Raw genomic sequence first — 227,833 nt, 5'->3', positions numbered from 1 at the left:
ACTGCTTTGTGGTGTCGATCGCCTGGTTGTTCAGGTGGGTGATCACGTCGCCTGGCTGCAGGCCGATCAAGGCGGCGGGGCCGTCCTGGACTTCCTTGATCACGACACCGCTTTTGAGATCGAAGGTCTTCTTCTGCTCTTCAGTCAGCTCGACCACAGCAATACCCAGACGGTTGCTGCTACGCTCGGCGCCTGGCTTAGCATTGCCCAGGGCATCCAGCGTTGCGCCTTCCTCGGGAATCGCACCGACGGTTAGCTCAACGTTCTGGCGCTTGCCGTCACGAATCACTTCCAGTTTGGCTTTGCTGCCGGCTTTGAGTGCGCCCACCAGATGCGGCAAGTCTGCCGACATGACGATAGGTTGGCCATTCATGCTCAGGATCACGTCGCCGACTTGCAGGCCGCCTTTAGCCGCAGGGCCGCCGTCCTGGATCTGTGCGACCAGCGCACCAGCCGGCTTGTCGAGGCCGAAGGACTCAGCGAGGTCTTTGTTCACCTCCTGGATCACTACGCCCAACCAGCCACGGCTGACCTTGCCACCGCTTTTCAGCTGATTGGAAACATCCATGGCAACGTCGATCGGGATTGCGAACGACACCCCCATGAAGCCACCGGAACGCGTGTAGATCTGCGAGTTGATCCCGACCACTTCGCCCGCCAGGTTGAACAACGGACCACCGGAGTTACCCGGGTTGATCGGCACGTCGGTCTGAATGAAAGGCACGTAGTTTTCGTTCGGCAGGCTGCGGCCGATGGCACTGACGATGCCCTGGGTCACGGTGTGGTCAAAGCCGAACGGCGAACCAATGGCGACGACCCATTGCCCGGCCTTCAGGTCCTGGGACTTGCCCAGCTTCAATACCGGCAAGTCCTTGCCTTCAATCTTCAACAGCGCGACGTCGGAACGCGGGTCGGTGCCCACCAATTTGGCTTTGAGCTCACTGCGGTCAGCCAGGCGCACCAGGATTTCGTCGGCGTCGGCAATTACGTGGTTGTTGGTGAGGATGTAGCCATCCGGCGAAATGATAAAGCCAGAGCCCAGGGACTGCGCTTCACGCTGACCACCGCCCCGCGGGGAGCGCGGTTGCGGCATGCCGCGCTCGAAGAACTCGCGCAACATCGGCGGCAGACCCTCCAGGTCGGGCATCTGCTGGTTCGACACTTTGCGATCCGGCAGTTTCTGCGTGGTACTGATGTTCACCACGGCCGGCGAGGCCTGCTCAACCAACTGGGTAAAGTCAGGCAGCTCGGCCGCTTGCGCAGGTAAAGCCTGACCCAGCACCAGTACCGTGGCGACAATGGACAAGTAGGATTTCAAACGTGGTATCGACATACAGCTCCCGTTACGACGAGCAGGGTTGAGCGACAGGGTTCAATAAGCGCCGGAGACTACGACCGACGTCTTCGTTCCGCGAACGAAACAAGGCCAGGGCCAACAGACCCTGACCTATAAAAAACATGGAAGAATTTTGCAAGTGAAAATGCTGATCCGGACATTTCATGTTTCCGCACAGCCAACCCGGCGTAGACACACATTGAAAGACCTGGATGAACATAGGATTAACGACTCACGGCTTGGTGGTCGCGTTTTTCTCAGCACGCACCGAGAGCGCAATGCGCTCGGCGGTACCGATCGGAATTTCACCGACGACCGTGACCATCATCGCCCCGTCCACCGTATTCAACCGACGAGATACAGCAACCGTTGGGCCCAGCTGCGTGCGGGTCTCGGTCACACTCACATCACTGATCGGCTCTAGAAATACCGAGAAACGCGCCAGCCCGTCTTCATACATCAAGCTGTCGACTGTGGCTTTGGTATGGATGTCTTTATGGGTCGTGCTGTTGGTCAAGTCAAACCCCGGGGGCAACCACTCCAAGTGCCACGCCACGCTAGACTCGCTCTGCGGCGACTGAGCATCAGCGACGGAGATCGGGTTGCAGTCGCTAGTGGGCTGCAAGTCGCGCTCTTCGGGTGCGGTCGAGGTATTCAACCGAGTGAATTGAAAGCGCTCCAACAACTGCCCTTGCTCATTGAGCAACAGCGACTTGAGCGGCAGTGCGGTGTCACGATCCAGGTGCAGTTCAAAACCGTAGCGGTATTGGTCACGCGGCGTGATCGACACAATCACTGCATTACGACCGGCCACGCGGGATTTACCGACAACAGCCAGTTCGTAGAATTGATTGAGTTTTTTTGGATCAAGTGCACGTGAAGGCGCATCACGCGAATTACCGAGGCCGGCGACAAGGGTGCCGCTGACACACTGGGTACGACCATCTACACGCACAACTTCCTGGGCAGAACCATCAAGCTGCAAAAGCCGCTCGCGGACCTGACCGTTCTGGACGCGATGCCAGATGTCGTGGGTAGAAAAACTGCCGTTCCGTTCGTAAACGAACGTCCCTGCGAAACTTTGCTGCTGCTCTGCACGCCCAAGCCGTGTCAGCCAGTCTTGGGCTTCATCGGCATGGGCGGGGAGTGCAAACCAGCCACTGAGCAAAAGCGTAAGGAGCGGTATGGCGCGCATAAAGCTCCTTAATGGTTCAGCGGTTTTCCAGACTTGCTGCACGTGCGTATGGCAGAGCACTTTCAGTGCCTTTCAAAGCCGATTCCTGTGCATGTTGGCGCAGGTAGCCTGGAAGGCGCTGGTCTTGCCAGCCGGATTGCCCTTGAAGCACACCATTGGCCATAGGACCGGTGGTGTCAGAGCTTTCCTTGTAGCCGGCCAATACCGCTGGGCCTTTGACTTGCGGACCGGCCATGACCGGTTGCTGAGTTTGCTGAGCCAGTTCGGCACCGGCGATTTCGTCCTGGTTGTACAGGCGAACACCAGCCAGAACTGCAACAGTCACCGAGGCAGCGACTGCCAGGCGACCCAGGCTACGCCAAGGACCACGAGCAGCTTTTGCCGGAACGGCTTCATCGGCCAGCGCAGCAGAAACAGCCGCAGCAATATCCAGACGAGGGATTAGAAGATCCTTGTGCATCACCGCCCGAGCGACTTGGTAACGAGACCAGGTATCACGGGTTTCGGCATCATCAAATGCGTTGAGCACTCGACGAAGTTCCAGTTCATCCGCTTCGTTATCCATCACTGCGGACAGCGATTCCTGCAGGGCATCACGACTCATGGCGGTTCCTCTCTTGGCTGTCGCCGCTGTCTTTAGTTTTCCTGCAACAACGGTTGCAAGGCTTTGTCGATGGCTTCCCGGGCCCGGAAAATCCGTGACCTTACAGTCCCCACCGGACATTGCATGACGCTCGCAATGTCTTCGTAACTCAGACCATCGAATTCACGTAAAGTTAACGCCGTACGCAAATCTTCTGGCAGTTGCTGAATTGTGCGATGAACGGTGCCCTCGATCTCGTCGCGCAGCAATGCACGCTCCGGCGACTCGAGATCTTTGAGGCCGTGATCACCATCGTAAAATTCTGCATCTTCTGAACTTACATCACTATCCGGTGGGCGGCGTCCGCGAGACACCAGATAGTTCTTCGCCGTGTTGATGGCGATGCGGTATAGCCACGTATAAAACGCACTATCGCCGCGAAAGTTGCCTAGCGCACGGTACGCCTTGATAAAGGCTTCCTGTGCGACGTCCTGCGCTTCATGGGTGTCGTGCACAAACCGCACGATCAACCCGAGAATTTTGTGCTGGTATTTCAGCACTAGCAGATCAAATGCACGCTTGTCGCCGCGTTGGACGCGCTCAACCAGCTGCTGATCCTCTTCCTGGGTTAGCATGAACACTCCTCGTTGAACTTGAAGGAGGCTTGCATAACTAAACGATCAGGCTTGCAAACATAGACTCGGACTTTTCGCAAAAGTTCTCCCCCTCCAAGCAAGTTTCCGGCATGCACTGATTTGGCACACACGAAAAACGCAGCGCGGGCAGCGCCGGCTGCGCGAATAATCTTGTCGCCGGTTTTCTGACGCGTCCAATGCTCCCGACGGGCCAATAAACTCAACCTTTTCCCAGCTTTCGGGCAACCTGCTATTGAGTCAGGGCTTATGCAAAAAGTTCCCGTTTCAATAACCGGCCGATTTTACCCATGCCGTTCACCGTAATCTCAGATTGCCACGAACGCCCGGCTATTGTGCCGCTCCCCCCCTCTATATACTAGTGGGCCGTGTGACCCTTTGATTCGCCGATCCAGGCGTCCTGTTTGCGCCACCCCCCTATGGATCGCTTTTTGCGGAATCCTTCAAATGAGCCAACAGTTTCAACACGATGTTCTGGTGATCGGCAGCGGTGCAGCCGGGTTGAGCCTTGCGCTCACGCTTCCCAGCCACTTGCGCATCGCAGTACTGAGCAAAGGCGACCTGGCCAATGGCTCGACATTCTGGGCCCAGGGCGGTGTTGCCGCCGTGCTGGATGACACTGACACAGTGCAATCCCACGTCGAAGACACCCTGAATGCCGGCGGCGGCTTGTGCAACGAAGATGCGGTGCGTTTCACTGTCGAGCACAGCCGCGAGGCCATCCAATGGCTGATCGACCAAGGCGTGCCCTTCACCCGTGACGAGCATGCGGGCCGCGATGACAACGGCTTCGAGTTCCACCTGACACGCGAGGGCGGCCACAGTCACCGCCGCATCATCCACGCAGCCGACGCCACTGGCGCCGCCATCTTCAAGACCCTGCTGGACCAAGCGCGCCAACGTCCCAACATCGAATTGCTGGAGCAACGCGTTGCTGTGGACCTGATCACCGAAAAGCGCCTGGGCCTGGAAGGTGAGCGCTGCCTGGGCGCCTACGTGCTCAACCGCGCCAGCGGCGAAGTCGACACTTACGGCGCGCGCTTCACGATTCTTGCCTCGGGCGGCGCGGCCAAGGTCTACCTCTATACCAGCAACCCCGACGGGGCCTGCGGGGATGGCATCGCCATGGCCTGGCGTTCGGGCTGCCGGGTGGCCAACCTGGAGTTCAACCAGTTCCACCCGACCTGCCTGTATCACCCGCAGGCCAAGAGCTTTTTGATCACCGAAGCCCTGCGCGGCGAAGGTGCACACCTGAAACTGCCGAATGGCGAACGCTTCATGCAGCGCTTCGACCCGCGCGCCGAACTGGCCCCGCGCGACATCGTAGCGCGCGCCATCGACCACGAGATGAAACGCCTGGGCATCGACTGCGTGTACCTGGACATCAGCCACAAGCCCGAAGCCTTCATCAAGACTCACTTTCCAACGGTGTACGAGCGCTGCCTGGCGTTCAACATTGACATCACCAAAGGCCCGATCCCCGTGGTGCCCGCCGCGCACTATACCTGCGGCGGGGTGATGGTCGATCAACACGGTCGCACCGATGTACCCGGCCTGTACGCGATTGGCGAAACCAGCTTCACCGGCCTGCACGGCGCCAACCGCATGGCCAGCAATTCGCTGCTCGAGTGTTTTGTCTACGCCCGCTCAGCTGCGGCCGACATCCTCGAACAACTGCCGCGCATACCGGTGCCAGCCACCCTGCCGCGCTGGGACGCCAGCCAGGTAACGGACTCGGACGAAGACGTGATCATTGCGCACAACTGGGACGAGCTGCGACGTTTCATGTGGGACTACGTGGGTATCGTGCGCACCAACAAGCGCCTGCAACGCGCTCAGCACCGAGTGCGATTGCTGCTCGACGAGATCGATGAGTTCTACAGTAACTACAAAGTCAGCCGTGACCTGATCGAGTTGCGCAACCTGGCCCAGGTGGCCGAGTTGATGATCCGCTCGGCCATGGAACGCAAGGAAAGCCGTGGCCTGCATTACACCCTCGACTACCCGCAGATGCTCCCCGAGGCCCGTGACACTATTCTGGTGCCAACCACCTACGGCGGCTGAACTTCAGGCGCACCCGCAGGCGCCGATGCACATCGGCGGCCTGCGAATCTTTCGGTACACAGATACAGCGCACCCGCCATTCACCTTGCGCCCGGTAACGCAGCACTACGATCAACGGCAAAGCCAGGCTGTCAGGCCGCAATTGCACGCTGTACCACCCCCGCTCAGCGCTGAATAACTGCCAGCCGTCCTCATCACGGCGCAGGCCCCGGATCGACGAACGGTGGGTTAACAGGATATGACGCGGCAACACCCAGGCAGCATGCGCCAGGCACAACACGAGGCCCAGGCTTGAAAAAGGCAGATTGCCAAACAGCAAGGCACCCAGCGCGAACAGCTGGGCCAGCAGGTACGCCGCCAGCAACAGCCGTGAGGCCTGCCAGCGGCATTCAAAGCGATTACTTGGGCTGGACACGATCCAGAATCATCCGAACCATGCGTTGCAGCTCAGGATCTTCCGATTCAGCGCGCTCCATGAACCAGCCGAACATGTCCTGGTCTTCGCACGTCAGCAGCCTGACGTAGAGATCGCGATCCACCTTATCAAGGGTCGCGTACACCTCTTTAGTGAAAGGTACCAACAACACGTCCAACTCGAGCATGCCACGACGGCTGTGCCAGTAGAGGCGATTGATTTCTACGTCTTCGACCATGGAGCGCTCCTCAAATAGCACGCAAGTATACAGGCCCGACAGCGGGGGACCAGTCGGCTTTGGTCGCGCCATATCGAAACTATCCATTTGCCGGGCGCCCCTCTATGATGCACCCATGACTTTTTGACCTGCGATGACCCATGGCTGACTCTGCTTTTTTCTGCCCCCTGCCCCACGAAGGCGTTCTCGCCGTCCGCGGCGCCGATGCTGCCAAATTCCTGCAGGGACAGCTCACCTGCAACCTCAATTACCTGAGCGACACCCAGGCCAGCCTCGGCGCGCGCTGCACGCAAAAAGGCCGCATGCAGTCGAGCTTCCGCATCCTGCTGCAAGGTGATGGCGTGCTACTGGCGATGGCCAGCGCGCTGCTCGAGCCGCAACTGGCCGACCTGAAAAAATACGCCGTGTTTTCCAAGTCCAAACTCACCGACGAAAGCGCCGCCTGGGCGCGCTTCGGTGTCACCGATGGTGAACTGGCCCTGACCAGCCTGGGCCTGGAACTGCCGGCCGAGACCGACAGTGTGGTGCGCACCGACGCGCTGATCGCCATTCGCGTGTCGCCTGGTCGCGCCGAACTCTGGGTGCCAGCGGAGAAAGCCGAAACCGTGCGCAGCCAATTGGCCGCACAGTTAACAGAAGCAGATCTGAATGAATGGCTGCTGGGCCAGGTTCGCGCGGGTATCGGTCAAGTGATGCCCCAGACCCGCGAACTGTTCATCCCGCAGATGCTCAATCTGCAGGCCGTAGGCGGCGTCAGTTTCAAGAAAGGCTGCTACACCGGCCAGGAAATCGTCGCGCGCATGCAGTACCTGGGCAAACTCAAGCGCCGCCTGTACCGCCTGAGCCTAAATGCGGCGCACATGCCCGAGCCTGGCACCCCACTGTTTTCCCCCAGCCACAACAGCTCGATCGGCGAAGTGGTGCTTGCTGCAAAAGCTGACCAGGTGATTGAACTTCTGGCGGTATTGCAAGCCGAAGCAGCCGATAGTGGCGATGTGCACATAGGTTCATTGGAAGGCTCGGTTTTGCAACTGCTTGATCTGCCTTACACACTCGATCGCGATCGAGAGATCCAACGTTAGTTGCCGTACTTTTCGCAACACCCTAGAGAGCATGAATGAACAAGCTGGCGGAAAGCGTCCAACAGGCTTTGGTGGCGGCCATCGACAATGATGACCTGGTTCTGCCGACATTGCCGGAAGTGGCCTTGCAAATCCGTAAGGCCGCCGAAGACCCGGAAATCAGCATCAGCCATCTGAGCAAGGTCATCGGTCGCGACACTGCCCTGTCGGCGCGCCTGATCAAAGTGGTCAACAGCCCGTTGATGCGCGCGACCCAGGAAGTCACCGACCTGCATACCGCCATCACTCGACTGGGCACCAACTACAGCAGCAACCTGGCCATCGGCCTGGTGATGGAGCAGATCTTTCACGCCCGCTCCGAGGCGGTCGAACAGAAAATGCGCGATGTGTGGCGCCGCAGCCTCGAAGTGGCGGGCGTCAGCTATGCACTGTGCCGCAGCCACAGCCAGCTCAAGCCGGACCAGGCGGCGCTGGGCGGCCTGGTGCATCAGATCGGCGTGCTGCCAATCCTGACCTACGCCGAGGACCACTACGAGCTGCTCTCCGACCCGGTCAGCCTCAACGACGTGATCGACAGCATCCACCCACTGCTCGGGGACAAGCTGCTGAGCGGCTGGGATTTCCCCGAAATGCTCGCAAAACTGCCAGGCCAGTACCTGAACCTGGAGCGTGACTCCGCGAGCCTCGATTACATCGACCTGGTCCAGATCGCCGTCATGTACTGCCACCGCGGAACTGACCATCCATTGGCCGAAATCGCGATGTCCGCCCTGCCTGCGCTCAAAAAGCTGCGCGTCGACCCCTACAGCGACAAGCTGCGTGCCGAATTGGATGAAGCACGGTCGATGTTCTACTGATCAACCCGCGATAAAACTCACCCGCACCTTCAGCCCCGCCTGCTCGCCGTCGTGCAGGCTGATCTGGGCCAAATGCGCGCGGCAGATCTCGCCAACGATCGCCAGGCCCAAGCCCGACCCCATGCCCTGCTGACTGCGCCGGTAAAAGCGCTCGAACACTCGGTCGCGCTCATCCGCCGGGATCCCCGGGCCGTCATCTTCCACTTCCAGCACTGCCGGCGCCGTGACCCGCAAAATCACGTTGCCGCCGGGTGGCGTATGGGCCAGGGCATTGTCCACCAGGTTACTGAGCAGCTCATTGAGCAACGTCGGTTCGCCGCGCAACCACACCGGCTCGTCAGCCTCCAGTGCCAGCGCTACGCCGCGTGCATGGGCCAACGGCGCCATGGCCATGCCCAGCTCACGGGCCAGTTGGCTCAGGTCCAGCAACTGCGCGCCGCCTTCAGCGATTGCCCGGGCACCGTTTTCGATGCGCGCCAAAGACAGCAATTGATTGGCCAGATGAGTCAGTCGATCCGTGTTCTGCGCCGCCGTTTCCAACGTACTGCGCCAGGTAGCAGGGTCTTCGGCGCGCAGGCCGAGTTCCAGCCGTGCCTTGAGCGCCGCCAGCGGGGTGCGCAATTCATGGGACGCGTCGGCAATAAACTGCGCCTGGCGCTCGAACTGACCGCGCAGGCGTTCGGTGAAGTGATTGAGGGAGCGCACCAAGGGTCCGAACTCATGCTGCACCTCAACCAGCGGCAACGGCCGCAGGTCGTCAGGCTGACGCTCTTCTACTGCCGTGCGCAGGCGCTCCAGCGGGCGCAACGCCGCGCTGACGGCAAACCACACCAGCAACAATGCGCCGACGGCGAGCATCCCCAAACGCAGCAAGGTGTCGGCCATCAGGCTGCGCGCCATGCTTACGCGGGCCTCATCGGTTTCGGCCACGCGGATTTCCGCCATCCCGTTCATGTTCGGTTCGGAGACCGCCTTGAGCAGGCTGACCACACGTACCTCCTGGCCCTGATACATGGCGTTGTAAAACCGCGCCAGCGCCGGGTAATCATCAGTTCGCGGGGTGCCGGGCGGCGGGCCGGGCAGGTTCTCGTAGCCGGAGATCAGCTTCTGGTCGATGTCATTGACCTGGTAATAGATCCGCCCGGCGCTGTCGTAGGCGAAGGTGTCCAAGGCCACATAGGGCACGTTGGCGCTGAGCGTACCGTCCACTTGGGTCAGGCCGGCGGCGATGGTCCGCGCCGAGGCCAGCAGCGTGCGGTCGTAAGCGGTGTCGGCCGCCTCACGGCCGTTCCAGTAGGCACTCATGCCACTGGCCAGCATCAACAGCACTAACAGCAGCGCCAGGTTCCACAGCAGGCGCCAGCGCAGACTGCTCGGCTTATGCATCACGGGCTTCCAGCAGGTAGCCAAGGCCGCGGAAAGTGACGATAGCGATAGGCTGCCCGTCGAGTTTCTTGCGCAGGCGGTGCACGTAGATCTCGATGGCGTCGGGGCTCGCCTCTTCGTCCAGGCCAAACACCTGGGACGCAAGCTGCTCCTTGCTCATCACCCGCCCCGGACGCGCGATCAAGGCTTCAAGCACGGCCTGCTCGCGGGAAGTCAGGGTTAACAGTTCGCCGCCGACGGTGAACCGCCGGGTGTCGAGGTCATACACCAGTACGCCGCAGGTTTGCTGGCGCTCGCCACCCAGCACGCTACGGCGCAGCAGCGCCTTGACCCGCGCTTCCAACTCCGTAAGTTCGAACGGTTTGGCGAGGTAGTCGTCGGCGCCCAGGTTCAGGCCATGCACCCGGTCCTTTACGTCACTGCGCGCGGTCAGCATTAACACCGGCAGATTTTTTCCACGTGCCCGCAACCGCGCAAGCACTTCGAAACCATCCATGCGCGGCAGCCCCACATCGAGGATAGCCGCCGCGTATTCCTCGCTGCTCAAGGCCAGGTCCGCGGCCACCCCATCGTGCAACACGTCGACGGTCAAACCCGTGCTCTTGAGCGCTTGGGCGACACTTTCGGCGAGCTGCAAATGGTCTTCAACCAGGAGGACACGCATGGATTTTTACCTCATTCAGGGGTGGTCGACACCACGCTTGCCGGGCAGTTTACAGGCGCCGCCTGCCCTGTGAAGCCCGAAAACATTGAAAGGCAGCTGAAAGGTTAGTGAAAGCTTCGCCCTTTAGCATCCAGACACGGTGGGTCCTGCCTGCCGAGCGACCTCACCGGCCGCGCCCGAAAAACGCCTCGATGCGTTTTCGTCAAAATAAGAACAATAACGGAGTGCACCACGATGCTGTCGACACAGCCCCAGGCTTGCCCGCCTGTTCGATTCTCCCGCCGTACCCAGACCGCCCTCGCCAGTGCCGCTGCCCTTGCCGGCTTTACGCCGCTTAGCCAGGCTGCCTTCTTCGAAGACAGCAGCGCGACCTTGGAAACCCGCAATATGTACTTCAACCGCGACTTTCGCGACGGCACCAGTGCGCAGCAATCCAAGCGTGATGAATGGGCCCAGGGCTTCATGCTCAACCTGCAATCGGGCTACACCGACGGCACCGTCGGTTTTGGCGTGGATGCGCTGGGCATGCTCGGGGTCAAGCTCGACTCAAGTCCCGACCGCACCGGAACCGGCCTGCTGCCGACCCACGACGATGGGCGCGCTGCCGACGAGTACTCCAAGCTGGGCCTGACCGGCAAAGTGAAAATCTCCGCCACCGAGCTGAAGATCGGCTCGCTGATGCCGGAGCTGCCGATCCTCAAGCCCAACGATGGGCGTATCCTGCCGCAGACCTTTAACGGTGGCCTGCTGACCTCCAAGGAATTCAAGAACCTGGTGTTCACCGGTGGCCGCCTGGACAAGGCCAAGGACCGCGACGACAGCAACTATGAGGACATCGCCCTCAACAACAAGAACAGTCGCTTCCTCAGCGGTGCCACCGGCAAGCACTTCAACTTCGGCGGCGTGGACTACAAGTTCGCCGACAAGATCACCGGCAGCTACCACTTCGCCCAGCTCGACGACGTGTATCGCCAGCACTTCCTCGGCCTGGTTGCCGCGCGCCCCATGGGCCCCGGCACCTTCGCCGCCGACCTGCGCCTGGCCATCAGTGATGACACCGGTGCCGCGCGCGGCGGCAAGATCGACAACACCTCCCTCAACGGTCTGTTCAGCTATGCCCTCAACGGCCATAAGCTCAGCGCCGGCTACCAGCACATGTCTGGCGACAGCGCCTTCCCCTATGTGGATGGCAGCGACCCGTACCTGGTCAACTTCGTTCAGATCAACGACTTCGCAGGCGCCGACGAACGCTCCTGGCAAGCGCGCTACGACTACGATTTCGCCAAGCTGGGCATTCCAGGCTTGAGTTTCATGAGCCGTTACCTGTCGGGTGACAACATCAAGCTCAAGAACGGCGAGACCGGGCGGGAGTGGGAACGCAACAGCGAGATCAAGTACGTGGTGCAGAGCGGAACGTTCAAGGACGTGGCCGTGCGCCTGCGTAATGCCACGTACCGCTCCAACTATTCAGCCCGTGATGCGGACGAAATGCGCGTACTGGTCAGCTACAGCGTCGCGCTTTGGTAGTAACAACTCATAACAACAAGACGGAGATCACCATGACCTATTCATTGCGTAAATTGGCCCTCGCTGCGGGCTGCATGCTGTTCGCCGGCCAACTGCTGGCCGCCGACGAACCCAAACGTCCGGAGTGCATCGCCCCGGCCTCCCCTGGCGGCGGTTTCGACCTGACCTGCAAACTGGTGCAAAGCGCGCTGGTCAACGAAAAATTGCTGAGCAAACCGATGCGGGTCACCTACATGCCCGGCGGCGTAGGCGCAGTGGCCTACAACGCAGTGGTCGCGCAGCGCCCTGCCGACGCCGGCACATTGGTGGCCTGGTCCAGCGGTTCGCTGCTGAACCTGGCCCAGGGCAAATTTGGTCGTTTCGACGAAAGCGCCGTGCGCTGGTTGGCGGCGGTCGGTACCAGCTATGGTGCGATCGCAGTCAAAAGCGACTCGCCCTACAAGAACCTCGACGATCTGGTCAAAGCCTTGAAGAAAGATCCAGGCAGCGTGGTGATTGGTTCCGGCGGCACCGTCGGCAGCCAGGACTGGATGCAAACCGCACTGATCGCCAAGGCTGCCGGGATCAACCCGCGTGAGCTGCGTTACGTCGCCCTCGAAGGCGGCGGCGAAATCGCCACGGCTCTGCTCGGCGGTCACATCCAGGTGGGCAGTACCGACATCTCCGACTCCATGCCGCACATCCTCAGCGGTGACATGCGCCTGCTGGCCGTGTTCTCCGAGAAGCGCCTGGACGAGCCGGAAATGAAAGACATCCCGACAGCCAAAGAGCAGGGCTACGACATTGTCTGGCCGGTGGTGCGCGGCTTCTACCTTGGGCCAAAAGTCAGCGATGCCGACTACGCCTGGTGGAAAGACGCCTTCGACAAACTGCTGGCCTCCGAGGAGTTCGCCAAGCTGCGTGACCAGCGCGAGCTGTTCCCGTTCGCCATGACCGGCCCGGAACTGGACACCTACGTGAAGAAACAAGTGGCTGACTACAAAGTGCTGGCCAAAGAGTTCGGCCTGATCCAGTAAACGCCCCTCCTTCCTTACGCGGCCACGCCCTCCTCCACAGGCGGCGTGGCCCAGGAGTTCGACATGCTTTTACAACGCATTTTTGCCGCAGTGCTGCTGCTGGCCTGTGCCGGCCTGGCGCTGATGGCCTGGCCGTATCAGGCGGCGTTTTCCTACGAGCCGGTGGGGCCTCGCGCCTACCCGCTGCTGATGCTCGGGCTGATGAGCCTGGCGCTGATCTACATGCTGTTTCGCCCGCAACCGACCCGGCACACCGAAGAAGAACCGGCGTTGGACCGCGATACCCTGGTCAAGATCGGCATCTGCGTCGCGCTGCTGCTGGTCTTCGCGGCAACGTTCGAACCGCTGGGCTTCATTCTCAGCAGCATGTTGATCGGTATTCCGATGGCACGCTTGTACGGGGGCCGCTGGTTACCGGGTGCAGTGATCATCACCTTGATCAGTGTCGGCCTTTATCTGCTGTTCGATAAAGCCATGGATGTCCCGCTGCCCCTGGGCCTGCTCAACGTTCTGGAGAACTGATATGGATACTTTCGGCTATTTGGGCCAGGGCTTCGGCGTCGCGTTGACCCCCTACAACCTGGTGACCGCCCTCTGCGGCACCTTGATCGGCACCGTGGTCGGCCTGTTGCCGGGCCTGGGCCCGATCAACGGCGTGGCGCTGCTGATCCCCATCGCATTCGCCTTGGGCCTGCCGCCGGAATCGGCGCTGATCCTGCTCGCGGCCGTGTACCTGGGCTGTGAATACGGTGGTCGCATCAGCTCGATCCTGCTGAACATCCCGGGCGAAGCCTCCACCGTGATGACCACCCTGGACGGTTACCCGATGGCCCGCAAAGGCCTGGCCGGCGTAGCGCTGTCGTTGTCGGCGTGGAGCTCGTTCATCGGCGCGCTTATTGCCACCTGCGGCATGGTGCTGTTTGCGCCGCTGCTGGCCAAATGGGCAATTGCCTTCGGTCCCGCGGAATATTTCGTACTGATGGTGTTCGCGATTGTCTGCCTGGGTGGTATGGCCGGCGACAAACCACTGAAAACCTTTGTGGCGGCACTGATCGGCCTGTTCCTCTCGGCGGTGGGCATCGACGCCAACAGTGGCGTGTACCGTTTTACCGGCGACAACATCCACCTCACCGACGGCATTCAGTTCGTGGTGCTGGTGCTGGGCCTGTTCTCCATCAGCGAAATCCTGTTGCTGCTGGAAAAAACCCACCGGGGCCAGGAAGCCGTCACCGCCACCGGCCGCATGATGTTCAACGTCAAGGAGGCTGCTTCGGTATTCCTGGTGAACATCCGCTGCGGCGTGCTGGGTTTCATTATGGGCGTACTGCCAGGTGCTGGCGCGACACTGGCCAGCGCGGTGGCCTACATGACCGAAAAACGTATCGCCGGCGCTTCGGGTGAATTCGGTAAAGGCGACAAACGCGGCCTCGCAGCGCCGGAAACAGCAATCGGCGCGGCGGCCTGTGGTGCGTTGGTACCGATGCTGACCCTCGGCGTACCGGGTTCAGGCACCACCGCGGTGATGATCGGCGCGCTGTCGCTGTACAACATCACCCCCGGTCCCCTGCTGTTCCAACAGCAACCGGACATCGTCTGGGGTCTGATCGCCTCGTTGTTTATCGCCAACGTCATGCTGGTGATCCTCAACATCCCGATGATCCGCATCTTCACGCGTATCCTCGCCGTACCGAACTGGGCGCTGGTGCCGGTAATCGCCATCATCACCGCGATTGGTGTGTATGCGGTGCATGCCACCACCTTCGACCTGTTCCTGATGATTGGCATCGGCATCTTCGGCTACATTCTGCGCAAACTGGACTTCCCGCTGTCGCCCGTGCTGCTGGGCTTTATCCTCGGTGGCCTGATGGAGCAAAACCTGCGCCGCGCGCTGTCGATCTCCAACGGTGGGCTGGAAATCCTCTGGTCGAGCCCGATCACCTTTGGTGTCTGGGTGCTGACGGCAATCATGCTGCTGGTGCCGCTGCTGCGTATTTGGCGCAAACGTGCCCAACAGCGTCGTGCCGTGGCCGATGTCTGAGGTCACCTTTAAGCAATGGTGGGGAACACCGCTGGTCGGCCTGGCTGGCGGTTACCTGGCCAGCCTCGTCGGCTGGCCATTGCCGTATATGGTCGGCTCGTTGCTGGCGATCATTCTGGTGCGTTGCCTCACTCCCTGGCAGTTGGCCGAGATACCCGGCGGGCGCAAATGCGGCCAATGGGTGGTGGGGATCGGCATCGGTCTGCACTTCACCCCGCTGGTGATCGAGCAGGTGATGAGCCACTTCGGCCTGATCTTCTTCGGTGCACTGGTGACCAGCCTGTCGAGCGTGGTGGGCGTGTGGCTGATGCGTCGCAGCGGTGAAGACCGTGCCACTGCATTTTTCTCCAGCATGCCCGGTGGTTCCGGTGAGATGGTCAACCTTGGTTCACGCAATGGCGCGGTGCTCAGCCGTGTCGCGGCGGGGCAAAGCCTGCGGGTGCTGGTGGTGGTGCTGTGTGTACCGGCGATCTTCAAGTATTTGCTGGAAGGCGGCGCCCCCCAGTTCCATCCTGCGCCGGTGAGCTGGGCCTGGCTGGCGCTGCTGTTTCCCCTCGGCGCGCTGGTGGCGTGGGGCTGGCAGCGCTTGCGTCAGCCCAACCCTTGGCTGTTCGGGCCATTGCTGGTGAGTGCCACCGCCAGCGTGGTGTGGGACCTGCATATCGGTTTGCCCGACGGCGGCAGCCAGATCGGCCAATGGCTGATCGGCAGCGGTTTGGGCTGCCACTTCAATCGCGAGTTCTTTCGCCGGGCCCCCTCGTTCATGGGCCGCACCTTGATCGGCACGGCCTTGACCATGGCGCTCGCAACATTGGCGGCGATGGGCTTGAGTGCCCTCACCCACCTGGACCTGCGCTCGTTGACCCTGGGCATGATGCCCGGCGGTATTGCCGAGATGAGCCTTACGGCCGAGACCCTGCAGCTTTCGGTGCCGCTGGTAACGGCGATGCAGGTGATGCGGTTGTTGTTTGTGTTGTTTCTGGCCGAACCCTTGTTCCGCCATTGGAACCGCCAGCCCGAGAAAACCTGAGCCTCAGAGTGGCGGCAATCGCCACTCAATCGGCGTCTCGCCATTCTGCTCAAGAAATTTATTGGTGCGGCTGAAATGCCCGCAGCCCAAAAAGCCCCGATACGCCGACAACGGTGACGGATGCACCGATGTCAGCACCAGATGCTTGGTGGCGTCGATCAGCTTCTGCTTGCCCTGGGCATGGGCGCCCCACAGCAAAAACACCAAATGCGGTTGATGCTCGCTGACCACTTCGATAATCCGATCGGTAAAAAACTGCCAGCCCTTGCCCGCGTGCGCATTGGCGTTGGCGCGCTCTACGGTCATGGTGGTGTTGAGCATCAATACACCTTGGTCGGCCCAGCTTTGCAGGTAGCCGTGGTTGGGGATGTCGATATTCAGGTCGCGCTTGAGCTCTTTATAGATATTGACCAGGGACGGCGGCGCCGGCACGCCCGGCTGTACCGAGAAACACAGGCCGTGGGCCTGGCCGGGGCCGTGGTACGGGTCTTGGCCGAGCACGACCACCTTGACCTTATCCAAAGGCGTTGAGTTGAGCGCGTTGAAAATCAGTGGGCCCGGCGGGTAGATCTCTTTGCCGGCGGCGTGCTCCTGGCGCAAAAACTCACGCAGTTGGGCCATGTAGGGCTTGTCGAACTCATCACGCAGGGCGTGTTTCCAGCTGGGTTCGAGTTTGATACGGTCGCCTTCGGTCATGGTGGGGTCATCGTGTAAAAAAGAATGCGCGAACCCTAGGAAAGCCGACCCCGCTTGTCAATTGATCTGACACACCACCGGCACTTTCCTTTGGCGCGACCATACTGATCTCTCACCTTCTCGATTGAGGCCACGATGAATCTGCATTTCGAAGAGCTGACCGGCAGCGCCGGTGCCCGTATTGGCATCGCCAGCCTGGACGCTGAAAAGTCCCTCAATGCCCTCTCCTTACCAATGATCCTGGCCCTGGGCGAACGCCTGGATGCGTGGGCCAAAGACCCGAACATCGTCTGCGTGCTGTTGCGTGGCAACGGCCCCAAGGCATTTTGCGCCGGTGGCGAGGTGCGTAGCCTGGCCCAGGCGTGCCGCGAGCAGCCGGGTGAAGTCCCGGCGCTGGCCGCGCAGTTTTTTGCCGCTGAATACCGCCTCGACTACCGCTTGCACACCTATCCCAAGCCGGTGATCTGCTGGGGCCACGGTTATGTGCTGGGCGGCGGTATGGGCCTGCTGCAAAGTGCGGCGGTGCGCATTGTCACACCCAGCAGCCGGCTGGCCATGCCCGAAATCAGCATCGGCCTGTATCCGGATGTAGGCGCCAGTTGGTTTCTGTCGCGCCTGCCAGGCAAGCTTGGTTTATTCCTCGGCCTCACCGGCGCGCACGTCAACGGCCGTGATGCCCTTGACCTGGGCCTGGCCGACCGCTTCTTGCGCGACGACCAACACGACGAACTGCTCGACGGCCTGTTGCAACTGAACTGGCAGGAACAGTCCGCGCTGCAACTCAACAGCCTGCTCAAATCCCTGGCCCAGGAAGCCCTCAACCAGCAACCCGAAGCCCAATGGTTGCCGCGCCGGGCGCAGATCGACGAGTGGCTGGATGTAGGCGACGTACGCGGTGCCTGGCGTGCCTTGAGCCTACTGCGCGATCACTCCGACCCGTTGCTCAGCCGGGCCGGTAACACATTAAGCGAAGGCTGCCCGCTGACCGCGCATCTGGTGTGGGAACAAATTCAACGCGCGCGCCATTTGTCCCTGGCCCAGGTGTTCCAGATGGAATACACCCTGAGCCTCAATTGCTGCCGCCATCCGGAATTCAGCGAAGGGGTACGCGCCCGTTTGATCGATAAGGACCAGACGCCCCACTGGCATTGGCCGGACATCAATACGGTGCCGGAGGCCGTGGTACAGGCGCATTTCAACAAGGCGTGGGAAGGCCGGCACCCGCTGGCCGACTTGTCCGACTACTGAGCATTGCCCGCCCACAAAAAAGCGGCGCTTGCTGCGCCGCTTGCCTGTCAACGGTGGCCGCCGCGGCCACCTCCATGGTCGCCACCGCGGCCGTGCCGACCATTGCCCCCATGATCGCCCCAGCCCTGGTTCGGGTACGGCCGGTAACCGGCCCTTGGCCCTGATGGGTAGTAGCGCGGTGCCGGCTGGTAATAACGCGGCGCAGAGTAGTAACGCGGTGCGGGCGCGTAATAGCGTGGCGAGGGGTAATAATCACGACGGTATTGATAGGCCGGACCACCCCCGTAGTAATACGCCGGCGCCGGTGAGGTGTAGACCTCGGATCGATAGTAGGTCGCGCCTCCATCGTAGTAGGGCACACAGGCGGTAAGGGTCAGACCGAGTAAAGCGCTGAGCAGCAGTCGTCGATACATGGCGGCCTCCTGGACCGCGGAAGAGCACCTCCAGCGACGCGGGAGGGCGGCATTCAGCTTTCACTGAATGACGAAATATCTGACATCAAAAACCGAATCTGGTGCCTTTTGGTAACAACTTGATACATGAACGCAGCAGGTGTTAGCGCTGACGCTGAGCACAGCTATCAATAGCTGTTAACCATCAAGTTACTTTATCGATTCACTAAATTCAGTTGGGCCGAAACTTTCTCGATTGCGACGATGTCACTATGCCATCGCACCAAGCCAGGGAGGCTCTAGCGTGTGTCCCTCGCCACTATCGCCGGATCCGAGCCATGAAAATTTCAACCAAGCTGCTGCTTTCTTTTCTACTGTGCGCCCTCGTCACCCTCGGGGTTGGGCTGTTGGGCATCAAAGGTGTTGTGCGGCTGGCCAACTCACTGGAAATGGCGTTCTCCAACAATCTCGTATCCGTCAGCAGCACGTCTGCCACCCTCAATGGCCTGGTCGCCCACAACCGTGGTTTGTACCGTTTGATGGATGCCAGCCAGGGTGACGTGTCCCAACAAGACCGCGACCGCGTGCGCCAGGACATCGCCAACGAACTGAAGAACAGCCAGGCCGCCTATAACACCTACCGCGCCACGGCGCTCGAAGATGACGAACGAGCGGCAGGCGACAAACTCGACCAGATCTGGCCCGCCTACATCAGCAGTTCGGACAGCATCATGTCGATGCTCGACAGCGGCCAGGTTGACCAAGCCCGAGCGCAGCTCAACAGCACCAACAATGAACTGTTCCGTCAGGCCCGCGCGCTGATCCGCGTGATGATCGAGTCCAATAACCGTCAGATCAAGGAAGGCGCCGTCGCCGCCGATGAGCTGCGTGACAGCGCGTTGACCTGGATGATCAGTGGCATTGTCCTGGCCTTTATCATCGCCCTCATCATCGGTGTGCTGATCACCCGCCTGATCACCCGGCCTATCGCCCAGGCGGTCGAGAACGCGCAGCGCATCGCCAAGGGCGACCTGACCCAGGCCATCGTCACCAACCGCACCGATGAAGCCGGGCAATTGCTGATGGCGCTCTCGGATATGCAGGGCGGCTTGAAAAGCACCCTCCTGGAAATCGCCAACGCCTCCGACCAGCTCGCGTCTGCCGCCGAGGAGCTGAGCGCGGTCACCGAAGAAAGCAGCCGTGGCCTGATCCGCCAGAATGACGAAATCCAACAAGCCGCCACCGCCGTCAACCAGATGACTGCTGCCGTGGACGAAGTCGCAAGCAATGCCGTGTCCACCTCCGAAGCCTCACGCCAGGCCACCGCAGAAGCCGAGGACGGTCGCCAACAAGTGCAAGAGGCCGTGTCCGGCATGAGCTCGATGGTGGTGGAGATTAACGAATCGACACAATCGGTCGAGGACCTGGCCAATCAGGTGCGCGAGATCGGCAAGGTGATCGATGTGATCCGCAGCATCGCCGACCAGACCAACCTGCTGGCGCTGAATGCGGCGATCGAAGCGGCCCGCGCCGGCGAACAAGGCCGCGGTTTTGCGGTGGTTGCCGACGAGGTGCGGGCCTTGGCCCATCGCACCCAGACCTCCACGGTCGATATCGAGAAAATGATCGGCGCGGTGCAGGTCGGCGCCGATGGTGCGGTAGCGGCCATGAACAAAAGCATGACCTGGGCCAACAATACCCAGACCCTCGCGCAAAACGCCGGTCAAGCGCTGCAACGCATCACTGCCAGCGTGGCGAAGATCAACGAGCGTAACCTGGTGATCGCCTCCGCCTCCGAAGAGCAGGCCCAAGTGACCCGCGAAGTGGACCGTAACCTGCTCAACATTCAGGACCTCTCGACCCAGACTGCCGCCGGCGCCAATCAGACCAACGCGTCCAGTCAGGACCTTTCCCGCCTGGCCACGTCGTTCAATGTGCTGGTCAGCAAGTTCCAGCTGTAAGTAGCCTGCCGAGGGTTGGCGCTGTATCGTGCAGGTCCAAGTGAACCTTGCCCGATGCAGCCCCAGCCAATGACCACACCAACCCTCTGCCCCGCCTGCGGTGCTCGCAACGACTGCACCCTGGCCGACCCGCGCACGGTCGACCAACCCTGCTGGTGTTACAGCGTCACCGTCGATCCTGCGGTGCTCCAAGCCTTGCCTGAGGCATTACGCAACAAGGCCTGCCTGTGTCCGCGTTGCGCGCGGGTCGATGAACAATTGCGCAATCGCGATGCGGGTTGATCGGTTCCTCAGCAACTTGCCGCGTTTCAACCGTCAGCAGGTTCGCCTGCTGCTGGCTGAGCGGCGGGTGAGCGTCGATGGAATGGCGGTCAGCGACCCACACCATGAGGTGCGCGAGTTCAGCCGCGTGTGCGTTGATGACGAAGAGATGCAGGCAGGTAAACCGGCGCGTTATTTCATGCTGCACAAGCCCAAGGGCTGCGTGAGCGCCACAGCGGACCCACAACACCCGACAGTGCTCGACCTGTTGGATGAAATGGATAAGGACGAACTGCATATCGCCGGGCGTCTGGACTTCAACACCACCGGGCTGATGCTGATCACCAACGACGGCCAGTGGTCGAGGCGTCTGACGCAACCGACGACCAAACTGCCCAAGATCTATCTGGTTGAAACGCAAGAGCCTATCGGTCCTGAATACGCGACTACTTTTGCCGCGGGCCTGTACTTTGCGTTTGAAGACCTAACCACCCGACCCGCCGTGTTGGACGTGTTGGGCCCCACTACAGCGCGCCTGAGCATCGTCGAAGGCCGTTACCATCAGGTCAAGCGCATGTTCGGGCACTTCAACAATAAGGTGATTGCCTTGCATCGCGAGCGCATGGGGCCGCTTGTGCTGGATGCTGAACTCGCGCCCGGCCAATATCGAGCGTTGACCGATGAGGAAATCCGCCAGGTGTAATGACCGTTCGGCCGGTGATGGCAAAAACCTATTTGCGCGACTTGCGACATCCTCAACCTGTGCTTGACTGCACATCACCAGCCAACTTATGACTGGTGAGTCGCCTATAACCTCCAAGAGACACCTTGCCCTCGCCCGCGCTTGATCTGCGGGCCCTCCAGGCAACCAGCCCGCCATAACAACACCCGCCGGCCAGCCGTTATCGGACCGACATGGGCCTCATTCTCCAGGCGTATGCCTACCTGTCACAAAGCTCGTGCAGAGTTATCTGCGCGCCCTACCCGCTTGCCAGGAGTCTTACGACATGAGGCCAGAAATCGCTGTGTTGGATATACAGGGTCAGTATCGGGTTTACACGGAGTTCTATCGCGCGGACGCTGCTGAAAAGACCATTATCCTGGTCAACGGCTCCATGGCCACCACGGCATCCTTCGCCCAAACCGTGAAAAGCCTGTACCCACAGTTCAATGTGGTTTTGTACGACCAGCCCTACGCCGGCCGCTCCAAAATCCATAACCGTCATGAGCAAATGCTGACGAAGGAAGTCGAGGGCCAGATTCTTCTGGAACTGATCGACCACTTCGCCGCCGAACACGTACTGTCATTCTCCTGGGGCGGCGCCGCCACTCTGGTCGCCCTCGCCCAGCGCCCACGCCGCGTGGAAAAGGCCGTGATCAGCTCGTTCTCACCGGTGATCAACGCGCCCATGCGCGAATACCTTGAGCGCGGCGTCGACTACCTCGGCAACCTCGACCGCGACCGCGTCGGCCACCTGGTCAACAGCACCATCGGCAAACACCTGCCATCGCTGTTCAAACGCTTTAACTACAAACACGTGAGCAGCCTGGCCGAACACGAATACGGGCAGATGCACTTCCACATCAGCCAGGTGCTCAACAGCGACCGCCTGTGCTACCTCAAGGCGGCCAAGGCCATCGATATACCCGTGCTGTTCTTGAACGGAGAATGGGACGAATACACCAGTGCAGAGGATGCCAGACAGTTCGGCAACTACGTGACCAACAGCAGCTTCAGCACCATCCAGGCGACGGGGCATTTTCTGGATATGGAACACAAGGCGGCGTGCCGGGACAGTCAGCAAGCGGTCGTCGGCTTTTTGAAAGCGCAGCGGCAGGTCAGCCGATTGCGTTGTCACAGCAGTCAGACACAGCACGCATTTGCGATTTGAAATGATGATTCACTGCGATGCTCATTGTGGCGGGCAAGCTTGCTTGCTCACCACAACCTGCACATTTTCAAAGAAAAACTTCAAATCCCGATGAAGTTCTGGTACAAAGTCAGCCGCTCTGAGCGGGTATAGTTTAGTGGTAGAACGAAAGCTTCCCAAGCTTTAGATGAGGGTTCGATTCCCTCTACCCGCTCCACTCTCATTTTGTTCTCGCGTCAGGATGCTGCTGACATGGGAATGTAAAAAAACCGGCTAAATGGCCGGTTTTTTTATGGCTGCGATTTGAGTTCGAAGCATCTGCCACAGAATTTGCGCCTCGAAACCTGTACAAATCCATAATTCTGTACAAGTATCAGACCTTGAACACCGGCATCACGCCGCGTGTGATCAAGGGGCCAGGCAATGCCACGTCTTCTGGTTTCATTGTTCCTGATACTCAGCCTATGCAGCTGCACAGGCGTTGGGGTAGACCACTATGCCGACCAAAAACCAACGTTGGACCTGGCGCGCTTCTTCAGTAAACCCGTCAAGGCCTGGGGCATCTTCGAGAAGCGCTCGGGTGAAGTGGCCAAGCGCTTCGAGGTGGACATCGCCAGCCGTCGCGAGGGCGATAACCTGATTCTCGACGAACACTTTCTTTACAGCGATGGCACCCGCCAGCGCCGCGTATGGACGCTCACACCCGACGGCCCTGGGCGCTGGCGCGGACGCGCCGGTGACGTGGTCGGCGAGGCCATTGGCGAGATCGCCGGGAATGCATTGCGTTGGCGCTATCGCCTCAACCTGCCGGTGGATGGCTCGGTGTACGAAGTAAGTTTTGACGACTGGATGTACCTGATGGACGAAGACACGATGATCAACCGGTCGAGCATGTCCAAGTTCGGCGTGGAGTGGGGCCAGGTCACGTTGTTCTTTCGTCGCCAATAAACCCGAAAGCGAGGGTGAATCATGAATGTGCAGAGGCTGACCGAACTGGCCGGAAAAGGTGAAGTGCGCGGGCTGGAGCTGCTGTCACTGGAGGGTGGTTTCTACATCGCCCGTGTGAAACTCGACAACATCGAGATGACGTTGCTGGACGACAACGGCAAGCCGATGCGTATCCGCTCCACCACGCATTTACGCGACCTGTTGCAGCACGTTCCGCCGTTCCCGTGTGAACTGGTGCAGCAATGTGCGCATGATGAAATGTGCGGGGTTCGTGATGGCCCCATTGGTGCGCTGCGCATCCCTTTTTCCCTGGGGACTGTTTTTTAACAGGCATGGCGCCATGAGATAGCCCCCACGGCACCGGCCGAATGGCGACAGAGATCACAACCAGCGTCAGCCAAAACAGGGTGTACAGCGTACACAAAGCCGCCTGCCCAAGGTTGAACGGCAGCAGGCCGAGGTACAAACCCACGTAGGTAAACGCCGTATGTGCCGTTGCTGGTATTGACCCCGACTGAAACAAAAAATGTGCTGACGTCACCAAGTACCTGGGCAAGGCGCAGAAACTCAACATCACCCTGCCAGGTTATCTGCTCAATCGCATTGACGAATGCGTTCTGCACCACCCGGAAGAGAAAAGCCGCTCGGGGTTTCTCGCGTCCGCAGCGCTTAAGGTGCTGCAACAGGATCGGTAGGATCAGACCTCACCGAACTGAACGAGGGCTCGTTGACCGTGGGACACCCGCTCGCTACTCAGGACCAGGCTTGCGTTAGCGTTCCCCCTATTCCAGGCCCTGAGACATTTGATCGCAAGAAACGTAGTTTGCATCCTGAAGGGGGGCGCTACAGTCACCACGTCATCTTTAACAGCCGCCCCTTGAGGAGCCCGCTCATGCCCTGCGAATACACGCTCATGCCCTCCCCTGTCGGCCAGCTCACGCTGGTGGCGCGCGATGACAAACTCAGTGCGATTCTGTGGGAGTGCGAACGCGCCAACCGTGTGCGCCTGGGCGAGTTGCGCGAGGCCAACGACTGCCCGGTGCTGCTGGAAACCGAGCGTCAGTTGCAGGAGTACTTCGCCGGTACGCGCAGTACGTTCGAGCTGGAACTGGACTTCACCGGCACTGACTTTCAGAAACAAGTGTGGCAGGCCCTGTTGACCATCCCCTTCGGCGAAACCCGCAGCTACAGCCAGATCGCCCGGCAGATCGGCAACCCCAACGCCGTGCGTGCGGTCGGTGCCGCCAACGGGCGCAATCCCATCTCGATCATCGCCCCTTGCCATCGCGTGATCGGTGCGTCCGGCGGGCTGACCGGTTTCGCGGGAGGCCTTGCGGCCAAGCGGTATCTGCTCGCCCTGGAAGGCACGGGGCAGGCCGAGCTGATGTACTGAGCCCCATAAAAAACGGCGGTTGGATCTGATCCAACCGCCGTTTTGCCTTTATGCAAACAGCCTCAACCGTCGCCTTGATGCCCTTTGCCATAAGTCGAAGCCAGGGCTCGGGCTTTCTGCAGACGCTCCTCCAATTTGGGCAGCGTCTCATCTACCAAGGCTTTGATTTCAGGGACGTCCGAGGCCGCGCCTTCCTTCTTGAACAGGGCGATGGCGTCCTCGTTTTCCTTGACCTGTTGCGCAGTGTAGGCCGCGTCGAAAGAGTCGCCGTCCTTTAATTCCGGCATCAGGGTCTCGGCTTTGTCGACGATCTTTTCCCGTGGTGCCACCGGCAGGTCGAGCTTCTTGGCAATGGCCGCCAGGTGCTGGTTGGCCAGGGTGCGCTCATTGATCACCTCGATGGTGTAGTCCTTGATTTCCTGGGACGAGGTTTTGGCGTGGGCCATGCGACTGGTTTCGATATCGGCCATGCCTTTGGCCGAAGCCTGCTCAATGAATTCAGCAGGCGACTGGGCGAAAGCATTGCTGGCGCCGAGGCCCAGCAGCATCGCAAAACTGGCGGTGCGTAACCGGATAGCCATGCGGCTCATGATGGGTTCCTCCAGGGCAAAAATGAGTGCGGGGAATACACACCCGCCCTGAATTCGAATTTTCAACGCGGCAAAGGTTTAGAAAAAACTTGCCCGCGCGACGAACGGTCGATGTTCTCTCAAGCCGGTCTACTGCCAAACAGACCAGGCAACGCGTGCGCCAGCGCATTGATGGCGAAGCCGATAAACATGAGACCGCAGAGCTTTGTGATGAGGATTTCATGACGCTGGTACACCGTGCGCACGCGCTGTGCGCCGACCACACCGATCAGGATCGCGTAGGCCAGCATGCCACCGATAAAGCTCAGGAAGATCAACCATGGCAGCATCGACCAGGTCAGCAGCTCGGCCCGGCTGGACAGCAACGCAGTAAAGGTGGCCACCGCCACCGGGTAAGCCTTCGGGTTGGTCAGGCCAAACAGAATGCCGTGCCAGAACGGATGCCGCGCTGCCCCCTGAGGCGCATCGCTGCTGCGGCGCTGGGTGCGTATCGCGCGCCAGCCAAGCCAGAACAAGTACAGCCCGCTCAGCACGCCGAGCACATCGAATGCAGTGCTGCCGACTTCCCGCGCGCCGACAATCGCAATCAGCGCCGTACTGCACCACACCACGTCACCCAGCAAATGCCCACACAAAAACCCCGCGCCGGCGCGACGCCCACGGGCGGCGCCGATACCGAACACGGCCAGGACGCCGGGGCCAGGGGTAATGCCGTAAATAAAGCCCGAAGCAAGGACAGCGAGCAGCAGAGATGGGGTCATGGGCGCGACTCTGAAGAGTAATCAAGTGGATGAATTCTGCATGTTCTCGCCGTTAAAAACGACCACGCTGATTGCCCGTACCAAGGTCTACGCCAACACACCCTGCACGCGCCCGATCAACCACTGCAGCCCCGAATCGCCTCCCCGCCGCGCATGCCAGGCCAGCTCGAACGCAAACGAGGGAATATGAAACGGCGGCGGCACGGCCAACAATGGCGGATCGATATGCAACAGCCCTCGCGACGATACGGTCAGGATCAGGTCCGTGCCCTCAATCAACTGCGGCGCCACGCCCCAGTGCGGCAGGCTGATCGCCACATGCCGCCGCTCACGAATGAGGGTCAACGCCCGTTCGATTTCCGGGGTTCCGCTGCCACGCATCTCCAACAGCACATGGGGTCGCGACAGGTAGGTGGGCAGATCAAGGGTGGCGTTTTCTGGCAGGCTGTTGCGGTCCACCAGGCAGGTGTAGTGCTCTTCGAATAACGGCGTCGTGCGCAGTTCCGCGGGCATGTCAGGGAACACACCCGCCGCCAGGTCGAGGTCGCCATTGAGCACGCCGTCCACCATGCCTTCGCGGCTGGCCTGGATAATCTGCAAATCGATGCCCGGCGCTTCAAGGCGTAGCATGCGGACCAATTTGGGCAAGAAAATCGCCGCACTGTAGTCCGACATCGCCACACGAAAGCGACGTTTGGCCGAGGCCGGCTCAAAACGGTTAGGCGCCAGCAGCGCCTGCACCTGGGCCAGGGCTTCAGTCAGCGGTGCGGTCAACTCGAGAGCGCGAGCGGTGGGGACCAATGTGCCGCCCTGGCGCACCAGCAACGGATCACCCAGCAAGTCGCGCAAGCGCGCCAAGGCGTGGCTGACTGCGGGCTGGCTCAGATGCAAGCGCTCGGCGGCGCGGGTGACGTGTTGCTCGCAGAGCAAAGCGTCGAGGATCACCAACAGGTTAAGGTCGACACGGCGAAGATCATTCATAAGCTGCATGGCCGGCATAACTATTTGGAATTTAAATTTGCGCGACGAATAACCTAGAGTCCAGCAAAACCTCTGGGAGATTCGACATGACAACGTGGCATTGGGCAGGAGTGTTGACGCTGGCGGTGATTGCCGGGGCCGTGGTGCCGTTTCAAAGTGCGATCAACGCCAACCTCGGGCGCGGGCTCGGCCACCCTTTGTGGGCCACCCTGGCGTCGCTGCTGGTGAGCATTATCCTGTTGCTACCGGTGATAATCGCCCTGCGCCTGCCCTTTCCGAGCCTGACGTTCATCAGCCAGGCACCGTTGTGGATGTGGGCCGGCGGTGCATTTGGCGTGTGCTTCATTTCACTGGCGCTGATGCTGCTGCCAGCGCTGGGCGCGTCGGGGTTTATCGCCCTGGCCCTGGCCGGGCAGATGCTGGCCTCGCTGCTGCTCGATCACTTCGGCCTGTTTGGCCTGCTTGAGCGTCAACTGACAACGCCCCGTGTGCTCGGGGCGTTGCTGTTGATCAGCGGTGTGGCGTTGATTCAGTTCAGCAGCGCGCCGGCCAAAGCCCTGGCCGCTGCGTGAAACTCCCTCAGCGCTTGTCGGAGGTACGCATCTTCTGCGGCAGCCCCCACATCAGCAGCGCCGCGGCAATCAATGCGAACACGCCGATGGCATAGAGTGCAGGGGTGGTGCTGCCGGTCATGTCCTTGATACGCCCCACCATCACCGGGCTGACGATACCGCCCAATTGCCCCAGGGTGTTGATCAACGCAATCCCGCCCGCCGCACCGGCTCCGGCACCTGCCAGCAGTTTGGGCGGCAAGGTCCAGAACGTCGGGATCGACGCGATGATACCGGCGCCCAGGAAGCCCAGCGCAATGATCAGGAAGGTGGTGTGGTTATCAAAAATCCCGGCGCAGAAGAAGCCTATCGCGCCCAGCACCACCAACCCACTGACGAATTTGCGTCGCTCGCCCGTCGCATCAGACCATCGCCCCACCACGATCATGGTGATGGCGCCGCAGATGTAAGGGATGGCCGTCAACAAACCAATCACCACCGGGCTTTCGATGCCCGTGCTGCGGATCAATTGCGGCGCCCAGAAATTGAGGCCGTAGGACGCCACCTGGATCAGGAAGTAGATCAGGCCCAGCATCAGGAAGCCCGGTATGCGCACGGCCTGGAGCAACGAGCCTTTTTTGTGCTCCTCATGCACCGCAATGCGGCTGGCCAACAAGGTTTTTTCTTCGGGGCTCAGCCAGGGCGCATCTTCGATGCGATCCTTGAACTGCGTCAGCACCATCCACGCCAGCGCAATGCACGGCAAACCGCCGAGCAGGAACAACCAATGCCAACCGCGCATTTGCAGGGCGCCGTCCAAGTGCTCCAGCACCAACCCGGAAAACGGCGCGCCCACCAGCCCCGCGAATGCTGACGCGAGGAACAGCATCGAGGTAATCCGCCCGCGGAAATCCTGGGGAAACCATAGCGTCAGGTAATACAGCACGCCCGGAGCAAAACCGGCCTCCATGGCACCGATCAAAAAGCGCAGCGCGTAGAATTGCCATTCCGTCGTGACGAACACCATGGCGGCGGTCGCAAGCCCCCATGACACCATGATCCGTGCAATCCAGCGCCGCGCGCCGACCTTGTACAGCATCATGTTGCTCGGCACTTCAAAAAGCACGTACCCCACCACGAACAGGCCCGCCCCCAGGCCGTAAGCGGTATTGCTCAAGCCAAGGTCGGCTTGCAGCTGAAACTTGGCGAAGCTGATGTTGATTCGGTCGAAGAAGGCGAACAGATAGCACACCATGATCAGCGGCATCAGGTGCCAGGCGACCTTTTTAACCACGGCTTTGATGGCATCGTCTGTACCTGCCGGGCGCGCGCCGGCCTCTAACGTATTAGTGCTCATTGTTGTTCTCCAGCGGACTGCTCTCAGGCGTCCGGTTGTTTTTGTTGTGTGGTGCGGCGTTACAGCGTGGCGATGTACGCCGGTGGTGGATGCAGGTCACTGTTACGCCCGGCCTTGACCACCTGGCCGGGCAACTCATGCCCCAACAAGGCGGGTAAACGACGGGACAGTGTCAGCAGGTGTGGCAGGTCGATGCCGGTGTGAATCCCCACTTCCTCACACAGGTTGACCAAGTCTTCGGTACAGATATTGCCCGACGCCCCCGGCGCAAACGGGCAGCCACCCAGGCCACCAAGCGCCGCGTCAAACCGTCGGGCACCGGCCTCATAAGCGGCCAGCACATTGCACAATCCCAAACCGCGGGTGTTGTGGAAATGCAGGGTCAGGTCGCCCGCGGGGACCTCTTGCAACACGCGTCCGACCAGGCGCGACACCTGGCGCGGGTTGGCCATGCCAGTGGTGTCCGCCAGGGTGATGCCCTGGATGCCCAGCTCACGATAAGCCCGCACGATCTGCAGCACGCGGTCTTCGTCGATCCTGCCTTCGAACGGGCAGCCAAAGGTGGTGGCGATGCTGCCGTTGAGGAGCACCGGATAGTCGGCGGCAAAGCTGACGACATCGGCAAACGCCGCCAGCGAGGCTTCGCAGCGCATGCGCATATTGGCCAGGTTATGGGTCTGGCTGGCCGACATCACCAGGTTCAGCTCATCGGCGCGGGCCTCGATGGCGCGCTGGGCGCCCTTGAGGTTGGGAATCAGCGCCACGTAAATCACCGAGGCGCTGCGCTCGATACCCTGGAACACCTGCTCGCCGTCGCGCAACGCCGGGATGGCCTTGGGCGAGACGAAAGAGCCGGCCTCGATCCGCGAAAACCCTGCAAGGGACAGTTGGTCGATCAGCGCGATCTTGTCGGCCGTTTCGACCCAGGTCGGTTCGATTTGCAGGCCATCGCGCGGCGAGACTTCCTGCACGATCAGCGGGTCGCCATAGTCCTGAATCATTGCACCACTCCGCGGGTTTTAAGACGTTGAATATCGGCAGCGCTGAGGCCCAGGCTGCCAAGGATGCCGTCGGTGTGCTGCCCCAACGCCGGGCCTGACCAGTTCACCGCGCCGGGGGTCTCGGAGAGCTTGGGCACAATGCCCGGCATCTTCACCGACACACCGCCGGGCAACTCGGCATTGAGCAACATGTCACGTGCCTGGTAGTGCGGGTCGCTGACGATGTCCGCCACCGAGTAGATACGCCCGGCCGGCACTTCGGCGGCTTCCAGTGCGCTGAGCACCTGCTCGATAGGCCGGCTGCTGGTCCAGTGGGTGATCGCCGCATCGAGTACGCCACTCTGCGCCGCACGACCATCGTTGTGGGCAAACTCGGGCGCCTCGGCCAGGTCGACGCGGCCGATGGTGGTCATCAGGCGCTTGTAGATGGGGTCGCTGTTGCCGGCAATCACCACATAGGCGCCATCGGCGGTCAGGTAGGTATTGGACGGCGCAATGCCGGGCAGCGTACCACCGCTGCGCTCACGCACATGGCCGAGCATGTCGTATTCCGGCACCAGACTTTCCATCAGATTGAACACGCTTTCGGCCAGGGACACGTCGACAATCTGCCCATCGCCCTGGCCGGTCTTGACCCGCAGCAGCGACATCAGTGCGCCGATGACGCCATGCAAGGAGGCCAACGAATCACCGAGGCTCACCCCCACCCGCGCCGGTGGCGAATCCGGGTTACCCGTGGTGTAACGGATACCGCCCATGGCCTCGCCGATCGCCCCGAAGCCTGGACGGTCGCGGTAAGGGCCGGTCTGGCCGTAACCGGAGATGCGCACGAGGGTCAGCTTGGGGTTAAGGGCATGCAGCACCTCCCAGCCCAGGCCGAGTTTCTCCAGACCGCCGGGGCGCAGGTTTTCGATGAGGACGTCGGCGTCGCCGAGCAGTTGTTTGATCAGGTCCAGGCCTTCGCTGGACTTAAGGTCCAGCGCCAGGGACTGCTTGTTGCGCGATTGCAGGTACCACCACAGCGATGTGCCTTCGTGCAGCTTTCGCCATTTGCGAAGCGGGTCGCCCTGGCCAAGGGACTCGATCTTGATCACCTCGGCACCAAACTCGGCCATCAGCCGCGCGGCGAACGGTGCGGCAATCAGGGTGCCGATCTCGATCACCTTGATCCCGCTCAACGGAGCCGTCATGGGGTGTACCTCTTATTCTTGGAATGTGGACCAAGGCTAGAGGAGTGCGGCAGAAGAAATCCAACCGTCAGTGGGCAAGGTTCGTTCGCCAAACGCGAACGCTCAGCGAATCTTCCGTAGGAAAGGGCTGTCAGCCTGTTTCAGGGAAGGCGTTGAGAGGCTCAGGTAGTCAAACAGCAATCGACTCACCGGCGACAACTGCGCCTCATCACGCGCCACCAGGATCAAGCGCCGTTCCGACCAGGCGTCGGTCAACGGCACCGCGTGCAAACCGAGCGCACGGCCGAATAACTCATAGGCTTTTTGCGGCAGGATACCGATGCCCATATTGGCCTGGACCATGCGGCACATCGCATCGAAACCCGGCACATGGATGCGCAGGCGCAGCATCTCGCCGGCCTCGCGTGCAGCGGCATGGGTGCGCATATTGATCGAGCTGGCGGCGTGCAGGCCCACGTAATCGCTGCCCAGGGTTTCACTGAATGCCAGGCTGTCACGCGCGGCCAGCGGATGATCGGCGGGCATCAGCACCACCAGTTTGTCGAGACGGTAGGTCACGCTGGGCAAGCCTTTGGTGTCGGTGTCGCACGAGCAGATGCCCAGGTCCGCCACCCCGTCCAGCACGCCTTGCACCACGCCGGTACTGGGACGCTCTTCAAGGTCGGTTTTGATTTCGGGGTGCCGTTCGCTGAAGTCGCGCAGGTCTTCGGGCAGGAACTGAATGATTGCCGACAGATTGGCCAGCATCCGCACATAGCCGCGCACGCCGTGGCTGTGTTCGCCCAACTCCAGGCCCATTTTTTCGACGTTGAACAGCATCTGCCGGGCGTGGTGCAACAGGGTTTCGCCGGCTGCCGTCAGGTCCATGCCCTTGGCGCGACGCACGAACAGGCTCACGCCCAGCACGTGTTCCAGCTCCATCAGACGCTTGCTGGCGGCCGACACCGCAATGGCTTCGCGGGCGGCGGCGCGAGTCAGCGTGCCCTCTTCGAACACGGCGACAAACAGCTGCAGAGTGATCAGGTCAAGGCGGCGCACCAGGCTCTTGTGCAACATCAGTGCCCCCCGCCGGCCAGGCGGTTGATCTCGGCCTGCTCCACCACCGCCTGCGGCGCGCCTTGACGCACCGCCTGCAACATCGCGCGGCCAACGCTCTCGGTGCTCACCACCCAGCCCGGTTTGACCCGGCGCAGCAATGACAACAGCGGGCCGAATACGGCATAAAAACCCCGGTACAACGGCGTCTTTGACCGCACACCGTGCAATGGCTGAATGACCCCGGGCCGGAACAGGTACACCGCCTTGAACGGCAAGCGCAGCAACGCATTCTCGGTCTTGCCCTTGACCCGCGCCCACATCGACTTGCCCGCTTCGGAACTGTCGGTGCCGGCGCCGGACACATAGATAAACGTCATCTGCGGGTTGAGCCGCGCCAAGGTGCTGGCAGCGACTAACGTCAGGTCGTAGGTGAGGTGGGTGTAGCGGGCCTCGTTCATGCCCGCCGACGACACGCCGAGGCAGAAGAAGCAGGCATCAAAGCCTTGCAACAGGTTTTCCAGAGGATGGAAATCCAGCATGTCGCTGTGCAGCACTTGGTGCAACTTGCCGTGTTCCTGGGTCAAGGGCGTACGGCCAACGGCGACGACTTCCTGGACATCGGCGGCCAATAGGCATTCACGCAGAACACCCTGGCCGACCATGCCGGTGGCGCCGAATAACAGAACTCTCATAAGGGGACCTCAGCGGCAAGCCGCACGCTTGATGCTCAAGTTGAACGCATTCGACCTGTAGCTTAACGCGTGCGGCTGGAGGCTGCCCCTATCAAAACGCGCTGCGAAAGATCTCCTCAATCTGACGCTGGTCGGCCCGCCGTGGGTTGGTCAGCCCACACGCGTCCTTCAACGCATTGGTGGCCAACAACGGAATGTCCTGCAACTTGGCGCCCAGTTCACGCAGACCGGCCGGGATTTCGACGTCTTTGGCCAGGCTGCGAATGGCGGCGATGGCGGCTTGGGCGCCCTCTTCATCGGTGATGCCCTGGGTGTCGGCGCCCAATGCGCGGCCTACGTCGCTCAGGCGTTTGGCGCTGACGCTGGCGTTGAAGCTTTGCACATGGGGCAGCAGCACCGCGTTGCACACGCCGTGGGGCAGGTCGTAGAAACCGCCCAGTTGGTGGGCCATGGCGTGTACGAAGCCCAGGGACGCGTTGTTGAAGGCCATGCCCGCGAGGAACTGCGCATAGGCCATGTTTTCGCGCGCGGCTTTGTCGCTGCCGTCACGCACGGCCAGGCGCAGGTTGGCGCTGATCAGTTCGATGGCTTTGATGGCACATGCGTCGGTGATCGGCGTGGCAGCGGTGGATACGTAGGCTTCGATGGCGTGGGTCAGGGCGTCCATGCCGGTGGCGGCGGTGAGGCCCTTGGGCATGCCGACCATCAGTGACGGGTCGTTGACCGACAGCAGCGGGGTAACGTTGCGGTCGACGATGGCCATTTTTACGTGGCGGGTTTCGTCGGTGATGATGCAGAAGCGGGTCATCTCACTGGCGGTGCCGGCGGTGGTGTTGATGGCCACCAGTGGCAGTTGCGGCCTGGTCGATTGGTCGACGCCTTCGTAGTCGCCGATATGCCCGCCATTGGTGGCGCACAAGGCAATGCCCTTGGCGCAGTCATGGGGCGAACCGCCACCCAGGGACACCACGAAATCACAGGCACTTTGCTGCAACAGCGCCAAGCCTTTTTCGACGTTGTCCACATTGGGGTTGGGCTTGGCGCCGTCGTAGATCACGGAGTCAATGTCCTGCATCGCCAGTTTCTCGGCGATCATCCTGGCCACGCCCGCCTTCGCCAGGCCGGCATCGGTAACGATCAACGCCTTGCGAAACCCGTAGTTGCGAATGGCGTTCATGGCTTCGTCGAGGCAGTCGGTGCCCATGATGTTGACGGCGGGAATGAAGAAAGTGCTGCTCATGGCGAATCCTCGGATAACGTTTATGCCTACAGCATCGACCTCACTGGCCAGCGGCATCTTGACCAGGATCAACGCCGGCTCGTGATAAAGTCCGCGTTCAGCCGATTTCGAGTAGACCCGCCACAATGAAGGATTTCCAGGATATTGACGCCCACCTTGAAGACTGGAGCGCACTGCGCAGCGCCATCAACTTCAGCGGGATTCTGATCGGCAACGGCGCAAGCCGCACGATTTGGGAAGACTTTGCCTACGACTCGCTGTTCGAAAACGCACGCACCGTGGAAGAAAAGCCCCTGAGCCAATCCGAACTCAGCGTGTTCGATGCCCTGCAGACCCGCAGCTTCGAGCAGGCACTCGGCGCGCTGAAAACCACCAGCCGGGTCAACAAGGCCCTGGCGGTCAGCTCGGCAGCACCGCGCAATCGCTACTACGCGATCAAAGAAGCGTTGATCAATACCATCCACAGCGTGCACATCCCATGGCGCCTGGTGCAGCCGTCGACGCTGGCGACGATCAACGCCGAGTTGAAGCACTACTCGACCGTGTTCACCAGCAATTACGACCTGCTCAATTACTGGGCGATCCTGCATACCCCTGGCATCGACGACCTGTTCAACAGTGCCGACGCCAGCTTCGACCTGTGCCAGACCCACACCGACGCCACCCGCATCCTGTACTTGCACGGCGGCCTGCATCTGGTGCGCAACCTCGATGGCACCGCGCGCAAATTGCCATCCACCGACAGCACCTTGCTCAGCAGTTTTGCCATCAACCAGACGATCAAGACCCTGGACGATGTGCCGCTGTTCGTCAGCGAAGGCCACGTGCAAGAGAAGCTCAAGACCATCCGCAGTTCGGATTATCTGGCGTTCTGTTATGAGCAACTGCTGACCCATAAGGGCGCGCTGTGCATCTTCGGCCATGACTTGGGGCCGCAGGATAAACACCTGGTGGATGCGATTCGCCAGGCCCGGCCGAGCACCCTGGCGATATCGGTGTCGGGGCGCAGCGACGGGTTTATTCGTCAGCAGAAGCGGCGCTATTCGCAGTTGTTTGACGGCACGGGCGTGGCGTTGCGGTTCTATGCGGCGCGCACCCATACGTTGGGTAATCCAGCGTTGTCGGTGCCTGTCGAACGCTGATTGCCTGAACAAAGAAGGGCAAATGTGGGGGCTGCTCGCACGCATTTTTATCTGCGTACAAGCTTTACATGGAGACAAATGACAATAGTTCTCGATATCATTCACGACTTTTCTACGTCGTGCTTCGTCAAGAAGGATATCCATGTCTCGTCCCAAGCCCGACCCCGTGTCGGCCGATGCCTTTCGCGGGTTTTATACGGATATTCTGTATTTCCTGCGCAGACGCACGGACAACGCCAGCGATGCGGCGGACATGACCCAGGATGTCTTCACCCAATGGCTGGACTACCGCGACCGGGCAGCGGTCGAGCAGCCACGGGCGTTCCTGTTCCAGATGGCGCGCAATCTGCTGCGTGACCACTGGCGCAAACAGAAGGTACGGCAAAGCGTCCACCCGCATCAGGCCGACACGGACGCCGAGCCGGTCACCGACGAGCAAAACGAACCCCTGGCCGCCGCTCAGCGCCTGCAACGCCTGGAACAGTTGAAAGAAGTCCTCTGCGAACTCTCGCCGCGCAGGCGAGAAGCCCTTATGCTGCACCGCTTCGAAGGCCTGAGCCAGGCGCAGATCGCGCACCGCATGGGCATTTCAACCAGCATGGTGGAAAAGCACATCGCTTTTGCCCTGCTGCATTGCAAGCGACGCCTTCAAAATGACCCCGGCACGGAGCAGCCAGAATGAACCGCCTGAGCGATACCGACGCCCTGGATATCGACGACAGCGACGCCATCGATGCCCAAGCCGCCAGTTGGTTTGCCCGCAACCGTAACGACGCCAACCGCGCCGACCGCAAAGCCTTTGCCGCCTGGCAGGCGGTGCCTGCGCATGCCCGGGCGTATGCCGACTTTGAACAACTGTGGGCCGACCTGGGCCAGCTCCAACAACTGAATAAACCCGTGGCGCTGCCTGCACGCAAGGTCTCGCTGTGGCGCCCCACCCTGGCCGTGGCCGCGGCCTTGTTGTGCGCCGTACTCTCCACCCAGATCGGCGCGCCACGCGCGAGTTATCACACCCAGGTCGCGGCGCTTGCCAAGGGCATGCGCACGTTGGCTCTGCCGGACGGCAGCACCTTGTACGTGAACGCCAACACCCGCCTGCGCGTGGATTTCACCGCGCACCAACGCGTCGTGCATCTGGACACAGGCCAGTTGTACATCGAAGTGGCCGCCGACAAGGAACGGCCGCTGTTCGTGCAAGCCGGCGAGGCCAGTGTGCGCGTGGTCGGCACCGGGTTTGACGTGCGGCGCAGCCCGCAACAGCTGGTGGTCAGCGTTGCCCATGGCCAGGTCGCCTTCGAACCGGACGCAAAAACCCCCGCCACCCTGCTGAGCGCCAGGCAACTCGCCAGCTACGACTACGCAAAGGGCACCGTGCAGCAACAAACCCTCACGAATGAAGAGGTCGCCGACTGGCGCAGCGGGCACTTGTCGTTTCGCGACCGCGAACTGGTCAGCCTGATCGACGAACTGAGCCTGTACCGCCCTCAAGCGCCGTTGCAAGTCAGCAATGCGGTGGCGCACCTGAAGGTCTCGGGCAACCTTGATGTCAACGACCCCGACGCCCTGCTCAATGCCCTGCCCGCCCTGCTGCCGGTAAAAACCGTGGCCTCGGCAGATGGCAGCGTGCGGATTGAACCGAACAAATAAACGGCCCCGGAACACACTTGAGAATATTTTGCATTCGCATGTGTGGTTTTTTTGAGCTGCCCCGTCTTCCTCCGGTCTGCGTTTGATACGCACGCCTTTTTGGCTATTTAGCCGCACTGGGGGATTTCATGTTTCGCGCGCCTTGCCCTGCTTCGCACCTGTTTCTTCGCCCAACCCTCATCGCCACCTGCCTGGCCTTCAGCCTCAGTGCACAGGCTGAATCGCTCACGCTGCAACTGCCGGTGCAACCATTGGCAACGTCCCTGAGCCAAGTGGCGCAGCAGGCAAAAATCCAGCTGTTGTTCGATGAAGAGTTGCTCAAGGGCGTAAAGGCGCCGGCGCTGAGCGGTGACTTCACCCCGGAAGTGGCGATCCGCACACTGCTGAAAAATGGCGCGTTCACGCTGATCAAGGTAGGCAGCACCTACGTGGTAAAGCCCGAAGAGGCCAAAACCACCCAGAGCGGCGCAATCCAGCTTGAAGCCCTGAGCGTGATCGGCACCGGTAACGAAGTCGACTCCAGCACGGTCAACCGCTCCACCCTGACCCAGGCCGATATCGACCGCTATCAGGCCAATAACATCCCCAGCCTGCTGCAAACCTTGCCCGGCGTAAGCCAGGGCGGCTCGCTCAAACCGGGTGGCCAGACCATCAATATCCGCGGTTTCGGCGATGCCGAAGACGTGCCGCTGACCGTCGACGGCGCGACCAAAAGCGGCTTTGAGCGCTATCAGCAAGGCACCGTATTCATCGAACCCGAGCTGATCAAAAGCATCGAGGTGGAGAAAGGCCCCAACTCACCGTTCACCGGCAATGGTGGGTTTGGCGGGACCGTCAACATGACCACCAAGGACGCCCCGGACCTGCTCACCGAAGGCCGCAACAGCGGTGCAATGGTCAAATACGGCTACTCCAGCAACGATCACGAACAGGTCTACAGCGGCGCGGTGTATGGCCGTACTGACGATGGCCGTTTCGATGCATTGGCTTACCTGACCAAACGCGACGGCGACGACATGAAAGTGGCCGCCAAGCTGCCCAACGAGAACAACCAGTACCCGATCAACCCCCAGCGCCTGCCCAATACCGCCCAGGATGTGGACGGCAAACTGTTCAAGATCAACGCGCATATCACCGATGAACACGCCGTTGGCCTCTCCTACTCCCAGTCCCACAGCAATCGCTGGACGCCGTTCTCGGCCGCGAGTTACCCCACGCCACCGACCCAGGCCAACATCAACCGCTACGGGTACGAAGGGGCGCTCAAGCGTTTTTTGGCCCATCGCGACACCGTCGACACCACGTGGTCGGGCAAGTATGAATACCAGCCTCTGGATAACCCGCTGGTCGACCTGACCGTCAAGTATTCCCAGTCCAACACCGACCAGACCGACGAGCGTGACGCCACGGCGTTTTTCCAGCTGGCCACCGGCGGACGCAAGATGGACACGGCCTACACCGACAAAAACCTCGACGTGCGCAACGTCAGCCTGTTCGACACAGGGCCCTTGCAGCACGCGGTGACGATCGGCGGGCAGATCCGCAAGCACGTGCGCGAAACCGAGATGTGGATGCCCGGCAGCACTTACGACACAGCGCGCTACAACTATGGGCACTTCCAGCCGGGCTTCATGCCTCACGGCAAGGTCGATACCAACAGCTTCTTCATTCAGGATGCCGTCACCTTTGGCGACGTGACGGTTACGCCATCGCTGCGCTACGACCATGTGCGCAACCGTGGGCAAGCCAACGATGCACCGTACTACAGCAACCCCGATCCGGCGGTCGGCCACGATTACAGCGACCGCACCTACACCGGCTGGTCGCCACGGGTGGCCGTGTTCTGGACCGTGACCCCGCAAGTCGGGTTGTTCGCCAACTGGAGCCAGACCTGGCGCGCGCCGGTGATCGACGAGCAATACGAAGTGCAAGGCACCGGTAGCCGCACCGCCACCAGCGTGGACCTGGATCCCGAGCGCATCACCTCGATCACCGTGGGCAACATCACCAGCTTCGATAACCTGATCGCGCGGGACGACAACCTGCAACTGCGCACCACGCTGTTCCATAACAAGGTCGAAGACGAAATCTTCAAGGCCACCGGCGTAGGCTGCCGGAACCAGGCGGTCAACGGCGGTACGATCTCCACGGCCTGCCCGCCGGGCGCGATGTCCAACTACCGCAACATCGGCAGCCTGACCATCAAGGGCTTTGAAATCGAGTCGCTTTATAACTCCACTTACCTGTTCGGCTCGGTGTCCTACGCCTACGCCAAAGGCCAGCACGAAGGCGCGTACACCAACCCCTGGGGGCCGGATGTGGCCGCGCGCGATATCCCGCCGACCAAATGGGTACTGGTGGTGGGCACCCACATTCCGGCGTGGGACGCCCAGGTGGGCTGGATGGGGCAGTTCATCGGCGCGACAGACCGCCTGCCCAGCGATAAATACTCCGGCGGCCCGGGTTCCAGCGTCGGCGACTTGTTCTACGACCAGTACGGCAACAAGCGCTACAACACCCAGGGCCTGTTCGCCAAATGGAAACCGCAGCAGGCTTACCTCAAGGGCACCGAGGTCAACTTCACCCTGGACAACCTGTTCAACAACAACTTCCGCCCAGCGTTGAGCGGCGACCGTGCCTACACCAAAGGCCGCGACGCGAAGATCAGCGTCACACGGTTCTTCTGAACTGTACGGATAAATCCGCAACCAGCTGTAGGCCTGCGATTGCGAGGGGCTGTGGCTAGATGGGCTTCCCTTGAAGCCCTCTGAATTTCGGTTGCCCCATGAGCTCGCGCGAAAATACCGGCATGGCCCTCGGCCTGCTGGGCGTCATCATCTTCAGCCTGACCCTGCCCTTCACCCGCATCGTGGTGCAGGAAATCCACCCATTGCTCAATGGCCTGGGCCGCGCATTATTTGCGGCAGTCCCGGCTGCGGCGCTCTTGCTCTGGCGCCGCGAGCGCTGGCCCACCTGGCGCCAGGTACGCGGGTTGTGCCTGGTGATCGCGGGGGTGATTCTGGGCTTTCCGGTGCTGTCGGCCTGGGCCATGCAAACCTTGCCGGCGTCCCATGGCGCGCTGGTCAACGGCCTGCAACCGCTGTGCGTGGCGTTGTACGCGGCGTGGCTGTCCCATGAGCGGCCATCCAAAGCCTTCTGGGCCTGCGCGGCTTTGGGCAGTGCGTTGGTGTTGGGTTATGCCTTGATCACCGGCGCCGGCAGTATCCAGGCCGGCGATTTGCTGATGCTCGGCGCAATTGCAGTCGGTGGCCTGGGCTACGCCGAGGGTGGCCGGTTGGCCAGGGAGATGGGCGGCTGGCAGGTGATCTGTTGGGCGTTGGTGCTGTCGACTCCGGTGTTGATCGGCCCAGTGTGGTACCTGGCGGCGCAGCATCAAGGCGCGATTTCGATGCGCACCTGGTGGGCGTTCGGTTATGTGTCGCTGTTTTCACAATTCCTGGGGTTCTTTGCCTGGTACGCCGGGCTGGCCATGGGCGGCATTGCACGGGTCAGCCAGATTCAGCTGTTGCAGATCTTTTTCACCATCGCGTTTTCAGCGATGTTCTTTGGTGAACATATCGAGCCGATTACGTGGGTGTTTGCGTGCGGGGTGATCGTGACGGTGATGCTGGGCCGTAAGACAGCGGTGCAGGGGTCGCCGGTTGCCAAAGCGCGCACGGTTTAAATCGATACTGGGGGCCTGTTGTGGTGAGCGGGCATGCCCCGCGCCGGGGCTGCGAAGCGGCCCCATTCAGTCACCGCACTTATCCAGATGAACCGCAGTGCCTGGTTTCAGGGCCGCTTCGCGCCCCAGCGCGGGGCATGCCCGCTCACCACACTAAGCCCAGCTCACCACACTTAAGCCAAGCCCACCACAGGCAAGCGTGCTCGTCGCAGCATGCGTTCAGCGCAGGTAGCCGTCCGTGCGCAGCAGGGTTTCCAGGCAGTGTTCGCTTATGTGGTAGAACGCCTTCAGCGCCTGGATTTTTTCCAGCAACTGCGTATTGTCCACCGGCTCGGCGCGCTTGACCGCCAGGATCATCTTGTTCTTGTTGGTGTGTTCCAACGAGATGAACTCGAACACCTTGGTCTCGTAGCCACAGGCTTCGAGGAACAACGCGCGCAGGCTGTCGGTGACCATTTCGGCCTGCTGGCCCAGGTGCAGGCCATATTGCAGCATCGGTTTGAGTAACACCGGGCTCTGGATCTGCAGGCGAATCTGTTTGTGGCAGCACGGCGAGCACATGATGATCGACGCACCGGAGCGGATGCCGGTATGGATCGCATAGTCCGTGGCGACATCGCAGGCGTGCAGCGCGATCATCACGTCCAATTCGCTGGGGGCCACACTGCGCACGTCACCGCACTTGAACACCAGCCCCGGGTGTTCGAGGCGGGCGGCCGCGCTGTTGCACAGGGTCACCATGTCTTCGCGCAGTTCAACACCGGTGACTTCACCTTCGGCCTTGAGGGTGTTGCGCAGGTAGTCGTGGATCGCGAACGTGAGGTAGCCCTTGCCCGAGCCAAAGTCAGCGACGCGCACCGGTTGGTCCAGTTGCAACGGTGAGGAGGTCAGCGCATGACTGAACACTTCGATGAATTTGTTGATCTGCTTCCATTTGCGCGACATCGACGGGATCAGCGCCTGCCTGGCGTCGGTCACGCCCAGGTCGGCGAGGAACGGTCGGCTCAAGTCGAGGAAGCGATTTTTCTCGCGGTTATGTTCGGCCGAGGGCGCCTCACGCAGCTGCTGCGGCTTGCTTTTGAACAGCGAGCTTTTGTTCTTCTTGCTGTACTCCAACTGGGCTTCGTCGGTCAGCGACAGCAGGTGCGCATTCTTGAACGAGGCCGGCAACAGCTCGGCAATCACCGACACACCGTCGGCCAGGGGCAGGTTCTTGGTGATGTCGCGGGTTTTGTAGCGGTAGACGAAGGACAGACACGGCTGCTCCTTGACGGTCACCGGTTTGATGATCAGCCGTTGCAGCTCGGCCTCGGCCCCTACGTATTTGGCCAGCACCAGCTTGATAAAGGCGTTCTGCGCCAGGCTGGCGTTCAGCAGTTCGACGAACTGGGCGTGGTGATCCGGCGCAGGGCTGGCAGGTTGAGCGGTGACGGACATGAACAAAAACGCCTCGGGCAAAGAATGCCGGGCATTTTAGGGGGGATGGGGGTCGAGGGCACGCTGTTATTTGATCAACGGTCAGCGCTGACTTAAATGTGCGAAAGGGCTTGCCCCGGCACACACCGGGGACATGGTTTACAGGCTATTCCAGGACGATCAGGCGGTTCGGCAGTTCATTGCGCGCTTGCGTCACTGGCACATGCACCTTGAGCAACTCGCCGCACGCCTCGACGCAGTCAATGAACCCGGCCAATGTCTGTCCCTGTTTCACCTGCTGGGTAAACGCCTTGACGATGGCATCCCAACTGCTGTCATCCAGGTGCCTGGAAATACCCTCATCCACCAGAATCTCCACATACCGCTCGGCCTCACAGACGAAAATCAGCACGCCGGTGCTGCCCACGGTGTGATGCAGGTTCTGCTCCAGAAACTGACGACGCGCCAGGTTCGAGGCGCGCCAGTGGCGTACCGAACGCGGGATCAGGCGCGTGGTGACCGCCGGCAGGCGAAACACCAGGCACAGCACAATGAACGTTGCCCATTGCGCCAACAGCAGGGTGTACATGCTCAGGTAGCCCGACAGGTAATGCACCACGCCCGGCACCACCAACGCGATCAGGCTGGCCCACAACAACGGGATGTAGGCGTAATCGTCGGCGCGCGCGGCCAGCACCGTCACCAGTTCGGCATCGGTCTGTTGCTCGACGCGGGCGATGGCTTCGGCAACCTGGCGTTGCTCGTGTTCAGTCAGTAGTGCCATGGTTGTACACGCTCTTTTCTAGTTATTGTCATCACCAGCCACCCGACGCGCCGCCGCCGCCGAAACCGCCACCGCCGCCTCTAAAGCCACCGCCGCCACCGCCTCCCCCGCCGCCGCGGCCACTGCTGCTGAGGATCGCCAGCAGGATCGCACCCACCGGCAGCCCCATGCGGTTGCACAGCCACAACACGCCGATCAGCAGGATAAACAGGCCGATGGAAAAGCCGGGATTATCCTTAGCGAAGTTGCTATCCGCCACATGGGCCGGCACCGCCAGCGGTTCACCGCCCACCACCTGGATCATCGCGGCCACACCGTCGCTGATGCCCTGGCTGAAGTTGCCGGTCTTGAATTTTGGCGCGATCACCTGGTTGATGATCACCCAGGATTGCGCATCCGTGAGCACACCTTCCAGGCCATAGCCGACCTCGATGCGCAACGTGCGCTCATCGCGGGCAACAATCAACAGCGCGCCGTTGTCCTTGCCCTTCTGGCCGATGCCCCAATGGCGGCCCAGTTGATAACCGAAGTCCTCAATTGGCACGCCTTGCAGGTCGGGCACGGTGACCACCACGATCTGGTCACCCGAGGTTTGCTCCAGCGCCTGCAACTGCTGGGTCAGTTGCTGGCGCGTGGCGGGGTCGAGCATTTGGGCGTTATCCACCACCCGCCCGGTCAGCGCCGGGAAGGTCAACGCCGCCTGGGCCGCGCCGACGCAAGCCAGCAGCCACAGCGCCAGGCCTATCCGTAATAAACGCATCGACACCTCAGGAAAGCCTTATTTGAACTTCACTTGCGGCGCTTTATCGGCATCGGCACTGGTGGCTTCAAACGTGGCGCGGATCGGCAAGTCGCTGTACATCACGCTGTGCCACAGACGGCCGGGGAAAGTGCGGATCTCGGTGTTGTAGGCCTGCACCGCCTGGATGAAATCGCGACGGGCCACCGCGATGCGGTTTTCGGTGCCTTCCAGTTGCGACTGCAGGGCCAGGAAGTTCTGGTTGGCCTTGAGGTCCGGGTAGCGCTCGGACACCACCATCAAGCGGCTCAGCGCACCACTCAAACCGTCCTGGGCCTGCTGGAACTGTTTGAGTTTCTCGGGGTTGTCGAGGGTGCTGGCATCCACTTGGATCGACGTGGCCTTGGCCCGCGCTTCGATCACGGCGGTGAGGGTGTCTTGTTCATGGGCGGCATACCCTTTGACCACTTCCACCAGATTAGGGATCAGGTCGGCACGGCGTTGGTATTGATTCTGCACCTGGCCCCAGGCAGCTTTGGCCTGTTCATCCAGGGTCGGAATGGTGTTGATGCCGCAACCGCTCAGCACGCTGCTGATCAGTAGCAACGCCGCGGCTTTCAAGCCCCAGCGGTAACCTTGTGCTGCTTGCATGGTGTTTCTCCTGCCCAATCTTGATGGAATGTGATGACTGACCCTATAAACCGCGCGCTTGGGGCATAATCGGCGCCCATGACTGGATTGCATCGAATCATTCAGCTAAAAAGATGCCCAGCGCAAATAAGAGTTCAGAAGTGTGGTGCATTTTCTGCAATAACACTCGAACAACAACATATCTTCCCCACATTTTGGCAGAACAGCGCCTGTTCGCTGTGCAGTAGGCCGAAAAAGGATATTCATGAAAAAGCTGTGTTTGCTCGGCCTTGTTGCCACTCTGGCCAGTCACCCCGTGTGGGCAGAAACAAAGCCTGCTGCGCTTAAAGACAAGGACGCCTTCGTCAGCGACCTGCTCAAGCAGATGACCCTCGATGAGAAGATCGGCCAATTGCGCCTGATCAGCATCGGCCCCGAAATGCCCCGCGAGCTGATCCGCAAGGAAATCGCCGCCGGGCGCATCGGTGGCACGTTCAACTCCATCACCCGCCCGGAAAACCGTCCGATGCAGGACGCGGCCATGCGCAGCCGTTTGAAGATCCCGATGTTCTTCGCCTACGACGTGATCCACGGCCACCGCACCATTTTCCCGATCAGCCTGGCCCTGGCCTCCAGCTGGGACATGGAAGCCATCGGCCGCTCCGGGCGCATCGCCGCCAAGGAAGCCGCCGCCGACAGCCTCGACATCACCTTTGCCCCCATGGTCGACATCTCCCGTGACCCACGCTGGGGCCGCACCTCCGAAGGTTTCGGCGAAGACACCTACCTGGTCTCGCGCATTGCCGAGGTGATGGTCAAGGCTTTCCAGGGCGCCAGCCCCGCCAACGCCGACAGCATCATGGCCAGCGTCAAGCACTTCGCCCTGTACGGCGCGGTGGAAGGCGGTCGCGACTACAACGTGGTCGACATGAGCCCGGTCAAGATGTACCAGGACTACCTGCCGCCGTACCACGCGGCGATCAAGGCCGGCTCCGGTGGCGTGATGGTGGCGCTCAACTCGATCAACGGCGTGCCCGCCACCGCCAACACCTGGCTGATGAACGACCTGCTGCGCAAGGACTGGGGCTTCAAGGGCCTGACCGTCAGCGACCACGGCGCGATCTTCGAGCTGATCAAGCACGGCGTGGCCAAGGACGGGCGTGAAGCCGCCAAGCTGGCGATCAAGGCCGGCATCGACATGAGCATGAACGACTCGCTGTACGGCAAGGAACTGCCGGGGCTGCTCAAGTCCGGTGAGATCGAGCAGAGCGACATCGACAACGCCGTGCGCGAAGTGCTCGGCGCCAAGTACGACATGGGCCTGTTCAAAGACCCGTACCTGCGTATCGGCAAGGCCGAGGATGACCCGGCCGACACTTACGCCGACAGCCGCCTTCACCGCGCCGATGCCCGCGATATCGCGCGCCGCAGCCTGGTACTGCTGAAAAACCAAAACGACACCCTGCCACTGAAGAAATCCGCGACCATCGCCCTGGTCGGCCCGCTGGCCAAGGCGCCGATCGACATGATGGGCAGTTGGGCCGCAGCCGGTAAACCCGAGCAATCGGTGACCCTGCTGGACGGCTTGAATGCGGTGATCGGCGAGAAAGGCAAGATCATCTACGCCCGTGGCGCCAACATCACCAATGACAAGGCAGTGGTCGACTACCTCAACTTCCTCAACTTCGATGCCCCGGAAGTGGTGGATGACAAACGCGCGCCGCAGGAAATGATCGACGAAGCGGTCAAGGCCGCCAAGGATGCCGATGTGGTGGTTGCCGCAGTGGGCGAGTCCCGTGGCATGTCTCACGAGTCGTCGAGCCGTACCGACCTGAATATCCCGCAAAGCCAGCGCGACCTGATCAAGGCCCTGAAAGCCACCGGCAAACCGTTGGTGCTGGTGCTGATGAACGGCCGGCCGCTGTCGATCCTGGAAGAGAGCCAACAGGCCGACGCCATCCTGGAAACCTGGTTCGCCGGCACCGAAGGCGGCAACGCCATTGCCGACGTGCTGTTCGGTGACTACAACCCATCGGGCAAACTGCCGATCACCTTCCCACGTTCGGTGGGGCAGATTCCGACCTACTACAACCACCTGACCATCGGCCGACCGTTCACCCCTGGCAAGCCGGGCAACTACACCTCGCAGTACTTCGATGACACCACCGGGCCGCTGTTCCCGTTCGGCTATGGCCTGAGCTACACCACGTTCAGCCTGTCCGACATGGCGCTGTCGTCCACCACCCTGAACAAGACCGGCAAGCTCGACGCCAGCGTCACCGTGCAGAACACCGGCAAGGTGGACGGCGAAACCGTGGTGCAGCTGTACATTCAGGACGTAGCCGGCTCGATGATCCGCCCGATCAAGGAGCTGAAGAACTTCCAGAAGGTCATGCTCAAGGCCGGCGAAGAGCGCACCCTGCACTTCACCATCACCGAGGACGACTTGAAGTTTTACAACACCCAGCTCAAGTTCGCGGCGGAACCGGGTGAGTTCAATGTGCAGATCGGACTCGACTCCCAGGATGTGCAGCAGCAGACGTTCGAGTTGTTGTAAACCGTGCCGCCCCCTCTTTGATTGGAGAGGGGGCGCCGTACTCGACCGCTCATGTCAGCGGTAAGTTAATTTTCACTCACGCCTACAAGCCAAGTCCTACATCAAGCCCCCGGCCCCGTCACACACCCTGTCCGCCCAATTTCATGTGCAGGTGTGTGGACTATGTCGCCCACGAAAAACGCCCGAGCGGCAACCCGAAAACGGCTCGATCACTCAACGTTCAAACGAAATGCTATCGCCCTGTGTGTCCTTGGCGGCCTCTCGGGTACGCCCGTTGATGCCGCAAATTACCTGGAACAAGGCCGGCTGCACGATGCAGCCAGTTGGCGCAGCGAAGAATTCAAAAGTAACTGGGGGCTCGGAGCCGTAGGTGCCGACTACGCCTATGCCAGAGGGTTAAGCGGCTCGGGTGTACGCCTGGGGGTGTATGACTCCGGAACCGACCTGCGTCATAGCGAGTTTGCGGGAAAGCCCAATAATGGCGTGCGCCTGGCCGATCCCGGCTGCCTGGGCAGCACGGTGCTGGCTGGCGGCTGCTTCTACTCCGAAGGTGATCGGGCGGCGGTGAATCTGGTCGACTCTCTGCCGCCAGAAGCCCTGCTCGCCCTGGAGGAACTCATTGCCGAGGGCGACCTCACCCGCGAACAACTTGACGCCTACCTCGGCACTGTAGGGGCTAGCTACGCGCTGCACGGCACGCATGTCAGCGGTATCGCACTCGCCAACCGCGACGGTAACGGGGTCCATGGTGTGGCCTACGGGGCCAATTTAAGCGCCGTGAATAAATTCAGTAATACCTACCTGGGAGGACCGGCTGAACTGACGGACACCCTGCGAGCGCCATCGCCGACGCCAGAGGCGGTCGACATGACCTACGCCGAACTGCACAGGCAGAATGTACGCGTCGTCAACCATAGTTGGGGGATTGCGCTTTCACCCAGGAATGAAACAGAACTGGACAAACTGCTGGACGAAATCGACTCTTTTCGAGAGTTGAAAGCCATCGCCGACGCGACCATCAAGTACGGCATTCTCCAAGTGTGGTCGGCAGGTAACGCGGCAAACGAGTCCCCCGAAACGGCGAATATTCCCGGCATTCATCCCAGCCTGCCACGTGCCGTCGCCGAGCTTGAACCTTACTGGCTGAGCGTCGTCAACGTGAACCAGGCGCTGAATTTGAGTGACGTTTCCTACCGTTGCGGCTTCAGCAAAAACTGGTGCCTTGCGGCTCCCGGGACTGAGATCAACTCTTCGGTCGTCACGGGCTCGGTAAACACCGAAAACCACTACGACAAAGACAACAATGTCGACGGGTTCGCCGTGACGGGCGACAACCCCGAGCTCGGGTACGGGATCGCTACGGGCACCTCCATGGCCGCCCCCCACGTCACCGGTGGGCTGGCGTTGCTGATGGAACGCTTCCCCTACCTCACCAACCCGCAAATTCGCGACGTGCTGCTGACCACCGCCACCGACCTCGGCGCGCCGGGCGTGGATGACGTCTACGGCTGGGGTCTGATGAACCTGAAAAAGGCCATCGACGGTCCCGGCCAACTGCGGGTCGACACGGCGGTCAACATGGACCGTCCCGCCGGCGGCGCCATCGTCTGGCAAGGTGGCGCCTGGGATGACTGGCGCAACGACATCAGCGGCCCCGGACGCCTGGAGAAAACCGGTATCGGCTGGCTGCGCCTGAGCGGGAATAACAGTTTTGCCGGGGCCACGCTCAAAGAAGGCATTCTGGAACTGGACGGCACCAACCACCTCACGGGCGACGTCACACTTGACGGCGGCGTCCTGCGCCTCAATGGCGCCCTGGCTGTCGCGGGTGATTACCAGCAGGCATCCGGCGCCACCTTGATGACCGGTTTGGAAAACCAGGCAGCTCCGGCCAGGCTGCAGGTCAGCCAGAAGGCTTTGATCAACGGCGGCACGCTGTACCTCAGCGCGCAACCCGACCGCTATTACCTGGGTCAGCGCTACAGCATCCTGCAGGCCAATGCCGCCATCAGCGGCGAGTTTGCCGCGATTGACCGCCGCGAGTTTTCGCCGTTCCTCAGCGTGTCACAAGTCAAAGAAGCCAACGCCTTGCTGGTGGAATTCGGCCGTGGCCGCTCGCTGGTGTCGGCGGCGGAAACGGCCAACCAGCGTGCCGTCGCCCATGCCGCCGACGCGCAAAACCTGCCCAGCCCGTTGCTGCAACGCCTGACCGCCTTGTTCCCCGAGCAGGCGCCGTCGGCCCTGGACCAGTTGAGCGGCGAACTGCATGCCAGCACCCAGGCAGTATTGATCGAAAACAGTCGTGTGCTGCGCCAGGCGGTACTTGAGCGTCAACGCCTCGCGCAAGACAGCCGCGCCGCCGAACCGGAGGCCGCTAACCGTGGCGCCTGGGTGCAGCTGCCTCGTCAATCGGGCCAGTTGGGGGGCGATAACGGCAACGCACGCACGTCCCACAGCGGCACGGGTCTGCTGGCCGGTTTCGATCATCAACTGGAACAAGGCACACGCCTGGGCGTGGTGGCCGGCAGCGGCAGCAGCCAAGTGAAAGCCGGGCCTCGCGGCAAGGCCGATGTCGACACCTACCAGTTGGGCCTGCACGCCGGCCACACCTGGGACGGGTTCGGCCTCTATGGTGGCATCGCCTACGCGTACCACGACGTCCAGACCAAGCGCCGCGTCAGCTTTCCCGGGCTGGAGGAGCGCCTGTCCGGCAAGTACACAAGCCGCACCGTACAGACGTTTGCCGAAGCCAACTACAGGTTCAGCCATGACTTCTGGGATTGGCAGCCCTATGTGCAACTGGCCAACGTGCAGCAGCGCAGCAACGGTTACAAAGAACGCGGCGGTATGGCGGCGCTGCGCGGCAAAGGCTCGAAAGAAAGCGTCAACCTGGCCACCGGCGGTGTGCGGCTCAACCTCGACTTGGGCAAGGCCCAGGTCGGACCGTCGTGGCTGAGCGTGCGTGGCGGCCTGGCCTACACCCATGCCAGCGGCGATCTGCATCCCTCGACCCAAGCGGCGTGGGATGGCGCAGGGGTGATGAATGTCAGCGGCGCACCGCTGGATCGCCTCAGCACCCGCATGGAACTGGGCGCCACCGCGCGCCTGAACCGCGACAGTGCAATCGACCTGAGCTTCACTCAGCAGCGGGGCGAGCGCACGCGCGACCAAAGCCTCACCGCACAGTACACGTTGCAGTTTTAAAGCATCGGCGGGGGTGCCCTACCCCCGCCTGTCCAACAGGTTGACCACCAACCGATCAATCCAGCCCCACACCCGCTGTTTGACCCGGCGCCACAACGGTCGCGCTTTCCATGCCTCCAGGCTTACCCCCTGGCTTTGCGCAAAGTCCCGCTCGAAACTGCCCGCCACGGCCTGAGTCAACGCCGGGTCCAACGCTTCCAGGTTGGCTTCCAGGTTGAAACGCAGGTTCCAGTGATCGAAATTGCACGAGCCGATGCTCACCCAATCATCCACCAGCACCATTTTCAGGTGCAGGAAACACGGCTGGTACTCGAAGATCTGCACACCCGCGCGCAGCAACCGTGGGTAATAACGGTGCCCGGCATAACGCACCGACGGGTGATCGGTGCGCGGGCCGGTGAGCAGCAAACGCACATCCACCCCACGCCCGGCCGCCCGGCGCAACGCCCGGCGCACGCCCCAGGTGGGCAGGAAATACGGGGTGGCCAGCCAGATACGTTGCTTGCTGTTGTTAAGTGCGCGGATCAGCGATTGCAGAATGTCGCGGTGTTGACGGGCGTCGGCATACGCCACCCGCCCCATCCCTGGCCCGGTGGCCGGCAACTTGGGCAGGCGCGGCAGACCGAAGTGGGTGGCCGGCTTCCACTCCCGGCGCGCCGCGTTGGCGTGCCACTGGCGGTCGAACAGCGCTTGCCAGTCCAGCACCAGCGGGCCGCTCATCTGCACCATCACTTCATGCCAGTCGGCGGTGTCTTGCCCTGGTGTCCAGAATTCATCGGTGACGCCGGTGCCACCGACCACGGCGAGGTTCTGGTCAATCAGCAGCAGCTTGCGATGGTCGCGATACAGGTTACGCATCCAGCGTCGCCAACTCAGGCGATTGTAGAAACGCAGTTGCACGCCGGCGTCGGTCAAGCGCTTGCGCAACCCGAGGGTAAAGGCCAGGCTGCCGTAGTCATCGAACAGGCAGCGCACCTGCACGCCACGCTCGGCAGCCAGCACCAGGGCCTGCACCATCGCCTCGGCACACGCTCCGGCTTCCACCAGATACAGCTCAAGATCGACCTGGCGTTCGGCGCGCGCGATGCCCACCAGCATCTGCGGAAAAAAACACGGGCCGTCGATCAGCAACTCGAAACGGTTGGCGCTGCGCCACGGGAACACCGCGCCACTCACGTCAGCGCGCCGTAAAAATCAGCACCGCACCCACCGGCACCGACAAACTGATCGACTTGAGCCCCGCCGCCTGGCGCAACGCCGCCACCCCCGGCGCCAGGTCGAAATCCTCGGCGTGCAACACCAATGGTTCCAGGGTTACCACTTGGAAACGCCGGTCATCCAGGCGCGTGGCCAACAGCTCTGCACTGTAGGTCTGGCTCTTGCCATGCAAGGTCACTGAAAGCGGCAGGCGCAATTCCAACTGTGCGCCGGGCGCCAGGTCATTGATCGGCTGCAGGTTGATCTGCGCGCTGATCAGCGCTTCAGGGAAGGTCTTGATCTCAAACAACTGATTGCGCATACGCTCGTCGCGCAGCGGGATGCCGCTGTTGACCGACTCCAGCTCCACTTCCAACTGCGCGGCGCCCTTCGCGTCGACCTTGCCGTGCAGTACCAGAAAGCGCTGCACTTCGGCGATCTCGGTGTTTTTGGTGGTGACGAACGACAGGCGCGAGGATTCGTTATCCAGGTACCAGTCGGCGTGGGCGGGGATGGCGATTGCGGCCAGCAGGGCGAAGGCCAGGGGTCTGACGTTGAACATAAACACTCGTGTGGCAAAAAACCTGCACGAACCTTAAGCGCATGTCACGAACGGCGCAAATCCAAATAGGGAAGCGGATTTACTGTGGCGGGCAAGCTTGCTTGCGCCAGGGCGCGAAGCGTCCCCATCAGCTGCCACGTTTCCCTCACAGCTCCCGTTTTTCCGCCTGCCCCCAACCCGATCGCACATTTGACTTTCCATACAGTGGACAAGCCAACGCCATGTGTATTCCGGGCAGATGTTGCCGGTCATTGTGCACTGCGAGCGCGCCCAGAAAAATGCAAAGCGACTGTTAAGTAGCGCGGGCAGACGCGATTGATGGGATGTCATCAGAATCTTCCTAAGGCTTTCAAGGAAATGTCCGACTGTACTTTTAGTAATCACAACTTCAGGGTACTAACCCACGCGCCGCACTCACCCCATTTAAGTAACTTCATCATAAGAATTTGGAGAACACTAATGCGTGAAGGTTATTACATCGGACTTGGCGACAAAACCACGTGCGGCGGAACAGTTCTGGATGGTGATCCAAGAGTAAACATATACGGTCTCCTACATGCTTGCGAAGGTGACCAAGTTACATGTGGGAAGCATAAAGGCATTTATAAAATACTCGGTGGTATCTCGCATATCGAAAGCCATGGCAGACGTATGGCCGGCACACTGGACAGCTTCAGTAGTTGCCCCTGCCGGGCCAAATTCATTCCCTCGGTATACACCGCGACTTACAGCAACGAAGGTTATGAAGCGCCAGCAACCAGGCGAGCCGTTGAACCGGCATCTTCGACGCTGACCGGCCGCCCCGACACACCGCAACAATCTACCTATGCCCCTTCTCACACGTTGGCGCCTTCAGCATTTAACGGGCTGCCGGGCCAGGAGCCCGGTTTCTACGTCGTACCCAAGAGCATGAGTCGAGAAGCGTTGGAGAACGTGCTGTTCCCCGCACCTGATCCCGACGTAATGAGGAAGTTTCAAGCCCTCAATCCCAAAACTGGCGACGTAAAAGCCGGCGCCATGATCGTGCTTGGCGATCCAAATAACACCTCCTGTAGTTATCAGGAAGCACAACTGATGCAGGCCGCTCAACACGTGGACGCATCGCTGGATTCCCTGACCCCAGATGAAGCTGACTTTCTGTATAGACACGGCGCAGAAATCGCCAGCTTCATTGGTCATACCTCAACCTGGCTTGGAGTGAGCGCAATGGTGATGGAAAAGCACCTGACGAACCTGCGCGACACACTCCAGGCCATCGAGCGTTTGCATCAGGAAAGCTATCGTCAGCACGGACACCTTAAATCGCCGCAGTTCTTCGCCGAACGCCAGCGCCTGCTCGCGCAGTTGGATGCTCATCTGCTGAACTCCACGCGTCTGCGCGGCCAGACTACTCTGGGCGATCATCCCAAGCTGAAAACGGCGCTTGGGATCTCCAGCCGAAGCTTGGTGTATCACTGGGACAAGGCCGGGGCGCCGGGACAGATTCCGGGATATTCAGCTCATGTGGAGGCGATCAGTCGCGCGGCCAAGTACATGAAAACAGGCGGTTATATCGGCATTGATATTGGCGGTGTGTCGTCGTTGCTGTCTATTCCGCAGGTGTGTAACGGCGGTTTTTCGGCAGCCTGTGAGAAGGTCAAATTTACTGAAGGGGGGAAGTCTGGCATATCCACCGCAGGGGGTGCCCTAGTGGGGGGGATGGCCAAGGCAGCCAGTGGTCCGATTTGTCTAGCGCTAGGCGTATCTACAGGTATCGGAGGAGTAGTTTGTGTCGCGGCTGTTATTGGGGCTGGTACCTGGTTGGGTACGACTGGCGGTGGGATGGCTGGTGAGCACATGGGGGAGAAAATCTACGAGATGACCCAACCGTGAGCAGTATCGACACTTGGTCTCCCTGGGTTGCGATCCTCGTTACCGGGGCCCCAGGTCTGCTCGGGCTCATGAATATTGCATATAGTCTGTACCTGAGCAGCCGTCAACTGGACGCTATGAAGAACGCCTTGAAGAACAGCCGTTATATTTATCTTTGGGGGCCGAGTTTAGGGAAGCGCGGTTTGATTTTGTCCCTCTTAGAGATAGCAAAAATCACAGGGATGATAATGATGCCAAAGGCCTATATCCGGCTCGGCGACTTAAACCCTGTTGATCTTGAAAACTTTCCAGCTGGCCTTAAGCAACTACTGAAAATCAACTTTTTAATATTGACTATTGGCTGCGCTTGGCTAGTAGTTGTGTGCTTGCTTTTACATTTTAAGTAATTAGCGATAATGGAGACCAACCTCATCAACTTGCGCGATACCCTGCAAACCATCGAACGCTTGCGTCAGGAGAGCTATCGTCAGCACGGCACCCTTAAATCGCCGCAGTTCTTCGCCGAACGCCAGCGCCCGCTCGCGCAGTTGGATGCTCATCTGTTGAACTCCACGCGTCTGCGCGGCGAAACCACTCTGGGCGATCATCCCAAGCTGAAAACGGCGCTTGGGATTTCCAGACGAAGTTTGGTGCACCACTGGGACAAGGCCGGGGCGCCGGGGCAGATTCCGGGGTATTCAGCTCATGTGGAGGCGATCAGTCGTGCGGCCGGTACATGACGACGGGTGGCGGGATCGCTGGCGAAGCTATGGGGGAGAAAATCTACGAGGTTACTCAGCCATGACCAGTATCGACACGTGGTCGCCCTGGGTTGCAATATTTTTCCTGGGGGCACCTGCCCTGCTATCTGCTGTTGGCCTTGCGTACAGCCTGTACTTGAGCCACCGCTACATCGAGGAGATAAAGGATGCATTAAAGAACAGCCGTTATATCTATCTCTGGGGGCCGAGTCTGGGCAAACGAGGCTTGATTTTGTCCCTATTGGAGATCGCAAAAATCGCCGGAATGATGACGTGGCCGAAAGCGTACATTCGGATTGGAGATTTAAACCCTGTGGACTTTGAGAACTTCCCAACCCACCTAAAACATCGTCTGTTGGCCAATATGGCGATAGCGTTCATTGCGTTACCTTGGGCGATAGTTGCAGCTGTGCTGGTGGCGTTCAGGTGATCCGGACCGGGCCTCGCCAGAGGCCCGTTTATTGGGGTTGGTCAAGTGGACGTGCCCAATTGGAACCTCACGGCACCAACCGACACCCCTGCCGCTCCCCCAACCACCGCGCCGTGTGCGTGCGCCCCAGCCCGCTCGCCGTCACTTCACTACGCTCCGGGCTATCCCTGAACGCACTGGTGGGCACGTACTGCTTCACATAACCCCGGCAATAGTCAGCTGGATTGTTCGCTACATAGCGGCACGAGCAGTACTCCTTGGCGGTGTAGGCCGCAATGATGTCGGGGAAGGCTTGCAGGTTGACGCGCTCGTGCCACACCCAGCCGAGCAAGGCGAGCAACAGCAGCAGAAACAGGCTGGTAAACGGCCGACGACGGATCATGGCTGCACCGCCGCGAGCACGCGTTTGAGCAGTTCGTTGTGGCGATAAGTACCGTCGCGGTCATCGCCGTAGCGCACGATTACTAAATGTTCGGCGGGCATCACGTACAGCGCCTGGCCCCAGTGGCCAAGGGCGGCGAAGGTGTCGGCGGGGGCGTCGGGCCAGGGCCTTGGGGTGCCTTGGTTAAGCCACCACTGGCCGCCGGGGACGGCTTCGTCCCGGCCGGTTTTGTATTTATCGAACGGCTGGCGGTAGTGCAGGCAGACGCGATTGATGGGATGTCATCAGAATCTTCCTAAGGCTTTCAAGGAAATGTCCGACTGTACTTTTGGCAATGACAACTTCAGGGTAGCGAGGCAATAGACCTAAACACTGTTTTTCATCGTTTTTATAACTGCGACCATGTTCGACACAACAGATGAAACGCACACGCAATACACCTCCGGATCAGGAAACCCCATATGACTTCACCCAGCGATTTGCTTTATACCAACGAGCTTACGTCTGAACTTCTTTGCGTGTTGGAAACATCACCATTTACCCAGCAACAGCTCAGTACATTCAACGTCCAAGCCATGGCAATTGTTACTCAACAGCAGACATTCGCCAAAGCGCACCCTCCCATCGCTATTTACCGAATGGCCGCCGAAGGTAGTCAAACCCGTCGTGGCGGGGTGGTTAAACAAGCGACTGGCTCCGTGGAGTTTAAGTTGGACAACGATCAGCAAGTACGCGCAGCGCGTACAGGTGATTACGTTGTATATCCAGACGGCGCCCAGGCACAAATCATAACGGGCGCGGGTAAAGGCAATAACAACGTTGCGTTGGTGGGCAGCTATTTGAGCAATGGCGACGAGATCATCAATACACCCCAAGGCGCTGCGCTGATTATTCGACGTAAAGGTGTAGAGAAGGCAGAAGATTTTTTGCCGCCCTTTGAAAAAGCCGCCTCAACACTTGGCACGGTTTAACGGGCGCGACGTATTACCCGGCTTCAACTTAACAAATTGGAGAACAAAATGCGTGAAGGTTATTACATCGGACTTGGCGACAAAACCACGTGCGGCGGAACAGTTCTGGATGGTGATCCAAGAGTGAACATATACGGTCTCCTACATGCTTGCGAAGGTGACCAAGTTACATGTGGGAAGCATAAAGGTATTTATAAAATACTCGGTGGTATCTCGCATATTGAAAGCCATGGCAGACGTATGGCTGGCACGCTGGACAGCTTCAGTAGTTGCCCCTGCCGGGCCAAATTCATTCCCTCGGTATACACCGCGACTTACAGCAACGAAGGTTATGAAGCGCCAGCAACCAGGCGAGCCGTTGAACCGGCATCTTCGACGCTGACCGGCCGCCCCGACACACCGCAACAATCTACCTATGCCCCTTCTCACACGTTGGCGCCTTCAGCATTTAACGGGCTGCCGGGCCAGGAGCCCGGTTTCTACGTCGTACCCAAGAGCATGAGTCGAGAAGCGTTGGAGAACGTGCTGTTCCCCGCACCTGATCCCGACGTAATGAGGAAGTTTCAAGCCCTCAATCCCAAAACTGGCGACGTAAAAGCCGGCGCCATGATCGTGCTTGGCGATCCAAATAACACCTCCTGTAGTTATCAGGAAGCACAACTGATGCAGGCCGCTCAACACGTGGACGCATCGCTGGATTCCCTGACCCCAGATGAAGCTGACTTTCTGTATAGACACGGCGCAGAAATCGCCAGCTTCATTGGTCATACCTCAACCTGGCTTGGAGTGAGCGCAATGGTGATGGAAAAGCACCTGACGAACCTGCGCGACACACTCCAGGCCATCGAGCGTTTGCATCAGGAAAGCTATCGTCAGCATGGCCACCTTAAATCGCCGCAGTTCTTCGCCGAACGCCAGCGCCTGCTCGCGCAGTTGGATGCTCATCTGCTGAACTCCACGCGTCTGCGCGGCCAGACTACTCTGGGCGATCATCCCAAGCTGAAAACGGCGCTTGGGATCTCCAGCCGAAGCTTGGTGTATCACTGGGACAAGGCCGGGGCGCCGGGGCAGATTCCGGGGTATTCAGCTCATGTGGAGGCGATCAGTCGTGCGACCAAGTACATGAAGACGGGCGGTTATATTGGCATTGGTATTGGCGGTGCGTCGTCGTTGCTGGCTATTCAGCAGGTGTGTAACGGCGGCTCTTCGGCAGCCTGTGAGAAGGTCAAATTTACGGAAGCGGGAAAATTTGGCTTGTCCACTGCCGTTGGTGTTGTGTCTGGGAAGGCAAGTGCACTTGCTAGTGGTCCGATCTGCGTGGCGCTTGGTGTTTCCACAGGGGTAGGGGGTGTAGTCTGTGTTGCAGCCGTCGTAGGGATTGGCGTATGGGTGGGGACGACAGGTGGCGGGATCGCTGGCGAAGCTATGGGGGAGAAAATCTACGAGGTTACTCGGCCATGACCAGTATCGACACTTGGCCCCCCTGGATTGCAATCATTTTTATTAGTGCCCCTGGCCTCCTCGCAATTGCCGGTACTGGATACAGTCTTTACCTGAGCCGCTACCACCTAAGGATAGTCTGAAGTAGGCCGCTATTTTTCGACTGCTGAGCCATAGGCGCTTTCAAAAAACGGCAGCCGTTCAAAACCGATCACGTCTGCCGCCTATTCCATCCATTTTTTCCGCTGAACGCTCCTCGCAGCAGCTATTTCCCTCATTACGGACGCACCTCTCCTGCGCTGGAGAGCAAATATCGACGCGCCATCCAAAGGTTCGACAGGGCGAACAGCGTCACCATCTGAGAAGTGTTTTTCACCAAGCCTCGGAAACGCACTTTCGTATAACCAAACTGACGCTTGATCACTCGAAATGGATGCTCAACCTTGGCGCGAACCTGGGCCTTGGCTTTCTCGATCTTGCGCATCGCTTTGTACAGCGCGCTGCGTTTACCGTGTTTTTTGTAGGTACTGCGCCGGGCTGCGATCTGCCAGATGACGTGGCGTCCCGCATGCTCTTCGCGCTTCTCGACACCGGTATAGCCTGCATCGGCGCAGACCACGTTCTCAGCACCGTGTAGCAGTTTGTCGACTTGGGTTATGTCCGCGACGTTGGCCGCAGTGATCACCACGCTGTGCACCAGCCCTGACTCATCGTCGACACCAATGTGAGCTTTGGCACCGAAGTAATACTGGTTACCTTTCTTGGTTTGATGCATCTCAGGGTCGCGTTTGCCGTCCTTGTTCTTGGTCGAACTGGGCGCATGAATCAGCGTGGCATCGACGATGGTGCCTTGTCGCAGCGACAAGCCACGGTCGCCCAGATAGCCATTGATCACGCCGAGAATACCAGCGGCCAACTCGTGCTTTTCCAGCAGGCGACGGAAGTTGAGGATGGTAGTTTCATCTGGGATCCGCTCCAGGCTCAGACCTGAAAACTGGCGCAAGATCGTCGTCTCGTACAGCGCTTCTTCCATCGCAGGATCGCTGTAACCGAACCAGTTCTGCATGAGATGAACCCGCAGCATCGCCATCAAAGGATAGGCCGGACGCCCCCCTTCGCCCGTCGGGTAATGAGGTTCGATCAGGGCAATCAAACCCTTCCAGGGTACGACACGATCCATCTCGATCAGGAACAATTCCTTGCGGGTCTGCTTGCGCTTACCGGCGTACTCGGCATCGGCGAAGGTCATTTGCTTCATTGAAAAGCTCGGCGATTGGTGTCCGGAGATTTTGCCAAATCAGGAAGTCTTTTTCAGGATTTCCCTAAACGCCATAAGGGAGGCCTTAAAGAACAGCCGGTATATTTATCTTTGGGGGCCGAGTTTAGGGAGGCGGGGCTTAATTTGGTCCCTATTGGAAATTGCAAAAATTGCCGGAATGGTTTTGTGGTCAAAGGCATATATACAGATGGGAGATGTAAACCCTGCTGATCTTGAACATTTCCCGCCTTATCTGAAAAGGCATCTGATTGTCGATACGGCACTGATGCTTGCCTCCTTAGCGTGGTTGACAGTTGTAGTCATTCTGTTGGAGCTCAGGTAAACACGTTGGGCGATCATCCCAAGCTGAAAACGGCGCTTGGGATCTCCAGCCGAAGCTTGGTGTATCACTGGGACAAGGCCGGGGCGCCGGGACAGATTCCGGGGTATTCAGCTCATGTGGAGGCGATCAGTCGTGCGACCAAGTACATGAAGACAGGCGGTTATATTGGCATTGGTATTGGTGGTGTGTCGTCGTTGCTGGCTATACAACAGGTGTGTAACGGTGACTCTGAGGCGGCTTGCGAGAAGATCAAATTTACTGAAGGTGGGAAATTCGCCGGTTCCACTTTTGGTGGCGCACTAGGTGGTGCGATATCGGGTTATGCCAGTAGCTCAATCTGCTTGGCGATTGGCGTAGCTACAGGAGGTATAGGAGGCGTTGTCTGTGTCGCGGCCGTAGTGGGAGCGGGCACATGGGTGGGTACGACGGGCGGAGGGATGGGAGGCGAATACATGGGTGAAATGATTTACAAGACTAGGCAACCATGACGAGTATCTACACGTGGTCTCCCTGGATCGCGATAATTGTTAGCGGCGGCCCGATTCTGCTTGCCGCGTTGAGCCTTGCATACAGCCTCTACCTGAGTCACCGTCATATGGATGCTATAAAGGAGGCCTTGAAGAACAGCCGTTATATTTATCTTTGGGGACCGAGCCTGGGTAAACGTGGCTTGATTTGGTCCCTGTGGGAGATATCAAAAATCGCCGGAATGGTGGTGTGGCCGAGGGCGTCTATTATTATCGGTGAACTGGACCCAGTCGATCTCAAAAACTTTCCACCTCACCTGAAACGACGTCTGATCGTCAATATGTCTATGGCGCTCACTGCCTTCAGCTGGATGATAGCTGTAGCCATTGTATTGAAGTTTAGATAGAACCGTAAAAATGGAACACATTCAACAAAGACCAATGCCGTGATGGGCGCGGACACGACAAATCTAAGGCCTCACCACTACGGAATGTCACGCCCACTCACGGCACCAACCGACACCCCTGCCGCTCCCCCAACCACCGCGCCGTGTGCGTGCGCCCCAGCCCGCTCGCCGTCACTTCACTACGCTCCGGGCTATCCCTGAACGCACTGGTGGGCACGTACTGCTTCACATATCCGCGGCAATAGTCAGCTGGATTGTTCGCTACATAGCGGCACGAGCAGTACTCCTTGGCGGTGTAGGCCGCAATGATGTCGGGGAAGGCTTGCAGGTTGACGCGCTCGTGCCACACCCAGCCGAGCAAGGCGAGCAACAGCAGCAGAAACAGGCTGGTAAACGGCCGACGACGGATCATGGCTGCACCGCCGCGAGCACGCGTTTGAGCAGTTCGTTGTGGCGATAAGTACCGTCGCGGTCATCGCCGTAGCGCACGATCACCAAGTGTTCGGCGGGCATCACGTACAGCGCCTGGCCCCAGTGGCCAAGGGCGGCGAAGGTGTCGGCGGGGGCGTCGGGCCAGGGCCTTGGGGTGCCTTGGTTAAGCCACCACTGGCCGCCGGGGACGGCTTCGTCCTGGCCGGTTTTGTATTTATCGAACGGCTGGCGGTTGAACGCGACCCAGGCCTTGGGCAGCAATTGCTCATCGCCCCAGCGCCCATCCCGCGCCATCAGCAGGCCGACGCGCGCCAGGTCGCGGGCGGTGAGATAGGCATAGGACGAAGCGACGAAGGTCTCGTCGGCGTCGGTTTCCCAGGTGGCGCTGCGAATCCCCAACGGTTTGAACAGCGCGTCCCATGGATAACTCATGTACGCCTTGTGGCCGAGCATCCCTTTGAGCGCGGCGGAGAGCAGATTGCTGTCGCCGCTGGAATAGCGGAACACCTGGCCGGGACCGCTGAAGGCGTCCATATCCGCCGTAAACGCGGCCATATCGCTGCGACCACGGGTGTAGAGCATCGCCACCACCGAGGATTTGAGCGGCGCGTATTCGTAGTCTTCCTGCCAGTCGAGGCCCGACGCCCAGTGCAGCAGGTCGGCCATGGTCACCGCCTGGTGTTGCTTCATCGGTGGGTAAAAGCGCGCCACCGGGTCGGTGAGTTTGAAGCGATTATCGCCATAGGCCACGCCGAGCACAGTGGCCATCAGGCTCTTGCTGATGGACCAGGTGAGGTGCGGCGTGCTCGCCGTGGTAGGCGCGGCATAGCGTTCATAAATGATCTGCCCGTCGCGGATCACCAGCAGTGCATCGGTGCGGATGCCTTGGCGGGTGGCATCGTCACGCGGGGGGAAGGCGTAGGTCTCGAGGGCGTCGACGGCAGGGCCGACAAGTGGCGTGCCCTTGGTCCAGTCCTTGTCGGGCCAGTTTTCGGCGCGGGCGATAACGGTGACGAACAACAGGGCAACGCACAGCAAGCCTCTGACCATGGACACAAACTCAAGGGGGCATTCAAGCCCGCGAGCCTAGCCCAGGCCGATGACAGATTGGCGACAGTCGGTGCTGTCATCCAAGCGTCACCATAACTTCATGGAGATGACACCGGGGGTACATAGCCTGAGTTTGGACAAACAAGTCGACCGGCCGGTAAGTGGCCGGCACTCGGAGATTCGCCATGACTCAGATCGCCCGCATCAGCGACACCGGCAATGAACGCCGTCTGCAAGCCGAACGCCTGGTTGGCGCGAAAGCTTTGCAGGAAGCCCAGGCCCTGCGTTTCAACGTGTTCAGCGGCGAGTTCAACGCCAAGCTGAAAGGTGCGGAACAGGGTCTGGACATGGATGACTATGATGTTCACTGCAGCCATATCGGCGTGCGGGACTTGAACAGCGGTCGATTGGTCGCCACCACCCGTTTGCTCGACCATCAGGCCGCCAGCACCCTGGGGCGGTTCTACAGCGAAGAAGAATTCAGCCTGCACGGCTTGCTGCACCTGCAAGGCCCGATCCTGGAGATCGGCCGCACCTGCGTCGACCCGGCCTACCGCAACGGCGGCACCATCGCTGTGTTGTGGGGCGAGTTGGCCGAAGTGCTCAACGAGGGCGGCTACAGTTACCTGATGGGCTGCGCGAGCATCCCGATGCATGACGGTGGCATCCAGGCCCATGCGATCATGCAGCGCCTGCGCGAACGCTACCTGTGCAACGAACACTTGCGCGCCGAACCGAAAAAACCCCTGCCGGCACTGGACCTGCCATCCAACGTCATCGCCGAAATGCCGCCGCTGCTCAAGGCGTATATGCGCCTGGGTGCGAAGATCTGTGGCGAGCCGTGCTGGGATGAAGACTTCCAGGTCGCCGACGTGTTCATCCTGCTCAAGCGCGATGAGCTGTGCCCGCGTTATGCACGTCACTTCAAGGCGGCCATGTGATGGGCCGCCTGCGCGTCTACGGGCGCATTGCCCGCGTATTAGTGGTGGTGGCGCTGGGCCTGAGCATGGCCAGTGTGTTTGGGCTGTTCGAGCGCCTGGGCGTGGCCAACTCGATGGTGCGGCGCCAGCGCTGGTCGCGGTTCTTTATGGCGCGACTGACCAACGCCCTGCCCTTTCGCGTGACGGTGCACGGTTCGCTGCCGACGCAGCCGATGCTGTGGGTGAGCAATCACGTGTCCTGGACCGACATTCCGTTGCTGGGCGCTGTGGCGCCGATGTCGTTTCTGTCCAAGGCCGAAGTGCGCACCTGGCCGGTGGCCGGTTGGTTGGCGGCCAAAGCCGGCAGTCTGTTTATCCGCCGGGGTTCGGGCGACAGCCAGTTGATCCGCAAACAGATGACCCGTCATCTGGAGCAACAGCACCCCTTGTTGATGTTTCCGGAAGGCACCACCACCGACGGGCGCAGCCTGCGCACCTTTCACGGGCGCTTGCTGGCCAGTGCGATCGACGCGGATGTGTGCCTGCAACCGGTGGCGATTCGTTATGTGCGCGACGGCCAGGTGGACCCGCTGGCACCGTTCATTGGCGATGATGATTTGCTCTCGCACCTGATGCGCTTGTTTGCCAATGATCAGGGCGACGTGGAAATCCACATACTCAAGCCGATCGCCTGCGCCGGCCAGGAACGTGCGGCGCTGGCGTATCAGGCGCAGCAAGCGGTGCAGAAGGCGTTGTTCGGGCCGTTGCCGGAGGCAGAGCACCTGGCGGCGCGACCAGCCTTCGCCGCTTGACGCGGGCATGGTCAGAAAGGTGGGAGGGGCGACCCGCCTCCCACCTTTAGTTTTGTGTGATCAGTTGAGACTGTGCGAATTCCTGCAATTGAGGGTAGAAGCGCCGGAAGTCTTCACTCAGCGGTTCATATAAAAGCCGCAACTCCTGCATCGCATGTCCCAACGCTTCCGGCTGCGTCAGCCGCCGCGAAATCCCCCGCAACACCTGCTCCATCACCGCGAACTCACGGTACGAGCCCAACCAATCCTGGGCCGCCATATAAGGCGCAATCTGCGCCAAGCGCCCCGGCAACTCCGGTTCGGCCTGCAGCACGCGGTACACCTGCGACGTGAAGTGCGCCAGCGGCTGGTCGGCATACAACGCCCAATCCCGCGCCAGGCAATGATCGAAAAACACGTCGACGACGATCCCGGCATAGCGCCTGCGGGTGAGGCTGAAGCGCGACAACGCCTGCCCCACCAGTGGATGAGTGTCGGTGAAGCGGTCGATGGCGCGATGCAACTGGATCGCCGCCTCGATCGGCGGGCTGAACTGCCCTTGCAGGCGGCCTTTGACGAAGTCGCCATAGAGGCTGCCCAGCAGTTGCGCAGGAAGTTGGCCGCCCAAGTGCAGATGTGCGAGATAATTCATGGCGCGCAGTCTAGCACTGCCATCAACGTATCGTTATAACCCGATATACCGATTTAGCCTGACATCAGATCGAAATCATATTGGTATATCGGGATATTACGATTTAAAGTTCGCTTCATCGCGATATAACGCTTTACGACACCGAGCGACTGCCATGTCCATTGACCTCGACGAAATAATAAAAGCCCTGGCGCACCCAGTACGACGAGACATCCTCACCTGGCTGAAAGACCCGAAGGTGCAGTTCCCCGAGCAACTGCATAACCACGAATACGGCATCTGTGCCGGGCAGATCGACCAGCGCTGCGGCTTGTCCCAGTCGACCGTGTCGGCCCACCTCGCCACGTTGCAACGGGCGGGACTGATCAGCAGCCAGAAGGCCGGGCAATGGCACTTTTTCAAACGCAATGAGGAAGTGATCCAAGCCTTCCTCACGGCGTTTATCACTGAACTCAGCGCTGACATCCGCGCGCCGCTGTAAAGGACACGACAATGCCCCTCTCGCTACTCATCCTGGCCCTGAGCGCCTTCGCCATCGGCACGACCGAGTTCGTCATCATGGGCTTGTTGCCCGATGTGGCGACGGACCTCGGCGTGTCGATCCCCGGCGCCGGCTGGTTGGTTACCGGTTATGCCCTGGGCGTGGCGATTGGTGCGCCGTTCATGGCATTGGCCACCGCCAGGCTGCCACGCAAAGCCGCCTTGGTAGCGTTGATGGGTATCTTCATCGTCGGCAACCTGCTCTGCGCCCTGGCCAGTGATTACAACGTGCTGATGTTTGCCCGTGTGGTCACCGCGCTGTGTCACGGCGCTTTCTTTGGGATTGGTTCGGTGGTTGCCGCCAACCTGGTCCCGGCCAACAAACGTGCGTCGGCGGTGGCCTTGATGTTCACCGGTCTGACCCTGGCCAATGTGCTTGGCGTCCCGCTGGGCACCGCGCTGGGCCAGGAAGCCGGCTGGCGTTCGACCTTCTGGGCGGTCACGGTGATTGGCGTTGTCGCGCTGATCGGCCTGATCCGCTTCCTGCCGGCCAAGCGTGACGAAGAAAAACTCGACATGCGCGCCGAACTGGCCGCCCTCAAAGGCGCCGGCATCTGGCTGTCGCTGAGCATGACGGCGCTGTTCGCCGCGTCCATGTTCACCCTCTTCACCTACGTTGCGCCGCTGCTGGGCGATGTCACTGGCGTGTCGCCCAAGGGCGTGACCTGGACCCTGCTGCTGATCGGCCTGGGCCTGACCGTGGGCAACATCATCGGCGGCAAGCTGGCCGACAAACGCCTGGCCGCTACGTTGGTCGGTGTGTTTATCAGCATGGCGGTGGTGTCCACGGCGCTGAGCTGGACCAGCGTCGCGCTGATCCCGACTGAAATCACCTTGTTCCTGTGGGCCACCGCGTCGTTTGCCGCCGTCCCGGCGTTGCAGATAAACGTGGTGACCTTCGGCAAGGCCGCACCGAATCTGGTGTCCACCTTGAATATCGGCGCCTTCAACATCGGCAACGCCCTCGGCGCCTGGGTCGGCGGCAGCGTGATCGCCCACGGTTTCGGCCTGACCAGCGTGCCGCTGGCAGCAGCGGCCCTGGCGGTCCTGGCACTGGTGGTGACCCTGATTACTTTCCGTCAGAGCGGCGACGCCGATCTGGCTCCTGCGACCAACTGATCAACTCAATTGAAGGGTGTTATCCCATGACGACTATTTTCGATCCGATCACACTGGGCGACGTGCAGCTGTCCAACCGCATCATCATGGCGCCGCTGACCCGCTGCCGCGCCGATGAAGGTCGCGTGCCCAACGCGCTGATGGCCGAGTACTACGTGCAACGCGCCTCCGCCGGGCTGATCCTCAGCGAAGCCACCTCGGTAGCGCCGCTGGGCGTGGGCTACCCGGACACGCCGGGTATCTGGTCCAACGACCAGGTGCGCGGCTGGGCCAACGTGACCAAGGCCGTGCACGGTGCGGGCGGCAAGATCTTCCTGCAACTGTGGCACGTGGGGCGTATTTCCCATCCGTCGTACCTGAACGGCGAAGCCCCGGTGGCGCCGAGCGCGATCCAACCCAAAGGGCATGTGAGCCTGGTGCGCCCACTGGCCGACTACCCGACCCCACGTGCGCTGGAGACCGCTGAAATCGCCGACATCGTCGACGCTTACCGCACCGGTGCCGAAAACGCCAAGGCCGCAGGCTTTGACGGCGTGGAGATCCACGGCGCCAACGGTTACCTGCTCGATCAGTTCCTGCAAAGCAGCACCAATAAACGTACCGACAACTATGGTGGCTCCCTGGAAAACCGCGCACGCCTGTTGCTCGAAGTGACCGACGCGGCCATCGAAGTCTGGGGCGCTGGCCGTGTGGGTGTGCACCTGGCACCGCGTGCCGATGCCCACGACATGGGGGACGATAACCTCGCGGAAACCTTCACCTACGTCGCCAGCGAACTGGGCAAGCGCGGCATCGCCTTTATCTGCTCCCGTGAAAAGGAAGGGGCGGACAGCCTCGGCCCGCAACTGAAAAAAGCCTTCGGCGGCGCGTACATCGCCAACGAAAGCTTCACCAAGGACAGCGCCAATGCGTGGCTGGCCGCCGGCAAGGCCGATGCGGTGGCCTTCGGCGTGCCGTTCATTGCCAACCCGGACCTGCCGGCGCGTCTGAAGGCCGATGCCCCCTTGAATGAAGCTAATCCGCAGACCTTCTATGGCAAAGGCCCGGTGGGCTACATCGACTACCCGACCCTGGCGCTGTGACGTAACGCGCTAAAACGACAAAGCCCCGGCTCTCGCGAACCGGGGCTTTTTCACTGGGGCAGGAAACACTGCTTCACAGAACCGCAACAAATTCCCTACAAAATACTTAGGCGGCTACCTATCAACCGCCCGCCAGCCCGTATATAAAGTCACCCCACCGATCAGGCATAAGGACGATTGACTGTCCTTAGGCTTTACTGTTGACACAGCCCGCGGCAATTACGCATTTTGTCTCAATTGCGCAGGCTGGGGCTAAAGCGCAGCATGTCCAGCCCTGCATCCACCCAGCGTTCGGCTTCCTGGTGTAATTGGAAGCTGTCGGGGACCAGCAGCCACTGGCCAATCAGCCCATTGATGTAAGCATGCAGGCACACCGCGCCGCGGGTGGTGTCGAGGTTTTCCGGAAGTTGCCCACGGTGCACCGCGTTACGCAGCGTCAATCCGATGCGCAGGTTGCATTCCAGGCTGTGGGTTTGGCGCTGGCGGCGCATGTCGCACATTTCATCGGTGAATTCGCACTTATGAAACAAGATCTCGTTGATGCGCCGGGTTTTCGGGTCCAGGGCCACTTGATGAAACAGATGAATCAGCAGTTTGCGCATACAGCCCAGCGGGTCGATTTCGTCTTCGCTTTCGCTGGCCCTGGCCAACTCGTCCAACGGCTCGTGCAAGGTGTCGAGCAGTGCCTGCAACAGATCGGACTTATTGCTGAAATGCCAGTAAATCGCGCCTCGCGTCACGCCCGCCAACGCGGCAATGTCCGCCAGCGTCGTGCGTGCAACGCCGCGTTCATAAAAGGCTTGCTCGGCGGCATCGAGAATCTGGCTGCGCGTTTCTTGAGCTTCCTCTTTGGTGCGACGGACCATGGCAGTACAACCTCAATCAGGACACTTGAGACTATCGTTAACGCAACGTTAATAGATGCAAACGATGATCTGAATATTTGTGGGACGACACCATCATGGGCGCCGAACGTAATGGAATCGAGGCTGCAGGCGTTGCTTTGTCAACAACACGCGAAGCCTGTCAAGAGTTTACAAACAACCATGAACGTAAGTATATTGCGTAGCAAGCTACTTATCCACTCACGGCTCGTTTTTTACCCTTTCACCTTTCTTGTGCGCAGCCTGCGCGCCTGACCCGAGGATCTTCATGCAACTTAAGCCAGCTGTTACCGCTCTGGTCACTGCCGTCACCCTGGCATCGCTGCTCAGCGGATGTAAAAAGGAAGAAGCGGCTCCGCCCGCTCAAATCCCTCAGGTCGGCGTGGTCACTATTCAACCGCAAGCCTATACCCTCACCTCCGAACTGCCAGGCCGCACCACCGCCTACCGCATCGCGGAAGTTCGTCCACAGGTCAACGGCATCATCCTCAAGCGTCTGTTCAAGGAAGGCGCCGATGTGAAGGAAGGCCAGCAGCTTTATCAGATCGACCCGTCGGTCTACGAAGCGACCCTGAAAAGCGCACAAGCCACCCTGACCCAGACCAAGTCGATCACCGACCGCTACAAACAGTTGGTCGATGAGCAGGCCGTCAGCCGTCAGGAATACGACACCGCTGTCGCCAACCGCATGACCGCCGAAGCAAACGTGCAAACCGCCCAGATCAACGTGCGTTACACCAAGGTGTACGCGCCGATTTCCGGGCGTATCGGTCGCTCCGCCGTCACCGAAGGCGCACTGGTCAGTAACGGCCAGGCGGATGCCATGGCGGTGATCCAGCAACTGGACCCGATCTACGTCGATGTCACGCAGTCTTCTGCCGAGATGCTCAAACTGCGCCGCGACCTGGAAAGCGGTCAGTTGGAAAAAGCCGGTGCCAACGCCGCCAAGGTCAAGCTGACCCTGGAAGACGGCAGTGATTACGGCCAGGACGGCAAGCTGGAGTTCTCCGAAGTGTCGGTCGACCAGACCACCGGTTCCGTGACCCTGCGCGCAGTGTTCCCCAACCCTGACCACGTCTTGCTGCCTGGCATGTTTGTCCACGCCCAACTGCAGGCCGGTGTGAACAGCAAGGCGATCCTGGCACCGCAGCAAGGCGTGACCCGCGACCTCAAGGGCACACCAACGGCGCTGGTAGTCAATGCCGATAACAAAGTCGAGCAACGCGAGCTGGTGGCCAACCGTACCGCCGGCGCTTACTGGCTGGTGGAAAAAGGCTTGAACGCCGGTGACCGCGTGATCACCGAAGGCCTGCAGTACGTCAAGCCGGGCGCGGAGGTCAAGGTCAAGGAAGCTGACAACGCCAAACCCGCCGGTTCCGCTGCTCCTGCCGCCGCTGCCGGCAAAGGGGAGTAATCCATGTCGAAATTTTTTATCGACCGTCCCATTTTCGCCTGGGTAATTGCTCTGGTGATCATGCTGGTCGGGGCACTGTCGATCCTGAAGTTGCCCATCAACCAATACCCGGCCATTGCGCCCACCGCCATCGACATCCAGGTGACCTACCCAGGCGCGTCCGCACAAACCGTGCAGGACACCGTGGTGCAGGTCATCGAACAACAGCTCAACGGTATCGACAACCTGCGTTATGTCTCCTCGGACAGTAACTCCGACGGCAGCATGACCATCACCGTGACGTTCAACCAGGGCACCAACCCGGACATCGCCCAGGTTCAGGTGCAGAACAAGCTGAACCTGGCCACCCCACTGCTGCCGCAAGAAGTACAGCAGCAGGGTATCCGCGTGACCAAGTCGGTGAAGAACTTCCTGATGGTGATCGGTCTGGTGTCGGAAGACGGCAGCATGACCAAGGACGACCTGTCCAACTACATCGTGTCCAACATCCAGGACCCGATTTCCCGGACGCCGGGTGTGGGTGACTTCCAGGTCTTCGGTTCGCAGTACGCCATGCGGATTTGGCTCGACCCGGCCAAGCTGAACAACTATCAGCTGACCCCGGTGGACGTCAGCACCGCGATCGCCGCTCAAAACGTGCAGGTGGCCACCGGCCAATTGGGCGGTTTGCCCGCCCTGCCCGGCACCCAGCTGAACGCGACCATCATCGGCAAGACTCGCCTGCAAACCGCAGAGCAGTTCGGCAACATCTTGATGAAGGTCAACACCGACGGTTCCCAGGTCCGCCTGAAAGACGTCGCGCGTATCGAACTGGGCGGCCAGACCTACAGCATCAGCGCGCAGTTCAACGGTAACCCGGCGTCGGGTATGGCGATCAAGCTCGCCTCCGGTGCCAACGCCCTGGACACGGCCAAGGCCATTCGCGCAACCGTGAAGTCCCTCGAACCGTTCTTCCCGCCAGGCATGAAGGCGGTGGTGCCGTATGACACCACCCCTGTGGTCACCGAATCGATCTCCGGCGTGGTGCACACCCTGGTCGAAGCCATCGTGCTGGTGTTCCTGGTGATGTTCCTGTTCCTGCAGAACTTCCGCGCCACCATCATCACCACCATGACGGTACCGGTGGTACTGCTGGGGACCTTCGGGATCCTGGCGGCGTTCGGTTTCACCATCAACACCCTGACCATGTTCGGCATGATCCTGGCCATCGGCCTGCTGGTGGACGATGCCATCGTCGTGGTGGAAAACGTCGAGCGGGTAATGGCCGAGGAACATCTGTCGCCGAAAGAGGCGACGGTCAAGTCCATGACCCAGATCCAGGGCGCCCTGGTGGGTATTGCCCTGGTGCTGTCGGCGGTACTGCTGCCGATGGCGTTCTTCGGTGGTTCCACCGGGGTGATCTACAAACAGTTCTCCATCACCATCGTTTCGGCCATGGCGTTGTCGGTACTGGTTGCCCTGATCTTCACCCCGGCCTTGTGCGCCACCATGCTCAAGCCGATCGACCCGGAAAAACACGGCCAACCCAAGCGCGGTTTCTTCGGCTGGTTCAACCGCACCTTCGACCGTGGCGTACTGAGCTACGAGCGCGGTGTGGGCAACATGATCAAGCACAAGATCCCGGCGTTCCTGGTCTACCTGCTGATCTTCGCCGGCATGATCTGGCTGTTCATGCGCATCCCTGCCGCGTTCCTGCCCGACGAAGACCAGGGCGTGATCTTCGCCCAGGTGCAGACCCCCGTCGGCTCCACCGCTGAGCGTACGCAAAAAGTCATCGACGACATGCGGATATTCCTGCTCAACGACAAGGAAGGCGAGCCAGGCGAAGGCAAGGGCGTGAAATCGGTATTTACCGTCAACGGCTTCAACTTCGCCGGCCGTGGCCAAAGCTCCGGTCTGGCCTTCGTGATGCTCAAGCCATGGGATGAACGCGACGCGTCGACGTCGGTGTTCGAAATCGCCAAGCGTGCCCAAGGCTACTTCATGCAGACCTTCCAGGACGCCATGGTGTTTGCGATCGTGCCGCCTTCGGTACTGGAGCTGGGTAACGCCACCGGCTTCGACGTGTTCCTGCAAGATCAGGGCGGCGTCGGCCATGACAAGTTGATGGCCGCGCGTAACCAGTTCCTGGGCATGGCCGCACAAAGCAAGATTCTTGCAGGCGTGCGTCCTAACGGGGTGAACGATGAGCCGCAGTACGAACTGACCGTCGATGACGAAAAAGCCAGTGCCCTGGGCATCACGCTGTCGAACATCAACCAGACCCTGGCGATTGCCCTGGGTGGCAGCTACGTCAACGACTTTATCGACCGTGGTCGCGTGAAGAAGGTGTACGTACAAGGCGAAGCCGCCAGCCGCATGTCGCCCGAAGACCTGAACAAATGGTACGTGCGCAGCGACTCCGGGAAGATGGTGCCGTTGTCGGCCATCGCCTCGGGCAAATGGATCTACGGTTCGCCGAAACTCTCGCGCTATAACGGTGTGGCGGCGATGGAAATCCTCGGCACCCCGGCACCGGGTTACAGCACCGGTGACGCGATGACTGAAGTCGAACGCATCGCCAAGCAATTGCCGGCGGGTATCGGCTACGCGTGGACGGGCCTGTCGTACGAAGAACGTCTGTCCGGCTCCCAGGCACCGGCCTTGTACGCCCTGTCGCTGCTGGTGGTGTTCCTGTGCCTCGCGGCGTTGTACGAGAGCTGGTCGATCCCGATCGCGGTCGTGTTGGTGGTGCCGCTGGGTGTGGTGGGGGCGTTGATCGCCACCAGCATGCGCGGCTTGTCCAACGACGTGTTCTTCCAGGTGGGCCTGTTGGTGACGGTGGGCCTGGCGGCGAAAAACGCCATCCTGATCGTAGAGTTCGCCAAAGAGCTTCACGAACAAGGCAAGGGCATCGTCGAAGCGGCCATCGAGGCATCCCGCATGCGTCTGCGTCCGATCATCATGACCTCCATGGCGTTCATCCTCGGCGTACTGCCGCTGGCGATCTCCTCGGGTGCCGGCTCAGGCAGCCAGCATGCGATCGGTACCGGCGTGATTGGCGGTATGATCACGGCGACTGTCCTGGCGATCTTCTGGGTCCCGCTGTTCTTCGCCACTGTGTCCGCCGCCGGCGAGCGTAAAAAGACTGAACCCAAGCACACTTCTAAAGAGGCTGGCCAATGAGCAAGTCGCTACTTTCCCTAGCCGTCACCGCCTTCGTGCTCAGTGGCTGCTCGTTGATACCTGACTACCAGCGCCCCGAAGCGCCGGTGGCGGCGCAGTTCCCGCAGGGTCCGGCGTACTCGCCGGCCCAGGCGCCGAACCAGGCCGCTGCCGAGCAGGGCTGGAAGCAGTTTTTCCATGACCCTGCCCTGCAACAGCTGATCAAGACCGCACTGGAAAACAACCGTGACCTGCGTGTCGCGGCGCTGAACATCGATGCCTATGCCGCGCAGTACCAGATCCAGCGCGCCGACCTGTTCCCGGCCGTCTCGGCCACGGGCAGCGGCAGCCGTTCGCGTACGCCGGCCAAACTGTCGCAGACCGGTGAAGCGACCATCGCCAGCCAGTACTCGGCAGGCCTGGGCATCAGTTCCTACGAGCTGGACCTGTTCGGCCGCGTACGCAGCCTGAGTGAAGAAGCACTGCAAAAGTACTTCGCCACCGAAGAGGCACGGCGCAGCACCCAGATCAGCCTGGTGGCCAACGTGGCCACCGCGTACCTGACCTGGCAGGCCGACAAGGAACTGCTCAAGCTCACCCAGGACACCCTGGGCGCGTACGAGCAGAGCTTCAAGTTGACCTCGCGCAGCAACGAAGTCGGCGTGGCCTCGGCCCTCGACCTGAGCCAGGCACGCACCTCGGTGGAAAACGCCCGCGTCGCCCTGGCGCGCTATACCCGCCAGGTGGCCCAGGATGAGAACAATCTGACCCTGCTGCTGGGCACCGGTTTGCCGGCGAATATCGCCAGCAAGCCGCTGTCCGATGACCTGCTCAGCGAAGTGCCGGCCGGGTTGCCATCGGACCTGCTGCAACGTCGTCCCGACATCGTGCAGGCCGAGTACAACCTCAAGGCAGCCAACGCCAATATCGGTGCAGCCCGTGCAGCGTTCTTCCCGAGCATCACCCTGACGGCCAGCGCCGGCACCGCCAGCCCGACCCTGGGCGGCCTGTTCAAGGGCGGCTCGGGCACCTGGTCGTTCGCCCCGCAGATCAACATCCCGATCTTCAACGCCGGTAGCCTGCGCGCCAGCCTGGACTACTCGAAGATCCAGAAAGAGATCAACGTGGCCAACTACGAGAAAGCCATCCAGACTGGCTTCCAGGAAGTCTCCGACGGCCTGGCCGCCCGTGAGACCTACAAGCAACAGCTGGATGCCCAGCGCGGCTTCGTGGCAGCCAACCAGGATTACTACCGCCTGGCCGAGCGTCGCTACCGCATCGGTGTCGACAGCAACCTGACCTTCCTCGACGCCCAGCGCCAACTGTTCAGTGCCCAGCAATCGCTGATCACCGACCGCCTGGCGCAGCTGACCAGCGAAGTCACCCTGTACAAGGCCCTCGGCGGCGGTTGGAACGAGCAGACCGCAAAGAATGAGCCATTGAAAGAAGAAGCCCCGGCGTTGAAGTTGTTCTGATTAGCGCTGCTGTAAACAAAAAACCGCCTCCCTTACTGGAGGCGGTTTTTTTATGCCGACTGATCGATGCCCATCAGGACTGGCTCGCCACCTGAACTCCGCTCGCCCCCAGGGGCTGTGCAGTCTTGCTTTCGCTTCAACCTTTCAGGTTAAAATTGGTTACAGATTCTTACCGACCACAGAGGGAGCTTGTCGTAATGATCGTAGGAATCGACCTGGGGACCACCCACAGTCTCGCCGCCGTCTGGCGCGGTGACGCCACCGAATTGGTGCCCAATGCCCTTGGCCAGTTGCTGACCCCAAGCGTGGTCGGGCTGGATGATCAAGGCCGTGTCCTGGTGGGCCAGGCTGCCAAAGAGCGCCTGCACACTCACCCGCACCTGACCACCTCGCTGTTCAAGCGTTTCATGGGCAGCGCCACCGAAGTGCGCCTGGGTGATCGTTCGTTTCGCCCCGAAGAGCTCTCGGCGCTGGTGCTCAAGAGCCTCAAGGAAGACATCGAACGCACCTACGGCCATACCGTCACCGAAGCTGTGATCAGCGTGCCCGCCTACTTCAGCGACGGCCAGCGCAAAGCCACGCGGATTGCCGGCGAACTGGCCGGGCTCAACGTTGAAAAACTGATCAACGAACCCACAGCCGCCGCCCTCGCCTACGGCCTGCATCAGCGTGACAAGGAAACCTCGTTCTTGGTGTTCGACCTCGGCGGCGGCACCTTTGACGTGTCGATCATTGAGCTGTTCGACGGCGTGATGGAAGTACGCGCCAGTGCCGGCGACAACTTCCTGGGCGGCGAAGACTTCGACACCCTGCTGCTGGAGCACTTCGTCGACAGCCAGCGCAATGCCGCCGGCTTCCCGCCCACCAGCAGCGTGCTGCACGCGCTGCGCCGCGAAGCCGAGCGCGTGCGCAAAGCCCTGGGCCAGGACGACAGCGCTGAGTTCGCGCTGCGCATCGACGGCCAGCAATGGGTACAGACCATCACCCAGCAGGAACTGGCCAAGCTTTACACGCCGCTGCTCGAACGCCTGCGCGCGCCCATCGAACGTGCCCTGCGCGATGCGCGGATTCGCGTCGGCGACCTGGATGAAATCCTGCTGGTCGGCGGAACCACGCGTATGCCGTTGGTGCGCAAGCTCGCCGCCGGCCTGTTCGGGCGCTTTCCATCCATCAGCCTCGACCCGGACCAGGTGGTTGCTCACGGCGCCGCGATCCAGGCCGCACTCAAAGCCCGTTCGGCGGCGCTGGAAGAAGTGGTGCTGACTGACGTGTGCCCCTACACCCTGGGTATCGAGACCTCGAACCAATACGGCGGCCATATCGAAAGCGGCCACTACCTGCCGCTGATCGAACGCAACAGCAGTGTGCCGGTGAGCCGGGTCAAAAGCGTGGTGACGCTGCACGACAACCAGAGCCAGGTGCTGTTGAAGATCTACCAGGGTGAAAGCCGCCTGGTCAAAGACAACATCGAACTGGGCCAGTTGGAGATCGACGTGCCCAAGCGCAAAGCCGGTGAAGTCTCGCTGGACGTGCGCTTCACCTACGACAACAACGGCCTGCTGGAAGCCCAGGTGAACATTCCCCTCACCGGCGAGCAACATTCGCTGGTGATCGAGAACAACCCCGGCGTGCTCAGCCCGCAGGAGATCCAGCAACGCCTGCAAGCCCTGGCGCAGTTGAAGGTTCACCCGCGCGACCAGCAAGTCAACACGGTGCTCACCGCACGCCTGGAACGGCTCTATCAGGAAAACCTCGGTGAGTTGCGTGAGCAACTGGGCCACTGGGCCGCGCAGTTCCAGCAGGTGCTCGACACCCAGGACGAGCGGCGCATCCGTGAAGCGCGCAGTGAACTGACCCGGCAACTGGAGCAATTGGACACCGGGTTCTGGCGCTGAGGGGAGCACGACATGGACTGCTGGACCGTACTGCAACTGCCGCAAGACGCCGACGAGCGCACCATCAAGCGTACCTACGCGCGGTTGCTGAAAAGCTGCCGCCCGGATGACGACCCGGCCGGTTTCCAGCGCCTGCGTGAAGCCTATGAATACGCGTTGAGCGAGGCGCGCTGGCGTGCTGACAGCGAGGACGAAGCAAACGTCGAGGCGCCAGCGGTCGAACAGGCCTACGGCAACCTCAACGACCTGGCCGAGCTGATGGACATCCGCCCCCTCAGCCCTGCCCCGTTCGAAACACCGAACCTCGCCGACGCCCTGCTCAGCGGCCTCAACACCCACAACCTTGACGAGCGCTGGGCACAGGCCCGGCAACAGGCCTGCACCGACGCGTTCCAGGCCGGTCTGCTGCGCCATTGCTTCGACGCCCCCGGCGAGCGCAGCGCCATCGCCCAATGGGCCGTGCAACACCTGGACTGGCTGACGCCGTGGCAACACGTGGCCATGACCCCCTGGCAGCACGAAGCGCTGACAGGCGAGCTGCTGCAGGACTACCGCCGTGTCTTGCAGGAACTGCTGGAACACAAGGCCGAACGCGAGTTCATCAGCCAACTGACGGCCTACAACAACCAACCGTGGCTGCGGGTGTTCGACCTGCAACAGCAGTGGCAACGCATCATTCTGCACCTGCTGCATGACACGCAGTGGAGCGTGCCGCTGTTCGAACGGGTGTGCCAGGCATTTGGCTGGGACGATCAGAAAGGCGTGTATCCGGAACCGGCCTGGATGTGGCGCGAACTGGTGTCGCGTTGCGAGCAGGAAAGCTTCTACGCCCACCTGCAAGACAAGGCCCACGATCCGCGACGCACCTCTGCCGACGCCTTTGCCGCGCGCCTGTTGCTGACGCCCATGACGGCCACCCAACAGAAAAACATGATCGACGGGTTTGGCGATAACGAGTGGAATGCCTGCCAGCACCTGGCCCAAACCCTGACCTGGCGCTACCCGCAATTGATTGAACGCTTGCCTCAGGCCGATGTGTTTTTCTGGCGCAAATTCGTACCGAGGCCGATCTACACCCAGGTGTTTATCCGACTGTGGGCGATCTTCGCCCTCGCCATCGGCTTGAACATCGCCCACGACACACCAGGCAAACTGGACATGATGTCGGTGTTCCTTTTCATGCTGATGTCATTCGTGCCGGCCCTTGTCGCCTTTCGTGTCACCCAGTTCTGGGCGGTCATGAGTTCGGTATACCGGGTGCCGGATATCTGGCTGAGCCAGTACCTGATCCCTAAACGACTCAATCCCAACGACTATTGGCTGGTGATTCGCCACGGCGTGCCCCAGGCAATCATGCTGATCGCCTGCGGCCTGATGCTCGGCATACTCGGCGCAGTGACCTATGCCGGCGCGCTGCTGATCAACCTGCTGCACACAAAACGCATCGGCCGGATGAGCCAGAAATTCAGTGAAGGTTATCCCTGGCTGAACGGCCTGCATTGGGCATTCTGGAGTCCCCTGCAAGCGGTGTTCGTGGTGGTGATGGTGGCGCTGATCGTCGCCGCCCAGCATTACTTGCCGGCGATCCCCTGGACCCACTTCACCCCGCCCAAGTCCTGAGCTGCCGCAACCGGGCCTCAGCGCCCGGCAACTTGCGTTCGATCATCGCCCACAACCCGCCCAGCCCCGATTGAACCGCCCCCGCACCGCCACGCACCATGGCCCGCACCTGCAAAACCCCAATAACAACAGGTCCAACGCCATGAGCATGTTCCGCCCTCGCCAGCTGTTGCTGGCCACCGCTGTTGCCAGTTTTGCCCTTCCTGCAATCGCCGAAGAACACGGTTTCCTGGAAGACGCCAGTGCCAACCTCAACCTGCGCAATTTCTTCTTCAACCGCAATTTCACCAACCCGACCAAAACCCAGGGCGGCGCGCAGGAGTGGACGCAGAGTTTCATTCTCGACGCCAAGTCCGGCTTCACCCAGGGCACGGTAGGCTTCGGGGTGGATGTGCTGGGCCTGTATTCGTTGAAGCTCGACGGCGGGCATGGCACCGGTGGCACCCAGTTGTTGCCGCTGGACCACGATGGCCGCCCGGCGGATGAATTCGGCCGCCTCGGTGTGGCATTCAAGGCACGTATTTCGAAGACCGAAGTGAAGGTCGGCGAATGGATGCCGGTGCTGCCGATCCTGCGTGCCGACGATGGCCGCTCGCTGCCGCAAACCCTGCGCGGCGGGCAGATCACCTCCAGAGAAATTGACGGCCTGACCCTCTATGGCGGCCAGTTCCGCGCCAACAGCCCGCGCGACGACAGCAGCATGAACGACCTGTCGATGACCGGTAAAACCGCGTTCACCTCCGACCGTTTCAACTTCCAGGGCGGCGAATACGCGTTCAACGACAAACGCACCCAGATTGGTCTGTGGAACGCCCAGCTCAAGGACATCTATCGCCAGCAGTACGTCAACCTGATCCACAGCCAGCCCCTCGGCGCCTGGACCCTGGGCGCCAACCTGGGGTTCTTCTACGGCAAGGACGACGGCAGCGCCCGCGCCGGCGCACTGGACAACAAGACCTGGTCCGGCCTGTTCTCGGCCAAGTACGGCGGCAACACCTTTTACGTCGGCCTGCAGAAACTCACCGGGAACACTGCCTGGATGCGCGTCAACGGCACCAGCGGCGGCACCCTGGCCAACGACAGCTACAACTCCAGCTACGACAACGCCCAGGAAAAATCCTGGCAAGTGCGCCACGACTACAACTTCGCCGCCCTCGGCGTGCCCGGCCTGACGTTGATGAACCGCTACATCAGCGGCAGCAACGTGCACACCGGCACGATTACCGACGGCAAGGAATGGGGGCGTGAAAGCGAATTGGGCTACACCGTGCAGAGCGGCAACCTGAAGAACCTGACAGTGCGCTTGCGTAATTCCAGCATGCGCCGCGACTACAGCAACAACGAGTTCGATGAAAACCGGTTGATCGTCAGTTACCCGCTAAGTCTGCTGTAAACCGGCGCGGCACTTACTGTATCGTGCGCGCCTGCCGCTGCTGATCCGCCCAGCAGCGGCCTCTTAATCGAGCCCGCGCCCACCATGAAATCCTTTGCCATCGCATCCGCCGTGCTTGCCCTGGCCATCAGCCTCAGTGGCTGCATCGGCGCGCCCATTGCGCTGACGCCACAGACCGAACAACGCCTGCAACGCCAGGCACCGATCCGTTTTTTGCTGACCTTCGACGATGGCCCCAGTGCCTCGGGCTACAACAACCCGAGCCGCTCGGTGGTGGCCGACCTGGCCGACAACCCGGTGTTGCCGGGGATCAAGGCGGTGTTCTTCCTGCAGACCGAAGCGGCCCGTTCCGGTGGCAGTTCGCGCGGGCGCAAGACCATGGAGCGGGAGTACGCCGCAGGTCATGTCCTGGCGTTCCACACCGCCACCGCGTTTCATACCAACCACCGCTGGCTGAACAACGCCGAACTGGATAGCACCCTCACCCAGGGGGCCGCCGACATTGCCGCAATCACCGGCGCGCCGCCGGTGTTGGTACGCCCGCCATTCTGGAACTACGACCGCCGTACCTTTGCCGCCTACCAACGCCATGGCATGCACGTATTGCTGACCGACTTGAGCGCCAACGACGGCAAAATCTGGGGCTTCAACGCCAGCCCGCGCCGTCGCGCCAACCTGTATCGACAGCTGTCCGTGGTGCGCGAGCGCATTGCGTTGGGTGAGTTGCCGACGGTGGACGGCGTGATACCGGTGGTGGTGACCTTTCACGACATCAACCGCTACACCGCGCGGCACCTGCAGGAATACCTGCAGATCCTGCTCGACAGTGCACAGGTCAACAGTCTGAAAACCGCTGCCCAGCCGTTCTACACCGACCACGCCGCGCTGCAGCGCGCGGCGCTGGCGCGCACGGTCAAGGATGTGAATGAAGAGGTGCATCTGCCCGGCGTGTGGAACTGGGTGTGGGGCGCTGACGCGCGCTGACCGCTCGAGCGCCCGTCAGGCTTGACGGGACTCGACCCCCAGCTCATCCCACACCGACTCAGCCAGGTGGAAAGTGGCATTCGCCGCTGGAATCCCGCAATAGATCGCACTCTGCATCAGCACTTCCTTGATCTCGGCGCGGGTCACGCCATTGCTGGCGGCGGCGCGCAGGTGCAGCTTGAGTTCTTCACTGCGGTTCATGCCGATCAACATGGCGATAGTGATCAGGCTGCGGGTGTGCCGCGGCAGGCCGGGACGGGTCCAGATATCGCCCCAGGCGTGGCGGGTGATCATTTCCTGGAACTCGCCGTTGAACTCGGTCAGGGCGTTAAGGCTGCGGTCGACATGGGCGTCGCCCAGCACTTCGCGCCGTACTTGCAGGCCCTCGGCGTAACGTTGTTTCTCGTCCACAGCAGACATCCTCGATGTAAATAGTTGGCAGGCGAGCGAGCTGCCCGCTCGCCATAAATCCGGGTTAAGGCGCCAGCAAAAATTCAATTACACGGTCGCTGAACGCAGCGCCAGCCTGCACATTCGACAGATGGGCCGCATAGAACTCGGCGTACTCGGCGCCCTTCACATGGCTCTGGATAAAGTGGCCGCCCGCTGGCGGTGTGACCGCGTCTTCAGTGCCGGCGATGACCAGGGTCGGTACCTTGATCGAGGCCAGTTGCTCACGGAAGTCCGCATCCCGTACCGCTGCGCAATTTGCCGCATAACCCTGGGGCGACGTGGCCGCGAGCATGTCGGTAATCTGCTTGGCCTGGTGCGGGTTGGCCTCGGCAAAGTCGGCGGTGAACCAGCGCGCAATGGAGGCGTCACGCAGTGCGACCATCGCGGCTGCACCGTCACGCAGCACCGTTTCGATGCGTGGGTTCCAGATCTCTGGCGTGCCGATCCTGGCCGCGGTGTTGCACACCACCAGACGCTGCAGACGCTCACCGGCATGAATCCCCAACCATTGGCCGATCAAGCCCCCCATGGACAGCCCGCAAAAATGCGCACGCGAAATCTCCAGCGCATCGAGCAAGGCAATCACGTCGCGGCCCAACTGCTCGATGCTGTAGGGCCCCTCGGTGACCAGGGATTTGCCGTGACCACGGGTGTCAAAACGCAACACGCGAAAATGCTCGGTAAACGCTGGGACCTGGATGTCCCACATATGCAGGTCGGTGCCCAGGGAGTTGGACAGCACCAATACCGGTGCGTCGACAGGCCCATCCAGTTGGTAATGCAGTTCGCCCTCGGCGAGTTGTACAAATGGCACAGCGGACTCCTTAGGCAGTGTGTTGAACGTGTTCAGTGACCGCGCGGCTGACCCAGGTGCGCGCCTGGCCCAGGTAGTGGGCCGGGTCGAGCAGGCGGTCCAGTTCGGCGGCGGACAGTTCGGCGGTGACCTGTGGTTCATCCGCCAGTACCGCGCGCAGGTGACGGCCATCGGCGACGGCGCGCTTGCAGCACTGTTCCAGCAGATGGTGTGCGGTTTCGCGGCCCAGGCGCTGGGCGAGCACGATGCTCACCGCCTCGGCCAACACCAGACCCTGGGTCAGGTCGAGATTGTGCTTCATGCGCTGCGGGTCGACTTCCAGCCCTTCGCTCACCAGCAGCGCCTGTTGCAAGGCGCCGGAAACCAAGCGGCAAATCTGCGGCAAGGTTTCCCACTCGGCATGCCACAGGCCCAGGCTGCGTTCGTGTTCCTGGGGCATGGCGCTGAACATCGTCGACACCAGCCCAGGCACGCGGGTCGCGGCGCTGATCAGCACGGCGGCGCCCACCGGGTTGCGCTTGTGGGGCATGGTCGAGGAGCCACCCTTGCCCGGCGCGGAGGGTTCGAACACTTCAGCCGCTTCGGTTTGCATCAGCAGGCTGACATCGCGCCCCAGCTTGCCGAGACTGCCGGCGATCAAGCCCAGCACGCCGGCGAACTCCACCAAGCGATCGCGCTGGGTGTGCCAGGGTTGGTCGGGCAAGGTCAACTGCAACTGGGCCGCCAGTGCCTCGGCCACGGGCATGGCCTGTTCGCCCAGCGCCGCCAGCGTGCCGGAGGCGCCGCCAAACTGCAGCACCAGCAGGCGCGGTTTGAGTTCGGCGAGCCGTTGCCGGTTACGGGTGACCGCCCCCAGCCAACCGGCGACTTTCATGCCCAGGGTCACCGGCGTCGCATGCTGCAACCAGGTGCGCCCGGCCAACGGCACGTCGGCATAACGCTGCGCCTGGGCGGCCAGCACATCGCCTAAACGCGCCAGGTCGGTTTCGATCAGATCCACGGCCTGGCGCAGTTGCAGGACCAGGCCGGTGTCCATCACGTCCTGGCTGGTGGCCCCCAGGTGCACATAGCGCTCGGCGCCGGCATCTTCGCTGGCAATCAACTTGCCCAGGGCCTTGACCAAGGGAATCGCCGAATTGCCCGCCGCCGCGATCGCTACGCCCAAGGCATCCACGTCGTAAAGCGAGGCCAGGCACGCCTGGGCGATCGGCGCGACGGCAGCCTGGGGAATCAACCCGACCTGCGCCTGTGCCCGGGCCAAGCCGGCTTCGAAATCCAGCATGCCCTGCAAGCGGCCGCTGTCGCAGAACACGTCGGCCATGCTGTCAGCGGTGAAGTAGGCGTCGAACAGTTGGTTACTGGTGCGCAACGTCATCACTCATCCCTTACAAATCGTGGTGCAAGTACGCCGCCTGCTTGGGCAGACGCAAGCTGAACAGGAACGCCACCGCCATCATCGCGGTGACGTACCAATAAAAGGTGTTTTCCATGCCCATGGATTTGAGCCCCAGGGCAACGAACTCCGCCGAACCGCCGAAGATCGCATTGGCCACCGCATACGCCAGGCCGACGCCGAGCGCACGCACCTGGGGTGGAAACATTTCGGCCTTCACCAAGCCGCTGATCGAGGTGTAGAAACTCACGATCGCCAGCGCCAGGGTGATCAGCACAAACGCCAGGAACGGGCTGCTCACAGTTTTGAGGGTCAGCAGGATAGGCATCGTGAACAACGTGCCCAAGCCTGCGAACCACAGCATTGAGTTACGGCGGCCGATTTTGTCCGCCAGCATGCCAAACACCGGCTGCATGCACATATAAAGAAACAGGGCGCCGGTCATGATGTAGCTGGAGGTCTTGGCATGCATCCCGACGGTGTTCACCAGGTACTTCTGCATGTACGTGGTGAAGGTGTAGAAAATCAGCGAGCCGCCGGCGGTGTAGCCCAGCACCGTGATAAAGGCCGCCTTGTGGTCGCGAAACAACGCCGCGATGCTGCCGGCGTCCTTGTCTTCACGCATTTCCTTGCTGGTGGTTTCTTTGAGGGTGCGACGCAGCAACAGCGAGATCACCGCGGCAATGGCGCCGATCACAAACGGGATGCGCCAGCCCCAGGCACGCAGTTCTTCCTCGGTGAGGATCTGCTGCAGGATCACCACCACCAGCACCGCCAGCAACTGGCCGCCGATCAGTGTCACGTATTGGAAGGACGCAAAGAACCCACGCTGGCCCTTGAGTGCGACTTCACTCATATAGGTGGCCGTGGTGCCGTACTCACCGCCCACGGACAGGCCCTGGAACAGGCGCGCCACCAGCAGCAGGATCGGTGCCCACACGCCAATGTCGTTGTAGGTCGGCAAAAAGGCGATGACCAGCGAGCCCGCGCACATCATCAGCACCGAGATCATCATCGAGTTTTTGCGACCGTGTTTATCGGCCACACGCCCAAACAGCCAGCCACCGATGGGACGCATCAGGAAGCCGGCGGCGAACACCCCGGCGGTGTTGACCAACTGCACAGTGGGGTTGTCGGACGGAAAAAACGCCGGGGCGAAGTAAATCGCGCAGAAGGCATACACGTAGAAGTCGAACCACTCGACCAGGTTGCCGGAGGAGGCACCGACGATCGCAAAGATCCGTTTGCTGCGTTCTTCTCCGGTGTAGTGACTGGTGGTTGTTGTCATGATGTTTTCACTCAGTGGGAACGGTTATAGCCTAGACACACTTTGCAACAACCATGTTCCGCATTTACTGCAGTTACAAGCTGCAAGCCACAGCGGCAAGAGCAGCGCTGGCGCAATCGCCGTTTTTTCCTGGAGCTTGCAGCTTGAAGCTTGCAACCGATGCTGATCAATAATCGAAGAACACGGTTTCCTTATCGGTGCCCTGCAAGATCACATTCCACTGGTACACGCCGTCGCCATCCGGCTGGGCGATCAGGGTGCTGCGTCGCTCTGCCGGCACACAGCCGAGCAACGGGTCGTCACCGTTCAGTGCCTCACCGTCAAAGTAAATCCGCGTGAGCAGGTGCTTGACCAAGCCACGGGCAAACACCAACACCACCAGGTGCGGCGCTTGGGTGCTGCCCTTCAGGCCCGGCACGCTGCCGGGTTTGATGGTGGTAAAGCGGAAGCGCCCTTCGGCGTCCACCGGCACACGGCCAAAGCCTTCGAAACTCGGGTCGACGGCCTTGTCCTGCTCGTCCTCCGGATGGTCGTACTTACCCGCGGCGTTGGCCTGCCAGACTTCCAGCATGGCGTCGTTGACCACATCACCGTTGCCATCCACCACTTGCCCGCTGATCGCCACGCGTTCGCCAAGGGTGGCGGCGGTGGTCATGTCTTCGCGGTTAAGCCAGGTGAGGCCGATGTGGTAGTAAGGCCCCACCGTGTGGGACGTGGTTGCGTAAAGGCTCATCTCATTTCTCCATCGGCGTGGCGTCGCGGCCGCGCAGGACGATGTCCCAGCGGTAGCCGAGGGCATAGGAAGGAATGGTTTTTTCCAGGTCGAAGCGGGCGATCAAACGCTCCTTGGCGCTGGTGTCCGGCACACAGTTGTAGATCGGGTCGTATTCGAGCAGCGGGTCGCCGGGGAAATACATCTGCGTCACCAAGCGCGTCAGCACACTCGGGCCGAACAGCGAAAAGTGGATATGCGCCGGGCGCCATGCGTTGTGATGGTTGCCCCATGGGTAGGCGCCGGGCTTGATGGTCTGGAACTGGTACCAGCCATCGGCGTCGGTCACGGTGCGCCCGGTGCCGGTGAAGTTCGGGTCCAGCGGCGCATCGTGCAGGTCGCGTTTGTGGTTGTATCGGCCAGCGGCGTTGGCTTGCCAGATCTCCACCAGAATGCCCGGCACCGGCAGGCCGTTTTCATCCAGCACACGGCCGTGAATGATGATGCGCTCGCCCTGGGGCTCGCCGTCATGCTGGGCGGTCAGGTCGTTGTCCTTCTCGTTGACCCGCTCGGCGCCGATGGTCGGGCCGGTGATTTCCGACAAGGAATGGGGCAGGAACACCAACGGCTGGGACGGCGAACGCAGGTTCGTCGACTGGTAGGCCGGGTGCAGGTAATCAGGTTGAGTGCCCGCTTGCGGGCGCCGGTAACCGGGCTTGTCACTCATGGAGCAGTCCTCTCTTATTAGATGCGTTCAATCGCCAGGGCCAAGCCTTGGCCGACGCCCACACACATGGTCGCCAGCCCCTTGCGGCCGCCGGTCTTTTCCAACTGATGCAGGGCGGTCATGACCAGCCGCGCACCGCTCATCCCCAGGGGGTGGCCGAGGGCGATGGCGCCGCCGTTCGGGTTGACCTGCGGCGCGTCGTCGGCAATGCCCAGTTCGCGCAGCACCGCCAGGCCTTGGCTGGCGAAGGCTTCGTTGAGTTCGATCACGTCAAAATCGGTGACCGCCAGGCCCAGGCGTTCCACCAGTTTGCGCACCGCCGGCACCGGGCCAATGCCCATCACACGCGGGGCGACACCGGCACTGGCCATGCCCAATACCCGGGCGCGGGCGGTAAGCCCATGTTTCTTGACCGCTTCGGCCGAGGCGAGAATCAGCGCGGCGGCGCCATCATTGACGCCTGACGCGTTGCCGGCGGTGACCGTCTTGTCGGGGCCATTGACCGGTTTGAGCCTGGCCAGCGCTTCGAGGGTGGTGTCGCGGGGATGCTCGTCATGCTCCACCACGGTTTCGCCTTTTTTATGGGCAACCCGCACCGGCACGATTTCTTCAGCGAAGTACCCGGCCGCTTGCGCGGCCGCGGTGCGTTGCTGGCTGCGCAGAGCGAAGGCATCCTGGTCGGCACGGGACACCTTGTAATCGTCGGCCACGTTATCGGCGGTCTGCGGCATCGCATCCACGCCGTATTGGGCCTTCATCAACGGGTTGATAAAGCGCCAACCGATGGTGGTGTCTTCCAGCTTCATGTTGCGCGAAAACGCAGCGTCGGCCTTGCCCATCACGAACGGCGCGCGGGACATCGACTCGACACCGCCGGCAATCGCCAGCTCCATTTCGCCGCTGGCGATGGCGCGGAATGCAGTACCGATCGCGTCCATGCCCGAGGCGCACAAGCGGTTAAGAGTCACGCCGGGAATACTCTCCGGCAGCCCCGCGAGCAACAGCGCCATGCGGGCGACGTTACGGTTGTCTTCGCCGGCCTGGTTGGCGCAGCCGAGGAACACCTCGTCCACCGCGCTCCACTGCACCGACGGGTTGCGCTCCATCAGCGCCTTGATCGGCACCGCCGCCAGGTCATCGGCGCGCACGGTGGCCAGGCCACCGCCGAAACGGCCGATGGGCGTGCGAACGGCATCACAGATAAATACCTCACGCATCATGCTTCTCCTGGTGCCTGGCCATGGGCGGCGGCCGTGCGGGCTTCGAGGTCCCGCAGGGCGGTCAGCTCAACCTCAGTGGGTTCAGCGGTGGTGTCTACGTGGTCGGCAAAGCGGATGGCCCAGCCGGTGGCCGCCACCACTTGTTCGCGCGTCACGCCGGGGTGCAGGGCGGTGACCACAAATTCGTGGGTGCCCTCTTCCGGCTCCATGATGCACAAGTCGGTGATGATGCCCACCGGACCTGCGCCCGGCAGGCCCAGGCGCTTGCGTGAATCGCCGCCTTCGCCGTGGCCCACGGAAGTGATGAAGTCCAGCTTGTCGACAAACGAACGGGACGACTGTTTAAGTATGATCAGCACGCTCTTGGCGGAACCGGCGATCTCCGGCGCGCCACCGGCACCCGGCAGGCGCACCTTGGGCTGGTGATAGTCACCGACCACGGTGGTGTTGATATTGCCGAAACGGTCGACCTGGGCCGCGCCGAGAAACCCGACGTCGATACGCCCGCCCTGCAGCCAGTAGCGAAAGATCTCACCGGTCGGCACCACGGTGTCGGCGGTTTCCGCCAGCTCGCCGTCACCGATGGACAGCGGCAGTACCGAAGGCTTGGCGCCAATCGGGCCGGACTCGTAGATCAGCACCACATCGGGCGACGACGTCAGGCGCGCCAGGTTGGCCGCTTTCGACGGCAAGCCGATGCCCACGAAGCACACCGAACCGTTCTTCAGGCGGCGCGCGGCGGCGACGGTCATCATTTCATTGGTCGAGTAAGCCATTACTTGGCCTCCTGCGCGGTGGCCAGTTTGGCCTGGAATTCACTGAAGTCGGCAGTGCCGTGGATGTATTCGTCAATCCATGCGGTAAAGGTCCCACGGTCGCGGGCAATCGGGTCCCACGCCTGGTAGAAGCGGTTATCGCGTTCGTTGTAACCGTGAGCGTAGGACGGGTGTGCGCCACCGGGTACATGGCATACCGCGGTCAGGGCCCAGGTGGGCAGGACGCAGCTGTTCATCGGGGCATTCAGGTCGTCGACGATTTCTTCCACGGTGACGATGCAACGCTTGGCCGCCAGGGCCGCTTCTTTCTGCACGCCGAGGATGCCCCAGAGCAGCACGTTGCCCTTGCGGTCGGCTTTCTGCGCATGGATCACGGTGATGTCCGGGCGTACCGACGGCACCGCCGCCAGCACTTCGCCGGTAAACGGGCAGGTCACGCTTTTGATCAGCGGGTTGACCTTGGGCAGGTCGGAGCCAGCGTAGGCGCGCAGCACCGCGAACGGCAGGCCCGAAGCGCCGGCGACGTAAGCATTGGCCAGGTCGGCGTGGCTGTGTTCTTCGATCTCCAGCGGCTGCGGCCATTGTTTTTCAACCGCGTCACGCAGGCGATGCAAGGAGCCCACACCAGGGTTGCCGCCCCAGGAGAAAATCAACTTGCGGGCGCAGCCGGCGCCGATCAACTGGTCGTAAACCAGGTCAGGCGTCATACGCACCAGCGTCAGGTCTTTCTTGCGCTGACGAATGATTTCGTGGCCTGCGGCAGTAGGGATCAGATGGGTAAAACCTTCGAGGGCGACGGTATCGCCGTCGTTCACGAAGCGCTTGACCGCATCACGCAGGGTGAGAATTTCAGCCATGGGGTTGGGCTCCCGGTGTTGATCGAAAAAGGCGCTGAGGTGGCGCCGAACAGCTTGAAGATTAAGCCGGCCCCTTAGGCCAAACAATCCGATAATCGACTAACCGTTCGATTATCGAACCGATTGTTGGCAAGCTATCAATCAACCTCAGGTCGCATCCGCGTGGCTGACCATGCCCTTGATGACCACTGCGGCAGTCGCCAAGGCAGCCGGGATCACCAACGCCGTGAGCACCTGCTCGAAGTTCCAGCCCAGACCCAGCAGGGTCGCCCCCATCCAGGCACCGAGAATCGCGCCGAAACGGCCGATACCGAGCATCCACGACACGCCGGTGGCGCGGCCTTGGGTCGGGTAGAAGCGTGCGGCCAGGGACGGCATCGCCGATTGCGCACCGTTGACACACATCCCGGCAACCAGCACCAGGGTGGCCAGCAGCGTGATGTTGCCCAGGCTCTGCCCGACCGCGTAGGCAAACACCCCGGCCAGCAGGTAGAAGGTGCCGATAACCTTGTGGGGATTGAAGCGGTCCATCGCCCAACCCACGCCGACCGCGCTCAACACCCCGCCGAACTGGAACAACGCGCCGATAAACGCGGCCTGTTCCATGCTCGCGCCGCTGTCACGCATCAGCGTCGGCAGCCAGCTGGTGAGCAGGTACACAATCACCAGGCCCATAAAGTAGGTGAGCCACAGCAGCAAGGTGCCGGCGCTGTAGGTGCCGGAGAAAATCACCGCGAACACGTTGCGGGCCTTCACGGTTTTTTGCTCGGGCACGCTGAAACTGCTGGCCTGCGCAACAATGCTTGGCTCGATCGGTGACAGGGTTTTACGCACCTTGTCGGTACCCCGGTTGCGCACCACCAAGTAACGCGCGGACTCTGGCAGCCATACCAGCAGCACCACCGTCAGGATCAACGGCAGGATGCCGCCGATCAGCAACAGGCTGTGCCAGCCGAACGCAGGGATGAGCTTGGCCGAGATAAACCCGCCGCCGGCCATGCCCAGGTTGAAGCCGCAGAACATGCTGGTGACCAGCAGCGACTTGTGGCGCTCAGGGGTGTATTCGGACAGCAGCGTAGTCGCGTTGGGCATCCCTGCCCCCAGCCCCAGCCCGGTGAGGAAGCGCAGCACCAGCAGTTGATCGACGTTGCTGCTGTAGGCCGACGCCAGACTGAAGGCGCCGAACACCAGTACCGCGCCCACCAGCACGACTTTGCGGCCAAAACGGTCGGCCAACGGGCCGGAGCCCAGTGCGCCGAACACCATGCCGATCAACGCCGCGCTCATCACCGGGCCGAGGCTGGCGCGGTCGATACCCCAGTCCTGGGACAGCGCAGGCGCGATAAAGCCCATGGCAGCGGTGTCGAGGCCATCAAGGAACACAATCAGAAAACACAGGATCACCACACGCCATTGGTAGCGCGACAGTGGCTGGGCGTTGATAAAGGACTGTACGTCCAGGGAGGTACCGACAGAAGGCTGATTCATTATTCTTATTCCACACCGATGGCGGGCCGACGGCCTGAGGCCGTCATTCTTATTGGAGGCGCGTGCAAGCGCGCTGCCGCACAGTAATAAGCCTTGGGAAACAGCGTCAATTGATCACGCCGGGATCTGTGCGGTCACCGAACAGCTTAAGCAAACAGCTGTGCACTCAGCTCACGGCTGGCGCTGAGCATGCTCGGCAGGAAGCGCTGTTCCAACTCGCTGCGACTCACCCGTCCGGCGTGGGTGCTGACGTTCAGCGCCGCCAGGACCTGGCCCGACGCGTCATACACCGGCACGGCAATAGAACGCAGGCCTTGCTCCAGTTCCTGGTCGACGATGCACCAGCCCTGCTGACGCACTTGTTGCAGGCATTCGAACAAGGCTTCGGGGGTGGTGAGGGTGCGGCTGGTCTTGGTTTGCAGGTCAGCGTGGTCGAGGTAGTCCTGCAGCGACGCGTCGTCCAGCGCGGCAAGCAGAATGCGCCCCATGGAAGTGCAATAGGCCGGCAACCGCCCGCCCACCGACAGGTCCACGGAAATCAGGCGCTGGGTGGTGGCCGAACGAGCAATGTAGAGGATGTCGTCACCTTCAAGAGTGGCCATGTTGCAGGCCTCATGAAGTTGCTCGCTCATACGATCGAGGTAGGGCTGAGCCGACACGGCCAGCGGTGTCGACGACAGGTAGGCGTGGCCCAGGGTCAGCACCTTGGGCAGCAGCGAATAGGTACGCCCATCGGTGGTGGCGTAACCGAGTTTGATCAAGGTATGCAGGCAACGGCGCACGGCGGCGCGCGGGATTTCGGTGCGGTGGCTGATCTGGGCGATGGTCAGGTGACGCTTGCGCTCCTGGAACGCCTGCACCACGGCCAGGCCACGGGCCAGGGAGGTCATAAAATCCGGATCACCGGTAAACGCCTGGATGCGCTTGGCCGGCGAGGCAACGATCGGCGGCGCTACTGACGCGAAAGAGTTGCGCAATTGATCGTTCATGGGGGGTTCCTATTCTCTTATTTTCAACCACTGGGGGATTGGGCTGCTATTACAAGCCGCGTCGGACGTGGTGCACAAGGCAGCACCCGCGACATTGGGCGATTATCGGACGCGCCGTCGATTATCGCAATTGGCGAACGAGCGCGGGCAACGCGTGGAAAAATCGCTGCCGCCGCTGCAAAGTTAATGCGACGTTTTATAACGGCTCACGTTCCGCGAAATTTATGACGCCAGTTTTCCTGCACTTACCGACGTGTCTGCGTAACAAAACTCACACACAAAGTTGACGCTTTTTAACTTTATGCCGATAGTGTTATTCAAACGCGCCGCTATAATGCACCCTGTGCACGCGCAGCCGTTTCGTTATCAGGAACAACGCTCGCCACGCCATGCACCTTCACGGCATCGGCGGTCGCAACTAACGGCCTTCAATGGCTCCCCTGATACGCAGTTCTCACTTTTAAATGTTGAACAGCCCAATGGTTCAACTTTGCACACTGTGAGCGCGAGATTCAGGCATAACGCTGTGCTGTCATTACACACTCAACTCAATTAGGTAACACTGTGACGAAAGATGAACTGCGCGCGGAACTTGAGCGCCAGGAGCAACGTTACAAGGACGTTTACGGCGGGGAAGTCACCACCTACGCCGCCCAGCCGGAACCTGAACGCAAACCCTGGCGTAAACGAGCCAGTCTGCTCGACCAGGCATTTGCCCAGGAAATCCAAAAGATTGAACAGGAACTCAAAGCCGAAGAGCCATAAGCGTTTGGATTTGAGTCCAGGGTCATGCTTCGACCAATGGCGCATAGCCATTGGTCGACCGCCCTGCACCCCTCGGTCGCCGGTAAAATTTCATACAAATGTTTCAGGCATGACGTTTTGATGACAAAACCCTGCCTTTTTACCCCCCTGCTTTATAAATCAAAGACTTGCCCAAGCCCCGAAAACCCTGGGATGGCCCGCTTTTGGCCGGCTTTTTTCAGTGAAGATTGTTACCGATGAGCAGCTAGTGCATCGATTACTGAGGTTTTCTGGCATAATCGCGCCCCCTTACGACCGGGTCAGAAAACCTTCATGATCGATTTATTCAGCGGACTGGATGCTTGGGTTCTCGTGAGCCTGTTGCTCGCCCTGGCCTTTGTCCTCGCCTTCGAGTTCATCAATGGCTTTCATGACACCGCTAACGCGGTGGCCACAGTCATCTATACCAAAGCCATGCCGCCGCATCTGGCCGTGTTCTTCTCCGGGGTGTTCAACTTCCTCGGCGTGTTGCTCGGTGGTGTCGGTGTCGCCTACGCCATCGTGCACCTGCTGCCGGTGGAGTTGCTGATCAATGTGAACACCGGCCACGGTCTGGCCATGGTCTTCTCTTTATTGGCGGCGGCGATCACCTGGAACCTGGGCACGTGGTACTTCGGCATCCCCGCCTCCAGTTCGCACACACTGATCGGCTCGATCCTTGGTGTCGGCCTGGCCAACGCCCTGATCAACGATATCCCGCTGGCTGACGGCGTGAACTGGCAGAAGGCGATTGATATCGGGGCTTCCCTGGTGTTCTCGCCGATGGCCGGTTTCCTGGTCGCAGCCCTGGTGCTGATCGGCCTGAAGTGGTGGCGCCCGCTGTCGAAGATGCACAAGACCCCGGACCAGCGCCGCAAGCTCGACGACAAGAAGCACCCACCGTTCTGGAACCGCCTGGTCCTGGTGATTTCCGCCATGGCCGTGAGTTTCGTGCACGGCTCCAACGACGGTCAGAAAGGTATCGGCCTGATCATGCTGGTGCTGATCGGCATCGTGCCGGCGCAGTTCGTACTCGACCTGGGCAGCACCACTTACCAGATCGAGCGCACCCGCGACGCTACCGTGCATTTGAGCCAGTTCTACCAGCGCAATAACGCCACGCTCGGCGAGTTCCTGGCACTGGGCAAAAGCGTGAAGGACGATCTGCCAGGCAAGTTCCAGTGCAATCCACAGCAGACCGAACCCACCATCAACGCGCTCGTCAGCACATTGAAAGGCGTCTCCGACTACCATTCACTGACCTCGGACCAGCGTATCGAAGTGCGTCGCTACCTGCTTTGCCTGGACGACACCGCGAAGAAAGTCGGCAAGCTGCCGGGCCTGGATGCGCGCGAGAAGGCGGACCTGGACAAGCTGCGCAAAGACCTGACCGCCACTACCGAGTACGCACCGTTCTGGGTGATCCTCGCTGTCGCACTGGCCTTGGGCCTGGGCACCATGGTGGGCTGGAAGCGCGTGGTGCTGACCATCGGTGAGAAGATCGGCAAGCAGGGCATGACCTACGCCCAAGGCATGTCGGCGCAAATCACCACCGCCACCATGATTGGCTTTGCCAACATCTTCGCCCTGCCGGTATCCACCACCCATGTGCTGTCTTCCGGTGTGGCCGGCACCATGGTCGCCAACAAGAGCGGCCTGCAAGGCGGCACCGTCAAGACCATCCTGATGGCCTGGGTACTGACCCTGCCCGCGACCGTCGGCCTGTCGGCCGGGTTGTTCTGGTTGGCCTCGAAGGCACTCGGCAACTGATAGCCAGTCGCTGAAGAACAAGGTGCGGCCTCACTGAGGACCGCACCTTTTTTTATGCGCCGGTTTTATCAAAAGGGATTAAATCGCAAGCAAAAAAAAGGGCGACCGAAGTCGCCCAAAATGCCTTGCGTGCTCATGTAACCCGGAAAAACCTATGGTTTTTTACGCTTGTTCGCGTCTTTCCAGATAAAAAATCCAAACCCTACAAAAAACAGCACCATGAGGCTTACGGTCAGCACTCCGGCGAACACCACATTATCGATAAACATGACCGGCCTCCTGTGCTTGCCCTGTTGCGATAGGGCTAAGTTAATGGAGAAGGCGGATTGGAAAATTGACGGGGATCAATGTCGCCCGCAACGGGGCGTAAAGAAGGGAAATAACTGACCTGCATCAATGGATGCAGGTCAGTTCAACGCTTTTTAGGTTTGTTTTTCGATTTCTTCTTGGCTTTTCCCAACGGCATCGCTTGTTCGAACGCTTGGCGCACTTCATTCAGGCGTTTGTCATTGAGGTCATGCACGCGCTTGGCGCGTTCGGCATTCAGGTCGATCAGTTTGTCGTCATCACTCATGGCTTGGCTTACGTCGTGGCGAGAATGCGCCAATAATGCGGCCTCCTCTGCCTGACGGCAAATCAGCGCGCGACAAAAGGCAGGCCGTCGCCCAAAATCGGCGCTCTCGAGCTTGCCCAGGAGGCGCATTCAGGTGGCACTGCATAAGGATCTTCCGCCATTGCTGGCCCTGCGCGCCTTTGAAGCCGTGGCGCGCCACTTGAGTTTTATCAAGGCAGCCCATGAGCTGTCGGTCACCCAGAGCGCCCTTAGCCATCAGGTGCATAAACTCGAAGCCTTTCTCGGAAAACCGCTGTTTATCCGACGCACCCGCGCCATTGATCTGACGGCCGACGGCCAGCAGTACTACGCCCACATCCGCCCGGCGCTCGACGCCATCGCCGCCGCCACCCGTGAGCAACGGGTGGCCCCCAGCGCCACGGTGCTGCGCATCGGCCTGCTGGCGTCTTTCGCCGCGCTGTGGCTGGCTCCGCGCCTGGCCGGGTTTCTCGAGCGCCACCCGCATATCCAGGTGGAATTGCTACCCGCCATTCCACTGGCCAACGTCGCCGCCGCCGAAGTCGACCTGGCCATTCGTTACGGCAAGGGGGATTGGCCTGACGTGCAGGCTACCCGGCTGATGGCGGAAGTGATTTCACCGGTGTGCAGCCCGGCGTTCAAGGCCGGCCAACGGCACAACGCGCCGCTGTTGATGGCCACCTCACACCGGCCGTTCGAGTGGACGGACTGGTCCAGGCACTATCACGTCAACCTCGAACACCACCCGCGCGTGAGGCTGCACGATTACAACATCGTCGTCGAAGCCGCCGTGGCCGGCCAGGGCATCGCCATGGGCCGCCACCGCTTGATCGAGCGCCGCCTGCAAGATGGCAGCCTGGTCGAAGCCTTCGACTGGCCGCCCTATCACAGTGACATCGGCTATTGGCTGATCACCCCCAACGGCCCTGCCAGTGAAGCGGCCGAGTGCTTTGGCCAGTGGTTGAAACACGCCTGCCGCGACGCGTGAGTTATTTCGATAGGTCCCGTGAGTTCTATCCGTTTGTCACCTCCCCTCCAGGCCAACATGCTCAACCCTCATCACCCATGAGAATTGACCATGAGCGACTCCCTGCGCCAACGCACACAGGCCCTTGGCCTGACGCTGCCCGCACCTAGCCAACCGATTGCCAACTACGTCAACCATGTATTCAGCCAGAATCAGCTGTTTATCTCCGGGCAAATCCCGCTGCTGGACGGCCGGCCTGCCTATGTGGGCCGTTTGGGCGAGTCGCTCAGTGAAGAAGAAGGCACACAGGCGGCGGAACTGGCCGCATTGGGTTTGCTCGCGCAATTGAGCGATGCCCTGGGCGATGACCTGTCACGTCTGGTGCGCATCCTGCGCTTGGGGGTTTTTATCGCCAGCGGCGCCGACTTCCAGCGCCAGGGTGCGGTGGCCAACGGCGCATCGAATCTGCTGGTCAACGCCCTCGGTGAAAAGGGCCGGCATGCCCGCACGGCGGTGGGTGTGTCCAGCCTGCCGGGCGGCGTGGCGGTGGAGGTTGACGCGATTTTCGAGCTGCGCCCATGAGCCCGATCGACGTCCAACGACTCAGACAGGCCACGCCCGGCTGCCAATCCGGCCTCGTGCATTTCAACCATGCCGGTGCCTCCCTGCCGAGCCAGGCGACCCTCGATGCCATCCTCGATCAGTTGCACCGCGAAGCCCGCGACGGCCCGATGGAAGCCGGCGAGCACGGCGCTGTGCTGATGGAAAACGCCCGCCGTGCCGCCGCGTACCTGCTTAACGCGCCTGCCGCCTCAGTGGCGTTCGCCAGCAGTGGCTCGACCGCCTGGAACCTCGCGTTCCAGGCCTTGGGCCCGTGGCACCCCGGTGATCGCATCCTGGTCGGGCGCCATGAATGGGGCGGCAACCTGGCGAGCATGCAGTTGGCCGTGCAGGCCGGTGCGCGTGTGGAGGTCATCCCCTGCGATGCCACCGGCGCGGTCTGCCCGCAGGCGTTGGAGGCGATGATCGATACCCGCGTGAAGCTGATCGACCTGACCTGGCTGCCGGCTAATGGCGGCCTGATCAACCCCGCCCAGGCTGTCGGCGAAGTGGCCAAGCGTCATGGCATTGCCTATTTCATCGACGCCGGCCAGGCACTCGGCCAACTGCCGGTGGACGTGCAGACGTTGCACTGCGATGTGCTCAAGTCGGCCGGGCGCAAACACCTGCGCGGCCCAAGGGGCACGGCGCTGCTGTATGTGCGACCGGCGTTTCTCGAGCAGTTGCAGCCTGCCGGGCGCGATGTTTTTTCAGCGCCATTGAGCGCCCACGGCTTCGACCTGCGCGACGACGCCCGGCGTTTTGAGACCAGCGAGGTGTCGTTCGCTTTGTTGGCGGGGCTGGGCAATGCCCTGCAGGAACTCAATCAGTTGGGGATTGAGCGGGTGTGGGAACGCGTCTCGCAGACAGGAGCGCGCATACGCACAGCCTTGCGTGAGATTCCAGGTATTGCGCTGTATGACTTGGGCACGCACCAATCGGGCCTGATCGCCTTCAACCTCGCCGATTGGGATGCGTTCGAACTGAAACGACGCTTGGGATTGCAGCGGATCAATATCGGCGCCAACGGCGTGGCCTATACCCCGCTGGATATGCAGGCACGCGGGTTGACCAGCGTGGCGCGCATCTCGGTGAGCCCCTTGAACCACGATCACGACATCGACTCACTGATGGCGGCCTTGCGGGAGTTACGCGGTTAAACCTCGACGTCCACCCACAAGCCCTGGCGCGGTGCGTCTTCGATCAACGGCACGACGGGCACGGTGTTGTCGGCATTGAGCAGATCACCGGGGATCGCCAGATGCTGGTCAGGATCTTCATCGGCTTCGCGCCGGCGTTTCTGTTGCTCCTGCTGGCGACGCTGTTCTTCACGCAGCAAAAACGTCGACTGCTCGGCATCGCCCTTCTTCAGGTCGATCGTGCTTTCGCTGGAACTCGCCTGCGCAGGTACAACGGGCGGGATATCCGGCTTCTGGCGTACCGGGTCCAGTTGTGACGTAACCGGCACAACGCTGACGGGCAGCATAGGTGGCAACATAATCTTAATTCTCCTGATCAACAGGCTGTCGGCGGGACGCAGGGCGACTTGAACACAAGCTCGCCAACCTGTGACCCAGTCGACACTCGCAAGTGCCCGCCACCTGTCGATTCACGGCTCACCGTCCGCCTCAAACAGAGTAGTTTTTCTCAGAGTCCTTTGGCTGGGGACCTTGTTCCGTTAAGATAGTCGGCTTTTTCACGGCGGGAGTCAGGCAGCATGGCGCAGCAGTATCAACCGGGGCAACGCTGGATTAGTGACAGCGAAGCAGAGCTGGGGTTAGGCACCGTTCTGGCACAGGACGGCCGCTTGTTGACCGTGCTCTATCCGGCCACTGGCGACACTCGCCAGTATGCGCTACGGAATGCGCCCCTCACCCGCGTGAGGTTCTCGCCGGGTGACACCATCACCCATTTCGAAGGCTGGAAAATGACCGTGCAGGAAGTCGACGATGTCGACGGCCTGCTGGTCTACCACGGCCTCAATGGGCAAAACGAGCAGGTCACCCTGCCGGAAACCCAACTCTCCAATTTCATCCAGTTCCGCCTGGCCAGCGACCGTCTGTTCGCCGGCCAGATCGACCCGCTGGCCTGGTTCTCGTTGCGCTACCACACCCTGGAACACACCAGCCGCCAGTTGCAGTCCTCGCTGTGGGGCCTGGGTGGCGTGCGTGCGCAACCTATTGCCCACCAACTGCATATCGCCCGCGAAGTCGCCGACCGTATCGCGCCGCGCGTATTGCTGGCCGACGAAGTGGGTCTGGGCAAGACCATCGAAGCGGGTCTGGTGATCCATCGCCAGTTGCTGTCGGGTCGCGCCAATCGCGTGCTGATCCTGGTCCCGGAAAACCTGCAGCACCAATGGCTGGTGGAAATGCGCCGCCGCTTCAATCTGCAAGTCGCGCTGTTCGACGAAGAGCGCTTTATCGAAAGCGATGCCACCAACCCCTTCGAAGACACCCAGCTCGCACTGGTCGCACTGGAGTGGCTGGTGGACGACGAGAAGGCCCAGGACGCGCTGTTTGCCGCCGGCTGGGATTTGCTGGTGGTCGACGAAGCCCACCACCTGGTCTGGCATGAAGAAAAAGCCAGCCCGGAATACGCGCTGGTCGAGCAGCTGGCCGAAGTGATTCCTGGCGTGCTGCTGCTCACCGCGACCCCGGAACAACTGGGCCAGGACAGCCACTTCGCGCGCCTGCGCCTGCTGGACCCGAACCGCTTCCACGACCTGCAGGCCTTCCGCGCCGAAAGCGAAAACTATCGCCCGGTGGCCGAGGCCGTTCAGGAGCTGCTGGACAAGGGCCGCCTGTCACCGGCGGCGCACAAGACCATCCAGGGTTTCCTCGGCAACGAAGGCGAAGCGCTGCTGACCGCGGTCAACGATGGCGACGCTGAAGCCAGCGCCCGCCTGGTGCGTGAACTGCTCGACCGCCACGGCACCGGCCGTGTGCTGTTCCGCAACACCCGCGCCGCCGTGCAGGGTTTCCCGGAGCGCAAGCTGCACGCCTACCCGCTGCCAAACCCGGACGAATACATGGAGTTGCCGCTGGGGGAGCACGCCGAGCTGTACCCGGAAGTCAGCTTCCAGTCGCAGCCGGACATCGAAGAAGAAAACCGCTGGTGGCGCTTCGACCCACGGGTCGAGTGGCTGATCGACCAGCTGAAAATGCTCAAGCGCACCAAGGTGTTGGTGATCTGCGCCCACGCCGAGACCGCGATGGACCTGGAAGACGCCCTGCGCGTGCGCTCCGGCATCCCGGCCACGGTGTTCCACGAGGGCATGAACATCCTCGAGCGTGACCGCGCCGCCGCCTACTTTGCCGATGAAGAGTTCGGCGCCCAGGTGCTGATCTGTTCGGAAATCGGCTCCGAAGGCCGTAACTTCCAGTTCTCCCATCACCTGGTGCTGTTCGACCTGCCGTCCCACCCCGACCTGCTGGAACAGCGGATCGGCCGTCTGGACCGGATCGGCCAGAAACATGTGATCGAACTGCACGTGCCGTACCTGGAAACCAGCCCCCAAGAGCGTCTGTTCCAGTGGTACCACGAAGCGCTGAACGCGTTCCTCAATACCTGCCCGACCGGCAACGCCTTGCAGCATCAGTTCGGCCCGCGCCTGCTGCCGCTGCTGGAAAACGCCGACGACGGCGAGTGGCAAGCCCTGATCGACGAAGCCCGCGCCGAGCGTGAGCGCCTGGAGCAGGAACTGCACACTGGTCGCGACCGCCTGCTGGAGCTTAATTCCGGCGGCGCGGGTGAAGGCGATGCGCTGGTCGAAGACATCCTTGAGCAGGACGATCAGTTCGCCCTGCCGATCTACATGGAAACCCTGTTCGACGCCTTCGGCATCGACAGCGAAGACCATTCGGAAAACGCGCTGATCCTCAAGCCAAGCGAAAAAATGCTCGACGCCAGCTTCCCCCTGGGCGACGACGAAGGCGTGACCATCACCTACGACCGTAACCAGGCGCTGTCGCGCGAAGACATGCAGTTCATCACCTGGGAACACCCGATGGTGCAGGGCGGCATGGACCTGGTGCTGTCCGGCTCCATGGGCAACACCGCCGTGGCGCTGATCAAGAACAAAGCGCTCAAGCCAGGCACCGTGTTGCTGGAGCTGCTTTACGTCAGTGAAGTGGTGGCACCGCGTGCGCTGCAACTGGGTCGTTACCTGCCGCCGGCTGCGCTGCGCTGCCTGCTGGACGCCAATGGCAATGACCTGTCGGGCCGCGTGTCGTTCGAAACCTTGAACGATCAGCTCGAAAGCGTGCCACGGGCCAGCGCCAACAAGTTCGTGCAGGCCCAGCGCGATCAACTCACGCCGCGCATCAACGCCGGTGAAGAGAAGATCACCCCGCGTCACGCCGAGCGCGTGGCCGAGGCCAAGCGTCGCCTGGCAGCGGACACTGACGAAGAACTCGCACGCCTGAGCGCCTTGCAAGCGGTCAACCCGACCGTGCGTGACAGCGAACTGGTCGCCCTGTGCAACCAACGCGAGCAAGGCCTGGCCATGCTCGACAAAGCGGCGCTGCGACTGGAAGCGATCCGGGTGTTAGTGGCGGGTTGATGACCGCCCCGCCCCGTTAATAAGGAAGGCCCGCGTATGCGGGCCTTCTTTGTTTGTCTCAAGGGCTTGCTCACGAAAGGGTCAGCTCGGCCTCATGCCGTCGCGGCAGCAGCCGGTGCCTCAACTGCCACCAACCCCTCCTTCATGCGCTTGGCATCGCGCACAAAACTGCGCGACGCCTGGAACAGAAACAGCATGGTCAAAAACAGCGCCACGGGAATCAGGTACATCGCGTCGTGCAAGCCCACCGCCTTGTAGGCCTCGGTCATCTGCTCGGCCCCCGCCGCATACATGGCCGAATGGGCAAAATGATCGGACAACCCGCCCACCACGATCGGTCCCATCCCCCCGCCCAACAAGTACAGACCGGCAAAAAACAACGCCATCGCCGTTGCCCGCAGGCGTGGCTCGACCACGTCCTGGATCGCCGTGTACACGCAGGTATAGAAGTTATAAGCGAACAGCCAGCCCACACTGAACAATGCGACAAACACACCGATCTCGACGCGCCCGGCATGCAACGCCCACGCGGTGGTGACCGTGGAGATGATCAGGCTGAATGCCGCAAACAGCAGACGGCCATTGGCGACACGCTGATGGATCTTGTCGGCAACCCATCCGCCTAAGGTCAGGCCCACCAGCCCGGTCAACCCGACGATGACACCGGTGGCCACCGCCGCGTCCTGCAAAGGCATCAAAAAATAGCGTTGCAGCATCGGCACCAGGAACGAATTGCACGCGTAGGTGGCGAAGTTAAAACACAGTCCGGCCAGCACCAGCCAGAGGAAGGTTGACACGGCCAGCACGCGCCGGATCGGGCGGTCGACGCGCTCCTGGGAGACCTGCACGGTCTCTGCCGCACCGCGCTTGGGTTCCTTGATATAGAACATGAACACCGCCAGGATCAGCCCCGGCACCGCCGCAATAAAGAACGGCGCGCGCCAGCTGTCGAACGCCTTGACCATCGCACCAATGGTAAAGAACGCCAACAGCAGGCCAAGCGGCAGGCCCAGCATGAAAATGCCCATGGCGCGGGCGCGACGGTGTGCCGGGAACAAATCGCCAATCAATGAGTTAGCCGCCGGCGCATAGCTGGCTTCACCGATACCGACGCCCATACGCACCAGCAAAAACGTCCAGAAACTGCCCACCAGGCCGTTGACGGCCGTCAGTCCGCTCCAGGCAAACAGGCCCCAGCCCATCAGTTTGCTGCGCGAGCCGGTGTCGGCCATACGCCCAAGGGGCAGACCGGCGATGGCGTAAACGATGGTGAAGGCGGTGCCGATGATGCCGAGCTGGAAGTCGCTCAGGTGCCATTCCATGCGGATGGGTTCGATGATGATCGCGGGAATGGTGCGATCGAAAAAATTGAACAGGTTGGCGAGGAACAGCAGGAACAGAATGCGCCAGGCATTCGCCGCTTGGGTCGAGTTCTGCATGGGTCCGTCTCTTTTATTGTTATGAGAGCTGCGATGCCCGATGCATCCTGCTCAGGTACCTGCAACATAGTCAGGCGGCCCCCGGTTGTCTGTAATGATTCGTAAAGCTGATAGGACGTAATTTCGTCCGGCGCTACGGGACTTTCCTGACAAAAATATATGTGCGCGCCCCCCTTCCCAATGGCCATGGCGCGGATAGAATGACGAGCCTTCCCGTAGCACCCCATTCCTACCTTCTTATCGATGACGCCCATGTCCGAAGCCAGTCCGTGTCTGAGTTGCGGTGCCTGCTGTTCATACTTCCGCGTGTCTTTCTTCTGGGGCGAATGCGCCTCGTCGGGGGGCACGGTGCCCGATGAACTGGTGGTGCAGATCAACCCCACCCGCGTGGCGATGATCGGTACCGACCAAAAACCCGCGCGCTGCTGCAGCCTTGAGGGCGAAGTGGGGAAAGCCACGAGCTGCTCGATTTATGAGCAACGCTCAAGCCCCTGCCGGGAGTTCGACGCTTCGTGGAGCCAAGGGGTGCAAAGCGTGGAATGCGATACGGCGCGCGCTGCATTTGGCCTGGCGCCACTGCCGGCACCTTTCGAGCTGGAGCTGCCCATCAGCGCTTAGCATTAAACGCTATGGAGGGCATGCCAACATCATTCAGGGCAAAGTGCCATTGCCCGTGGAAAATTCCGCAAGGCTTCTATACTCGATGTCGGAGGTCATCGCCTCAAGCCGTGTCGTCACGATCAAACCTGACGGCGATGCCCTTCAAATAGACCCGCTCTACCCGTGCAGCACGATAGCCCCCAAAGCACCGATTTTACCGAGAGAGCCTGCCCCCGATCGCGCAATGCCCTCATCGATTGTGCGGCCAATACGCTGGCGCGGATTCTTTGGCATTACGCCATCATTTACCTAAAGATCGCCGACAAACGGCCGATTCATCAGAGTCCGGCCAGGTTTTCTCAGAGAACACAGGGCAGAGCCCGACTGTTCTGGACAAGGACGCACTGCAAAGTCGCGAACACCCATTCCGTGATGGCCCTTTGATTTTTTCAGCCATCCGCCCAGGCACATGGCGCACAATGACTTCTAAAAATAAATCTGCCACCGTGGTATCCGACGTGTTGCCCACTGCTCCTGCGGACATGCCCTCAGGTTCAAAGTCATTGAGCGCCCGCCCGCCGGCCACCCAGCAATACCTGTATTTCACCGAAACCAATACCGACCGCATCCTCGATAACCTCGATGGCCTGCGCGATATGGTGTTCCCGCGCCCGCCCCATCTGGAAGTCGACGACCAGCATCGCAGCGAGCAGGAATTTCCCTCGGTGTGCTTGATCGGGCTGGGCCGTTGCGGTTCGAACATCGCGCTGGACGTGGCGGAACTGGTGTACAACGCGCGCAAGTTCTACCTGAACGAATTCAGTAACGAAGATAAGTCGTTGGACAAGGGCTACAGCCCGGCCCAGTGGATCCGCAACAACCTGCGCCTGGGCGGCGGCAAGGCCAGCAAACCGGTGTTTCTGGTGGAACCTTTGGTGATGCTGGGCGACTTGGACAAGGACATCGCCGGGCGCATCCGCTTCTCGCGCAAGGGCGAAAAAAGCGGGTTCCTGCGCGACTACAGCAAGATGAAAATCATGGACCTGTCGGAAGTCCATGCCGGCGGCGCCGGTAACGCGCCGATCCTCGGCCAGTACCTGGCCAAGATCATCCTCAACAAAGATACCCAACGTTTTTCCAGCCCCGACTGGAAGATGATCCACTCGTACCTGATCGACTCGTGCGGGATCAAGGCCAACCAATCGCGCCTGTACTTCTCGATCTTCAGCGCCGGCGGCGGTACCGGTTCGGGCATGGCTTCGGAGTTTGGCCTGGCCCAGCAGCATTCGTACATGAACAAAACGTTCGACACCAAACCCGCCGACGAGCACGACAGCAAGAGCGGCCATGCGTTTGTGTTCGAACCAATCTTCACCAGCGGCATTTGCGTGTTGCCGAATATTTCCGATCACCGCAGTGAAATGTCCGAGGCGCTGCACATCAACGCCGGGCGACTGCTCTGCAAGTACCTGTCGGAAGAATGGGATTTCTCGTACAACTTCGCCAACGAAGACAGCAGCGAAGCCAGCGTCAAAGGCCGCATCCGTCCGTGGAACGCGATGATGCTGATCTCCAACGACATCATGCGCTACGCCGAAGAAAGCGATGACGGCAACATCCAGAACATTGATGTCAATGCCATGGAAAAACACGCCAACCAGTATATTTCCCAGCAGATTTTCAACATCCTCACCGCCCAGGCCGTGACCACCGACTACGACCAGAACTATTTCCGGCGCGCCGGTATCGACATTGGCGAAACCATCCGCCTGGACGCCAACGACCTGTTTATGAGCCTGGCCGGCCCGGTGGCGATTGCCTACGCTGAGTCCGTGGTCCCGGAAACCCCGGCGCCGTCGAACGACAAGTTCAAGGTGTTCGAAAAAGAACCGCAGCGCCTGAACATCGACGACCTGTTCTTCCGTTCCATCGACCTGCCGCACTTCAACAAAGTCACCCAGGCCATCGAAGGCATCAGCCTGTTGCCGATCGAATCCAAGCGCTACAAGGCCTCTTTGGAGCAGTACAAGAATTCGGGATACGACGCGGCGGCGCTGCATGACCTGCACTTCTTCAAAAACTGCTCGTCGGTGGTGTCCATCGTCTCGCTGCCCAAGGACTACAAACTGTCCTACATGGACCTGAACCGGCTCAAGACCCACCTCAACAGCCTGTTCCCCAACACCACCCTCAAGCGTTACGCCCTGGTAATCGGCGCGTCGGCCAACCTGTCGTTGACCACCCTGATCGCCAAAAGCCCATGCCTGTCGGATGACTTCCTGACGCTCATCGTGGCGTTTATCAAGCGCTGCTTCGCCCGCAACCCGTACCGCTTCGACGACACCCTGGACAACTCGATCCTGGACTTCATCATCCACGAAGACTTCGACGAAGAGCGCATCGACGAACTGCTCAATGAGTACGAGAACCCGGCGAAGATCCTCGATACCAACTGGTACGCGATCAAGCCGATGTATGAGAAGAAGTACCGCGAGCTGATCAACGACAAAGACAAGTTTGTGTCGATCAATGACATTCGTCTGTCACGGGATTGCGTGAAGAAGGCGATCAAGTACTTGCGCGAGATTTACCGTCACCGCATCGGTAAGACGAAGGTTATTTCGTTGAATAACCACACCGGCAAGACGGCCTAGTCGATGGCGACGGCGCTGCATGGCGCCGTCGCGTCTGTCACTGCACCCGGCGCTGGCGCAGAAACGCAATAATGGTTTCTTCGTCAGCGCGCTTTGCAGGCCGCGGCAGATGCTTCGGCCAACCGGCGTCGGTCACACCAAAAAACGCACGCTGCTCAGCCTCATCCCAGCCGCCGATCTCCTTCGAGGCCGATTCCCACCAGCCGTGCCGGCAGACTTGGTAGTACGGGTGCTCAGGCGCCGAGCTACCGTAGAGCAGGTCGCGACCGACCTTTTTCAAATGCTTGCGTTGATTGCGCAGTTTCCATTTGATCAGCAAGCGTTGCCAAGGGGGTGGCACAGGCTTGATACGCGGCACTTCCCGGCAACGCTCGACCAGTTCAGCAGTGAACGCTTCGCCGTACTGCGTGAAAAAATGAGCCTGCATAGCGTGGAAAAACCGCTTGTCCGCATAGTAGTGATGCACGAACTTCCTGGCTTCGCGCACTTTCTGGTCACGCATCGCGAAGGAAATCGCGATCTGTTCGATGGTGTGGATATCGAACGAGCCTTGAGTCCACTCGTCAATCAAGCGGATCGAGGTGTCGAGCAGCGCCGCGTCAGTCGCGCGCACACCGCACAGACCGCTGTTGTAGAGCTTGAAGCTGGCGTCGGCCGTGATGCCATGTGCACGCAGGTGTTTGCCCAGTTGAAGGTAGTCCGCACGCTTGCAGACGTAGCTCCAGTCGTACTCGAATTCATCCATCACATACTGGCCAGGCTCGATCAGTTCGAAGACGCGATGGGGGGATTTGAGGAACAGCGTATCGGTATCAACGAACAGCGTTTTTTCGGCAAGCCTCAAGCCCTGGGCAATCGCGCATGCCTTGCGGCGATGGGGGTAGCCATTGTCGCCCTGCCATTGAGACAGGGTCTGCGGGCTCAGTTCAAGGGTCTCGACAGGCCAGCCGACGTAGTCCTGCGGGCGGTCGGTCATGACGCGAATGCACAACGACTCGCCCTGCTTAAGTTGCGAGAGCGCGGTGAGGATGCTGAATTTGGCTTCGCGCCGGTAAACGTCTTGGCTGCCGTAAATAAGGTAGAGCAACTGGTGCGAAGTGTTCGCTAAAGAGGACGGCGCAGGCTGCATGACGAGCTCCAGTTAAACAGGCGGCGAACTTTACCGGAATTCGCTGCTTCCTACGGAACCATCTGACAGCTTGTGGCTTCTATAAACACCTCGAAACAATTCCCCGACGGTTTCGCCACGGCCAAAACTGTTCCCGTGACGTTAACGTCACCCTCACCTGTGACCTTTCTCTACGGCAAGGTGCCATCACGGCGTCGGCGGTTACTCCGCTACACACTTGCAAGGGCGCATGACATGCACCTTTTTCGTGCAGAGAATTCCTACGCCGCCCTTTCCTGGATCAGAATCCACGGCGAAACCACCACCGCCCACAGGCTCGGATCACGCTCAACCAGGTCCAATGCCCGCGTGGCAGACACTTCGGCCAGGCTACCCGAGGCCAGCCAGGCAGCCACTTTCTCGCGGTTATCCTCGGCCATTCCCTCGGCGGCTTCGATCAAATCCAGGCCGGCGTCGACCCACAATAGGGCACCCTTGGCAAAGAACGGTTCAAGCTCCTTCCAGGAAATTTCGGCAGTTTCACCGAGCAGCTTGGCATAGAGGGTGCTAGGTTCTTGTGTCATGGGATTCACCTTGGGAAAAAATCGGCGCAATCATAACGTCGCAACCCAGGCAGAAAAACCCAGTTGCAATTGAGTCACCGAGAGAAAGTGTCAGGAAAGCCAAGGATTGCCCGAACGTCTGGCATCACCCCGCCGCCATTCTGTCTTTTTCTTTCATTTATGCGACACGTCCGGGTTTTGCCCCCAGCAGCCAGCTTTTCAAGCGATCAACCGGCGCTCTACACTGTACCGGTACAGTTGCCAGGGCACTGCCGGGGGGATATCCGAAATATCTAATCCGGTTCTGCAGCTCACAAGGCCGCTAGAACTATAAAAAATACAACAGTAAGAGTGGAGCACTATGAATAAGGCTACTAAGCAGATTTCCAAACTGTTTGCCGCTATGGTCCTGGCTGGGGTTGCCGGCCATTCGTTCGCAGCCGACACCATCAAGATCGGCATCGCCGGTCCTAAGACCGGTCCTGTAACACAGTACGGCGACATGCAATTCATGGGTGCCAAGCAGGCCATCGCCGACATCAACGCCAAGGGCGGCGTCGACGGCAAGATGCTCGAAGCCAAGGAATACGACGACGCTTGCGATCCTAAACAAGCGGTTGCCGTGGCCAACAGTGTGGTCAACGACGGCGTCAAGTTCGTGGTCGGTCACCTCTGCTCCAGCTCCACTCAGCCAGCGTCCGACATTTATGAAGACGAAGGCGTGATCATGATTACCCCGGCTGCCACCAGCCCGGAAATCACCGCCCGAGGCTACAAACTGGTCTTCCGCACCATCGGTCTGGACAGCGCTCAGGGCCCGGCGGCCGGCAATTACATCGCCGACCACGTCAAGCCGAAAATCGTTGCTGTGCTGCACGACAAGCAACAATACGGTGAAGGTATCGCCACTGCGGTCAAGCAGACTCTTGAGAAGAAAGGCGTGAAAGTTGCCGTCTTCGAAGGCCTGAACGCCGGTGACAAGGACTTCTCCTCGGTCATCCAGAAGCTCAAGCAAGCCAACGTCGACTTCGTCTACTACGGCGGCTACCACCCTGAGCTGGGCCTGATCCTGCGCCAGTCCAAGGAAAAAGGCCTGAATGCCAAGTTCATGGGTCCGGAAGGCGTCGGCAACGATTCCATCTCGCAAATCGCCCAAGGCGCTTCCGAAGGCCTGCTGGTCACCCTGCCTAAATCCTTCGACACCGACCCGGCCAACAAAGCCATCGTTGACGAGTTCACCAAGAAGAAGCAGGACCCGACCGGTCCATTCGTGTTCCCGGCCTACTCGGCTGTTGAAGTCATCGCCGGCGGTATCAAAGCCGCCAAGAGCGAAGACACCGCCAAAGTGGCCGAAGCCATCCGCGCGGGCACCTTCAAGACCCCTACCGGCGATCTGAGCTTCGACGCCAAGGGCGACCTGAAGGACTTCAAGTTCGTGGTCTACGAATGGCACTTCGGCAAACCTAAAACCGAAGTTTCCCCTCAGTAAGCCAGGCGTTACTGGTCCTACAAGCCCACTGTGAAAGCAGTGGGCTTTGTTTTACGAGGTTTATGGGCCTGTCACCCGCGATCCGGGCGCTGGCTCACCTGAAAATCTTAAAACCGTCACCAGCGGTTCGCTGGCAAACGCTTTGTGCAAATGTGCTCACAGAACACAGCCCAGGGCCGGAACATGACTCCACCAGTGAAATGCGTATCGGGTTTTTAGGAGCGCTGTAATGCCTGAGATCTATCATTTTTTCCAACAGCTGGTTAATGGCCTGACCATTGGCAGCACCTATGCCTTGATAGCCATTGGCTACACAATGGTTTACGGCATCATTGGAATGATCAACTTCGCCCATGGCGAGGTGTACATGATTGGTTCCTACGTGGCCTTCATCGCCCTTGCCGGGCTGGCCATGATGGGTATCCACTCCCTGCCGCTGTTGATGACCGCCGCGTTCCTTGCGTCGATCGTCGTAACCAGTGCCTATGGCTACAGTATCGAGCGCGTTGCCTACCGCCCCCTGCGTGGCAGCAACCGTTTGATCCCGCTGATTTCCGCCATCGGCATGTCGATTTTCCTGCAGAACACCGTATTGCTGTCCCAGGACTCCAAGGATAAATCCATCCCCAACCTGATTCCGGGGAGCTTCTCCTTCGGTCCGGGTGGCGCGGAAGAAGTCCTGATTTCCTACATGCAAATCCTGGTCTTCGTCGTCACCCTGGTGGCCATGCTCGGCCTGACCCTGTTCATCTCCCGCTCCCGTCTGGGACGCGCCTGCCGGGCTTGCGCCGAAGACATCAAGATGGCCAACCTGCTGGGCATCAACACCAACAACATCATCGCCCTGACGTTCGTGATCGGTGCCGCGCTGGCCGCCGTCGCGGCGGTACTGCTGAGCATGCAGTACGGCGTGATCAACCCCAACGCCGGTTTCCTGGTAGGCCTCAAGGCCTTTACCGCGGCGGTATTGGGCGGTATCGGCAGTATTCCGGGCGCGATGCTCGGCGGGCTGGTGCTGGGTGTGGCCGAGGCCTTTGGTGCCGATATCTTCGGCGACCAGTACAAGGACGTCGTGGCGTTCGGCCTCTTGGTTCTGGTGCTGTTGTTCCGTCCGACCGGCATCCTGGGCCGTCCGGAGGTTGAGAAAGTATGAGCAGATATCTTAAATCGGCGTTTTTCAGCGCCCTGCTGGTTTGGGCCGTGGCCTTCCCGGTACTCGGCCTCAAGCTGAGCATTGTCGGGATCAACCTGGAAGTGCATGGCACCGGTCCCGTGACCCTGACCATCATCGCCCTGTGTTCGGTGCTGATGTTCCTGCGTGTGCTGTTCACCCAGCAGGTCGGTGCCTTGTTCAAAGGCAACCGCGCCCCACTGGTCTCGCCCAAGGTCAGCCAATTCCTGACCCTGCCGCGTACCCAGCGCTACATCATCATCGGCCTGATCGTGGCCGCGCTGATCTGGCCGTTCTTCGGCTCGCGCGGCGCCGTCGACATCGCCACCCTGATCCTGATCTACGTGTTGCTGGGCCTGGGCCTGAACATCGTGGTGGGCCTGGCCGGCCTGCTTGACCTGGGTTATGTGGGTTTCTATGCCGTGGGTGCCTACACCTATGCGCTGCTCTCGCATTACCTGGGCTGGAGCTTCTGGATCTGCCTGCCACTGGCGGGCATGGCGGCGGCGACGTTCGGCTTCCTGCTGGGCTTCCCGGTATTGCGCCTGCGTGGTGACTACCTGGCGATCGTGACCCTGGGTTTCGGGGAAATCATCCGCCTGTTCCTGCGTAACCTCACCGACATCACCGGTGGCCCCAACGGCATCAGCAGCATCCCCAAGCCAACGTTCTTCGGGCTGTCGTTCGACCGTAATGCCGCCGAGGGAATGCAGACCTTCCACGAGTACTTCGGGATCGCCTACAACCCGGTGAGCAAGGTGGTGTTCCTGTACCTGGTGGCGCTGTTGCTGGCACTGGCCGCCCTGTTCGTGATCAACCGCCTGTTGCGCATGCCGATCGGTCGTGCCTGGGAAGCGCTGCGCGAAGATGAGATCGCCTGCCGTGCCCTGGGCCTCAACCCGACCATCATCAAACTCTCCGCATTCACCCTGGGCGCTGCGTTCGCCGGTTTCGCCGGCAGCTTCTTCGCCGCGCGCCAAGGCCTGGTGACGCCGGAATCATTCACCTTTATCGAGTCGGCGATCATCCTCGCCATCGTGGTACTGGGTGGCATGGGCTCGCAACTGGGCGTGATCCTGGCGGCGATCGTGATGATCCTGCTGCCGGAACTGATGCGTGAATTCAGCGAATACCGCATGTTGATGTTCGGCGCCATGATGGTGCTGATGATGATCTGGCGTCCTCAAGGCCTGCTGCCCATGCAACGTCCACACATGGAGCTGCGCAAATGAGCCGCGAGATCCTGAAAGTCGAAAACTTGAGCATGCGCTTCGGCGGCCTGCTGGCGGTCAACGGCGTGGCCCTGACCGTGAAAGAGAAACAAGTGGTAGCGCTGATCGGCCCCAACGGCGCCGGCAAGACCACGGTGTTCAACTGCCTCACCGGCTTCTACAAGCCGAGCGGTGGCAGCATCCTGCTGGACGGCCAGCCAATCCAGGGCCTGGCCGGTCACGAGATCGCCCGCAAAGGCGTGGTGCGGACCTTCCAGAACGTGCGGTTGTTCAAGGACATGACGGCGGTCGAAAACCTGCTGATTGCCCAGCACCGCCACCTGAACACCAACTTCTTCGCAGGCCTGTTCAAGACCCCGGCGTTCCGCAAAAGCGAGCGCGAAGCCATGGAATATGCCGAGTACTGGCTGGACAAGGTCAACCTCACCGAGTTCGCCAACCGCCCCGCCGGCACCCTGGCCTATGGTCAGCAACGTCGCCTGGAAATCGCCCGCTGCATGATGACTCGTCCGCGGATCCTCATGCTCGACGAACCGGCTGCCGGTCTGAACCCCAAGGAAACCGAAGACCTCAAGGCGCTGATCGGCGTGCTGCGTGAGGAAAACAACGCCACGGTGCTGCTGATCGAACACGACATGAAACTGGTCATGAGCATCTCCGACCACATCGTAGTGATCAACCAGGGCACGCCGCTGGCCGACGGGACGCCGGAGCAGATCCGCGACAATCCTGAAGTGATCAAAGCCTATTTGGGGGAAGCGTAAAATGCTGCAATTCGAAAACGTTTCCACTTTCTACGGCAAGATCCAGGCCCTGCACAACGTCAATGTCGAAGTGCGTCAGGGTGAAATCGTGACCCTGATCGGTGCCAACGGCGCCGGCAAGTCGACCTTGCTGATGACCTTGTGCGGATCGCCCCAGGCCCACAGCGGCAGCATCCGCTACATGGGTGAAGAACTGGTGGGTCAGGAGTCGTCGCACATCATGCGCAAGAGCATCGCGGTGGTGCCCGAAGGCCGTCGCGTGTTTTCGCGCCTGACCGTGGAAGAGAACCTGGCCATGGGCGGGTTCTTCACCGACAAGGGCGATTACCAGGAGCAGATGGACAAGGTGCTGCACCTGTTCCCCCGGCTCAAGGAACGCTTCAGCCAGCGTGGCGGCACCATGTCCGGCGGCGAACAGCAGATGCTTGCGATCGGCCGCGCGCTGATGAGCAAGCCCAAGCTGTTGCTGCTGGACGAGCCGTCCCTGGGTCTGGCGCCGATCATCATCCAGCAGATCTTCGACATCATCGAACAGCTGCGCAAGGACGGTGTGACGGTGTTCCTGGTGGAGCAGAACGCCAACCAGGCGCTGAAAATCGCCGACCGCGCCTATGTACTGGAAAACGGTCGGGTGGTGATGCAGGGCACTGGCGAGCAGTTGCTGACCGATCCGAAGGTGCGTGAGGCGTACCTGGGCGGTTAAAAACCGGTGGCTGGATGAACCGGGTCTGAAAGTGGGAGGGGGGGGATAAGCCCCCCTCCCACTTTTTTTTTCGTTGTTTGAAAGTATTTCGCCTGACCGTGTAATGAACATCATCCTCGCGTCTCTAGTGGTGCAAGCAGGCATTCAAGCCTGCTCCTCAAAACCCACTGCTGGAGATACACCATGACGACCAAACTGTCCGCCGCCTCCCTCGTTCTGGCCCTGAGTTCCGCGCTGAGCCTGTCCGCCCTGAGCACCACGGCACACGCCGCTGACGATATGCAGAAATGCTTCGGCGTCGCTGAAGCCGGCAAGAACGATTGCGCCGCAGGCGCTGGCACTTCCTGCGCCGGCACCTCGAAAACCAAAGACCAGGCGAACGCCTGGAAGCTGGTCCCCGCCGGTACCTGCACCAAAACTCCCAGCTCCACCTCGCCGACCGGTTTCGGCCAGGAAGCAGCCTTTACCGCCAAGTCCTGAAACCCAGCACAGCCTGAGTACTGATGATGACCCTTTCATCCCGGCAAGCCATCTCCCAGACTCAGGCGCCCGGCCTGCCCTCTCGGGCCGGGCTGGGGCTGAAGAACGAGCACTTCAGCGACGTGCTCCAGAGCGCTCCCGATATCGGCTTTTTTGAAGTACACGCCGAAAACTATATGGTCGCCGGCGGCCCGTTCCATCACTACCTGGGGTTGATCCGCGAGCAGTACCCGCTGTCACTGCATGGCGTGGGCCTATCGATCGGCGGCGAAGGCGCGCTGAGCCGTGAGCATCTGGCCCGCCTGGCCGTGCTGATCGACCGCTATCAACCCCAGTCCTTTTCCGAACACCTGGCCTGGTCGAGCCACGGCCCGGTGTTTCTCAATGATCTGCTGCCGCTGGCCTACGACACGGACACCCTGAACCGGGTATGCGAACACGTCGACCAGGTACAGAGCACGCTGAAACGGCAGATGTTGCTGGAGAATCCCTCCACTTACCTGCAGTTCCAACGCTCCACCCTGGACGAGACCGACTTCATCCGCGAAGTGATCCGCCGCACCGGCTGTGGCTTGCTGCTTGATGTGAATAACGTCTACGTGTCGTGCATCAACCATCGGCGCGATCCGTTGGCCTACATCGACGCCTTACCGTTGCACGCGGTGGGTGAGATTCATCTGGCTGGTTTTGCCGAAGACACCGACAGCCTCGGTGACCGCCTGCTGATCGATGACCATGGTGCGCCGATCAACGACGCCGTGTGGCGTTTGTACGAGCAGCTACTGGCGCGCACCGGCCCCAAGGCCACGCTGATCGAGCGGGATAACCAGGTGCCGGCCTTCAGCGTATTGATGGCCGAAGCCCGGCAGGCCGAATGGCATCTGGCGAGGGCATCCTCATGAGCCTGCAAGCCAAATTTTCCGCTGCGCTGCTGGCGCCGAACCTGCCTTGCCCGGACGGCTGGTTCAGCAGCAACGGGGCGGACCCGCAAAGCCGCTTTGCGGTGTATCGCAACAATGTCCACAGCGCGTTGATCAACGCACTGGCAAGCGCCTACCCCGTGACGTTGCAACTGGTGGGCGATGAGTTCTTTCGCGCGATGGCCGGCGTTTACGTACAAGCATTCCCGCCAAAAAGCCCGTTGATCAGCGAATACGGCAGCACATTGGCCGACTTCATCCAGCGCTTCGAGCCTGCAGCGGGCGTGCCCTACCTGGCGGACATTGCACGGCTTGAGCGCCTGCGAGTGAGCGCCTATCACGCGGCGGATATCCCGCCGTTGAAGCAGTCCTGCGTGCTCCAGCAACTGCACGGTCAGGCAGACCTCAGGCAGTTACGCCTGGGTCTGCACCCGTCCCTCGCCACGCTCAATTCGCCCTACGCCGTCGTCGCGGTATGGGCAGCACACCAAACCGACGGCGCGGTTACCGACTTGAATCCCTGGCATGCCCAAAGCGCACTGGTCCTGCGTCAAGGGTTGGAGGTCAAGGTGTTTGCCGTCGACAGCGGCTCGGTGGCATTTATCGACAGCCTGAACCGCGGTACGCCATTGGAACCTGCCGTGGCCGTGGCCCTTGAAACCTCGGCCGAATTCGACCTGCAACAGTGCCTGTCGCTGCTGATCAGCCGCGACGCCATTACCCACCTGCTCCCAGAACAAAAGGTATCGCCATGAACGCCAAGGCTCCGAACCCGATCACACGGGTCATCGCACTGTTCGACACAATCCCCTACAGCCTGATCGCATTTATCGCACGCTTTTCGATTGCCGCCGTGTTCTGGAAATCCGGGCAAACCAAGGTCGAAGGCTTGGCGATTGATCTGGTCAACGGCACCTTCCAGCTTGGCGAGCCCAAGTTGGCCGCCTCGACATTGCCGCTGTTTCGCAGCGAATACCACGTGCCGCTGCTGTCGCCGGAAGTCGCTGCGTACCTGGCGGCATTCGCCGAGCACTTTTTTCCGGTGCTGATTCTGGTGGGGCTCGCCACGCGCTTCTCGGCACTGGCCTTGATCGGCATGACCCTGACCATTCAACTGTTCGTCTACCCGGATGCTTATCCAACCCACGGCACCTGGCTTGCGCTGCTGTTGCTGTTGGTCGCCAAGGGGCCAGGGCGCTTGTCCATCGACCAACTGATTGCGCGGCGCTACCGCTAGTTAAAGCCGATCCAGCGCTTCGCCGCTGCGTTTGAACCAGTCCACCAGGTAATCGGCCAATACCTGAGTGCGGCGCGGCAGGCCACCTTGATAGGGATGCACCAGGTACATTGGCTGGCTGCGCGTCTGATAATTGCGCAGGAGCCAGCGCAATCGACCGTCAGCCAATTCCGCCTGCAGCACGTAGGACGGCAGACGGGCGATGCCCGCGCCCACCAACGCGGCTTTCTTCAACAAGTTGTAGTGGTTGGACGCGAACGTGCCACTCACCTTGACCCGCAACAACTCGTGCTGCTGGTGATACAGCCACTCTTCGCGACCGCTGTAATGGCTGTTGAGCAAGCACGTATGCGCCGCCAGGTCGGCGGGGGTTTGGGGTTCGCCGTGCTGCGCCAGGTACGCCGGGCTGGCACAGGTCATCTCGTGCCAGGCCAACAGCGGCCTGGCTACCAGCCGTTCGTTTTCAATCGAGCCTGAACGCACCCCCAGGTCAAAACCGTCCCGCGCCAGGTCGCGGTAGCTGTTGTTGAGTTCCAGTTCAATCTTCACCTGCGGGTACCGCTGGGTAAATTCCAGCAGCAAGCCGTCGAAGAAGGTTTCGCCCAACGAAACCGGAACCGTCATACGCACTGGCCCGGCCAAATCATCCTTGAGCCGGGCCAATGCCTGGCGGGCACGTTCCACCTGCACCACCAAGGCCTGGGCCTGTGGCAACAACGCCGCGCCGGCAGCGGTGAGGCTCAGCTTGCGCGTGGTGCGATGAAGCAGCACCACACAAAACTGCGCTTCCAGCTGGCTGATGCGCTTGGACAACTGGCCCTTGCTGCACCCCAACTGCTCGGCGGCAAGGGTAAAACTGCCGGCTTCGATCAATACGGCAAACGCCACCAGGTCATCCATTTCGCTCATGGATTGTTTCCAAATGAAAACCAAAAGTTGCCCATTAGCACGTTTATCCGCTTAAAAAGCCACTCTAGACTGAACCTTCACTGACTCCGTGGAGAAACAGCAGCATGAAAATTCTACTGATTGGCGCCAGCGGCACCATTGGCTCAGCGGTCAAGGCGCAACTGGCCGAGCGCCACGAAGTGATCAGCATCGGCCGCAGCAGCGGCGACTTCCAGGTGGATATCAGCGACAGCGCCTCGATCCGCAGCTTGTTTGAGCAGACGGGCAAATTCGACGCCTTGGTGTGCGCGGCGGGCAGCGTGAATTTCGTCGCCCTGGAGGACATGCGCGACAGCGACTTCGAACTGGGACTGCGTGACAAGCTGATGGGCCAGGTCAACCTGTTGTTGATCGGCCGTGAGTACGCCAACGATGGCGCCTCATTCACCCTGACCAGCGGCATCCTCAACCGTGATCCGATTCGTACCGGCGCGTCGGCGGCACTGGTCAACGGTGCCATCGATGCCTTTGTCAAAGCGGCGGCAATTGAATTGCCACGGGGCTTGCGCATCAACGCCGTCAGCCCGACGGTGCTGGAAGAGGCCATGGGCAGCTACGCGCCGTATTTCCGCGGTTACAAACCGGTCAGTGGCGCCGATGTGGCATTGGCCTACGCGAAAAGCGTGGAAGGCTTGCAGACGGGCCAGACCTTTATCGTTGGCTGACTGCCAGGTCTGTCAGAAACGCCTGAAGCTGGCGAGTGGGCTTGTGATGCATCGCCAGCCTGCGTAACGTGGCGGCACTTGTCTGGAGACCCCTTATGCGTGCCGCCCGTACCCTCGCTGTGTTTGCCCTGCTTCCCCTGTTCGCCGCCTGCCAGATGTTCGAAAGCGAGCCGGCCAAGCCCTCTACCGCCGGGCTGACCCGCATGCAGGGTGAACTCACCGTGGTGGGTGGCAAGCTGTTGTTTCAACCGTGCCACGACCAGCGCAACTACGTGGTCAAGGACACCGGCGGCACCAGCATCCTGCAGGAAGCGGCGTCCCTTGCCGGCCAGCAAGGCGCGCTGTTCACCGACCTGCGCGGCAAATTCTCCGGTGTTGCCAGCGGTACCCAGGGCGAAGTGGAGCTGCAGCAGTTGTACCGTGTCGAGCGGTCGACCTCGGCCTGCGACGATCCGGACTTCAAGCGCATGACCTTGCGCGCCAACGGCCACAAGCCGGCGTGGGCGATGAACGTCACGGCAAAAGGCATGGTGCTGGAGCGTGAAGGCCAGCCGCCATTGGCGGTCCCGTATGTGGAAGAGCAAATCGGTGACGGGCGCTTCAACCTGATGACCGAAGCCAACAACCAGCACGTCGAGCTATGGGTAGCCCCGCAGCGCTGTGTGGACAGTGTCAGCGGCAGCCTGCAACACATGACCGCAGAGTTGCGTGTAAACGGTCAGGTGCAACGTGGCTGCGCGGCGTTTGGCGGCTCGCGCGACGACTGACTCAGCCCTGCGCTGTTTTTACCTGACGGAAAATCGCCAATGGGGCTTATAATCGCCGGTTTGCAAAACAGCCGGCCTATTTGCCCGCCGCCTACCGGATCCCGTCATGTTACGAATCACCGAACTCAAGCTGCCCATCGACCATCCCGAAGAAGACCTGCGGCCCGCCATCGTGCAGCGCCTGGGGATCGCCAGTGATGACCTGCTCGATTTCACCCTGTTCAAGCGCAGCTACGACGCCCGCAAAAAGTCGTCGGAGCTGTGTTTCATCTACACCATCGACCTGAATGTGAAGGGTGAAGCCGCCCTGCTGCTCAAGTTTGCCGATGACCGCAATATCAACCCGGCGCCGGACGTCAGCTACCACGTGGTGGGCCAGGCACCGGCAGGGCTGGTCGAACGCCCCATCGTGGTCGGCTTTGGCCCCTGCGGCATCTTCGCCGGGCTGTTGCTGGCGCAGATGGGCTTCAAGCCGATCATCCTCGAACGCGGCAAGGAAGTGCGTCAGCGTACCAAGGACACCTGGGGCCTGTGGCGCAAAAACGTGCTCAACCCCGAGTCCAACGTGCAGTTCGGCGAAGGCGGCGCGGGGACGTTCTCCGACGGCAAGCTCTACAGCCAGATCAAAGACCCGAAATTCCACGGGCGCAAAGTGCTGCACGAGTTCGTCAAGGCCGGTGCGCCGGAAGAAATCCTCTACGTCAGCAAGCCGCACATCGGTACGTTCCGCCTGACCGGCGTGGTCGAAAACATGCGCGAGCAGATCATCGCCCTGGGCGGTGAAGTGCGCTTCGAACAGCGCGTCACCGACGTGTTGATCGAGGACGGTCAACTGCACGGCGTAGTACTCGCCAGTGGTGAGCAGATCCTCTCCAAACACGTGATCCTCGCCCTGGGCCACAGCGCCCGCGACACCTTCCGCATGCTCCACGGCCGCGGTGTGTACATGGAAGCCAAGCCGTTCTCGGTGGGCTTCCGTATCGAACACCCGCAGTCGCTGATCGACGCCGCGCGCCTGGGCAAGTACGCCGGGCACCCGAAACTGGGCGCTGCCGACTATAAATTGGTGCACCACGCCAAGAACGGCCGCTCGGTCTACAGCTTCTGCATGTGCCCAGGCGGCACCGTGGTCGCCGCCACGTCGGAGCCGAACCGCGTGGTGACCAACGGCATGAGCCAATACTCGCGTAACGAGCGCAATGCCAACTCCGGCATCGTGGTCGGCATCACCCCGGAAGTGGACTACCCCGGTGGCCCGCTGGCCGGTATCGAGTTGCAGGAGCGCCTGGAGTCCCACGCGTACATCCTCGGTGGCAGCAACTACGAGGCGCCGGCACAGTTGGTCGGTGACTTCATTGCCGGCAAGCCCTCCACGGCCATCGGCAGTGTGGAACCGTCCTACAAACCGGGCGTGTCCCTGGGCGATCTGGCCCTGGCGTTGCCGGACTTCGCCATTGAGGCGATCCGTGAAGCGCTGCCGGCGTTCGAGAAGCAGATCAAAGGCTACTCGCTGTACGACGCCGTGTTGACCGGGATCGAAACCCGCACCTCGTCACCGCTGCGGATTACCCGCAACGATTCGATGCAGAGCTTGAACGTGAAGGGTCTGTTCCCGGCTGGTGAAGGCGCCGGTTATGCCGGTGGGATTCTGTCGGCGGGCGTTGACGGGATTCGAATTGCCGAAGCATTGGCTCGCGACATGCTGGGTATCGAAGCCTAAGAACGCCACGGAGCCAATGTGGGAGCCTTGCACCCCGCCCCACATTGGTTTGCGTCGTGTGTCAGATGTTTTCGCGCAGAATGCTCTGCGGCAACGGTTCGCCCCGCTCGACACTGGCCGCCACCACCGCGACCAAGTCTTCCAGCGCATACCCCTGCCCGGTCAGCCACGCCTGATCGTAATAGGTCGTCGCATAGCGCTCGCCCCCATCACACAAAATCGCCACGATCGAACCCGACTCCCCCGCCGCTTTCATCTGCTGTGCCGCGATCAAGGCGCCTATCAGGTTGGTCCCGCTCGAGCCGCCGACTCGCCGCCCCAGTCGCTCGGCCAGGTAATGCATGGCCGCCAGCGACAACGCATCCGGCACCTTGACCATTGCATCGATCACCTTGGGTAAAAACGATGCTTCGACCCGTGGCCGGCCAATGCCTTCGATGCGCGAACCGCAGTCCAGGCGCAGACCGGCATCGCCCGTCTGGTAGTACTCAAAAAACACCGAACGCTCGGCATCGGCGCACAACACACGGGTGCAATGCTGGCGATAACGCACATAGCGGCCCAGGGTGGCGGTGGTGCCGCCGGTGCCAGGGCTGGAAATCAGCCAGCTCGGCTCGGGATGCTGTTCGAAGCGCATTTGTTGGAAAATCGACTCGGCGATGTTGTTGTTCGCGCGCCAGTCGGTGGCGCGTTCGGCGTAAGTGAACTGATCCATGAAATGGCCGCCACTTTCCTGCGCCAGGCGCTCGGATTCAGCGTAGATCTGTGTCGGATCCTGCACCAAATGGCTCTTGCCGCCGTAGAAGGCAATCTGTGCGATCTTTTCCTGAGAGGTGGTGGCCGGCATCACCGCGATAAACGGCAGGCCAAGCAGACGCGCGAAGTACGCCTCGGAGATCGCCGTGGAACCACTGGACGCTTCGATTACTGGCGCGCCGGGCTTGAGCCAGCCGTTGCACAGCGCATACAGAAAGAGCGAGCGCGCCAGCCGATGTTTCAGGCTGCCGGTAGGGTGGCTGGACTCATCCTTGAAGTACAACTCGATCCCCGGCAAACCTGGCAACGGCAAGGGGATAAGGTGTGTGTCGGCGCTGCGCTGGAAATCCGCTTCAATAATGCGAATGGCTTCGCGGGCCCAGGGGCGGTGGTCACTCATGAGGGGGGTCTCTAATGATTTCAGCATTAATATTAGAATCTTTCCTGCATTCGCCACCGATACAGTGACGGCGCAATTGCACACACAATTGCAGGTAGGCGCTGCTCGTCCTGTCCGTCGGCGTGGAGATCAAGGGCAAGCAGCTGATGAGCACCGACACCACCTTCGCACTGGATGTATTGGCGCTTCTGGACACGCGCGTTCCCGTGTCGCTGAAATTGTGTCTGATGGACTCGCTGCCGGCCCGTTGCCAGGCAAGCCCCTCGATGCGTCTGGCCGGAGCCGGCCTGGAACTGCAGCGGTTACGCGATGAGCACGATGGCGAGCCACATAAACGCTTGGGCTCCGGCAAACCACGCCCACAAAAAACCCCAACCGGTCACCCGGCTGGGGTTTTGTTTGCCTGCTGCTTTACCGCTTAGCGGGTAACGCGGCTGGTACCGTCAACCGTCATGATGCGCACACGGTCGCCAATGCGGAAGATTTCGTTCTCCTGCACGGCCTGCACGTAAGCGCGCATGCTGCCATCGTCTTCGCGAACGGTGATTTCCACGCCCTGGGTACGGGTCAGGCCTTCTTCAGTGGCCGAACCCAGCAGGCCGCCGGCGACAGCGCCGATCACGGCCGTCACGATACTGCCCCGGCCACCGCCGATAGCGCTGCCGCCCACACCACCGATAACGGCACCGGCCGCACCGCCGATTGGGGTCTTGGTGCCTTCGATTTTCACCGGACGCAGGGATTCGATGGTACCCATGCGCACGGTCTGTACACGACGCGCTTCATCACGGGAATACGAGTCGCCGGTCAGACTCGAGGCGCAGCCACCCAGCAGCAAAGACAGGGTGGTAAAGCAGGCAACCAGTAAAACGGACTTACGCATAGCATCAACTCCAAAGGACAGGTGATCATTAGACGCCGCGACTTGACGCCTGTCACGGCAAGCCCGGCAAAAAATTGTTTTCATTCAGCCCTAGTACAGACTGCCACCACCACAAAACTCGATAAACGGTAGCACCCTCTCGTAACCGGGGTTTTCATGGATTACTTGATCATTGTAGTCACTACCCTCGCCGGCCTGTATTTCCATGGCTGGTTATACCTGCGTATCAAACGCTGGGTGGACCGCGACCTTGCGCTGTCGCTGGCCGAGGGCGACCCAGCCAAGCGTACCTTCATGCTGCAACAGCTGGAAAAGGCCCGCGCGCTGAAGATCAAACGCAGCGACCTGCCGAACTGGCTGAAGATTGCCGCGCAGCACTACACACCCGACACCTCTTTAACAGAGACGTCGGGGTGAAGGGCATCATTCAGGTGGAGTGACGAAAGGTGCAGCTCAGGGCGCCAGGCGCTCACGGGCCCAGTCGGTCCCTTGCAGGCGATAGTTCAGACGGTCATGCAAGCGGCTGGCGCGGCCCTGCCAGAACTCGATGCGCTCGGGCAACAGGCGATAGCCACCCCAGTGCTCAGGGCAATCGGGCTGCGTATCGCTGAAGCGCTGCTCGGTGGCCTTGAGCAGGTCCTGCAGTTCTTCACGGTCACGAATGACCCGGCTTTGCGGCGACGCCCAGGCGCCCAGGCGGCTGCCCAAAGGACGCACCTGAAAATAAGCGTCCGACTCCTCCGGCGTGACCTTGACCACCCTGCCCTCGATACGCACCTGGCGCTCAAGGGTCGGCCAGAAAAACGTCATGGCTGCAAACGGCCGCGCGGCGAGCTGTTCGCCCTTGGCGCTCTGGTAGTTGGTGAAGAAGGTAAAGCCCTGCGCATCCAGGCCCTTGAGCAACAGGATGCGACAGTGCGGGCGACCGTCCTGATCGACCGTGGCCAGGGTCATGGCATTGGCCTCCACCGGTGGCTGCTCGGTTTTCACCGCCTCGCCAAACCACTGGTGGAACAAGGTAAACGGCTCGCTCGGGGCCTGGGCCTCGCTCAAACCATCCCGTGTGTAGTCACGGCGCATATCGGCCAGTGCCTGGGTCATGGGGCTTTATCCTTGTGGTTCAGCAGCTCAGTTTTTCGCCTGATCGGTTGCCGGTGCAGCGGCCTTGGCTTTGGCCGGGGCGGCTTTCTTCGCTGCGGGCTTGGCGGCGGCTTTTTTGGCAGCCGGCTTGGCGGCCGCTTTCTTGGTCGCCGTAGCCTTTTTCGCAGGGGCCTTGGCCGCCGGCGCCGGTGCGGGAACGTCCTGTACCGCTACCATGTCAGCCACTGGCGGGGTTTTGCCCGAGTTGTACTTGCTCAGCAGGGCCAGCATGGTGGTGCGCTGGGTGAACATGATTTCCATGCGACGGTTCAAGGCGCGGCCTTGAGAGCTGTCGTTGGCGGCACGTGGCATCAGGTCGCCCATGCCACGCAGCATCAGGCGATCCTGCTTCAGGCCGCTGAGGCTGAAAATGGACGCGATGGACTGCGCACGCTCTTTGCTCAGCGCCTGGCTTGCTGGCGCGCTGCCGGTGGCGTCAACGTGGCCCAAGACCAGCACGGCGGTCTTCGGATCGGCCTCAACAGCCTTGGCCACACGGGTGAACGGGCCGAGGGTAACGGGCAACAGCATCGCTGGGCGCTTGGGGTTGTAGGAACCGTCTACGGGGGCAATCACGACGAGTACGTTGTCGCGACGCTCCAGTTGCAGGTTGCTGTCCTTGATGGCGGCACGCAGGCGCGGCTCATAGTCGTCCAACCAGGCCTGGGTGATCTTCGGGTCGGGCATCGGCACGTTGGTCACGTCGACCTTGGCCAGCGGCTTGGGTTTGCTTTCGAACGGCCACCACCAGTGGGTTTCGCTGTCGGTCTTGGCGACGGCAGGCGCGGCGGATGGCGCAGGTGTTGCGGCCTTGAGGTCGGCTTTCAAGTCGGCGGCCTTGGCGTCGGCAGCCTTTTCGTCGTCGCTCTTGGACGAGAACGGCCACCAGCTGGAGCCGGTATCCGCCTTGGCGGCGGGGGCCGGCGCAGCGGCGGCAGCAGCTACCGGAGCGGCAGGCTTGGCACCCGCGGCGGGTTTGGCATCCGGCTTCGTGTCGGTTTGGGTGACCGCGTCCTTGGTAGCGGCCTTGTCAGATCCAAATGACCACCAATGCCCACCCTCGGCATCATTTTGTGGAGTTTGTGCGCAGCCAGTCATAGTGAGGCAAAGGGCCAGTGCCAAGGACTTGTTCGATAACATGAGATATCCACAAAATGAGAAAAAACGGGGGTCTGAATGACCCGTTAAACAGACGCTTACAGAACATTAAAGTTACAAAATTTCGTTCAGCGCCTTCTTATAGTTGCCTTTGTAACAAAAAAACGTGAAACGGCAAGGGGTTTACAGACAACCGGCCAATATTCCGACCAACTTCTGCGCCCGTGGGTCCATAAGTACATACGGCCCCAATGTGTTAGTTACGAAACCAAACGCTACATCACGCTCCGGATCGGCAAAGCCAACCGAGCCACCCGCGCCAGGATGCCCGAAAGCACGCGATCCAAGGCCGAACGTCGCGTTGGGCAGCTGTGGCTGATCCAACATACAGCCCAGGCCGAAACGGGTTTGCGTCAATAATGTTTTATCCGGCCCGATACTGTGTTCACGGGTTAACTCTTCAAGCATGTCGGCTTCGAGCAAACTACCGTCCAACAAACCACTATAAAAACCGGCGAGGCTGCGCGCATTACCGTGACCATTTGCCGCTGGCTGCTGCATGCGTCGCCATTCAGGTTTATTAGTGCTGGTCAAAATAGATGGAGGGTTGGCGAACGCACGGGTGGTCATGGCATTGGGCTCACGCATCATTACTTGCAGTAAACGTTGTGCGGCCTCATCCCCCATAGTGCCTTTGCTGCGCGCTATATGGGCGACGCGATAAAACTCCTCGTCCGCCAGCCCCACATGGAAGTCCAACCCCAGCGGTCGTGCCACCCGCGCCACGATGGACTCACCCGGCCCACGCCCGTCAGCCCGGCGCAGCAATTCGCCGACCAACCAGCCGTAGGTGATGGCCTCGTAGCCATGCCCCTGGCCGGGCGTCCACCACGGTGCTTCGGCGGCCAGGGTGTCGACCATCAATTGCCAGTCGTACAGGGCTTCGGTGGGTAACATCTCGCGGATCGCGGGCAACCCGGCCTGATGGCAGAGGAGTTGGCGCAGGGTGATGGCTTCTTTACCGGCGGCGGCAAATTCCGGCCAATACCTGGCGACAGGCACGTCCAATTGCAATTTGCCTTCGGCTACCAATTGCAGAGCCGTGACGGCGGTAAAGGTCTTGGTACAGGAAAACAGGTTGACGATGGTGTCGCTGTGCCAGGCCTCGGCACCGTCCTTGTCGGCGGTACCGGCCCACAGGTCGACGACGGTTTCGCCGCCGATCTGAATGCACAGCCCGGCGCCACGCTCCTGCGGGTCATCGAACAACGCGGCGAACGCTTCACGTACCGCTTCGAACTGGAGCTCGTAATGACCCTGAATCTGCACCTAAGCCCCCTCGAAAAACCCTGTAAAAAGTGCGCGCCATTGTTCCAGTCCTTGCGGGTTTTGTGAACCCGTCAACGCTCAATCAATGGCCATTACCGGCGTGCCCTCCGGCATGCCCGGCGCCCTGCCCCGGGCCTTTGCCTTCGTGCCCGGGCTTGCCCCCCTCGCCCTCGCGAATAACGCTCGCGGCCTCGGCCTTTTGCGCTTGCTTGCCCAATTGATCGACCGCCGCCAGATTGCTTTTACGCACACTGTCGACAAAGCCCTGGAATGGCACATCGGTGATCCCGACCAGGCCGAAGTGGCCGTTTTCACCGTCCAGCAAACGCCCGGTCACCGGCTGGTCCAGGTATTGGAACCAATGCACGCCAACAATCGACGGCTCGGCCATGGCCTGCTTGAGGAAGTTGGCATAGGCCGCGCCTCGGTCCTCTTCTTTGGCCAATTGCGTCACGCCACCCCAGAACGGGCCACGGTCGGCCGAGCCGAAGTTGAATTCGGTGATCAACACCGGCTTGTCCAGTGCGCGCAACGCCGCGAAGTCGTAACCGTCCTGGGGCTTGAGGGTGTACATGTTGAAGCTCAACACATCGCAATACTGCGCACAGGACGCCACAGCTTCAGGCGTGCTCACTGCAAAGCGACCGCCCAACAGCAACTGGTTCGGCGCATGCCATTTCAGTGAGTCGGAGATGGTTTTGAAATAGGCATCGGCGAAGGTCTTCTGGAAGTATTTGAAGTCCGCTTCGATTTCCGGGTGTTCAGGGCTGGGCATCGGTGGCTCAAAGCCCGGATCTTCCATCAACTCCCAGCCCGCCAGTTGGATGCCCCAGGCTTTGGACAGACCGGCCTCGTTGCGGTATTTGTCGCGCAGTTGCTTGAGGAACGCACGTTTGGCCGGCACGTCGGTGGTCATGCGCAGCGTGCCGTAGGCCAGGGCGTAACGGGATTTCGGATCATCCCCCGGCCCGGCCCAGGCCAGTTCGTTATCGGCAAAGAAGCCAATCAACCACGGGTCGTCACGGTGATCGCGGGCGGCAATGGCCACGGCGCGCTCGGTGGCCATGGCAAAGCGTGGGTCGAACGGGTCCGGCATGCCGCCCCACCAGTCGGTGCCGGTGCTGATGCTGGCGTAGTCGCCGACGATCGACAGCGGCAAGGTGTACGGCACGCGATCGGCGGTGCTCAGCGCCTCGTCGCTCCAGTTGCCCACGGTATTGAAGCCCCAGGCTTGCAGGCGGTCGAGGGTGTGGGTCATCCAGCGCTTGTGGTCAAAGCTCTCGCCACCATAGGTGCGTTGCAGGTTGGCCCCATAGAAATCGTACCAACGCCCGGCACCAAAACTGCGCCCTTCACCGGCTCCGTTGCCGGTGCGGTGATCGCCACTGCCGTAGTACTTGTCGAACGGTTCACCGGCCTTGGGCAGCGCGGCAAACATCCATTCACGGCCGGCGACGTAGGTCTGGCTGTTGTCCGGCGCCACGGTGTTGACGCCCAGGGAGTAAAACGGATGGCCCAACGGCGTCACGAGGAACCAGCGACCATCACGTTTCTCGGTACGGAAAAAACCACTGGCCTTGAAAGCCGTGCCCTTGTTCCAGCCACCGTAGGGGTCCAGCGCGGATTTGTCCCGCGCGGCCAGCCAGCCCTGCAACTGCTGTTGTTCCCTGGCAGCGGCGGCCTTGAGTTGTTCGTCGCTGCTGACCTTCTCCGGCCAGCGGGCGCGGGTGGCTTGCCCGTACGCATCGACCAGTTCGCTATAGGCGGCCTTGAGCACCGGCTCACTGTCCTGCACACCAAAGCGTTCGAGCAGGATACTTTGCGCGGCATCGGGCTTGAGCATCGACAAGGTCACCGACACCACCTGGCTGCGGTCGATGTCTCCCGCACTGGCGGCCAGCAACACGCGCTGGCCCTCGACGGTGATCGGCATCGGCGGGCCGGCCTTCATGCCCTGGCTCAATGGCGAATTGGCTTGCAGCGGGATCAGCAGGGTCTGGGCCGGGCCGGCCGGCAGGTCGACGCGGCTGACCAGTGTCTTGCCGTCGCTGCTCTGCACTTTGACATAGAGCGTCAGCGCCCAGTCCATGGCGCTCTGGATACGCAGGCTCACCGCGCTGGACTGCGACCAGTCCCACACGCCGCTCTGCGGGCTGAGCACCAGGCTCGGTGCAGCGGCGGGGTTAAAGGTGATACGACGCAGCACCTCGCCTTCGGGGGTTTGTTCGGCGTTGTATTGCGGCAGGCTGGCGTCCTGGGTCGCCACCTTGACCACATCGGCAGGCCGGACGAAGTTGAACAGGGTTTGTTGCCCGGTGGGCGCGGCCATCAAGGGCGCAGCGAACAGCAGGGCAAAAAGGGCGGGCAGCGTGCGAATCATACGAACAAGGTTCTCCCGGACGGCCGATGAATGGCCTGATAAACGACATGAGATAGACCACAAAGTGGGCGAAACCGCCCACGGTGGCTTAAGAAATTTCGCGCCGGAACGGCGGCAAGGCATTAAGGATTGCCTTGCCGTAGCGCTGGGTGACCAAACGACGGTCAAGCAAGGTGATGGTGCCCCGGTCTTCTTCGGTACGCAGCAAGCGTCCGCAGGCCTGCACCAGCTTGAGGGACGCATCCGGCACCGAGATTTCCATGAACGGGTTACCGCCCCGCGCTTCGATCCACTCGGCCAACGCCGCCTCGACCGGATCATCCGGCACCGAGAACGGGATCTTCGCGATCACCACGTGCTCGCAGTAAGCGCCCGGCAAGTCCACGCCTTCGGCAAAACTGGCCAGGCCGAACAACACGCTGGAATCGCCGCCGTCCACCCGCGCCTTGTGTTTGTTGAGGGTTTCCTGCTTGGACAGATTGCCCTGGATAAACACCTGCTTGCGCCAGTCGCGGTCAAGGCCGTCGAACACGTCCTGCATTTGTTTGCGTGACGAGAACAGCACCAGGGTGCCGCGTGAACCTTCCACCAGCTCCGGCAAGTCGCGGATGATCGCCGCGGTGTGCGCCGGCGCGTCCCGCGGGTCGGCCTTGAGGTCGGGCACCCGCAGCACGCCGGCGTCGGCGTGGTGGAACGGGCTCGGCACCACTGCGGTGACGGCCTTTTTCGGCAGCCCTGCGCGCATGCGGAAGCGGTCGAATGTGCCGAGCGCGGTCAGCGTGGCCGAGGTCACGAGACAACCGTAGGCCACGTTCCACAAGTTACGCCGCAGCATTTCGGCGGCGAGGATGGGGCTTGCGTTGACCTCGATATCAAACAGCGCACCACTTTCCGACAAGGTCAGCCAACGGGCCATGGGCGGGTTGTCTTCCGGGTCTTCGACGGTAAAGGCGGTCCACAGTTCCCAATTGCCCTGGGCGCGTGACAACAGGCTGCCGAACAATGGGTACCATTCTTCGGCCTGGTTGCTGGCGATGCCGATATTGACCTCGCCATCCATGCCTTCCTTGAGCAGATCGGTGAGGCGGGTGAACAGGTCGGTCAGGCGCGAAAAGCCCTTTTTCAGCTCAATGCCCATTTCACGCATGTGTTCGGGGATCAGCCCGCCGACGAAACGATGGCGCGGCCGTTCACGGCCTTCCACGTCTTCGCCGGGTTTGAAATCGGCCACCTGTTCGCAGGCGCTGAACATGAACTGCTGCTGGGTCTTGATCTCGCGCGCCAGCTCCGGCACCTGTTCGATCAATTTGCCCAGGTCGCCCGGCAGCGGGTGCTGGGCCAGCAATTTGGTGAGGTTCTTGGCCGTGGACTCCAGCCAGTCAGCGGTCGAGCGCAGGCGCGTGTAATGGGCGAAGTGGCCGATGGCCTTGTCCGGCAGGTGATGGCCTTCGTCGAACACGTAAAGCGTGTCGCGCGGGTCGGGCAGCACGGCGCCGCCGCCCAGGGCCAGGTCGGCCAGCACCATGTCGTGGTTGGTGACGATCACGTCGACCTTGCCCATGCCTTCGCGGGCCTTGTAGAAGGCGCACTGGCCGAAGTTGGGGCAATGGCGGTTGGTGCACTGGCTATGGTCGGTGGTCAGGCGTGCCCAGTCGGCATCTTCCAGGGCGGTGGGCCAGCTGTCGCGGTCGCCGTCCCATTTATTGCCGGCCAGTTTCTCGATCATGCTGGTAAACAGCTTCTGGCTGACTTCATCGACTTCGATCTTGAAGCCTTCTTCCTCAAACAGCGACGCCGTCGCAGTTTGCGCGTGGCCTTCCTGCAACAACACATCGAGTTTGGACAGGCACATATAGCGGCCACGGCCCTTGGCCAGGGCGAACGTGAAGTTCAGGCCGCTGTTGCGCATCAGGTCGGGCAGGTCCTTGTAGACGATCTGCTCCTGCAGGGCGACGGTGGCGGTGGCGATCACCAGGCGTTTGCCGGCGGCCTTGGCGGTGGGGATCGCGGCCAGGCTGTAGGCCACGGTCTTGCCGGTACCGGTGCCGGCCTCGACGGCCACGACCGCGGGCTCACCCTCGCGACGGCCTTCGTCGTCGGTGTCGATATCCCCGAGGACCTTCGCCACTTCGGCGATCATCAGGCGCTGGCCATACCGCGGTTTCAAGCTCTTGGCTTCGAGAAAACGCGAATAGGCGCCCTGGATCGTGGTTTTGAGTTCAGTGCTGATCATGGATAGTCGGGCGCAAAAAACGCTGGATAAATTTTCAGTGGTTCGGATCGGCCGCTATCATACCCCGCTAATTAATCCCGCGCAGAACGGAGTACCACAATGACCGCGTTTAGCCTCGCTTACACCCTGCATGTACTGGCCGCCCTGATCTGGGTTGGCGGTATGTTTTTCGCCTGGATGATCCTGCGTCCCGCCGCTGTGGCGGCACTTGAGGGCCCTGCCCGGCTCAAACTGTGGGCGAATGTGTTTCAACGTTTTTTCGTGTGGGTGTGGGTCACCGTCCTGATTTTGCCGATCAGCGGTGTGGGCCTGCTGCACCTGCGCTTCAGCGGGTTTGAGACGGCGCCGCGTTATGTGCAGGTGATGATGGGCTTGTACCTGGTGATGACCGCGCTGTTCATCCGCATTCAGGCCTTGAAATTCCCGGCGTTGAAAGCGGCAGTGGCGGCAGAGGATTGGCCGGCGGGCGCGGCTGCGCTGGGGCAGATCCGCAAATTGGTAGGGGTTAATTTGATTGTGGGTTTGGTGGTGGTGGCGATTGCTTCGGCTCGGCCGATGTTCTGAGGGCTCCTTTGAGGGCCTCATTGCGGGCAAGCCCGGCTCCCACATTTGAAATGCATTCCAAGTGTGGGAGCCGGGCTTGCCCGCGACAGCGTCAGATCAGCTAAATCAGAGCCTTTGGATGGTCACAGAACCCGCAGGCCCCACCGGCCCTGGCTGCCCTTCCAACCCTGGACGGCCTTTCTCGCCACCGTCGGCGCGGTACACCAGGCAGCCTTTGGACTCCCCACCTTTGCCGGGTTTTCCCGCCACGCCAGCCAGACCGCCAGCACCGCCATCTACCCAGACCTTGATCTTGTCGGCAGGGAAGTCCTTCGGCAGCTCGACGCGCACCTGCGCGCCCGCGCCACCCGGCAGACCATCGCCACCGTTGTCGCCGTTAAAACCACGCCCCGCCGAACCCCAGGTGCAGCCGGGGTCTTCGCCGTTGGCGCCATCCAGCCCGGCGTACCCTTGGGCACCGGCACCGCCACGGGCATCCACCGACAGCTCTTCTGCGCTCAGGTTATTGATGCGTAAGGTCAGGTCGCGCCCGGCCTTGGCGGGTTTTTCATGGGTGCCGGGCGCGCCGCGCGATGTGATCTGACTGCCATGCTCAAGTTGTGCATGCCCCACCTGCAATTGCAGCGCGGCAGTGCCGGGCACAATGGCGATGCGTGCGTCGCGGCCCAGGTGCAGTTCATCCACCGTCACCTGGCTGATGGTGGCGGGGATCAACAACGTGCCGTAATCCGCCACATCCAGACGCTCCAGTTGCAACACGCCGGTGCTGCTGGGCAGGCGCATCAACGAGTTGGTTTCAACACTGACGCTCTGGGCCAGGGCAATGGGGCTGACCAGCAGGGCCAACAGAAAAACCTTACGCATCATGGGGCTCCTGAGTGTTTTCAAATTTTTCTTTGGACGCACAGTAACGACTTCTACAGGCGATTTGCCAGTGAAGGTTCAAAAAACTTGAGAGAGGGATGGTTTAAGCGCGGCTCACCGACAATGCCCCTGTGGGAACCACAGGGGCTAAGGCTGTCAGCGGTTGATCTGGATTTCTGTACGACGATTCAGGGCGCGGCCTTCAGCGGTTTTGTTATCGGCAACAGGACGGCTTTCGCCCGCACCGCTCACCGACACAAAGTTGCTGCGAGGCACACCCGCACTGATCAGGTAATCGGTGACCGAATGCGCCCGTTTCTCCGAGAGTTTCTGGTTATAGGCATCCGCACCGACGCTGTCGGTATGCCCGCTGACCCGCAGTTGAGCGCTCGGGGCCTCCTGCTTCAGGCGGGTAGCGATGGTGTCGAGCTTGGTTTGGTCCGCAGCGGTCAACTTGGCCGAGTCGAATTGGAAATGCACATCGCGAATCACGATGGTTTCTTCTTTGACCACCACCACTTCCTCAACCACGGCGGCGGGTGGCGCAGGCGGGCAGCCATTGGCATCCACCTGCACGCCTTTTGGCGTGCCTGGGCACTTGTCGCGGCTGTCCGGCACACCATCGCCGTCCTCATCGCCGTCGCCATGTACCCAGCAGTAGGCACCGGCCATACCGCCAACCAGCAACGCGCCATAACCCGCGTACGCCGCGCTTTCCGTCGCACCGATTGCCGCACCGGTCACACCGCCAACCGCGGCGCAGGTGGGCCAGTCGGTCTTTTGCAAGCCTGCGCAACCTGTCAATACTCCGGTTAGCAGAACCAAGGGTAGAGCTGTCCGCATGATGCTCATCTGTTTTCTCCTGAGGGGATCGGCGGGGGCCGATGGGTGGAGTAAAGACCGCTCTTTTCAACTGCGCCACTACGCCACGCCCCCGTATTCATTGAGGATGACGCCCTGTATGAGACTTTTCGCAGCCGCCCGCTCTAGGCCCGCACGCTCAGCCGCGCTAGTCTCTATGGTCCTGATGTGAGGATCTGCGATGACCGCTGGTATTTCTGCCCGTACACCCCAGCAAGCGCTGGCCGCCCTGCTCGACCTGCACCAGCCCAAACGTCTGCTGCTGTGTGGCGCCAGCAGGTTTCCGGCGCTGGATGCCTTTAAAGAGGCGCACCCCGACACCCAAGTGTGCGTAGCGGCGCCTGGGCCGCTGCCCGGCGAACTCGCCGCCCAGCGGTTTGACCTGGCACTGGTGGTGGACTGCCTGGAGCACCTGTCAAAACCGCAAGGCCTGACCCTGCTCGGCGGCATTCGCAACCTCAATGCCAGCCGCATTGCGGTGCTGGTGGACCTGGGCGCTTGCGACTGGAAGGACACCGATTTCTTCTCCCTGGCCCTGCAGGCCGGCGAGCGCTTCGAGCGTGACGAGCAGGTGCTGACGCTGTTTACCTATGATCTGCTTGACTATAAACAGGTGCCGGACTGGCTTAACGCCCGCTTCTGGGCCAACCCGGAAAACTTCGGAAAGTATTGGTGGTAAACCCGATGAGTACATCCATTTGCCCCTGCGGCAGTGGCAACCTGCTGGATGCCTGCTGCGGCCATTATCACGCAGGCCACCCGGCACCCTGCGCCAGCGCGTTGATGCGTTCGCGCTACAGCGCCTATGTGCTGGGCCTGGTGGACTACCTGGTGGCCACCACGCTGCCAGCGCAACAAGCCGGCCTGGACCGCGACGCCATCAGCGCCTGGAGCGCCCAAAGCACCTGGCTTGGCCTTGAGGTGGAAAGCTCCGAGGTGTTCGGCGGCCAGCCGGAACATGCCTTCGTGACCTTTACCGCGCGCTGGCATGACAGCAGCGGCGAACATAGTCACCGCGAACAGTCTTCTTTCGTACAGAATGACGGGCGCTGGTACTTCATCGATCCTACGGTGCAAGTCAAAGCCGGGCGCAACGATGCGTGCCTGTGCGGCAGCGGACAAAAATTCAAGAAGTGCTGCGCCGGCTACTTCTGACCACCAAGGACCCACGCCATGCTCCGGATCTACAGCTTGATGCTGGCGTTAATGTTTGGCCTGAGCGGCTGTGCGTCCTGGTTCGAAGACGATTCGCCGCCGCCCCACGTGTCCCTGGTCAAAGTCGAAGTGGTGCGGGCCAAGCTGCTGGAGCAGAAGTTCAAACTGTACTTTCGCGTGGACAACCGTGAAGACGCCGACCTGACCGTGCGCGGCCTGATCTATAAGGTCACCCTGGACGACTTTGTGCTCACCGAAGGCGAGTCCAACGAATGGCTGACCGTCCCGCCCCGGGGCCATGCGTTCTTCAAGGTATCGGTGCGCACCAACCTGTGGCCGCAGATTCGCGACGTGGTGCATATGCTGAAAAATCCCGACAAACCCGTGCCCTATCGCCTGGAAGGTGAGCTGAAAACCGGATTATTCATCGGTTATGACGTGCAGGTCGCCCACAATGGCGTGATAATCCCCGGCGATTTTATTCCGGAGCGACATCAATGACTCAGCAACCCCATGTGCATGGTCCTGACTGCAACCACGATCACGATCACCATGATCACGACCACGGCCATGTCCACGGTCCCAACTGCGGCCACGCTCACCAGGAGCCGGTGCGCAACGCCTTGAAGGACGTGGGTCGCAACGATCCGTGCCCGTGCGGCAGCGAGAAGAAATTCAAGAAGTGCCACGGGGCGTAAAGCGCGCCGGCTGCTCACGTGTGTGAGGGAGCGCGTTCCCTCACACTGCTCGCCAGGGCCGACGCAAGGCCATGAACCTGGACCTGCCGAAACCCTGACCTGAAGGCCTGCGCAGTCAAGCCGCCGCCACACTGGTTTGTGCAAGATTCAAGTTCTCACGCAATTGCCAAAACTGCTGCTTGCGTCGTTTCGCCGCGCTCACTAACGTAGCGCCTTTACTGACGCCACCCCCCGCAGGAGCTTTGCCATGGCCTCGCCAGCCCTCTCACATTTTCTTCCCCGGTTCGGCGTTGCCGCGGCAGTGGCCAGTGCATTAAGCCTGGCCGGTTGCCAGCTCCAGAGCACCCAGGACACCCTGCCACCGGTTGCCGGCGTGCAACCGATCAAAGGCTTGGCCCAGAACGTCTCGGTGCGCCGCAATGCCCAAGGCATGCCGCTGATCGAGAGCAACACCTTCCACGACGCGCTGTTCAGCCTTGGCTATGTGCATGCCAGTGATCGCATCACCCAAATGGTCACGCTGCGTCTGCTGGCCCAGGGTCGTCTGGCAGAGATGTCCGGACCGCAGGTGCTGGATGTCGACCGCTTTATGCGCGCGGTCAACCTGAAAAAAAGCGCCGGCGAGCTGTATAACGCCTCCAGTCCACGCCTCAAGCGTTTCTTCGAAGTGTATGCGCGGGGCGTCAACGCCTATCTGTTCCGCTACCGCGACAAGCTGCCGCCGGACCTGGCCCAGACCGGCTATAAGCCCGAGTACTGGAAGCCGGAAGATTCGGCGTTGCTGTTCTGCCTGCTCAATTTCAGCGAATCGGCCAACTTGCAGGAAGAGTTGGCCGCCCTGGTGCTCGCGCAAAAAGTCGGCGTCGACAAGCTGGCCTGGCTCACCCCAAGCGCACCGGATGAACCGATCCCCCTGGCCGAAGCCGAGAAACTCAAAGGTGTGAACCTCGGCCAGATCACCGGCCTTGCGGGGCTCGATACCGTCAGCCAGCAACTGAGCAGCCTCAACTCGCTGGCTGTCACCACCTCGAGCAACTGGGCCATCGGCCCGCAACGCAGCCGCAGCGGCAAAAGCCTGTTGGCCAACGACCTCGCCGCCCAGCCGCAGGCCCCGTCGCCGTGGAACTATGTGCAGATCCGCGCACCGAAATACCAGGCCGTCGGCGCCTCGATTGCCGGGCTGCCGACGCTGTTGTCCGGGTTCAACGGCAAAGTGGCGTGGAGCATGAGCACGGTCAAGGGTGACACCCAGGACCTGTTCCTCGAAAAGGTCAAACGCCAAGGCAACGCCTTGTACTACGAGAACAACGGCAAATGGCTGCCGGCCGGCGTGCGTAACGAAACCTTCTTCGTCAAAGGCCAGCGCTCGATTCGCGAAGTGGTGTACGAAACCCGTCACGGCGCCCTGCTCAACAGCAGCCAGGCGTTGACCAGCGGCCTGGGCCTGGCCCTGCAAACCGCCGACTTCAAGGACGACAAAAGCCTGGACGCGTTCTTCGACCTGTCCCGCGCGCAAACCATCGGCAAGGCATCGGACGCGACCCGGGAAATCCGCGCAATCGCTTTGAACATGGTGTTTGCCGACGCCACCAGTATTGGCTGGCAGGTCACCGGCCGCTTCCCCAACCGCCGCGAAGGCGAAGGCCTGTTGCCCTCGCCAGGCTGGGACACGCGCTTTGACTGGGACGGTTACGCCGACGCGATGCTGCACCCCTACGATCAGGACCCGGCCCAAGGCTGGATCGGCACCGCCAACCAGCGCACCGCGCCGCGCGGTTACGGCATGCAGTTGTCCAATTCCTGGGATGCGCCGGAACGCAGCGAGCGCCTGGCGCAACTGGCCAATGCCGGCAAGCACGACACGCGCAGCATGATTGCCATGCAATACGACCAGACCACCCTCTTCGCCGCCAAGCTGAAGACCATGTTCCAGGCACCGGGCATGGCCCAACCGCTGAAACAGGCGATTGATGCCCTGCCCGCCGCCGAGCAGGCCAAGGCCCGCGAAGCGCTGGCTCGCCTGATGGCCTTCGACGGACGCCTCGCGTCGACATCCGCCGACGCTGCGCTGTACGAGTTGTTCCTGCAGGAAAGCACCCGACAGATCTTCCTCGACGAACTGGGCCCGGAAACCAGCGCCAGTTGGAAAGCCTTCGTGAGCAACGCGAACCTGTCCTACGCCGCGCAAGCCGACCACCTGTTGGGCCGCGAAGACAGCCCGTTCTGGGATGACCTGCGCACCGCGCAAAAGGAAGACAAGCCGGCGATCCTCGCCCGCAGCCTCGCCGCGGCGATAACTGCCGGCGACAGCCAGTTGGGTGCCGATCACAAAGCCTGGCAATGGGGCAAACTGCACAGCACCACCTGGAAAAACACCACGGGCCAAGTGATCCGCGGCCCGCTGGCGTCCGGCGGCGACCACAACACCCTGAACCCCGCGCCGTATAACTGGGGGCAGAGCTTCGACACCACCCAAGTGCCGGCGCTGCGCATGATCGTCGACTTCAGCCAGACGGAGCCGATGATGGGCCAAGGCGGCATCGGCCAATCCGGCAACCCGGCCAGCCCCAACTATGCCAATGGCATCGAGCCGTCGCTCAAGGCGCAATACCTGAGCTTTCCGATGCAGCCGCAAAACTTCGAGAAAGTGTATGGCAAAGCCAGGCTGACCCTCACGCCGGGCAAATAATCTGAAGTCACCGGCGCCAAATGCGGGAGGGCGTTCCCCCCACATTGGCGCCGCGTGCATTCCGATAGAACTTCTGCGTTCGCCCCCGCCTCATACCTGATAAGCCCATCGCCCCCGGCACGCCCATGGATCTTGTCATCGCACGCCCCGAGGGCCTTTACTGCCCTGCCGGAGACTTCTACATCGACCCCTGGCGCCCGGTTGAACGTGCGGTCATCACCCATGCCCACGGCGACCACGCGCGTACCGGCAACACCCACTACCTGGCCGCCGCGCCCGGCGAAGGCATCCTGCGTTCGCGCCTGGGCCAGGACATCAACCTGCAAACCCTGGCCTATGGCGAACGGTTGCTGCACCACGGCGTGACCTTGAGTTTCCACCCGGCAGGGCACGTGCTCGGCTCGGCCCAGGTGCGCCTGGAGTATGGGGGCGAAGTCTGGGTGGCGTCGGGCGATTACAAGGTCGAGCCCGATGGCACCTGCGCGCCCTTCGAGCCGGTGCGCTGCCATACGTTCATCACCGAATCCACCTTCGGCCTGCCGATCTACCGCTGGCAGCCCCAGGCGCAGATCTTTGCCGGCATCAACGACTGGTGGCAGGGCAACGTCGCGCTCGGCAAGGCCAGCGTGTTGTTCTGCTATTCCTTCGGCAAGGCTCAGCGCATCCTGCATGGGATCGACGCCGGCATCGGCCCGATTCTCAGCCATGGTGCCGTCGAGCCGCTGAACCGGGTTTATCGCGAGGCCGGCATCTACATTCCCGAGACCCTTTACGCCGGCGACTTCAAAAAAACCGACCCGTTGCTGCGCCAGGCCCTGATCATCGCCCCGCCGTCCGCCGGGGGCAGCAGTTGGATCAAGCGCTTTGGCGACTACAGCGACGCCTTCGCCAGCGGCTGGATGCGCCTGCGCGGCACAAGGCGGCGGCGTGGGGTGGACCGTGGCTTTGTGCTGTCGGATCACGCCGACTGGCCAGGCCTGTTGTGGGCCATCGAGCAAACCGGCGCTGAGCGGGTGATGGTTACCCACGGCTCCGTCGGCGTCTTGGTGCGCCACCTGCGCGAGAAAGGCCTGGACGCCCAAGGCTTCAGCACCGAATACGGCGATGATGAAGAGGAAGCCACGGCATGAAGGCCTTCGCCGAGTTGTACGCCAACCTCGACGCCACCACCTCCAGCAACGCCAAGCTCGCGGCGTTGCAAGCCTATTTCCTGCAGGCTCCCCCACAGGACGCCGCCTGGGCGGTGTACTTTTTATCCGGCGGGCGGCCCCGACAGCTGGTGCCCACGCGCCTGCTGCGGGACATGGCAACCGAAGCCGCCGGCATCGAGCCGTGGCTGTTCGAGGAGAGCTACCAATCGGTGGGCGACCTCGCCGAGACCATTTCCCTGCTGCTGCCCGAATCGACCTACACCTCAGAAGACGGCCTGGCGGTGTGGCTCGAAGAAAAGCTCCTGCCCCTGCGCGGCCTGTCGCCCCTGGACCTGGCCGAGCGCTTGCCGGCGCTGTGGGCGCAACTGGATCAACCCAGCCTGATGGTGTGCATCAAGCTGATCACCGGCAGCTTCCGCGTCGGCGTGTCCAAACTCCTGGTGACCCGCGCGCTTGCGGCCATGGCCGGACTGGACAGCAAGCGGGTCGCCCAGCGTCTGGTGGGCTACACCGATCTGTCCAATCGTCCTACGCCCCAGGGCTACCTCAAACTGATTGCCGCCGAATCCGCTGACGAGCATGCGCAGCGGGGCGGTCAGCCTTATCCGTTTTTTCTGGCCCATGGGCTGGCGCAACCGCCGGAACAATTCGATGCCCTGCTCGGCCCGCCCGCGGACTGGCAGGTAGAGTGGAAGTGGGACGGTATTCGCGCGCAATTGGTTAAACGCGAGGGCCGGTTGTGGGTCTGGTCCCGAGGCGAAGAGTTGGTCACCGAACGCTTTCCGGAACTCCACAGCCTGGTCAGTGGCCTGCCCGACGGCACGGTGATCGACGGCGAAATCGTGGTGTGGAAGGACGCGGTGCAGCCGTTCGCCCTGTTGCAACAGCGCATCGGTCGCAAGACTTTGAGCAAAAAGGTACTGGAGGATGCGCCGGTGGCGATCCTGGCCTATGACCTGCTGGAGCATGAGGGTGAGGATTGGCGCAACCACGCCCTGGCAGAACGTCGCACCCGATTGGAGCAGGTGATTGACAGGTGCGACCAGCCCGTCTTGCGGCCTTCGCCGTTGCTGACGGGCGCCACCTGGCAGGACTTGGCCCGGCAACGCGAAGCCTCCCGCAGCCTCGGCGTGGAAGGCATGATGCTCAAGGATCGCAGCGGCCTCTACGGCGTCGGTCGCACCAAGGACATGGGCCTGTGGTGGAAATGGAAAGTCGACCCGTTCAGCGTCGACGCGGTATTGATCTACGCCCAACGCGGGCACGGCCGGCGCGCCAGCTTGTACAGCGATTACACCTTCGCCGTGTGGGATGGCCCGCCCGGCAGCGAGCGCAGCCTGGTGCCGTTCGCCAAGGCCTATTCAGGGCTGACTGACGAGGAAATGCGCAAAGTCGACGCGGTTGTGCGCAAGACCACCGTGGAGAAATTCGGCCCGGTCAGCAGCGTGACACCGAGCATGGTGTTCGAATTGGGCTTTGAAGGCATTGCCCTGTCCAAGCGCCACAAGAGCGGGATCGCGGTGCGTTTCCCCAGGATGCTGCGCTGGCGGCAGGATAAAGCGGTGGACGAGGCAGACAGCTTGGCAACCTTGCAGGACTTGTTAAGTTGACCAGACGCGCACCAAAAAAAAGCAGCGTTTTTTCGATGCCCAAAAATGGGCATCACCTACACTCCAAAAACCCTCTTCCTTCCTTTTAAAACGACCATTCGCAAGCGCATTCGGAACTATGGTGCAGAAATTGCTACCAGTGACCCGTCTGACACCGTTCAGTAACAGTCCTAAACGCGCCACAAGCGCTTATCTTGGTTTCCAGGGATTACATAATGAAAAAAGCATTGCTGACCCTTTCTGCACTGGCTCTGTGCATGGCCGCAGGTACCGCGCTGGCCAAGGAATACAAGGAATTGCGTTTTGGTGTCGATCCGTCCTACGCACCGTTCGAATCCAAAGCCGCCGACGGCAGCCTGGTAGGCTTCGATATCGACCTGGGCAATGCCATCTGTGCCGAGCTGAAGGTCAAGTGTAAGTGGGTCGAAAGTGACTTCGACGGCATGATTCCAGGCCTGAAGGCCAACAAGTTCGACGGCGTGATTTCGTCCATGACCGTGACCCCGGTGCGTGAAAAGGCCATCGACTTCTCCAACGAACTGTTCTCCGGCCCAACCTCGCTGGTGTTCAAAAAAGGCGCAGGCTACTCCACCCCTGAGTCGCTCAAGGGCAAATCCGTGGGCTACGAGCAAGGCACCATCCAGGAAGCCTACGCCAAGGCCGTGCTGGACAAGGCCGGCGTGACCACCAAGGCCTACGCCAACCAGGACCAGGTCTACGCTGACCTGACCTCCGGCCGCCTCGACGCCTCCGTACAAGACATGCTGCAAGCCGAACTGGGCTTTCTGAAGTCGCCGGCCGGTGCCGGCTACGAAGTCAGCGCGGCAATTGATGACCCGCTGCTGCCGTCGAAAACCGCGATCGGTATCAAAAAAGGTAACACTGAGCTCAAGGCGCTTTTGGATAAAGGTATCAAAGCGTTACACGATGATGGCACCTACGCCACTATCCAGAAAAAACACTTTGGCGATCTGAACCTGTACAGCGGCAAATAATGCCTGGGGCGCTCCTCCGCTGGAGGGGCGCTTTTTTATCGCCATAGGTCCTGATTTATGTTCGAAGATCTGTTGCAAACCCTCGGGCTGAGCGCGTTCAGCCTGAAGGGTTTCGGCCCGTTGTTGCTGCAAGGCACCTGGATGACCCTCAAGTTGTCGGTGCTGTCCCTGGCCGTCAGCGTGTTGCTGGGCCTGCTCGGCGCCAGCGCCAAACTCTCCAGCCTGCCCTTCCTGCGCATTCCCGCCCAGCTCTACACCACATTGATTCGCGGTGTACCCGACCTGGTGCTGATGCTGCTGATTTTCTACAGCCTGCAAACCTGGCTGACCGGCCTTACCGATTTTATGGAATGGGAGTACATCGAGATCGACCCATTCAGCGCCGGGGTCATCACCCTGGGCTTTATCTATGGTGCGTACTTCACCGAGACGTTCCGCGGCGCGATCCTTGCCGTGCCCCGTGGCCAGTTGGAAGCCGCCACCGCCTATGGACTCAAGCGCGGGCAGCGGTTCCGCTACGTGACCTTCCCGCAGATGATGCGCTTTGCCCTGCCGGGCATCGGCAATAACTGGATGGTGATGCTCAAGGCCACCGCGCTGGTGTCGATCATCGGCCTGGCCGACCTGGTCAAAGCCGCCCAGGACGCCGGCAAGAGCACCTATCAACTGTTCTATTTCCTGGTGCTGGCCGCCTTGATCTACCTGCTGATCACCAGCGCGTCCAACTTTGTCTTGCGACGCCTGGAACGTCGCTACTCCGCAGGCGCCCGGGAGGCAGTGCGATGATCGAACTCTTGCAGGAATACTGGCGCCCGTTCCTTTACAGCGACGGCCAGCACATCACCGGCCTGGCAATGACTCTGTGGTTACTCAGCGCCGCGCTGATCATCGGCTTTGTCGTGTCGATTCCGCTGTCCATCGCCCGCGTGTCGCGCAGGCGCCTGGTGCGTTGGCCGGTGCAGTTCTACACCTACCTGTTTCGCGGCACGCCGCTCTATATACAGTTGCTGATCTGTTACACCGGCATCTACAGCATCGCCGCCGTGCGTGCTCAACCGGTGCTGGATGCGTTCTTTCGTGATGCGATGAACTGCACGATTCTGGCCTTCGCGCTCAACACCTGCGCCTACACAACGGAGATCTTCGCCGGAGCGATCCGCAGCATGGCCCATGGCGAAGTCGAAGCGGCCAAGGCTTACGGCCTCAGCGGCTGGAAGCTGTACGCGTACGTGATCATGCCTTCGGCGCTGCGCCGCTCGTTGCCCTACTACAGCAACGAAGTGATCCTGATGCTGCACTCGACCACGGTGGCGTTTACCGCCACCATCCCGGACATTCTCAAAGTCGCGCGGGACGCCAACTCGGCCACCTTCATGACCTTTCAATCGTTCGGCATCGCGGCGCTGATCTACCTGGCCGTGACCTTCGCCCTGGTCGGCCTGTTCCGGCTCGCGGAGCGCCGCTGGCTGGCCTTTCTCGGGCCTAGCCACTAAGGAGACCGTATGCGTCATCAGGTACACGAACTGATCGCGCCGGTGCCCGGCACCGCGCGGCAGATTCACAGTTTTCACTTCGGCCCGCCCCAGGCCACGGGCAAGGTGTACATACAGTCATCGCTGCATGCCGACGAACTGCCGGGCATGTTGGTGGCGTGGCACTTGAAGGTGCGCCTGGCCGAATTGGCGGCCGCCGGGCGCTTGGTGAGCGAGATCGTGCTGGTGCCCATCGCCAACCCGGCAGGCCTGGAACAGGTATTGATGGACACCCCGCTGGGCCGTTATGAGCTGGAAAGCGGGCAGAACTTCAATCGCCTGTTTGTCGACCTCAGCGAGGAGGTGGGCGATCAGGTCGAGAACCTGCTCGGTGACGATCCCCAGCACAACGCCGAACTGATCCGCGCTGCACTGAACATGGCGCTGGCCGGGCAGACCGCGGCGACGCAATTGCAATCCCAGCGCCTGGTGCTGCAACGCCTGGCCTGTGATGCGGACATGGTGCTCGACCTGCACTGCGACTTCGAAGCCGTGGCGCACCTGTACACCACGCCTGCCGCCTGGCCGCTGGTGGAACCGCTGGCGCGCTATATCGGCTCGGAGGCCAACTTGCTGGCCACCGACTCCGGCGGGCAGTCCTTCGATGAGTGTTTCACCCTGGTGTGGTGGCAATTGCAGCAACGTTTCGGCGAGCGCTTCCCGATTCCCATGGGCAGCTTTTCGGTGACGGTCGAGCTGCGTGGCCAGGGTGACGTCAACCACGGCCTGGCCAGCCTCGACTGCCAGGCGATCATCAACTACCTGATTCACTTCGGCGCCATTACCGGCGACCCGGCGCCACTGCCCGACCTGCCCTACCCGGCCACCCCGCTGGCGGGCGTTGAGCCGGTGGTCACGCCGGTCGGCGGCCTGCTGGTGTTCAGCGCCCTGCCCGGCGAACACCTGGAAGCCGGGCAACTGCTCGCCGAAATCATCGACCCCATTACCGACCGCGTAACGCCAGTGTACTGCCAAAACGCAGGCCTGCTTTACGCCCGTTCGCTACGCCGCATGGCCACTGCAGGGATGGTCATCGGCCATGTCGCAGGGACCCAGGCCTACCGTAGCGGCTACCTACTTTCGCCTTGAGGATGCACGCCCCATGTACAAATTGACCGTTGAAGGCCTGCATAAAAGCTATGGCGACAATGAGGTGCTCAAAGGTGTTTCGCTCAAGGCCAGGACCGGTGACGTGATCAGCCTGATCGGCGCCAGCGGCTCAGGTAAAAGTACCTTTTTGCGCTGCATCAACTTCCTGGAAACCCCAGACGACGGCGCCATGACCCTTGATGGTCAGCCAATCCGCATGGTCAGCGATCGCCACGGCATGCGCGTGGCCGACGACGCCGAACTGCAGCGCCTGCGCACGCGCCTGGCGATGGTGTTCCAGCACTTCAACCTGTGGAGCCACATGAGCGTGCTGGAAAACATCACCATGGCGCCGCGCCGGGTGCTGGGCTGCAGCAAGAAAGACGCCGAGGATCGCGCCCGCCGCTACCTCGACAAGGTGGGTCTGCCCGCGCGGGTGGCGGACCAATACCCGGCATTTCTCTCCGGTGGGCAGCAACAGCGGGTGGCTATCGCCCGCGCCCTGGCCATGGAGCCGGAGGTCATGTTGTTCGACGAACCCACCTCGGCGCTGGACCCGGAACTGGTCGGCGAAGTACTGAAGGTGATCCAGGGGCTGGCCGAGGAAGGCCGCACCATGATCATGGTGACCCATGAAATGAGCTTTGCGCGCAAGGTGTCGAGCCAGGTGCTGTTCCTGCATAAAGGTCTGGTGGAGGAACAGGGCGCACCCGAGGATGTGCTGGGTAACCCGAAAAGCGAGCGCTTGCAGCAGTTCTTGAGTGGCAATCTGAAGTAAACCTTTGGGGTGCCTGGAGGGTCTGTGGGAATAGACCCTCCGGAATGTCAGCTGCCGTATGGCAAAACCCACCGACTTCGCCAAGCAATGGTTTGCCGCCAAAGGCTGGAAGCCGTTCGCCTTTCAAAAAGCGGTGTGGGCGGCAGTTAAAGACGGCCATTCGGGGTTGCTGCATGCCAGCACCGGCGCCGGTAAAACCTACGCGCTATGGTTTGCCGCGCTCAATCGCTTCGCCGTCACCCGCCCACCGGTCACGGGCAAACGCAAGCCGCCCGCTGAACCGCTGACCGTTTTGTGGATCACGCCGATGCGGGCATTGGCCGCCGACACCGCGCGCGCCCTTGAAGCACCGCTGGAGGCCTTGCAGATTCCTTGGAGTGTCGGCCTGCGCACCGGCGACACCAGCAGCAGCGAGCGTGCACGCCAGACCCGTCGCCAACCGACCGCCCTGGTCACCACCCCGGAAAGCCTGACCCTGATGCTGGCCCGCGCCGACAGCCAGACCAGCCTGGCGCACCTGCGCATGGTGGTAGTGGATGAGTGGCATGAGTTGATCGGCAATAAGCGGGGCGTGCAGCTGCAATTGGCCTTGGCGCGGCTGCGACGCTGGCATCCAGAATTGATGGTGTGGGGGATCTCAGCCACCTTGGGTAATCAAGCCCACGCGCTGGAGGTCTTGGTCCCACACGGCGACGGGATCAATGTGCAGGGGCAGACGGCCAAGCAGTTGATCATCGACACGTTGCTGCCACCGGTTGCCGAGCGTTTCCCGTGGGCCGGGCATATCGGCTTGAAGATGCTGCCGCAGGTGGTGGCCGAAGTGGACGCCAGCAGCAGTTGTCTGGTGTTTACCAACACGCGGGCACAATCGGAAATCTGGTACCAGGCGCTGCTTGAGGCTCGCCCGGACTGGGCGGGGGTGATCGCGCTGCACCACGGTTCGCTGTCGCGGGAAACCCGTGATTGGGTGGAGCGCGCGTTGAAGGAGGGCCATCTCAAAGCGGTGGTGTGCACCTCCAGCCTGGACCTGGGGGTGGATTTTTTACCGGTGGAGCGGGTGTTGCAGATCGGCTCGGCCAAAGGCGTCGCGCGGCTGATGCAACGCGCTGGCCGCTCCGGCCATGCACCGGGCCGGCCGTCGCGGGTGACGCTGGTGCCCACCCACAGCCTGGAATTGGTGGAGGCCGCCGCGGCCCAGGACGCGATTGCCGAACGCCGCATCGAAGCCCGCGAGTCACCCTACAAGCCGCTGGACGTACTCGTACAGCATCTGGTCAGCATGGCCTTGGGCACCGGCTTTACACCCGATGCGTTATTCACCGAAGTGCGCGGCGCGTGGGCGTATCGCGATCTCAGCGCGGCGGATTGGGCCTGGGCGCTGGGGTTTGTGCGCCATGGTGGGCTGTCGCTGACCGCTTATCCGGATTACCGCCGCGTGGAGCCCGATGAACGCGGCGTCTGGCGCGTCCCCGATGCACGCCTGGCGCGCCGCCACCGCATGAGCGTGGGCACCATTGTCAGCGACGCCAGCATCCAGCTGAAATTCTGGAGCAAAGGCGGCGGCGGTAAGAATCTGGGCAGCGTCGAGGAAGGCTTTATCGCGCGGCTCAAGCCCGGTGACGGGTTCCTGTTTGCCGGGCGTTTATTGGAGTTGGTGCGCGTGGAAAACATGACTGCCTACGTGCGTCGCAGCAACGCAAAAAAAGCTGCCGTGCCGCGCTGGAATGGCGGGCGTATGCCGCTTTCAAACGAGCTGGCGCAAGCGGTGGTGGAACGCTTTGACGCTGCCGCCCAGGGGCATTTCGAGGGCCCTGAGATGCACGCGGTGCAACCCCTTTTGCAGACGCAGTTGCGCTGGTCGGGCCTGCCCACGCGCGAACATCTGTTGGCCGAAGCGTTGAAATCCCGGGAGGGGTGGCACCTGTTCCTGTACCCGTTCGCCGGGCGCCAAGTGCATCTGGGACTGGCCAGCTTGCTGGCGTGGCGGGTCAGTCAGGTGCAACCGCTGACCTTCTCCATCGCAGTCAATGATTACGGTTTGGAACTGCTGAGCGCTACGGCGGTAGATTGGCCGGTTGTACTGAACGCAGGGTTGCTCAGCCCGGCAAATCTGCTTGAGGACGTCGCGGCCAGCCTGAACGCAGGAGAGTTGGCCCTGCGCCGCTTTCGTGAAATCGCACGCATCGCCGGGCTGGTGTTCGCCGGCTATCCCGGCGCGCCGAAAAGTACGCGGCAGGTGCAGGCGTCCAGCGGTTTGTTCTTTGAGGTGTTCAAGCAATATGACCCGCAGAACTTGCTACTGACTCAAGCGGGGGAAGAAGTCCTGCGTGACGAGTTGGATATTCGTCGGTTGGAAGAGACATTACTGCGCCTATCGGCGCTGAAATTGGACATGCATGTCATTGATCGGCCCACGCCCTTGGCCTTTCCCTTACTGGTGGAGCGGATGCGCGAAAGCATGAGTTCAGAAAAGCTGTCGGAGCGCATTGCGCGCATGGTCAAGGATCTGGAAAAGGTCGCGGATAACGGAAAACGCTGATGCATTACCCGGTGACGCTTGAGGGGGAAGAACTATGGTTGCTCGCGGACAAGGCCATTTACTGGCCCGCGCGCCAGTGCCTGCTGATTGCCGACGCGCATTTCGGCAAGGCATCGGCCTATCGCAGCCTGGGGCAACCGGTGCCGCAGGGGACCACCACCGAGAACCTGCACCGGCTGGATCGGCTGTTGGCAGCCCTGCCGTGCGCGCAGGTCATCTTTCTCGGTGACTTTCTGCACGGCCCCGGCTCCCACGCCAGCGGCACCTTGAACGCGCTCAGAAGCTGGCGGGCGCGTCATTGCGAGCTGCCCATGACGCTGATTCGTGGCAATCACGATAAGCGCGCGGGGGACCCGCCTGCCGACCTGGGGATCGACGTGGTCAGCGAGCCATTGTTGATGGGGCCGTTTGCCTTGCAACACGAACCGGATGCGCACACCAGCCACCATGTGCTGGCGGGGCATGTGCACCCGGTGTATCGCTTGCGCGGCAAAGGACGCCAGCATCTGCGTCTGCCGTGCTTTCAGTTGGGCGCTCGGGTCAGCGTGCTGCCGGCCTTCGGCGCGTTTACCGGGGGGCATCCTGTGGAGCAAGCCAATGACCACCGAATCTTCGTGATCGGCGATCACCAGGTCTGGCCAGTGCGCTGAGGCAAAGACTGGCCGCTCAGGCTTCAGGCAACAGGTGCGGGTGGCGGCTCATCCGGAAGGGTCGGTTCGCCAGGCTCAGTAGGCTGTGGGTAGTCCGGCTCAGGTTGGCCGGGGATGCCGCCCGCATAGGCGGGATCGGCCATCAGGGACCAGGCCAGCACACCAATCTGGTTGGGTTCCAGCCGGGCAAGTTCTGCGCTGATTCGCGGGTCGATCTTCATAAGGCACTCCTCAAGCGTGGCCCGACGCGTTTTGCACGCGCCGAGGCAGTACACCCAATAGAGTCAATTTCTGCAGACTAATTCCCTTTACGCGTAGGACCTTTCGATCAAGCCCGTGGCAAGGTGACGCCGAGCTGGCCCTGGTACTTGCCGCCACGGTCTTTGTAGGACACTTCACAGGCCTCGTCGGACTGCAAAAACAGCATCTGCGCCACACCTTCGTTGGCGTAGATTTTCGCCGGCAAAGTGGTGGTGTTGGAGAACTCGAGGGTGACGTGGCCTTCCCACTCTGGCTCAAGCGGGGTCACGTTGACGATGATGCCGCAGCGCGCGTAGGTGCTTTTACCGAGACAAATGGTCAGTACGTCGCGGGGAATCCGGAAGAACTCCACGGTGCGTGCCAGGGCAAAGGAGTTAGGGGGAATGATGCACACGTCGCTCTTGATGTCGACGAAGCTCTTTTCGTCGAAGTTTTTCGGATCGACGGTGGCCGAATTGATGTTGGTGAACACCTTGAATTCATCGGCACAACGCACGTCGTAGCCATAGCTGGAAACACCATAGGAAATGACGCGTTCTGCACCTTCACCACGCATCTGGCGCTCGACGAAGGGCTCGATCATGCCGTGCTCTTGCGCCATGCGGCGAATCCACTTGTCCGATTTGATGCTCATGGCGGGTGTCCTGAATAGCGAGGTGGAAAAATTCTGTGTGGCATCTTACCGGGGCCGGCGTTGGGGTTCAAAGGGCGTGGGGCTTTTCTTGGTGAATGTGCCGGCGGCCTTAAGCCTCAGCCAGCGAGGCCGGGGCCCGGATGGCTGCGCGTAGTGAATGCAAATACCACCGCCAGTCACGAAATTAGAGAAACCTTCGGAAATACCATTGGCACGTTCCGGAAAAAGGGTTAAGGTGGCGTCACTGTGTTGCTTGTGTCACTGAGAATCTCTACACGATATGTTGAATTTCGATCCAACCATCTCCAAGAATTTTTCCTGCTCTTTGCACTCAGTCTCGGCCAGGGCTTTTCCTGAGTCGCAGTTAACTTTGTTCAAGGAGTTACACCATGTCTAATCGCCAAACTGGTACCGTTAAGTGGTTCAACGATGAAAAAGGCTTCGGCTTCATCACTCCACAATCCGGTGACGACCTGTTCGTTCACTTCAAAGCTATCCAATCCGACGGCTTCAAAAGCCTGAAAGAAGGCCAACAGGTTTCTTTCATCGCTACCCGCGGTCAGAAAGGCATGCAAGCTGAAGAAGTTCAAGTTATCTAACTTGTACTGACTTAGTCGAAAAGACCCCGCCCTCAAAAGCGGGGTTTTTTTATGCCCGGGGTTTGGCCCGAACGGCAAAGATGTAAGACCGGCATAAAAAAATGTGGGAGCGGACTTGCCCGCTCCCACATTTCGGTCCTGCGTCGCGCTTATTGAAACAACGACTCACTCGACAAGCCATTCTTCTCCAGGATCTCACGCAGGCGCTTGAGCCCCTCTACCTGGATCTGCCGCACACGCTCGCGAGTCAGACCAATCTCCAGGCCTACGTCCTCCAGAGTGCTGCTCTCATGACCACGCAGGCCAAAGCGGCGAATCACCACCTCACGCTGCTTGTCTGTGAGCTCACATAGCCACTGGTCAATGCTTTGGGACAGATCATCGTCCTGCAACAGCTCGCAAGGATCTGTAGGGCGATCATCCGTCAGGGTGTCCAGCAGAGTTTTATCCGAATCCGGGCCCAGCGAGACGTCTACCGAAGACACGCGCTCATTCAGGCCAAGCATACGCTTGACCTCACCTACCGGTTTTTCCAGCAGATTGGCGATCTCTTCGGGAGAAGGTTCATGATCGAGTTTTTGAGTGAGTTCACGCGCTGCCCGCAGGTAGACGTTGAGCTCCTTGACCACATGGATCGGCAACCGGATCGTACGGGTCTGATTCATGATCGCCCGTTCGATGGTCTGGCGAATCCACCAGGTAGCATACGTCGAGAACCGGAAGCCGCGCTCAGGGTCGAACTTCTCCACCGCCCGGATCAGGCCCAGGTTGCCCTCCTCGATCAGATCCAATAGCGACAGTCCACGATTGACATAGCGTCGGGCGATTTTCACCACCAGGCGCAGGTTGCTTTCAATCATGCGTTTGCGCCCAGCCGGATCTCCCTTTTGCGACAAGCGCGCAAAATGGACTTCTTCTTCGGGAGTGAGCAGAGGGGAAAAGCCGATTTCATTGAGATACAACTGGGTAGCATCAAGCGCCCGTGTGTAATCAATGTATTTGTGTTGCTTTAACGCGGTGGAGTTCTTGGATTTGGTGCGAACTGAAGGTGTTGCAGGTCCCTCATTCGACATCGATTCCATTGCGATACCGGTCTCCATAAGGAGAACCTCATCGTCGATGTCAAACTCCGGCGCTTCTTTACTGAGAGCCATTGTTATAGTCCTTTGGTGAGTTCGACCTCAAGCTCAAGCGACGCCTTTATCCTTGGCAACGCTGGAGCCTGTTCCTTCTACGTGAGGGAACAGGCTGGCAACACATCAACGACGGGGTAGGAATTGCAATGGATCTACAGGCTTCCCTTGACGGCGAATCTCAAAGTGCAGTTTCACCCGGTCCGTACCAGTTGACCCCATTTCGGCAATTGTCTGTCCGACTTTGACCTGCTGCCCCTCCCGAACCAACAGCCTGCGGTTATGACCGTAGGCACTGACGTAGGTATCGCTGTGTTTGATGATGACCAGCTCGCCGTAGCCCCGTAAACCACTCCCGGCGTACACCACTGTCCCATCAGACGCAGCTAAAACAGGCTGTCCCAAATCCCCGGCGATATCAATGCCTTTATTCAAACTACCGTTTGAAGAGAATTTTCCAATTAACACGCCGTTCGAAGGCCATCCCCAACCAGTCGGTGCGGGCCCTGCCGGGGGCAACGGGGCGGGGGCCGGCTTGCTTGTCGACGTCGCCGCCGGCGTACCGGCAGGCCGGGTGATGATCGTGGTTTTGCTCGACGAAGATGGCGAGGATCGGGTGTTTGTCACAACTGCCGTAGGTGTAGAACCGGTGCGCCCATCGAAGCGAATCGTCTGACCCGGGTGGATCGTGTACGGCACAGGAATATTGTTACGGGCTGCAAGCGCCTTGTAGTCCCAGCCATAACGGAAGGCGATCGAGAACAGCGTGTCGCCCTTGCGCACCACATATTGCCCGGTGGTCACCGTCGGCTTTTGCGGTGCGGCACTATTGCGGTCAACGACCCGCGCGCCGCTGCTTGGCGAGCTGGAACAGCCTACCAACAAGGAACCGAAGACGAGGCCAAGCACCAGTCGTTGAAAACTTGTTTTACTCATACGCTGCGCAAGACCTGTGAGACTCACCCGCCGCTCCCTTTATGGTGGCTGAACATGTACGCCTGTATCAGGCCTGAAATATGCCGCAAGTATAACTGGGCATTGAAGTTTTACCGGCACACCACTGAAACCAATGATTCAGTGTGTTGAATCGCTGCGTCCATCGTGTTGACTTGATAGACCCCGCCGTAAGACACATCCCCGGCAGCGGAATTCACTGCCGACGAAAATTGATCAAGCCAGCGGGCCGTTGAGCAACGGCACAAAGCGTACGGCGCCGAGCACATGCCGGGAAAAACCGTTTTCTTCGCGCACGATAAGCATCAATTGTTGCACTTCACCCGAGCCCACCGGGATAACCAACCGCCCGCCGGGGGCCAATTGATCGAGCAGCGCTTGCGGAACATCGGTAGCCACGGCGGTCACAATAATGCCGTTGTACGGCGCCAGCGCCGGCCAGCCTTCCCAGCCATCGCCCCAGCGGAATACCACGTTGCGCAGGTTCAGTTCCACCAGGCGTTCCTTGGCGCGATCCTGCAACACCTTGATGCGCTCGACCGAAAACACCCGCTCCACCAACTGCGACAACACCGCCGTCTGGTAGCCGGAGCCGGTGCCGATCTCCAGCACTTTGTCCAGGGGGCCCGCCGCCAGCAGCAGCTCGCTCATGCGCGCCACCATATAAGGCTGGGAGATGGTCTGGTTATGGCCGATGGGCAATGCCGTGTCTTCGTATGCACGATGGGCCAGGGCCTCATCGACGAAGAGATGACGCGGGGTGCGACGGATCACTTCGAGCACCTGGGCGTTGGACAGGCCCTCTTCGTACAGGCGCTGGATCAAACGCTCACGGGTGCGCTGGGAGGTCATCCCGATGCCACGACGCAGCAGGTCGTCTTGTTCACGAGCCATCAGCGCAGCCCCTCCAGCCAGCCATCGAGACCACGGAAGGCGTCACTGAAGGTGCGATCGAGTTGCAACGGGGTAATCGACACATAACCTTGCATCACCGCGTGAAAGTCCGTGCCCTCGCCACCATCTTCGGCATCGCCCGCTGCCGCGATCCAATAGCCTTCCTTGCCACGCGGATCGACCACTTTCAACGGGGCCGCCGCGCGGGCGCGATGGCCCAGCCGTGTCAGTTGAATACCGCGAATGTGATCCAGGGGCAAATTGGGGATATTGACGTTGAGTACCGTGCGCGGCGGCAAGTCCAGCGAACCGTGGGCCTCCACCAGCTTGCGCGCAAAATAGGCAGCGGTGGGCAGGTTGTCCAATTGGCGCGAGGCCAAGGAAAACGCGAACGAGGTACGCCCCAGGAAACGCCCTTCGAGCGCGGCCGCCACGGTACCGGAATACAACACATCGTCACCCAGGTTGGCGCCAAGGTTGATACCCGACACCACCAGGTCCGGCTCATGATCCAGCAAGCTGTTGATCGCCAGGTGCACGCAGTCGGTGGGCGTGCCGTTCACACTGATAAAGCCATTGGCCAGGACCTGCGGGTGCAGCGGACGGTCGAGTGTCAGCGAACTGCTCGCGCCGCTTTTGTCCTGGTCGGGGGCAACCACCACGCACTCGGCGTAATCCTGCAGCGCAGCATAGAGCGCGGCAAGACCGGGTGCGGTGGCACCGTCATCGTTAGATATCAGAATACGCATGGGCTGTCCGTCTGCCCCACCGGCACCAGATCAACAAGCTCGCGCACCAAGACAGTGGCGAAGCATCCGGCCGGCAGGACGAATTCCAATTGCAGAATGTCAGGCCCGGGATAATGCCACGTCAACCCGCCAATGGGCAGCCGCAGAATGCGACGTTCCTGGCTCATGCCGGCATTCACCAGCCAATCACGCAGGTCGGCCTCACCGGCCGCGATGGCCTGTTCGAGTTCATGGGTAGCACCTGTCGCGGGCGAATCACCCTCGCCCCACTGCGGCCCGGTGGGGTGCAGGTCCAGGATCGCCAGGCGTGGGTCGCTGCATTCCGCCTCGCCCGCCGGGAAAAAACTGCGGCTGTCGGTGAACGCCAGCAGGTCTCCGACCTGAGCCCGCTGCCAGGAGCCATCGGCGACACGTGCCGCCAGCACCTTGTTAAACAGGAAGCTGCGCGCGGTGGACAGCAACCGCGAACGCACGTTGCGCTGTTCCGGCAAGGCCTTGCGGGCCGCCCACTCGCGTGCGTCCACGACGTTGCCGCCGTTATGACCAAAACGCTGGGCGCCGAAGTAATTGGGGATGCCGTGTTGTGCAATCTGTTGCAGGCGCGCGTCGATGGCGGCGGTATCACCGACCAACTGAGTAAGACGCAACGTAAAGCCGTTGGCCGAGTGCGCACCGCGCTGCAATTTGCGCCTGTGGCGGACGGTTTTAAGGATCTTGAGCGTGTCGTCCTGCGCAGCGCTCATATCCGGGTCAGCCTTGCCCGGCAGTTGCACACTGAACCATTGGCGGGTCAGCGCCTGTCGATCCTTGAGCCCGGCATAGCTGACGGTGCGCAGCGGCACGCCGGCGGCCTTGGCGATACGGCGGGCCGCTTCCTCCGTGTTGAGGCCGCGTTTTTCCACCCACAGCCACAGGTGCTCGCCGTCGCCGCTCAGCGGGATATCCAGTACTTCGTCGACCTGAAAATCTTCGGCAGTGGCCTTCAGGACCGCGCTGCCCAGGGCCTCGCCGTAGGCACGCGGACCCAGCAGTTCCAGATCATTCATGCGCGCAGCAACAAGGCGACGGAGTGCACCGCGATGCCCTCTTCACGACCGGTGAACCCGAGCTTTTCGGTGGTGGTGGCTTTCACGTTCACTTGATCCAATTCTATGTGCAGGTCTGCGGCAATCACTGCGCGCATCGACTCGATATGGGGCGCCATTTTCGGCGCCTGGGCCACGATGGTGTTGTCGACGTTAGCGACTTTCCAGCCTTTGGCATGGATAAGGCCCACCACATGGCGCAGCAATACACGGCTGTCCGCGCCCTTGAAAGTAGGGTCGGTGTCCGGAAAGTGCTTGCCGATGTCACCCAACGCCGCCGCGCCGAGCAAGGCATCGCTCAAGGCGTGCAACACAACATCGCCGTCGGAATGAGCCAGCAACCCATGGTGGTGCGCAATGCGCACACCGCCCAGGGTGATGAAATCGCCTTCAGCGAAACGGTGCACATCGTAGCCGTGGCCAATACGCATAAAAAAACGCCCCGATTTAATTCAGGGCGTGATTCTACCTACTTTTGCCTCACATTAACCGAGCAAAGCACGGCCATGGTGTCGCAAATGGTCTTCGATGAAGCTGGCGATGAAGAAGTAGCTGTGGTCGTAGCCGGGTTGCAGGCGCAGTTCGAGCGGATGCTTGGCCGCTTTGGCTGCTTGCTGCAGGGCTTCTGGCTTGAGTTGCACGGCGAGGAAATCGTCGCGGTCGCCCTGATCCACCAGCAGCGGCAGCTTTTCCGAGGCTTCGCTGATCAACACGCAGGCATCCCATTCGCGCCACTTCGAGCGTTCTTCGCCCAGGTAACGGGAAAAGGCTTTCTGGCCCCAGGGGCAATCCATCGGGTTGTTGATCGGCGAAAACGCCGACACCGAGAGGTAACGCCCAGGGTTGCGCAGAGCACACACCAATGCTCCGTGACCGCCCATGGAGTGGCCGCTGATACCGCGCTTGCCCGACGCCGGGAAATGCGCTTCCACCAATGCAGGTAATTCCTGCACCACGTAGTCATGCATCCGGTAATGCTTGGCCCAGGGTTCCTGGGTGGCATTCAGATAAAACCCGGCCCCCAGGCCAAAATCCCAGGCGTTATCAGGGTCGCCCGGCACGCCGGGACCACGTGGGCTGGTGTCGGGCGCAACGATGATCAGCCCCAGTTCGGCAGCCATGCGCTGAGCGCCGGCCTTCTGCATGAAATTCTCATCGGTGCAGGTCAACCCGGACAGCCAGTACAGCACCGGCAGCTTGCCGCCCTGCTCCGCTTGCGGCGGCAGGTACACAGCAAAGGTCATGTCGCAACCGAGCACATCGGAATGATGCTTGTAGCGTTTGTGCCAGCCACCGAAGCTTTTCTGGCACGACAGGTTTTCCAGACTCATGGGATGCTCCCAACTGCAAGCCGAAAGCTACAAGCCGCATGTGGGCGTAAACCCTCTTGCAGCTTGACGCTTGCAACTTGCCGCTGCTTCAAAAATGAATGACGGTACGAATGCTCTTGCCTTCATGCATCAGGTCAAACGCTTTGTTGATATCTTCCAGGCCCATGGTGTGGGTGATGAAGGTATCCAGCGGGATTTCACCGGTCTGGGCCATTTCCACGTAGCTAGGCAATTCCGTACGGCCACGCACGCCGCCGAAGGCCGAACCGCGCCAGACGCGACCGGTCACCAACTGGAAAGGTCGAGTAGAGATTTCCTGCCCGGCACCGGCCACACCGATAATCACCGACTCGCCCCAGCCTTTGTGGCAGCACTCGAGGGCCGCGCGCATCAGTTGCACGTTGCCGATGCACTCGAAGGAAAAGTCCACACCACCGTCAGTCAAATCGACGATCACGTCCTGGATCGGGCGGTCGTAGTCTTTTGGGTTGATGCAATCGGTGGCACCCAATTGCTTGGCGATTTCAAACTTGGCCGGGTTGATATCGATCGCGATGATGCGACCGGCCTTGGCCTTGACCGCACCGATCACAGCCGACAGGCCTATACCGCCAAGACCGAAGATGGCCACGGTGTCGCCCGGCTTGACCTTGGCGGTATTGATCACCGCACCAATGCCGGTGGTGACGCCGCAACCGAGCAGGCAGACTTTTTCCAGCGGTGCCTCTTTAGGAATCTTGGCCACGGAAATTTCCGGCAGCACGGTGTACTCCGAGAAGGTCGAGGTCCCCATGTAGTGGAAAATCGGCTGGCCCTTGTAGGAAAAACGCGTGGTGCCGTCGGGCATCAGGCCTTTACCCTGGGTGGAGCGAATGGCCTGGCACAGGTTGGTCTTGCCCGACAGGCAGAATTTGCACTTGCCGCATTCCGGGGTGTACAGCGGAATCACATGATCACCCACGGCAACCGAGGTGACGCCCTCGCCGATCGCTTCAACCACAGCGCCGCCTTCGTGACCCAGGATCGACGGGAAGATGCCTTCCGGGTCCGCGCCCGACAGGGTGTAGGCGTCGGTGTGGCATACGCCGGAAGCCACCACGCGCAGCAGGACTTCACCCGCCTTGGGCATGGCAACATCCACTTCAACGATCTCCAGCGGTTTTTTGGCTTCAAAGGCGACAGCGGCGCGTGACTTGATCATCCGGGTTTCTCCAGGGGCTTAAAAGTGAGAACGGCAGTGTAAAACAGCGCCCAGTGATTAATAATCCGGCACAAAGCAAAACATTATTGCCTTACAGGGATAATCATCATGTTGGAGAACCGCTGGGAAGGCATCGATGAATTTGTCGCGGTGGCCGAATGCAGCCAGTTCACTGCCGCCGCCGAACGCCTGGGCGTTTCCTCGTCCCATATCAGCCGTCAGGTCGCGCGCCTGGAAGAGCGCCTGCAAACACGCTTGTTGTACCGCAGCACCCGCAAAGTGACGCTGACCGAAGCCGGGCAAACCTTCCTCCAGCATTGCCAACGACTGCAAGACGGACGCGAAGAAGCGCTGCGCGCGGTGGGCGACCTGACCAGTGAACCCAAGGGCATGCTGCGCATGACCTGTGCCGTGGCGTACGGCGAGCGGTTTATCGTGCCGTTGGTGACGCGCTTCATGGGGCTTTACCCGCAGTTGCGGGTGGACATCGAACTGAGCAACCGCCAACTCGACCTCGTGCACGAGGGTTTGGACCTGGCGATTCGCCTGGGACGCCTTTCAGACTCGAGGATGGTTGCCAGCCGCCTGGCGCCACGGCGCATGTACCTCTGCGCGTCGCCGTCCTACCTCGAACGGTACGGCCGCCCGCATAGTTTGTCGGAGTTGAGCCGACATAACTGCCTGATCGGCAGTTCGGACGTCTGGCAACTGGCCCAGGATGGGCGGGAGTTTTCTCAGCGAGTGCAGGGAAACTGGCGTTGCAACAGTGGGCAGGCGGTGTTGGAGGCCGCATTGCAAGGCGTGGGGTTGTGCCAGCTGCCCGACTATTACGTGCTGCAGCACTTGCACAGCGGGGCGCTGGTGTCGCTGCTGGAAGCGCATCAGCCGCCGAATACGGCGGTGTGGGCGCTGTATCCGCAGCAGCGGCATTTGTCGCCCAAAGTTCGAAAGTTGGTGGACTTTTTGAAGGAGGGCTTGGCTGGACGGCCGGAGTACAGCAGTTGATCGCTCACTGAAGGGGCGACGCGGCAACTGATTAACGCCGGTTAACCCAGCGCAACCGCAACCACTCAAGATCCTCCTGCCGGGTCACCTTGATATTGTCCGACCGCCCTTCGATCAGGCGTGGCGCCTGGCCGGACCATTCCATGGCCGAGGCTTCGTCGGTGATAACCGCGTCGGCCACCAGGCTGTCGGCCAATGCGCGGTGCAAGGCACCGAGGCGGAACATTTGCGGCGTGTAGGCTTGCCAGATCAAGCTGCGATCCACGGTTTCCACCACGCGGCCGTGCTTGTCGACACGCTTGAGGGTGTCACGGGCCGGCACCGCCAGCAGACCACCGACAGGATCATCAGCCAGTTCGCTTAACAGTTTGTCGAGATCATCACGGCTCAAATTGGGCCGGGCAGCATCATGCACCAGCACCCAGTCGTCATCACTGGCGCCCAGGGCGTTCAAGTGCAGCAGTGCATTGAGTACCGAGCCCGAGCGCTCTGAACCGCCGTCTGCGCGCTGGATACGCGGGTCAACAGAACAGGCCAGCGTGGGCCAATAGGGATCATCCGGAGCAAGACTGACCACCAGGCCCTTGAGCGCTGGATGGTCGAGAAAACAGCAGAGACTGTGTTCGAGAATAGTGCGCCCGCCCAACTGCAAATATTGCTTGGGACGGTCCGCGGCCATACGGGCACCGACGCCCGCGGCAGGAATCACGGCCCAGAAGGCCGGCAAGCTGTTGCTCATTGGGCCAACTGGTAGAGGGTCTCGCCCTCCTTGACCATGCCCAACTCATGGCGCGCCCGCTCTTCAACAGTCTCCGTGCCTTTTTTCAGCTCAAGCACTTCGGCGTAGAGCACGCGATTGCGCTCCAGCAGGCGTTCGTTTTCGGCGCGCTGGTCGGCAATTTGCTGGGTCAGGTCTTTTACCTGGGCAAAGCTGCCATTACCCACCCATAGGCGGTACTGCAGGCCAGCCAGCAACAAGAGCAAGACGAGGAACAACCAATTGGGACTGCGCATCGAATATCGGGTATCCAGTGAAAAAAGACAGCCATGCAAAACTTTTGAAGCAACTGATAGCACGAAGCCTGGAAGAACCAGGCTTGTGCTTGATAGCCATCAGATTAACGCCGAAATGTTCACTATCGTGAATTTTCCGACGCAATCCGCTGACTTTTTTACTGCTCAGCGATCAGCCGCGAAACTCGCCGCGACCGTTGTACTTGGCTTTGCCACCCAATTGCTCTTCGATGCGCAGCAATTGGTTGTACTTGGAAACGCGATCGGAACGGCACAGGGAACCGGTCTTGATCTGGCCTGCCGAGGTGCCCACAGCCAGGTCGGCAATGGTCGAGTCTTCGGTTTCGCCGGAACGGTGGGAGATCACCGCGGTGTAGCCCGCAGCCTTGGCCATCTGGATCGCTTCCAGGGTTTCGGTCAGGGTGCCGATCTGGTTGAACTTGATCAGGATCGAGTTGGCGATCTTTTTGTCGATGCCTTCTTTCAGGATCTTGGTGTTGGTCACGAACAAGTCGTCGCCCACCAGCTGGATTTTCTCGCCGATTTTATCGGTGAGGATCTTCCAGCCGTCCCAGTCGGACTCGTCCAGGCCGTCTTCGATCGAGATGATCGGGTAGCGCTGGGTCAGGCCCTTCAGGTATTCGGCAAAACCTTCGGAGTTGAACACCTGGCCTTCGCCGGACAGGTTGTACTTGCCGTCTTCATAGAACTCGCTGGCCGCGCAGTCCAGAGCCAGGGTCACGTCGGTGCCCAGCTTGTAGCCGGCATTGGCCACGGCTTCGGAGATCACTTTCAGTGCATCTTCGTTGGACGCCAGGTTGGGCGCGAAACCACCTTCGTCACCCACTGCGGTGCTCAGGCCACGGGCCTTCAGCACAGCCTTGAGGTGATGGAAAATCTCGGTGCCCATGCGCAGGCCTTCGGAGAAGGTCTTGGCGCCAACCGGCTGCACCATGAATTCCTGGATATCGACGTTGTTATCGGCGTGCTCGCCACCGTTGATGATGTTCATCATCGGTACCGGCATCGAGTACACACCCGGCGTGCCGTTCAGGTTGGCGATGTGCGCGTACAGCGGCAGGTCCTGGTCCTGGGCGGCCGCCTTGGCTGCGGCCAGGGACACGGCGAGGATGGCGTTCGCGCCCAGGCTACCTTTGTTTTCGGTGCCGTCGAGCTTGATCATCGCGTGGTCCAGGGCTTTTTGGTCCAGCGGGTCCTTGCCCAGCAGCAGGTCACGAATCGGGCCGTTAATGTTGGCTACAGCCTTGAGTACACCCTTGCCCAGGTAACGGCTCTTGTCGCCATCACGCAGTTCCAGCGCTTCGCGCGAACCGGTGGAAGCACCGGACGGCGCGCAGGCGCTGCCGATGATGCCGTTATCGAGAAGCACGTCGGCTTCGACGGTGGGGTTGCCACGGGAGTCGAGAACTTCACGACCTTTGATGTCGACGATTTTTGCCATTGTTGTAAACACTCCAAAGTTGACGAAAACGACGCAGCTGAAGGGAAACTTTTGACCGACCGCAAGGGTGGAACAACGGGGCAGGCTTGCAGGCGACAAGGCTCAGGCCCGAGGGCCTGAGCAGAAAACGTGGGAAAGTCTACCGGAGAAACGCGGCTTACGCGGTCTCTACCGTCGGAAAACTCTTGACCAGTTCGTCCAGTTGCTTGAGCTGGGCCAGGAATGGCTCCAGTTTGTCCAGGCGCAGGGCGCATGGGCCGTCGCATTTGGCGTTATCCGGGTCCGGATGGGCTTCCAGGAACAGGCCGGCCAGGGACTGGCTGATGCCCGCCTTGGCCAGGTCCAGCACCTGGGCACGGCGCCCACCAGCGGAATCGGCACGACCACCGGGCATTTGCAGCGCGTGGGTCACGTCGAAGAACACCGGGTATTCGAACTGCTTCATGATGCCGAAACCAAGCATGTCCACCACGAGGTTGTTGTAGCCGAAGCTCGAACCGCGCTCGCACAGGATCAACTGGTCGTTACCCGCTTCCACGCACTTGTTCAGGATGTGTTTCATTTCCTGAGGCGCGAGGAACTGGGCTTTCTTGATATTGATCACAGCGCCGGTCCTGGCCATCGCCACGACCAGATCGGTCTGGCGCGACAAGAAGGCCGGCAACTGGATGATGTCGCACACCTCGGCGACGACCGCGGCCTGTTCAGGCTCGTGCACGTCGGTAATGATCGGCACGCCGAAGGCTTGCTTGATGTCCTGGAAGATCCGCATGCCTTCTTCAAGACCTGGGCCGCGATAGGAGGTCACGGACGAACGGTTGGCCTTGTCGAAGCTGGCCTTGAACACGTAAGGGATACCGAGTTTCTCGGTAACCTTGACGTACGCTTCACAGACCTGCATCGCCATGTCGCGGCTTTCCAGTACGTTCATGCCGCCAAACAGCACCATGGGCTTGTCGTTGGCAATCTCGATGTCGCCTACGCGAATGATCTTCTGGGCCATCAGGTTTACGCCTTCTTCTGATGTTGCGTCAGTGCGGCTTTAACGAAACCGCTGAACAACGGGTGACCGTCACGTGGAGTCGAGGTGAACTCCGGGTGGAACTGGCAGGCGACGAACCATGGATGATCCGGTGCTTCAACCACTTCAACCAGCGCGCCATCACCGGAGCGACCGGAAATTTTCAGGCCGGCTTCTTTAATCTGCGGCAGCAGGTTGTTGTTCACTTCGTAACGGTGACGGTGACGCTCGACGATCACGTCCTTGCCGTAGCAATCGTGAACCAGAGAACCCTGTTCCAGCAGGCAGTCCTGTGCGCCAAGCCGCATGGTGCCGCCCAGGTCGGAGCTTTCGGTACGGGTCTCAACGGCGCCGGTGGCGTCTTCCCACTCAGTGATCAGGCCCACGACCGGGTGGCCGCTCTTGCTGTCGAACTCGGTGGAGTTGGCGTCTTTCCAGCCCAGCACGTTACGGGCGAACTCGATAACGGCCACTTGCATGCCCAGGCAGATCCCCAGGTACGGCACCTTGTTCTCACGAGCGTACTGCACGGCGGTGATCTTGCCTTCCACGCCACGCAGGCCGAAACCGCCGGGTACGAGGATTGCATCGACACCCTCGAGCAGCGCAGTGCCCTGGTTCTCGATGTCTTCGGAGTCGATGTAGCGCAGGTTGACCTTGGTACGGTTGCTGATACCGGCGTGGCTCATCGCTTCGATAAGCGACTTGTATGCATCCAGCAGTTCCATGTACTTGCCGACCATGGCGATGGTGACTTCGTGCTCCGGATTGAGCTTGGCGTCGACCACGGCTTCCCACTCGGACAAGTCAGCGCCATTGCACTGCAGGCCAAAACGCTCAACCACGAAATCGTCCAGGCCTTGCGAATGCAGGATGCCGGGGATTTTGTAGATGGTGTCGGCGTCTTCCAGGGCAATCACCGCGCGTTCTTCAACGTTAGTGAACTGCGCGATCTTGCGACGCGAGGAGATGTCGATCGGGTGATCCGAGCGGCACACCAGCACGTCCGGTTGCAGACCAATGGAACGCAGTTCCTTGACCGAGTGCTGGGTAGGCTTGGTTTTGGTTTCGCCGGCGGTGGCGATGTACGGCACCAAGGTCAGGTGCATCAGCATCGCGCGCTTGGCGCCGACTTCGAAACGCAATTGGCGGATGGCTTCGAGGAACGGCTGGGATTCGATGTCACCCACGGTGCCACCGATCTCGACCATCGCCACGTCGGCATCGCCGGCACCCTTGATGATGCGGCGCTTGATTTCGTCGGTGATGTGCGGGATTACCTGGATGGTTGCACCCAGGTAGTCACCACGACGCTCTTTGCGCAGCACGTGCTCGTAGACACGGCCGGTGGTGAAGTTGTTGTTCTGGGTCATGGTCGTGCGGATGAACCGCTCGTAGTGGCCCAGGTCCAGGTCGGTCTCGGCGCCGTCGTGTGTGACGAACACTTCACCGTGCTGGAACGGGCTCATGGTGCCCGGGTCGACGTTGATGTACGGGTCCAGCTTGAGCATGGTGACTTTAAGCCCCCGCGCCTCCAGGATGGCCGCCAATGAAGCGGAGGCAATGCCTTTCCCCAATGAAGAAACAACACCGCCCGTGACGAATATGTAGCGCGTCATGAAAAACCCTAGAAGTCTGCGTTAAAGCGGTCCGAGCCGCCGGGGAAAGCGAAGAGAGGCCGAAGCCCCCGATCACCTGCATTAATCACAGTGCACCTTTCAAAAAAACCGCCGCGTTGTGACAGACCAGCAATGAAACACCGGTACGTTGATCGCTACACATTTTTTGGAATCGCCCAGCAAAGACTGCTTGGTAATCGGCAACTCCTGCGATTCAGGCGAATCCACAGAAGTTGTATCAAGAAGGGAGCGTAGTCTACCGGAAAGGCTCTATCAGCTCAAACCTTGATCGCAGGTCTGTGGCATCCAATGTAATTGCCAGCCTTCAGTCGTGACCGCCCAAGATCCAGCAACGCTGGGCACACCCAGCAATTGCTCGCCACGATACAGCAGCGGCAATCTGCCACGGACGAAGCCCGGCAGCCCACTTTCGTTGAGTAGGCGCTTCAAGTCACGCCGACCCCGACCGGGCACTTCGAGGATTTCACCGCCTTGGCGATAGCGAACCGTCAACGGTCCTGCGGGCACTTGGCCAATCAGTTCCAAGCGGCCATTGCCGGGTAACTCTAGTGGGCTTTGCGGATCGGGCCAGCTCACCGTTGCGTGGGAAAATTCCGACCATTCACGCGGCAACCACCAGATGCGCCCGCCGCCGCGCTGCAACTCGCCGTCGGCCAGGCGCCACAGTGGCTGTGCATCGCCCTTGGCATCGCGCAGGCAATGCCAGCCGGACCAGTGGTCGCTGTCGGGTAAACGTGTAAGCGGAGTCAGCCAGTAACGCAAGGCGTTGCGCTGACGGGCATCGGAAAGCTCACGCAGTGACGCAACGGCCAGTGACGGCAGGGGCAGCCAGGCAAAGGGCGAAGGTTGGTCTGCGACCTCAAGGTCCATACGGGCCAAGTCATCCAGTAGCCCCTGGGCTTCACTGAGGTGTTCAGCGGCGCGCGCCAGACTGGGGACGGTTTGAGGCCAGCGCGCCGTCAGCATCGGGAACACGTGTTGCCGCAGGTAGTTACGCGAAAAGCGCAGGTCCGTGTTGGACGGGTCTTCGATCCACTGCAGTTGGTGCTCGCGGGCATACACGTGCAGCTCAACGCGCGACACACCCAATAACGGCCGCAGCAGGTAACCACCCGCCAACGGCCGACACACGGGCATTGCCGACAGCCCGCGCACGCCCGCCCCACGCAACAGACGGAACAATAAGGTTTCGGCCTGATCCTCGCGGTGCTGGCCCGTCAGCAGCGCCTCCCCTGCTCCCGTCACCTCTTCGAACGCCTGATAGCGCGCATCACGGGCCGCGCGCTCAAGGCTGGCGCCTGGCTGCACGTGCACATGCATCACCCGCAACGGCACGCCCAGGCGGTCACATACCGCTTGGCAATGAGCCGGCCAGGCATCGGCTGCCGCTTGCAGGCCATGATGCACATGGACCGCTCTGAGAGGCGGCAGCGTTTCGGTCGTTGCAAGGGAGGCCAGCAGGTGCAGCAAGACGGTGGAATCGAGCCCACCAGAGAAGGCGATATGCCAGGCCGGGGCGTTGCGCCAGGGAGCCAGGGCTTGCAGGAGTTTGGCGGGGAGCAGGGGTTTCATCAGATGTACCGCCCCCGACCCTGGATACGTTCGACTATGGGTTCCTCTGAACCCATAGGGCTGCTTCGCAGCCCAGCGCGGGCGGTGCGACGATTCGACAAGCCCGCTCACCAAGGCGGGCCACGTCCACATTTAGAACGGACTTTACAGACCGTAGCTCATCAGGCGCTCATAACGACGGGCCAGCAGTGCTTCGTTATCCAGCTTCTTGAGCATCGCCAACTGCGAACCCAGTTCAGCACGGATGGTGGCAGCAGCAGCGGCAGGATCGCGGTGGGCGCCGCCCAACGGCTCGGCGATCACTTTGTCCACGATACCCAGGCCCTTGAGGCGATCGGCGGTGATGCCCATGGCTTCGGCAGCGTCCGGCGCCTTGTCGGCGGTTTTCCACAAAATCGAGGCGCAACCTTCCGGCGAGATCACCGCGTAGGTCGAATATTGCAGCATGTTCAGTTGGTCGCAGACACCAATGGCCAGTGCACCGCCAGAACCACCTTCACCGATCACGGTGGCGATGATCGGGGTTTTCAGGCGGGACATGACGCGCAGGTTCCAGGCAATCGCTTCGCTCTGGTTGCGCTCTTCGGCGTCGATGCCTGGGTAAGCCCCTGGCGTATCGATGAAGGTCAGGATTGGCATCTTGAAACGCTCAGCCATTTCCATCAGGCGGCAGGCCTTGCGGTAGCCTTCCGGACGCGGCATGCCGAAGTTGCGGCGCACTTTCTCACGCACTTCACGGCCTTTCTGGTGACCGATAACCATGACTGGCTGGTCGTCCAAACGCGCGATGCCACCCACGATGGCCGCGTCGTCGGAGAAGTGACGATCGCCGTGCAGCTCGTCGAATTCGGTGAAGATATGCTGAATGTAGTCCAGGGTGTACGGACGGCGCGGGTGGCGAGCCAGGCGCGCAATCTGCCAGCTGGTCAGCTTGCCGAAGATGTCTTCGGTGAGCGTGCTGCTCTTGTCTTGCAGGCGGGCGATCTCATCGCCGATATTCAGCGAATTGTCATTGCCGACCAGGCGCAGCTCTTCGATCTTGGCTTGCAGGTCAGCGATCGGCTGTTCGAAATCAAGAAAATTCGGGTTCATAAGCGTCCGTCTTGGGTCGACGGCCAGGGCGTGCCCGGCCAGCCGGTTGTCTATTCGCGCCCTACCTTAAGGGAGAGGCGCGTTTAGGTCGAGATTAAATGTTCAGTCGAGATCAGGCGAAATGCTATCACCTGGCCGTCAACGGTATTGGAGGAAGACGTTGTCACGGCCGAACTGGTCACGCAATGCTTGAATCAAGCCATCAGCAGGATCAATTCGCCACGTCTCACCGAACTGCAACATGGCCTTGGCGTCGCTGCCGGTGTACTCCATCGTGACCGGGCATGCACCCCGGTGGCGCTTGAGCAGGTCGCCCAACCAGCGTAGCTGATCGCCTTTGAGCGCTTCGGTTTTCACCTTCAAGCGCAGGCTTTCGGCCAGGTTGGTGCGCGCATCTTCCATGCTCATCACGCGTTTGATGCGCAGGCGCAGGCCGCCGGAGAAGTCATCATTGCTGACCTCCCCTTCCACCACCACCATCGCATCGGTCTGCAACAGCGATTGCGCGGAATGGAACGCATCGGCAAACAGCGACGCTTCGATCCGGCCCGAGCGGTCGTCGAGGGTGATGAAGCCCATCTTGTCGCCCTTTTTATTTTTCATCACCCGCAGGGCGATGATCATGCCGGCCACGGTCTGGGTATCCCGTGCCGGTTTCAGGTCGATGATGCGCTGGCGGGCAAAACGGCGGATCTCGCCTTCGTATTCGTCGATCGGATGGCCGGTCAGATACAGACCCAAGGTGTCTTTTTCACCCTTGAGGCGTTCCTTGAGGGTCAGTTCCTTGGCCTTGCGGTGATTGCCGTAGACATCTGCGTCCTCTTCGACGAACAACCCGCCAAACAGGTCGGCGTGGCCGCTGTCGTGGGTGCGGGCGGTCTGCTCGGCGGCCTTGATCGCTTCTTCCATGGCGGTGAGCAGCACCGCGCGGTTGCGGTCGATATTGGCCTGATAGGCCTTCGGCTCATCATGGAAATACGGGCCGAGACGGTCCAACGCGCCGCTGCGGATCAGGCCATCAAGGGTTCGCTTGTTGATGCGCTTTAGGTCAACCCGCGCACAGAAATCGAACAGGTCCTTGAACGGTCCGTCCTGACGCGCTTCGGTAATCGCTTCCACCGGGCCTTCGCCCACGCCCTTGATTGCACCGAGGCCGTAGATGATGCGGCCTTCGTCGTTCACCGTGAACTTGAACTCCGAGGCGTTCACGTCCGGCGCGTCGAGGCGCAGCTTCATGGTGCGCACTTCCTCGATCAGGGTCACGACCTTATCGGTGTTGTGCATATCCGCCGAAAGTACCGCGGCCATGAACGGCGCCGGGTAGTGGGCTTTGAGCCAGGCGGTCTGGTACGACACCAGCCCGTAGGCCGCGGAGTGGGATTTGTTGAAGCCATAACCGGCGAATTTTTCCACCAGGTCGAAGATGTTACCCGCCAGGTCCGCGTCGATATTGTTGGTGGCGCAACCCTCAATGAAACCGCCGCGCTGCTTGGCCATTTCCTCGGGTTTCTTTTTACCCATGGCTCGACGCAGCATGTCCGCGCCGCCGAGGGTATAACCGGCCATCACCTGGGCGATCTGCATCACCTGTTCCTGATACAGGATAATGCCGTAGGTGGGTGCCAATACGGGCTTGAGGCCTTCGTACTGGTAGTCGGAGTGCGGGTAAGCCAGTTCTGCGCGGCCGTGCTTGCGGTTGATAAAGTCGTCAACCATGCCCGATTGCAGCGGGCCTGGACGGAACAGCGCCACCAGTGCGATCAAGTCTTCCAGGCAGTCGGGCTTGAGTTTTTTGATCAGCTCTTTCATGCCGCGCGACTCGAGCTGGAACACCGCGGTGGTCTCGGCTTTTTGCAGCAGGGTGTAGGTCGGCTTGTCGTCCAGCGGGATAAACGCGATATCCAGCGGCTCTTCGTTGACCTTGGCGCGGTCGCGATTGATGGTCTTGAGCGCCCAGTCGATGATGGTCAGGGTCCGCAGGCCAAGGAAGTCGAACTTCACCAGGCCGGCCGCCTCCACGTCGTCCTTATCGAACTGGGTCACCAGGCCGCCGCCCTCTTCATCGCAGTAGATCGGCGAAAAGTCGGTGAGCTTGGTCGGCGCGATAACCACACCACCGGCGTGTTTGCCGACGTTACGCACCACACCTTCAAGCTTGCGCGCCATGTCCCAGATTTCGGCGGCTTCTTCATCGACCTTGATAAAGTCGCGCAGGATCTCTTCCTGCTCATAGGCCTTTTCAAGGGTCATGCCGACTTCGAACGGGATCATCTTCGACAGGCGATCCGCCAAGCCGTAAGACTTGCCCTGCACCCGTGCCACGTCGCGGATAACCGCCTTGGCGGCCATGGACCCGAAGGTGATGATCTGGCTCACGGCGTTGCGGCCGTATTTCTCGGCCACGTATTCGATTACGCGGTCGCGACCGTCCATGCAGAAGTCGACGTCGAAGTCGGGCATGGAGACCCGCTCCGGGTTCAGGAACCGTTCGAACAGCAGGTCATATTCCAGGGGGTCGAGGTCGGTGATCTTCTGCACATAGGCCACCAGCGACCCGGCACCCGACCCACGGCCAGGCCCTACCGGCACGCCGTTGCTTTTGGCCCACTGGATAAAGTCCATTACGATCAGGAAGTAACCGGGGAACCCCATCTGGATGATGATATCCAGCTCGAAATTCAGCCGATCGACGTAGACCTGGCGCTTGGCTTCGTAATCTTCGGTGGTGTCCTTGGGCAACAGAACGCTGAGACGCTCCTCCAGACCATCAAACGACACCTTGCGGAAATACTCGTCGATGGTCATGCCATCGGGGATCGGGAAGTTGGGCAGGAAGTGCTTGCCCAGCTTCACTTCGATGTTGCAGCGCTTGGCGATCTCGACGGAGTTTTCCAGGGCCTCGGGCAAGTCGCTGAACAGCTCGGCCATTTCCTCGGCGCTTTTGAGGTACTGCTCTTCGCTGTAATTCTTGGAGCGGCGCGGGTCATCCAGGGCCCGACCTTCACCGATGCATACGCGGGTCTCGTGGGCTTCGAAATCTTCTTTCTTGATAAACCGCACATCGTTGGTCGCCACCAGCGGCGCGCCCAGCTTGTCGGCCAGGGCCACGGCGGCGTGCAGGTGCTCCTCATCATTGGGGCGGTTGGTGCGCTGCACTTCCAGGTAGAAGCGATCCGGGAAGACCTGCATCCACTCCTTGGCCAGAACTTCAGCTTCGTGGGGGTTGCCGCCCAGCAGCGCAAGACCGATCTCGCCCTCTTTGGCGGCCGACAGCATGATCAGACCTTCACTGGCCTCGGCCACCCACTCGCGTTCGATGATGATCGAGCCATTGCGCTGACCATCGATAAACCCGCGGGAAATCAGTTCGGTAAGGTTGCGATAACCCACGCCGTTCATCGCCAGCAGGCTGATACGGCTCAGGGCATTGTCCGGGTCCTTGTTGGACAGCCACAGGTCGGCACCGCAGATCGGCTTGATGCCGGCGCCCATGGCGTTCTTGTAGAACTTGACCAGGGAACACATGTTGTTCTGGTCGGTCACCGCGACTGCAGGCATGTTCATGCCCACCAGGGTTTTGACCAGGGGTTTGATTCGTACCAGGCCGTCGACCAGGGAGTACTCAGTGTGCAGGCGCAGGTGAACGAATGAAGCCGGCATAGTGATCCTGTCTTATACGTGGAAACAACAAGGCCCGGATTGTACCGGGCCTTGGCAAAAACATCAGCCTCGCGACTACACCTCGCTGAGACTCTCACGCGCCTCGTAAGCCAGGCGGACCGGGCCAAACGAACGGCGGTGGATCGGCGTCGGGCCAAGGCGCGCCAGGGCTTCCAGATGAACGGGCGTCGGGTAGCCTTTATGACCGCCGATCCCGTAGCCGGGATAGATCAATTCGAACGCGGCCATCTCACGGTCACGGCTGACCTTGGCCAGGATCGATGCGGCAGCGATGGCCGGAACCTTGCTATCGCCCTTGACCACCGCTTCGGACGGCATCGCCAATTTGGGGCAACGGTTACCGTCGATCATCGCCATCCTGGGCGTGATGTGCAGGCCCTCCACCGCGCGCTGCATGGCGAGCATGGTGGCGTGAAGGATATTCAGTTCGTCGATTTCTTCAACTTCGGCCCGGGCGATGTGCCAGCTCAGGGCTTTCTCACAGATCTCGTCGAAGAGCTTTTCCCGACGGGCCTCGGTGAGCTTTTTCGAGTCATTCAGCCCCAGGATCGGACGGCTTGGGTCGAGGATCACCGCCGCCGTAACGACAGCGCCACACAATGGCCCGCGCCCGACTTCGTCAACACCGGCCACCAGTGCGTGGGCCTCGGCGACCAGGCTGAAATCCAGGCCCATTTGCGTCGTCATAAGGTTTCCTGTTTGTTGCCAATCAAGCTCAATACAGCGTCAGCCGCCTGGTTGGAAGCATCACGACGCAAGATGCGATGAATTTCGTCGAAGCCACGGGTCTGCTCGTCGCCGCCGTCGATCAAAGGCAGCAGCGTTTGCGCGAGGGCTTCGGGGGTTGCGTCGTCCTGCAGCAACTCCGGCACCAACAAGCGCTGGGCGAGCAGGTTGGGCAGGGAAATGTAGGGGCTCTTGACCATGCGCTTGAGAATCCAGAACGTCAGCGGCGCCAAGCGATAAGCCACAACCATCGGACGTTTGTACAGCAAGGCTTCCAGCGTCGCGGTTCCCGAGGCGATCAGCACCGCATCGCAGGCGGCCAGGGCCAGGTGCGACTGGCCGTCGAGCAGGGTCAGCGGCAGATTGCGCCCCTCAAGCAACGTCTCGATTTGCACGCGACGTTGCGGGCTGGCACACGGCAGCACGAAACGCACACCCGGCTTCAGGGCTCGCAGGCGCTCGGCGGCATCGAAAAACACGCTGGCCAGACGCCCGACTTCGCCGCCTCGACTGCCAGGCATCAGCGCGACGAGCGGGCCGTCAGCCAGGCCTAATTCGACGCGGGCCGCTGCGCGATCAGCGTGCAACGGGATGGTGTCGGCCAACGTATGACCCACGAACCTCACCGGCACGCCCTTCTCTTCATAGAACCGGGCTTCGAACGGCAGCAACGTGAGCATCAGGTCACAGCCTTCGCGTATCTTGAGCACGCGCTTCTGCCGCCATGCCCACACGGAGGGGCTGACGTAGTGCACGGTCTTGATGCCGGCCTGACGCAACTTGAGTTCAATATTGAGGGTGAAGTCCGGCGCGTCGATTCCGATAAAGACGTCAGGCTTTTCTTCGATCAGGGTCTTGATCAGCAGCTTGCGTCGAGCCAACAGCTCACGCAGGCGACCCAGCACTTCCACCAGGCCCATGACCGACAGGCGCTCCATGGGGAAATAGGAGGTGAGACCTTCAGCCTGCATCAGCGGGCCGCCGACACCGATAAATTCCACTGCCGGATGCTGGGCTTTGAGGGCTCGCATAAGACCTGCGCCCAGAATGTCACCTGAAGCCTCGCCTGCCACCAGCGCGATACGCAGATTAGCCATGATCAGCGGGTGATGCCGCGGGTCGACGCCTGGATCGAGTCACGGAACACCGCGACTTCCGGGAACAACGCTGCCGGCTCGGTCAGTTGGGTCAATGCCTGATCCACCGTCAGGCCCTGGCGGTAAACCACCTTGTAGGCACGGCGCAACGCGTGGATGGCCTCTTCGCTGAAGCCTCGACGACGCATGCCTTCGAAGTTCATGCTACGCGCCTCGGCCGGGTTGCCGAATACGGTCACAAACGCCGGAACGTCCTTGCCGATGGCGGTGCCCATCCCCGAAAAGCTGTGAGCGCCGATATGGCAGTACTGGTGCACAAGGGTAAATCCGGACAGGATTGCCCAATCGTCGACGTGCACATGACCGGCCAACGCAGTGTTGTTGACCAGGATGCAGTGATTGCCGATCACGCTATCGTGGCCGATATGGGCATACGCCATCACCAGATTGTGGTCACCCAGGGTGGTTTCCGCACGGTCCTGCACAGTGCCTCGATGAATGGTCACGCCTTCACGGATGATGTTGTGGTCACCGATTACCAAGCGCGTTTCTTCACCCTTGTACTTCATGTCCGGGGTGTCTTCGCCTACCGAGGAGAACTGGTAGATACGATTGTGTTTGCCAATGCGGGTCGGACCTTTGAGGATCACGTGCGGCCCGATGACAGTCCCCTCGCCGATTTCCACACCTGCGCCGATGATCGACCAGGGGCCGACCTCAACGTCGGCGGCCAGAACGGCCGACGGATCGATGATTGCGCGAGGGTCAATCAAACTCATAGTTTGCGTTCCGCGCAGATGATCTCAGCGGAGCACACTGGCTTGCCATCTACCGAGGCCTGGCATTCGAACTTCCAGATCTGGCGCTTGCAGCTGATGAATTTGGCTTCCAGGATCAACTGGTCACCCGGGGTAACCGGATTGCGGAAACGCAACTTGTCCGAACCCACGAAATAGTAAAGCGTGCCATCGGCAGGCTTGAGGTCGAGCATTTTGAAACCAAGAATACCGGCAGCCTGGGCCATCGCTTCGATGATCAACACGCCCGGCATGATGGGATGCGCGGGAAAGTGACCATTGAAGAACGGTTCGTTGATGCTGACATTCTTGTAGGCACGAATGCGCTTTTCCTCAACATTGAGGTCCACTACGCGGTCCACCAGCAGGAACGGGTAACGGTGAGGCAGGTATTCGCGAATCTCGTTGATGTCCATCATTTCGGGGGGAAGCCTGTAATAAAGATTGGGGGCGTGCGACTAAACGCACGCCCCGCTAGCAAATCAAGGAGGCAAGTCTAGCGGCTGTGCACACTTGATATGGAAATGGTATCAGCCTTCTGATGAAGCATTACCGCCAGGGGTCACGTCCCCAACACGCTTTTCCAGCTGTTTGAGACGTCGAGCCATGTCGTCGAGCTGCCTCAACCGCGCTGCACTCTTGCGCCACTCAGCCGCAGGCTGCATGGCGGTACCGGACGAATAGGCCCCTGGCTCGGTAATCGAGTGAGTGACCATGGTCATACCGGTGATGAATACGTTGTCGCAAATATCGATATGCCCTACCAGCCCAACGCCACCGGCGAGCATGCAATGCTTGCCGATTTTGGTGCTGCCGGAAATCCCCACGCACGCCGCCATGGCGGTGTGATCGCCAATCTGTACGTTGTGGGCGATCTGGATCTGGTTGTCGAGCTTCACACCGTTACCGATCACGGTATCGGCCAGGGCCCCGCGATCGACGGCTGTGTTGACACCGATTTCCACGTCGTCACCGATCACAACACCGCCAACCTGGGCAATCTTGTTCCAGATGCCCTTCGAGTTGGCGAAGCCAAAGCCTTCCCCCCCGATCACTGCACCGGACTGGATCACCACACGCTGCCCGATACGCACATCGTGGTACAGGGTGACGCGGGGCGCCAACCAGCCATCGGCACCGATTTCGCAGCGAGCGCCGATAAAGCAGTGGGCACCCACCGTGACACCGGCACCAATACGTGTGCCACTCTCGATCACCGCAAAGGCGCCGATGCTGGCCGCAGGATCAACCTGGGCATCATCGGCAATGACGGCCGACGGATGAATACCAGCAGCTGCCTTGGGTTTGGGATCGAACAGGTGCGACACCCGCGCATAGGCCAGGTAGGGGTCGGCTACGACCAGCGCATCCCCGGCAAACCCTTCGGCGTCAGCAGCCTTCAGCAATACGGCTGCAGCGCGGCTGTCGACCAGGTATTTACGGTACTGAGGATTTGCGAGGAAGCTCAACTGAGCTGGGCCAGCCTCCTGCAAGGTGGCTAGCCCAGTGATTTCCTTCTCCGGGGAGCCAAGCAAGGTAGCCCCCAGGAACTCGGCCAACTCGCCGAGCTTGATAGTCGCGGTCATGGCTTACTTCAGCTGATTCATGCGCTCGATCACCTGACGGGTGATGTCGTATTGAGGCTTTACGTCAATCACTGCGCCACGCTCGAACACCAGGTCAAAGGCACCTTTCTTGATGACTTCTTCCACTGCGCTGTCGAGTTTCGGCTTGAGCTGCTTGAGCATTTCGCGGTCAGCAACAGCTTTGGCTTCGTTCAGTTCCTTGGATTGGAACTGGTAGTCACGGGCCTTTTGCTTGAATTCAAGCTCCAGACGCTCGCGCTCGCCTTGCTGCATCTTGTCACCACCGGCTACCAGACGATCCTGGATGCCCTTGGCACTGCTTTCCAGGGTCTTGAGCTTGGTCAGTTGCGGACCGAATTTTTTCTCGGCGTCAACGGCGTATTTCTTGGCCGCGTCGGACTCCAGCAGAGCCATCTGATAGTTCAGGACGGCGATTTTCATTTCGGCGAAGGCCGGGGTGGTTACCAGCACGGTGGCCAGCAGAACCAATTGAGTCAACTTACGCACAATGCAACTCCTACAGAATCCGTTGTCGTTATCTTGGGTCAGACGCTTAGAACGTCTGGCCGAGGGAGAATTGGAAAATCTGGGTTTCAGCGTTATCCGGTTTCTTGATCGGCATGGCCAAAGCAAAGCTCAACGGACCAAGCGCAGTCACCCACGTCACACCCACACCCACGGAGCTCGCCAGGTTGCTGAGGCTCACGTCGTTACACTGAGTGTTGGACTTCACGCCGCTTGGGTTGGTGATCTGCTCGCACTTGGAGTCGAACACGTTACCCACGTCCCAGAAGACCGAAGTCCGCAGAGAGCGCTGATCTTTCACGAATGGCAACGGGAACAGAATCTCGGCACCGCCCTGGATCAACACGTTACCACCGAATGGCAGTGGGTCGTTGTCGGAGTCTAACTGCGTCCCGACGTTACCGGTCTTGTCAACACCACGGCTTGGGGTACCACGCGGCCCCAGCGTACTGTCCTTGAAGCCACGTACCGAGTTGAAACCACCCGCGTAGTAGTTCTCATAGAACGGCAAGCCATTGGTCGAACCATAACCGTCGCCATAACCCAGCTCAGTGTGCAGGCGCATGGTGTAGTTATCGCTCAGCGGCTGGAACAACTGGCCGCGGTAATCGAGCTTGAAGAACGACAGGTCGCTGCCCGGCGTGGTGGTTTCCAGGGTCAGGCTCTGAGAGTGGCCACGGGTTGCCAGTACGCCTTTGTTCAGGGTCGACTCGGACCAGCCGGCAGACGCCTTGAAGTTCAGGAACTTGTCGCCTTCGCGACGGGTAAAGTCGAAGATCTCATCCACGGTATACACACCGGTCTTGATCTCATCCTGCTGCGCGGTCAGGCCGAAGGTCAGACGCGACGTTTCACTGATCGGATAACCCACGTTGACACCGGCACCCAGGCTGTCGATCGCATAGCTTGCAACGTCGACGTCAAGGTCTTTGTAGTCGGTGGTGCGGTAGAAGGCGTTGTAGCCCAGGCTCACACCGTCTGCTGTCCAGTAGGGGTCGGTATAACCGAAGTTATATCGGCTCTGGTATTCGCTTCGGGTCAGGCCAATGGAGACACGGTTACCGGTACCGAGGAAGTTGTTCTGAGTGATGGAACCACCCAGGATCAGACCGGCACTCTGTGCAAAACCAACGCTGGCGGTGATCGAACCCGACGCTTGTTCTTCTACGGCGTAGTTCACGTCAACCTGGTCGTCCACACCCGGTACGGCTGGGGTTTCGACGTTGACTTCCTTAAAGAAGCCCAGGCGTTCAAGACGGGTCTTGGACTGGTCGATCAGGTAAGTCGATGCCCAACCACCTTCCATCTGACGCATTTCACGACGCAGCACTTCGTCCGCAGACTTGGTATTGCCACGGAAGTTGATGCGGTTCACGTAGGCGCGCTTGCCTGGGTCAACCACGAACGTGATATCCACGGTGTGGTCTTCATCGTGCGGGGTCGGCACACCGTTAACGTTGGCGAAGGTATAGCCTTCGTTACCCAGACGACGGGTGATCAGTTCGGAAGTGGTGGTCATCAGCTTGCGCGAGAACACTTGGTCTTTCTGCACCAGCAGCAGGGACTTGACCTGATCTTCAGGCACTTTCAAGTCGCCGCTCAGCTTGACGTCACGAACCTTGTACTTCTCGCCTTCGTTGACGTTGACGGTGATGTAGACGTGCTTCTTGTCCGGGGTGATGGACACCTGGGTCGAAGCGATGTCCATGTTGATGTAACCGCGGTCCAGGTAGTAGGAACGCAGACGCTCAAGGTCACCGGAGAGTTTTTCACGGGCGTACTTGTCATCGTTCTTGAAAAACGACAGCCAGTTGGTGGTCTTGAGTTCGAACAGGTCGATCAGGTCTTCATCAGCAAACTTGGTGTTACCCACCACGTTGATGTGCTGAATGGCCGCCACGGTACCTTCGTTGATGTTGACCTTGAGGCCTACACGGTTACGAGGTTGCGGCACCACTTCCGTTTCCACGGTCGCGGAGTAGCGGCCCTGGGCAACGTACTGGCGTTGCAGTTCGTTACGCACACCTTCAAGGGTGGCGCGCTGGAAGATCTCGCCCTCCGCCAGGCCGGACTGTTTGAGGCCCTTCATCAGGTCTTCAGTGGAGATCGCCTTGTTGCCCTCGATCTCGATACTGGCGACGGAAGGTCGCTCGACCACAGTGATGACCAGGACGTTACCTTCGCGCCCCAGCTGGATGTCTTGAAAGAAACCGGTTTTGAACAGCGCACGAGTGGATTCCACCAGGCGACGGTCATCAGCCTGTTCACCGACGTTCAACGGTAAGGCACCAAAGACGCTACCTGCGGAAACCCGCTGGAGGCCGTTGACGCGAATATCGGAGATGGTGAAGGACTCGGCGTGAACTTCGGCGATCATCAATACGGTGAGAACCGCAGTTAGCAGCAGACGTTTCATGAAGTCCTTTCTTATTCCAACTGGCAATAAACAAACTGCCGCAAAATGCGGCAGATTCGCAATTCAGCGAAGCGTTACAGTCGACCCAGATCGTTGACAAGGGCTAATAACATCACCCCGACCACCAAACTGATACCGATCTGTATCCCCCAACCCTGCACCCGATCCGACAAGGGGCGACCACGCACCCACTCGACCAGATAAAACAACAGATGCCCCCCATCCAATACAGGGATGGGCAGCAAATTCAGAACGCCCAGGCTAATACTCAGATAAGCCAGGAAATTCAGGAAATCCGCGACACCCGACTGGGCAGAAGCGCCCGCCACTTTAGCAATGGTTATCGGTCCACTCAAGTTTTTTACCGAGAGCTCGCCGAACAACATTTTCTTGAGGGATTCGAGGGTCAGCACACTCATGGTCCAGGTGCGTTTTGCACCCTCGCCAATTGCCGCCAACGGCCCGAAACTGACCTCACGCACCATCGATGGCGGCCACTCAGGACTCTTGACGCCAGCGCCCAGGTAACCCCCAGCCGCCTTGGCTTCGCCACGTACCGCCAGGGTCACCGGGACGTCGATTTGAGCACCGTCGCGTTCAACTTTCAGCACAATTTTGGTATCAGGGCGCACACGCACCAGATCGACCACTTGTTGCCATTCTCCCAGCGCCTGGCCATCGAGAGCCAACAAGCGATCACCGGTTTTCAGACCTGCGGCCTGGGCCGGCCCCTTCGGATCCAGCTCAGCGAGCACCGGCGGCAGCGCAGGGCGCCATGGACGGATCCCCAGGGACTTGATCGGATCAGGCTCGTCAGCACCCTTGAGCCAATGGTCCAGGGCCAGCGCGCGCGGGGTCTCGGCGCTGGAGTCCTGCTCACGCACCACGACGTTGACGGTACCGCTCTCGCCCAGTCGACGCACCAACTGCAAATTGACCGCGCCCCACCCGGTGGTAGGCTCGCCATCAATGGAAATAATTTCCTGCCCCGCAACCAAACCAGCCTTGGCCGCGATACTGTCCGCCTCGACCGCACCGATGACCGGACGCACCTGCTCGCTCCCCAGCATAGCCAGGACCCAGAAAAACAGCATTGCCAACAGGAAGTTGGCGATGGGGCCCGCGGCAACAATGGCAATCCGCTGACGGACCGTCTTGCGATTGAACGATTGGTCCAACTGATCAGCCGGCACTTCCCCTTCGCGTTCATCAAGCATCTTGACGTAGCCACCCAATGGGATGGCCGCAATCACGAACTCGGTGCCAAGACGATCGTGCCAGCGAATCAACGGCATGCCGAAACCGACGGAAAAGCGCAGTACCTTGACGCCGCAACGACGCGCCACCCAGAAGTGGCCGAATTCGTGGAAGGTAACCAGCACACCCAGAGCAACCAGGGTGCCGACGATCATATAAAGCGCACTCATCTAATTTCTCCGCATTCCAATCCAGTGCCTGAAGGCTCAAACGCTCCCACAGACTAACGCGCGTTGCGGACCAACCATTGCTCGGCCAGAACCCGGGCCTTGGTATCCGCTTCGAATACTGCGGCAAGGTCGCTCACCGCTACAACAGGCTCAAGGCTCAAGACGTCCTCGATGATACTCGCGATCTGGGGAAACCGGATGCGCCGTTCGAGAAACGCTGCCACGGCCACCTCATTGGCTGCGTTGAGCATGGCCGGGGCGCTGTTACCCGCATCGGCTGCCTGTCGTGCCAACCGCAGACACGGGAAACGCTGCTCATCCGGCGCCTCGAAGTCCAGACGGGCAATTGCAAACAGATCCAATGGCGCCACGCCCGAATCAATCCGCTCCGGCCAGGCCAGGGCGTTGGCGATCGGCGTACGCATATCGGGGTTGCCCAACTGGGCCAATACTGAGCCATCCACATAGTCGACAAGAGAATGAATCACACTTTGAGGGTGAATCACCACCTCGACCTGCTCCGGCCGCGCATCGAACAACCAGCAGGCCTCGATCAACTCCAGGCCCTTGTTCATCATACTGGCCGAATCCACGGAGATTTTGCGCCCCATGGACCAGTTCGGATGGGCGCACGCCTGATCGGGTGACACATGCTCCAACTCAACCAACGGGGTTTGCCGGAACGGCCCACCAGAGGCAGTCAACAGGATACGACGCACACCCACCTGGCCAAGGCCGCGGGCGTAGTCACCTGGCATGCATTGGAAGATGGCGTTGTGTTCGCTGTCCAGCGGCAGCAGCACGGCGCCGCTTTTACGCACCGCCTGCATAAAGAGCGCGCCGGACATGACCAATGCTTCTTTATTGGCCAACAGGATCTTCTTGCCCGCATCGACGGCCGCCAAGGTCGGACGCAGGCCCGCAGCCCCGACAATCGCGGCCACGACGGTATCCACCTCGGCGTCAGCCGATACCTGGCACAAGCCCTCTTCGCCAACCAGCACCTGCGTAGCCAGGCCAGCAGCCCGCAGCTCATCCTGCAGGCCGCGCGCAGCAGCGGCTTCAGGCACGACCGCAAAGCGCGGCGCATGGCGAACGCACAGCGCCAGCAACTCACTCAGACGGGTGAACCCGGTCAGGGCAAAGACTTGGTAGCGCTCAGGGTGACGAGCAATTACATCCAGCGTGCTCAACCCCACCGAGCCGGTAGCACCCAGCACAGTCACTTGTTGCAGACGGCTCACGAAGCGGTCATCCACAGCAGTACGGCAAAGATCGGGATAGCGGCGGTGAGACTGTCGATACGGTCCAGCACGCCGCCATGACCCGGCAGCAGGTTACTGCTGTCCTTGATCCCGGCCTGACGCTTGAACATGCTTTCGGTGAGGTCGCCCACGACCGAGATGAATACGACGACGGCCGTACCCACCAGAGCCAGGAAAATCCCCTTTGCCGACCAGTCGCGCATAACGCCCACCACGACGGTAATCAGCAGGGTCAAGGCCAGGCCGCCATACACGCCTTCCCAGCTCTTACCAGGACTGACCGCCGGCGCCAGCTTGCGCTTGCCGAACGCGCGACCGGAGAAGTAAGCGCCGATATCAGCACCCCACACCAGCACCATAACCGCCATGATCAACCAGTTGCCCATCGGCGAATTCTTGATCTCCACCAGGCCTTGCCAGGCCGGCAGCAGAATCAGCAAGCCAATGACCAACTTGCTGGCAACGCTGGACCACTGGCCGCTGGTACGCGGATACGTCAGTACCAGATAAGTCGCCAGCACCCACCACAACACCGCCGCGCCCAACACCCAAGGCACCACGATGCTCGACAAGGTGTGCATCAGAAACAGTAACACCGCCACGACAGCGGCATAGGCCACGCGCGGCAACTGCGCACTGAAACCTGCCAGGCGCGCCCATTCCCAGGCACCCAGGGTCACCACCAGGCCGATAAACAGCGCAAAGCCGGAACCGTTGAGCAGGAAAAACCCACACAAGGCAATGGGTAACAGGATCAGTGCTGTGATGATTCGTTGTTTAAGCATTTAAACCCGGGCTCCAGCTTCGATCTGCTCGCTCGTTTTACCAAAGCGCCGCTGACGGGAAGCGAAATCTGCCAGCGCTGTACGCATGGCATCGTGTTTGAAGTCCGGCCAGAACAGGTCGGAGAAGTACAGCTCAGTGTAAGCCAGCTGCCACAAGAGAAAATTGCTGATGCGGTGCTCGCCACCGGTACGGATGCACAAGTCCGGTAACGGCAGATCGCCCGTCACCAGACAGGTTTGCAACAGTTCAGGCGTGATGTCGTCGGGCCGCAGATGGCCGGCCTGCACTTCGCGGGCAAGCCGCTGCGCCGCCTGGGCAATATCCCACTGACCACCGTAATTGGCCGCTATCTGCAACACAAAGCGGTTCGCGCCGGCGGTGATGGCCTCGGCTTCGCGCATGGCGGTCTGCAGCTCCGGGTGGAACCGCGAGCGATCACCGATGATACGCAGGCTGATGTTGTTATCGTTGAGGCGCTTGGCCTCACGACGCAGCGCCTTGAAGAACAAGTCCATCAAGGCGGTGACCTCATCGACCGGACGCTGCCAGTTTTCACTGGAGAAAGCGAACAAGGTCAATACTTCGACCTTGGCCTCAGCGCACACCTCAATCACAGCCCGTACCGCGTCGACACCCGCTTTATGCCCGGCGACACCCGGCATAAAGCGTTTTTTCGCCCAGCGATTATTCCCATCCATGATGATCGCGACATGGCGCGGCACCACTGAGGGTACAGTCTGCTTGGTCTTTTCCATGAAGGCGTCCTGACCCCTTATACGGCCATCAGGTCCTTTTCTTTTTCTTCCGTGGCCTTAGTGATCTGGGCCTCGGCATCTTTGGTCAACTTGTCGATATCGGCAACAGCGCGACGTTCTTCGTCTTCGCTGATTTCCTTGTCCTTGACCAGTTTCTTCAGATCACCCAAGGCGTCACGACGGATGTTGCGCACGGCAACACGGGCGTCTTCGGCGGCACTGCGCGCCTGCTTGGTGAAGCCCTTACGGGTTTCTTCGGTCAGGGCAGGCATGGAGATCAGCAGCAACTCACCGAGGTTAGTCGGGTTGAGGTTCAGGCCTGCACTCTGGATGGCCTTGTCGACCGCGGCGAGCATGTTGCGCTCGAACGCCACGACTTGCAGGGTGCGCGAGTCTTTAACGGTGATATTGGCCACTTGGGTGATAGAGGTGTCGGTACCGTAGTACGGCACCATCACGCTGCCCAGGATGCTCGGGTGAGCCTTGCCGGTACGAATCTGGCCAAATGCATGGGCCAGAGACTCCAGGGATTTCTGCATACGCTCTTGAGCGTCTTTCTTGATTTCGTTGATCATTGTTGGCCTTCCTCGATCAGAGTCCCTTCTGCGCCGCCGTGTACGATATTCAGCAGGGCGCCGGGCTTGTTCATGTTAAATACGCGCAGCGGCATCTTATGGTCGCGGCACAGGCAAATAGCCGTCAGGTCCATCACGCCCAGCTTGCGATCCAGTACTTCATCGTAGGTCAGATGATCGAACTTCTCGGCATGCGGGTCTTTGAATGGGTCTGCGGTGTACACGCCATCCACCTTGGTGGCCTTGAGCACCACGTCGGCGTCGATCTCGATAGCGCGCAGACACGCCGCAGAATCGGTCGTGAAGAACGGGTTGCCGGTACCGGCAGCGAAGATCACCACTTCTTTGGCGTTCAGGTGACGCATGGCTTTGCGGCGATCATAGTGATCGGTCACGCCTACCATGGAAATAGCCGACATCACGATAGCCGAGATATTGGCACGCTCCAGGGCGTCACGCATGGCCAAAGCGTTCATCACAGTGGCCAGCATGCCCATGTGGTCGCCGGTGACCCGATCCATGCCCGCCGCACTCAGTGCAGCGCCGCGGAACAGGTTGCCGCCACCGATCACCAGGCCGACTTGCACGCCGATTCCGACCAGTTGGCCGACTTCCAGCGCCATGCGGTCGAGCACTTTGGGATCGATCCCGAACTCTTCCGAGCCCATCAGGGCCTCGCCGCTGAGCTTGAGTAGAATGCGTTTATAGCGAGCCTGATAACCACTGCCCTGCTGAGCCATTGCGAATCTCTCCTGCGGCGTATTTTAAAAATTCTTGGCGAGCCGTTTACGGCTTGCGTTCACTCCAGCTGGACGCTTTCACAGCGCCATCGGAACACGGCTTTGTAAGCCAGTTCCGAAGGGAAGCCAAATAAAATCGGCCTGCCCATTTGAAAAGAGGCTGCGCGCGTGAGCGGGCAGCCTCTTTCGGCGACAGTTAAAAACTGTCTTATTGCTTGGCGGCAGCCAGCTGGGCGGCAACTTCTTCAGCGAAGTTGTCGACCGGCTTCTCGATGCCATCACCTACTTTGTAGTAAGTGAAGGAAACGATTTCAGCACCGGCTTTCTTGGCCAGTTCGCCAACCTTGATTTCAGGGTTCTTGACGAACGCCTGCTCAACCAGACTCGCTTCAGCCAGGAACTTGCTGATGCGGCCTTTGATCATGTTTTCAACAATGTTTTCTGGCTTGCCAGCGATCTTGTCAGCATTGAGGCTCAGGAACACGGCTTTTTCGCGCTCGATTGCTTCAGCGGACACTTCCGATGGCAGCAGGAATTCAGGGTTGCTCGCCGCTACGTGCATAGCGATGTCTTTGGCCAGCTCAACGTCGCCGCCTTTCAGAACAACCGCGACACCGATTTTGTTGCCGTGCAGGTAACCACCAACAACATCACCTTCCACGCGGCTCAGGCGACGGATGTTGACGTTTTCGCCAACCTTGCCGACCAGTACCAGGCGCGCAGCTTCTTGAGCTTCGATCAACGGCTCAACAGCGGTCAGCTTGTCAGCGAAGGCTTTTTCGACGCTTTCAGCAACGAAAGCCTTGAAGTCGTCCTGCAGAGCCAGGAAGTCGGTCTGCGAGTTCACTTCCAGCAGAACAGCGGATTTGCCGTCTTCTTTCAGAGCGATCGCGCCTTCAGCAGCTACGTTGCCTGCTTTCTTGGCAGCCTTGATGGCGCCGGAAGCACGCATGTCATCAATGGCTTTTTCGATGTCGCCGTCAGCCTTTTCCAGGGCTTTCTTGCAATCCATCATGCCTTCGCCAGTACGCTCACGCAGTTCTTTAACCAACGCTGCAGTAATTGCTGCCATTTTCAAATTCCTCTTGGATAGGTTTTCAACCATTCCACCCGATCGAACGGGGGATCAATTCTTCCCGAATCTGTGTTGTAGGCCGCTGCACGTTACAAATGATGTAGCTGCGCTGCCGACAAACGGTTTTCGAGGTGGCAAAAAGGGGGCCAAGCCCCCTTTTTGCTTACTGAGTCAACGCCAGGGCGTCAATTACTCAGCTGCGGCTACCGGAGCTTCTTCAACGAACTGCTCGGTACCACCAGCAACGTGGTTACGACCACGGATTACAGCGTCAGCCATCGAACCCATGTACAGCTGGATAGCGCGGATTGCGTCATCGTTGCCTGGGATGATGTAGTCAACGCCTTCCGGGCTGCTGTTGGTATCGACTACGCCGATAACAGGGATGCCCAGCTTGTTGGCTTCGGTGATCGCGATGCGCTCGTGATCAACGTCGATAACGAACAGTGCGTCAGGCAGACCGCCCATGTCCTTGATACCACCCAGGGAACGATCGAGCTTTTCCAGGTCACGGGAGCGCATCAGCGCTTCTTTCTTGGTCAGCTTGGCGAAAGTACCGTCTTCGGCCTGCACTTCAAGGTCACGCAGACGCTTGATGGAAGCACGGATGGTTTTGAAGTTGGTCAGCATGCCGCCCAACCAGCGGTGATCGACGTACGGCGAACCGCAACGTGCTGCTTCTTCAGCAACGATCTTGCCAGCGGAACGCTTGGTGCCGACGAACAGAATCTTGTTTTTGCCCTGGGCCAGACGCTCTACGAAAGTCAGCGCTTCGTTGAACATTGGCAGGGTTTTTTCAAGGTTGATGATGTGGATCTTGTTACGCGCGCCGAAAATGTATTTACCCATTTTCGGGTTCCAGTAACGGGTCTGGTGACCGAAGTGCACACCGGCCTTCAGCATATCGCGCATGTTGACTTGGGACATGATAGTTCCTTAATAAGTCGGGTTTGGCCTCCACGTATCCCAATGACCAACCAGCGGCATCAAGGCCTCCGGCACCCAGGTCATCGTGTCGACACGTGTGTGGATTTAAGCTCTTCGGGGCATCCCCGGAAAGCGGCGCATTTTATACCACACGAAGGGCGAAAACGAAACCCGCAATCACATTTGCAGTGCGCACGTGATCCGTAACCCTTTGAATAGAGCGAATTTAACCCCACTCTATAGAGAGAAGCGATCGTCAGGGGCTCATGGTTTGCAGCCCGCGTCTGTTAGAATCGCGTTTTTTGGGGCTTGTGCGAATCATGCAACCTTTTGTCGCACGCCCGTAAACCGTATTGATTTCAGCGCGTCGCGCTAGAGAGAGCCTGTATGACCGTTAGTTTGAAAACCGCCGAAGACATTGCCGGCATGCGCATCGCCGGCAAACTGGCTGCCGACGTGCTGGAAATGATTGCCGAACACGTCAAGCCCGGCGTCACCACCGAAACCCTGAACCAGATCTGCCATGACTATATAGTCAACGTGCAGGGCGCCATTCCTGCGCCACTGAACTACAAAGGGTTCCCCAAGTCGATCTGCACCTCGGTCAACCACGTGGTGTGCCACGGGATTCCGGGCGACAAGCCGTTGAAGGACGGCGACACCCTGAACATCGACGTCACCGTGATCAAGGACCGCTATTTCGGCGACACCAGCCGCATGTTCCACGTCGGCACCGTGCCGGTCTGGGCCGAGCGCCTGTCCCAGGTCACCCAGGAATGCATGTACAAGGCCATCGAAATCGTCAAACCCGGCTGCCGCCTGGGCGACATCGGTGAAGTGATCCAGAAGCACGCCGAGAAGAACGGTTTCTCGGTCGTGCGCGAATTCTGCGGCCACGGCATCGGCACCGTTTTCCACGAAGAGCCGCAGATTCTGCACTACGGCCGCGCGGGCACCGGCATGGAACTCAAGGCCGGCATGACCTTCACCATCGAGCCGATGATCAACCAGGGCAAGGCCGACACCAAGGTACTCGGCGACGGCTGGACCGCCATCACCAAGGACCGCAAGCTCTCGGCCCAGTGGGAACACACCCTGTTGGTCACCGAAACCGGTTACGAGATCTTCACCCTGCGCGCCGACGACACGATCCCTCGCGTCTCGGCCTGACAGGTTGTTCAGGTTTTCCCATAGCGTGTTGTGACCGACTGACAGATAGAAAGGAAAGCCGATCGATGCCCCAGGTGGATCCCGAACTCTTCGACCGTGGCCAGTTCCAGGCGGAACTGGCTCTGAAGGCAAGCCCCATCGCCGCGTTCAAGAAGGCAATCCGCCAGGCCCGCGAGGTGCTCGACGAGCGCTTTCGTCGCGGCCGGGACATCCGCCGACTGATCGAGGACCGCGCCTGGTTTGTCGACAATATCCTGCAAAAGGCCTGGGAACAGTTCAATTGGAGCGAAGACGCCGATATCGCCCTGGTGGCTGTCGGTGGCTACGGCCGTGGCGAACTGCACCCCTACTCCGACATCGACCTGCTGATCCTGCTGGACAGCGCCGATCATGAGATTTTTCGCGATTCCATCGAGCGTTTTCTCACGCTGTTGTGGGACATCGGCCTGGAAGTCGGCCAGAGCGTGCGCTCGGTTGACGAATGCGCCGAAGAGGCCCGCGCCGACCTCACCGTGATCACCAACCTGATGGAAAGCCGCACCATTGCCGGGCCCGAGCGTTTACGCCAGCGCATGCTCGAGGTCACCAGTACCGCACACATGTGGCCGAGCAAAGACTTCTTCCTGGCCAAGCGCGCCGAGCAGAAGGCGCGTCATCACAAGTACAACGACACCGAATACAACCTGGAGCCCAACGTCAAAGGCTCGCCGGGCGGGCTACGCGACATCCAGACGATTTTGTGGGTAGCCCGTCGCCAATACGGCACCCTGAACCTGCGCGCCCTGGCCGGCGAAGGCTTTCTGGTGGAGAGCGAAAACGCCCTGCTGGCCTCGTCCCAGGAGTTCCTGTGGAAGGTGCGCTACGCCTTGCACATGCTCGCCGGGCGCTCTGAAGACCGCCTGCTGTTTGACCACCAGCGCTCCATAGCCACCCTGCTGGGCTTCGAGGGCGAAGACGCCAAGACCAGCATAGAAAGTTTCATGCAGCAGTATTACCGGGTGGTCATGAGCATTGCCCAGCTCAGCGACCTGATCATCCAGCACTTTGAAGAAGTGATCCTGGCCCCCGACGACGAAGCGCCGCCACAGCCGATCAATGCACGCTTCCAACTGCACGATGGTTACATCGAGGCGCGCAACGACAACGTATTCCGCCGCACGCCGTTCGCCATGCTGGAAATCTTCGTATTGATGGCCCAGCAGCCGGAAATCAAAGGCGTACGTGCCGACACCATCCGTCTGCTGCGGGAACACCGCCACCTGATCGACGATGAGTTTCGCAACGATATTCGCAACACCAGCCTGTTCATCGAACTGTTCAAGTGCAAGATCGGCATACACCGCAACCTGCGCCGCATGAACCGTTACGGGATCCTCGGACGCTACCTGCCGGAATTCGGTTTCATCGTCGGGCAGATGCAGCACGACCTGTTCCACATCTATACGGTGGACGCGCACACGCTGAACCTGATCAAACATCTGCGTAAGCTGCAGTACACCCAGGTGTCAGAGAAATTCCCACTGGCCAGTAAGTTGATGGCCAAGCTACCCAAGCCCGAGCTGATCTACCTGGCCGGCCTGTACCACGACATCGGCAAAGGCCGGCATGGCGACCACTCGGAAGTCGGCGCCGTCGACGCCGAAGCGTTCTGCCAGCGCCATCAGTTGCCTCTGTGGGACAGCCGACTGATCGTCTGGCTGGTGCAGAACCATCTGGTCATGTCGACCACCGCCCAGCGCAAGGACCTGTCGGACCCGCAGGTGATCCACGATTTTGCGCAGATCGTCGGCGATGAAACCCGCCTCGACTACCTGTATGTGCTGACCGTCTCCGACATCAACGCCACCAACCCCACGCTATGGAATTCCTGGCGTGCGAGCCTGTTGCGCCAGCTGTACACCGAAACCAAGCGCGCCCTGCGCCGCGGCCTGGAGAACCCAGTGGACCGCGAAGAGCAGATCCGCCGCACCCAAAGCGCGGCCCTGGATATTCTGGTGCGCGGCGGCAACGACCCGGACGATGTCGAACAGCTGTGGTCGCAACTGGGGGACGATTACTTCCTGCGCCACACCGCCGGCGACGTCGCCTGGCACACTGACGCAATCCTGCAGCAGCCTGTCGATGGCGGCCCGCTGGTACTGATCAAGGAAACCACTCAGCGCGAATTCGAAGGCGGCACGCAGATCTTCATTTATGCGCCCGACCAACACGACTTCTTCGCCGTGACCGTGGCGGCCATGGACCAGCTCAACCTGAACATCCATGACGCGAGGGTGATCACCTCCAGCAGCCAGTTCACCCTCGACACCTACATCGTGCTCGACACCGAAGGCGAGTCCATCGGTGACAACCCGGCGCGGGTGAAAAAGATTCGCGAAGGCCTCACCGAAGCGCTGCGCAATCCGGACGACTACCCGACGATCATCCAGCGTCGGGTGCCGCGCCAACTCAAGCACTTTGCCTTTGCGCCACAGGTGACCATCTCCAACGATGCACAGCGCCCGGTGACCGTCCTGGAGCTGAGTGCGCCGGACCGACCCGGCCTGCTGGCGCGCATAGGGGGGATATTCCTGGAGTTCGACCTGTCGCTGCAGAACGCCAAGATTGCGACGCTCGGCGAGCGCGTGGAAGACGTGTTCTTCATCACCGACGCCAACAACCAGCCACTGTCCGATCCGGAGCTGTGCCTGCGCTTACAGGCGGCGATCGTGCAGCAGTTGAGCGTGACCCAGGAACCCGGTGTCGAGCTAACTCGCCTGACGATTTGATATCAGGAGCGGCCCACCGCTCCCTTTCCAGTTTTTAACGCCTTGCACGAGATCCACCGATGAACAACGCCCTGAACCAGCTGCAGCCCTACCCGTTCGAGAAACTGCGCGCCCTGCTCGGCAGCGTCACGCCAAACCCGGACAAGCGAGCGATTGCCCTGTCCATCGGCGAGCCCAAGCATACGTCGCCGACGTTCGTGGCCGAAGCGCTGAGCAGCAACCTCGACCAAATGGCGGTGTACCCCACCACCCTGGGCATCCCGGCGCTGCGCGAGGCCATTGGAGCCTGGTGCGAACGTCGCTTCAACGTGCCCAAGGGCTGGCTGGACCCGGCGCGCAATATCCTGCCGGTCAACGGCACCCGTGAAGCGCTGTTCGCCTTCACCCAGACCGTGGTCAACCGTGGCGACGACGCTCTGGTGGTCAGCCCGAACCCGTTCTACCAGATCTACGAAGGTGCGGCGTTCCTGGCAGGGGCCAAACCGCATTACCTGCCGTGCCTGGATGAGAACGGCTTCAACCCGGACTTTGATGCCGTCACCCCGGACATCTGGAAACGCTGTCAGATCCTGTTCCTGTGCTCCCCCGGCAACCCGACCGGCGCATTGATCCCGGTCGACACCCTGAAAAAACTCATCGCCCTGGCCGATGAATATGACTTCGTGATCGCCGCCGACGAGTGCTACAGCGAGCTGTACTTCGATGAACAAACCCCGCCACCCGGCTTGCTGAGCGCCTGCGTCGAGCTGGGTCGCCAGGACTTCAAGCGCTGCGTGGTATTCCACAGCCTGTCCAAGCGTTCCAACCTGCCCGGCCTGCGCTCCGGTTTCGTGGCCGGCGACGCCGATATCCTCAAGGCCTTCCTGCTGTACCGCACTTACCACGGCTGCGCGATGCCGGTGCAAACCCAGCTCGCCAGCATCGCGGCCTGGCAGGACGAAGCCCATGTACTGGCGAACCGCGACCTGTATCGCGAGAAGTTCGACGCGGTGCTGGCAATCCTCAAACCAGTGCTGGATGTGCAGCACCCCGACGGCGGCTTCTACCTGTGGCCGAATGTAAATGGCGACGACGCCGCCTTCTGCCGTGACCTGTTCGTGGAAGAACACGTGACCGTGGTGCCCGGCTCGTACCTATCGCGGGAAGTGGAGGGCTTCAACCCTGGCGCCGGCCGAGTCCGCCTGGCATTGGTTGCACCGTTGGCCGAGTGCGTGGAAGCGGCTGAGCGGATTCGTGCATTTATTCAGCGCAAGTCGTAATCCCTGAAAAACCCGCACTGTGCATTGCAGTGCGGGCGCCCAGTGCGATAGCACAGGGAACCCAATGTCCCGCGCTTGCCACTACTCGGCGTATTCCTCCCAAAGAGTAGACCCTATGCGTGTGACATCCCAAAACTCGGGCACCCCCCCGTCCCCCGCCGACAACGAACCGCCAGCCCCTGCCGGCGCCTCACGGGCAAAAAGAGGACTGGCCGACACCCGCAGGCTCTGGCCGCCCGGCGTCATTACGGTTGCCTTGGACCTGCGAGATCAAAAAAGCTCCGCCCTGGTGGTGGATGCCATCCGGGAGTGGGCCCACAACACTCCGGCCCTGCAATTTCGCATCGTCAGCGGCAGAGAGGGTGATATCCGCATTTCAGATGACGAAGGCCTGAAAGGAGACTGGTCCGTGATTGGCACCGACGCGGACAACGTCCCCCTGAGCGAGCCCACGATGCATTTGGACCGCAACGATGACTCGAAGACATTCCGCGCAACGGTTTTGCACGAGTTCGGACATGCCCTGGGACTGCTGCATGAACACCAAAATCCCGAGCACACCATCAACTGGAAGAAAGAGGCCGTCTACAAGGCTTACGCCAGCGACAACTTTCCCAAAGAACTCGTCTATAGCCAGATTCTGGAACTGCCGGTTGGTGATCATCTGGGAGTCACAACCTATGACAGTAAATCCGTCATGCATTACGCGTACCCCGGCTACATCACCCACGACGGCAAAGGTGTCGATGCCAACAACTGGCTTTCTGACGGCGACAAAGCTATCGCACGCAAACTGTACAGACTGACCCGCTGACGCAGTACAACCCCGGCTGGACGCTATTTCATCACGCCCAGATTCGCCTCACTCATATCCAGATCCGCCAACACTTCGCGCAACACGTCATCACCGATCTGGTGATGACGGCTGAGGCTGTACAACTCCAGGCGCTGGGCACGCAGGGCCTTGAGGCGCAATTTACGCTCAAGCAGGTCCATCTGCTGCGCCAGCGCCTGGGCTTCGGCCGAGTCGTTGAATACGTCCAACTGATGGCGATATTCCGACATCAAGCGCGCCTTGAGCTCGGCGGCCAGTGCGGCCTGGGCAGCGTCCGGGGCTTCACTTCCAGCAGGTTCTTCAGTTTCAAGTGCATGGATCGCCGCCACGGCGGTCTTTTTCCAAGCCTCGCGCACTTCGTTGTGGCGTTTTTCATCGGGGCTCTGTTCGATACCGCGCAACAGCAACGGCAAGGCAATGCAGGCCGCCACCAGTGACAACAGGATCACCCCGGCCGCGATAAAGATCAGCAGATCACGCTCGGGGAAAGCCTGGCCCGGCGCCAACAGCAATGGCACCGACATGACACCGGCCAACGTCACCGCACCGCGCACACCGCCGACGGTCAACAGCCAGCAGGAACGGGCAGTCGGCACAAGCGTCAGCTCACTTTTCCCACGCAGGCGCCGCAACAGGCCCGACAGCCGCCAGATGCTCTGCACCCAGATAAAACGCAGTACCACCAGTATCAGGAAGATTGCGACCACATCCAGGCAGCGATACATCAGGGTCGGCCACAGCGTGGGCTCATGGCTGGCCACGGCCTTGATGATGTCCGGCAGCTGCAAGCCCAACAGCAGGAAGATCAGGCCGTTGAACGCAAACTCCAGCAACGACCAGACGCTGCGGTTGAGCAGGCGGGTGCTGGTCTGGCGTGGCAGCAGGTCGAGCCAGCTCTGCATCATGCCGGCGGCCACCGCCGACAGAATGCCCGATGCGCCCAGACGCTCGGCCAGCACATAGGCGGCAAACGGCAACAGCAACATGAACACCACGTGTGTCGCCGGGTCGTCCCAACCGCGGGCGATCATCCAGGCACGCAGCCGGCCGACCAGCCAGCTCAGCGCCACCCCGACGGCCAGGCCGCCCACGGCAACCAACACGAACGTCAGGCTGGCATCCGCCAGGGAAAACACACCGGTCAACGCCGCTGCCAGGGCGAACTTGAAGGTCACCAGGCCCGAGGCATCATTCATCAATGCTTCGCCTTGAAGCATATGCATCAACGGCTTTGGCAGGCGATTCTGGGAAATGGCTGACACCGCCACGGCATCCGTCGGCGACAACACAGCCGCCAGGGCGAAGGCCACCGGCAAGGGGATCGCTGGCAATAGCCAATGGATGAAATAACCGGCGCCGACTACGGTAAACAGCACCAACCCCACCGCCAGCGTCAAGATCGGCCCGCGCAGACGCCACAACTCACGCTTGGGCATGCGCCAACCGTCGGAGAACAGCAAGGGCGGCAGGAACAGAAAGAGGAACAGCTCCGGGTCCAGCGCCACGTGCAAGCCAAGCGAGGGCCAGGCCAACAGTGCGCCAGCGGCAATCTGCACCAGGGGCAACGGCAGCGGGATGACACGCCCGACCAGGCGCGAAACGCTGACCAGCATCAGCAGGATAAGAACGGTGTAAGCGGTTTGCATAAAGCGGGTTTCCCGGACAATCGACTCGCAACAACACACATCAGGCAACAACTGGCCGTTGAAGTGCCATATTACCCGGCTATGTTACCCATCTATGCTGCGCGCTGGCTTTTGCACAAACGTCGCATGACGCGGGACGAACGGCACCCAAACCCGCTGGTCATGGCATAATCCGTAACCTTTCATTTTCATACGTCCAAAAGGGGGCAATTCCTTGACCGCTTCAAGCAAAACCTTGCACCTTTTCGGCATCAAAGCCTGCGACACCATGAAAAAGGCGCGCACCTGGCTCGATGAACACGCTGTGAGCTATGAGTTCCACAACTACAAAACGGCCGGTATCGACCGCGAACACTTGACCCAATGGTGCAACGAGCACGGTTGGCAGGTGGTTTTGAACCGTGCGGGCACCACCTTTCGCAAACTCGAAGACGAACGCAAAGCCGATCTCGATCAGTCGAAAGCCATTGAATTGATGCTCGCACAACCCTCGATGATCAAGCGCCCGGTGCTCGATCTCGGTGACAGAACCCTGATTGGCTTCAAGCCAGAAAGTTATTCGGCGGCCCTCAAGTAGGCCAGCCTTCCATATTTTTAGAGGTAACAGCATGTCCAATTCCCTGTTCAGCCTGGGCTTCGGCGTCGGCACTCAGAACCGCCAAGGTGCTTGGCTGGAAGTGTTTTACGCACAACCGTTGCTTAACCCGTCGGCTGAAATCGTCGCCGCCATTGCGCCGATCCTTGGTTACACCGAGGGCAACCAGGCCATCACCTTCACCGTGACCCAGGCCCTGCAACTGGCTGACGCCCTCAAAGGCGTCGACACCGCCCAGGCTGCTCTGCTGAGCCGTCTGGCCGAAAGCCACACGCCGCTGGTCGCCACCTTGCTGGCCGAAGACGCCGCACTGACCTCCACCCCAGAGGCCTACCTCAAGCTGCATCTGCTGTCCCATCGTCTGGTCAAGCCCCACGGCCTGAACCTGGCCGGTGTGTTCCCGCAACTGCCGAACGTGGCCTGGACCAGCCAGGGCGCGATCGACATCGGCGAATTGGCCGAGCGCCAACTGGAAGCACGCCTGCGTGGCGAGTTGCTGGAAGTGTTCTCGGTGGACAAATTCCCGAAAATGACCGACTACGTGGTCCCGGCCGGCGTGCGTATCGCTGACGCCGCGCGTCTGCGCCTGGGCGCATACGTGGGCGAAGGCACCACCGTGATGCACGAAGGTTTCGTCAACTTCAACGCCGGCACCGAAGGCCCGGGCATGATCGAAGGCCGTGTCTCGGCAGGCGTGTTCGTTGGCAAGGGGTCGGACCTGGGCGGCGGTTGCTCCACCATGGGCACCCTGTCGGGCGGCGGCAACATCGTGATCAAGGTGGGCGAAGGCTGCCTGATCGGCGCCAACGCCGGTATCGGCATCCCGTTGGGCGACCGCAATACCGTGGAGTCGGGCCTGTACGTCACGGCCGGCACCAAAGTTGCCTTGCTCGACGAGCAGAACCAACTGGTCAAAGTGGTCAAGGCGCGTGAGCTGGCCGGCCAGCCGGACCTGTTGTTCCGTCGTAACTCCGAGACCGGTGCCGTGGAGTGCAAAACCCACAAATCGGCCATCGAACTGAACGAAGCGCTGCACGCTCACAACTAAGCAGCCACTCGATGCCACTAGCAAGCCGCGCCCTGCGGGGGGCGGCTCGCTTATACGAGTTTTGAACACCATGCTTGTGCCCTCCCCCTGGCGTGCCGATTTTCCGGCCATCGCCACCCTGCAACGGCAAGACCAGACCTATCTGGACAGCGCCGCCACCACGCAAAAACCCCAAGCCTTGTTGGATGCCATCAGCCATTACTACGCCAATGGCGCAGCCAATGTGCACCGCGCCCAGCATTTGCCGGGGGCTCACGCGACCCAGGCGTTCGAGGACAGCCGCAGCAAGGTCGCGCAGTGGCTCAATGCAGGCGACACCGGGCAAATCGTTTTCACCCACGGCGCGACCTCTGCGCTGAACCTCTTGGCCTATGGCCTTGAGCACTTATTCAATGCGGGCGATGAAATTGTTATCAGCGCCCTGGAACACCACGCCAACCTGCTGCCCTGGCAGCAACTGGCCAAGCGCCGCGCACTCACGCTGGTGGTATTGCCTCTGGATGATGACGGTGTGATTGACTTAAACGCCGCCACCGCGTTGATCGGGCCGCGCACGCGCCTGCTGGCGGTGAGCCAGTTGTCCAACGTGCTCGGCACCTGGCAACCGCTTGAAGCACTGTTGGCCCTGGCCAAAGCCTACGGTGCCCTGAGTGTGATCGATGGCGCCCAAGGCATCGTCCATGGCCGCCACGACGTACAGGCCTTGGGCTGCGATTTCTATGTATTTTCCAGTCACAAGCTCTACGGCCCGGATGGCGTCGGCGTGCTCTACGGGCGCAACGACGGCCTGCACCACCTGCGTCACTGGCAGTTCGGCGGCGAAATGGTGCAGCAGGCGGACTACCACAGCGCAAGCTTTCGCCCCGCGCCATTGGGCTTTGAAGCCGGCACGCCGCCGATTGCCAGCGTGATCGGCTTAGGCGCGAGCCTCGATTACCTGAGCTCACTGGATCAGCAGGCCGTCATCGCCCATGAAGCCGCGCTGCACGACTACCTGTTACGCGGTTTGAAAGCGCGCAACGGCGTGCGCGTGCTGGGCGCACCGCAGGCGGCATTGGTCAGCTTCGTGGTTGAGGGCGTGCATAACGCCGACCTCGCGCACCTGCTGACCGAACAAGGCATTGCCGTACGTGCCGGGCACCACTGCGCGATGCCGCTGCTCAAGGCGCTGCAGTTGTCGGGGGCAATCCGTGTGTCCCTGGCGCTCTACAACGATTCCGACGACCTGGAACGTTTTTTCGAGGCACTGGACCAAGCCCTGGACATGCTGCGATGAGCCTGCCGGTCGACGCAATCGCGGCACTGGAAACCTTCCAGGCCGTCGGCAGTTGGGAACAACGCGCCCGCTTGCTGATGCAATGGGGCGAACGGCTTCCGGTATTGGCGGATGACGACAAGGTCGATGCCAACCTGGTGCAGGGCTGCGAAAGTCTGGTGTGGTTGGTCGGGCGCCTGGAACAGGGTCATTGGCAGTTTGCCGCCAGCAGCGAGGCGCGGATGATTCGGGGCTTGGTGGCCTTGCTGCTGGCGCGGGTCAACGGATTGTCGGCGCCCGAGTTGCAGGCGGTCGACTTGCCTGACTGGTTCAATCAACTCGGGCTTTCACGCCAGCTGTCGCCGTCGCGCAGCAACGGCTTGAATGCCGTCCTGCAGCGCATGCGCGAACTCAGCCACTCGCCACACTGACACTCAGGCGGGCTTGACCCGCTCTGAAGGCCGGCGCACCCCGGCGACAATCTTGTCCACCGCCTTGGTGGCCGCCACCATGCCGAAGGTGGCAGTGACCATCATCACCGCGCCAAAGCCCCCGGCGCAGTCCAGCTTCACCCCGTCGCCGACAAAACTCTTCTGCAGACAGATACTGCCGTCCGGCTTGGGATAGCGCAGTTGCTCGGTGGAAAACACGCACGGCACGCTGTAATGGCGGGTCACCGTGCGCGAGAACCCGTAGTCACGGCGCAGGGTTGAGCGCACTTTCGAGGCCAAGGGATCGTTGAAGGTGCGGTTCAGGTCACACACCTGGATCAACGTCGGATCAATCTGCCCGCCGGCGCCACCGGTGGTGATGATCTGGATCTTGCGGCGCTTGCACCAGGCAATCAGCGCGGCCTTGGCGTTAACCGCGTCGATGCAATCGATCACGCAATCGATATTGGGGGTGATGTACTCAGCCATGGTGTCGCGGGTGACGAAATCCGCCACCGCATGCACCGTGCAGTCCGGGTTGATGCCGCGCAGGCGCTCGGCCATCACCTCGACCTTGGGCTTGCCCACGGTGCTGTCCAGGGCATGCAACTGGCGGTTGCTGTTGCTGACACAGACGTCATCCAGGTCAAACAGCGAAATCTCACCCACCCCGCAACGGGCCATGGCTTCGGCTGCCCAGGAACCTACGCCGCCGACGCCGACGATCGCCACATGGGCCGCTTTCAAGCGTTCCAGGCCTTCAATGCCATACAAGCGGGCGACGCCTGCAAACCGCGGATCTTCTGTACTCATGACCATTACCCCAAAAACCGGCGCGCATTATGGACTACGCAGCGACAAGTTCGAAGCGACAAGCTACAAGTAAAGAACTTAGATGGCCTTTCGCTGACTAACGTCCGGCTTTTCTCTGTCCGCTGTACGCTCGGGGAAAGGCCGGTGTAGGATGCGCGCCGTTCGGCGCAGGCCGGCACCTCTTTTCGTTCCACACCTTTTGGAACCCGACATAACCATGGCATCGCGTAAATTTGGACTCAACCTGGTGGTGGTGCTGGCAATTGCCGCGCTTTTCACCGGCTTCTGGGCGCTGATCAACCGCCCGGTCACCGCTCCCAACTGGCCTGAGCAGATATCCGGTTTTTCCTACTCGCCGTTCCAGCAAGGCCAGTACCCACAGAAAAACCAATACCCCAGCGACGAACAGATGCGTCAGGACCTTGCGATCATGAGCAAGCTGACGGACAACATCCGTACCTACTCGGTCGACGGCACCTTGGGCGATATCCCCAAGCTGGCCGAAGAGTTCGGCCTGCGCGTGACCCTGGGCATCTGGATCAGCCCCGACCTGGAACGCAACGAACGCGAGATCCAACGCGCTATCGAAATTGCCAACAACTCGCGCAGTGTCGTGCGAGTGGTGGTGGGTAACGAAGCGCTGTTCCGTGAAGAGATCACCCCAGAGGCACTGATCGTGCTGCTGGACCGGGTGCGCGCCGCCGTAAAAGTGCCGGTGACCACCTCTGAGCAATGGCACATTTGGGAAAAAAACCCACAGTTGGCCAAGCACGTCGACCTGATTGCCGCGCACATCCTGCCGTTCTGGGAATTCATTCCCATGGACAAGGCCGGCCAGTACGTACTCGATCGCGCCAGGGACCTGAAAAAACTGTTCCCGAAAAAGCAATTGCTGCTGTCGGAAGTGGGCTGGCCGAGCAACGGACGCATGCGCGGTGGCAACGAAACCTCCCCTGCCGACCAGGCCATTTACCTGCGTACCTTGGTCAATAAGCTCAATCGCCAAGGCTACAACTACTTCGTGATCGAGGCCTTCGATCAGCCGTGGAAAGTCAGCGACGAAGGCTCGGCCGGCGCTTATTGGGGCGTGTTCAACGCCGCGCGCCAGCAGAAATTCAATTTTGAAGGCCCGGTGGTGGCGATCCCGCAATGGCGCGTGCTGGCGATCGGATCGGTCGTGCTTGCGCTGCTGTCGCTGACCCTGTTGATGATCGACGGCTCATCCCTGCGCCAACGTGGCCGTACCTTCCTGACCTTTATCGCGTTCCTGTGCGGTTCGGTGCTGGTGTGGATCGGCTACGACTACAGCCAGCAATACAGCACCTGGTTCAGCGTGACCGTGGGCGTGCTCCTGGCCCTCGGCGCCCTGGGTGTGTTCATCGTGTTGCTGACCGAAGCCCACGAACTGGCGGAAGCCGTGTGGACCCACAAGCGTCGACGTGAATTCCTGCCGGTCGAAGGGGATTCGGACTACCGCCCGAAAGTGTCGATCCACGTGCCCTGCTACAACGAGCCACCCGAGATGGTCAAACAGACCCTCGACGCCCTGGCTGCCCTGGATTACCCGGACTACGAAGTCCTGATCATCGACAACAACACCAAAGACCCGGCGGTATGGGAACCGGTGCGTGACTACTGCGAAACCCTGGGTCCGCGCTTCAAGTTCTTCCACGTCGCGCCCCTGGCCGGTTTCAAGGGCGGCGCGCTGAACTACCTGCTTCCGCATACGGCCAAGGATGCTGAAGTGATCGCCGTGATCGACTCGGACTACTGCGTGTCGCCGAACTGGCTCAAGCACATGGTGCCGCACTTCGCCGACCCGAAAATCGCCGTGGTGCAGTCGCCCCAGGACTACCGCGACCAGAACGAAAGCACCTTCAAGAAGCTCTGCTACGCGGAATACAAAGGCTTCTTCCATATCGGCATGGTCACCCGTAACGACCGCGACGCGATCATCCAGCACGGCACCATGACCATGACCCGCCGCTCGGTGCTTGAAGAGCTGGGCTGGGCCGACTGGTGTATCTGTGAAGACGCGGAACTGGGCCTGCGCGTGTTCGAGAAAGGTCTGTCGGCCGCGTATTACCACGACAGCTACGGCAAGGGCTTGATGCCGGATACCTTTATCGACTTCAAGAAGCAGCGTTTCCGTTGGGCCTATGGCGCGATCCAGATCATCAAGCGTCACACGGCCAGCCTGCTGCGCGGCAAGGACACAGAGCTGACCCGTGGTCAGCGTTACCACTTCCTCGCGGGCTGGTTGCCGTGGGTGGCGGACGGCATGAATATCTTCTTCACCGTCGGCGCACTGTTGTGGTCGGCGGCGATGATCATCGTGCCAACCCGGGTCGACCCGCCGCTGCTGATTTTCGCGATTCCGCCGTTGGCGTTGTTCGTGTTCAAGGTGGGCAAGATCATCTTCCTGTACCGCCGTGCGGTAGGCGTCAACCTCAAGGACGCGTTCTGCGCGGCCCTGGCCGGCCTGGCGCTGTCCCACACCATCGCCAAAGCGGTGCTGTATGGCTTCTTCACCAGCAGCATTCCGTTCTTCCGTACACCGAAAAACGCCGATAACCACGGCTTCTGGGTGGCCATTTCCGAAGCCCGCGAAGAAATGTTCATCATGCTGCTGTTGTGGGGCGCGGCGCTGGGGATCTACCTGGTGCAGGGCCTGCCGAGCAATGACATGCGCTTCTGGGTGGTGATGCTGCTGGTGCAATCGCTGCCGTATGTGGCGGCGTTGATCATGGCGTTCCTCTCGTCGCTGCCCAAACCTGCAGTGGCGGTGGAGCCTGCAAGCACTGTGTAAAAACTTGCGCAATGCACTAAACGGCGGCCTCTGGTCGCCGTTTTGCTATAAGATAACGGCCGTTTTGTGCGCCTTGCCTGCTCATCTATAAAGCTGTGGAGTTTCCCCCATGACGGCCCATGCCGACCTTTCGCCGACCCTTCAACTTGCCATCGACTTGATCCGTCGCCCCTCGGTCACGCCGATCGATGCCGATTGCCAGAAGCTGATGATGCAGCGCCTGGGCGACGCTGGTTTTGCGCTGGAGCCGATGCGCATCGAAGACGTGGACAACTTCTGGGCCACCCACGGCAAGCATGAAGGCCCGGTGCTGTGCTTTGCCGGCCACACCGACGTGGTACCGACCGGCCCGGTGCAGGCCTGGCAGAACGACCCGTTCGACGCACTGATCGACGAAAACGGCATGCTCTGCGGGCGTGGCGCCGCCGATATGAAAGGCAGCCTGGCCGCCATGCTGGTGGCGTCGGAGCGTTTCGTTGCCGACTACCCGGACCACAAGGGTTCGGTCGCCTTCCTGATCACCAGCGATGAAGAAGGCCCGGCGCACCACGGCACCAAAGCCGTGATCGAACGCCTGGCCGCACGCAAAGAGCGTCTGGACTGGTGCATCGTCGGTGAACCGTCGAGCACCACGCTGGTGGGTGACGTGGTCAAGAACGGCCGTCGCGGCTCCCTCGGCGCCACGCTGACCGTGCGCGGTGTACAGGGCCACGTGGCCTACCCGCACCTGGCGAAGAACCCGATCCATCTGGCAGCCCCCGCCCTGGCCGAACTGGCTGCCGAACATTGGGACGACGGCAACACGTTCTTCCCACCGACCAGTTTCCAGATCTCCAATCTCAATGCCGGCACTGGCGCCACCAACGTGATTCCCGGTGACCTGACCGCGGTGTTCAATTTCCGTTTCTCCACCGAATCCACCGTCGAAGGCCTGCAACAGCGGGTCGCGGCGATTCTCGACAAACACGGCCTGGACTGGCACGTGGAATGGGCGCTGTCGGGCCTGCCGTTCCTCACCGAACCCGGCGCGCTGCTCGATGCCGTGTCCGCCAGCATCAAGGCGATCACCGGTCGCGAGACCCAAGCGTCCACCAGCGGCGGCACTTCGGACGGTCGTTTCATCGCCACCCTCGGCACCCAGGTGGTCGAACTGGGCCCGGTCAACGCAACGATCCATCAGGTCAACGAGCGCATCCTCGCCAGCGACCTCGACGTGCTGACCGACATCTACTACCAAACCCTGATCAAGTTGCTCGCCTGATGCTCGCGTGCCCCATTTGCAGCGCTCCGCTCAATGCGGTGGACAATGGCGTGGCGTGCCCGGCCGGGCACCGCTTCGACCGCGCGCGCCAGGGTTACCTGAACCTGTTGCCGGTGCAGCACAAGAACAGCCGCGATCCGGGTGACAACCTGGCCATGGTCGAGGCGCGCCGCGACTTCCTCAACGCCGGGCACTACGCCCCCGTGGCCAGACGCCTGGCAGAACTGGCGGCCGAGCGCGCGCCGCAGCGCTGGGTCGACATCGGTTGTGGCGAGGGTTACTACACTGCCCAAATAGCCGACGCCCTGCCCCACGCCGACGGCTACGCGCTGGACATCTCCAAGGAAGCGGTCAAGCGCGCCTGCAAGCGCAAGCCGGCGCTGACCTGGTTAATCGCCAGCATGGCCCGCGTACCGTTGGCCGATGCCAGCTGCCAGTTCCTGGCCAGCGTCTTCAGTCCGTTGGACTGGCTGGAGGCCAAGCGCCTGCTCAGCCCTGGCGGCGGCTTGATGAAGGTCGGCCCCACCAGCGGCCATCTGATGGAACTGCGCGAACGCCTGTACGACGAGGTGCGCGAATACACCGACGACAAGCACCTGGCCCTGGTCCCCGAAGGCATGAGCCTGGCCCACAGCGAAACCCTGACGTTCACATTGAGCCTGGCCGAGCCTCAGGACCGTGCCAACCTATTGGCGATGACACCGCACGGCTGGCGCGCCAGCGCCGAACGGCGCGCCGAGGTGATCGAAGCCGCTGAGCCGCTGCAGGTCACCGTATCGATGCGCTACGACTATTTCGTGCTTCAATAAGCGACTTTTAAGCATCCGCGAATGGATTTTCGAATCCCGCAACGAGGAACATCCATGCGCCAACCCGATATCGAGATTTACCTGAAGGACGCTGACGTCGACTACAAGGCCATCGCCGCCTGGCTGGCCCAAGCGCTCGGCTCGTGCACCGACTGGGTACAGAAGGGCCAGACCTACAAGTGCAAGGCCGGCAACGTGCCCGTGACCTGGCTGCCCAAAGCCGTCGGCAAATGGAACAGCCTGTACCTGGAGAGCGACCAGACCCCGTGGGACGACGACATCGCCTGCGCCCGCGCCGCATTTGCCGCGCTGAACGTGGAAGTGCGCTGCGCGCCGGGGACGTGGGTCGAGGAAGAAGGCGAGGAAAGTGCCGACACCTGGATTCGGATCAGTGCGGACGGCGAAGAGCAGATTACCTGGAAGACACATTAATTAAGGAACGTGGCACAAACATCAATGACACCCCTGCATTGTTGGGAGGGGGTTATAACAACCCTTGTCGATTCGCTTCATACCAAACAAAGGGTGATAGCTTCTTGAAGGTCTTCTGGTGTTTGTGCTCCGTATACTCCTGATAGTGTCGTGCCCTGGCGGCCTTGAGTTCAGGTGCATTTAGCTTCAGGCGAGTCATCGTTCTGCGAGCGTGTTTCTTGTCCAACGTAGCCAGCGCAGGATTGACTCGAATATTTCCCTTCGCCAAGTTCAGGAAAAATGTATTCGGTGTGAGTCCGATAGGGTCCAGCACACTATGCGCGCCCTTGCTCCGATTCGCGCCCAAGCAGGAAAGACGGTAGTTATCCCACTCATAGGCGTCCCCCGCCCGAGTCGACTTCGCAATGAAATGGTCTGTTGAACTCGCCCCAGTACTCCACTCAAAGTAAATAGCCAGATAGGCGCACGTACCCGAATACGCCTTCCACAATTGGAGGTTGGAGTGCGCCCAATACCTAGGTAATTTTGAAGCTTTAGGAGGGGCACTATTCAGATGGATATTATGCTTGGCCAACCAGGCCAAGCCTTTTTGACGAACCTCCACATTGAAGTCGTTAGGCTCGGGGCGTAATGCGACAGGAATCACTTCAACCACCCTTTTTTCATACAAACATAGCGCCATCGATACAAAAATTCGTCCGTTGGACTCAAGGCGACCAGTAACTGCTGATACGTTTTCTTTATCGCCGCCTCGCTGGGATTATCTTTCTCAATCAATGCCGACGCTCTGCGTATAAGCGCCTCATACTCCGGCGCTCGGCCACTTTCCAAATCAAAGGCATCACTGGTCAACCAACGAGCCGCTTCACCCTGCTTTTCAAATGCGCGAGCCCGTAGTACAACCTTCTTTCTCTCAAAATCGAGGTCGAACCAAGCATCTTTCGCTGAGTCGAAAAGCGGTTCGACAGAGGCCATGATCAAAGGTGAATGTGTCGCCGTAATAATCTGGACGTCCGCTTTACCAATCAATGTTTTAACAACGGCCAACAGCGCTGGGACAATTCTTCTTTGCCATTGTGGGTGCAAGTGGGATTCGACTTCATCGATCAGGAAAACTACTTGCTTTGTCGTTTCTTCTCCAAGCAGTATTGCCGCTTGTTGATGTTCCTCCCAAGTCCAAACCAACAAATAGGCCAACGCCAAAATTCGTCGCATACCTGCGGAAGCATGAAGTACTGCTACGTCTTGACCATAAGGCATTCGAATCGTTGGAATGTCTCGAGCGTCGTCCAGACTCAGCCGCGTGAACCCGCCGGGTTGAAGCCCTTCCTTCGAGGAAGGCGATAAAACTTCAAGTACTGCGCAGAGGCTGTCAAAAGCAGCACCCTTTTCCTTTTGCCAGCCTCCCCAGTCCATGACCAAGCCATTACAGAGTGGCTTACCATCTTTACCGTTGAGCCCGTCCCACACCTCAGAAGAGCCGAATACATAGGCGGGAATACGCTCTTGAACATCCATACCATCTTGAGTACGCCAGTAATTTCGTGCCGGGTCCCATACTGCAAAACTGCCGTCCGCCATTGCATAAAACACCAGCCCTGGATTAGCCGGACGCCCCTGTCTGCCCTTCCATATTTGCTCTTTGCGAAAAAATGTACTGGTGTACGATTCTTCCTTTTTCTTTGCAGTGAAGGAGAAGTCGATACTGGCATCAGATCCCGCAGTGGAAGGAAGTGCCTTTTTACCTGCTGACAATTTAGGGTTTATTTCTGCTGGCCACTTTCGCGTCATCGCCCACCAGGCGATATCAAGAAGGAAGCTCTTACCTAAGCCATTGTCTCCAGTGATCAGATTCAGACGTTCGCCGAACTCCAACTCCATGCTGTCCGCAGGGCCGATGTTTTTCAGTTTCAGATGTTTAAGCATGGTTAAATTCCTTGTGCAGCATGTCAGGAATCCTCTCACGCTTTTGCGTCAAGGAAGAGCCCGGTGCGCTAATAACGCGGGATTATAGGCATAGGCTGCACCATTGACGAACATCCCACGCCTCACGCAACCGTTCTGCGCTAAATCCAGGCTGCGCCAAGTGATGGCGCAGCAAAGGCAGCGTTTACAACGCGACCACATCCTCCGCCTGCAAGCCCTTCTCACCGCTCACCACGGCGTATTCCACCTGCTGGCCCTCGGCCAACGAGCGATGGCCGTCGCCCCGAATGGCGCGGTAGTGCACAAACACATCCTTGCCATCTTCACGCTGAATAAAGCCATAGCCCTTTGCATCGTTGAACCACTTCACATTGCCGGTTTCGCGCGTTGCCATCTGTTCACTCCCACTTCGGTTTTTTATTGTTGAGCCGGTCGCGTTGAACTGCCGAGTATAAGACGCGCTCAAAAACGATCAACTCAAGTTTACATCGCTGCTTTTTTGCCGATTTTCGGCGAATACGGCACACTACCCGCCCGAGCGCCTGCTCGGTTTTTTCCACTTCAAGCAGCTCACCTATGACCCGCTCCCCGTTCCGCCGTCTGGTATTTGGCACCTTGCGCCGACTGTTGTACCTCTGGGTTCGCTCGGAGACGATCAACCAGTCGTCCCTAACCCTGAACCTGGACCGCAGCCGGCCGGTGTTTTACGTCCTGCAATCGCCCTCCCTCAGCGAGTTGGCCGTGGTCGATGCCGAATGCACCAAGGCCGGCTTGCCGCGCCCGGTGTTGTCGGTATCGGTGGGCCCGTTGATGGAGCCGGCGGCGTTCTTCTACCTCACGCCCGATCCGGACTGGCTGGGCCGCCAGGACAAGCGCGGCGCGCCGCCGACCCTGACCCGCCTGGTCAACACCCTGACCGAGCACGCCGAAGAGAATGCACAAATCATTCCGGTCAGCGTGTTCTGGGGACAGACGCCGGCAAGCGAGTCCAGCCCGTGGAAACTGTTATTCGCCGACAGCTGGGCGGTCACCGGCCGTCTGCGCCGCTTGTTGAGCATCCTGATCCTGGGTCGCAAGACCCGTGTGCAATTCTCGGCGCCTATCAACCTGCGTGAATTGATCGAGCACAATAAAGGTCACGAACGCACCGTGCGCATGGCCCAACGCATCCTGCGTGTGCACTTTCGTAACCTGAAGACTGCCGTGATCGGCCCCGACCTGTCCCACCGCCGCAACCTGGTGAAGGGGTTGGTCAACATGCCGCTGGTGCGCCAGGCCATTGCCGAGGAAGCCGAGCGCGAAAAAATCTCCCCGGAAAAAGCCAAGGCCCAGGCCCTGCGCTACGGCAACGAGATCGCCTCGGACTACACCTACACCGCGATCCGCTTCCTGGAGGTGGTGCTGAGCTGGTTCTGGAACAAGATCTACGACGGCATCAAGGTCAATAACATCGAGGGCGTGCAAAAGGTTGCCCAGGGCTACGAGGTCATCTACGTGCCCTGCCACCGCAGCCACATCGACTACCTGTTGCTCTCTTACCTGCTGTTCAAGAATGGCCTGACCCCGCCGCACATCGCTGCCGGTATCAACCTGAACATGCCGGTGATCGGTAGCCTGCTGCGCCGTGGCGGTGCGTTTTTCATGCGCCGCACCTTCAAGGGCAACCCGCTGTACACCTCAGTGTTCAACGAATACCTGCACACCCTGTTCACCAAAGGTTTCCCGGTGGAGTACTTCGTCGAAGGCGGACGCTCACGTACCGGGCGCATGCTGCAACCGAAAACCGGGATGCTGGCGATTACCCTGCGCAGCTTCCTGCGCTCCTCGCGCATGCCGATCGTGTTTGTACCGGTGTATATCGGCTATGAGCGCGTGCTCGAAGGCCGCACCTACCTCGGTGAGTTGCGCGGGGCGAGCAAGAAGAAAGAGTCGATCTTCGATATTTTCAAAGTGGTCGGCGCGCTCAAGCAGCGGTTCGGCCAAGTCGCGGTCAATTTTGGTGAGCCGATCAAGCTGGCGGAGTTCCTTGACGCTGAGCAGCCCGACTGGCGCACCCAGGAGCTGGGACCGAATTACAAGCCGGCCTGGCTCAATGAAACCACCAACCGCCTCGGCGACCAGGTGGCGCGCCACTTGAACGAGGCCGCGGCGGTCAACCCGGTGAACCTCGTGGCCCTGGCATTGCTGTCGACCACACGCCTGGCCTTGGACGAACAGGCCATGGCCCGCCAGTTGGACCTGTACCTGGCGCTGCTGCGTCGCGTGCCGTATTCGCCGCACACCACACTGCCCGAGGGCGACGGCCTGGCGCTGATCAAGCACGTCAAGGACATGGATTTGCTGTCGGAACAGAGCGACGCCCTGGGTAAGATTGTGTACCTGGACGAGCAGAACGCCGTCCTGATGACCTACTACCGCAACAACGTACTGCACATCTTCGCCCTGCCGGCGTTGCTGGCGAGTTTCTTTCAGAGCAGCTCGCGCATGAGCCGCGAACAGATCCTGCGCTACACCCACGCGCTTTACCCGTACCTGCAATCGGAGCTGTTTATCCGCTGGTCGCAGGATGAGTTGGACACGGTGGTCGACCAATGGCTCGAGGCCTTTGTCGAACAAGGCCTGCTGCGCTTCGAGAACGACGTGTACCTGCGCACGGCGCCGAGTTCGCGGCACTTTGTGCTGCTGACGCTGCTGTCCAAGAGCATCGCCCAGACCCTGCAGCGCTTCTATATGGCGATCTCGCTGCTGCTCAACAGCGGCCAGAACAGCATCAGCGCCGAAGAGTTGGAAGACCTGTGCACGATCATGGCCCAGCGCCTGTCGATCCTGCATGGGCTCAATGCGCCGGAGTTCTTCGATAAGAGCCTTTTCCGACATTTTATTCAGACGTTGCTGGAGCAGGATGTGCTGCGCCGCGACGCAGCCGGCAAGTTGAGCTACCACGATCTGCTCGGCGAACTGGCCGAAGGCGCCGCCAAACGCGTATTGCCGGCAGAGATTCGCCTGTCGATACGCCAAGTGGCCCTGCACCGTGTCGACGGCATAGCCGACGCGCCAGTGGACTCGGAAGAAACCCGCTAGATTTAAACAGGCGCCCGCTGGATGCCGGCGCCGTTGAAAAGGAGCTGCACCATGAAAAAGATCATTCTCCTGGGCCTTACCGCCCTGCTCGGAGCCTGCCAATCCATGCATCACACGCCCCAGGCAAGCCTTGATGGCGAAGTGTTCTACCTGCAACGCATCGCCCTGCCACCGAACGCCACCTTGAGCGTCAGCCTGCAGGACGTATCGCTGATGGACGCGCCGGCCGTGACCCTTGCCGAGCAGAAAGGCCCGGTCAAAGGCCAGGTGCCGCTGCCGTTTCACCTGAGCTACGACCCGGCCCAGATCAAGCCCGGCCATCGTTATTCGGTGAGCGCTCGCATCGAACTGGACGGCAAGCTACTGTTTATCACCACCGAACGGCACGCGGTACAACTCGACGGCCAGGACCCACACCCCCTGCGCTTGCGCGTTGATGCCGTGGCCCACTGAATTCGATCAAAAGGAAGCACCCATGCTCCGTAACTCCCTTCGCTTTACCGCCCTGTGTGCCGGCCTGCTGCTCGGCGCCAACGCCATGGCCCTGGACCTTGGCAGCCTGTCCCAGGGCGATGCCAGCGGCGGCCTCAAGGATGCCCTCACCCAAGGCGCACAGATCGCCGTGAAACAACTGGGTGTACCCGGTGGTTTCAGCAATAACCCCGAAGTGAAAATCGGCCTGCCGGGCAAGCTGGGCAAAGTTGCCGACAAGCTGAAAATGTTCGGCATGGGTGAGCAGGTCACGCAGCTGGAAGACAGCATGAACAAAGCCGCGGAAACCGCCGTGACCCAGGCCCAGCCGATTCTGGTGAACGCCGTGAAAAACATGAGCGTGACCGACGCCAAAGGCATCCTCAGCGGCGGCCAGGACTCCGCCACCCAGTACCTGAACAAAAGCAGCCGCGAACAAATTCGCGCCAAGTTCCTGCCGATCGTCAAGGCCGCTACCGACAAAGTCGGCGTAGCCCAGCAATACAACGCCCTGGCCGGCAAAGCCGCAGCCTTCGGTGCAGTAGATGCCAAGAGCGCCAACGTCGAAAACTACGTGACCGAACAGGCGCTGGACGGCTTGTTCAAGATGATTGCGCAGCAGGAAGAAACCATTCGCAAGAACCCGGCGGCGGCGGCCACCAGTTTGGCGAAGAAGGTGTTTGGCGCGCTGTAATGCCTGAAACGCCCACGGGTCAAGGAAACGTGGGCGTTGATCAGCGTTTTAACCAGTTCTTTTGTATTTCAGCCTGATCCCGCATAGAAAATACCCATTCACGGCCCTGCTTCTCTTTGACGAAGAGATTCAACTCAACAAGGCCATTGAGCACCGCTGACGCCGTATTGTAAGAACAGTCCAGATTCTCCTTCACGTTGACGGCGGTAAACTGCTTGGCGGTACCGCTCTTGGCAACCTGAAATACAGTTTTCTGTTTTTCGCTCAACGCGTTGTAAAGTCCCGAGTCCCAGAGCCAACGATCAAACGCTTCTGCCTCTCGAACACTGCGCTCGTACGACTCTTTAAACCCATCTACCGCACGCTGAACAATCGAACACTGATAGTCGATAAAGTAAGTGAGATCGAGCCCATCCGTCTCGGTATAAAGATAAGACTTCCCGTATTGAACCGCGGCGTTCTTGAGCAGCACACTGATCGATATCTACCTGAACGCTGCGTAGTCGCTTTTGAACATGAACCAGTAGAACAGCGCACGCGCCACTCGACCGTTGCCATCACGAAATGGGTGTTCAAAACCCAGTGCGAAATGCAGAGAGATGCCTTTGATCAGAGGGTGAAGGTAGCGACTGGTCGTAGCGTCGTCATGACAGATGTTGATCCATTCCGACAAGCGGTCCAACCGGGCGACGATCCCTTCAGCGGGTGGCGGCGAATGCACCACATTACCCTCTCCGTCCTGAACGACTACTTGATCGTTGAGACGAAAACTGCCGGGCGAGTACTTATCATCATCGATGCCGCTGAAGCCCACTTCGTGCATTTCTGCAATAAGTTCAATGCTGAGCGGCTCGTTCCGTTTATCCCACGCAAAGCGCATCATCCGGTAATTGCCGATAATCATTTTTTCATCGGGTGTTCTCGGTAGCCGCTCTCTTTTCAACATGTCTTTTGCAACCAGCGTGGTTGTTACAGCCCCCTCCAGTTGGCTACTGCTGATGGCTTCATCTTCAATCAGATCGTTCAGCAGGTACTTGATGTGAGCCGCCTTTCCTATCTTGCTACTCATGTATTCAAGTGCGGCAGTTGAGGCGTATCTGTCGACCGTGGAAACCACGCGCTGGGCCGTCGGCGTCAACACAAAGTTGCACCAGACCTGCGGTGTGCCAACAGGCAGTATTTTCTGAGAAACACGGGAGCGCTCGTATTTCACGATTCCCCAGCATATCGCCGGATCCAAATGTGACGGAAAACGGTGGCGTAGCTGATCAAAATGCAAATACCGCCCTTGGCCGTCTGTTGGCTGAGTGAGCTTCATATAGTCAGACAGGTGCTGAAGGTGTGGCGCCTGGCCTATCAGATGGAAAACACCCTCCGGCACCTCGGGTGGCCGCTTGATCATCAAAGTCTCAATTTTCTATTTTTTGAGATTTGAATAAAGCAGAAAAAAACGCTTATCTCAATAAATACGAAATTTGAGACAGGCCCCCTATCAGCCAATCAATGAGTCCGCCAGCCGCCCCATCATCAGCGTCGCGAAGCAACCGATGGCGATCGACGTCGCGCGGTTGATCTTCAAGGGCGTGAGCCAGCCCTTCTGAATCCCTTCAAAGCGACTTCCCAGCAGCACCCAGGCAACCCCGACCGGCACCACCACCAGCGCCAGCGTCCCCATGAACACGAGGTAGCCTTGCAGCGTGGTGAACGCATTGGCCGGTGCGATAAACGAGACGATCAGCACCCCTTTGGGGTTCATGACCGTCATGCAGAAGAAGTAAAAGCCGCTGAAGCGATCCTTGCCCTGGCTGATCTCACTGCTCTTGCGTTGCCACAGCTTGCACGACAGATACAGCAGGTAGGCTGCCGCCGCCAATTGCGTCACCGTCAACGCCCACGGCGAAATCGCTGTCAGATAGCACAACGCCAAACCCCACGCCGACACTTGCAGCACGTAAGCCAGGCATTCTATTGGAACCAGCTTCCACGACGCCCGAAACCCAAACAACACCCCGGCACGAAACAACAGGGTGTTGGTGGGGCCGGGGGCAAGCAGCAGCAACATCAGGGCTGAAACGGTGGCCAACATGGTTACGCGACGTCCTTCCTCACTTTGAACCACGCAGCATACAGTGCCGGCAGAAACAATAGCGTCAAGGCCGTCGCCACAATCAATCCACCCATGATCGCCACCGCCATCGGCCCGAAGAACACGCTGCGTGACAGCGGGATCATCGCCAGTACCGCCGCGAGTGCGGTAAGCACGATCGGGCGGAAGCGTCGGACGGTGGCTTCGATAATGGCTTGCCAAGGCGCAAGGCCGGCTTTGATGTCTTGCTCGATCTGGTCCACCAGGATCACCGAGTTACGCATGATCATGCCCGACAAGGCGATGGTGCCGAGCATCGCCACAAAGCCGAAGGGCTGGCGGAACACCAGCAGGAACAATGTCACACCGATCAAGCCCAGCGGCGCCGTCAGAAACACCATGGCGCTGCGCGAGAAGCTGCGCAGTTGCAGCATCAGCAAGGTCAGCACCACCACGATAAACAGCGGCACACCGGCTTTCACCGAGTTTTGCCCGCGGGCGGAGTCTTCCACGGTGCCGCCGACTTCCAGCAGGTAGCCATCGGGCAACTGGGCACGCACATCCGCGAGCGTCGGCTGGATCTGCTGGACCAGCGTCGCCGGTTGTTCCTTGCCATAGATATCGGCGCGCACGGTCACGGTCGGCAGGCGATTACGGTGCCAGATGATGCCTTCCTCGAAACCGTACTCGAGGGTGGCGATCTGCGACAGGGCGACGCTTTTACCGTTATCGGTCGGCACGGCCAGGCTGGGCAACAGCGACAGTTCGGTGCGCTCATGCACGGTGCCGCGCAAGAGGATCTCGATCAATTCGTTGTCCTCCCGATACTGGCTGACACTGGAGCCGGTCAAGGAGCTTTGGAGGAATTTGGACAGGTTGGCGGTGCTCACGCCCAGCGCCCTCGCGCGGTCCTGGTCAATATTCAAGTAGACGATCTTGCTCGGTTCTTCCCAGTCCAGGTGCACGTTGGCGACGTGGGTGTTTTCGCGCACCTTGGCCGCCACTTTACGCGCCAGGGCGCGGACTTCTTCGATGTGCTCACCGGTCACGCGAAACTGCACCGGGTAACCCACGGGCGGGCCGTTTTCCAGGCGGGTCACGCGCGAACGCAGGTCGGGAAACTGTTCATTGAGGGTTTCGATCAGCCAGGTGCGCAGGCTTTCGCGCTCCTCGATGGTCTTGGCCAGCACCACAAACTGCGCAAAGCTGGCGGCCGGCAGTTGCTGGTCCAGAGGCAGGTAGAACCGTGGCGAACCGGTGCCGACGTAAGCCACATAGTTGTCGATGCCCGCGTGGCCTTTGAGCAAGCCTTCCAAGCGTTTGACCTGGTCGGCGGTGTTGCTCAGGGACGCGCCTTCGGCCAGCTTCAGGTCGACCATCAACTCCAGGCGGCCGGAGGCCGGGAAGAACTGTTGCGGCACAAAGCGGAACAACGCCACCGAGCCGATAAACAGCAGCAAGGTCAGCACGATCACGGTTTTGCGGCGACGCACGCACCACTCCACCAAACGTCTGACGCGCTGGTAGAACGGCGTGCCGTAGGGATCGGGGCCATCCGTGCCGTGTTTGGCGGCATGAATCTTCGCAAGATCGGGTAGGAGTTTTTCTCCCAGATACGGCACAAACACCACCGCAGCAACCCATGAAGCGAGCAGCGCGATGGTCACCACCTGGAAGATCGACCGGGTGTATTCGCCGGTGCTCGATTGCGCGGTGGCAATCGGCAGGAAGCCGGCGGCGGTGATCAGCGTACCGGTGAGCATCGGAAAGGCGGTGCTGGTCCAGGCGAAGCTCGCGGCTTTAAGCCGGTCGTAGCCCTGCTCCATTTTGATCGCCATCATTTCCACGGCAATGATTGCATCGTCCACCAGCAAGCCCAGCGCCAATACCAACGCGCCGAGGGAGATCTTGTGCAGGCCGATGCCCAGGTAATACATGGTGGCGAAGGTCATCGCCAATACCAGCGGAATCGCCAGGGCCACGACCATGCCGGTGCGCACACCCAGGGAGAAGAAGCTCACCAGCAACACAATCGCCAGCGCTTCCGCCAGCACTTGCACGAATTCACCGACGCCGGTTTTCACCGCTGCCGGTTGGTCCGACACCTTGCGCAGCTCCATGCCGGCCGGAAGGTTCTTCTGCAAGCGTGCGAATTCGCCTTCAAGAGCCTTGCCGAGCACGAGGATGTCGCCCCCTTCACGCATGGCCACCGCCAGGCCGATAGCGTCAGCGCCCATGTAACGCATGCGCGGTGCCGGTGGGTCGTTGAAGCCACGGTGGATGTCGGCCACATCGCCGATACGGAAGGTGCGGTCGCCGACACGAATCGGGAAGTTACGGATCTCCTCCACTGTCTTGAAATTACCCGACACGCGCAGCTGCACGCGTTCGCTCGGGGTTTCAAAGAAGCCGGCCGTGGACACCGCGTTCTGCTCCTGCAAGGCCTGCTGCACCGCCGCCAACGGCAAGCCGAGGGTGGCGAGCTTGAGGTTGGACAGCTCGATCCAGATCTTCTCGTCCTGCAGGCCCAGCAGCTCGACCTTGCCCACGTCCGGTACACGTTGCAGTTGAATCTGGATGCGGTCGGCGTAGTCCTTGAGCACGGCGTAGTCAAACCCATCACCGGTCAGGGCGTAGATGTTGCCGAAGGTGGTGCCGAATTCATCGTTGAAAAACGGCCCCTGGATATCCGGCGGCAGCGTTTGGCGGATGTCGCTGATTTTCTTGCGCACCTGGTACCACAGCTCGGGAATCTTCGCCGAATGCATGGAGTCGCGGGCCATGAAGGTGACCTGGGACTCACCGGGCCGCGAGAACGAGACAATGCGTTCGTACTCGCCGGTCTCCATGAGTTTCTTCTCAATGCGTTCGGTGACCTGACGCGACACTTCCTCGGCCGTGGCCCCTGGCCAATTGGTCTTGATCACCATGGCCTTGAAGGTGAACGGCGGATCTTCGCTTTGCCCCAGCTTGGTGTAGGACAACGTGCCGACCACTGCCAGCAGGATCATCAGGAACAGTACGATCTGGCGATTACGCAACGCCCATTCGGAAAGATTGAAACCCATCGGGGACTACTCCTTGGCCGCCAGATTCACCACACGGTTGGAGCGATCCACCGGCCGCACTTGCTGGCCCTCGTGGAGCACATGCACGCCCGCCGCGACTACCCAGTCAGTGGGGGTCAGGCCTTCCAGCACCGGGACGGTTTTTTCGCCGAACGCGCCGATACGCACCGGGACGCGCTTGAGGGTGTTGTCCGACTGCACACGCCAAACGTAGGACGCACCGTTCTCGGCACTCAGGGCCGACAGCGGCACCGACAGCGGAACCACGCCGTCGACCTGGATGAAGACGCGGGCGCTCTGGCCCAACTCCGCCGGGACCTTGCCGCCGGTGAAGGCGACACGGGCAGCGAAGGTGCGCGACTTGGGATCGGCCGCCGGTGACAGCTCACGAATGCGCCCGGAGAAACGCTGATCCGGCTGGCTCCACAATTCCACCGCCACCGGTTGGCCGATCTTGAAGCGACCAAACCCTTGTTCGGGCAGGCTGATCAACACTTCACGCTCGCCATCGGTGGCCAGGGTGAACACGGTTTGGCCGGCTGACACCACTTGGCCGACCTCCACCGCGCGCTTGGCGACCACACCATCCTGCGGCGCACGCAACACGGCGTAACCGGCCTGGTTGCTGGCCACGTCGAATTCAGCCTTGATTTGCTTGAGGCGCGCTTCACCGGATCGGTAGAGATTTTCGGAATTGTCGTACTGAGAACGGCTGACCATCTGACGGTCCATCAGGGTCTTGTAGCGATCCCGCTCGGCACGCACCAGGCTCAGGTTGGCCTCGGCGGCGGCCACTTGCGCACGGGTGGCTTCCAGTTGCAGGCGCACGTCCTGAGGATCGAGTTCCGCCAGCGGTTGATTAGCCTTGACCCGCTCGCCCTCTTCCACCAGCCGCTTGCTGACTTTGCCACCGATGCGAAAGGCCAGGTCAGGTTCATAGCGAGCGCGCACTTCACCGGGGTAACTGTCCGTGGACTGCGCCGAGGGCTGCGGCTGCACCACCATGGCCGGGCGGACGGTGGTCTGGGCCGCTTCTTCATGGCCGCACGCGGCCAACAGAAGGACCAGACCGACAGGCAACGCAAAGGGCAGGAAAGTGCTGCGCATGCTGAAGGACCTTTCGCAAATGGAGCTAGGAATAATTATACTGGCCGGTATGTTATTAATACCAAACTCACCAGTCCAGTATTAAAGGTGAAGATGTCCGACAATCCTGCGAACACCAACAGCCCCGGGCGCCCCAAGGACATGGCAAAACGCCAGGCAATCCTCGAAGCAGCGAAATTTCTGTTTTTGAGCAATGGTTACGCCAACACCAGCATGGATGCCGTGGCCCTCGAGGCCGGCGTATCGAAACTGACCGTCTACAGCCACTTCACCGACAAAGAGACCTTGTTCACCGCTGCCGTAGTGGCCAAGTGCGAAGAACAATTGCCGGTGATGTTCTTCGAGCTGCCCGAAGGTGTGCCCGTGCAAACGGTGTTATTGAACATCGCGCGGGGCTTTCATCGACTGATCAACAGCGAGGAGTCGGTGAACCTGCATCGCCTGATGATGACCACCGGCAATCAGGACGTGAAACTGTCGCAGATCTTCTTCGAAGCCGGGCCCATGCGCATGCTGCAAGGCATGGAGCGCCTGCTGAGTAAGATCGACCAGAGCGGCGCGCTGAGCATCGACAAGCCGTTTACGGCGGCCGAGCACTTCTTTTGCCTGCTCAAGGGCACTGCAAACTTCTGCTTGCTGTATGGCTGCGGCGGGCAACTGAGCGAAGACGCCGCCGAAGCGCATGTACGGGACGTAGTGGGGTTGTTTATGCGGGCCTACAGGCCTTGAACCTCAAGGTTTGAGCGCTTTCTTGGGATAGATGTCATAGCGGCTGGATTTACCATCCAGCGCATGGCTGGGCTTGGGCCCTTCGATGCACGGCGCCTTGCGCGGGCGCTTGACCACCACACGGTGGCTGGCCAGTGCCAGGGCCGCGGCCAGCAAAGCCGGTGCGTCCGGGTCATCGCCGACCAAGGGTCGGAACAGGCGCATTTCCTTCTTCACCAGCGCGGTTTTCTCACGGTGAGGAAACATCGGGTCGAGGTAGATCACCTGGGGCGGCTCGCCTTCCCAATTGAGCATCACGTCGATGGAATTACCCTTGAGCAGTTTCATGCGCGCGACGATCGGCGCCACTTCAAAATCATCCGCACCACGGGCCAGGCCGTCTTCGAGCAAGGCGCCGATCAGCGGCTGGCGTTCGATCAGGCTCATTTCGCAGCCCAGGCTGGCGAGCACGAACGCGTCCTTGCCCAGGCCTGCCGTGGCGTCCAGCACCCGTGGACGCACGCCTTGGGCGATGCCCACGGCCTTGGCGATCATCTGCCCACTGCCGCCACCGTACAGACGGCGATGCGCCGCGCCACCTTCAACGAAGTCCACGCGCACCGGCCCCGGCGCGTCAGGCCCGAGCTGTTGCAGTTGCAGACCGTGCTCACCCACCTGCAGGGAAAACTCCGCCTCCGCGCACTGCAACGGTAAACCGAGCAGCTGCGCCCAATGCTCGGCGCGCGCCTTGAAACCTTCGGCCATGGCCTCGACCTGGATGCGGCTGGCCGCTGGATGTTCGCTCATCAATCGCTACGCTCAAAAATATTAAGGATCGGCAAACCACGGCCGATAAAAACAACAGTCAGGTATTTTGCCAGAGCTGAGCGTCGACCGAAAAAAATGTCAGACATTCTCCCCCTAACCATCGGTGTACTGCCGACCCACAACCACTACGGCCTGCGCAATACCCAAGCGCTGGCCGGGGTGAGCCATGTGTGGCAGGACTTCTTCGCACGGGCTCTGGCCGAGCAGCTCGGCGATGCGCCGCACGCGCTGGCCACCCAGGCGTCGGCACCGATGGACCCGGCGGTAGAACCAGGCGCTGGTGCCGACCTGCTGTCGCAGATCCTCACCCAGCGTGAGTGCGACGTGAAAGATACAGAAATCGCCCCACCCGAGCCGCTGTTCCTGCCCATCGCCGAATTCGAAACCGAGTTGCTGCCACCGGCCGCCACGCCGTTCCCGGACGAAGAGATCGTCGCCCAGCAACGCCAGCAAAACTTCGAAAGCGGTTGGGTACGTCCTATCGTGCTGACCGCCGGCCAGCCGCTGCCAGAGCCGGGCCCGGCACCGCAACCGCGTGCGCTGCACCTGCCGATTGCCGAGTTCGAACTGGACCTGCTGCCACCGCCTGCCACGCCTTACCCGACTGAAGCGCTGCTGGCCCAACAAAAGGCCCTGGACTTCGACTATCACTGGGCACGCCCACTGATCACGCAAAACCTGCGCCTGGCCGCCTGACCCTCAGCGACACACCCACCATCGGCCCATGTCCAAATGGAAGTGGTTGCGGTGCGCGGCGTTGTAGTCCGGGCTCAACACCACGTTGAAATCATCGCAGGCGCTGTCACGCACCTGCCGCAGGAACCGCGCGCTGTCGCCCTGCCCCGGCCAATCCTTGAGCACGCTGATGGTGCGCCCGTCCGCCAGACGAAAGCCGGCGATATCCAGGGCATTGGCCGAGGCATGCTGGCTGAGTCGCCCTTCAGCACGGTTATACATATTTCGGCAGGCAAAGCTGCCCAAGTGATCGACCCGTGTCACCGCTTGGCCAAACACCGCCTGGGCGGCCGGCTGCAGGCTGTGACGCTCGAACAGGGCAAACGCCACGGCCAGCGGGCAACTGGCGAGAAAGCTGCTGCTTAAGCCCACCTGTGCCCCTTGCACCCGCAAGGTGTTGCGCAGCGGGCACGCCGCGTCGACGGCTGTATCCGCCTGATGGCTCACGCGCAGCCCTGAGGTTTGCAGCACCTTATCGCACAACGCCGGGTCATCCTGCAGGCGCCCCAGCTTGTAGCGGGTCAGCAGGTTGGGGCTGGCGCGCACGTCCAGCGGTGCCCAGGGGTTCCACGCATCCGCCAGCGGCAACCAGCCCCGCCATACACCCACGGCACACGCGCCCCCCAGCAGCAGCAACACACCCAGCACTTTGAAAAACCGCACGGTTCAGACCTTGAAGAACTGGTTGGCCTGACTGAACGGCATTTTGCGCTCAGTAAAGGTGAACGTGCCGAGCTCATACACCTCCTGGGCCGCACGATAAAACTCACCGTAAGCGGCCAAGGCCAGAGCCGAGCCGAGGCTGATGCGCCGCACGCCCATCTCGCTGAGCTGCGCGACCGTCAAATTCAAACCGCCGGACATCAGTACATTCACTGGTTTGGGCGCCACTGCCCTGACCACCGCCAACACCTCCTCGGCACTGCGCAAGCCTGGCGCATACAGCACGTCGGCACCGGCTTCGGCGTACGCCTGCAGACGGCGGATGGTGTCGGGCAGATCCAGGCGACCGTGCAGGAGGTTTTCCGCTCGGGCGGTCAAGGTAAAGGCAAATGGCAGGCTGCGGGCCGCAGCCACGGCGGCTTCGACACGCTGAACGGAGAGATCGAACGGGTAGATCGGGTCAACGGCGATCCCCGTGGCATCTTCGATGGAGCCGCCGACAATACCGCTGGCTGCCGCGCCCAGGATGGTTTGGGCGCAGCCTTCTGGGGTGTCGCTGAAGCCGTTTTCCAGGTCGGCTGCCACCGGCAACGGGGTGGCTTGGGCGATCATGGCGGCATTGAGTAACGTGTCTTGCAGGGACAACGCCCCTTCCGCGTCCGGGCGCCCCAGGCTGAACGCATAGCCCGCGCTGGTGGTGGCCAACGCTTCAAAACCCAGGCTGGCAAGCATCACGGCAGACCCTGCGTCCCAAGGGTTAGGCATCACAAACGCGCGGTCGCGCTCGTGCAAGGCCTTGAAGGTTTCGGCGCGAAGGGCTTGGGCATCCATGACTGACTCCTGGCGAGAAAAGGAGCCCTAGAGTAACCCCAGTTGCTGCACTTCGGGTTCTCGGTGCAAGGTCGGCAGTGCCGGCAGGCCAGGCAGGCGGTTCATCAGCTGCGCATGAAAACGCAGGGCCAGTTGGGCGGCCAGGCGGTTATCCGAGGTGTGCAGGAACACGTAGGGCGTGCGGCCCTCTTCGATCCAGCCGGCAATTTTTTCCACCCATGGGATCAGGAACGGATCGTTAGCCTCCAACTCCGGATGGCCGATAAAACGCACTTGTGGAAACAGGGTCAGCGCGGCCGGGCGTGGCGGCACCTTGGGCTTTTTGGATTGAGCATGCAGTACCGCTGCCGAGGTGGATGTGCAACTGAACAGCGCCCGCGGGTCTAGGCAGACCCGCTCAACGCCGCGATCGCGCAGCAAGCGATTGAGCCTGCGCTCGGCGTCGCCCCTGGCGAAGAATTCCGGGTGGCGCACCTCCACGGCCATTGGACGCTCCAGGCCATCGATAAACCCGGCCAGTTCGGCCAGGCGTTGCGGTGAAAAACCCGCCGACAGTTGCAGCCAAAACGGCGAAACACGTTCGCCGAGCGGGCTCATCAACCCGACAAAGCTTTCTGCCGCCGGCAACTGTTCGCGCAAGTCGCCACCATGGCTGATATCACCGGGAAATTTGGCGGTGAAGCGAAAGTCAGCGGGCATGATCTCGGCCCAGCGCTGCACCGTGGCGGCCGAGGGGCGGGCATAAAACGTGGTGTTGCCTTCAACGGCGTTGAAAACCTGGGAATACAGTGCGAGGTAATCGCTGGAACGGGCGTCGGCGGGGTACAGGTACTCGCGCCAGGCGTTTTCACTCCAGGACGGGCAACCGATGAAATAAGGCAGACGCATCAGATGTGGATGTCGAGGCCCAGCACTTCCATATCCCATTCGACAAAGCCGGCGGTGGTCAGGTAGCTGGCCAGGGCGGTGGCAACGCTTTTGCTCATGGAGCGCGGGAAGACCATGTCTTGCTGACGGGCAGGAACACCGCTGATACGTGCTTGGGCGGTGGGCTGCGCATCGGCCTGGACTTCGATGAAGTCCGGCGAATCCTCGACGGAGTCGTCCACCGTGGCGTTCGCCTTGCGTGGCTTACGCTTGATTGGGTACGACTGTGAGGAAAATCCATCAATACGCATAGGCGCGAACTCGCTATCAGTAATGGCATTTTAGTGGCGCTATCCGTAACGCGCAAATGCTCTGGTGATAACTAGAACACATAATTTGAAAAAGGTTTGAAACCGGGGGCAAATTCTGACGATTGGCGACTTTTGCTTCAAATTGCCATCATTTTTGACGTCAAATAATCCCGCGCTCTGCTTTGGTCTGCGCGACTTTATCGCGCAAATAAACCGGCGCTGCCTGGTCAGCAGGAATCGCTTCGCCGCGCTCGAATGCGAAACGCGCCAAGGTCAGCAAGTCTTCGGCGTGAGGCAAGAGCGTGGCGTCCTGGCCGACCAGTTGCACGCCGATGCGCTCACCATAGCCCCAGCCGGTGCCGGCACCGAACCACTCACCGCTGGCATCGTCAGGCAGTACCGACGCCTGCGGCGGCTGCACCGCTTCAACTCCCACCAGGCGCATTTCGCCAGCGGTTTCGCGGTAGCAGCCCCAATAGACCTCATCCATCCGCGCGTCGATCGCCGCGGCGACTTGCGAGGCACCGTGTTCACGTAATGCACGCTGGGCCAGCACGGCAAGGTTGGACACCGGTAACACCGGACGCTCAAGGGCAAATGCCAGGCCTTGCACCACGCCAATGGCGATACGCACACCGGTAAACGCACCGGGGCCACGCCCGAAGGCGATGGCATCGACGGCCGCCAGCGTGGTGCCGGCGTCTTCCAGCAGTTGCTTGATCATCGGCAACAGCTTCTGTGCGTGCAGCCGCGGGATCACCTCGTAGTGGCTGGTTACTTTGCCATCGTGCAGCAAGGCAACGGAGCAAGCTTCGGTCGCGGTGTCCAGGGCCAGCAGGGTGCTCATCGGTGTAGGTGTCCAAGTCGGAAAAAAGTGCGCCAGTATAAACAACAACGGCCCGCAAGCGGGCCGTTGTCAGTGAAGCTGATCGCCGGATTACTTGAGTGCTTCAAGCACCTTGGCAGTAATCGCTTCGACCGAGCCAACGCCAGGGATATGGCTGTACTTCGGCTTGCCCTGGGCAGCGGACAGCTTCTGGTAGAAGTCCACCAGCGGCTTGGTCTGCGAGTGGTAGACCGACAGGCGATGACGCACGGTTTCTTCGGTGTCGTCTTTGCGCTGCACCAGGTCTTCACCGGTGACATCGTCCTTGCCTTCAACCTTCGGCGGGTTGTAGACCACGTGATACACACGGCCCGAACCTTCGTGAACGCGACGGCCGGCGATACGCTGAACGATCTCTTCGTCTTCAACGGCGATTTCGACCACCGCGTCCAACTCGACACCCGCCTTCACCAGGGCTTCGGCCTGGGGAATGGTGCGTGGGAAACCGTCGAACAGGAAACCGTTCTTGCAGTCTTCCTGGCTGATGCGTTCCTTGACCAGGTTGATGATCAGGTCATCGGAGACCAGGCCACCGCTGTCCATCACGCTCTTGGCGATCAGGCCCAGCTCGGTACCGGCCTTGACGGCCGCACGCAGCATGTCGCCGGTGGAGATTTGTGGAATGCCGAATTTTTCAGTGATGAACTTTGCCTGAGTACCTTTACCGGCCCCGGGAGCTCCCAGCAGAATGACGCGCATCGATGTGCTCCTCAATTTTTTATAGAGATGACGCTCGGATTCGCCACGTGGGGGCAAATCCCGTAGAAATATGGCTCGCAAAAATAGGATTCGGGCCGCACAAACGGCCAAAGGCTGATCAAGATACACAGCAGGCCCTAACCACACAAGCCGCCAAAAGTCGCAGGAACCGCGCCCGGCATACGTCATAGGTAGGGGTGTGCCTGAGTGCAACCCGATGCTGTAAACGCCGACCGCCCTGTTGAGGGCGGCCAGCGTGGTTTATCTGCAAGCCTTTGAGAACACGCAAAAAACCTTAGCCGGTGTTGCGCAAACCGGCGGCAATACCGGCCACGGACACCAGCAGCGCCTGTTCCAGAGGGCTGTCCTGCGTCGCTTCCTGGCGACGGGAGCGGGCCAGCAACTCGGCCTGCAACAGGTGCAACGGGTCCAGGTAGGTGTTGCGCAGTCGAATGAACTCCAGGGTGTCAGGGCTATGGGCCAGCAGTTGCGACTGGCCAGTCAGGCCAAGCACCACAGCACAGGCCTGCGACAATAGGTCGCGCAGGTGCGCACCCAATGGAAGCAGGTCCGGCTGCACCAAGCGCTCGTCGTATAAACGCGCGATATCGGCGTCGGCCTTGGCCAGCACCATTTCCAGCATATCGATACGGGTACGGAAGAACGGCCACTGTTCGCGCATCTGCCCCAGCAACTGGCCTTCGCCACGCTCCAGAGCCTTGCTCAATGCCGCTTCCCAACCCAGCCAGGCTGGCAGCATCAAGCGGGTCTGGGTCCAGCCGAAGATCCACGGAATCGCCCTCAGGCTCTCTATCCCCCCAGCCCGGCGCTTGGCCGGGCGACTGCCTAACGGCAAACGCCCCAACTCCTGCTCCGGCGTCGATTGGCGGAAGTACTCGACGAACTGCGGATTTTCCCGCACCACCGCGCGGTAAGCACTGACACCATCGGCGGCCAATTCGTCCATCAAGTGGCGCCAGGCCGGTTGCGGTGGCGGCGGAGGCAACAACGTCGCTTCCAGCACCGCCGCCAGGTAGAGGTTGAGGTTCTGTTCGGCAATATCCGGCAGGCCGAACTTGAAGCGGATCATCTCGCCTTGCTCGGTGGTGCGGAACCGTCCGGCCACCGAACCTGGCGGCTGCGACAAAATCGCCGCGTGGGCCGGGCCACCGCCACGCCCGACGGTGCCGCCGCGACCATGGAACAGCAGCAGTTCGACCTGTTGCTCACGGCAGATATCCACCAAGCGCTCCTGGGCACGGTATTGCGCCCAGGCAGCCGCCGTGGTGCCGGCGTCCTTGGCCGAGTCGGAGTAGCCGATCATCACTTCCTGCGGGCCCTGCAACCGCGCGCGGTAGCCCGGCAGCAGCAACAGTTGCTCGATCACAGGACCGGCGTTATCCAAGTCGGCGAGAGTTTCGAACAGCGGGACCACCCGCATCGGCCGCTGTACGCCCGACTCTTTAAGCAACAGTTGCACCGCGAGCACGTCCGACGCAGCCCCCGCCATGGAGATGACGTAAGACCCCAATGAAGCGGCCGGTGCGGCGGCGACTTCCTTACAGGTGTTGAGCACCTCGGCGGTGTCTGCCGACGGCTTGAAGTACCCCGGCAGCAACGGTCGACGGTTGGCCAGTTCCTTGATCAGGAAGCTGATGCGCGTCTCTTCGCTCCAGTCCTCGTAACGGCCCAGGCCCAGGTAATCGGTGATTTCGGTCATGGCCGCCGAATGACGACTGGAATCCTGGCGCACATCCAGGCGCACCAGGAACAAACCAAAGGTCACGGCCCGGCGCAGGCAATCGAGCAACGGGCCGTCGGCGATCACGCCCATGCCGCACTCATGCAGCGACTGGTAACACAGCTCCAGCGGCTCCAGCAGGTCGCGGTTGTTCTGCAGCACCTCGGCCGGCGCGGGCGTGCTGCTGCTCAACGCGCTATGGGCCCACTGGCGCGTGGCGCGCAGGCGTTCGCGCAATTGCTTGAGCAAGGCGCGGTAGGGTTCGACACTGTCACCGACCTTGCCCTGCAACGCCGGGCTGGCCTTTTGCATCGACAGCTCGGAGGCCAAATGGTCGATGTCACGCAGGTACAAGTCAGCCGCCATCCAGCGCGCCAGCAGCAGCACTTCACGGGTGACCGGCGCGGTGACATTCGGGTTGCCGTCGCGGTCGCCGCCCATCCAGGACGCAAACCGAATTGGCGCCGCCTCAAGCGGCAGACGCAGGCCGGTGGCGGCGTGCAAGGCCTGGTCGGCCTTGCGCAGATAATTGGGAATGGCGTGCCACAGCGAATGCTCGATGACCGCAAAGCCCCACTTGGCCTCGTCCACCGGGGTCGGCCGAGTGCGACGGATTTCTTCGGTGTGCCAGGCTTCAGCGATCAAGCGTTGCAGGCGTTGGCGGATCTGCTCGCGCTCAGCGGTGGTGAGGTCGCGGTGATCCTGCAGCGCCAGTTGCGCGGCGATGGCGTCGTACTTCTGGATCAGCGTGCGGCGCGCCACTTCGGTGGGGTGAGCGGTGAGGACCAGCTCAATCTCCAGGCGCCCCAATTGACGGGCCAGGGACTCGTTGCTGTGACCTTCGCTTTGCAGGCGGGCAAGCAGCTCGGGCAACACGCGCGACTCGAAAGGCGCCGGTTGCGACTCATCGCGACGGTGAATCAACTGGTACTGTTCGGCGATATTGGCCAGGTTGAGGAACTGGTTGAATGCACGGGCCACGGGCAGCAGTTCGTCTTCCTGCAACTGGTTGAGGCTGGCGCTCAGTTCATCGCCGGCGCCGCGGCGGTCGGCCTTGGCGCCTTTGCGGATCTGCTCGATCTTGTCGAGAAAATCATCGCCGTACTGCTCTCGAATCGTATTACCCAGCAGTTCACCCAGCAGGTGAACATCCTCACGCAAGCGTGCATCGATATCACTCATCAGCCAATCTCCAGCCAGAAATCCGGGACGCGCAGGCCTGCCAGAGTGCCGCTGACAGCGTTTTATGACAAGACTTTAAACCTTGTGACTTGCAGCTAGTCTCATGGTTAGTCGTCGCGTTTATCCACGCAGGCGACGGCTCACTCATCACCGCCCACTACCGTGGGTTCTATTGAGGTTGCCATGAAAATTCGAGAACTGGCCCAGCACTGGGAAGAGAACGCCACAGGGCGTCTGACAAAGACCGAATACGCCATCCACCTGGATGTCGAAGCGGCCGCACGGCTGGCGGCCATCGCCGAAATGTACCCCAAGCGCCACCCCGAGGAACTGCTCGGCGAGCTGATCGGGGCTGCCCTTGAAGAGCTGGAAGCCAGTTTTCCGTATATCAAGGGCCAGCAGGTGATCGCCACCGATGAAGAGGGCGACCCGCTGTACGAAGACGTCGGCCCTACCCCGCGCTTTCTCACGTTGTCCCGCCGCTACCTGCACGATTTATCGACCGGCGTCGACAAACCCAAGCACTGATACCCCCATAAATCCCCCTGTACGCTGAGCCTCCCAAAGGTCCGGCGTACCGTTGCGCGCAGCAAAAGTTCCAAATTTTCAGGCTGACCATTCAGTCAGTTATTTTTTTAGGCAAATAGCCATCTTCGCTGAACTATTCAAAAAAGCCGCCGGTCACACCAAGTAAGCCATCACTTGGAACAGCCGTTTGAATCGGTGCCATGCGCTAACCGCCAGGCCCGCCACCGCTGACCACCTACGATGGATGTTGAAGTTTTTCAGGAGTTATCCAATGGAGTTGAAGACGATGAAGACCAGCACTGCCAAATCCACGTTTAACCACTTGCGCGGGCTTAAATTGGCCGCGCTGGCAATCGGCACCAGCTTCGTTCTGGCTGGCTGCGCCGGCAATCCTCCGACCGAGCAATACGCGGTCACGCAGTCTGCGGTGAACAGCGCTGTGAGCGCCGGCGGCACCGAGTATGCGGCTGTGGAAATGAAGTCGGCGCAGGACAAGCTCAAGCAAGCTGAAATCGCCATGCACGACAAGAACTACGAAGAGGCCCGTCGCCTGGCCGAACAAGCCGAGTGGGACGCCCGCGTTGCAGAGCGCAAGGCCCAGGCCGCCAAGGCTGAGCAGGCGGTGAAGGATTCTCAGAAGGCCGTTGATGAGTTGCGCAAGGAAGGCATGCGCCCGGCTGCTATCCAGCAGAAATAAGCCGCCGCCCCTTGACTGCATCGCACCTGATATCGAATTGAAAGGACGACACGACTATGCGTAAACAATTGATGATCCCTGCCCTGCTGGCGATGAGCGTTGCCCTGGCGGCCTGCTCCACGCCACCCAACGCGAACCTGGAAAATGCACGGACCAACTTCTCGGCCCTGCAATCGAACCCTAACGCCACGAAAGTAGCGGCCCTGGAAACCAAGGACGCGCAAGACTGGCTGGACAAGGCTGACAAAGCCTACCGCGACAAGGAAGACCAGAAGAAGGTCGACCAACTGGCCTACCTGACCAACCAGCGCGTTGAAGTGGCCAAAGACACCATCGCGCTGCGCGAATCCGAAGCCAAGCTGAAAAATGCCGGCGACGAACGTGCCCGTGCCTTGCTGGACGCCCGTGACGCGCAGATCAAGCAACTGCAAGACAGCCTGAACGCCAAGCAAACCGATCGCGGTACGCTGGTGACCTTTGGTGATGTGCTGTTTGCCACTAACAAGGCCGACCTGAAATCCAGCGGCCTGGTTAACATCAACAAACTGGCGCAGTTCCTCCAGGAAAACCCGGATCGCCAGGTAATCGTTGAAGGCTACACCGACAGCACCGGCAGCGACGCCTACAACCAGAGCCTGTCCGAGCGCCGTGCCGCTTCGGTACAAGTGGCGCTGATCAAGATGGGCGTCGATCCACGCCGCATCGTGACCACCGGCTACGGCAAGGAATACCCGGTTGCCGACAACGGCAGCGTGTCGGGCCGTGCGATGAACCGCCGCGTTGAAGTGACCATCTCCAACGACAACCAGCCGGTCAAACCACGTTCGTCCATGACGAATTGATTGATCGAAGCTGAAAAAAACCCACCTCACGGTGGGTTTTTTTTGCCTGTCAGGCGTCGATCTTACGACCGTTGTCACTGTCCGGCAGCATCGCCTCAAGACCTTTGCGTCCCGCGAACATCTGCTTGATCTGATCCTCATCAAGCTGACTGCCGCAATCCCCTGAACCCTCGCGACACTGAGCGGTTTCCCGCTCCAGACGCTCGTGGCCCCGGGCCATGCCAAGCATTTTGCCTATAGCACTAATATCCATCTTCTCTCTCCAGCGTTCCGTATTCGTAAGGTGTGTGTGAGTCACACCGACAAGTCAGTCAGTGGCGACTTACGAATAACGGTTCCAGAAATTCCAAGCGAACGGATGCAATGAAAGCGCTATTGCTGCAATTGCGGCGTTTCCTGCCCCATGCAGCGCACCGCTTGCTTCTTGTTGTTCACCAGCACGCCGCTCAGACCCTTTTGCTCGGTGTCAAACATCACCAGCACACCATCGACGCACTGCGCCACCTGGGCCGCCGGGGTCAGGGAGATCTTGTAGTCCTCACCGGGTACGGTCTTGAGCATGGTGAAGTCGCTGAGCAGCAAGGCGTCTTCCGGTTTGGCGAAGTGCAGGTAGCCGTAGTACCACAGGCAGCCGACGGTGCCGATGATGGTGCCGATGCCAGTGAGGATCAGCGGGATCATGTTGCGTTCTTCGCTCATTGCGGGCTCTCTGATGAATCGACTTTAGGAAGTGGGTAATTCGGAATTTCGCCCAGACGCCGCAGGCCATTGAAGTGCTGCGGATCGTCCAGATAGCGCAGCATCACGGTTTGCCAGGTCTTGTCGGCAAAGGTCTGCACATGTCCGCCCCGGGTCAACTGCAGCACCCGAGGTGGCGGCGCGGCCTTGTACAGGCGGATGCCGTTGGCCAGGGGCACAATCGGATCATCCAGGCTATGGAACAGCAGTTTCGGCACGCCGGTCAGTTGGGGCATGGCATTGATTGCACTGTCACTGTCGGGCACCAGCCAGGACAAGGGCACCTGAAACGGCCATGTTAACCAGGAGGTGCTGAGGGCGAATTGTCCTACGTCACGATAACTGGCAGGCACGCCGTCGAGCACCAGCGCCTTGAGCCTGGCCTGCCGCGCCGGGTGTTCGGCCAGGTAGTGCATGGCCAGCGCCCCCCCCAGGCTTTGACCCAACACGATCAGCGGCTGGCCCTGGGCTTCGGGGGCGCTGTCGATCCAGCTGAAGGCCGCATCCACGTCCTGATAAATCGCCGGCAATGACGGTTTGCCCTGCGACAGCCCGTAGCCGCGATAGTCCAGCAGCAGCACTTGATAACCCTGTTCGGGCAGCCACCAACTGCCGCCCAGATGCCAGGCCAGGTTGCCGCCGTTGCCATGCAGGTGCAGCACCGTACCTTTGAGCGGCACGCCGGCCTTGGCCGGCAGCCACCAGGCGTGCAGCTTCACGCCATCGGCGGTGGTGAGGGTGACGTCGCGGTACGCCAGCCGGGCTTTTTCCGGGGTGAACGGCAGGCCAGGTTCGGGGTAGAACAGCAGCGAGCTGCAACCGTTCAAAGTGAGTAGCAGGCACAGAATGCCGAGGATTCTCATCCGTTGAAGCCTCGTAATTGAGTTGAAATCTGCAGATTCATGAGGGGAGCGGGCTTGCTCGCTCCCACACATTGACCCGGTTCCTTCAGCAAATCCCCTAAAGGATATTCGAGTAATCCGCCTCGATCCGATCCAGGCTCAGGTGGTTGAGGAAGTTGGAGAAACACATCCACGCCGCCAGTGCGTTCATGTCGCGGAACTGCTCGGGCAGGTACTTGGGCGGCACCACCAGGCCTTCATCGACCAATTGGCGCAGGGTGCGCATGTCTTCCAGGGTGGTCTTGCCGCAGAACAGCAGCGGCACTTGTTCCAGCTTGCCCTTTCGAACGGCCAGCTGGATGTAGTTGTAGACCATGATAAAGCCCTTGAGGTAGGACAAATCCTTGGTAAACGGCAGGCCATTGGGCACCGAACCGCGAAATACCCGGCTGGCGTTGCCATAGCTTTCAGCCATTTCAAAGCCCTGCTCACGGAAGAACTCGAACACCTGCAAGAAATCGGCGCCCTCCTCCACCATATGAATAGCGCGGGTGCGGTTGGTCAGTTTGCGCAGGCGACTGGGGTAGGAGGCAAAGGTGATGATCTCCATCAGAATCGCCAGGCCTTCCTGGGTCACGGTGGACGAGGGTGGACCCTTGGACAGAAAGGTGCAGATCGGCTGGTTCTGGCCATTGAGGGTGGTGCCGACGTGGACCAGGCCTTCGTGCACTTCCAGGGCGCGTACGTCACGGCTGTTGAACATCGCGTCGGCGCGGATCTTGATGTAGTCGGCACCGGCCGCAGCATCGGCGACGATCCCGTCGGACTCGAACACGCGGATGGTTTCTTCCGCCTCGCCAAACACCTTGTTCAAGCGGGTTTGCAGCAGCGCGACGGCGTCCTTGGCGGTAAGGGTCTTGGCCTCGTCCTTAAGGTCGCCACGGCCGTCGATATTGTTCAGGTAGTCGGAGAGCATCAGGCCCAGGTCGGCCAGGGTCGGGTCGCCGGCGTGGAAGGCGTCGGAGGCGGCGCCGTAGAGCTCTTGGGAGATCAGGCCGAAATCCTCGGTGCCACGGGCTTCGAGCATGCGCACCACCATGCGGTATTCACGGCACATGCGGCGCATGATCTGCCCCACCGGGCTGAACTGGCCGAGGCGGCGGGTGATGTCACGCTCGATGTTCTGGAACTCCAGCTTGACTGCACTGGAATCGAACGACAGCGGCCGGTTCAGGTAGTAGTCGCGGTCCACGGCAGGCATCGCCTTGCCCTTGGCCTTGAGGAACCCTTGACGAATGTTCTCGTCCCACTTCACAGCGTCAAGGACGCGAATCGGTGTTTGTGCCAGCACAATGCGATCGGACAGGCTGCGTATCGTCTGCTGGTAATCGTCCACCGGGGCTTCCTTCTTTAAACGTTATTTGCCCGCGCGCCGGTAGCGCACGGCTTCAACGAACACATCGGCATTGGCCGGGTTATCCAGGTAAGCAAACACCTGGTCCATGGGGCTGTCCAGCAACACGCCGTCGCCTTCGACCGTCTCTACGGCGTGGCCCTGCAACAGCTGTTGGCCGATGGCCTGGCGGATCTGTTCCAGGTCGAGGGTGTAGACCACCAATTCATGCTTTTCGTCGAACTCAAACCCGGCCAGGATAAAATGCCCGCCGAACCTGACCGGTAACGGCGCCGACAAGTACCAACGGTTGCCATGGCGCGACACCGTGAGCAGGTATTCATCGCGCTGGCGCGGCGTGGCTTCAGGGTAGCTCACGGCTTTGTAACGGTGCTTACCCACACGGGTGATGCGCAGGTTGAGCGGCTCCCCCCAGGCATTCTTGCTGGCCCAGCGGCCCAGCAGTTCACTTGGCGCCGCCTCAGGGTTCGCCAGCGGCTCCTTGAACGTCACCAGGCAACCGCCCAGCAGCAGGAACGACAAGGCGATCAGCGCGACACGCCAGGTTTTCATCGGACCTCCCCCGGTGTCAGACCGAGGCCAACACCAAATGCATGTAACGCTTGAGGATCTCAAGCATCTCGTCACCGGTCAGAGGCTCTGCGCCGCCCAACAGGCCCTGATATTCCATCCGACTGATAATCGCCGTCAACACCTTGGCGTCCTGTTGCGGCTCGCGAGAGCCCAATACCTGGAAAAACTGCCCCGTGCCCTGCAGCAGGATTTGCTGGTGAGAACGCACCAGTTCCGCCAGGCGCGGGTTTAACAGGGCTTCCTGGCGAAAAGCCATTTCAGCCATCAGGTAATCGCGACGGTGGGTCAGTTGGCGCAGCACGTAGTCGACGGTCAGCCGCGCGATGTCATCGGCCAATTGCGAGCGCGATTCGGCGCTGCCATCGCCATAGGCAACCATCTCGCGCAGCAGGCCTTCGTTACGCACCCACAACTTGCCCATGAACGCGGCGCTGCGTTCGACGTATAGGGCGAAGGTATCGGTGAGCAGGTCATCGATGTCTTTGAAGTAATAAGTGGTGGCCGACAACGGCACCCCCGCCTCGGCCGCCACAGCGCGATGGCGCACGGCTCGCACGCCGTCGCGCACCACGATGCGCATGGCCGCATCGAGAATGTCCTGCCTGCGTTGCTCACTGCCCCGACGGCTGGCCTTACGGCCCTGGTACTGGACGCTTTCAGCCACGGCAGCAGCAATGCCGGCGGCGCCTTCTTGAGCCATTACGCGGTTCACGACACACATCCTTGAATAGATCAAAACCTGGCGCTGTTTGCTTGACGCTTATTAACGCCCCATAAAAAAGCCGCCTTATAAAGGCGGCTTCGGATTTCACTAAGGTTACGCTTGCGGCCGCATGTGCGGGAACAGGATTACGTCGCGGATCGACGGCGAATCCGTCAGCAACATCACCAGACGGTCGATACCGATGCCTTCACCCGCGGTTGGCGGCATGCCGTATTCCAGGGCACGTACAAAGTCGGCATCGTAGTGCATGGCTTCGTCGTCGCCGGCGTCCTTGTCGGCCACCTGGGCCATGAAGCGTTCGGCCTGATCTTCCGCGTCGTTAAGCTCGGAGTAGGCGTTGGCGATTTCGCGGCCGCCGATGAACAGCTCGAAACGGTCGGTGACGCTCGGGTTGTCGTCGTTGCGACGCGCCAGCGGCGACACTTCGAACGGGTACTGGGTAATGAAGTGCGGCTGTTCCAGCTTGTGCTCCACCAACTCTTCGAAAATCATCACTTGCAGCTTGCCCAGACCTTCGAAGCCCAGCACCTTTGCGCCGGCTTTCTTGGCAATGGCACGGGCCTTGTCGATGTCGTTGAGGTCGTCAGCGGTCAGTTCAGGGTTGTACTTGAGGATCGAATCGAAAACCGACAGGCGCACGAACGGTTCGCCGAAGTGGAACACCTTGTCGCCGTACGGCACGTCGGTGCTGCCCAGGACCAGTTGCGCCAGTTCGCGGAACAGTTCTTCGGTGAGGTCCATGTTGTCTTCGTAGTCGGCGTACGCCTGGTAGAACTCCAACATGGTGAATTCAGGGTTGTGACGGGTCGAGACGCCTTCGTTACGGAAGTTGCGGTTGATCTCGAACACCTTCTCGAAGCCGCCGACCACCAGGCGCTTGAGGTACAACTCAGGCGCGATACGCAGGAACATTTCCATGTCCAGCGCATTGTGGTGAGTTTCGAATGGCTTGGCCGCGGCACCACCGGGGATGGTTTGCAGCATCGGCGTTTCCACTTCGAGGAAGTCACGCGCCATCAGGAAGCTGCGGATGTGGGCAATGACTTGCGAACGCACGCGGAAGGT

General features: G+C 60.7%; 216 protein-coding genes, 1 tRNA gene and 5 pseudogenes (2 of these 222 cut by a window edge). 106 read left to right on the top strand and 116 right to left on the bottom strand.

Annotated elements, in window-relative coordinates:
- The 4 genes from PSH59_RS07055 to rpoE form a co-directional block, all read right to left on the bottom strand.
- A protein-coding gene (locus PSH59_RS07055) for a DegQ family serine endoprotease (RefSeq protein ID WP_248076810.1) crosses the window boundary here: on the bottom strand, positions 1-1,333 show its 5' portion. Its footprint begins 101 nt before the window's first position; the window shows 1,333 of its 1,434 coding nt (coding positions 1-1,333); it begins with the start codon at positions 1,331-1,333; the stop codon falls past the left edge of the window.
- Between the two features lie 235 nt (positions 1,334-1,568).
- Positions 1,569-2,531 (bottom strand): MucB/RseB C-terminal domain-containing protein, encoded by a 963-nt coding sequence (locus tag PSH59_RS07050; protein ID WP_305394638.1) that lies wholly within the window; start codon positions 2,529-2,531, stop codon positions 1,569-1,571.
- 16 nt (positions 2,532-2,547) lie between these two features.
- Positions 2,548-3,135 (bottom strand): sigma-E factor negative regulatory protein, encoded by a 588-nt coding sequence (locus PSH59_RS07045; protein WP_003172479.1) that lies wholly within the window; start codon positions 3,133-3,135, stop codon positions 2,548-2,550.
- Positions 3,136-3,167: 32 nt separating this feature from the next.
- Positions 3,168-3,749 (bottom strand): RNA polymerase sigma factor RpoE, encoded by a 582-nt coding sequence (gene rpoE / locus PSH59_RS07040; protein WP_003172477.1) that lies wholly within the window; start codon positions 3,747-3,749, stop codon positions 3,168-3,170.
- A 465-nt stretch (positions 3,750-4,214) separates the two neighbouring features.
- Between rpoE and nadB the strand changes: the two genes are divergently transcribed.
- The gene (gene nadB, locus PSH59_RS07035; RefSeq protein ID WP_248076815.1) at positions 4,215-5,831 is read left to right on the top strand and encodes an L-aspartate oxidase; all 1,617 of its coding nucleotides are present in this window, start codon (positions 4,215-4,217) and stop codon (positions 5,829-5,831) included.
- Here nadB and PSH59_RS07030 read toward each other — a convergent pair.
- Positions 5,800-6,246 carry a protein YgfX gene (locus tag PSH59_RS07030; RefSeq protein ID WP_248076817.1) on the bottom strand — a complete coding sequence of 149 codons (447 nt, stop codon included), beginning with the start codon at positions 6,244-6,246 and terminating at the stop codon, positions 5,800-5,802. The two genes, nadB and PSH59_RS07030, sit on opposite strands and share 32 nt — an antisense overlap.
- Entirely contained in the window at positions 6,230-6,484 is a 255-nt protein-coding gene (locus tag PSH59_RS07025; protein ID WP_017736358.1) for a succinate dehydrogenase assembly factor 2, read from the bottom strand. Before PSH59_RS07025 ends, PSH59_RS07030 begins: the two co-directional genes overlap by 17 nt.
- Before the next feature lie 140 nt (positions 6,485-6,624).
- On the opposite strand from PSH59_RS07025, the gene PSH59_RS07020 reads away from it, so the two are divergent.
- Both PSH59_RS07020 and PSH59_RS07015 read left to right on the top strand, forming a co-directional pair.
- Complete coding sequence (locus PSH59_RS07020) at positions 6,625-7,566, top strand: folate-binding protein YgfZ (RefSeq protein ID WP_305394637.1); 942 nt, start codon at positions 6,625-6,627, stop codon at positions 7,564-7,566.
- A gap of 35 nt (positions 7,567-7,601) precedes the next feature.
- Positions 7,602-8,423 carry an HDOD domain-containing protein gene (locus PSH59_RS07015; protein WP_248076821.1) on the top strand — a complete coding sequence of 274 codons (822 nt, stop codon included), beginning with the start codon at positions 7,602-7,604 and terminating at the stop codon, positions 8,421-8,423.
- Here the strand turns inward: PSH59_RS07015 and PSH59_RS07010 are convergent, their stop codons facing one another.
- Positions 8,424-9,809 carry a sensor histidine kinase gene (locus tag PSH59_RS07010; RefSeq protein ID WP_248076823.1) on the bottom strand — a complete coding sequence of 462 codons (1,386 nt, stop codon included), beginning with the start codon at positions 9,807-9,809 and terminating at the stop codon, positions 8,424-8,426.
- Positions 9,802-10,473, bottom strand: a complete 672-nt coding sequence (locus PSH59_RS07005) for a response regulator (protein WP_248076825.1) — start codon at positions 10,471-10,473, stop codon at positions 9,802-9,804. The genes PSH59_RS07010 and PSH59_RS07005 overlap by 8 nt, the downstream gene beginning before the upstream one ends.
- 234 nt (positions 10,474-10,707) lie before the next feature.
- Here PSH59_RS07005 and PSH59_RS07000 point away from each other — a divergent pair, with 234 nt between their 5' ends.
- The 5 genes from PSH59_RS07000 (at position 10,708) to PSH59_RS06980 (ending at position 16,084) form a co-directional block, all read left to right on the top strand.
- Positions 10,708-12,000 (top strand): OprD family porin, encoded by a 1,293-nt coding sequence (locus PSH59_RS07000; protein ID WP_305394636.1) that lies wholly within the window; start codon positions 10,708-10,710, stop codon positions 11,998-12,000.
- A 32-nt stretch (positions 12,001-12,032) separates the two neighbouring features.
- Positions 12,033-13,016, top strand: a complete 984-nt coding sequence (locus PSH59_RS06995) for a tripartite tricarboxylate transporter substrate binding protein (protein ID WP_282445816.1) — start codon at positions 12,033-12,035, stop codon at positions 13,014-13,016.
- Between the two features lie 63 nt (positions 13,017-13,079).
- Positions 13,080-13,538: a tripartite tricarboxylate transporter TctB family protein gene (locus tag PSH59_RS06990; protein WP_248076829.1), complete on the top strand. Its 459-nt coding sequence runs from the start codon at positions 13,080-13,082 to the stop codon at positions 13,536-13,538.
- A gap of 1 nt (position 13,539) precedes the next feature.
- Positions 13,540-15,054, top strand: a complete 1,515-nt coding sequence (locus tag PSH59_RS06985; protein ID WP_305394635.1) for a tripartite tricarboxylate transporter permease — start codon at positions 13,540-13,542, stop codon at positions 15,052-15,054.
- Positions 15,047-16,084 (top strand): AbrB family transcriptional regulator, encoded by a 1,038-nt coding sequence (locus PSH59_RS06980; RefSeq protein ID WP_248076833.1) that lies wholly within the window; start codon positions 15,047-15,049, stop codon positions 16,082-16,084. The genes PSH59_RS06985 and PSH59_RS06980 overlap by 8 nt, the downstream gene beginning before the upstream one ends.
- A gap of 3 nt (positions 16,085-16,087) precedes the next feature.
- Here PSH59_RS06980 and ung read toward each other — a convergent pair whose 3' ends face one another.
- Positions 16,088-16,780, bottom strand: a complete 693-nt coding sequence (gene ung / locus PSH59_RS06975; RefSeq protein ID WP_248076835.1) for a uracil-DNA glycosylase — start codon at positions 16,778-16,780, stop codon at positions 16,088-16,090.
- Between the two features lie 135 nt (positions 16,781-16,915).
- Between ung and PSH59_RS06970 the strand changes: the two genes are divergently transcribed.
- Positions 16,916-18,028 (top strand): enoyl-CoA hydratase/isomerase family protein, encoded by a 1,113-nt coding sequence (locus tag PSH59_RS06970; RefSeq protein ID WP_248076837.1) that lies wholly within the window; start codon positions 16,916-16,918, stop codon positions 18,026-18,028.
- A gap of 47 nt (positions 18,029-18,075) precedes the next feature.
- On the opposite strand, the gene PSH59_RS06965 is transcribed toward PSH59_RS06970, so the two are convergent.
- The gene (locus tag PSH59_RS06965) at positions 18,076-18,441 is read right to left on the bottom strand and encodes a hypothetical protein (protein ID WP_248076839.1); all 366 of its coding nucleotides are present in this window, start codon (positions 18,439-18,441) and stop codon (positions 18,076-18,078) included.
- A 251-nt stretch (positions 18,442-18,692) separates the two neighbouring features.
- On the opposite strand from PSH59_RS06965, the pseudogene PSH59_RS26245 reads away from it, so the two are divergent.
- The 10 genes and pseudogenes from PSH59_RS26245 to PSH59_RS06920 form a co-directional block, all read left to right on the top strand.
- Positions 18,693-19,475, top strand: a pseudogene (locus PSH59_RS26245) (MCP four helix bundle domain-containing protein); the annotation flags it as partial.
- Positions 19,476-19,502: 27 nt separating this feature from the next.
- Entirely contained in the window at positions 19,503-20,381 is an 879-nt protein-coding gene (locus PSH59_RS26240) for a methyl-accepting chemotaxis protein (protein ID WP_370694414.1), read from the top strand.
- Positions 20,382-20,450: 69 nt separating this feature from the next.
- The gene (locus PSH59_RS06955) at positions 20,451-20,663 is read left to right on the top strand and encodes a cysteine-rich CWC family protein (RefSeq protein WP_305394633.1); all 213 of its coding nucleotides are present in this window, start codon (positions 20,451-20,453) and stop codon (positions 20,661-20,663) included.
- Complete coding sequence (locus PSH59_RS06950) at positions 20,653-21,345, top strand: 16S rRNA pseudouridine(516) synthase (protein WP_248076848.1); 693 nt, start codon at positions 20,653-20,655, stop codon at positions 21,343-21,345. Before PSH59_RS06955 ends, PSH59_RS06950 begins: the two co-directional genes overlap by 11 nt.
- Positions 21,346-21,649: 304 nt before the next feature.
- On the top strand, positions 21,650-22,534 hold the full coding sequence (locus PSH59_RS06945; protein ID WP_305394632.1) for an alpha/beta fold hydrolase: 885 nt from the start codon (positions 21,650-21,652) through the stop codon (positions 22,532-22,534).
- Positions 22,535-22,656: 122 nt separating this feature from the next.
- Positions 22,657-22,730 (top strand) — tRNA-Gly (locus PSH59_RS06940).
- 206 nt (positions 22,731-22,936) lie between these two features.
- On the top strand, positions 22,937-23,461 hold the full coding sequence (locus PSH59_RS06935; protein WP_248076855.1) for a DUF3833 domain-containing protein: 525 nt from the start codon (positions 22,937-22,939) through the stop codon (positions 23,459-23,461).
- A 21-nt stretch (positions 23,462-23,482) separates the two neighbouring features.
- A complete protein-coding gene (locus PSH59_RS06930) occupies positions 23,483-23,788 on the top strand; it encodes a DUF6482 family protein (RefSeq protein WP_248076857.1) in 306 nt (101 codons plus the stop codon).
- A 206-nt stretch (positions 23,789-23,994) separates the two neighbouring features.
- Positions 23,995-24,156, top strand: a pseudogene (locus PSH59_RS06925) (type II toxin-antitoxin system HicB family antitoxin); the annotation flags it as partial.
- Positions 24,157-24,353: 197 nt separating this feature from the next.
- On the top strand, positions 24,354-24,854 hold the full coding sequence (locus PSH59_RS06920) for a methylated-DNA--[protein]-cysteine S-methyltransferase (protein ID WP_248076860.1): 501 nt from the start codon (positions 24,354-24,356) through the stop codon (positions 24,852-24,854).
- A gap of 62 nt (positions 24,855-24,916) precedes the next feature.
- Here PSH59_RS06920 and PSH59_RS06915 read toward each other — a convergent pair whose 3' ends face one another.
- From PSH59_RS06915 to PSH59_RS06905, 3 genes are all read right to left on the bottom strand, one after another.
- Positions 24,917-25,444 (bottom strand): DUF4142 domain-containing protein, encoded by a 528-nt coding sequence (locus PSH59_RS06915; protein ID WP_005785958.1) that lies wholly within the window; start codon positions 25,442-25,444, stop codon positions 24,917-24,919.
- A 119-nt stretch (positions 25,445-25,563) separates the two neighbouring features.
- Positions 25,564-26,205 (bottom strand): LysE family translocator, encoded by a 642-nt coding sequence (locus tag PSH59_RS06910; protein WP_305394631.1) that lies wholly within the window; start codon positions 26,203-26,205, stop codon positions 25,564-25,566.
- Between the two features lie 87 nt (positions 26,206-26,292).
- Positions 26,293-27,195: a LysR family transcriptional regulator gene (locus PSH59_RS06905; protein WP_305394630.1), complete on the bottom strand. Its 903-nt coding sequence runs from the start codon at positions 27,193-27,195 to the stop codon at positions 26,293-26,295.
- A gap of 77 nt (positions 27,196-27,272) precedes the next feature.
- Between PSH59_RS06905 and PSH59_RS06900 the strand changes: the two genes are divergently transcribed.
- The gene (locus PSH59_RS06900; RefSeq protein WP_248076868.1) at positions 27,273-27,758 is read left to right on the top strand and encodes a DMT family transporter; all 486 of its coding nucleotides are present in this window, start codon (positions 27,273-27,275) and stop codon (positions 27,756-27,758) included.
- 7 nt (positions 27,759-27,765) lie between these two features.
- Here the strand turns inward: PSH59_RS06900 and PSH59_RS06895 are convergent, their stop codons facing one another.
- The 6 genes from PSH59_RS06895 to yiaY all read right to left on the bottom strand — a co-directional run bounded on the left by PSH59_RS06895 (position 27,766) and on the right by yiaY (position 34,255).
- On the bottom strand, positions 27,766-29,094 hold the full coding sequence (locus tag PSH59_RS06895; RefSeq protein ID WP_305394629.1) for an MFS transporter: 1,329 nt from the start codon (positions 29,092-29,094) through the stop codon (positions 27,766-27,768).
- Positions 29,095-29,153: 59 nt separating this feature from the next.
- A complete protein-coding gene (locus PSH59_RS06890) occupies positions 29,154-30,095 on the bottom strand; it encodes a hydroxymethylglutaryl-CoA lyase (RefSeq protein ID WP_305394628.1) in 942 nt (313 codons plus the stop codon).
- A complete protein-coding gene (locus PSH59_RS06885) occupies positions 30,092-31,285 on the bottom strand; it encodes a CaiB/BaiF CoA-transferase family protein (protein WP_305394627.1) in 1,194 nt (397 codons plus the stop codon). Before PSH59_RS06885 ends, PSH59_RS06890 begins: the two co-directional genes overlap by 4 nt.
- Before the next feature lie 102 nt (positions 31,286-31,387).
- Complete coding sequence (locus PSH59_RS06880) at positions 31,388-32,341, bottom strand: LysR family transcriptional regulator (RefSeq protein ID WP_305394626.1); 954 nt, start codon at positions 32,339-32,341, stop codon at positions 31,388-31,390.
- On the bottom strand, positions 32,341-33,015 hold the full coding sequence (locus tag PSH59_RS06875) for an NAD(P)H-binding protein (RefSeq protein WP_305394625.1): 675 nt from the start codon (positions 33,013-33,015) through the stop codon (positions 32,341-32,343). Before PSH59_RS06875 ends, PSH59_RS06880 begins: the two co-directional genes overlap by 1 nt.
- A gap of 91 nt (positions 33,016-33,106) precedes the next feature.
- Positions 33,107-34,255: an L-threonine dehydrogenase gene (yiaY, locus tag PSH59_RS06870; protein WP_305394624.1), complete on the bottom strand. Its 1,149-nt coding sequence runs from the start codon at positions 34,253-34,255 to the stop codon at positions 33,107-33,109.
- A gap of 125 nt (positions 34,256-34,380) precedes the next feature.
- On the opposite strand from yiaY, the gene PSH59_RS06865 reads away from it, so the two are divergent.
- The 5 genes from PSH59_RS06865 (at position 34,381) to PSH59_RS06845 (ending at position 40,729) form a co-directional block, all read left to right on the top strand.
- On the top strand, positions 34,381-35,397 hold the full coding sequence (locus tag PSH59_RS06865; protein WP_248076883.1) for a DUF4917 family protein: 1,017 nt from the start codon (positions 34,381-34,383) through the stop codon (positions 35,395-35,397).
- Positions 35,398-35,539: 142 nt separating this feature from the next.
- A complete protein-coding gene (locus PSH59_RS06860) occupies positions 35,540-36,079 on the top strand; it encodes an RNA polymerase sigma factor (protein ID WP_305394623.1) in 540 nt (179 codons plus the stop codon).
- On the top strand, positions 36,076-37,044 hold the full coding sequence (locus PSH59_RS06855; protein ID WP_305394622.1) for a FecR domain-containing protein: 969 nt from the start codon (positions 36,076-36,078) through the stop codon (positions 37,042-37,044). Before PSH59_RS06860 ends, PSH59_RS06855 begins: the two co-directional genes overlap by 4 nt.
- Before the next feature lie 128 nt (positions 37,045-37,172).
- Positions 37,173-39,731, top strand: a complete 2,559-nt coding sequence (locus tag PSH59_RS06850; protein ID WP_305394621.1) for a TonB-dependent receptor — start codon at positions 37,173-37,175, stop codon at positions 39,729-39,731.
- Between the two features lie 98 nt (positions 39,732-39,829).
- Complete coding sequence (locus PSH59_RS06845; RefSeq protein WP_248076893.1) at positions 39,830-40,729, top strand: DMT family transporter; 900 nt, start codon at positions 39,830-39,832, stop codon at positions 40,727-40,729.
- 219 nt (positions 40,730-40,948) lie between these two features.
- On the opposite strand, the gene PSH59_RS06840 is transcribed toward PSH59_RS06845, so the two are convergent.
- The 4 genes from PSH59_RS06840 to PSH59_RS06825 all read right to left on the bottom strand — a co-directional run bounded on the left by PSH59_RS06840 (position 40,949) and on the right by PSH59_RS06825 (position 44,319).
- Positions 40,949-42,166 carry an SAM-dependent methyltransferase gene (locus tag PSH59_RS06840; RefSeq protein WP_305394620.1) on the bottom strand — a complete coding sequence of 406 codons (1,218 nt, stop codon included), beginning with the start codon at positions 42,164-42,166 and terminating at the stop codon, positions 40,949-40,951.
- A 145-nt stretch (positions 42,167-42,311) separates the two neighbouring features.
- The gene (locus PSH59_RS06835; RefSeq protein ID WP_305394619.1) at positions 42,312-42,929 is read right to left on the bottom strand and encodes a TPM domain-containing protein; all 618 of its coding nucleotides are present in this window, start codon (positions 42,927-42,929) and stop codon (positions 42,312-42,314) included.
- A 31-nt stretch (positions 42,930-42,960) separates the two neighbouring features.
- Positions 42,961-43,689 (bottom strand): YgcG family protein, encoded by a 729-nt coding sequence (locus tag PSH59_RS06830; protein WP_282445818.1) that lies wholly within the window; start codon positions 43,687-43,689, stop codon positions 42,961-42,963.
- 18 nt (positions 43,690-43,707) lie between these two features.
- A complete protein-coding gene (locus PSH59_RS06825; protein ID WP_094953058.1) occupies positions 43,708-44,319 on the bottom strand; it encodes a LemA family protein in 612 nt (203 codons plus the stop codon).
- A gap of 244 nt (positions 44,320-44,563) precedes the next feature.
- On the opposite strand from PSH59_RS06825, the gene bglX reads away from it, so the two are divergent.
- Positions 44,564-46,855: a beta-glucosidase BglX gene (bglX, locus tag PSH59_RS06820; protein ID WP_305394618.1), complete on the top strand. Its 2,292-nt coding sequence runs from the start codon at positions 44,564-44,566 to the stop codon at positions 46,853-46,855.
- A 162-nt stretch (positions 46,856-47,017) separates the two neighbouring features.
- Complete coding sequence (locus PSH59_RS06815; RefSeq protein ID WP_305394617.1) at positions 47,018-50,059, top strand: autotransporter domain-containing protein; 3,042 nt, start codon at positions 47,018-47,020, stop codon at positions 50,057-50,059.
- A gap of 18 nt (positions 50,060-50,077) precedes the next feature.
- Here the strand turns inward: PSH59_RS06815 and PSH59_RS06810 are convergent, their stop codons facing one another.
- Positions 50,078-51,235: a phosphatidylserine/phosphatidylglycerophosphate/cardiolipin synthase family protein gene (locus PSH59_RS06810; protein ID WP_248076901.1), complete on the bottom strand. Its 1,158-nt coding sequence runs from the start codon at positions 51,233-51,235 to the stop codon at positions 50,078-50,080.
- 1 nt (position 51,236) lies between these two features.
- Positions 51,237-51,818 carry a YceI family protein gene (locus PSH59_RS06805; RefSeq protein WP_248076902.1) on the bottom strand — a complete coding sequence of 194 codons (582 nt, stop codon included), beginning with the start codon at positions 51,816-51,818 and terminating at the stop codon, positions 51,237-51,239.
- 459 nt (positions 51,819-52,277) lie between these two features.
- On the opposite strand from PSH59_RS06805, the gene PSH59_RS06800 reads away from it, so the two are divergent.
- The 4 genes from PSH59_RS06800 (at position 52,278) to PSH59_RS06785 (ending at position 54,860) form a co-directional block, all read left to right on the top strand.
- Complete coding sequence (locus PSH59_RS06800; protein ID WP_305394616.1) at positions 52,278-53,690, top strand: PAAR domain-containing protein; 1,413 nt, start codon at positions 52,278-52,280, stop codon at positions 53,688-53,690.
- The gene (locus tag PSH59_RS06795) at positions 53,687-54,076 is read left to right on the top strand and encodes a hypothetical protein (RefSeq protein ID WP_305394615.1); all 390 of its coding nucleotides are present in this window, start codon (positions 53,687-53,689) and stop codon (positions 54,074-54,076) included. Before PSH59_RS06800 ends, PSH59_RS06795 begins: the two co-directional genes overlap by 4 nt.
- Positions 54,077-54,085: 9 nt before the next feature.
- Positions 54,086-54,409 (top strand): hypothetical protein, encoded by a 324-nt coding sequence (locus PSH59_RS06790; RefSeq protein WP_305394614.1) that lies wholly within the window; start codon positions 54,086-54,088, stop codon positions 54,407-54,409.
- 61 nt (positions 54,410-54,470) lie between these two features.
- The gene (locus tag PSH59_RS06785; protein ID WP_305394613.1) at positions 54,471-54,860 is read left to right on the top strand and encodes a hypothetical protein; all 390 of its coding nucleotides are present in this window, start codon (positions 54,471-54,473) and stop codon (positions 54,858-54,860) included.
- A gap of 67 nt (positions 54,861-54,927) precedes the next feature.
- Here PSH59_RS06785 and PSH59_RS06780 read toward each other — a convergent pair whose 3' ends face one another.
- A complete protein-coding gene (locus PSH59_RS06780) occupies positions 54,928-55,242 on the bottom strand; it encodes an amidase (protein ID WP_248084116.1) in 315 nt (104 codons plus the stop codon).
- Positions 55,239-55,493, bottom strand: a pseudogene (locus PSH59_RS06775) (serine hydrolase); the annotation flags it as partial. The pseudogene PSH59_RS06775 and the gene PSH59_RS06780, both read right to left, overlap by 4 nt.
- A gap of 210 nt (positions 55,494-55,703) precedes the next feature.
- Between PSH59_RS06775 and PSH59_RS06770 the strand changes: the two are divergent.
- Together PSH59_RS06770 and PSH59_RS06765 are read left to right on the top strand one after the other, a co-directional pair.
- Complete coding sequence (locus tag PSH59_RS06770; protein ID WP_305394612.1) at positions 55,704-56,213, top strand: hypothetical protein; 510 nt, start codon at positions 55,704-55,706, stop codon at positions 56,211-56,213.
- A 48-nt stretch (positions 56,214-56,261) separates the two neighbouring features.
- Positions 56,262-57,674 carry a PAAR domain-containing protein gene (locus PSH59_RS06765; protein WP_305394611.1) on the top strand — a complete coding sequence of 471 codons (1,413 nt, stop codon included), beginning with the start codon at positions 56,262-56,264 and terminating at the stop codon, positions 57,672-57,674.
- A 256-nt stretch (positions 57,675-57,930) separates the two neighbouring features.
- Here PSH59_RS06765 and PSH59_RS06760 read toward each other — a convergent pair whose 3' ends face one another.
- Positions 57,931-58,911, bottom strand: a complete 981-nt coding sequence (locus tag PSH59_RS06760) for an IS5 family transposase (RefSeq protein ID WP_305393501.1) — start codon at positions 58,909-58,911, stop codon at positions 57,931-57,933.
- Between the two features lie 348 nt (positions 58,912-59,259).
- Here PSH59_RS06760 and PSH59_RS06755 point away from each other — a divergent pair, with 348 nt between their 5' ends.
- Both PSH59_RS06755 and PSH59_RS06750 read left to right on the top strand, forming a co-directional pair.
- Entirely contained in the window at positions 59,260-59,742 is a 483-nt protein-coding gene (locus PSH59_RS06755; protein ID WP_305394610.1) for a hypothetical protein, read from the top strand.
- Positions 59,739-60,128 (top strand): hypothetical protein, encoded by a 390-nt coding sequence (locus tag PSH59_RS06750; protein WP_248083984.1) that lies wholly within the window; start codon positions 59,739-59,741, stop codon positions 60,126-60,128. Before PSH59_RS06755 ends, PSH59_RS06750 begins: the two co-directional genes overlap by 4 nt.
- A 97-nt stretch (positions 60,129-60,225) precedes the next feature.
- Here the strand turns inward: PSH59_RS06750 and PSH59_RS06745 are convergent, their stop codons facing one another.
- Positions 60,226-60,540: an amidase gene (locus PSH59_RS06745; RefSeq protein WP_248084116.1), complete on the bottom strand. Its 315-nt coding sequence runs from the start codon at positions 60,538-60,540 to the stop codon at positions 60,226-60,228.
- Entirely contained in the window at positions 60,537-61,610 is a 1,074-nt protein-coding gene (locus PSH59_RS06740) for a serine hydrolase (protein WP_305394609.1), read from the bottom strand. The genes PSH59_RS06745 and PSH59_RS06740 overlap by 4 nt, the downstream gene beginning before the upstream one ends.
- A 185-nt stretch (positions 61,611-61,795) precedes the next feature.
- Between PSH59_RS06740 and olsB the strand changes: the two genes are divergently transcribed.
- Entirely contained in the window at positions 61,796-62,551 is a 756-nt protein-coding gene (gene olsB / locus PSH59_RS06735; RefSeq protein WP_248083986.1) for an L-ornithine N(alpha)-acyltransferase, read from the top strand.
- Positions 62,551-63,342 carry a lysophospholipid acyltransferase family protein gene (locus PSH59_RS06730; RefSeq protein ID WP_305394608.1) on the top strand — a complete coding sequence of 264 codons (792 nt, stop codon included), beginning with the start codon at positions 62,551-62,553 and terminating at the stop codon, positions 63,340-63,342. Before olsB ends, PSH59_RS06730 begins: the two co-directional genes overlap by 1 nt.
- Before the next feature lie 46 nt (positions 63,343-63,388).
- Here PSH59_RS06730 and PSH59_RS06725 read toward each other — a convergent pair whose 3' ends face one another.
- Positions 63,389-63,973, bottom strand: coding sequence for an ACP phosphodiesterase (locus tag PSH59_RS06725; RefSeq protein ID WP_248083988.1), 585 nt, complete (start codon positions 63,971-63,973; stop codon positions 63,389-63,391).
- A 154-nt stretch (positions 63,974-64,127) separates the two neighbouring features.
- Here PSH59_RS06725 and PSH59_RS06720 point away from each other — a divergent pair, with 154 nt between their 5' ends.
- The 3 genes from PSH59_RS06720 to PSH59_RS06710 are packed head-to-tail and all read left to right on the top strand — an operon-like array spanning position 64,128 to position 66,714.
- Positions 64,128-64,454 (top strand): helix-turn-helix transcriptional regulator, encoded by a 327-nt coding sequence (locus tag PSH59_RS06720; protein ID WP_248083989.1) that lies wholly within the window; start codon positions 64,128-64,130, stop codon positions 64,452-64,454.
- 11 nt (positions 64,455-64,465) lie between these two features.
- A complete protein-coding gene (locus PSH59_RS06715; RefSeq protein WP_305394607.1) occupies positions 64,466-65,632 on the top strand; it encodes an MFS transporter in 1,167 nt (388 codons plus the stop codon).
- A 26-nt stretch (positions 65,633-65,658) separates the two neighbouring features.
- The gene (locus PSH59_RS06710; protein WP_248083991.1) at positions 65,659-66,714 is read left to right on the top strand and encodes an alkene reductase; all 1,056 of its coding nucleotides are present in this window, start codon (positions 65,659-65,661) and stop codon (positions 66,712-66,714) included.
- Between the two features lie 233 nt (positions 66,715-66,947).
- Here PSH59_RS06710 and PSH59_RS06705 read toward each other — a convergent pair whose 3' ends face one another.
- Positions 66,948-67,580, bottom strand: a complete 633-nt coding sequence (locus PSH59_RS06705) for a TetR family transcriptional regulator (RefSeq protein ID WP_248083992.1) — start codon at positions 67,578-67,580, stop codon at positions 66,948-66,950.
- A gap of 286 nt (positions 67,581-67,866) precedes the next feature.
- On the opposite strand from PSH59_RS06705, the gene PSH59_RS06700 reads away from it, so the two are divergent.
- The 7 genes from PSH59_RS06700 (at position 67,867) to PSH59_RS06670 (ending at position 79,523) form a co-directional block, all read left to right on the top strand.
- Positions 67,867-69,012 (top strand): efflux RND transporter periplasmic adaptor subunit, encoded by a 1,146-nt coding sequence (locus tag PSH59_RS06700; RefSeq protein WP_248083993.1) that lies wholly within the window; start codon positions 67,867-67,869, stop codon positions 69,010-69,012.
- 3 nt (positions 69,013-69,015) lie between these two features.
- A complete protein-coding gene (locus PSH59_RS06695; RefSeq protein ID WP_305394606.1) occupies positions 69,016-72,177 on the top strand; it encodes an efflux RND transporter permease subunit in 3,162 nt (1,053 codons plus the stop codon).
- Positions 72,174-73,631 carry an AdeC/AdeK/OprM family multidrug efflux complex outer membrane factor gene (gene adeC, locus PSH59_RS06690; RefSeq protein WP_248083995.1) on the top strand — a complete coding sequence of 486 codons (1,458 nt, stop codon included), beginning with the start codon at positions 72,174-72,176 and terminating at the stop codon, positions 73,629-73,631. Before PSH59_RS06695 ends, adeC begins: the two co-directional genes overlap by 4 nt.
- Positions 73,632-73,828: 197 nt before the next feature.
- Positions 73,829-75,526 (top strand): molecular chaperone HscC, encoded by a 1,698-nt coding sequence (locus PSH59_RS06685; protein WP_248083996.1) that lies wholly within the window; start codon positions 73,829-73,831, stop codon positions 75,524-75,526.
- A 12-nt stretch (positions 75,527-75,538) separates the two neighbouring features.
- Positions 75,539-77,146 carry a J domain-containing protein gene (locus PSH59_RS06680; RefSeq protein ID WP_305394605.1) on the top strand — a complete coding sequence of 536 codons (1,608 nt, stop codon included), beginning with the start codon at positions 75,539-75,541 and terminating at the stop codon, positions 77,144-77,146.
- 142 nt (positions 77,147-77,288) lie between these two features.
- The gene (locus PSH59_RS06675) at positions 77,289-78,539 is read left to right on the top strand and encodes an OprD family porin (protein ID WP_248083998.1); all 1,251 of its coding nucleotides are present in this window, start codon (positions 77,289-77,291) and stop codon (positions 78,537-78,539) included.
- Positions 78,540-78,623: 84 nt separating this feature from the next.
- Positions 78,624-79,523 (top strand): polysaccharide deacetylase family protein, encoded by a 900-nt coding sequence (locus PSH59_RS06670; protein ID WP_305394604.1) that lies wholly within the window; start codon positions 78,624-78,626, stop codon positions 79,521-79,523.
- 15 nt (positions 79,524-79,538) lie between these two features.
- On the opposite strand, the gene pcaC is transcribed toward PSH59_RS06670, so the two are convergent.
- The 11 genes from pcaC to pcaR form a co-directional block, all read right to left on the bottom strand.
- Positions 79,539-79,934, bottom strand: coding sequence for a 4-carboxymuconolactone decarboxylase (gene pcaC / locus PSH59_RS06665; RefSeq protein ID WP_248084000.1), 396 nt, complete (start codon positions 79,932-79,934; stop codon positions 79,539-79,541).
- Positions 79,935-79,998: 64 nt separating this feature from the next.
- The gene (pcaD, locus tag PSH59_RS06660; RefSeq protein ID WP_305394603.1) at positions 79,999-80,790 is read right to left on the bottom strand and encodes a 3-oxoadipate enol-lactonase; all 792 of its coding nucleotides are present in this window, start codon (positions 80,788-80,790) and stop codon (positions 79,999-80,001) included.
- A 10-nt stretch (positions 80,791-80,800) separates the two neighbouring features.
- Positions 80,801-82,165, bottom strand: a complete 1,365-nt coding sequence (locus tag PSH59_RS06655) for a 3-carboxy-cis,cis-muconate cycloisomerase (protein WP_305394602.1) — start codon at positions 82,163-82,165, stop codon at positions 80,801-80,803.
- A 10-nt stretch (positions 82,166-82,175) separates the two neighbouring features.
- Positions 82,176-83,471 (bottom strand): MFS family transporter, encoded by a 1,296-nt coding sequence (locus PSH59_RS06650; RefSeq protein ID WP_248084003.1) that lies wholly within the window; start codon positions 83,469-83,471, stop codon positions 82,176-82,178.
- 166 nt (positions 83,472-83,637) lie between these two features.
- On the bottom strand, positions 83,638-84,204 hold the full coding sequence (gene pcaG, locus PSH59_RS06645; RefSeq protein ID WP_305394601.1) for a protocatechuate 3,4-dioxygenase subunit alpha: 567 nt from the start codon (positions 84,202-84,204) through the stop codon (positions 83,638-83,640).
- Between the two features lies 1 nt (position 84,205).
- Positions 84,206-84,910 carry a protocatechuate 3,4-dioxygenase subunit beta gene (pcaH, locus tag PSH59_RS06640; protein ID WP_176994768.1) on the bottom strand — a complete coding sequence of 235 codons (705 nt, stop codon included), beginning with the start codon at positions 84,908-84,910 and terminating at the stop codon, positions 84,206-84,208.
- A 17-nt stretch (positions 84,911-84,927) separates the two neighbouring features.
- Positions 84,928-86,130 carry a 3-oxoadipyl-CoA thiolase gene (pcaF, locus tag PSH59_RS06635; RefSeq protein WP_305394600.1) on the bottom strand — a complete coding sequence of 401 codons (1,203 nt, stop codon included), beginning with the start codon at positions 86,128-86,130 and terminating at the stop codon, positions 84,928-84,930.
- A complete protein-coding gene (locus tag PSH59_RS06630) occupies positions 86,127-86,906 on the bottom strand; it encodes a CoA-transferase subunit beta (protein ID WP_248084006.1) in 780 nt (259 codons plus the stop codon). Before PSH59_RS06630 ends, pcaF begins: the two co-directional genes overlap by 4 nt.
- Complete coding sequence (locus PSH59_RS06625) at positions 86,906-87,763, bottom strand: CoA transferase subunit A (RefSeq protein WP_248084007.1); 858 nt, start codon at positions 87,761-87,763, stop codon at positions 86,906-86,908. The genes PSH59_RS06630 and PSH59_RS06625 overlap by 1 nt, the downstream gene beginning before the upstream one ends.
- A 147-nt stretch (positions 87,764-87,910) precedes the next feature.
- Positions 87,911-89,251 (bottom strand): MFS transporter, encoded by a 1,341-nt coding sequence (locus PSH59_RS06620; protein ID WP_305394599.1) that lies wholly within the window; start codon positions 89,249-89,251, stop codon positions 87,911-87,913.
- Between the two features lie 146 nt (positions 89,252-89,397).
- Positions 89,398-90,240, bottom strand: a complete 843-nt coding sequence (gene pcaR, locus PSH59_RS06615) for a pca regulon transcriptional regulator PcaR (RefSeq protein WP_025855315.1) — start codon at positions 90,238-90,240, stop codon at positions 89,398-89,400.
- Positions 90,241-90,804: 564 nt separating this feature from the next.
- Between pcaR and PSH59_RS06610 the strand changes: the two genes are divergently transcribed.
- Together PSH59_RS06610 and PSH59_RS06605 are read left to right on the top strand one after the other, a co-directional pair.
- Complete coding sequence (locus PSH59_RS06610; protein WP_003172389.1) at positions 90,805-91,005, top strand: hypothetical protein; 201 nt, start codon at positions 90,805-90,807, stop codon at positions 91,003-91,005.
- A 312-nt stretch (positions 91,006-91,317) separates the two neighbouring features.
- Positions 91,318-92,793 carry an inorganic phosphate transporter gene (locus PSH59_RS06605; RefSeq protein ID WP_248084010.1) on the top strand — a complete coding sequence of 492 codons (1,476 nt, stop codon included), beginning with the start codon at positions 91,318-91,320 and terminating at the stop codon, positions 92,791-92,793.
- 152 nt (positions 92,794-92,945) lie between these two features.
- On the opposite strand, the gene ccoM is transcribed toward PSH59_RS06605, so the two are convergent.
- Entirely contained in the window at positions 92,946-93,062 is a 117-nt protein-coding gene (gene ccoM / locus PSH59_RS06600) for a cytochrome c oxidase subunit CcoM (protein WP_017530457.1), read from the bottom strand.
- A gap of 143 nt (positions 93,063-93,205) precedes the next feature.
- Positions 93,206-93,400, bottom strand: a complete 195-nt coding sequence (locus PSH59_RS06595; protein ID WP_248084024.1) for a hypothetical protein — start codon at positions 93,398-93,400, stop codon at positions 93,206-93,208.
- A 100-nt stretch (positions 93,401-93,500) separates the two neighbouring features.
- Between PSH59_RS06595 and PSH59_RS06590 the strand changes: the two genes are divergently transcribed.
- From PSH59_RS06590 to PSH59_RS06580, 3 genes are all read left to right on the top strand, one after another.
- Entirely contained in the window at positions 93,501-94,373 is an 873-nt protein-coding gene (locus PSH59_RS06590) for a LysR substrate-binding domain-containing protein (RefSeq protein ID WP_305394598.1), read from the top strand.
- A gap of 90 nt (positions 94,374-94,463) precedes the next feature.
- On the top strand, positions 94,464-94,934 hold the full coding sequence (locus tag PSH59_RS06585) for a RidA family protein (RefSeq protein ID WP_305394597.1): 471 nt from the start codon (positions 94,464-94,466) through the stop codon (positions 94,932-94,934).
- Positions 94,931-96,112 carry an aminotransferase class V-fold PLP-dependent enzyme gene (locus tag PSH59_RS06580; protein ID WP_305394596.1) on the top strand — a complete coding sequence of 394 codons (1,182 nt, stop codon included), beginning with the start codon at positions 94,931-94,933 and terminating at the stop codon, positions 96,110-96,112. The genes PSH59_RS06585 and PSH59_RS06580 overlap by 4 nt, the downstream gene beginning before the upstream one ends.
- Here PSH59_RS06580 and PSH59_RS06575 read toward each other — a convergent pair.
- Entirely contained in the window at positions 96,109-96,450 is a 342-nt protein-coding gene (locus tag PSH59_RS06575) for an aspartate-semialdehyde dehydrogenase (protein WP_248084014.1), read from the bottom strand. The genes PSH59_RS06580 and PSH59_RS06575 overlap by 4 nt on opposite strands.
- 219 nt (positions 96,451-96,669) lie before the next feature.
- Here PSH59_RS06575 and rapA point away from each other — a divergent pair, with 219 nt between their 5' ends.
- On the top strand, positions 96,670-99,516 hold the full coding sequence (gene rapA, locus PSH59_RS06570; protein ID WP_305394595.1) for an RNA polymerase-associated protein RapA: 2,847 nt from the start codon (positions 96,670-96,672) through the stop codon (positions 99,514-99,516).
- Between the two features lie 92 nt (positions 99,517-99,608).
- Here the strand turns inward: rapA and PSH59_RS06565 are convergent, their stop codons facing one another.
- Entirely contained in the window at positions 99,609-100,955 is a 1,347-nt protein-coding gene (locus PSH59_RS06565) for an MFS transporter (protein WP_305394594.1), read from the bottom strand.
- A 252-nt stretch (positions 100,956-101,207) separates the two neighbouring features.
- On the opposite strand from PSH59_RS06565, the gene PSH59_RS06560 reads away from it, so the two are divergent.
- Positions 101,208-101,573 carry a YkgJ family cysteine cluster protein gene (locus tag PSH59_RS06560; protein WP_248084017.1) on the top strand — a complete coding sequence of 122 codons (366 nt, stop codon included), beginning with the start codon at positions 101,208-101,210 and terminating at the stop codon, positions 101,571-101,573.
- Positions 101,574-102,034: 461 nt separating this feature from the next.
- A complete protein-coding gene (locus PSH59_RS06555) occupies positions 102,035-104,209 on the top strand; it encodes a hypothetical protein (RefSeq protein ID WP_248084018.1) in 2,175 nt (724 codons plus the stop codon).
- Positions 104,210-104,246: 37 nt separating this feature from the next.
- Here the strand turns inward: PSH59_RS06555 and PSH59_RS06550 are convergent, their stop codons facing one another.
- Together PSH59_RS06550 and PSH59_RS06545 are read right to left on the bottom strand one after the other, a co-directional pair.
- Positions 104,247-105,338 carry a hypothetical protein gene (locus tag PSH59_RS06550; RefSeq protein ID WP_305394593.1) on the bottom strand — a complete coding sequence of 364 codons (1,092 nt, stop codon included), beginning with the start codon at positions 105,336-105,338 and terminating at the stop codon, positions 104,247-104,249.
- A 260-nt stretch (positions 105,339-105,598) separates the two neighbouring features.
- Complete coding sequence (locus PSH59_RS06545) at positions 105,599-105,901, bottom strand: DUF2288 domain-containing protein (RefSeq protein WP_305394592.1); 303 nt, start codon at positions 105,899-105,901, stop codon at positions 105,599-105,601.
- A 340-nt stretch (positions 105,902-106,241) separates the two neighbouring features.
- Between PSH59_RS06545 and PSH59_RS06540 the strand changes: the two genes are divergently transcribed.
- From PSH59_RS06540 to PSH59_RS06500, 9 genes are all read left to right on the top strand, one after another.
- Complete coding sequence (locus PSH59_RS06540; protein WP_305394591.1) at positions 106,242-107,369, top strand: branched-chain amino acid ABC transporter substrate-binding protein; 1,128 nt, start codon at positions 106,242-106,244, stop codon at positions 107,367-107,369.
- Positions 107,370-107,598: 229 nt separating this feature from the next.
- A complete protein-coding gene (gene livH, locus PSH59_RS06535; protein WP_003172375.1) occupies positions 107,599-108,522 on the top strand; it encodes a high-affinity branched-chain amino acid ABC transporter permease LivH in 924 nt (307 codons plus the stop codon).
- Positions 108,519-109,772, top strand: coding sequence for a high-affinity branched-chain amino acid ABC transporter permease LivM (locus tag PSH59_RS06530; protein ID WP_248084120.1), 1,254 nt, complete (start codon positions 108,519-108,521; stop codon positions 109,770-109,772). Before livH ends, PSH59_RS06530 begins: the two co-directional genes overlap by 4 nt.
- The gene (gene livG / locus PSH59_RS06525) at positions 109,769-110,536 is read left to right on the top strand and encodes a high-affinity branched-chain amino acid ABC transporter ATP-binding protein LivG (protein WP_012722652.1); all 768 of its coding nucleotides are present in this window, start codon (positions 109,769-109,771) and stop codon (positions 110,534-110,536) included. The genes PSH59_RS06530 and livG overlap by 4 nt, the downstream gene beginning before the upstream one ends.
- Before the next feature lies 1 nt (position 110,537).
- The gene (locus PSH59_RS26235; protein ID WP_370694393.1) at positions 110,538-111,239 is read left to right on the top strand and encodes an ABC transporter ATP-binding protein; all 702 of its coding nucleotides are present in this window, start codon (positions 110,538-110,540) and stop codon (positions 111,237-111,239) included.
- Positions 111,240-111,422: 183 nt separating this feature from the next.
- Entirely contained in the window at positions 111,423-111,719 is a 297-nt protein-coding gene (locus PSH59_RS06515; protein WP_248083844.1) for a DUF2282 domain-containing protein, read from the top strand.
- 23 nt (positions 111,720-111,742) lie between these two features.
- Positions 111,743-112,621, top strand: coding sequence for a DUF692 domain-containing protein (locus tag PSH59_RS06510; protein WP_305394590.1), 879 nt, complete (start codon positions 111,743-111,745; stop codon positions 112,619-112,621).
- Positions 112,618-113,394: a DUF2063 domain-containing protein gene (locus tag PSH59_RS06505; protein WP_305394589.1), complete on the top strand. Its 777-nt coding sequence runs from the start codon at positions 112,618-112,620 to the stop codon at positions 113,392-113,394. Before PSH59_RS06510 ends, PSH59_RS06505 begins: the two co-directional genes overlap by 4 nt.
- The gene (locus PSH59_RS06500; RefSeq protein WP_248083841.1) at positions 113,391-113,876 is read left to right on the top strand and encodes a DoxX family protein; all 486 of its coding nucleotides are present in this window, start codon (positions 113,391-113,393) and stop codon (positions 113,874-113,876) included. Before PSH59_RS06505 ends, PSH59_RS06500 begins: the two co-directional genes overlap by 4 nt.
- On the opposite strand, the gene PSH59_RS06495 is transcribed toward PSH59_RS06500, so the two are convergent.
- A complete protein-coding gene (locus PSH59_RS06495) occupies positions 113,877-114,785 on the bottom strand; it encodes a LysR family transcriptional regulator (RefSeq protein WP_305394588.1) in 909 nt (302 codons plus the stop codon).
- 104 nt (positions 114,786-114,889) lie between these two features.
- Here PSH59_RS06495 and PSH59_RS06490 point away from each other — a divergent pair, with 104 nt between their 5' ends.
- From PSH59_RS06490 to PSH59_RS06480, 3 genes are all read left to right on the top strand, one after another.
- On the top strand, positions 114,890-115,489 hold the full coding sequence (locus PSH59_RS06490; RefSeq protein ID WP_248083839.1) for a short chain dehydrogenase: 600 nt from the start codon (positions 114,890-114,892) through the stop codon (positions 115,487-115,489).
- A gap of 95 nt (positions 115,490-115,584) precedes the next feature.
- On the top strand, positions 115,585-116,256 hold the full coding sequence (locus PSH59_RS06485; RefSeq protein WP_248083838.1) for a COG3650 family protein: 672 nt from the start codon (positions 115,585-115,587) through the stop codon (positions 116,254-116,256).
- A gap of 106 nt (positions 116,257-116,362) precedes the next feature.
- Positions 116,363-117,976, top strand: coding sequence for an NAD(P)/FAD-dependent oxidoreductase (locus PSH59_RS06480; protein ID WP_305394587.1), 1,614 nt, complete (start codon positions 116,363-116,365; stop codon positions 117,974-117,976).
- A gap of 61 nt (positions 117,977-118,037) precedes the next feature.
- Here the strand turns inward: PSH59_RS06480 and PSH59_RS06475 are convergent, their stop codons facing one another.
- Complete coding sequence (locus tag PSH59_RS06475) at positions 118,038-119,132, bottom strand: PLP-dependent cysteine synthase family protein (RefSeq protein ID WP_305394586.1); 1,095 nt, start codon at positions 119,130-119,132, stop codon at positions 118,038-118,040.
- A 146-nt stretch (positions 119,133-119,278) separates the two neighbouring features.
- On the opposite strand from PSH59_RS06475, the pseudogene PSH59_RS26230 reads away from it, so the two are divergent.
- Positions 119,279-119,362 (top strand): annotated as a pseudogene (locus tag PSH59_RS26230) (Na+/H+ antiporter NhaA); the annotation flags it as partial.
- Positions 119,363-119,550: 188 nt separating this feature from the next.
- Here the strand turns inward: PSH59_RS26230 and PSH59_RS06465 are convergent.
- Positions 119,551-120,015, bottom strand: a complete 465-nt coding sequence (locus PSH59_RS06465; RefSeq protein ID WP_003189251.1) for a glycine zipper 2TM domain-containing protein — start codon at positions 120,013-120,015, stop codon at positions 119,551-119,553.
- A gap of 156 nt (positions 120,016-120,171) precedes the next feature.
- Between PSH59_RS06465 and PSH59_RS06460 the strand changes: the two genes are divergently transcribed.
- Complete coding sequence (locus PSH59_RS06460) at positions 120,172-120,432, top strand: hypothetical protein (protein ID WP_305394584.1); 261 nt, start codon at positions 120,172-120,174, stop codon at positions 120,430-120,432.
- A 36-nt stretch (positions 120,433-120,468) separates the two neighbouring features.
- Here PSH59_RS06460 and pdxH read toward each other — a convergent pair whose 3' ends face one another.
- From pdxH to dinG, 5 genes are all read right to left on the bottom strand, one after another.
- Positions 120,469-121,116, bottom strand: coding sequence for a pyridoxamine 5'-phosphate oxidase (gene pdxH / locus PSH59_RS06455; RefSeq protein WP_248083833.1), 648 nt, complete (start codon positions 121,114-121,116; stop codon positions 120,469-120,471).
- Between the two features lie 27 nt (positions 121,117-121,143).
- Positions 121,144-122,295: an OmpA family protein gene (locus PSH59_RS06450; protein ID WP_248083832.1), complete on the bottom strand. Its 1,152-nt coding sequence runs from the start codon at positions 122,293-122,295 to the stop codon at positions 121,144-121,146.
- A 141-nt stretch (positions 122,296-122,436) separates the two neighbouring features.
- Complete coding sequence (locus PSH59_RS06445; protein ID WP_305394583.1) at positions 122,437-123,582, bottom strand: serine hydrolase domain-containing protein; 1,146 nt, start codon at positions 123,580-123,582, stop codon at positions 122,437-122,439.
- 82 nt (positions 123,583-123,664) lie between these two features.
- Entirely contained in the window at positions 123,665-125,962 is a 2,298-nt protein-coding gene (locus PSH59_RS06440) for a beta-galactosidase (RefSeq protein WP_305394582.1), read from the bottom strand.
- An 88-nt stretch (positions 125,963-126,050) separates the two neighbouring features.
- A complete protein-coding gene (dinG, locus tag PSH59_RS06435; RefSeq protein ID WP_248083829.1) occupies positions 126,051-128,195 on the bottom strand; it encodes an ATP-dependent DNA helicase DinG in 2,145 nt (714 codons plus the stop codon).
- 99 nt (positions 128,196-128,294) lie between these two features.
- Here dinG and PSH59_RS06430 point away from each other — a divergent pair, with 99 nt between their 5' ends.
- A complete protein-coding gene (locus PSH59_RS06430) occupies positions 128,295-128,759 on the top strand; it encodes a CopD family protein (RefSeq protein WP_248083828.1) in 465 nt (154 codons plus the stop codon).
- Between the two features lie 105 nt (positions 128,760-128,864).
- Here PSH59_RS06430 and PSH59_RS06425 read toward each other — a convergent pair whose 3' ends face one another.
- On the bottom strand, positions 128,865-129,623 hold the full coding sequence (locus tag PSH59_RS06425) for a collagen-like protein (protein ID WP_248083827.1): 759 nt from the start codon (positions 129,621-129,623) through the stop codon (positions 128,865-128,867).
- A gap of 156 nt (positions 129,624-129,779) precedes the next feature.
- The gene (locus tag PSH59_RS06420) at positions 129,780-130,475 is read right to left on the bottom strand and encodes an OmpA family protein (protein ID WP_305394581.1); all 696 of its coding nucleotides are present in this window, start codon (positions 130,473-130,475) and stop codon (positions 129,780-129,782) included.
- Positions 130,476-130,665: 190 nt separating this feature from the next.
- On the opposite strand from PSH59_RS06420, the gene PSH59_RS06415 reads away from it, so the two are divergent.
- The 14 genes from PSH59_RS06415 to pdeM all read left to right on the top strand — a co-directional run bounded on the left by PSH59_RS06415 (position 130,666) and on the right by pdeM (position 145,370).
- Positions 130,666-131,163, top strand: a complete 498-nt coding sequence (locus PSH59_RS06415; protein ID WP_248083825.1) for a DUF6231 family protein — start codon at positions 130,666-130,668, stop codon at positions 131,161-131,163.
- Between the two features lie 5 nt (positions 131,164-131,168).
- Complete coding sequence (locus PSH59_RS06410) at positions 131,169-131,639, top strand: YchJ family protein (RefSeq protein WP_248083824.1); 471 nt, start codon at positions 131,169-131,171, stop codon at positions 131,637-131,639.
- A gap of 18 nt (positions 131,640-131,657) precedes the next feature.
- Positions 131,658-132,140 (top strand): LEA type 2 family protein, encoded by a 483-nt coding sequence (locus tag PSH59_RS06405; RefSeq protein WP_248083823.1) that lies wholly within the window; start codon positions 131,658-131,660, stop codon positions 132,138-132,140.
- Positions 132,137-132,337, top strand: coding sequence for an SEC-C metal-binding domain-containing protein (locus tag PSH59_RS06400; protein WP_003189235.1), 201 nt, complete (start codon positions 132,137-132,139; stop codon positions 132,335-132,337). Before PSH59_RS06405 ends, PSH59_RS06400 begins: the two co-directional genes overlap by 4 nt.
- Positions 132,338-132,584: 247 nt before the next feature.
- Entirely contained in the window at positions 132,585-135,026 is a 2,442-nt protein-coding gene (locus tag PSH59_RS06395) for a penicillin acylase family protein (protein ID WP_305394580.1), read from the top strand.
- Positions 135,027-135,151: 125 nt separating this feature from the next.
- Complete coding sequence (locus tag PSH59_RS06390) at positions 135,152-136,156, top strand: ligase-associated DNA damage response exonuclease (protein ID WP_248083821.1); 1,005 nt, start codon at positions 135,152-135,154, stop codon at positions 136,154-136,156.
- Positions 136,153-137,787, top strand: coding sequence for an ATP-dependent DNA ligase (locus tag PSH59_RS06385; protein WP_305394579.1), 1,635 nt, complete (start codon positions 136,153-136,155; stop codon positions 137,785-137,787). Before PSH59_RS06390 ends, PSH59_RS06385 begins: the two co-directional genes overlap by 4 nt.
- A 215-nt stretch (positions 137,788-138,002) precedes the next feature.
- Positions 138,003-138,782, top strand: a complete 780-nt coding sequence (locus PSH59_RS06380; RefSeq protein WP_025855157.1) for a transporter substrate-binding domain-containing protein — start codon at positions 138,003-138,005, stop codon at positions 138,780-138,782.
- A gap of 57 nt (positions 138,783-138,839) precedes the next feature.
- The gene (locus PSH59_RS06375) at positions 138,840-139,568 is read left to right on the top strand and encodes an ABC transporter permease (protein ID WP_003172331.1); all 729 of its coding nucleotides are present in this window, start codon (positions 138,840-138,842) and stop codon (positions 139,566-139,568) included.
- Positions 139,565-140,275, top strand: coding sequence for an ABC transporter permease (locus PSH59_RS06370; protein ID WP_305394578.1), 711 nt, complete (start codon positions 139,565-139,567; stop codon positions 140,273-140,275). Before PSH59_RS06375 ends, PSH59_RS06370 begins: the two co-directional genes overlap by 4 nt.
- A 9-nt stretch (positions 140,276-140,284) precedes the next feature.
- The gene (locus PSH59_RS06365; RefSeq protein ID WP_248083818.1) at positions 140,285-141,403 is read left to right on the top strand and encodes a succinylglutamate desuccinylase/aspartoacylase family protein; all 1,119 of its coding nucleotides are present in this window, start codon (positions 140,285-140,287) and stop codon (positions 141,401-141,403) included.
- 13 nt (positions 141,404-141,416) lie between these two features.
- The gene (locus PSH59_RS06360; protein WP_305394577.1) at positions 141,417-142,181 is read left to right on the top strand and encodes an ABC transporter ATP-binding protein; all 765 of its coding nucleotides are present in this window, start codon (positions 141,417-141,419) and stop codon (positions 142,179-142,181) included.
- A 58-nt stretch (positions 142,182-142,239) separates the two neighbouring features.
- Positions 142,240-144,720, top strand: coding sequence for a ligase-associated DNA damage response DEXH box helicase (locus PSH59_RS06355; RefSeq protein WP_305394576.1), 2,481 nt, complete (start codon positions 142,240-142,242; stop codon positions 144,718-144,720).
- Positions 144,720-145,370 carry a ligase-associated DNA damage response endonuclease PdeM gene (pdeM, locus tag PSH59_RS06350; RefSeq protein ID WP_305394575.1) on the top strand — a complete coding sequence of 217 codons (651 nt, stop codon included), beginning with the start codon at positions 144,720-144,722 and terminating at the stop codon, positions 145,368-145,370. Before PSH59_RS06355 ends, pdeM begins: the two co-directional genes overlap by 1 nt.
- 23 nt (positions 145,371-145,393) lie before the next feature.
- Here pdeM and PSH59_RS06345 read toward each other — a convergent pair whose 3' ends face one another.
- Together PSH59_RS06345 and dcd are read right to left on the bottom strand one after the other, a co-directional pair.
- The gene (locus tag PSH59_RS06345) at positions 145,394-145,591 is read right to left on the bottom strand and encodes a hypothetical protein (protein ID WP_010212420.1); all 198 of its coding nucleotides are present in this window, start codon (positions 145,589-145,591) and stop codon (positions 145,394-145,396) included.
- Positions 145,592-145,698: 107 nt separating this feature from the next.
- Positions 145,699-146,265, bottom strand: coding sequence for a dCTP deaminase (gene dcd, locus PSH59_RS06340; protein WP_248083814.1), 567 nt, complete (start codon positions 146,263-146,265; stop codon positions 145,699-145,701).
- Between the two features lie 389 nt (positions 146,266-146,654).
- Between dcd and PSH59_RS06335 the strand changes: the two genes are divergently transcribed.
- Positions 146,655-146,864, top strand: a complete 210-nt coding sequence (locus PSH59_RS06335; protein ID WP_002554837.1) for a cold-shock protein — start codon at positions 146,655-146,657, stop codon at positions 146,862-146,864.
- Positions 146,865-147,013: 149 nt separating this feature from the next.
- Here the strand turns inward: PSH59_RS06335 and rpoS are convergent, their stop codons facing one another.
- The 8 genes from rpoS to PSH59_RS06295 form a co-directional block, all read right to left on the bottom strand.
- Entirely contained in the window at positions 147,014-148,018 is a 1,005-nt protein-coding gene (gene rpoS, locus PSH59_RS06330; RefSeq protein WP_248083813.1) for an RNA polymerase sigma factor RpoS, read from the bottom strand.
- A 105-nt stretch (positions 148,019-148,123) separates the two neighbouring features.
- Positions 148,124-148,960 carry a peptidoglycan DD-metalloendopeptidase family protein gene (locus PSH59_RS06325; protein WP_305394574.1) on the bottom strand — a complete coding sequence of 279 codons (837 nt, stop codon included), beginning with the start codon at positions 148,958-148,960 and terminating at the stop codon, positions 148,124-148,126.
- Between the two features lie 207 nt (positions 148,961-149,167).
- Positions 149,168-149,803, bottom strand: a complete 636-nt coding sequence (locus PSH59_RS06320; RefSeq protein WP_248083845.1) for a protein-L-isoaspartate(D-aspartate) O-methyltransferase — start codon at positions 149,801-149,803, stop codon at positions 149,168-149,170.
- A 41-nt stretch (positions 149,804-149,844) separates the two neighbouring features.
- The gene (gene surE, locus PSH59_RS06315) at positions 149,845-150,594 is read right to left on the bottom strand and encodes a 5'/3'-nucleotidase SurE (RefSeq protein WP_305394573.1); all 750 of its coding nucleotides are present in this window, start codon (positions 150,592-150,594) and stop codon (positions 149,845-149,847) included.
- On the bottom strand, positions 150,582-151,640 hold the full coding sequence (gene truD / locus PSH59_RS06310; protein WP_305394572.1) for a tRNA pseudouridine(13) synthase TruD: 1,059 nt from the start codon (positions 151,638-151,640) through the stop codon (positions 150,582-150,584). Before truD ends, surE begins: the two co-directional genes overlap by 13 nt.
- A complete protein-coding gene (gene ispF, locus PSH59_RS06305; RefSeq protein WP_248083809.1) occupies positions 151,637-152,110 on the bottom strand; it encodes a 2-C-methyl-D-erythritol 2,4-cyclodiphosphate synthase in 474 nt (157 codons plus the stop codon). The genes truD and ispF overlap by 4 nt, the downstream gene beginning before the upstream one ends.
- 54 nt (positions 152,111-152,164) lie before the next feature.
- Positions 152,165-153,010 carry an S-formylglutathione hydrolase gene (gene fghA, locus PSH59_RS06300; RefSeq protein ID WP_248083808.1) on the bottom strand — a complete coding sequence of 282 codons (846 nt, stop codon included), beginning with the start codon at positions 153,008-153,010 and terminating at the stop codon, positions 152,165-152,167.
- Between the two features lie 88 nt (positions 153,011-153,098).
- Entirely contained in the window at positions 153,099-154,211 is a 1,113-nt protein-coding gene (locus tag PSH59_RS06295; RefSeq protein WP_017137160.1) for an S-(hydroxymethyl)glutathione dehydrogenase/class III alcohol dehydrogenase, read from the bottom strand.
- Positions 154,212-154,319: 108 nt separating this feature from the next.
- On the opposite strand from PSH59_RS06295, the gene PSH59_RS06290 reads away from it, so the two are divergent.
- Positions 154,320-155,216, top strand: coding sequence for a LysR substrate-binding domain-containing protein (locus PSH59_RS06290; protein ID WP_305394571.1), 897 nt, complete (start codon positions 154,320-154,322; stop codon positions 155,214-155,216).
- A 31-nt stretch (positions 155,217-155,247) separates the two neighbouring features.
- Here PSH59_RS06290 and ispD read toward each other — a convergent pair whose 3' ends face one another.
- From ispD to rpsB, 23 genes are all read right to left on the bottom strand, one after another.
- Positions 155,248-155,955, bottom strand: a complete 708-nt coding sequence (gene ispD / locus PSH59_RS06285; protein ID WP_305394570.1) for a 2-C-methyl-D-erythritol 4-phosphate cytidylyltransferase — start codon at positions 155,953-155,955, stop codon at positions 155,248-155,250.
- Positions 155,952-156,230: a cell division protein FtsB gene (gene ftsB, locus PSH59_RS06280; protein WP_248083805.1), complete on the bottom strand. Its 279-nt coding sequence runs from the start codon at positions 156,228-156,230 to the stop codon at positions 155,952-155,954. Before ftsB ends, ispD begins: the two co-directional genes overlap by 4 nt.
- Before the next feature lie 172 nt (positions 156,231-156,402).
- On the bottom strand, positions 156,403-157,692 hold the full coding sequence (gene eno / locus PSH59_RS06275; protein ID WP_029297253.1) for a phosphopyruvate hydratase: 1,290 nt from the start codon (positions 157,690-157,692) through the stop codon (positions 156,403-156,405).
- Positions 157,693-157,849: 157 nt separating this feature from the next.
- Positions 157,850-158,695, bottom strand: coding sequence for a 3-deoxy-8-phosphooctulonate synthase (gene kdsA, locus PSH59_RS06270; protein ID WP_248083804.1), 846 nt, complete (start codon positions 158,693-158,695; stop codon positions 157,850-157,852).
- 5 nt (positions 158,696-158,700) lie between these two features.
- A complete protein-coding gene (locus PSH59_RS06265) occupies positions 158,701-160,332 on the bottom strand; it encodes a CTP synthase (protein WP_248083803.1) in 1,632 nt (543 codons plus the stop codon).
- A 273-nt stretch (positions 160,333-160,605) separates the two neighbouring features.
- Positions 160,606-161,925, bottom strand: coding sequence for a tRNA lysidine(34) synthetase TilS (gene tilS, locus PSH59_RS06260; protein ID WP_305394569.1), 1,320 nt, complete (start codon positions 161,923-161,925; stop codon positions 160,606-160,608).
- A 144-nt stretch (positions 161,926-162,069) separates the two neighbouring features.
- Positions 162,070-163,017, bottom strand: coding sequence for an acetyl-CoA carboxylase carboxyltransferase subunit alpha (locus tag PSH59_RS06255; protein ID WP_248083801.1), 948 nt, complete (start codon positions 163,015-163,017; stop codon positions 162,070-162,072).
- Between the two features lie 138 nt (positions 163,018-163,155).
- On the bottom strand, positions 163,156-166,677 hold the full coding sequence (dnaE, locus tag PSH59_RS06250) for a DNA polymerase III subunit alpha (protein WP_248083800.1): 3,522 nt from the start codon (positions 166,675-166,677) through the stop codon (positions 163,156-163,158).
- A gap of 75 nt (positions 166,678-166,752) precedes the next feature.
- Positions 166,753-167,385 (bottom strand): ribonuclease HII, encoded by a 633-nt coding sequence (gene rnhB, locus PSH59_RS06245; protein WP_305394568.1) that lies wholly within the window; start codon positions 167,383-167,385, stop codon positions 166,753-166,755.
- On the bottom strand, positions 167,382-168,521 hold the full coding sequence (gene lpxB / locus PSH59_RS06240) for a lipid-A-disaccharide synthase (protein ID WP_305394567.1): 1,140 nt from the start codon (positions 168,519-168,521) through the stop codon (positions 167,382-167,384). The genes rnhB and lpxB overlap by 4 nt, the downstream gene beginning before the upstream one ends.
- Positions 168,522-168,523: 2 nt before the next feature.
- The gene (gene lpxA / locus PSH59_RS06235; protein ID WP_032891646.1) at positions 168,524-169,300 is read right to left on the bottom strand and encodes an acyl-ACP--UDP-N-acetylglucosamine O-acyltransferase; all 777 of its coding nucleotides are present in this window, start codon (positions 169,298-169,300) and stop codon (positions 168,524-168,526) included.
- Positions 169,297-169,737 (bottom strand): 3-hydroxyacyl-ACP dehydratase FabZ, encoded by a 441-nt coding sequence (gene fabZ / locus PSH59_RS06230; protein ID WP_003172281.1) that lies wholly within the window; start codon positions 169,735-169,737, stop codon positions 169,297-169,299. The genes lpxA and fabZ overlap by 4 nt, the downstream gene beginning before the upstream one ends.
- Positions 169,738-169,848: 111 nt before the next feature.
- Positions 169,849-170,904, bottom strand: a complete 1,056-nt coding sequence (lpxD, locus tag PSH59_RS06225; protein ID WP_305394566.1) for a UDP-3-O-(3-hydroxymyristoyl)glucosamine N-acyltransferase — start codon at positions 170,902-170,904, stop codon at positions 169,849-169,851.
- A 3-nt stretch (positions 170,905-170,907) separates the two neighbouring features.
- Complete coding sequence (locus tag PSH59_RS06220; protein ID WP_003172279.1) at positions 170,908-171,411, bottom strand: OmpH family outer membrane protein; 504 nt, start codon at positions 171,409-171,411, stop codon at positions 170,908-170,910.
- 46 nt (positions 171,412-171,457) lie between these two features.
- Positions 171,458-173,845 (bottom strand): outer membrane protein assembly factor BamA, encoded by a 2,388-nt coding sequence (bamA, locus tag PSH59_RS06215; protein WP_305394565.1) that lies wholly within the window; start codon positions 173,843-173,845, stop codon positions 171,458-171,460.
- Positions 173,846-173,919: 74 nt separating this feature from the next.
- Positions 173,920-175,272 carry a sigma E protease regulator RseP gene (gene rseP / locus PSH59_RS06210; RefSeq protein ID WP_248083795.1) on the bottom strand — a complete coding sequence of 451 codons (1,353 nt, stop codon included), beginning with the start codon at positions 175,270-175,272 and terminating at the stop codon, positions 173,920-173,922.
- A 53-nt stretch (positions 175,273-175,325) separates the two neighbouring features.
- On the bottom strand, positions 175,326-176,516 hold the full coding sequence (ispC, locus tag PSH59_RS06205; RefSeq protein ID WP_305394564.1) for a 1-deoxy-D-xylulose-5-phosphate reductoisomerase: 1,191 nt from the start codon (positions 176,514-176,516) through the stop codon (positions 175,326-175,328).
- Positions 176,513-177,322, bottom strand: coding sequence for a phosphatidate cytidylyltransferase (locus PSH59_RS06200; protein WP_248083793.1), 810 nt, complete (start codon positions 177,320-177,322; stop codon positions 176,513-176,515). Before PSH59_RS06200 ends, ispC begins: the two co-directional genes overlap by 4 nt.
- Positions 177,323-178,078, bottom strand: a complete 756-nt coding sequence (uppS, locus tag PSH59_RS06195; protein ID WP_248083792.1) for a polyprenyl diphosphate synthase — start codon at positions 178,076-178,078, stop codon at positions 177,323-177,325.
- A gap of 17 nt (positions 178,079-178,095) precedes the next feature.
- Complete coding sequence (gene frr, locus PSH59_RS06190; RefSeq protein ID WP_169368370.1) at positions 178,096-178,653, bottom strand: ribosome recycling factor; 558 nt, start codon at positions 178,651-178,653, stop codon at positions 178,096-178,098.
- The gene (gene pyrH / locus PSH59_RS06185) at positions 178,650-179,393 is read right to left on the bottom strand and encodes a UMP kinase (protein ID WP_003172271.1); all 744 of its coding nucleotides are present in this window, start codon (positions 179,391-179,393) and stop codon (positions 178,650-178,652) included. Before pyrH ends, frr begins: the two co-directional genes overlap by 4 nt.
- A gap of 208 nt (positions 179,394-179,601) precedes the next feature.
- Positions 179,602-180,465, bottom strand: coding sequence for a translation elongation factor Ts (gene tsf, locus PSH59_RS06180; RefSeq protein WP_248083791.1), 864 nt, complete (start codon positions 180,463-180,465; stop codon positions 179,602-179,604).
- A 192-nt stretch (positions 180,466-180,657) separates the two neighbouring features.
- Entirely contained in the window at positions 180,658-181,395 is a 738-nt protein-coding gene (gene rpsB, locus PSH59_RS06175; RefSeq protein WP_003189158.1) for a 30S ribosomal protein S2, read from the bottom strand.
- Between the two features lie 387 nt (positions 181,396-181,782).
- Here rpsB and map point away from each other — a divergent pair, with 387 nt between their 5' ends.
- From map to PSH59_RS06155, 4 genes are all read left to right on the top strand, one after another.
- Complete coding sequence (gene map / locus PSH59_RS06170) at positions 181,783-182,565, top strand: type I methionyl aminopeptidase (protein ID WP_012722594.1); 783 nt, start codon at positions 181,783-181,785, stop codon at positions 182,563-182,565.
- A 65-nt stretch (positions 182,566-182,630) separates the two neighbouring features.
- A complete protein-coding gene (locus PSH59_RS06165; protein WP_248083790.1) occupies positions 182,631-185,333 on the top strand; it encodes a [protein-PII] uridylyltransferase in 2,703 nt (900 codons plus the stop codon).
- Between the two features lie 59 nt (positions 185,334-185,392).
- A complete protein-coding gene (gene dapC / locus PSH59_RS06160; RefSeq protein ID WP_248083789.1) occupies positions 185,393-186,592 on the top strand; it encodes a succinyldiaminopimelate transaminase in 1,200 nt (399 codons plus the stop codon).
- 115 nt (positions 186,593-186,707) lie between these two features.
- A complete protein-coding gene (locus PSH59_RS06155) occupies positions 186,708-187,406 on the top strand; it encodes a M12 family metallopeptidase (RefSeq protein WP_305394563.1) in 699 nt (232 codons plus the stop codon).
- A gap of 23 nt (positions 187,407-187,429) precedes the next feature.
- Here the strand turns inward: PSH59_RS06155 and PSH59_RS06150 are convergent, their stop codons facing one another.
- Positions 187,430-189,073 (bottom strand): Na+/H+ antiporter, encoded by a 1,644-nt coding sequence (locus tag PSH59_RS06150; protein ID WP_305394562.1) that lies wholly within the window; start codon positions 189,071-189,073, stop codon positions 187,430-187,432.
- 268 nt (positions 189,074-189,341) lie between these two features.
- Between PSH59_RS06150 and PSH59_RS06145 the strand changes: the two genes are divergently transcribed.
- The 4 genes from PSH59_RS06145 to PSH59_RS06130 all read left to right on the top strand — a co-directional run bounded on the left by PSH59_RS06145 (position 189,342) and on the right by PSH59_RS06130 (position 192,402).
- Positions 189,342-189,650, top strand: coding sequence for an arsenate reductase (locus tag PSH59_RS06145; RefSeq protein WP_305395271.1), 309 nt, complete (start codon positions 189,342-189,344; stop codon positions 189,648-189,650).
- Between the two features lie 31 nt (positions 189,651-189,681).
- The gene (gene dapD, locus PSH59_RS06140; RefSeq protein WP_248083786.1) at positions 189,682-190,716 is read left to right on the top strand and encodes a 2,3,4,5-tetrahydropyridine-2,6-dicarboxylate N-succinyltransferase; all 1,035 of its coding nucleotides are present in this window, start codon (positions 189,682-189,684) and stop codon (positions 190,714-190,716) included.
- 70 nt (positions 190,717-190,786) lie between these two features.
- Positions 190,787-191,992, top strand: coding sequence for an aminotransferase class V-fold PLP-dependent enzyme (locus tag PSH59_RS06135; RefSeq protein ID WP_248083785.1), 1,206 nt, complete (start codon positions 190,787-190,789; stop codon positions 191,990-191,992).
- Positions 191,989-192,402: a SufE family protein gene (locus PSH59_RS06130; RefSeq protein WP_248083784.1), complete on the top strand. Its 414-nt coding sequence runs from the start codon at positions 191,989-191,991 to the stop codon at positions 192,400-192,402. The genes PSH59_RS06135 and PSH59_RS06130 overlap by 4 nt, the downstream gene beginning before the upstream one ends.
- 3 nt (positions 192,403-192,405) lie before the next feature.
- Here PSH59_RS06130 and tcdA read toward each other — a convergent pair whose 3' ends face one another.
- The gene (tcdA, locus tag PSH59_RS06125) at positions 192,406-193,215 is read right to left on the bottom strand and encodes a tRNA cyclic N6-threonylcarbamoyladenosine(37) synthase TcdA (protein ID WP_065877359.1); all 810 of its coding nucleotides are present in this window, start codon (positions 193,213-193,215) and stop codon (positions 192,406-192,408) included.
- Positions 193,216-193,432: 217 nt separating this feature from the next.
- On the opposite strand from tcdA, the gene PSH59_RS06120 reads away from it, so the two are divergent.
- The 4 genes from PSH59_RS06120 (at position 193,433) to PSH59_RS06105 (ending at position 198,526) form a co-directional block, all read left to right on the top strand.
- Positions 193,433-196,024 (top strand): glycosyltransferase, encoded by a 2,592-nt coding sequence (locus PSH59_RS06120; protein ID WP_305394561.1) that lies wholly within the window; start codon positions 193,433-193,435, stop codon positions 196,022-196,024.
- Positions 196,025-196,133: 109 nt separating this feature from the next.
- Positions 196,134-197,285, top strand: coding sequence for a succinyl-diaminopimelate desuccinylase (gene dapE, locus PSH59_RS06115; protein WP_248083782.1), 1,152 nt, complete (start codon positions 196,134-196,136; stop codon positions 197,283-197,285).
- The gene (locus PSH59_RS06110) at positions 197,285-198,094 is read left to right on the top strand and encodes a putative RNA methyltransferase (RefSeq protein ID WP_248083781.1); all 810 of its coding nucleotides are present in this window, start codon (positions 197,285-197,287) and stop codon (positions 198,092-198,094) included. Before dapE ends, PSH59_RS06110 begins: the two co-directional genes overlap by 1 nt.
- 54 nt (positions 198,095-198,148) lie before the next feature.
- On the top strand, positions 198,149-198,526 hold the full coding sequence (locus PSH59_RS06105; RefSeq protein ID WP_248083780.1) for a hypothetical protein: 378 nt from the start codon (positions 198,149-198,151) through the stop codon (positions 198,524-198,526).
- A gap of 52 nt (positions 198,527-198,578) precedes the next feature.
- Here the strand turns inward: PSH59_RS06105 and PSH59_RS06100 are convergent, their stop codons facing one another.
- From PSH59_RS06100 to PSH59_RS06090, 3 genes are all read right to left on the bottom strand, one after another.
- Positions 198,579-199,181, bottom strand: coding sequence for a hypothetical protein (locus tag PSH59_RS06100; protein WP_305394560.1), 603 nt, complete (start codon positions 199,179-199,181; stop codon positions 198,579-198,581).
- Positions 199,169-200,452: an AAA family ATPase gene (locus tag PSH59_RS06095; protein WP_248075961.1), complete on the bottom strand. Its 1,284-nt coding sequence runs from the start codon at positions 200,450-200,452 to the stop codon at positions 199,169-199,171. Before PSH59_RS06095 ends, PSH59_RS06100 begins: the two co-directional genes overlap by 13 nt.
- A gap of 184 nt (positions 200,453-200,636) precedes the next feature.
- Positions 200,637-200,846, bottom strand: a complete 210-nt coding sequence (locus tag PSH59_RS06090) for a cold-shock protein (RefSeq protein WP_248075953.1) — start codon at positions 200,844-200,846, stop codon at positions 200,637-200,639.
- 182 nt (positions 200,847-201,028) lie between these two features.
- On the opposite strand from PSH59_RS06090, the gene plsB reads away from it, so the two are divergent.
- The 3 genes from plsB to PSH59_RS06075 are packed head-to-tail and all read left to right on the top strand — an operon-like array spanning position 201,029 to position 204,698.
- Entirely contained in the window at positions 201,029-203,533 is a 2,505-nt protein-coding gene (gene plsB / locus PSH59_RS06085; protein WP_305394559.1) for a glycerol-3-phosphate 1-O-acyltransferase PlsB, read from the top strand.
- Positions 203,534-203,584: 51 nt separating this feature from the next.
- Positions 203,585-203,986, top strand: a complete 402-nt coding sequence (locus PSH59_RS06080) for a YbaY family lipoprotein (RefSeq protein WP_305394558.1) — start codon at positions 203,585-203,587, stop codon at positions 203,984-203,986.
- Between the two features lie 22 nt (positions 203,987-204,008).
- Positions 204,009-204,698 (top strand): DUF4197 domain-containing protein, encoded by a 690-nt coding sequence (locus PSH59_RS06075; protein ID WP_248075929.1) that lies wholly within the window; start codon positions 204,009-204,011, stop codon positions 204,696-204,698.
- Positions 204,699-204,738: 40 nt separating this feature from the next.
- Here PSH59_RS06075 and PSH59_RS06070 read toward each other — a convergent pair.
- From PSH59_RS06070 to PSH59_RS06055, 4 genes and pseudogenes are all read right to left on the bottom strand, one after another.
- Positions 204,739-206,097, bottom strand: a pseudogene (locus PSH59_RS06070) (Fic family protein).
- Positions 206,098-206,190: 93 nt separating this feature from the next.
- Positions 206,191-206,784 carry a threonine transporter RhtB gene (locus PSH59_RS06065; RefSeq protein ID WP_305394557.1) on the bottom strand — a complete coding sequence of 198 codons (594 nt, stop codon included), beginning with the start codon at positions 206,782-206,784 and terminating at the stop codon, positions 206,191-206,193.
- 2 nt (positions 206,785-206,786) lie between these two features.
- The gene (locus PSH59_RS06060; protein ID WP_248075916.1) at positions 206,787-209,852 is read right to left on the bottom strand and encodes an efflux RND transporter permease subunit; all 3,066 of its coding nucleotides are present in this window, start codon (positions 209,850-209,852) and stop codon (positions 206,787-206,789) included.
- 6 nt (positions 209,853-209,858) lie between these two features.
- Entirely contained in the window at positions 209,859-210,959 is a 1,101-nt protein-coding gene (locus PSH59_RS06055) for an efflux RND transporter periplasmic adaptor subunit (protein WP_305394556.1), read from the bottom strand.
- A 93-nt stretch (positions 210,960-211,052) separates the two neighbouring features.
- On the opposite strand from PSH59_RS06055, the gene PSH59_RS06050 reads away from it, so the two are divergent.
- Positions 211,053-211,688 (top strand): TetR/AcrR family transcriptional regulator, encoded by a 636-nt coding sequence (locus PSH59_RS06050; RefSeq protein WP_305394555.1) that lies wholly within the window; start codon positions 211,053-211,055, stop codon positions 211,686-211,688.
- Positions 211,689-211,691: 3 nt separating this feature from the next.
- Here the strand turns inward: PSH59_RS06050 and PSH59_RS06045 are convergent, their stop codons facing one another.
- A complete protein-coding gene (locus tag PSH59_RS06045) occupies positions 211,692-212,474 on the bottom strand; it encodes a class I SAM-dependent methyltransferase (RefSeq protein ID WP_248075908.1) in 783 nt (260 codons plus the stop codon).
- 96 nt (positions 212,475-212,570) lie between these two features.
- On the opposite strand from PSH59_RS06045, the gene PSH59_RS06040 reads away from it, so the two are divergent.
- Positions 212,571-213,191, top strand: coding sequence for an energy transducer TonB (locus PSH59_RS06040; RefSeq protein ID WP_305394554.1), 621 nt, complete (start codon positions 212,571-212,573; stop codon positions 213,189-213,191).
- Positions 213,192-213,194: 3 nt separating this feature from the next.
- Here PSH59_RS06040 and PSH59_RS06035 read toward each other — a convergent pair whose 3' ends face one another.
- From PSH59_RS06035 to ppc, 7 genes are all read right to left on the bottom strand, one after another.
- Positions 213,195-213,893, bottom strand: a complete 699-nt coding sequence (locus PSH59_RS06035) for an extensin family protein (protein WP_305394553.1) — start codon at positions 213,891-213,893, stop codon at positions 213,195-213,197.
- A 3-nt stretch (positions 213,894-213,896) separates the two neighbouring features.
- Positions 213,897-214,724: an oxaloacetate decarboxylase gene (locus PSH59_RS06030; RefSeq protein ID WP_305394552.1), complete on the bottom strand. Its 828-nt coding sequence runs from the start codon at positions 214,722-214,724 to the stop codon at positions 213,897-213,899.
- Positions 214,725-214,751: 27 nt separating this feature from the next.
- Positions 214,752-215,612: a DUF72 domain-containing protein gene (locus PSH59_RS06025; RefSeq protein ID WP_248075894.1), complete on the bottom strand. Its 861-nt coding sequence runs from the start codon at positions 215,610-215,612 to the stop codon at positions 214,752-214,754.
- Positions 215,612-215,902, bottom strand: a complete 291-nt coding sequence (locus PSH59_RS06020) for a hypothetical protein (RefSeq protein WP_305394551.1) — start codon at positions 215,900-215,902, stop codon at positions 215,612-215,614. Before PSH59_RS06020 ends, PSH59_RS06025 begins: the two co-directional genes overlap by 1 nt.
- A gap of 160 nt (positions 215,903-216,062) precedes the next feature.
- Positions 216,063-216,749 (bottom strand): tRNA (adenosine(37)-N6)-threonylcarbamoyltransferase complex dimerization subunit type 1 TsaB, encoded by a 687-nt coding sequence (gene tsaB / locus PSH59_RS06015; protein WP_248075889.1) that lies wholly within the window; start codon positions 216,747-216,749, stop codon positions 216,063-216,065.
- 90 nt (positions 216,750-216,839) lie between these two features.
- Positions 216,840-217,487: an adenylate kinase gene (adk, locus tag PSH59_RS06010; protein ID WP_248075869.1), complete on the bottom strand. Its 648-nt coding sequence runs from the start codon at positions 217,485-217,487 to the stop codon at positions 216,840-216,842.
- A 295-nt stretch (positions 217,488-217,782) separates the two neighbouring features.
- Positions 217,783-220,410, bottom strand: a complete 2,628-nt coding sequence (gene ppc, locus PSH59_RS06005) for a phosphoenolpyruvate carboxylase (RefSeq protein WP_305394550.1) — start codon at positions 220,408-220,410, stop codon at positions 217,783-217,785.
- Between the two features lie 183 nt (positions 220,411-220,593).
- Between ppc and PSH59_RS06000 the strand changes: the two genes are divergently transcribed.
- The 3 genes from PSH59_RS06000 (at position 220,594) to PSH59_RS05990 (ending at position 222,477) form a co-directional block, all read left to right on the top strand.
- Complete coding sequence (locus tag PSH59_RS06000; protein WP_248075862.1) at positions 220,594-220,938, top strand: pilin assembly protein; 345 nt, start codon at positions 220,594-220,596, stop codon at positions 220,936-220,938.
- A gap of 271 nt (positions 220,939-221,209) precedes the next feature.
- Entirely contained in the window at positions 221,210-221,635 is a 426-nt protein-coding gene (locus PSH59_RS05995; RefSeq protein ID WP_248075859.1) for a DUF4398 domain-containing protein, read from the top strand.
- 56 nt (positions 221,636-221,691) lie between these two features.
- Complete coding sequence (locus tag PSH59_RS05990) at positions 221,692-222,477, top strand: OmpA family protein (protein ID WP_248075856.1); 786 nt, start codon at positions 221,692-221,694, stop codon at positions 222,475-222,477.
- Between the two features lie 49 nt (positions 222,478-222,526).
- Here the strand turns inward: PSH59_RS05990 and PSH59_RS05985 are convergent, their stop codons facing one another.
- The 7 genes from PSH59_RS05985 to lysS all read right to left on the bottom strand — a co-directional run.
- Positions 222,527-222,730, bottom strand: coding sequence for a hypothetical protein (locus PSH59_RS05985; RefSeq protein ID WP_305394549.1), 204 nt, complete (start codon positions 222,728-222,730; stop codon positions 222,527-222,529).
- Between the two features lie 119 nt (positions 222,731-222,849).
- Positions 222,850-223,176 (bottom strand): hypothetical protein, encoded by a 327-nt coding sequence (locus tag PSH59_RS05980; protein ID WP_003172217.1) that lies wholly within the window; start codon positions 223,174-223,176, stop codon positions 222,850-222,852.
- On the bottom strand, positions 223,173-224,078 hold the full coding sequence (locus PSH59_RS05975; RefSeq protein WP_305394548.1) for an alpha/beta hydrolase: 906 nt from the start codon (positions 224,076-224,078) through the stop codon (positions 223,173-223,175). The genes PSH59_RS05980 and PSH59_RS05975 overlap by 4 nt, the downstream gene beginning before the upstream one ends.
- A gap of 97 nt (positions 224,079-224,175) precedes the next feature.
- Entirely contained in the window at positions 224,176-225,453 is a 1,278-nt protein-coding gene (locus PSH59_RS05970; protein WP_248075841.1) for a flavohemoglobin expression-modulating QEGLA motif protein, read from the bottom strand.
- A gap of 21 nt (positions 225,454-225,474) precedes the next feature.
- A complete protein-coding gene (locus PSH59_RS05965; protein ID WP_305394547.1) occupies positions 225,475-226,023 on the bottom strand; it encodes a hypothetical protein in 549 nt (182 codons plus the stop codon).
- Positions 226,024-226,039: 16 nt separating this feature from the next.
- A complete protein-coding gene (locus PSH59_RS05960; RefSeq protein WP_248075834.1) occupies positions 226,040-226,756 on the bottom strand; it encodes a TetR/AcrR family transcriptional regulator in 717 nt (238 codons plus the stop codon).
- Between the two features lie 105 nt (positions 226,757-226,861).
- Positions 226,862-227,833, bottom strand: partial view of a lysine--tRNA ligase gene (gene lysS / locus PSH59_RS05955; RefSeq protein WP_305394546.1) — the 3' portion only. 531 nt of this gene lie beyond the right edge of the window; only the last 972 of its 1,503 coding nucleotides appear in the window; its start codon lies beyond the right edge, outside the window — the gene reads right to left on this strand; it ends in the stop codon at positions 226,862-226,864.

This window comes from Pseudomonas sp. FP2309, assembly GCF_030687575.1.
GTDB lineage: Bacteria > Pseudomonadota > Gammaproteobacteria > Pseudomonadales > Pseudomonadaceae > Aquipseudomonas.
Note: the sequence above shows the minus strand (reverse complement) of the source record. Positions and strands in the feature narration are given on the sequence as shown.

Coding starts and splice junctions, on each gene's coding strand:
- PSH59_RS07050 (WP_305394638.1), bottom strand. CDS start 2,531: ATGCGCGCCATACCGCTCCTTACGCTTTTGCTCAGTGGCTGGTTTGCA.
- PSH59_RS07045 (WP_003172479.1), bottom strand. CDS start 3,135: ATGAGTCGTGATGCCCTGCAGGAATCGCTGTCCGCAGTGATGGATAAC.
- rpoE (WP_003172477.1), bottom strand. CDS start 3,749: ATGCTAACCCAGGAAGAGGATCAGCAGCTGGTTGAGCGCGTCCAACGC.
- nadB (WP_248076815.1), top strand. CDS start 4,215: ATGAGCCAACAGTTTCAACACGATGTTCTGGTGATCGGCAGCGGTGCA.
- PSH59_RS07025 (WP_017736358.1), bottom strand. CDS start 6,484: ATGGTCGAAGACGTAGAAATCAATCGCCTCTACTGGCACAGCCGTCGT.
- PSH59_RS07020 (WP_305394637.1), top strand. CDS start 6,625: ATGGCTGACTCTGCTTTTTTCTGCCCCCTGCCCCACGAAGGCGTTCTC.
- PSH59_RS07015 (WP_248076821.1), top strand. CDS start 7,602: ATGAACAAGCTGGCGGAAAGCGTCCAACAGGCTTTGGTGGCGGCCATC.
- PSH59_RS07010 (WP_248076823.1), bottom strand. CDS start 9,809: ATGCATAAGCCGAGCAGTCTGCGCTGGCGCCTGCTGTGGAACCTGGCG.
- PSH59_RS07005 (WP_248076825.1), bottom strand. CDS start 10,473: ATGCGTGTCCTCCTGGTTGAAGACCATTTGCAGCTCGCCGAAAGTGTC.
- PSH59_RS07000 (WP_305394636.1), top strand. CDS start 10,708: ATGCTGTCGACACAGCCCCAGGCTTGCCCGCCTGTTCGATTCTCCCGC.
- PSH59_RS06995 (WP_282445816.1), top strand. CDS start 12,033: ATGACCTATTCATTGCGTAAATTGGCCCTCGCTGCGGGCTGCATGCTG.
- PSH59_RS06990 (WP_248076829.1), top strand. CDS start 13,080: ATGCTTTTACAACGCATTTTTGCCGCAGTGCTGCTGCTGGCCTGTGCC.
- PSH59_RS06985 (WP_305394635.1), top strand. CDS start 13,540: ATGGATACTTTCGGCTATTTGGGCCAGGGCTTCGGCGTCGCGTTGACC.
- PSH59_RS06980 (WP_248076833.1), top strand. CDS start 15,047: ATGTCTGAGGTCACCTTTAAGCAATGGTGGGGAACACCGCTGGTCGGC.
- ung (WP_248076835.1), bottom strand. CDS start 16,780: ATGACCGAAGGCGACCGTATCAAACTCGAACCCAGCTGGAAACACGCC.
- PSH59_RS06970 (WP_248076837.1), top strand. CDS start 16,916: ATGAATCTGCATTTCGAAGAGCTGACCGGCAGCGCCGGTGCCCGTATT.
- PSH59_RS06965 (WP_248076839.1), bottom strand. CDS start 18,441: ATGTATCGACGACTGCTGCTCAGCGCTTTACTCGGTCTGACCCTTACC.
- PSH59_RS26240 (WP_370694414.1), top strand. CDS start 19,503: ATGGCGCTCTCGGATATGCAGGGCGGCTTGAAAAGCACCCTCCTGGAA.
- PSH59_RS06955 (WP_305394633.1), top strand. CDS start 20,451: ATGACCACACCAACCCTCTGCCCCGCCTGCGGTGCTCGCAACGACTGC.
- PSH59_RS06950 (WP_248076848.1), top strand. CDS start 20,653: ATGCGGGTTGATCGGTTCCTCAGCAACTTGCCGCGTTTCAACCGTCAG.
- PSH59_RS06945 (WP_305394632.1), top strand. CDS start 21,650: ATGAGGCCAGAAATCGCTGTGTTGGATATACAGGGTCAGTATCGGGTT.
- PSH59_RS06935 (WP_248076855.1), top strand. CDS start 22,937: ATGCCACGTCTTCTGGTTTCATTGTTCCTGATACTCAGCCTATGCAGC.
- PSH59_RS06930 (WP_248076857.1), top strand. CDS start 23,483: ATGAATGTGCAGAGGCTGACCGAACTGGCCGGAAAAGGTGAAGTGCGC.
- PSH59_RS06920 (WP_248076860.1), top strand. CDS start 24,354: ATGCCCTGCGAATACACGCTCATGCCCTCCCCTGTCGGCCAGCTCACG.
- PSH59_RS06915 (WP_005785958.1), bottom strand. CDS start 25,444: ATGAGCCGCATGGCTATCCGGTTACGCACCGCCAGTTTTGCGATGCTG.
- PSH59_RS06910 (WP_305394631.1), bottom strand. CDS start 26,205: ATGACCCCATCTCTGCTGCTCGCTGTCCTTGCTTCGGGCTTTATTTAC.
- PSH59_RS06905 (WP_305394630.1), bottom strand. CDS start 27,195: ATGCAGCTTATGAATGATCTTCGCCGTGTCGACCTTAACCTGTTGGTG.
- PSH59_RS06900 (WP_248076868.1), top strand. CDS start 27,273: ATGACAACGTGGCATTGGGCAGGAGTGTTGACGCTGGCGGTGATTGCC.
- PSH59_RS06895 (WP_305394629.1), bottom strand. CDS start 29,094: ATGAGCACTAATACGTTAGAGGCCGGCGCGCGCCCGGCAGGTACAGAC.
- PSH59_RS06890 (WP_305394628.1), bottom strand. CDS start 30,095: ATGATTCAGGACTATGGCGACCCGCTGATCGTGCAGGAAGTCTCGCCG.
- PSH59_RS06885 (WP_305394627.1), bottom strand. CDS start 31,285: ATGACGGCTCCGTTGAGCGGGATCAAGGTGATCGAGATCGGCACCCTG.
- PSH59_RS06880 (WP_305394626.1), bottom strand. CDS start 32,341: ATGTTGCACAAGAGCCTGGTGCGCCGCCTTGACCTGATCACTCTGCAG.
- PSH59_RS06875 (WP_305394625.1), bottom strand. CDS start 33,015: ATGAGAGTTCTGTTATTCGGCGCCACCGGCATGGTCGGCCAGGGTGTT.
- yiaY (WP_305394624.1), bottom strand. CDS start 34,255: ATGAGCAGCACTTTCTTCATTCCCGCCGTCAACATCATGGGCACCGAC.
- PSH59_RS06865 (WP_248076883.1), top strand. CDS start 34,381: ATGAAGGATTTCCAGGATATTGACGCCCACCTTGAAGACTGGAGCGCA.
- PSH59_RS06860 (WP_305394623.1), top strand. CDS start 35,540: ATGTCTCGTCCCAAGCCCGACCCCGTGTCGGCCGATGCCTTTCGCGGG.
- PSH59_RS06855 (WP_305394622.1), top strand. CDS start 36,076: ATGAACCGCCTGAGCGATACCGACGCCCTGGATATCGACGACAGCGAC.
- PSH59_RS06850 (WP_305394621.1), top strand. CDS start 37,173: ATGTTTCGCGCGCCTTGCCCTGCTTCGCACCTGTTTCTTCGCCCAACC.
- PSH59_RS06845 (WP_248076893.1), top strand. CDS start 39,830: ATGAGCTCGCGCGAAAATACCGGCATGGCCCTCGGCCTGCTGGGCGTC.
- PSH59_RS06840 (WP_305394620.1), bottom strand. CDS start 42,166: ATGTCCGTCACCGCTCAACCTGCCAGCCCTGCGCCGGATCACCACGCC.
- PSH59_RS06835 (WP_305394619.1), bottom strand. CDS start 42,929: ATGGCACTACTGACTGAACACGAGCAACGCCAGGTTGCCGAAGCCATC.
- PSH59_RS06830 (WP_282445818.1), bottom strand. CDS start 43,689: ATGCGTTTATTACGGATAGGCCTGGCGCTGTGGCTGCTGGCTTGCGTC.
- PSH59_RS06825 (WP_094953058.1), bottom strand. CDS start 44,319: ATGCAAGCAGCACAAGGTTACCGCTGGGGCTTGAAAGCCGCGGCGTTG.
- bglX (WP_305394618.1), top strand. CDS start 44,564: ATGAAAAAGCTGTGTTTGCTCGGCCTTGTTGCCACTCTGGCCAGTCAC.
- PSH59_RS06815 (WP_305394617.1), top strand. CDS start 47,018: ATGTCGCCCACGAAAAACGCCCGAGCGGCAACCCGAAAACGGCTCGAT.
- PSH59_RS06805 (WP_248076902.1), bottom strand. CDS start 51,818: ATGTTCAACGTCAGACCCCTGGCCTTCGCCCTGCTGGCCGCAATCGCC.
- PSH59_RS06800 (WP_305394616.1), top strand. CDS start 52,278: ATGCGTGAAGGTTATTACATCGGACTTGGCGACAAAACCACGTGCGGC.
- PSH59_RS06790 (WP_305394614.1), top strand. CDS start 54,086: ATGGAGACCAACCTCATCAACTTGCGCGATACCCTGCAAACCATCGAA.
- PSH59_RS06785 (WP_305394613.1), top strand. CDS start 54,471: ATGACCAGTATCGACACGTGGTCGCCCTGGGTTGCAATATTTTTCCTG.
- PSH59_RS06780 (WP_248084116.1), bottom strand. CDS start 55,242: ATGATCCGTCGTCGGCCGTTTACCAGCCTGTTTCTGCTGCTGTTGCTC.
- PSH59_RS06770 (WP_305394612.1), top strand. CDS start 55,704: ATGACTTCACCCAGCGATTTGCTTTATACCAACGAGCTTACGTCTGAA.
- PSH59_RS06765 (WP_305394611.1), top strand. CDS start 56,262: ATGCGTGAAGGTTATTACATCGGACTTGGCGACAAAACCACGTGCGGC.
- PSH59_RS06760 (WP_305393501.1), bottom strand. CDS start 58,911: ATGAAGCAAATGACCTTCGCCGATGCCGAGTACGCCGGTAAGCGCAAG.
- PSH59_RS06750 (WP_248083984.1), top strand. CDS start 59,739: ATGACGAGTATCTACACGTGGTCTCCCTGGATCGCGATAATTGTTAGC.
- PSH59_RS06745 (WP_248084116.1), bottom strand. CDS start 60,540: ATGATCCGTCGTCGGCCGTTTACCAGCCTGTTTCTGCTGCTGTTGCTC.
- PSH59_RS06740 (WP_305394609.1), bottom strand. CDS start 61,610: ATGGTCAGAGGCTTGCTGTGCGTTGCCCTGTTGTTCGTCACCGTTATC.
- olsB (WP_248083986.1), top strand. CDS start 61,796: ATGACTCAGATCGCCCGCATCAGCGACACCGGCAATGAACGCCGTCTG.
- PSH59_RS06730 (WP_305394608.1), top strand. CDS start 62,551: ATGGGCCGCCTGCGCGTCTACGGGCGCATTGCCCGCGTATTAGTGGTG.
- PSH59_RS06725 (WP_248083988.1), bottom strand. CDS start 63,973: ATGAATTATCTCGCACATCTGCACTTGGGCGGCCAACTTCCTGCGCAA.
- PSH59_RS06720 (WP_248083989.1), top strand. CDS start 64,128: ATGTCCATTGACCTCGACGAAATAATAAAAGCCCTGGCGCACCCAGTA.
- PSH59_RS06715 (WP_305394607.1), top strand. CDS start 64,466: ATGCCCCTCTCGCTACTCATCCTGGCCCTGAGCGCCTTCGCCATCGGC.
- PSH59_RS06710 (WP_248083991.1), top strand. CDS start 65,659: ATGACGACTATTTTCGATCCGATCACACTGGGCGACGTGCAGCTGTCC.
- PSH59_RS06705 (WP_248083992.1), bottom strand. CDS start 67,580: ATGGTCCGTCGCACCAAAGAGGAAGCTCAAGAAACGCGCAGCCAGATT.
- PSH59_RS06700 (WP_248083993.1), top strand. CDS start 67,867: ATGCAACTTAAGCCAGCTGTTACCGCTCTGGTCACTGCCGTCACCCTG.
- PSH59_RS06695 (WP_305394606.1), top strand. CDS start 69,016: ATGTCGAAATTTTTTATCGACCGTCCCATTTTCGCCTGGGTAATTGCT.
- adeC (WP_248083995.1), top strand. CDS start 72,174: ATGAGCAAGTCGCTACTTTCCCTAGCCGTCACCGCCTTCGTGCTCAGT.
- PSH59_RS06685 (WP_248083996.1), top strand. CDS start 73,829: ATGATCGTAGGAATCGACCTGGGGACCACCCACAGTCTCGCCGCCGTC.
- PSH59_RS06680 (WP_305394605.1), top strand. CDS start 75,539: ATGGACTGCTGGACCGTACTGCAACTGCCGCAAGACGCCGACGAGCGC.
- PSH59_RS06675 (WP_248083998.1), top strand. CDS start 77,289: ATGAGCATGTTCCGCCCTCGCCAGCTGTTGCTGGCCACCGCTGTTGCC.
- PSH59_RS06670 (WP_305394604.1), top strand. CDS start 78,624: ATGAAATCCTTTGCCATCGCATCCGCCGTGCTTGCCCTGGCCATCAGC.
- PSH59_RS06655 (WP_305394602.1), bottom strand. CDS start 82,165: ATGACGTTGCGCACCAGTAACCAACTGTTCGACGCCTACTTCACCGCT.
- PSH59_RS06650 (WP_248084003.1), bottom strand. CDS start 83,471: ATGACAACAACCACCAGTCACTACACCGGAGAAGAACGCAGCAAACGG.
- pcaG (WP_305394601.1), bottom strand. CDS start 84,204: ATGAGCCTTTACGCAACCACGTCCCACACGGTGGGGCCTTACTACCAC.
- pcaH (WP_176994768.1), bottom strand. CDS start 84,910: ATGAGTGACAAGCCCGGTTACCGGCGCCCGCAAGCGGGCACTCAACCT.
- pcaF (WP_305394600.1), bottom strand. CDS start 86,130: ATGATGCGTGAGGTATTTATCTGTGATGCCGTTCGCACGCCCATCGGC.
- PSH59_RS06630 (WP_248084006.1), bottom strand. CDS start 86,906: ATGGCTTACTCGACCAATGAAATGATGACCGTCGCCGCCGCGCGCCGC.
- PSH59_RS06625 (WP_248084007.1), bottom strand. CDS start 87,763: ATGGCTGAAATTCTCACCCTGCGTGATGCGGTCAAGCGCTTCGTGAAC.
- PSH59_RS06620 (WP_305394599.1), bottom strand. CDS start 89,251: ATGAATCAGCCTTCTGTCGGTACCTCCCTGGACGTACAGTCCTTTATC.
- pcaR (WP_025855315.1), bottom strand. CDS start 90,240: ATGAACGATCAATTGCGCAACTCTTTCGCGTCAGTAGCGCCGCCGATC.
- PSH59_RS06605 (WP_248084010.1), top strand. CDS start 91,318: ATGATCGATTTATTCAGCGGACTGGATGCTTGGGTTCTCGTGAGCCTG.
- ccoM (WP_017530457.1), bottom strand. CDS start 93,062: ATGTTTATCGATAATGTGGTGTTCGCCGGAGTGCTGACCGTAAGCCTC.
- PSH59_RS06585 (WP_305394597.1), top strand. CDS start 94,464: ATGAGCGACTCCCTGCGCCAACGCACACAGGCCCTTGGCCTGACGCTG.
- PSH59_RS06580 (WP_305394596.1), top strand. CDS start 94,931: ATGAGCCCGATCGACGTCCAACGACTCAGACAGGCCACGCCCGGCTGC.
- PSH59_RS06575 (WP_248084014.1), bottom strand. CDS start 96,450: ATGTTGCCACCTATGCTGCCCGTCAGCGTTGTGCCGGTTACGTCACAA.
- rapA (WP_305394595.1), top strand. CDS start 96,670: ATGGCGCAGCAGTATCAACCGGGGCAACGCTGGATTAGTGACAGCGAA.
- PSH59_RS06565 (WP_305394594.1), bottom strand. CDS start 100,955: ATGCAGAACTCGACCCAAGCGGCGAATGCCTGGCGCATTCTGTTCCTG.
- PSH59_RS06560 (WP_248084017.1), top strand. CDS start 101,208: ATGTCCGAAGCCAGTCCGTGTCTGAGTTGCGGTGCCTGCTGTTCATAC.
- PSH59_RS06555 (WP_248084018.1), top strand. CDS start 102,035: ATGACTTCTAAAAATAAATCTGCCACCGTGGTATCCGACGTGTTGCCC.
- PSH59_RS06550 (WP_305394593.1), bottom strand. CDS start 105,338: ATGCAGCCTGCGCCGTCCTCTTTAGCGAACACTTCGCACCAGTTGCTC.
- PSH59_RS06545 (WP_305394592.1), bottom strand. CDS start 105,901: ATGACACAAGAACCTAGCACCCTCTATGCCAAGCTGCTCGGTGAAACT.
- PSH59_RS06540 (WP_305394591.1), top strand. CDS start 106,242: ATGAATAAGGCTACTAAGCAGATTTCCAAACTGTTTGCCGCTATGGTC.
- livH (WP_003172375.1), top strand. CDS start 107,599: ATGCCTGAGATCTATCATTTTTTCCAACAGCTGGTTAATGGCCTGACC.
- PSH59_RS06530 (WP_248084120.1), top strand. CDS start 108,519: ATGAGCAGATATCTTAAATCGGCGTTTTTCAGCGCCCTGCTGGTTTGG.
- livG (WP_012722652.1), top strand. CDS start 109,769: ATGAGCCGCGAGATCCTGAAAGTCGAAAACTTGAGCATGCGCTTCGGC.
- PSH59_RS26235 (WP_370694393.1), top strand. CDS start 110,538: ATGCTGCAATTCGAAAACGTTTCCACTTTCTACGGCAAGATCCAGGCC.
- PSH59_RS06515 (WP_248083844.1), top strand. CDS start 111,423: ATGACGACCAAACTGTCCGCCGCCTCCCTCGTTCTGGCCCTGAGTTCC.
- PSH59_RS06510 (WP_305394590.1), top strand. CDS start 111,743: ATGATGACCCTTTCATCCCGGCAAGCCATCTCCCAGACTCAGGCGCCC.
- PSH59_RS06505 (WP_305394589.1), top strand. CDS start 112,618: ATGAGCCTGCAAGCCAAATTTTCCGCTGCGCTGCTGGCGCCGAACCTG.
- PSH59_RS06500 (WP_248083841.1), top strand. CDS start 113,391: ATGAACGCCAAGGCTCCGAACCCGATCACACGGGTCATCGCACTGTTC.
- PSH59_RS06495 (WP_305394588.1), bottom strand. CDS start 114,785: ATGAGCGAAATGGATGACCTGGTGGCGTTTGCCGTATTGATCGAAGCC.
- PSH59_RS06490 (WP_248083839.1), top strand. CDS start 114,890: ATGAAAATTCTACTGATTGGCGCCAGCGGCACCATTGGCTCAGCGGTC.
- PSH59_RS06485 (WP_248083838.1), top strand. CDS start 115,585: ATGCGTGCCGCCCGTACCCTCGCTGTGTTTGCCCTGCTTCCCCTGTTC.
- PSH59_RS06480 (WP_305394587.1), top strand. CDS start 116,363: ATGTTACGAATCACCGAACTCAAGCTGCCCATCGACCATCCCGAAGAA.
- PSH59_RS06475 (WP_305394586.1), bottom strand. CDS start 119,132: ATGAGTGACCACCGCCCCTGGGCCCGCGAAGCCATTCGCATTATTGAA.
- PSH59_RS06465 (WP_003189251.1), bottom strand. CDS start 120,015: ATGCGTAAGTCCGTTTTACTGGTTGCCTGCTTTACCACCCTGTCTTTG.
- PSH59_RS06460 (WP_305394584.1), top strand. CDS start 120,172: ATGGATTACTTGATCATTGTAGTCACTACCCTCGCCGGCCTGTATTTC.
- pdxH (WP_248083833.1), bottom strand. CDS start 121,116: ATGACCCAGGCACTGGCCGATATGCGCCGTGACTACACACGGGATGGT.
- PSH59_RS06450 (WP_248083832.1), bottom strand. CDS start 122,295: ATGTTATCGAACAAGTCCTTGGCACTGGCCCTTTGCCTCACTATGACT.
- PSH59_RS06440 (WP_305394582.1), bottom strand. CDS start 125,962: ATGATTCGCACGCTGCCCGCCCTTTTTGCCCTGCTGTTCGCTGCGCCC.
- dinG (WP_248083829.1), bottom strand. CDS start 128,195: ATGATCAGCACTGAACTCAAAACCACGATCCAGGGCGCCTATTCGCGT.
- PSH59_RS06430 (WP_248083828.1), top strand. CDS start 128,295: ATGACCGCGTTTAGCCTCGCTTACACCCTGCATGTACTGGCCGCCCTG.
- PSH59_RS06425 (WP_248083827.1), bottom strand. CDS start 129,623: ATGCGTAAGGTTTTTCTGTTGGCCCTGCTGGTCAGCCCCATTGCCCTG.
- PSH59_RS06420 (WP_305394581.1), bottom strand. CDS start 130,475: ATGAGCATCATGCGGACAGCTCTACCCTTGGTTCTGCTAACCGGAGTA.
- PSH59_RS06415 (WP_248083825.1), top strand. CDS start 130,666: ATGACCGCTGGTATTTCTGCCCGTACACCCCAGCAAGCGCTGGCCGCC.
- PSH59_RS06410 (WP_248083824.1), top strand. CDS start 131,169: ATGAGTACATCCATTTGCCCCTGCGGCAGTGGCAACCTGCTGGATGCC.
- PSH59_RS06405 (WP_248083823.1), top strand. CDS start 131,658: ATGCTCCGGATCTACAGCTTGATGCTGGCGTTAATGTTTGGCCTGAGC.
- PSH59_RS06400 (WP_003189235.1), top strand. CDS start 132,137: ATGACTCAGCAACCCCATGTGCATGGTCCTGACTGCAACCACGATCAC.
- PSH59_RS06395 (WP_305394580.1), top strand. CDS start 132,585: ATGGCCTCGCCAGCCCTCTCACATTTTCTTCCCCGGTTCGGCGTTGCC.
- PSH59_RS06390 (WP_248083821.1), top strand. CDS start 135,152: ATGGATCTTGTCATCGCACGCCCCGAGGGCCTTTACTGCCCTGCCGGA.
- PSH59_RS06385 (WP_305394579.1), top strand. CDS start 136,153: ATGAAGGCCTTCGCCGAGTTGTACGCCAACCTCGACGCCACCACCTCC.
- PSH59_RS06380 (WP_025855157.1), top strand. CDS start 138,003: ATGAAAAAAGCATTGCTGACCCTTTCTGCACTGGCTCTGTGCATGGCC.
- PSH59_RS06375 (WP_003172331.1), top strand. CDS start 138,840: ATGTTCGAAGATCTGTTGCAAACCCTCGGGCTGAGCGCGTTCAGCCTG.
- PSH59_RS06370 (WP_305394578.1), top strand. CDS start 139,565: ATGATCGAACTCTTGCAGGAATACTGGCGCCCGTTCCTTTACAGCGAC.
- PSH59_RS06365 (WP_248083818.1), top strand. CDS start 140,285: ATGCGTCATCAGGTACACGAACTGATCGCGCCGGTGCCCGGCACCGCG.
- PSH59_RS06360 (WP_305394577.1), top strand. CDS start 141,417: ATGTACAAATTGACCGTTGAAGGCCTGCATAAAAGCTATGGCGACAAT.
- PSH59_RS06355 (WP_305394576.1), top strand. CDS start 142,240: ATGGCAAAACCCACCGACTTCGCCAAGCAATGGTTTGCCGCCAAAGGC.
- pdeM (WP_305394575.1), top strand. CDS start 144,720: ATGCATTACCCGGTGACGCTTGAGGGGGAAGAACTATGGTTGCTCGCG.
- PSH59_RS06345 (WP_010212420.1), bottom strand. CDS start 145,591: ATGAAGATCGACCCGCGAATCAGCGCAGAACTTGCCCGGCTGGAACCC.
- dcd (WP_248083814.1), bottom strand. CDS start 146,265: ATGAGCATCAAATCGGACAAGTGGATTCGCCGCATGGCGCAAGAGCAC.
- PSH59_RS06335 (WP_002554837.1), top strand. CDS start 146,655: ATGTCTAATCGCCAAACTGGTACCGTTAAGTGGTTCAACGATGAAAAA.
- rpoS (WP_248083813.1), bottom strand. CDS start 148,018: ATGGCTCTCAGTAAAGAAGCGCCGGAGTTTGACATCGACGATGAGGTT.
- PSH59_RS06320 (WP_248083845.1), bottom strand. CDS start 149,803: ATGACCTCCCAGCGCACCCGTGAGCGTTTGATCCAGCGCCTGTACGAA.
- surE (WP_305394573.1), bottom strand. CDS start 150,594: ATGCGTATTCTGATATCTAACGATGACGGTGCCACCGCACCCGGTCTT.
- truD (WP_305394572.1), bottom strand. CDS start 151,640: ATGAATGATCTGGAACTGCTGGGTCCGCGTGCCTACGGCGAGGCCCTG.
- ispF (WP_248083809.1), bottom strand. CDS start 152,110: ATGCGTATTGGCCACGGCTACGATGTGCACCGTTTCGCTGAAGGCGAT.
- fghA (WP_248083808.1), bottom strand. CDS start 153,010: ATGAGTCTGGAAAACCTGTCGTGCCAGAAAAGCTTCGGTGGCTGGCAC.
- PSH59_RS06295 (WP_017137160.1), bottom strand. CDS start 154,211: ATGATCAAGTCACGCGCCGCTGTCGCCTTTGAAGCCAAAAAACCGCTG.
- PSH59_RS06290 (WP_305394571.1), top strand. CDS start 154,320: ATGTTGGAGAACCGCTGGGAAGGCATCGATGAATTTGTCGCGGTGGCC.
- ispD (WP_305394570.1), bottom strand. CDS start 155,955: ATGAGCAACAGCTTGCCGGCCTTCTGGGCCGTGATTCCTGCCGCGGGC.
- ftsB (WP_248083805.1), bottom strand. CDS start 156,230: ATGCGCAGTCCCAATTGGTTGTTCCTCGTCTTGCTCTTGTTGCTGGCT.
- eno (WP_029297253.1), bottom strand. CDS start 157,692: ATGGCAAAAATCGTCGACATCAAAGGTCGTGAAGTTCTCGACTCCCGT.
- kdsA (WP_248083804.1), bottom strand. CDS start 158,695: ATGGCCCAGAAGATCATTCGCGTAGGCGACATCGAGATTGCCAACGAC.
- PSH59_RS06265 (WP_248083803.1), bottom strand. CDS start 160,332: ATGACGCGCTACATATTCGTCACGGGCGGTGTTGTTTCTTCATTGGGG.
- tilS (WP_305394569.1), bottom strand. CDS start 161,925: ATGAAACCCCTGCTCCCCGCCAAACTCCTGCAAGCCCTGGCTCCCTGG.
- PSH59_RS06255 (WP_248083801.1), bottom strand. CDS start 163,017: ATGAACCCGAATTTTCTTGATTTCGAACAGCCGATCGCTGACCTGCAA.
- dnaE (WP_248083800.1), bottom strand. CDS start 166,677: ATGCCGGCTTCATTCGTTCACCTGCGCCTGCACACTGAGTACTCCCTG.
- rnhB (WP_305394568.1), bottom strand. CDS start 167,385: ATGACGACGCAAATGGGCCTGGATTTCAGCCTGGTCGCCGAGGCCCAC.
- lpxB (WP_305394567.1), bottom strand. CDS start 168,521: ATGGCTAATCTGCGTATCGCGCTGGTGGCAGGCGAGGCTTCAGGTGAC.
- lpxA (WP_032891646.1), bottom strand. CDS start 169,300: ATGAGTTTGATTGACCCTCGCGCAATCATCGATCCGTCGGCCGTTCTG.
- fabZ (WP_003172281.1), bottom strand. CDS start 169,737: ATGATGGACATCAACGAGATTCGCGAATACCTGCCTCACCGTTACCCG.
- lpxD (WP_305394566.1), bottom strand. CDS start 170,904: ATGACCGCGACTATCAAGCTCGGCGAGTTGGCCGAGTTCCTGGGGGCT.
- bamA (WP_305394565.1), bottom strand. CDS start 173,845: ATGAAACGTCTGCTGCTAACTGCGGTTCTCACCGTATTGATGATCGCC.
- rseP (WP_248083795.1), bottom strand. CDS start 175,272: ATGAGTGCGCTTTATATGATCGTCGGCACCCTGGTTGCTCTGGGTGTG.
- PSH59_RS06200 (WP_248083793.1), bottom strand. CDS start 177,322: ATGCTTAAACAACGAATCATCACAGCACTGATCCTGTTACCCATTGCC.
- uppS (WP_248083792.1), bottom strand. CDS start 178,078: ATGGAAAAGACCAAGCAGACTGTACCCTCAGTGGTGCCGCGCCATGTC.
- frr (WP_169368370.1), bottom strand. CDS start 178,653: ATGATCAACGAAATCAAGAAAGACGCTCAAGAGCGTATGCAGAAATCC.
- pyrH (WP_003172271.1), bottom strand. CDS start 179,393: ATGGCTCAGCAGGGCAGTGGTTATCAGGCTCGCTATAAACGCATTCTA.
- tsf (WP_248083791.1), bottom strand. CDS start 180,465: ATGGCAGCAATTACTGCAGCGTTGGTTAAAGAACTGCGTGAGCGTACT.
- rpsB (WP_003189158.1), bottom strand. CDS start 181,395: ATGTCCCAAGTCAACATGCGCGATATGCTGAAGGCCGGTGTGCACTTC.
- map (WP_012722594.1), top strand. CDS start 181,783: ATGACCGTTAGTTTGAAAACCGCCGAAGACATTGCCGGCATGCGCATC.
- PSH59_RS06165 (WP_248083790.1), top strand. CDS start 182,631: ATGCCCCAGGTGGATCCCGAACTCTTCGACCGTGGCCAGTTCCAGGCG.
- dapC (WP_248083789.1), top strand. CDS start 185,393: ATGAACAACGCCCTGAACCAGCTGCAGCCCTACCCGTTCGAGAAACTG.
- PSH59_RS06155 (WP_305394563.1), top strand. CDS start 186,708: ATGCGTGTGACATCCCAAAACTCGGGCACCCCCCCGTCCCCCGCCGAC.
- PSH59_RS06150 (WP_305394562.1), bottom strand. CDS start 189,073: ATGCAAACCGCTTACACCGTTCTTATCCTGCTGATGCTGGTCAGCGTT.
- PSH59_RS06145 (WP_305395271.1), top strand. CDS start 189,342: ATGAAAAAGGCGCGCACCTGGCTCGATGAACACGCTGTGAGCTATGAG.
- dapD (WP_248083786.1), top strand. CDS start 189,682: ATGTCCAATTCCCTGTTCAGCCTGGGCTTCGGCGTCGGCACTCAGAAC.
- PSH59_RS06135 (WP_248083785.1), top strand. CDS start 190,787: ATGCTTGTGCCCTCCCCCTGGCGTGCCGATTTTCCGGCCATCGCCACC.
- PSH59_RS06130 (WP_248083784.1), top strand. CDS start 191,989: ATGAGCCTGCCGGTCGACGCAATCGCGGCACTGGAAACCTTCCAGGCC.
- tcdA (WP_065877359.1), bottom strand. CDS start 193,215: ATGAGTACAGAAGATCCGCGGTTTGCAGGCGTCGCCCGCTTGTATGGC.
- PSH59_RS06120 (WP_305394561.1), top strand. CDS start 193,433: ATGGCATCGCGTAAATTTGGACTCAACCTGGTGGTGGTGCTGGCAATT.
- dapE (WP_248083782.1), top strand. CDS start 196,134: ATGACGGCCCATGCCGACCTTTCGCCGACCCTTCAACTTGCCATCGAC.
- PSH59_RS06110 (WP_248083781.1), top strand. CDS start 197,285: ATGCTCGCGTGCCCCATTTGCAGCGCTCCGCTCAATGCGGTGGACAAT.
- PSH59_RS06105 (WP_248083780.1), top strand. CDS start 198,149: ATGCGCCAACCCGATATCGAGATTTACCTGAAGGACGCTGACGTCGAC.
- PSH59_RS06095 (WP_248075961.1), bottom strand. CDS start 200,452: ATGCTTAAACATCTGAAACTGAAAAACATCGGCCCTGCGGACAGCATG.
- PSH59_RS06090 (WP_248075953.1), bottom strand. CDS start 200,846: ATGGCAACGCGCGAAACCGGCAATGTGAAGTGGTTCAACGATGCAAAG.
- plsB (WP_305394559.1), top strand. CDS start 201,029: ATGACCCGCTCCCCGTTCCGCCGTCTGGTATTTGGCACCTTGCGCCGA.
- PSH59_RS06080 (WP_305394558.1), top strand. CDS start 203,585: ATGAAAAAGATCATTCTCCTGGGCCTTACCGCCCTGCTCGGAGCCTGC.
- PSH59_RS06075 (WP_248075929.1), top strand. CDS start 204,009: ATGCTCCGTAACTCCCTTCGCTTTACCGCCCTGTGTGCCGGCCTGCTG.
- PSH59_RS06065 (WP_305394557.1), bottom strand. CDS start 206,784: ATGTTGGCCACCGTTTCAGCCCTGATGTTGCTGCTGCTTGCCCCCGGC.
- PSH59_RS06060 (WP_248075916.1), bottom strand. CDS start 209,852: ATGGGTTTCAATCTTTCCGAATGGGCGTTGCGTAATCGCCAGATCGTA.
- PSH59_RS06055 (WP_305394556.1), bottom strand. CDS start 210,959: ATGCGCAGCACTTTCCTGCCCTTTGCGTTGCCTGTCGGTCTGGTCCTT.
- PSH59_RS06050 (WP_305394555.1), top strand. CDS start 211,053: ATGTCCGACAATCCTGCGAACACCAACAGCCCCGGGCGCCCCAAGGAC.
- PSH59_RS06045 (WP_248075908.1), bottom strand. CDS start 212,474: ATGAGCGAACATCCAGCGGCCAGCCGCATCCAGGTCGAGGCCATGGCC.
- PSH59_RS06040 (WP_305394554.1), top strand. CDS start 212,571: ATGTCAGACATTCTCCCCCTAACCATCGGTGTACTGCCGACCCACAAC.
- PSH59_RS06030 (WP_305394552.1), bottom strand. CDS start 214,724: ATGGATGCCCAAGCCCTTCGCGCCGAAACCTTCAAGGCCTTGCACGAG.
- PSH59_RS06025 (WP_248075894.1), bottom strand. CDS start 215,612: ATGCGTCTGCCTTATTTCATCGGTTGCCCGTCCTGGAGTGAAAACGCC.
- PSH59_RS06020 (WP_305394551.1), bottom strand. CDS start 215,902: ATGCGTATTGATGGATTTTCCTCACAGTCGTACCCAATCAAGCGTAAG.
- tsaB (WP_248075889.1), bottom strand. CDS start 216,749: ATGAGCACCCTGCTGGCCCTGGACACCGCGACCGAAGCTTGCTCCGTT.
- adk (WP_248075869.1), bottom strand. CDS start 217,487: ATGCGCGTCATTCTGCTGGGAGCTCCCGGGGCCGGTAAAGGTACTCAG.
- ppc (WP_305394550.1), bottom strand. CDS start 220,410: ATGAGTGATATCGATGCACGCTTGCGTGAGGATGTTCACCTGCTGGGT.
- PSH59_RS06000 (WP_248075862.1), top strand. CDS start 220,594: ATGAAAATTCGAGAACTGGCCCAGCACTGGGAAGAGAACGCCACAGGG.
- PSH59_RS05995 (WP_248075859.1), top strand. CDS start 221,210: ATGGAGTTGAAGACGATGAAGACCAGCACTGCCAAATCCACGTTTAAC.
- PSH59_RS05990 (WP_248075856.1), top strand. CDS start 221,692: ATGCGTAAACAATTGATGATCCCTGCCCTGCTGGCGATGAGCGTTGCC.
- PSH59_RS05985 (WP_305394549.1), bottom strand. CDS start 222,730: ATGGATATTAGTGCTATAGGCAAAATGCTTGGCATGGCCCGGGGCCAC.
- PSH59_RS05980 (WP_003172217.1), bottom strand. CDS start 223,176: ATGAGCGAAGAACGCAACATGATCCCGCTGATCCTCACTGGCATCGGC.
- PSH59_RS05975 (WP_305394548.1), bottom strand. CDS start 224,078: ATGAGAATCCTCGGCATTCTGTGCCTGCTACTCACTTTGAACGGTTGC.
- PSH59_RS05965 (WP_305394547.1), bottom strand. CDS start 226,023: ATGAAAACCTGGCGTGTCGCGCTGATCGCCTTGTCGTTCCTGCTGCTG.